We start from the raw sequence: 226,260 nt of genomic DNA, 5'->3' as shown, positions 1-226,260 counted from the left end.
GCTGGCGGATTTCGACCTGGAGGCGATCCGCGCCTGGCGCGCGCGCAGGGTCTGGGGAGGGGCCTACCGCAAGACCTACGCCTACCCAAGCCTTTTGGAGGCGAGGCCCCCAAAGCCCCTCGTGCGGCGGGACAACCGGACGCAATGCCCTTAAGACAGAAGGAGGAATTATCTTGACAACCTACAATCCGGTTTTGCTGGCGCTGCTGGGCACCGGCTTTACCTTCCTGGCGACCGCCGCGGGCGCGGGGATGGTCTTCTTTTTCCGCAAGCAGGCGGGGGAGGAGTTCCAGCGCAGCTTCCTGGGGTTCGCCGCCGGGGTGATGATCGCCGCCTCGGTCTGGTCGCTGCTGATCCCGGCCATCGAGATGGCCGAGGGCGGCCCTCTCCCCGGTTGGGTGCCGGCGGCGGGAGGCTTTGTGCTCGGCGGGCTTTTTTTGCTGCTGCTGGACCGGCTGCTTCCCCACCTGCATCCCGATTCCGATACCCCCGAGGGCTTGCCCTCCTCGCTGCGGCGCACCACCATGCTGGTCTTCGCCGTGACGCTGCACAACATCCCCGAGGGGATGGCGGTGGGGCTGGCCTTCGCGCTGGCCGCGCAGGGGAGCGGCGCCACTACCCTGGCGGGTGCCATGGCGCTGGCCATCGGCATGGGGCTGCAGAACTTCCCCGAGGGCGCGGCCATCTCCCTGCCGCTGCGCCGGGAGGGGCTTTCGGTGAGCCGTTCCTTCGTCTATGGGGCCCTTTCGGGGATCGTGGAGCCGATCGCCGGAGTACTCACCGTGCTGGTGGCCGCCAAGGTCGCCGGGATCATGCCCTGGATTCTCTCCTTCGCGGCGGGGGCGATGATTTACGTGGTGGTCGAGGAGCTGATCCCCGAGGCGCACCTGGGTGAGCATTCGCACATCGGGACCGCCGGGGTGATGACGGGATTCCTGATTATGATGATCCTGGATGTTGCGCTCGGATAGGCTTTGGTGTATAATGAAACCATCTTATAAGCGGGAGGATTTGTAAAATGTTAGTAGCTGCTGCAGAAATGCTCAAAAAGGCAAAGGAAGGCAAATACGCGGTTGGCCAGTTCAATATCAACAACCTCGAGTGGACCAAGGCGGTGCTGCAAACCGCCGAGGAGCTGAAGGCCCCGGTCATCTTGGGCGTCAGCGAGGGCGCGGGCAAATACATGTGCGGTTTCAAGACCGTCACCGAGATGGTCAAGGCGATGGACGAGAGCCTGGGGATCACCGTGCCGGTGGCGCTCCACCTCGACCACGGCACCTACGACGGGTGCAAGAAGTGCGTGGAGGCGGGCTTCACCTCCATCATGTTCGACGGTTCCCACTACCCGATTGAGGAGAACATCGAAAAGACCAAGGAGCTCGTCGCGCTCGCGCATGACAATGGCATGTCCATCGAGGCCGAGGTCGGCTCGATCGGCGGCGAAGAGGACGGCGTGGTCGGCATGGGCGAGGTCGCGGACCCCGCCGAGTGCAAGATGATCGCCGATCTGGGGATCGATTTCCTCGCCGCGGGGATCGGCAACATCCACGGCGTTTATCCTCCCAACTGGAAGGGCCTGGACTTCGACGCGCTGGCCAAGATCCAGCAGGCGGCCGACGGTATGCCGCTCGTGCTGCACGGCGGCACCGGGATCCCGGCGGACATGATCAAAAAGGCGATCTCGCTGGGCGTCAGCAAGATCAACGTCAACACCGAGTGCCAGCTCTCCTTCGCGGCCGCGACCCGCAAGTACATCGAAGAGGGCAAGGACAAGCAGGGCAAGGGCTTTGACCCGCGCAAGCTGCTCGCTCCCGGCGTCGAGGCCATCAAGGCCACCGTCAAGGAGAAGATGGAGCTCTTCGGCTGCGTCGGCAAGGCGTAAGAGAAACAGAACAAAAAACAGGCTCCCCAAGCGGGGAGCCTGTTTTTTGTTTACTTGCGGGTTCAGTTGGCGGGGTGGCATTTGGCGCAAGGGGTATATTCCAGGCTCTGCGCCTTGGAGACGTTGTAGGCGCAGAAGTTTTCCCCGGCGGCATAGACGGGGCAGTCGAGGGTGTGGTATTCCTTCCCGCCGTCGACGATGATGGCGATATAGGCGTCCAGGAACTTGGCCTTCTCCCGGTCGGTTTTCGCCGCAGCAGCGGGATGGCATTTTGCACAGGGGGTGTAATCCAGCTTCTGCGCCTTGGAGACGTTGTAGGCGATGAAGTCTTCCCCCTCGGCGTAGACGGGGCAGTCGAGGGTGTGGTACTCCTTCCCGCCGTCGACGATGATGGCGATATAGGCGTCCAGGAACTCGGCCTTTTCCCGCTCTGTCTGCGCGGCAGGTGCGGAGGGAGCTGCGCCCGCAGCGGGCGCGGCTGGCGCCTGGGCGGCCGCTGGCGCTTGGGCGGCTTCTGGCGCTTGAGCGGCTTTTGGCGCTTGGGCAGCCTCCGGGGCGGGGGAGACTGGCGTCTCATAGGGGCAGACCCCGTTTGTGTGCAAATGGGCCGGATAGCCGTGATGGTAATGATAGGGCCCGAGCCCGCTGACATTCTTGTTGTCCTTGTGCCCGCCGGCGCTGTCGGTGCGTCCCGAGTGTGCAAAGGCGCTGGTGGTAATCAGACATAAAACGATCAGAACAGAGAATAATCTTTTCAAAACAATCACCTCACCCTCAGTATAGTGCGAAGATAACCGGTTGCATGTCGAATACGGTCGAACCGCGCGGCGGCCGTGTACAAGCCGTTATTGCCAAACGGGCAAAAAAATGCTAAGATAAATCATTCGATAAGGGCTTTGACCGAGGGAGGATTTTTGTATGATAAAAGGCAGATGGATTGCGCTGATTTGCGCCGCCTTGCTGGCGATGAGCGGCTGCGGCGCCAGGGAGAAAGGGGCGCAGAGCAGTGAGGAAGCGTTGCCGCAAAGCTCTCAGGCTTCGCAGCAGGAGTCCTCGCAGGCAAAAGAGGCTGATCCCTCGCCCGAGGGGGAGAGCGGCGAGCCGGTGGACGAGGCGGCGCTGAAGGCAGTGTTGGATTCCATCGCCCAATACGAGCCGGATACGGCGGGCAGCTCGCTGAAGATCGTCATCGTGGCGGCGAAGCTCCTCGACTTCTCGGAGAGCTACAACGCGGCGCAAAAGCAGGCGTTGGAAACCGGGGCGGAGAATTATCTCACCGCGCTCACAGGGGAAGCGCTCGGGCTGTTTTCAGACAACCTGCCCTATGTGGACCAGACCGTGCGCGAGATTCTCGCGGGCGGGGAGGAGATCGAAGCGAGGCTCGAGGAGGCGGGGAACCCGCTGGAGAGTGAAAGCTACAGCCCGGACCTCTACGAGTCGGTCTACGCCGTGCTCAACGATGCGCTGGCCGCGCGGATCGCCAAGGGCTAAACGTGAATACGAAAGCGCCCCGCATGGAATCCATGCGGGGCGCTTTTTGCTGCCGGCTCAGAGGGAGGCGTAGTAGCCGGTGGCGAGGATGTCGCCCTCCTTCATCATGACCTGCCCTTTGGCGAGCACTGTGTCGATGGATAGGTCGTCGTTCAAAAAGACGAGGTCGGCATCGCTGCCCGGAGCAATCGCGCCCTTGCGCGGATAGAGCTCCAGGGCTTTCGCCACAGTCTCGGTGATGGGCAGGATGGCCCGCTCGAGAGGCACCCCCTTGCCGATCAGAGCCCGGACGGTCTCATAGAGGGTGGTCATCCTGCCGACCCCCATGCCGACCATTTCTTTTTTCTCGTTCCAGATGGGGGCGCTGCCGTTCGAGTCCGAGCTCAGGGTGACCTGCCCGAAGGGCGCGCAGTCCATCAGCTGGAGCAGCGCCGTTTCCACCCCTTCTCCGCTGGTCAGGTCGGGATAGCCGCCCATCCTTGCGAGCTTGGCGGCTTGGTCGAGATGCCGGCACATGTGGGTGGGTCTAAAGTGCCGCACCGGGATGTCGGTGCGCTCGACGATCTCAAAGACGGCGGCGATCCCTTCCTTGCCGCTGCCCACATGGATGTGCACCACCCCCGGTTTTTTGGCGGTCAGGGAGGCGATCCGCACCTCGCTGGCAAGGCGGGTGAGCTCCTGCACGGTGGGGTAGGAGCAGCGGTGGTCGGACAGGGCGATCTTCACCCCCAGCACCTCGGGGATGAGGCAGATGTCCTCCCCGACTTCGCCGGTCAGGGTGACGCTGGGGTACTCGTACGAGCCGGTCAGGCAGTAGGCGGTGATCCCCTCCAGGGTGAGCGCGCGGACTTTGGCCAGCAGCGCGTGCAGGCTGCGGGTGTGCCGGTCGGTGCCCAGCAGCCCGCACAGGGTGGTCACCCCGGCCCCTATGCAGTCGCGTATATCCAGCTCGGGCACCCGGCTGGCGAAGCCGTCCTCGCCGCCGCCCCCAATACAGTGGACATGCTGGTCGATGAAGCCGGGAAGCACCCGCTTTCCTCCGGCGTCCAGCACGGTGAGCTGCGGCAGGGAATAGTCGATCCCCTCCCGCAGCTCGATGATCCGCCCGGCGCAGATGAGGATATCCCGGAGCCCCAACGGGGCGGGGGAATAGACGTTTGCGTTTTTGATCAGCAGCATAGATTTCCCTCCTGTTTTCCTTTCTCTATCAAACAGGAAGAAACCGGTTTTGTCAAGAGGGGCGGGCCCGGCAGCCGAATTTTTGACCAATGGATATTCAATGTCTTTTTTAAAAAAGTGCGGGAAGCGCACCCTTTTTGCCCCTTTGGCATAGGATAAAACGACAAAATGAGAGATGGAGGTATCCTATGCCTACGGTATATCTGAGCCCCTCCCTGCAGGAGTTCAACCAATACGTCAACGGCGGCAACGAAGAGCAGATGATGAACCTGATCGTGGACGCGATGATCCCCTACCTGCGCGCGAGCGGGATCCAATATGTGCGCAACTCCACCGAGCAGTCCCTGCTCGAGGCGATCGCCCAGTCCAACGCAGGCAACTACGACCTGCACGTCGCCATCCATTCCAACGCCTCGCCCGAGAGCCTGAGCGGACAGCTGCAGGGCACCGACGTCTACTACCGCCCGGGCAACTGGTCGAGCAAGCGTTTCGCCGACATCCTGGTGCGCAACTTTAAGCAGATCTATCCCAATCCCCAGATGGTGCAGGCCCTGCCCACCTCCTCCCTGGCCGAGGTGCGCCGCACCACCGCGCCCGCCGTGCTCATCGAGGTGGCCTACCACGACAACTGGCAGGACGCCCAATGGATCAAAGACAACATCGACGCCATCGCGCGCACCATCGTGCGCTCGATGACCGAATATTTCGGCATCCCCTTCGTCGAGCCGCAGCCCGAGCGCGTCGGGATCGTGCAGACCGGCGGGCCCAACCTCAACATCCGCAATAGGCCCAACACCGGCGCCGCGGTCATCGGCCGCATTCCGGACGGCGCGCAGATCACCGTCTATTCGGACATCGGCGAATGGGACGTGGTCGGCTACGGTGGGGTGGTAGGCTTCGCTTATAACCGGTACATCAACCTGCAATAACCCCTGGTATGCAGCAGGGCCCGCAGCGACAGCTGCGGGCCCTGTGCGGGTTCTATCGGGAAAAAGGGAAAACAGATTATAAGCCGTTGGGGTTTTGGCGGATAAACTCCCACCCGTCCCGGCACATGTCGTCGAGGCCGCGCCCGGCCTCCCAGCCGAGCAGGCGCTTGGCCTTGTCGCAGTTTGCATAGGAGGTGGCGATGTCCCCGGCGCGGCGCGCCTTGATCTCATAGGGGATTTTCTGGCCGCTGGCGCGCTCGAAGGCATGCACCACATCCAGCACGCTGCTGCCCTTGCCGGTGCCGAGGTTGATCGCCTCGACCCCCTTGTGGGCGGCCGCGTATTCCAGCGCTTTGATGTGCCCGAGCGCCAGGTCCACGACGTGGATGTAGTCCCGCACGCCGGTCCCGTCCGGGGTGTCGTAGTCGTCGCCGTAGACGCTGAGCGTTTGCAGCTTGCCCACCGCGACCTGGGAGATATAGGGAAAGAGGTTGTTGGGAATCCCGTTGGGATTTTCGCCCAGCAGCCCGCTTTCGTGCGCGCCGATGGGGTTGAAGTAGCGCAGCAGGATGACGCTCCAGTCGGGATCCGCCGCCTGGACGTCGCGCAGCATCTGCTCGATGAAGAGCTTGGTGCTGCCGTAGGGATTGGTGGTGGACAGGGGCATGTCCTCGGTGAAGGGGGCGGTGTTGTGCATGCCGTAGACGGTGGCGGAGGAGGAGAAGACCATCCGCTTGCAGCCGTGGCGGCGCATGACGTCGCAGAGGACCAGGGTGCCGGTCAGATTGTTGTGGTAGTACTCGATCGGCTTTTCGACCGATTCGCCCACCGCCTTGAGCCCGGCGAAGTGGATCACCGAGTCGATCTCGTTTTCCGAAAAGATCCGTTCGACTGCCGACCCGTCCAGCAGGTCGCTTTCATAGAAGCGGGGCTCGCGGCCGGCGAGCTGCGCGATCCGGCGCAGCGCCTCGGGCTTGGAGTTTGAGAAGTTGTCGGCCACGACCACCTCGTAACCCGCCTTAAGGAGCTCCACCACGGTGTGGCTGCCGATGTATCCGGCGCCGCCGGTGACCAAAACTGCCATATCTATATTACCTCCCTTATCGGTTTTGCTTCCGGATTTCAGTATATCTCCCCGCTGCCGCCGCGTCAATTGTTTTTGGAGGTGCTGCAACTTTTGTCCATCTTTTCGCAACTTTTGCGGGAGGCCCATCCGCCGGGGGTGGGAATTTTTCTGCCGGGGTGGTATAATAACCACAGATTGCTTATTGCTGTCACATCTATATGATACCATCCGCGGAAAGGGAGAAACGGTTTGGACAAAAATCTGATCGTCTATGACGATATCCAAAGCAACGAGGAAATCCGCACCTATATCGAGATGGCGGACCAGATGCTCAGTGCCCAGGGATTTACCGAGCATTCCTTCGCCCATGTGACCAAGGCCGCCCGGGTGGCCTTTGACATTTTGCAGACGCTGGGCTATCCCGAGCGCACCTGCGAGCTGGCGCGGATCGCCGGGTTCATGCACGACATTGGCAATGTGATCAACCGCAATGACCACGCCCAGAGCGGCGCGCTGATGGCCTACCGCATCCTCAATAAGCTGGGGATGCCCCCGCGGGAGGTGGCAATCGTGATCGGCGCGATCGGCAACCACGACGAGGGCACCGCCGTGCCGGTGGGGGAGGTTGCCGCCGCCCTGATCCTCGCGGACAAGAGCGACGTGCGCCGCTCCCGGGTGCGCAACCAGCTGGAGGCCTCCTTCGACATCCACGACCGGGTCAACTACGCCGTCGAGCAGTCCCAGCTGATCGTGGACCTGCGCCACGAGCTCTTTTCGCTCAACCTGACCATCGACACCAAGACCGGGACCATGCTCGACTATTTCGAGATTTTTCTCGGGCGGATGCTTCTCTGCCGCCGTGCGGCCAATTACTTCCATATGAACTTTCAATTGGTCATCAATGGGAATGTATTGTAAAAAAATTCCTTTCGTCACAATTCGATTCCAAATTCTGTAAAATTATGGTATCCTCAGGACAAATGGGACATTTGGAGGAGGATGCCGGATGGAAAACAGGAAACCGGTCTATTCGGTCTTTGGCGAGACGGTGGACGGCCGGATGTGCTACGGCTTGCAGGAGGAGGGAGGCGCGCGTTTTTGCCGCCTGAGCGATGAGCGTTTAGAGCTCGAGGCGCTGGCGGGGCTGCTCAATCGGGCCGGATGCTCGCCCATTCATTTTTCCGAAGTGGTCGAGGATTTCCGGCACAGCTGAGATAATTGTGAGGAAAACGGGAAAAATGAAAAAAAGAGGTTGACATTTTCCTTACAATGCGATAAAATAATATTCGCGATATTTATCGCGCAGAGATGGGAGTATAGCTCAGCTGGTTAGAGTGCCTGCTTGACATGCAGGAGGTCGTTGGTTCGAGCCCAATTATTCCCACCAGGAAAACCGCTTAAACGGCTTTTGGCTGTTTAAGCGGTTTTCCTTTTTTCCTGCCGGGACAACCGCCGGGCTGCTCCCGGAATATCCGGGCCGTTGGGCGGTGCGCGTAAGCGGAGTGCGCCGGGAAGAAGGAGTTCCTTGCAAAGCCGGTTCCGGGCGGGCGGCGCAAAACACCCCCTTCCCGCTGCCGACCGGGAGGAGGGTCATAAGAACGACAAAAGAGCTCCCCCTTTTTAAGGGGGAGCTCTTAATCATTGCTTGTCTTACGCGGGGCAGACGTTGACAGCGCGCAGCTTGCCGCTGTTCTTCGGATCAGCCTCGGTCTCGAAGGTGACCTTCTGGCCCTCGTTGAGGGTTTTGAAGCCGTCGCTGACGATCGCAGAGAAATGCACGAAGACATCCTCGCCGCCCTCGTCGTTGGAGATGAAGCCAAAGCCCTTGTCCGCGTTAAACCATTTTACCGTACCCTTATTCATGTTAGGTACCTCCTGTTTATAAATTTCATATTCAGAGACGTACTTGGTGTGCACGGAAAAGACCGGCAACGAAAAACTCACATGCTTTTGTAAATCATGAAACGGACCATGACTTACAAAAACATGTGAGTTCATTTGGTACATTTAGAATACATGATTAGTATAGCAGTTTTTAAATCTTTTGTCAACTGTTTTGCCCGGTGTAATATTTCGGAAGTTTTGGAAAATCCTAATGGATGAGGTGATTGACATGGCAAAACAGGGAATGAAGCGGCCTTCTCCCGCGCACAAGCCTCCGAAAAACGAGGTGCCGCCGGTGCCTGAGCTGCAGGGAAAGCCCAAGCACACCAAGGAAAAAGCAAAGCCCATCACCGAATAAGCCGAAAATGCGCCCTTCTCAAAGTATGGCAGGCGTCGCCTGCCATACTTTGAGAAGGGCGCATTCCATTGACGGAAGGCTTCAGCGGGGGTCCTCCACCAGCAGGACCTTCAGGATGGAATCCGGGGAGACTGAGCCGAGCAGATAGACGGTATAGGTCGAGCGTTCGCCGATGTCCGCCGCGAAGGAGACCAGCACGTCAGGGCGGGGGAAGTCGGAGGAGATGTCCTCCACCGTTTCGATGTCCGCCTCGAGCGGGGTGGGGGTGATGTAGAAGAAGTAGAGCCCCGGCCGGATGGTCTTGAAGGGGGTCGCTTCCTTGAAGCGCACGTCGGAAAAGACGGTGCGCCCGTCATAGAGGTTCATGTCCAGCGCCTGGGAGTCGTAGATGAGATTCACCACCCGCAGGCAGGAGAGGCTGCGCGAGACGTTCTGGCAGGGGATGTCGTTAATCTGCGCCAGCTCGATACCCGAGGGGGCGTTGACGATGGCGAGGGTGATGGTCTCCCCGGACTTGAAGGGGAAATTTTTGCGCAGCAGCAGGCCGTTTCCCGAGCGCACGACCACGGTGCGAAAGCCGTCCGGCACGTTGCGGTAGCCCGTCAGCTCGCCGAAGGTGAGGTTGTTCGCCATCATCCTTCCGCCCACGACCACGTTCAGAGGGGCATAGCCCACTGCCGCGTGCAGGAAGCGCACCCGGCAGTAGCCCTGCGTGGGAGGCGTGATGGGCCCGGGTGCGACCGGGCGGCCGCCCTCGGGGGCGATGGGCGGCACTGGAACGACCGGACCGGGGGCCACCGGGCGGCCGCCTTCCGGGGCGATGGGCGGTACCGGAATATCGGGGCCCGGAGCGACCGGGCGACCGCCTTCCGGAGCGATGGGCGGCACAGGGACGTCGGGGCCCGGAGCGACCGGACGACCGCCCTCGGGAGCGATGGGCGGTACAGGGACGTCGGGGCCCGGAGCGACCGGACGTCCGCCTTCGGGGGCGACGGGGGTCGTTGGAACATCCCGTGCGGCGGGCTGGGAAGAGGATGACCTGTTATTGCGATTCATCACGAAAGATTCCTCCTGGTCTATGTAAAAATGGTATTTGTGACCTATGTAAATCCCCGCCCGCGGGCGGGGAACGCGTACTAGAACAACCGCCGGAAAAACCTGATGATCCGGAGCAGCAGGCGCCGAAGGGCGGCGAAGAGCCCCGTGCCCTGACTGCCGGAAGGGGTATCCGGCTGTGATCCTGATCCGCCTGGATTTTCCGGCGGCTGCGCGGGAGGCGTGCCCTCCGGGAAAGGCCCCTGCTGGCCCGGCTTTCCCTCCTGGGGGCCGGTGGGGGAGCCTTCTATCGGAGACAGGCCGTTGAGGCCCGCCGCCTTTATGATGGCGGCATAGTCCTTATAGGCCCAGTCGCGGTCGCACGGGCCCTTGACACCCGGACAGGTGCCGCTGCTGCCGGTGTATTGCCACATGCCGTATTCGCCCTGATAGTCCGGCTTCTGGGTGTAGTCGGCCAGCCAGAAGTCGTAGGCGTCCAGCCGTTCCATCTCGAGATAGAGCTTGGCAAAATAGAAATAGGTGTAGAACATGGCATAGTAGCCGAGCCGCTCCACCTCGCTGCAAAAGGCGATTACCGTGTCGGTGATCTCCTCCTTGGTCAGCACGCTGGTCAGACGCGAGTCCTCCACGTCAATGGCGATGGGATAGCTGATCCGGTACCCGCGGGCCAGGGCGATCGTCTCCTGTGCGGCCCGCCTGGCGGCCTGCTCGCTGCGCGCGTAGGAGTAGACGTAGAGCCCGACCTGCACGCCGGCTTTGAGCGCGTCGGTGATGGTCACCTCGAGGTTCGGGTCGGCCGCCAGCCCGCCGTCATAGCCGCACCAGCCCGCGCGCACCATGCAAAAGCGCACCCCGCTGCTGTAGACCGTCTCAAAATCGATCCTGGCGCGGGAGGTTTGATATTGTGAGATGTCGATCCCGCTGATTGGAATCTCCTGCAAGCTTTCACATCCTTTTTTCTGTGTCTCCTGCGCGGTTGGCGCGCAGGGCCGGCGGATAAACTCCGGCACACCATCCTATGCAAAGCGGTGGATTTCGGATCATAAAAAGGGATGCCGGTTTTGGCGGCGGACAGCGGGAGCCCCGGCGATCCGGGGGCCTGATGATGAAAAAAAGGACTGAAAGCAACGCTTTCAGTCCTTTGGGAAAAGGCTTAAGACACGCTATTGCTCCAGCGGCTGCCGGGGCTCCAATGCCGGTACCTCCACGGCGTCGTTCCCGGCGCCGTCTGTGTCGTCCTCGGCGGGAGGATCGGCGGGCGGCGACTTCTTGGACTCGGAGAGGGTGATCAGGATCACGCCCGAGAGAATCAGCACGCAGCCGATAATCTTGAGCAGCGAGAGCGACTCGCCCAGTATGAGCACGCCGCAGACTATGCTCGTGATCGGCTCGAAGGTTGAGAGGATGGCCGAGGTGGACGGCCCGACGTAGAGCACGCCGAGCTGGAAGAGGGTGACCGCCCCCACCGAGGTGAGCACGGCGACAATGAAGGAATACAGCCACGCCTTGGGCGTCAGCTGGAGCACGGCGAGCTGGCCGCTCACCAGCCCGAAGAGCCCGGCGGTGATCCCCGCCACGCTGCACAGGTAGAAGGAGAGCTTGAAGTAGTACATATTCTTCAGCCCGGATTTATCGAGGTAGATGACGTAAAAGGACCAGAAAAATCCCGACGCGATCGCCAGGATAAAGCCCATGGCCGAGCCGCCCGAACTCTTGTCGGCGAAGAAGAAGATCCCGGCCGTGGCGAGCACCAGCGCACAGATTTTCAAGGGGGTCATTTTTTCCTTGAAGAGGACGACGCAGGCCACCGAAATCACCAGCGGATAGACGAAGTGCAGGGTGGTGGCCATCCCGACGGAAATGTATGTATAGGAGGAGTAGAGCAGGATGGTGGTCAGCGCCGAGCCGACCACGCCGGTGAGAAGGATTTTTTTCACTTCGCTTGGGGCGACCCGGATGGAGAGCCCCCGCCGGCGCACCAGGAAGTAGAGCACCGGCAGCGCCAGGATGGAGCGCAGGAAGGTGAGGGTGATCCCGTTGCTTCCGCCGTCGTAGGTGATCCGTCCGAGGATGGGGGTAAAGCCGAAGATGGTCGCCGAGAGGATGGTAAAAAGGATGCCCTTATACTTCTGCAAATTGAAACCCACCTGACACTCAAATTTATCAGAATCTTTATATCTTGCGGCGCCATTGCCGCAAGATGCATTATACAATAGCCCGCACAGGGCTGTCAATTGCGCGGCAAAGAAAAGGGGCCCGCGGGCTTCCGGACCGCGCAAAAAAAGTATTGAAAGCAAAGCTTTCAATACTTTGGGAGGGGCGTGGCGTTAATCCCCGGTTTTCAAAAAAGAAGCGGCGCCTTCAATCCTCTTTTTCGCACTCGCGAAGGGTGCGCAGATGCTCGCCGTAGAGCTGCAGCTCGCCGAGGGTGGAGATGTGCACCCCCGAGCGGCGAATCTCCTGCTGTACCGCCGCGGGCAGGGAGGCAAAGTATGCGTGCATGCGCTGGTCGTCATATTCCTTCGGCACCTTCAGCGATCCCCCTGCAGCAGGTTGTCCGCATAGTTTTGCAGGCTTTCGAACGAATTGACGCTCGTCGCGCGCTGGCTGATCATCTCGCGCACATAGTCGGGCAGGGAATTGTAAAACTGATCCGCTTCGGGTTCCTGGTCGATCAGGCTGTAAAGGTCGGGATATTTTTTGAGCATAAGGGCCTCCATTCTCCGCGCAGCGCGCGGCTGCCGCCATCTTTGCGGCGGGCGGCGCGCCGGAATCCGGGATTTTCCCACCCTTAGTTTCTGCCGTGCGGCTCTCAAAAATTCAGTTGGCGGTGATTTTTGGCGGCAGCCCCTCTTTCTTGACAAATTCCGGCACGCTTCGTATAATGGACAAGGTATGGAAAAGAATTTTGTTGCGTGGTGATTGAATTTGCGAAAGAAAGCGGGAACCCTGCTTTTATCCTTGGCGCTCGCCCTCTCGACGGCGGCCGGCGCCTTCGCACAGGGTACGGATGCCCAGGAAGTGCTGGACGGCGCGGAGCTGGAGCCGCAGAGCCTGCAGTCTGAGGAGCTCGGGGAACTGGTGGAAGAGACGATGGACGAGCTCTGCGACGAGGAGATGGGCACCTACGATAAGGTGGCGGCCTGCTACGATTATCTGGTGGAGAACATGTCCTACGGCAACCAGATGCGCTACCTCAACGTGGAGGCGGGGGACACCACCTGCGCGGATATTTATTATGACTGCGGCGAGGTCGAGGGCTTTGCGGCCGTCGCGCTCACCTCCAAGGTCGGGTACTGCAACGGATACGCCTCGGCGCTGATCGTCATGCTGCGCACTTTGGGGATCGACGCGCGGCTGGTGGAGGGCGAAACCGGAAGCGCCAATGGCGGCTATGCCTACCATAAATGGGCCGAGGCCGACATCGGGGGGACCACCTACCTGTTCGACCCGCAGCTCGAGCAGGACCTCACGGCGGCCGGGCTGCCGGCCTATTCGGTCTTCTGCAAGACCTATGGCGAGGTCGGGGACCGGTACATAAAATACTGATTGATGGAAAAAGGGCTCCGTACTTTTCGGTACGGAGCCCTTTTTGGATTTTCAGATGGCGACGCTGTGCTTGACCCGGTCGCGCTCCTCGGCGCGTTTGCCGTTGTTGAAGCGGTCCAGCGTGCCCACCAGGTATCCGGTGATCCGCCGAATCCTCTCATAGGGCACGGGCGCCAGCTTGTAGCTTAGGTTGACGTATTCGCCGTCCAGCTCGATGTCGACGGTGTCGATGGTACGCCCGGGGTTCTGAGCGCGGATGTGCGCGAGGTAGGCGTCAATTTCCTGCTGTGAAAGGCTGCCGCCTGTGATGTTGATCTGCTCCATATTGTATACCACCTTTGTCTCAATTTGATGGTATCAATATACCATATATAGATTTAAAAAGCAACCGGTAATCTATATCTTGTTGCCCTAAACGGGAAGGGAATTTTCCAGTTCCTCTTCGGCGGCCTCTTGCGTCCCCTCGCAGGGAGCGATGGCGCGGGAGAAAAACAGGTTGTATAGGCGGATCATCGCCGCTCCGAGGACCAGACCGTTGGAGAAGTGGTTCAGGGATTTGAGCTTCTTGTCACAGGGGGAATCGAAGGGGCCCTTCACCGCCTGGCCGGTAAGATAGAAGTAGTAGAGCACCGCCGCGAGGACCAGTACGGCGGAAACCGTCTGTACGCTGAAGAGCTGGCAGGCCTCGGGGGTTTCCCGCCCTGCCGCGGCATCGGTGAGCTGTTTGCGCTGGATGAGCACGCCGTAAAAAGAAAGCGTCACGGCGGCAATGGTGATCAAAATGAACATTGCTGCCTTGTCCAGCACCGGGAGCTGTTCTTCGAGCAGGGAATCCGCCGTCTGCTGTTCCATAAGCCATCGCCGCCCTTTCCTGGATTTATTACCAGTGTATTCCGCTTTTAACGCCCCGGTGACGAAAAACAGGCATTGCGGGGGCATATACTTTGGCAAAGGGGGATTTGATATGCGTTTGAACGGAATTCTGATTGGGCTGATGTCCTTTGCGATCATCGGGCTGTTCCATCCGGTCGTCATCAAGTGCGAGTACTATTTTGGGGCGCGCGTCTGGCCGGCGTTCCTGGCGGCGGGGATCGGCTTTTTGCTGCTCTCGCTGCTGCCGGATTCTGTGATCGTCTCGTCCACTTTGGGAGTGCTGGGCTTCACCTGCCTGTGGAGCATCGGCGAGCTCAGGGAGCAGCGCAGGCGGGTGGAGCGGGGCTGGTTCCCGGAAAACCCCAATCGAAAGAAGCGGGGCTAGAAACAAAAAAACGACTTGTCAAAACAAGTCGTTTTTTTATGTGGTGGAGACGCGCGGGCTCGAACCGCGGACCTCCTGCGTGTGAAGCAGGCACTCTGACCAGCTGAGCTACGCCTCCGGATCAGAACAAAAATTATTATAGCACAAAGGCGCGGGCTTGTCTAGTCCTCGGGCAAATTTTTGGAGCAAAAAAGGGTTAAAATTCCAACCCCTCCAGGCAAAGTTCGATCGGGCAATGATCGCTTCCGAAGACCTCGGGATGGATGATATGGTCCTTGACGCAGCCGCGGATCCGCTCGGAAACCAGGAAGTAGTCGATCCGCCATCCGGCGTTGTTGGCCCTGGCGTTATACATATAGGACCACCAGGTGTAGGCGCCCGTCTTATCGGGATAGAGGGCGCGGAAGGTGTCGCAAAAGCCGCTTTCCAGCAGCTCGGTCATCTTGCCGCGCTCCTCGTTGGAGAAGCCGGCGTTGCCCACATTGGACTTGGCGTTTTTGAGGTCGATCTCGTTGTGGGCCACGTTCATGTCCCCGCAGACGATGACCGGCTTTTTTGCGTCCAGCTCCTTTAGATAGGCGCGGAAGGCGTCCTCCCAGCGCATGCGGTAGTCGATCCTGGTCAGCCCGCGCTGGGCGTTGGGGGTGTAGACGGTGACGAAATAAAAATCCTTGTATTCCAGCGCAATGACCCGCCCCTCGGTGTCGTGCTCAGAAATGCCGAGCCCATAGCCGGCCCACAGCGGCGGGTGCTTTGAAAACACTGCGGTGCCGGAGTAGCCCTTGCGCTCGGCGCTGTTCCAGTACTGCTCGTAGCCGGGGAGCACGAGCTCGATCTGGTCGGGTTGCAGCTTGGTCTCCTGCACCGCGAAGCAATCGGCGCCGGACGCGGTGAAGAAATCTTCAAAGCCCTTGCCCACACAGGCGCGCAGGCCGTTGACGTTCCAGGAAATCAGTTTCATGGAAAAGCTCCTTTATTTTAAGACTTAAACCGGGACGGCCGGTTTATCCCGAGAAATTGCCATCAAGGGTATCTTATCATAGATTCGTCAGCCGGTAAAGGAAATTTCCCCTTGAAAATGATGCCGGCGGGCGTTAGGATGGGAGCAGATGATCTTTCTTTAAATTCCCGGGAAAGGAATGGTTATAGAGATGGAAAAGCTGATTGCGGTTGGGCTCAATGTGGTGGACAAGTACCCCGCGCTCGGGGTGATGTACCCCGGCGGGAACGAGCTCAATGTCGCCGTCTATGCGCGCTGGCTCGGGGCGCAAAGCGCCTTTCTCGGCGTATTCGGCAGCGACGGGGCCGCCAGGTCCAACGAGGAGGTCCTGCGAAAAGAAGGGGTGGAGATCTCCCATTGCCGCCATGAGCAGGGCGAAAACGGCTATGCGATAGTCACGCTGGTAAACGGGGACCGCGTGTTCGGGGAATTTAATGACGGCGGGGTGACCGGACGCTTCCCGATCCGGCTCACCGGGGAGGACATGCGGTATATCCGCGGATTCGACGTCATCTCGGCCTCGATCAATTCCCGGCTGCCCGAGAGGGAGATCGAACGGCTGCACAGCGCCGGGGTGCCCCTCTCCTACGACTTTTCAGACCGGTACACGCCCGGGCATCTCCGGAGGGTCGCGCCGCATGTCGACTTTGGTTTCGTCTCCTGCTCCGGGATGGACTGGTCCCGGACCGAGGCGTTTTTAAGGGAGCTGCACGCGCTGGGGTGTCCGGTGCCGGTGGCCACGCGCGGGAGCGAGGGGGCGCTGCTCTTCGATGGAAATTCGTTTTACCGCCAGCCCGCCGAAAAGGCCGAGGTGGTGGACACCATGGGGGCAGGGGACTCCTTCATCACCGCGTTTCTGTTGGAATACGCCGCCGGGGTCAAGGCGGGGCTTGAGGGCGAGGCGATCTATCGCAAGGCCTTGCAGGCGGGGGCGCGCTTCGCGGCAAAAATCTGCGGGCTGCAGGGAGCGATCGGCCACCCGATGCCGCTTCTCTAGGAGGGAACGATGGCTTTTCAAACGATCGACTACGAGCGCTGGGAGCGCCGGGAAATCTATGAAGCCTTCCACCGCACCGGAATCTACATCACGGTGCAGATGGACATCACAGAGCTGCGCGCGGCGCTGAAAAAGCGCGGGCTACGGCTCTACCCGGCGCTGATTTACTGTGTCTGCCGGGTGGTCAATTCGCACGAGGAATACCGCTACGGGTACGACGAGAACCATAACATCGGGATCTGGGACGTGCTCCATCCCTTTTACACCCTGCCCAGAAGGGACAATGGCGATCTCTTTTCAATGAAGTATACCGAATACGCGCCCGACTTTACGGAGTTTTACCGCCGCTTTCTGGAGGACAGCGAGCGGGGGGAAACCTGTGGACGGCTAATCTGTGACGAGGTACTGCCGAAAAACATCGTCGGGATCAGCGCCATGCCGGGCGCCCGGTTTTCCTCCTTTCAGTTTTTCGGGGACCAAAAGGAGGATCTTACCCCCTTCGTCGTCTTCGGGAAGTTTTATCGGGAGGGGGAGAGAACCTTGATCCCGGTGAGCGGGGAATTTTCCCATGGCGTCAGCGACGGGGTGCAGATCAGCCGCTTCTTCGAGGGCCTGGAGGACTGTGCCGCCCGCTTGCTGGAATAAAAAGAGCGCCCCGGGCCGTCCGGCCCGGGGCGCTCTTTTACTAAAACTGGCAAGCGAGCGCGTCCGCGCGCTCCATCGCCGCGTGCAGCAGCGCTTCGGCATCGAGGCTTATGTCGTCCAGCCCCTCGGCGGCAAGCAAATGAAAGCGCCCGATCCCGTACATGGCGCACAGCGCCTCGAGGTGGCGCGCGCCCATCTCCATCCAGGAGCTCCCCGGAAGCGAAAAGTCGCCGCCCCGGGTGGTGATCAGCAGAAGACCGCCCGCCTGGCAGAGCCCCTTCATCTGCCCCGCATCGTCGTAGCCGAAGGTGATGTCGCACACCGAAATCCGTTCAAGATAAATTTTGAGGATCGCGGGGTAATTGAGATCCCAAAAGGGTGCGGCAACAACGATCTTGTGCGCCTCTGCAAAGCGGTGTGCCTCGTCGAAGAGCGGATCGCTAAACTTCCCGGCCTCCCACAGGCGGTCCCGCTCGGCGAGCACTTCGGGGTATTGCGGCTCGAGGCGCCGGGCGCACAAGTCGCGCTCATAGATTTCCTTGTCCGGATGCAGCGCGGCGTATGTTTTTAGGAAATGCCGCGCAAGGCGCAGGGTGCGGGACTGTTCCCCCCGTACGCAGGCGTTGACAAACAGGATCGGTTCCATATGTTGCGTCCTTTCTGCTAAAGCGTTTCTTGCTGTGTTTGCGGGTTCATATTTTGATAGGGCGTTTTGCGCTTGAAGAGGAAGGCGGCCAGGATGGCGCAAAACGGCATGAGCAGGTTAAAGAAGGCGTAGCGCGCGTAGGCGAAGGCCGACACCCCCAGTACGCTGAGCATGAACATCCCGCAGGTGTTCCAGGGCACGAGCGCCGAGGTCGCCGCCCCGCCCGCCCCCAGGGAGACGGTCAGCTCCCGGCGGGAGACGCCGTGTTTATCATATTCCTGCGCGTACATCCGCCCGGGAATGGCGATCGAGATATACTGCTCGGGCAGCACCAGGTTGACTGCAAAGCAGGTGGCCACCGTGGTGGCGACGAGCCCGCCGAAGCTGTGCACATGCCGCATGAGCGGGGCCATCAGCGCTTCCATCTGCCCGGTCTTTTCCATGATCCCGCCGAACATCATGGCGGTGATGATCATCGAGACCGAAAACATCATCGCCTCGAGCCCGCCCGCGCTGAGCAGCCCGTCCACCATTTCGTTCCCGGTCTGGCTGAGATACCCGCCGTAGGCGGCCTCGAACATCCCCTTTATCGGGACGTGCTGGGTGAGCACGCCCTGCACCCCCGCGGCGAGGATCCCCACCCCGATACTCGGGATGGCCGGCACCTTCAAAAGGATGCACACCACCAGCAGCACGAGCGGCAGGAAGGAGAGCGGGCTGATCACAAAGAGCCCGTTTAGCGAATCCGAGAGGGCGTGGATGTTCTCCAGCACCGCCGGATCGGAACCGGCATAGCGCAGCCCAAGCACGGTGAAAATCCCCGCGGCGAGCAGATAAGCGCTGCCCGCGACCGGGAACATATGCCGCACGTTGTCAAAGACATTCACCCCGGTGACCGCCGAGGCGAGGTTGGTGGTGTCCGAGAGGGGGGAGAGTTTGTCCCCGACGTAGGAGCCGGAGATGACCGCTCCCGCCGCCAGGGGGGCGGGGATGCCCATCGCATGGGCGATTCCCATGAAGGCCAGACCGATGGTCCCGGCCGTGCCCCAGGAGCCGACCGCCATCGAGATGATCGAACAGATCACCATGGTCGCCACCAGGAAAAAGCGGGGGGAGAGGAGCCGCAGCCCGTAATAAATCATTGCCGGGACCACGCCCGCCTCGATCCAGACGCCGATGAGCACCCCGATGAGCATGAGGATGATCAGCGATTCGAGGGCCTGGGTGATCCCGCCGAGCATCCCCTCCTGGATCTCCTCCCAGCGAAAGCCGGCCTTCAGCGCGACCAGCCCCGCGATGGCGCAGCCGAGCAGCATGGGGATATGCGGCGAGGCGTCGAAGACGACGATGGCAAAAAACATGATGACGGCGAGGCAGCCGACGGTGATCAGCGCCTCATGAAATTTAGGCTTCCTGGGCATCCTTTCCTTCAAGTTAACACTTCCCATCTATGTGTGGCCAGCGGAGCGCGAGCCTTCGCCCGGACAGGGCGAGCGCCAGGCGTCACGGACATAAGAATTCACATAATTGTCCGTTGCAGGCAGGTCAGTAGTTATTATATCGCGAAAGAGGCCGCCGCGCAAATCGAAATTCTCTTTGAACTTTTGGCTATGGATTAGTGAAAACGGGCTGAACTGTGAACGAAAAGTGAGAAACAGACGCTTGAAACAGGCGGACAAAAGGGATAGAATGGAACAGCAGAGATAAAAACACGTAAGCCGGTTGGTAGTCCGGCGCCGCAATAGCGGTCAGTAACCTGCCTCCTAGGGTTGTCCGTTCTCTGTAGGAATCATATAGGAGGAACTGAATATGAGGTTGCAGGTACGGCTGACGGTCTATTTCGAGGACCCGTTCTGGGTCGGCGTGTTCGAGCGCCGGCAGGAGGGACGGCTCACCGCGGCGCGGGTGGTCTTCGGCGCTGAGCCGAAGGACTACACGGTGTACGAGCATTTCCTGCGCGGCTGGCGCTCCCTTCGCTTCAGTCCGCCCGTCGCGGCGGGGGAGGAGGGGGCCCGCGCGGGAAATCCCAAGCGTGCCCAGCGTGAGGCCGCGCGCCAGCTGGCACGCTCCGGCAGCGGCACCAAGGCGCAGCAGGCGCTCGCCCTGCTGCACGAGGAGAGCGTCCGGCAGCGCAAAGAAAACGGCAAGCGCCGGCGCGAGGAAGACAGGCAGCGCCAGTACGAGCTTCGCAAGGAACGCAAAAAAGAAAAACACCGGGGGCACTGAGCCCCAAAACCGAAAGGGCCGCGGGAATTTCCCGCGGCCCTTTCGGTGAGAAAGCGGATATGCATGGGTTCGTTAAATGCGCCCCCGCAATAAAAAACAGCCCGGGCCAACGGCCCGGGCTGCCAAAGTTACGTTTTGCCGTCCTTACAGGGACATGAGCAGGTAGCGGATGACGAAGAGCACGCTGAGCACCACGGTGATGACGCGGATGTCCTTGAACTGGCCGGAGATCAGCTTGATCAGCACGTAGGAGATCAGCGCGAAGGCGATGCCGTTGGCGATGGAGTAGGTCAGCGGCATGAGCGCTATGCACAGGAAGGCCGGGATGGCCTCGGACATGTCTTCGGTCTCCAAATCCTTGATGGAGGAGATCATCAGGCCGCCGACGTAGATGAGCGCCGGAGCGGTGGCGACTCCCGGGATGATCCCGACCACCGGGGCGAAGATGCAGGCCACCAGGAAGAGCACCGCGGTGGTGCAGGCGGTCAGCCCCGTGCGTCCGCCCTCGGCGACGCCGGCGGTGGACTCGACGTAGGTGGTGACGGTGGAGGTGCCGAGCAGGGCGCCCGAGGTGGTGGCGATCGCGTCGCAGAGCAGGGCCTGCTTCATGCGGGGCATCTGGCCGTTGTCATCCAGCATGCCGGCCTTGCGGGCGGTGCCCAGCAGGGTGCCGATGGTGTCGAACATGTCAACCAGCGAGAAGGAGATGACGATCATGGTGATGGTGAAGACTCCCTCGATCACGCTGGTGGTGTTGGCGAACAGGCCGCCGAAGTCGAGCGCCAGGAAGGAGGTGGTGGTGAAGTCGTGGAACTGCTGGCCGAAATTCATGGTGAAGTTTTCGGGCAGCTGGGTGATCCCGAAGGGGATGCCCAGGATGGTGCAGACCACGATCCCGATGAGGATCGAGCCCTTGACGTTCAGCTTGGAGAGGGCCGCGATGATCACGATCCCCAGGAAGGCGATGATCGCGCCGATGACGGTGGTGCGCATTTCGGGGTCGCTCATCTTGGAGAAGTCGACCAGATTGACCAGGGTGGAATCGCTGTTGGCGACCAGCCCCGCGCCCTGCAGTCCGACGAAGGCCAGGAACAGGCCGATACCGGCGCTGATGGCGATCCGGATGTTCTTCGGGATGGCGCGGATGATCGCTTCACGCAGGCCGAAGACGGTGATGATGATGAACAGGCAGCCCGAGATGAACACGATGGCCAGCGCCTGGGGATAGGCGATCTGCATCCCGATCATGACGGTGAAGGTGAAGAAGGCGTTGAGCCCCATGCCGGGCGCCTGCGCGAAGGGGACCCGTGCGAGCAGGCCCATCAGCGCGGTGCCGATGAAGGCGGAAAGGCAGGTGGCGAAGAAGACGCCGTTGAAGACCGCCTGCTGGTCCGATCCGGTTGCCGCCGCACCGGTGGAGAGCATATTCGGGTTGACGAAGATGATGTAGGCCATGGTGACGAAGGTGGTGATACCGGCGATGATCTCGGTTCTCACCGTGGTGCCGTGCTCCTTAAGACCAAAGAAACGTTCGAGCATGTTTTTAGACTCCTCCTCTTTCTACTCCGATTTTCTTTTTCCCCTGCAAAATAAAAAAGACCGTTCCCTCCATGACTGGAGAAGCCCGGTTTTGGCAGGATACCGCCGGGCCCCGTCGTGCAGAGGAATTCCGGCTGCCGAAAGCCAGCGGACCCTCTCTGCGAATCCATACGAGTGAGCGCCTGATTTATTTTGCTGTTACGTTATGATTATAGGGGAACAGGCGGCGAAATACAAGGTAAATTTTAATATTTTGTAAACTGGATATGACTTTTTGTCGCTTTTGCCCTGATTTTGCACAAGAAGGAAATGTCTTTTTGCCCAAAAAGCTACCTGCCGCCATGCGGCGGCAAACGAAAAGACTGCCCGGCAGCAGCGCTGCCGGGCAGTCTTGAAATCTTTATTCTTCGGTCTCGTCAGAGGGGGCGTCCTCCTCGCTGGAGGTCTCCTCCGGCTCATCGGTCGCTTCCTCTTCCTCGGTCTGCTCGTCTTCCTGCTCTGTAGCCTCTTCTTCCTCGATCACAGGGGATCCGGTCTCTTCCTCGGGGATGGCGACGATCGAACCGATTTTGTGCGCTTCGTCCTCGTCCTCGGAATCCTCGTCTTCTTCCTCTTCGGTTTCAGACTCGGTCTCTTCCTCAACTTCGTCGATGGTTTCCTCCATCTCCCCGGCCTCTTCAGAGGCGCCGATGGTGATCTCCTCTTGGTCGATGGGGGTGGCGTTCAAAGCGACGATCGAGCGGCTCATGGAGAGCACGGCGGGCTGGGCGGCGGAGCCGTCGATGGCGACCCAGTTTTCATCGCTGAGGATCTCGTCCCTCAGCTCGCTCCAGCTCATGTTGTTGGCATAGTTGAGCTTATAGGCCTCGCGGCTGTTGTTGTAGGGGTGCTTTTTGACGTATTCATACCAGATTTCGCTGTCGGAGTCGTAGATCAGGTTGGTGGTCCACTGGCCGATGGCGTCCGTGGAGGTGTTGGCATAGATCACAACGTCGAACTGGCTGCCCTTGCGGTTGATCAGGTAGGGCTGCACGTACATGGTCCTGCCCTGCTGATACTGGGTGGCGGCGACGATCTCGCTCTCGAGCTTCTCCCAACTGTCGCCGTTTTCGCGGTGCAGCTTTCTGCGGAAGCTGTCGTTGGAGAAATTGTTGTCTTTGATGCCCAGCAGCTCCTGCTTTTCCTTGGCGGAATCCAGCGCATAGAACTCGCCGAGCAGGTCGTTTGTGTTGCCGAGCCATTTGATGGCCACGGTGCTGGTCAGATCGGCACCCGGGTCCTTGTCTCCGGTATCGGGGTCTTTGTCGTTGTCGCCGGTGCTGGGGTCGTTGTCATCCGTGCCGGGATCGTTCTCCGAACCGGTGTCGCCGATGGTGGGATCCTTCTCGTCGTTTTTGTCGTCTTCTTTATTGTCGTTGTCGCCCGGTTTGTTGTCGTCGTTGCCGTCCGGCTTGGCCACGGGGGGCACGGGCTTGCTGTCTTCATTATTGCCGTCATTGGCGTTGTCATCATTGCCGCTGAGATCACCGGTGCCGGTGGTGTTGGAGCTGTTGCCGGAGGACTTGCGGGAGGGGGTGGTCTCGCCCCAGTAGGAGCTCGGCTTGGAAGTACGGCTGGAAGCCTTCGGCGCGCTGGCCGTGGCAGAATCGTCATCGTCGGTATCATCCTGGGTGGTGATGGACGCGGCAGCCGGGACGGCGGTCTCGGGGATCGTAACGACCGGAGCGGAAGAAGCGGCGTTCTGGCCGAATACTTCCTCGGGGCTGGCCAGCGGGATGCGCTCCTCGGACAGCTCCTCGGTGGGGAGGGAAACGTGTTTGGAAGCGGGAGCGGCCGCGGTACGGATCACCTTGCGCGCGCCCTGAAGGTTCTCGGCTCTCACGCCGGTGAGGAGGATCGCCATGCAAAGCAGCAGGGAAGCGGTAGCCTCGGCGATTCTGCGATTGTTTTTCTTCATTGTGAATCCCACCCTATATCCATAAAATACTGTAACTCTTTACCTGATGATACCAGTATGCCATGGATGGGTCATACGGCAGTCACAAAACAGAAAATATCTAACCAAAATTGTGACCAAATTTATGACTGCTGCAAAAAGCCGGTATTCATGCCGTTTCCCAGCACTTCCTTGCGAGCGCTTCCGGCGCGGCTTAGTCCTCTTCCCAGGGGGAGCGCCCTTGCATGGTCTGGTCAAGCTGATCCAGCGCCATGGGGATCGCGGGATTATTGGGATTGAGCTGAGCGGCTTGCTCGAAATACGTCCGCGCTTCGGCACCATCCCCCATCAAAATGCAGCAGATGGCGCAGTTATACAGGCAGCTCCAGTCCGATTCCGGCTTTTTGCCCCGCAACCCGAGAAAGGCCTCCTTCGCTTCGGGCAAGGAGAGAAGCGTGCCGGCCCTGGCTTTCATCAGCCGGCGCTTCTCATCTTTTTGCGCCGGCAGGTTCAGGTCGACCGCCTGGTAGAACGTCAGCGCGTACAGTGCGCTAAAAAACTGGCGGTCACGTTCGTCCGTCTTTGTCTCCAGCACCTTATAAAGCTCCTTTTCAAAAGCACGGGCCATCACCCCGAATGCCTTTTCGTAGTCCCCGTCCAGCAGGAAGTCGCAGCAGGCCAGGCTCAGGCCCAGTCCCCAATCCTGCCCCGTGAGCTTTCCAATCAGCGAGGCGAGCGCCTCCCGGGTCTCGGGCAGGGAAAGCAGCCCGAAGGCGTCGGTGTCGGGAGGGCGTTTCCCGCCGGCGAGGACAGGGGATTGGTAATATTTGAGCGAAATGACCGCGCGAAAGTAGAGGCGCTCCTGATCGTCCAGCAGGCCGTCGGCCAACGCGCAGGCCGCGCGAAAGTCCTGCTGCCCAAGCAGCTGCATGATTTTCTCCCGGCGCTCTTGATCGTTGACCACGCCGCCCGATTGCCGCCATTCCAGATAAGGGGCGAACCATTCGGCATCCATCTCATCCTCGATATCGGGAGACTCTTCACAGAACGAAAAGGCTTCGGGCGTCGCCAGCAGATCGCGCAGCGCGAGCACCTGTTTTAAGGTTTCATCGTCCTCTTCGTCCAGCATGATCAGGGAGAAGACGGGGAAGAGGGTATACCACAGCCCCTGCGCCTGCATACGGATTTCCTGATCCAGAAAGCGCAGCAGGGGAACCGTCAGATGGGCCAGCTCCAGCAGCGGCAGTTCATGTACCGGGCGCGCCCCCTCGCCCGTAATGGTGCCGTTTTGGCAGAGCTTTTCCCAAAGCGGGCTTCCGGCCGTCACGCAGGCGCGGCCCGCTTTCTGATAATAATAAGTAGACGACTTGCCGAAAAACCCTCCTTCGCCGCGCAAAGCCATGGCTTCACCGCGTTCCGGTTCCGGCAGGTTTTCCGGCGGCAGCATAAAGAGGTAGTTTAGCTTTTCCAGTTCCTGCTGCGTACGCAGCAGGGTATAGCCGCAGTCGAATTGATCCTGCAAAAGGTACAGACTGTGAACGATATCCCGCGCCTCCTTCGGAACGGGATCGGCGGCGGCCACCGCCAGAACGCTGTACTCCACCAGGCTTTCGATTTCGTGCATGGACATAATAGAAGTCCCCCATTCTTCCTTTTTACGTCATCTGTTACAAATTTTGGCAGATGATATGAGCTTATTATACCGTATCAAAAAGGCTCGCGCAACATTCGATTTGACGGAAGTTATACGCCCCGTAAATTTTTTTTAATATCCCCTTGCAATATAAAATCAGATATGCTATAATAACTAAGCACTCAAAAAGAGGCAGATATCGCGGAGTGGAGCAGTTCGGTAGCTCGTCGGGCTCATAACCCGAAGGTCGTAGGTTCAAATCCTGCCTCCGCAACCACTTGTGTTCAAACCGTCGGATTCATTTCCGGCGGTTTGTTCTTTTTCTGCAAGATCATTTACCGCATGAATTGTTATTTCGTCGTCGCCGACGTCGATCCTTACAATGTATTCCTTCAATACGTCCCGAATTGCGGCGGTGTCACGGCCTTCCCATAGAACCTTTGCGTCTTCATGAAGCTGTTTAATAAGCTGATCCCGCGTAACTGAAACAGATGGCTTAAAAAGGCTGATTTTTGTTTCCAGGACTTTCTTTTCCTTTTCCAGGTCTGCCAGTCTTTCGGTTACAGATTCATTCATAATTCCAGATTCAATAGCTTTTAGAATATTGTCGATTTTCGTCTGGACTGACGCCAGTTCTTTTTTCGCCAAGTCTTCCTGATCGCCCTTAGCGCTTTTAGCACTGGAAAGAATGAGGTCGGCAACCTTCCCGATCATTTCGTCGTTTAAAATCTCATTTTTTAAAATATTCATAACCAGCGGCTCTATATCGTTTGCGGCTATGTTTTTAGCTGTGCAGGTATGGAGCCGTTTTTTATTTGCACAAGAGTAGAATTTATATTCTACTCCTTTTTTGTTTGTTGTCGTTGTCCCCACGAAGGCGCCGCCGCATTGAGCACAACGGAGCAGACCGGAAAGGATATACTCCCTTCGGCAACGGCTTTTATTTACGGTATTGTGTTTATTCGCGTCCATTCTTTTTTGCACCCTTTCCCATAAGTCGTTTTCTATAATAACCGGAACTGCATTCTCTATAATAACCATATTTGGATTTTCACCGCCGCCGGCCCACTTCCCCAGATATTTTACTTTTCGTTTATTCCAGGTATAAAGGCCGGTATATCGCTCGTTCCGAAGTATCTGAAAGATTGCATTATTGCCGATCGGCTTCCCGCGCTTGCTTTTAATACCATGATCAGCCAAATAGTCGACAATATCCGAATAGCTTCTTCCGGAAGCGTACAGTTCAAATATTTCATGCACAGCGGCCGCTTCCTTTTCGTTTATGAAGTAGCTTCCGTTTTCGACATCATATCCAAGCGGAGGAAGGCCGCCACAGAACTTTCCTTCTTTTGCGCGAACGGTCTGTCCGGCGATAACCTTCCGCCGAGTGTCATAAAGAAATTGCTGATTGAACATAGCCTTAATGCCTTCGGAAAGGAAGGCCGAGGGATTGACGTCATAATCTTCCAGTTTTTCCGCGCAACTGAAAAGAGGTTTATTCGCGCGCTGTAACAATTCGCGAAGGGTGAACCAGTCAACAACGCTTCTGGAAAGTCTGGATTGATCATCAATGACGACACAGTCAAACTTGTCCGATCCAATGTCAGATAGAAGTCTTTGAAGGCCGTCGCGGTTCGTGTTGCTTCCAGTCTTCGCTTCGTCGGCGTATACGTCTACAAGGGTCATACCCTTCGAAGCGCATAGTTTATTGATGTTGTCAAGCTGGTAAGCAATCGAATTTTCCGTCTGCATATCTGTACTATATCGGCAATATGCAACCGCCCTCATTTCACCCACCCCGTTTCACAGTGAACGTCAATAATCCGTTCCGTTTTCTGTCCGCCTTTTTTTGGTCGGACTGTCTTTTTTTATAGGCGTTTTGCTTTGTGCATGGGTCCCCACAGTAACGCCTTTTTGAATTGCCGACAAACCACCGCCCACAGCATTTGCATTGAATAACGGTGTCTTCGCCGGTTCCATTAATCAGAGAAAGGCCAAGTTGTAACTGTGCCAGTTCGACAACGGACTTAAATACTACCGACATTTTCGGGACACCTTCGATTATGTCAATGTCATAGATAAGCCTTCCAGACATCACATATTTAAACGCCCGGTCGGATCGGTATCCCTCTTGTAGTTCATGGAACTTCGTGGATAGATACAACAGAGAAAAAATGAATCTTTCCAAACTGGACCCGGTTCCCGGTGATTCTTCGTCCAGTGGAAGGCCGTACTGATTGCACCACTTTATAACACGGGCGCGACACTGTCCGTCGTGCAGGATAAGGTTCGCGCGTTCGGCGCCAGCTTCACCCAAAGAAATACGCATAAGGGACATCTTTTCACCGGCATTTCCGCAAGTGGACCATTCTTTTTTTGCAATCAGTGCTTCCAGGTCTTCGCATAAGTTGAGAAGCGATACAAGGGCGGTTTTATCATAAACCTTTAGTTTATCCTCCTTTTTGGCGCCATGCCCTCGAATATACGCGCCTTCGCCTGTATCCACTATTTCATATTGTTCATACTTCACCGACACGAATATAGCGTCCTTGTAGTCCGTGACGATTATATCGCTTTGTTTTGCCATTTTATCACCTTTCTCACAAAAAGATACCTTTAAGTTTACCTTTAAAGGTGAAACGGTATCTGATTTACGATAAGATTATACCATACGAAGCAGGAAAAAGCAATACAAAGTAGCAAGGTGGTGTAAATATGAAAAGGAACAAGAACCCGGACTTCTATAGTGTCACCGATCTTGTGAATATCGGGCTGTTTGGACGCGACAAAGCTTATGCACTTATGCACTCCCCCGATTTCCCTTCTGTAAGGATCGGAAAGAAACTTCTGGTTCGGCGCGAAGCGTTCTGGCTCTGGTTAAATAGCCAGACGGTCGCGGGAGGTGACGGACATGACAAGTAATATTATTTTGAAATGTTCCGGAAGCGTGAATAAGGACGCCGTGGCGGCAATTCTGGCGCGCGCTATTACCGGCGGAAATGCGAAGGCGTACCTGTGCGAAGTGTCTGAAAAGACCACGAGGAAGGCCGGACATGGCGCGGTGAAAACAAAAATAGAAGGGAATGGTCGTAATGAAATATCTGAAAATCCCACCGCGCTTGCGGGACGATAGAAGGATTCTGGAATCCGCCGAACGCCTGGATATTCCACCCATACAAATGTTAGGTCACGTCCTGTCTTTGTGGCTCTGGGCGCTTGAAAATGCACCGGACGGGCATATTGGCTATTTGTCTTCAAGGGTTATAGCCCAGGCTTCCAGGCTTGATGAAACCGTGTTGCGCCTTCTGGACGAAGAAGACGTTCACCCTTCCGATTATCTTCGCGCCCTTATCGCTTCGGGATTGATAGACGACAGACAAGACGGCCTATATTTAGCGCAACTGTAGTTGCCTATTCTAAACAGGCGCAGAAGGGGGGCGGCGACGTGGCTGAAAAGACGGGTTTTATTTTTATGTTTGACGAATGGCCTTTGATTAGCCAGCTATCAGACGCACAGATAGGGAAGCTTATGAAGGCTATCGTGGAATATGAAACGACCGGGAACATTATCGAAATGCCGAAACTTGTCAGTATGGCGTTTTTTTCGATTAAAGGCCGCCTTGACCGCTTCGACGCGCTTCGGGCCAAAAGATCAGAAGCCGGAAAAATGGGCGGGGCACCAAAGGGAAACCAGAATGCAAGAAAGCACGACGGAACAACCTCAAAACAACCTCAAATAAGCGAAAACAAGCAAAACAAGCAAAACAAGCAAAACAAGCTACCAGTACCAGTACCAGAACCAATACCAGAACCTGAACCTGAACCAGTGCCAGTACCAGTACCAGGACCTGAACCCAAAGAAGAAAACGGCGCGCCGGGCTTTGACCGCTTCTGGTCCGTCTATCCCCGCCGCGTCGGTAAACAGGACGCCCTGAAAGCCTGGGGCCAGCTTAACCCGGACGACGCCCTGGTGGACCTGATCGTCGCCGGCGTCGAACGCTGGAAGACCTGTGACCAGTGGACGAAGGACAACGGCACGTTTATCTGCTATCCGGCCACGTTCCTTCGCGGCCGCCGCTGGGAGGAAGATGACCGGCCTGACGTCCCGCCTTCCCCGCCGAAGGGAGCCGCGCCGAAGAAGGACTATGATGACGACGAAGACTTCCTTTCGGCCAAAAGGGCGTCACCGTAAGCCGCACCTGGCATGAAAAAAGAGAGGGCCGCCGCCCTCTCTCCCGTATATGCCGGAACCGTTGTTTACGCCCTTATCATACCAGAAAAGGAGCGTGAACGCAAATGGAACAGTTAAAATCTGCTTCTGTCATATTGACGAACGAAGAACTGGTCGAATTATATCGCGCCGGCGATCTTTCCACCCTGGAAGCCTTATGGCTACAGAATTACGGATTGATCCGACAAACCGTCCGGGGGCTTTGTAAAAATGAACCCGACGCCTTTGAAGACGAAATGCAGGAAGCGTACTTCGCTCTTGTCGACGCAGTTGACAAATATGACAGAAACGGCGGGAAGAAGCTGACTACATACATCTGTAACGCTATTAAATGGCGGAAATACAGAAGGTATCAGACCCAACGCAAGCACCACCCAGAAAACACGGTCAGCCTAAACGCCCCAGTATCCGGATTTGAGGACGAAGACATTACGCTGGAAACCAGTATTCCGGACCCGGTCGCCGAGTTTGAAGAAGCCAGCACAAGCCAAATGTCTGATCCTACGGTTCAAGCGGAACTAAATACGATCATGCAAGAGATCATTGAAAACCTTCCTGGCAAATGTCGTATAGTCATGGACAAACGCTTGAAAGGCTGTAGTCAGACAAGCATAGCGCGACAAACAGGAATGAGCAGTTCGCAAGTTCAACAGCTTGAAACCAAAGGTCACCGGGTATTTCGCAAGAAAGAAAACTATGACAAGTTGAAGCCGTACCTTGACTATTACGGAATCGCCTACAAACATACTGGCTTTAGGTTTTGGAAGGAAACCGGTTATAGTTCGGTCGAATGGGCCGTCGAAATGATGGAGAAACACAACCTTAAACGCGCGGAGGGATGAACAATGAATATCACCCGTGAACGTGTTGACAGCTTATTAAAAGGGTATCGAAAGGAACGGCCGACCTTGACCGTCCTTCTGGAACAGGAACTTTCCAAAGAAATGCCGTCAAGGTCGACGGCTGAAACGCTGGATAAGGAATTGTCTTTGTATTCCGCTTTGGTTGAATCAGTAATGAAACTGAATAGCCATGACCGACCGGTCGTTCTGTTCCACTACTTTTCAGAAGAACATATATCGATCTCTGATACAGCCGCCCACTTCGATATAGACCCTTCTACCGTTTGTCGTATTCTGGCAAGAGCGAAGAAAAGCCTGGCTTTGATTATGAACAGGAATGAAGGAACCTGAAAAAACCTGACCTTCGCGCGTGCGCGCGTAGTGAATCAGCCTTTACGGCTTTTATATAGCCGCTCCCGCCCGGCGCCCAGGCGGAGCCGCAAAGCGTGTGGAAGTCACGATAAAGACAGCGGTAAAGGAACCCCGAAAAATCAAACCGAAAGGACGGTGAAACACTATGGCTGGAATATCCACCAGCTTTTCCATTCAGGATCGAATGACAAGTACCTTCGACCGAATGTCGGGCGCAAACGAACGCCTGAATAGGACCCTTGCCACGACGGACCGAATGACAAACACAATCGATCTGGATAATGTCTTTCAGGGTGTGGCGTCCATGATTGACGACGCGGCGAACAGGGTCGAAAATCTGAACCAAAGACAACGGCAGACAGAGTCTGGCGCCAATGGGATAAAACGGACATGGGATAAAGTCAAGAATGCCGTTCAAGGCGTCATGGCCGCCTTGGCGGCCAATAAAGTTATTGAATTGGCCGATAGCATGACCACCACCCGCGCCCGCCTGGACCTGATGAATGACGGCTTGCAGACCACGGCGGAACTGCAAGATATGATCATGGAGTCCGCTAACCGGTCCCGCGCGTCCTACCAGACCACGGCTGACGCCGTCGCCAAAATGGGCGTAATGGCCGGCGACGCCTTTTCCAGCAACGAAGAACTGATCGCCTTTTCCGAACTGATCAACAAACAGTTTACAATCGCCGGAACATCGGCCGCCGGTATCGACGCGGCTATGTTGCAACTGACACAGGCCATGTCGTCCGGCGTCCTTCGCGGCGAGGAATTGAACAGTATCTTCGAACAGGCCCCGACCATCATTCAGACGATCGCCGACTACCTGGGCGTCCCGATCGGGAAAATCCGGGAAATGGCCGCCGAAGGCCAGATCACTTCGGAGATCGTCAAAAATGCCATGCTTGCGTCGGCTGACGAAATCAACGCGAAGTTTGAGTCTATGCCAATGACCTTCGCCCAGGCGTGGACGATCGCGAAGAACGCGATCCTGGAAGTCCTGACGCCCGTCCTGACCCTGATCGGCCAGGGCGCACAATGGATTTATGATAACTGGTCCATGATCGCCCCGGTCTTCTGGGGCGTGGCGGCGGCGGCCCTGGGCTACGCCGTGGCCCTGGGAATCCAGACGGCCGCGACATGGATCGCCAATGGAGCCGCGAAGGCGTTCTTCACGACCCTTCTGACGAACCCGCTATTCTGGATCGCCCTGGCGATCGGCGTCGTTGTGGCCGCGATTTACAAGTGGGTCCAGTCTGTCGGCGGGATCAAGGTCGCCTGGCTAATGGCTTGCAATTTGATCATGACCGCCTGGGACTGGGTGTGGATTGGCCTAATGACCGGCGTCTACTGGGTGATGAACCTTTTCAACCGGTTACAGCTTACCTTCGCGACGGTCAGCACGAATATTCAGAACTTCATGGGCGATATGAAGGCCGGCGTCCTGATGATCCTGCAAAACATGGTCAACGGGGCAATCGACATCATAAACGGCTTCATCAACGTCCTGAACAAAATCCCCGGCGTCAGTATCGACGCGATCGAGAAGGTCACGTTCGGGACGACCGCACAACTGGAAAACGACGCCGCGAAACAGGCCAGAGCCGCAGACCTGGCCGCCTACCAGGACCAGATCAATTCCCAGATCGCGGAGCGGGACGCCGCCCTGGACGCTATGAAGGCCGAAGCAAACGCCGCTACGGCACAGCGCGAAGCGGAGATCGCCGCCGCGAAGGCCGAAGCGGCCGCCGCCGGGAGCGGAAGCACCGAACCGGACTGGGCCGCCTATTCCACCGGCGCCGGCGACATCGGAAACGTGGACCACGTCGGTTCCGTCGGTTCCGTGGACGAAGACGTCAACATAGCCGAAGAAGACTTGAAGTTCCTTCGGGACGTCGCTGAAATGCGCTACACGCAAAACCTTGTTACCTTGACACCACAGGTCGTCCTGTCCGACGTGAAGATCAGTGAGAAGGTGGACGTCGACGAAGTCGTCAGCCAGATCGAAAGGAATCTGGAAGATGAATTTGCCGCGGCCGCCGAGGGGGTGTATAACTAATGATGTTCGGCCGAAAAACGTCCGAAGACCTGGAACGGCTTCTTCATATGCTTCACTATTACCTTGATCGGCGACTGGAAGGCCAGATCAATGTAACCGGGCGAAAGGCTATTGTCGATCTAATCCAGGCAAGGATCAATAATCGGGGCCAGACGTCAAAATATTCCGCCTGGGAAGTATACCGATCCCTGTTCGAAGCATATCAGGAACCGAGCCTTCCCGTTTACCAGAGGGCGCCCCGGTATATGCACAAGCGGATCGAACGCGATTTCAGGCGCGACTATGGCCGGTTCTTCTTTGACAAAGATATCATTCAGTTCTATGTCACAGTGGCCGGCCAGGACGCCCAAAGAATCATAAACAAATATCAACAAGAAAGGGTGTAAATTATGAAGTACGGAATTGACAATCTGATCGGAATCATGGAGGACTTCACAAAGGGGGTCCAGAGATCACGCCAGGCGGAAGCGGAAGCGATAAAACGCTATAATTCCGACACAGCACAGAAAGAAGTTGATTCCCTCCGGGACAGCTTGAAGCAATTCGCAAAGAAACAGGCCGGTTATTTCGAACAGCAGATCAGCGAAACGATTGACACCGTCCAGAAGGACCAGGAATCTTCGAAATATCTGTCTGACGCCGGCTTTGCGAACGCTGTCAAAATCATATCGTCCGGCGGGGAAAAGCTGGCCGGCGACGTTATTCGGGCGCTTGTCCGTCCGTACATGGACGACTATGTCGCGCGACGGAGCGTGGCGGCCATTCTTTCCCAACAGGGGCGCGATCCCCAAAGCGTCGGAATTGCTGACACTGTGGACGCCCTTTCCATTCTGGAAGGTGTCAAGCGCGATTCGGTCTTCACATTCTTCGCCGGGGACACGGGCGCAGACCTCCCCATGTCCAGCGCGCCTTCGGTAATCGTCCACAACCTGAACCGCGCGGCCGCAATCCTGGAAGGAACGTATGACGCGGACGCCATAACGATTTAATGGGGGGTAAAGGCCGGTGTCTGTAAATTACAGAGGATCCCGCGACTTTCAGCGCAAGCTGGAAGCCCTACGCGACGCAGTTCCGGAAATCGTTGACGAATTGATCATAGGGGAAGGCGTTCACGCAGTCGGAGAAGCGCGGAAGATTTGTAAGAATGAACCTGGCCTTGTAGATACAGGGCATTATCGAAGGAACTTCCACGCCGGCGACAAGACCCTTTCCTTTGAGGGATCGAGGGAACACGATGGAAGCCGCCCGAAGCAAGTGGGGACGCTTTACAAGATTGACTTTTATAATAATCTCGACTATGCAAAGCACCTTGAATATGGCTTTCGAAGTCACTTCGTCCCGGCCCAGTATTTGTCCAGCCACTACCGGAAAAGGTTCCCGAAAGGAATGTATGTCGGGAAGCCTGGTAGCTATGTTCGGGGCCATTTCGCCTTCTGGCGCGCTGTGAAGCGCACCAGGAACACGCAACAGGCCAGGCTTACCCGGAAGCTGGACAAGGCGATCAAAAAAAGAATGAAATAGTTTACAGCGCGTCCTGGTATTGCTTCGGTGAATCAGGGCGCGCTTTTTCTTTCTACAAAGGGCCAGAAAGGCCCCGGGGCGCGCCGTAAGCCACGAAGGGGTAATTATCTATGATTCGTTATCGGGGCTGTATGGCGGATTCTGGGCGTCCTGACGGCATGATAAAAAAGACGACGCCCAGGCATTACCCCCAGGCGCCGGCTTTGTGACGCGGATCAATCGGGAATAAGTTGCAATTCCTCTAACAGTCCGCGTATGTATCTGTTCTTTCGCTTTTCATCAGGCGTGGTCCGGACAGCTTCTTCCACTTCTTCACGAAGGATTAAATCATCGACAAAATCATGATCTGAAAAACAGCTTTCGTATTTGTCAGTGTACGCTTCCCAACTTATTAGGTCAGCTTTTCGCGATTTCTGCCCGGCAGTCTTACTCTTTAACAAAAAGTCTTTCTTGACCGCAACACAGGCGGCCGCGTCAAAGCAAACACCGCGCCGAATCCCCTTTTTCATGGCCCGGTCGGCCATATGCACCAGTGTTTCATAGGCAATCGCGATAATTTCTTCCCGATCAAACCAAACATCTTCATTTTTGAGTATGTGGCAATATTTCAGGGCCGTCCACTTTACGGCGTCCATAGCCGCCACGATTGCCGCGTTTCGATCTTCAAGAGTGTCGAAAGGCTTATAATATAATTTATCCGCCTCTTCTTCCGCTTTTCTCTTTGCTTCATAGTATTGCGGGAATACCTGTTCTACAGGCATTTCAAACACGGCCGCGATCGCTTCTGCCGCGTCGGCGCGAAGGCGATTTGTTCCGGCGCGCCGGGTCCTGTTGCAACACTCAACACCTCCATAGTAAATAGGCGTTCCGGCCCTTCTCAACGCTTCTGTGACCTGGGCCTTATTCTTGAATCGCGTCTTTCTGCAAGCCGTCAGGACTTCTTGATCAATCGGAACGGAAAAGAAAATCTCCATTTCTCTGATTTTCATTCCAGACCACCACCTTCCTTCACATGATTGCAAGTGCTATCAAATGAATCAGGAAGCGGGAACTGTCCTTCCTTCGCGCGCCGTTTCTGACGTTTGTCCCATAACAGAAGTTGAAGATATTGCTTCCCATCTTCGCCGGCCGTGTAGGTCCCCACCATGCCGGCGGCGACCAGTTCGTCCAGCCATGCGCGGATTCTCTGTTCCTTCGGCGGGTCCAGCGGGAAGCACATAGACGCCAGGATTCGCGGATTTCCATAGTACAGGCCGAAGTCGTCCGCCTTGACCACCAGTCGCCAGAAAAGGCGTTCGGCTTCCGCGCTGATCTCTGACAGCGGTTCACTGGTGACAGTGGATTCTTTGATCACGCGATCTGCCATTTACGCCACGCCCCTTTCCTGGGCGGGTGTGAATGCGCGCCGTTTATTCTGAAAGTCTTTCCTTCCTTGTGATTGCTTTTGCCCGTTAATTTTCATGTGATTACCTCCCGTTCGATCTTGTGAAATTGCCGAGCGGGTGGTATACTATAAAAGGTATACCCCGCTTCGGCGGGAACCAGGGGTCCCATACACCACCGCCGTCCAAAGCTGGGTGTATGGGGCCTTTCTTTTTGTTAATAGCGGGTTAACCTCCTTTCTTTTGTAATGAGTTCTCGAATTATCTTCGCGAAATCATTATATCTCAAAGAATATTTGAAAGTCAAGTGGTTTATAATGAAATCTCGAATTATTTTTCTGATAACTTTACATTATGCGCCGATAGGTTTATAATTAGAAATCATAGGAGGGTTAAAAATGCCAATAACATACAAAAAATTATTTTATCTTCTGGTCGATCGACGCCTATCAGGGGCGAAGCTGGCCGAAATGTCCGGGGTGGCACAAAGCACCATCACAAAACTTCGCCGCGACGAAGTAGTGACAACCGAAGTCATTGACAAAATATGTGCGGCGCTGGATTGCCAGCCAGGCGACATCATGGAGCGCATAACAGAAGATTGAATCACCTGTTTTCAGTTGAAATCATTTGCATACAGATTCCCGCAAATGAAAGAAGGGTCCCGGAAGTAATTCCAGGACCCTTTTACCGCCCGAAGGAGGGCGTGACCGCTTTATTCTGTTGTCAGTTCAATCGTAAAGTGCATATATCCAGTATATTCGCCGGGGGAAATCAAATTGTCATTGACCAGGTCGACCCATACAGAGCCATAACGGATAGGGTTCAGGCCGCTATTATCAAACACAGCGACGTCAAACGGACCGTCTATGGGGTCAATCCTTTCGCCGGCGGCTTCGGCCTTTCCAAAACGCTGTAGTTCCGCCTTTAGAATATCGCCGCTTTCGGAAGTCAGATGGAAATATCCGTCCTGATTAAACGTGGTAGGGTTCACGCTTACCGTCAGACGTTGATTTTCATTCATGGCATTATAGGACAATGTGATCAACAGTTCGGAACTGTGATTCAGGTCTGTCGGCGCCGGAAGGGCGACTTCGTATGTCGGAACATAGTCTTCGCCTTCTGACGACGATCCCTGGTCTTCTTTTGTATATGTAAAGATCGCTGTCATGCCTGTGTCATCCCATGCAAAGGCCGTTGTCGGCAACAGACAGCAGACCACGACCACCGCCGCCAGTATCGCGGATATGGTTCGTTTATTCATGGCTTTACCTCCAATGTGAAGATTACGTCGGCCCCGTTTAATTGCCGCTTATCGTCCAGAGCATAGCAGGAATAGCGAAGTATGGATTTTTCATAAACGCCGGCTTTTATGGGCGCTGTAAGCGTCAGCTTGCCCAATCGGTCGCCGGGATTGAGAAGATCGGAATGGAAGATTTCTGTTCCGTCCGGAAGGCTGATCGCGGCTTCTATCAAACAGCCGTTTTCCTCCGGGTTATACAACATAGCGGGGATTTCAGTATCATCTTCCTTCATGCTGATGTAGTCATAGCCGGGGACATAAATCGAACCGGCGATCCGTTCAATGACTTCCGGATTCGACGCCGGCGCCGGCCTGGACCCTATCTGGTAGCCAGTGACGCCGGACAGAATAACGGCAACTGAACAGAGTGACGCGACAATAATTTTTCGTTTCATGGGTTATTCCTCCTTCGTGTCGGTATATTGAGAGCATACCGCGCCGGCGGACAAGAGGGAAGGCAAACCGGGTGGGTCGTGACCGGATCGCCAGCGCCGGATCGTCGAATCGTCCGCCGGGCAACAATCCAGCAGGCCAGCGACGGTGTCGTCGATCACCTGGGCTTCATAGTGCTTTCTGGGGCGTAGAGAATCGGGAAGTTCCAGGTGTAGCTTCCCGCAACCAGGACAGAGAAGACGGCGCAACAGAAACCACATGGGCGCCCCTGTAGCGTCGATAGCGTGGCGGCGGCGCGTATCATACCCCGACATAATCCGGCCGCAATCTGGACATACTGGCGGCCTTGTGCCTTTAATTCTGTACGCCCCCACGATTTCGTCATACTCTTTTATGTAGTCCTCCACGACAATCACCCATGCGGCCCCCTCTGGCTTCTTCTGAAACCAGCATAAATGGGATAATGCGGGTATGTCAGCACAATCGCAAAAGGCGGCCACGGGAGCGCCAAACGGCCTACAGGGCATAAAGAAAAACGCCTGATCCAAGCACACCCGATCAGGCGTTTAATTCGAAGGGTATTAGAAGTGACGGGAAGAAATCAAGATAGATTATAAAAAGGCCGACGAAGTAAAAATGACCCGTCCGGCGTTCAGTCTGACAGGTCATTCACCCCGCAAGAATCTTATATAATCCTGTTTGTCGGTCTGCTATTATTTTGAACACGGCGTGTTTCGAACCTCCGCAACCATGAAACCGGCAAATTTCCTAAGTGAAATTTGCCGGTTTCTTTTTGCGCTCTGGATCAAAAAAGCCGCCCTATGACCTGGCCGTGCAACGGAGGGACCAGGACCGGACAAGAAAGTTGCGTCGGGTAAGGACGCAGATACCGGGTCTGGCCAAGTTTTTCTTAAAAACCATCCCGTGCGCGCTATTGTTATCAACCTGCTTTTATGGTAAAGTTAGAGCAATATCAATAATATATCGACGGGCTTGTTAGCGCCATAATCGAGGGGTCGGCCAGCTAACGGTTGTGCGGGATTTGAGGGATGTTAAAGGATGCCACAGAAGCTGATTCTGGTTGTGGAAGACAACCAAATAAACCGCACAGTGCTCAGCGGAATCCTGTTTGCGGAATACAGGATCCTGGAAGCGGAAAACGGGCAGGAGGCCCTGTCCCTGCTTAAAGAGCATAAGGACGAAATCTCCCTGATCCTGCTGGATATCATTATGCCAGTGATGGATGGATATACCTTCCTCTCAATTATCAAGGCGGACCCCGCCTATTCCGGCATTCCGGTCATCGTCACGACCCAGAGCGGCAGCGAATCCGACGAGGTCACGGCGCTCTCCTACGGCGCCAACGATTTTGTGGCCAAGCCCTATAAGCCGCAGATCATCCTGCACCGGGTCGCCAGCCTGATCAACCTGCGGGAGACCGCCGCCATGATCAACCAGTTCCAATACGACCGGCTGACAGGGCTCTACAGCAAGGAGTTTTTTTACCAGCGCGTGAAGGAGACCCTGCAGCAAAGCCCCGAGCGGGAATTTGACATCGTCTGCTCGGACATTGAAAACTTCAAGCTGGTCAACGACATCTTCGGCGTGCCGGCGGGGGACCGTCTGCTCTGCGGCGTGGCCGACCTGTACACGAAGTTTGTAAGCGGCAAGGGGATTTGCGGGCGCTTCGGCGCCGACCACTTCGCCTGCCTGCTGGAGCGCCACTGGGAATATAACGACAAGCTGTTCGTCGAGGCAAACGCGCTGATCAACGCGCTGCCCAATGCGAAGAACGTCGTGGTCAAATGGGGGATATACAACATCGTCGACAGAACGGTCCCGGTCGAGCAGATGTGCGATCGTGCGCTTTTGGCGGCGCGCAGCATAAAGGGCCAGTACGGCAAATACTTCGCCACCTACGACGACGAGCTGCGCGGCAAGCTGCTGCGCGAGCAGGCGATCACCGAGGGGATGGAGGCCGCGCTGGCCCAGGAGCAGTTTGTCGTCTACCTGCAGCCGAAATACAGCATAAAGGACGGCGGCCTCGCCGGCGCCGAGGCGCTGGTGCGCTGGAACCATCCGCAGTGGGGGTTCCAGCATCCGGGGGAGTTCATCCCGCTGTTTGAGCGCAACGGCTTCATCACCAGGCTGGACCAATACGTCTGGGAAAAGGTCTGCGCTATGCTGCGGGAGTGGGAGGAAAAGGGCTATGAGCCGCTTCCGGTTTCCGTCAACGTTTCCAGGGCCGACGTCTACCAGGCGGACCTGCCCGACATCCTGATCCATTTGATCCAGAAATATAAGCTCCCGCCCTCCCGGCTCCATCTGGAAATCACCGAGAGCGCCTATACCGAAAACCCGGGCCAAATCATCGCCACGGTCAACCGCCTGCGCGAATTGGGCTTCGTCATCGAGATGGACGATTTCGGCAGCGGGTACTCCTCCCTCAATATGCTCAATAAGATGCCGCTGGACATCCTCAAGCTGGATATGAACTTTATCCAGAGCGAGACCGCCAAGCCCGCCGACCAGGGGATCCTGCGCTTCATCATGGACCTTGCGCGCTGGATGAACCTGAGCGTCGTGGCCGAGGGGGTGGAGACCAAGACGCAGCTCGAGCGGCTGCGCGAAATAGGCGGCGACTACGTTCAGGGCTACTACTTCGCAAGGCCGATGCCAAAGGCCGAGTTTGAGGTCCTGCTTCTGGAGGCGGCCAAGGCTTCCAAAGAGAAGGCGCCCCACCGTGCAAAGCTTAGGGCCCAGCAAAGGCCGCTCCTGCTGGTCGCCGACGAGGAAGAAAGCTACCGCGTCCAGGTGCAGCAGACCTTCGGCAGTCGCTACCAGGTGGTGGGCGCGCCCGACGGCGCGTCGGCGCTCGCCGCCCTCGACGGCAACGAGCACAGAGTCGCTGCGGTGGTGCTCAGCCTGACCCTGCCGGACTGCGCCGGCTTCAACGTGCTGGACCAGCTTGTGGGGATGCGGGACATCTGGAACATCCCGGTGATCGCGACCTCGCCGCCCAGCGAGCAGCTGGAGGAGCGCGCGCTGGAGCTTGGGGCCGATGATTTCGTCTGCAAGCCCTATTCGCAGAAGAGCCTTTGGCGGCGCGTCATGCGCACCGTCGGGATACGTTCCTCGGCGCAGCGGGAGCGCGCGCTCGAAAAGGAGGCCTACCGGGACTATTTGACCGGGCTGCTCAACCGCCGCGGGCTGAGCGCGGCGTGCGATCCCATCCGGGAGGAGGACCTGCCGGTGGCGGTCTACCTGTTCGATCTGGACAATCTCAAGCAGATCAACGACACCCTGGGGCATCTCGAGGGGGACGGCCTGATCCAAAGGTTCGGCGCGCTGCTGAGCCGCCATACCCGCAAGAGCGACCTGCTGGCCCGCTACGGCGGGGACGAATTCATCGTCGTTATGCAGCGTATGGGGGACGAGCAGGCCGCTCTCGCCAAGGGAGAGGAAATCTGCCGGGTATTTCGGGAGAGCTGCCGCACGGACCGGGTGCCCGCGGCGTGCTCCGCGGGAATCGCCGTCTGCCGCGCACAGGAGCCGCTGGCCGATGTCATCGCCAGGGCGGACGAGGCCCTCTACCGCGCCAAAAGCGATAACAAAGGCGGTTGCTGCCTGTGGAAAGGATAGGACGGATGAGAGATCAAATGACGCTCGAAGGAACGGTGCGCGCCCTCTGCCGGGCCTGGTTCGAGGAGCGCGACGTCGCGGGGACGATGGCTTTTTTGTCGGACGACGTGCATTTCGTCGGCACCGGCGAAAACGAGTTTGCCGTAGGGACGAAGCAGATGGAGCAGTACCTGCGGCAGGACATCGCGGAGATACCCGAGCCGTTTGCCTGCGAGCTGGGCCTGATCCAGGAGCAGGAGCTGGCGGAAAGCCTGTACAGCATGTCCTGGCAAATGACGCTTAAAAACCCGCTCTATTCCTGGCATCTGCGCTGTTTCATGACCCTTTTGGAGGACGGGCGGGGCGGGTGGCAGATCAAAAGCCTGCACTTCGCCGAGCCGAGCGGCAGCCAACAGGGGGACGAGCATTATCCAAAGGCGCTGGTGATGGAGAATATCGCCCGCCAACGCCAGGAGCTGATCAACGATTCCCTGCTCGGCGGGATGATGGGCGGCTACATTGAGGAGGGCTTCCCCTTCTATTTTATCAACCAGCAGATGCTGCGCTACCTTGGGTACGAGAGTGAGGAGCAGTTCGTTTCTGATATCGGCGGCATGATCTCCAACTGCATGCACCCGCAGGACCGGGAGATGGTGGACGGGAGCGTGGCCGGCCAGCTGGAGGAGAAGGGCGAATACGTCGTGGAGTACCGGATGAAAAAGCGGGACGGCTCCTACATCTGGGTCCATGACCTCGGGCGCAGGCTGACGGCGGAGGACGGGAGGCCGGCCATCGCCTCGGTCTGTGTGGACATCACGCCCCAGCGGGAGGCGCAGGAGGAGGTCCTGCATCTCTATAACAATATCCCCGGCGCGGTCTTCCGCTGCCGGTACGACGAGCACCTTTCCGTCATCAGCGCCAACGACGGCCTGTTCGAGTTTTTGGGCTACACCCGGGAGGAGTTCGCGGCCATGGGCAACCGGATGTCCGCCGTGATCTTTTCCGAGGACCTGCCCTGGCTTTTCCGGCGGCTGGCCGAGCAGCTCAGGGATGGGAACAACATACATACGGAGCACCGCCTGATCTGCCAAGGCGGCAGGGTCAAGTGGGGCTCGGTCAAGGCGCAGCTGCTCACCGAGCAGTCGGGCGAGCGGTATTTTTATTGCGTGTGCGTGGACGCCACCGAGGAGAAGAAGCTGCAGGAACGCATGCGGGAGCTCTACGACCAGGAGCTGGCCTATTTCACCGAGCATGCGGCGGCCGAGGGCAGCGTGCAGGGGCGGGTCAACGTCACCCAAAACAGGGTGGAGAGCCATCTTTCAAACGCCAGCCTGCCCGTCGGGCAGACGAAGGGGACTTATGACCAGGCCATCGAGAATATGGCTTCCTCTGCGCTGGACCCGGCCTGTGGGGAGGGAATCCGCCGAACCCTCGCGCGGGAGAAGGTGCTTTCCGACTTCGACGTCGGGAAGGTGGACTACCGGTTCGAGTTTTTGCGCAGGTCGGGGGACGATCAGCTCTTCTGGAGCAACACCGGGCTGCGCTCCTGCCGGGACCCGGAGAGCGGGGACGTCGTGGCCTTTTTCTACACCATGGACGTCACCGAGCAGAAGCTGCAGGAGGAGCTGCTCAAACGGATCGCGGCGCACGACTACGACAGCGTGACGGAGGTCGACATCCTGCGCGACGCGTACCGGATGCTCTTCTTCAACGGCAGCCGCAACCGCATCCCGGATACGGGCGAATTTCAAAAGGAGATCCGCGCGCTCGCCGGACGGTTCATGGATGAGACGGCCAGGGAGGTCTACCTCAAAAACCTGGATTACGGCTACGTCAGGGAGCAGCTGGAGCAGCGGGAGTCCTACTCCTTCGTGGCGGAGATGAAAAATGAGGCGGGCGACGCGCAGGTCAAGCGCTTCCAGGTCTTTTACATCAGCCGGGAGCTCGGGCGCGTCTGCCTGACGCGCACCGACGTGACCGACGTGGTCCGCCAGGAGCAGCGCCAGAAGGAGGAGCTCGCCACCGCGCTGATTGCGGCCAAGCAGGCCAACGCCGCAAAGAGCGACTTCCTCTCCCGCATGAGCCACGAGATCCGCACCCCGATGAACGCCATCATCGGGATGAGCACCATTGCCGCGCAGGCCATCGGGGATGACGAGCAGGTGGCGGACTGCATCTCCAAAATCGGGATTTCTTCGCGCTTTTTGCTCTCGCTGATCAATGACATCTTGGATATGAGCCGGATCGAGAGCGGGAAGATGCTGCTTAAAAACGAGAAGATCCCGACCGAGGAATTTCTGAATGGGCTCAATTCCATCTGCCATGCCCAGGCGAGCGCCAAGGAATTGGATTACGAGTGCGTGGTGGACCCGCTGCTCGACGACTACTATATCGGCGACGCCATGAAGCTGCAGCAGGTGCTGCTCAACGTTTTAAGCAACGCCATCAAATTCACCGGCGAGGGGGGAAAGGTGACCTTCTCGGTCTCCCAGCACCGGCGGGGGAAGGGCAGCGCCACGCTGCGCTTCGTGGTCAACGACACGGGGATCGGCATGGACGAGGAGTTCCTGCCCCATATCTTCGAGGCCTTCTCGCAGGAGTCGGCCGGGACCACCGCCCTGTTCGGCGGCACCGGGCTGGGGCTGGCGATCGCGAAAAACATCGTGGACATGATGGGCGGCAGGATCGACGTGCGCTCGATCAAGGGGATCGGCACCGAATTCACCGTGGATGTGAAGCTGGGCCTCAGCGGGGAGGAGAAGCCGCACCATCAAAAGAAGCACAGCTACAACTTCTCCCACCTCAAAACCCTGGTGGTCGACGACGACGTGGCCGTCTGTGAGAGCGCCGTCGTCACTCTGCTCGAGATGGGGGTCAAGGCCGAATGGGTGGACAGCGGGCACAAGGCCGTCGAGCAAGTACGCAGGCTTTGGGCCGGTGAGAAATATTACGATATGATCCTGATCGACTGGAAGATGCCCGATATGGACGGGATCGAGACTGCGAGGCGTATACGGGCCATCGTGGGAGAACAGGTCACCATCATCATCATGACCGCCTACGACTGGATTTCCATCGAGCACGAGGCCAAGCTCGCGGGGGTAAACCTGTTGATGAGCAAGCCGATGTTCAAGTCCTCCCTGGTCTCCGCCTTCTCAAAGGCCCTGGGCGAAAAGGAGGAGGCGGCAAGGCCCGAGGAGCACGCGGGCTACGACTTCACCGGCAAACGGGTGCTGCTGGCCGAGGACAACCTGCTCAACACCGAGGTAGCGGTGCTGCTGCTCGAGAGCAAGGGCTTCAAGGTGGAGGCGGCGGAAAACGGGCTGCGGGCAATGGAGCTGTTCAGCAAGTCCGCGCGGGGGTATTACGACGCGATCCTCATGGACATCCGCATGCCCCTGATGGACGGCCTGACCGCCGCTTCCAACATCCGCCACCTGAGCAATGCCGACGCCAAGACGATCCCCATCATCGCGATGACGGCCAACGCCTTTGACGATGACATCGACAAGAGCAAGGCGGCCGGGATGAACGCGCACCTGGCAAAGCCGATCGACCCGGGACGGCTCTATCAGACGCTGTATGACTTCATTTGCAAAAGAGAGGAAGAGGAAAATGAGCAGTTTCAGGGAGTGCTTTGAGGCGTACGGCGCAAACTATGACGTTACCATGGAACGGTTTATGGGCAATGAGGCGCTTTATCTGCGGCTTTTTGGCATGCTGTTCGCGGACGACAATCTGCAGAGGCTTGGCGACGCGCTCGCGGCGGGGGATATTACCGGCGCCTTCGAGGCGGCCCACACGCTCAAGGGCGTGACGGGGAACCTGGGGCTGGAGCCGCTCTATAGGGCCGTCTGCGAAATCGTCGAGCCGCTGCGCTCCCGGGAGGAGCGCGACTACAAGTCTATGCATGAAGAGATCCTCGCGCAGTTTCAAAGGGCGCGGGAGCTGCTGGACAATTTGAAGGAAGGGTGAGGAGCATGGAGCAAACGGGCCGTCCTTCCACCGAACAGATGGCACAGGTTCTGGACAACGCGCCGGTGGCCATCCTGGTCAGCACCCTGGAGAGCCGGGAACTGCTCTACTGTAACCGCCTGGCAAAGGAATCCCTGCAGCTCGATGGGGACGGCGGGAAGCTCACCTGCTACAGGGCGGCGGGCTTTCAGGAGCCATGCCCCTTTTGCCATGCCGGGCAGATGAGCAGCTGCGAGCTGCTCGAGCGCATCTACCACCACCCGCTCAACGGGCGGGCCTACCAGCTCAGCGGCAAGCTCATCGACTGGGCCGGGCAGCCGGCGCACATCGAATATATCCTGGACGTCACCGACCGGCAGCGGGAGGAGGAGCGTTCCAGCGCCCTGCGCGAGGAGCTGCTGCGCACCTTCAGCAGCGTCCCGTGCGGCCTTTGCGTCTATCTGGCCGACGGCAAAAAGATTTCGCCGGTCTTCCATAACCCGGCTTTTTACGAGATTATGGGCTATTCCGAGGAGCACGTCAGCCAGGTGGAGCGGGAGACGAGCTATCTGGGGGTGCACGAGCAGGACCTCGGGCTCCTCAAGGAAAAGGTGAAGCGGGCGCTGGAGTGCGGCGGCGTCATGCAGCATACCTACCGGCTGTGGAACGACAGGGCGGGGGAGTACCGCTGGATCCGCCTGGACGGGTCGGTCAAGTCCCAGCCGCAGGGAGGCAAGCTCCTCTACTGCGTCTATACCGACGTCAGCGAACAAAAGCGCCTGGAGCAGGAGCTCGGTGCCACCAGCGAAAAGATGCAGGAGATCATCAATACGATCCCGGGCGGGATCGCCATCTATAAGGTGAGCGACATCTTCGAGACGGCCTATTTTTCCGACGGCGTGCCCGAGCTGACCGGATACTCGGTGGAGGAGTACCGGGAGCTGATCCGGCGGGACGCGGCCGAGATGATCTATTGGGAGGATGTCCCCGCCGTCCTTGAAAGGGCCGGGGAGATCATCAGGACCCATCAGGGCGCCAGGCTCGAGTTCCGCAAGCAGCACCGCAACGGGCAGCTCGTATGGGTGCGCGTCCAGGCCAAGTGGATCGGCGAGGAGGACGGCTGCCCGCTGCTCTACTGCGTGTTCCACAACATCACCGACCTCAAAAACGCGCAGCTGGAGATGGACCATCTGCTGGGCTCCATCCCCGGCGGGATCGCCAGCTACCGGGTCGAAGGCTCCCGCTTCGTCCCGACCTATTATTCGGACGGGGTGATGGCGCTCTCGGGGCATACGCGGGAGGAATTTGGCGGGTTGGTGGGGGATGACGCGCTCAACACCGTCTACGAGGCGGATCAAAAAAGGGTGCGCGCGGCGGCGAAGGCCGCTCTGGAGAGCGGCGGCGTGCTGGACATCTCCTACCGCATGCGCCACAAGGACGGAAGCCTGATCTGGATCCACCTCAACGGCCGGCGCATGGGCCCGCTGTCCGAGAATCCCCGCTTTTACGCGGTGTTCACCAGCATGTCCTCCGCGGAATCCCGGCTGTTTAAGAGTATAGCCAACGAGACGGCGGACGGGATCTACGTCATCGACAAGGAAAACTACGACCTGCTTTATTCCAACGAGTCGAAGCGCCTCTTCGGCAGGGAGGAAACCCAGGTCGGGAAAAAGTGCTACGCGGCGCTGCACGGCAAAACGGCGCCCTGTGAGTTCTGTACCCTCAAAAGCCACGCCCCGGACGGGAAAGAGCACGAGATGGCGCTCGGGGTCGAGGGGCGGTATTTCAGCACCCGCTTTCGCGAGATCGACTGGAACGGGATACCGGCCTACGTCAAGTACGTCCAGGACGTCACCGAGGATGTGCAGGCGCAAAAGGAGCGGGAGCGCCTGGAGCAGTATTTCCAGACGGTGGTCAAGCATCTCGCGGGCGGGATCGCCGTAATACGCTATGAGCGCGACGGCCGCCCGGTGCCGGAATTCCTGTCCGACGGCTTTGCCGCGCTGACCGGCATGACGCTGCCAGAAGCCTGGGACCTCTACCGGCAGGACGCCATGGCCGGGGTGCACCCGGACGATCGGGAGAGTGTGAACGGGCAGATGGCCGCCTATATCGCCGGCGGCGAGAGCCGCTGCGAGATCATTTACCGGCTCAAGAAGGGCGACGGCAGCTATGTCTGGGTGAAAAACACCCTTTCGATCATTCAGAGCGAGGGCGGGGAGAGCCGGGTCTACGCGGTCTACCACGACATGACCCGCGAGCTCGAGGAGAAGGAGCAGCTGCGGCAGCAGTATAACGACCTGATCCTCCAGCACTACCGCATGCCGGGGCCCAACGCCCTGGTGGTCGGCCACTGCAACATCACCCGAAACCAGATTTTGGAGATCATCGACCACACCCATTCCGGCCTGCTCCGCACCTTCGGCACGGTGCGCGAGGAGTTCTTTACCGGCCTTTCGGATTTGCTGCCCGATCCCGGCGAGCGGCGGGAATTTTTAGAGACATATCTCAACGCCCCCTCCCTGGAGGCCTATCAAAAGGGGGATACCGAGCTGATCCGGGACTGCTTCATCCAGCTGCCCTACGAAAAGCTGGGGCGCTATGCGCGCTTCAAGGTCAACCTGGTGGAGACCCCCGACACCGGCGACGTGACCGGGATATTGACGGTAACCGACATCACCGAGCAGACCATCTCGGACCGGATCCTCCATCAGCTTTCGGTCGCCAGCTACGACCTGGTGGCGGATGTCGACCTGCGAAGGGACTGCTACACCATCCTCACCGGGGACACCACCCGCGGGGACGTCCCCGCGCGGCAGGGCTGCCACTCCGAGCACATCGAATATATGCTGCAGCACCAGGTGCTGCCCAAGGACAAGCAGCATGTGCAGGAAATGCTCGACCCGCAGTATGTGATCGGGCGGCTCGGCAGCCGGGGGTCCTATTCCTTCGCCTATTCCATCCAGGAGAAGGGGGACATCCTGACCAAGAACCTGACGGTTTCGGCCACCGACCTGCGCCTGGGGCGCATCTGCCTGGCCAGGACCGACATCACCGATTCGGTGCGCGAGCAGCAGGGGCTGCTCAACGTTATCGCCTATACCTTCGAGCTGCTGGGGTTCATCAACCTGGACCAGGGGCGCATGACCATGTACACCCGCCAGACGGTGCTGGAAAACCTGCCGCCTTTCGAGGTGGAGGATTATGGCAGCTCGGTGGAGCGGATCGTGGGCTACTACACCGGCGGCGAGGGAAGGGAAGAGATCGGGGAGCAGTTCCAGCTTAAAACCATGATCCGGCGGCTTGAGGAGAAGCCTTCGGGCTACGACGTCGCCTTCCCCTACCACGGGGAGGAGGGGCTGCGGTATAAGCAGGTAAATGTGCTGTGGGGGGACCGGGACCACAAGACGGTCTGCATGGTGCGCGCGGACGTGACGGATATGCTGGCCGCCGAGCGCCGCAGCAAACAGGCCCTTCAGAAGGCGCTGGCCCTCGCCGAGGAAGCGAACCGCGCCAAGAGCGATTTTCTCTCCTCGATGAGCCACGACATCCGCACGCCGATGAACGCGATCATGGGCATGACCTCCCTGGCCATCGCCCACATCGGGGAGCAGGGGCGGGTGGAGGATTGCCTGCGCAAGATTTCTTATTCCTCGCGGCACCTGCTCAGCCTGATCAACGACATCCTGGATATGAACAAGATCGAGCGCTCCAAGATCACTTTAAACCATATGCATGTTTCCCTGCCCGAGTTGGCGGAGCAGCTTTGCGCCATGCTCTCGTCGCAGGCGCTGTCCGCCGGGCTGCGCTTTGGGGTGAGCATCCCCGAGCTGCGCCACCCGTATTTTTACGGGGACCCGCTGCGGATCAACCAGATTCTGATCAATATCATAGGCAACGCGGTCAAATTTACCCCGGAGGGCGGGGAGGTGTATTTCGCGGTGGAGGAGCTCCCGCCCGAGCGGGGGGAGAGGAACGTGCGCTACCGCTTCACCGTGCGCGACACCGGGATCGGCATGTCCGAGGAGTTCTTGGAGCACATTTTCGAGCCCTTCACCCGCAATGGCAACACCCAGCGCGTCGAGGGCACCGGGCTGGGGCTGAGCATCACCAAGGGCCTCGTCGACCTGATGGGCGGCCGGATCTCGGTGGAGAGTGAGCTGCACAAGGGCACCACCTTCTTTGTGGAGCTGGAGTGCGAGGCGGCCGCCCAGGCGCCGTGCGCCGCGCCCCAAATCGAGATGGGAGCCGAAAACATGAGGCGGGAGCGGGCGCTCGACGGGCGCCGTTTCCTGGTCGCCGAGGACAACGCCATCAACTCCGAAATCCTTTGCGAGCTGCTGCAGATGTATGGGGGACAATGCGTTGTGAAAACCGACGGCATGCAGGCGGTGCGCGCCTTTGCCGAGGCCGGACCGGGGACCTACGACGCGGTGCTCATGGACATCCAGATGCCCGTGATGAACGGCTACGAGGCCACGCGTGCCATCCGCGCGCTGGAGCGCCCCGACGCCAAAACCATCCCGATCATCGCCATGACCGCCAACGCCTTTACCGAGGACATCCAGGCGGCGCTGGAGGCCGGGATGAACGAGCATGTGGCAAAGCCGATCGATCTAAAAGTACTTTGGGAGACCCTGAACCGGTTGCTCGGCAAATAAGAAGCGGCCCCGTGAGCCAAAGGCTCACGGGGCCGCTTTTATAGATCGTCCGCGTCCTGGACCGGTACCTCGTTGGGATTTGCCGGCTGGCCGGTGTAGCTGCCGAGCGGGTCGGTGCGCTCGTCGCTGAGGTTCGTCAGCCGCAGCGCCTGCCGGGTGGGCTGCGCATGGGCGCCGGCGTTTTTCTTGTTTTGCTTGTCCGCTTGTTTCAATCTCGATCTTCCTTTCCCATTGATTGCAGTCTTAGTTTTCTCCGAAACCGCAGGAAGATACGGGATTTTTGGTTTTCTCTTTGGCAGCGTCACAGCTCCCGCGCGCTTTCGATAATCCGCAGCCCGAGCCGCCCGGCCTCCTCGAAGAGCTCCCGGTTTTTTTGATTCATTTCGCCGTAGCTCTTCAGGCAGCAGAGCACCGTGCCGCAGGCTTTCATCCGCTGCAGCGCCCGGGCGTAGGCCTCCTTGCCGATCCGCTCGAAGGCGGGGGCAGAGACCACCTCGTTTGCCAGGTCGCGGGCCAGCTGGTAATCGACGTCGTTTTCGTGCAGGATCCCGGTGGCAAAGGGGATGCCGCTTTTGTGCAGCGCCCGGTAGGCGGGAATCCCCGTGCCGCCCCCCGCGATCACGAACACCGCCGCCTCGCCGGGGGAGCGCTCCATCTCGAAGCTACCGAAGAGGGGATTGTAGCTGCCGTTGCTGAGATCATACAGCTTGCAGATGAGCTCCCGGCAAAAAATTTCCTCCGGCGGGCCGATCTGAACGACGTATTCGCCCCTCAGGCACATCACCAGGTCGGAGATCCGCTGCGCCAAGTCGAGCTCGTGCAGGGACATGATGACGGTGATGCCCCGCTCCCTGCTCATCAGCCGCAGAATCCCCAGCAGCTCGAGCTTGTAGCGCACGTCGAGGTAGGAGGTCGGCTCGTCGAGCACAATGATCTGGGGCTGCTGGCAGATCGCCCGCGCCAGCAGCACCCGCTGGCGCTGCCCGTCGCTGATCTCGGTGAAATCGCGCTCGCGCAGCTCCCAAATCCCTACCAGCTCCATTGCGCCCTGCACCTGCTCACGGTCCTGCGCGGAGAGGATGCCGAGCATCCCGGTATAGGGGTAGCGCCCGGTGGCGACGACGTCCCCGCAGGTCATCAGCTCGGTCTTGAGCCTTTCGGTCAGCACGACGGCCACCTGCTTTGCAAGAGCGAGGCTGCTCATGCCGTCGATCGTGTCCTCGCCGATGTAGACCGTGCCGCAGATGGTTTTCAGATATTTCGCAATGCTTTTGAGCACCGTCGATTTGCCCGAGCCGTTCGGCCCGATCAGGGTCAGGATCTGCCCCTTTTGCAGCTGTATCCCGATGTCACGGATCAGGGGCACGCCGCCGTAGCCGACGGTGAGACCCTTGGTTTTAAAAAAGTAGTCCGCCATCAGCCGCGCACCTTCTTTCTCAGCAGGATCCCGATCACGATGGGCGCGCCGATCACCGCGGTCACCGAGCTGATGCTCAGCTCCATCGGCGCGAAAACGGTCCTGGCGATCAAGTCGCACCCCAGGCAGAAGATTGCCCCGCCCAGAAAGCAGACCGGGATTACGATCAGCGGCTTCGAGGTCTTTAAAAACGACTTGACCAGGTGGGGCACGGCGATCCCAACAAAGGAGATCGGCCCGGCAAAGGCGGTCACGCAGGCGCTCAGCACGCTCGAGAGCACCACCAGCACCACCCGGAACACCCTGATGTTGACCCCCATGTTCTGCGCATAGCCCTCGCCCAGCTGGTAAGCGCCGATGGGCTTGGACATCAAAAAAACGACTGCCGAGGTGATGAGCACCACCGCCGTCATGACCCGCACATCCTCCCACGAGGCGCCCGAAAAGCTGCCCTTGGACCAGTTGTGCAGGTTGATTATACTCGCATCATCCGCGAAGGTGACGATGAAATCGGTGATCGCCGAGCAGATATAGCCGATCATCACCCCGCTGACGATCAGCATCGACGCGCGCTGCACGGTACGCGCCATCAGCAGCACGAAGCCCATCGAGAGCATGGCCCCGACGAAGGCCACCGCGATCATGGAGGCGGAGCTGACGGTTTGGTAACGGCTGAGCGCCGCCACCATGAAGATGGCGACGGTCAGCTTGGCGCCCGACGAGATGCCCAGCACATAGGGCCCGGCGATGGGGTTGTTAAAAAAGGTCTGCAGCAGAAAGCCCGACAGCGCGAGCGCCCCGCCCAGGATGACGGCGGCGCATGCGCGCGGCAGGCGCACCTTCCAGATGATCCCCCGCCCGGTTTCACTGCCGCCCCCGAAAAAGAGGATGTCGGCGATTTCACGCGTTCCCAGCCTCACGCTGCCGAGCTGGATGTTCATCAGCACCAGCGCGGCAAAGAGAAGCAGGAAGAGCGCCACCACAACGCAGTAGCGCAGCTGCCTTTTTGCGCGTTCTCCCCTCATTTCCATATCCTTTCCCCCGCGACGCGCCCTTGGCGCCGTCACCTTAGCTTATACATATAGTGCAGCTCGTCCGGGCCGTCGTCCTCCTGGACGAGCATCTGATGAATGTCCGAAATCATCAAACCGAGCTGGGTCGTCTCCTGGAACAGGTTCTTGTCGGTACACCAGACGTTGCCGTTTTGCACGGCCCTAAAGTCGGCGAGCAGGCCGCATTTGGCGGTCAGCTCGTCGAGGGAGGAGAGCTCCCCGCCGATGGTGCTGTTGTAGATGATGTAGTCCGCGTCCTTGGCCGTCGCGTAGAACTGCTCCATTTCCAGCGTGACCGTGCTGGTGGCCTTTTCGGGGTCGCCCAGGTTCTCAAAGATATAGTTGCCGCCGGCCAGTTCGATCATCTTGGTCACATAGTCGCCCGACTTGCGCGCCACGGCGTAGCCGGACGAGCTGATGTAGAAAAAGGCCACCGTCTTGCCGGTGTTCTCCTCGCTTGCCAGCTCCTCAAGATAGGCCGCCTGCGTATCAAAGAGCCGCTGGGCCTCCTCTTCCTTGCCCAGCAGCACGCCGTAGAGCTTGATCCATTCGGTGCGCCCGAGGGGGTGGCTTTCAAAGCTCGACTGCTCGACGAGCACCGGCACGCCGAGCTCCTCGAGCTTCTCCTTCACCTCGGGAGAGTGGTTGATCATGGTGTTCTCGATCGCCAAAGAACAGGAATTCGAGAGGATCAGTTCGTAGTCCGGGGCGTTGTATTTGCCCGCATAGAGGATCTCCCCGCGTTCCATGGCCTCCTTCGCGTTTTCGATGTACCAGTCCTCGGCCCGGCTCCCGGACAGGCGGATGCTTTGCAGGGAGTCCAGCGCGTCGAAGAGGCACATTGTCGAGGTGGCGACGAGATAGAGGTTTTCCACCGGCTGCTGTAAAACGACGACATCTTCCCCGATCTCCTCGGGGACCTGCTGTCCCTGCGGAACGACCAAGTACCGGCTCCCGTCCGAGATCGAGATCAGGGCGTACCCGCCGCGGTAGTAGTCCACGGCAAAGTTTTTGGCGTACTGCAATTCCATGCTGCGCTCGGGTCGCCAGGCGCCGTCCTGCCCCGCGGCCGGCCCGCCCGGGGAGCTGGACGCGCAGCCGCCGAGCGGGGAAAATGCCAGCGCGGCGGCAAGCGCGAGGGCAAGAAACCGTATCCTTTTCATCACTGCGCCGCCGGCTCCAGGGTCGCCGAATCGAAGTGCAGGGTGTATTCGATCTCGTGCGGCTGGCTCATGGCGACGGTCTGGGCGCTGACCGCCATATCCTCGTCCAGCGTGACGGGGATCTCGAAGGTGGAATTCCCACCCTCGCCCAAGGGGTTATAAGTGGTGCCGTCCACCTTCATGAATTCATAGTAGGGGCTGCTCCACACGAGGGTGGCGACCGCCTTGCCGCCTTCGATGCGGAGGGCGGCCGGGGACTCCACCGACGTGCGGCCGGTACCGCCCGCAAGGGTTACCTGTACCGTGTACTGCCCATCCGGAAGAGTGGGGCAGGAGACGCTTTCGGAAACCGCCTCCTGTGGGATCAAATAGGACTGGAACACCAGGGTGCGGTCGTACCACTGCTCCTTGCGGATACTCCATGCGGCGCAGTCGACTTCCACGTTCAGCGCCGGGACCGGCACTTGATAGGTGTACTTGCCCTCCTCGTTTTCCACGAAGTAGATGCACTTCTCGTCCGTGTCGGCGAGCGCCTGCTCGGCGGTGCCGGGGTAGAGCTTTTCATAGCCGGTGCCGCTGAGGGTCAGCAGGGCCGACATCTCTGCGCCTGCCACGGTGAGCTGCGCATCGACGATGCGGAACATCGACGAGCTGGACGAGACCTCGATTTTGTATGTACCCTCTTTGATCTGGCTGGCGTAGACCGGCTCCGGTTTTTCCTCTTCGGCGGGCTGGCTCTCGCTCTCTGAGGAGGCGTCCGCCCCGCTCTCATTGGCGCTCTCTGCGCTCGAAACCGGCGCGCTCGGCGCGCCCTCGGGGGCCGGGGTCTTGGGGGAGCACCCGGCGGCGAGGATACAAGCCAGCAGGGCGGCCAGCAGGATATGACTTTTTTTCATGCAGACGTTCTCCTTATAAGGCGGCAATTTGCCGAAAAATGTTCAAATATCGTTGTTTGTATTTTACCCCGTCGCGGCGCGGTTGTCAAAGCCGTTCGCGGGGTGCCCGGGCGCCGGCGGTTACTTTGCAATCAGCGCCTTTGCGTGCGTAACGAACATCTTCTGAACCGACTCGTACTGGCCGAGGCCCTTGAGGACGCACTCGACCTCGAAGCCCTCCTGCTCGAAGACATTTTTCCAGGAGCCCTCCTCATCGCCCGCCATGTCGTTGTTGGCGTGGTCGCCCGCAACGATCATCAGCGGCAGGAGGACGATCTTGCCGGCGCCGGAGTCTTTGACGAGCGCCAGAACGTCGTCAAGAGAAGGCGTGGCCTCGACCGTGCCGATAAAGTAATTGCCGTGGCCGGCGGCGCTTATGTGCTCCTGGAGCTTCGCATAGGCGGCGTTGGCCTCGTGCTCGGTGCCGTGGCCCATGAACACGATGGCGGTGCCCTCGGCGTCATACTCCTTCGTCGCAGCGGTGATGGCGGCGGCAAGCTCGTCGTAGTCCGCGTCGGCATCCAGCAGCGGCCGGCCGACTTTGAGGGAATCAAACTTGTCCTGATAGGGGGTGACCTCGGCGACGACGTCGTCGTATTCATAGCCGCTCATCACATGGGTGGGCTGCACCACGACCTCCCGAACGCCGTCGGCGACCAGGCGGTCCATCGCCTCGGTCACATTGTCGATGGACAGGCCGTCGCGCTCCTTCAGCTTGTCGATGATGATCTGGCTGGTGAACGCGCGGCGCACCTCATATTCGGGGAACGCCTGTTGCAGCGCGTTTTCGACCCCGCCGATGGTCAGGTCGCGGTTGTCGTTGTAGCTGGTGCCGAAGCTGACCACCAGCAGGGCCTTGTCCGCAGCGGCGGAGGATTCGGCGGTGGAGGAGCTCTCCTCCTCGCTCCCGGCGGCCGGGCCCGCCTCGGGAGCCCCGCTTTCACTTGAGGAATCCGCTTGGGTGCCGGAGCAGCCCGCCATGGCCAGCAGGGACATGGAAAGGGCCAGGATCAAAGCGGTGATCTTTTTGACGTTCTTCTTCATTTTCTATTCGTTCCTTTCTTTCAAGCTCCTTAGCCTATTTGCCGGCGGGCCGGACAGACGGCCCGCGAAAGGGCAATAAAAAGCGCCCGCGGATCCCCCGCAGGCGCTTGGTCTGAGCACAGATAGAAGACATACCCTCGGTATGCCTCACATATGTCCAGGACCCCGGTGTCCGCAGGGCTGCACGTGCCGCTTTGCGCGGCCGGGAACAGGCAAGTATTCTGGCTTATCGCTTGCATCCATAATCGGATGCCGTGACCGGCGCCTTCCCAAAAAGATTTCAGTGGCGCATGCCGGAAACGACGGCGAAATACAGCAACGGCCTTGCGTGGGATTCTCACCCAGCTTCCATGGCCCATTCCCGCTATTCAGTTCAGGGACAGTATAGCATCGCGCTGCACCCTTGTCAATCCGCGCCAGAAGCGCGCCGCGGTTTTTTGGCCAGTTTTCACGGTTTCATCACAAATCCGTCACAGTCGCTTTTTATAATGAATTATGGTATCATCAGAAAAGGACAGAGTTGTGGCGGAGGGATGACATGTACAGGATCCTGGTGGTGGACGACGAAGAGAAAATTCGTACCATGATCAAAAAATACGCGGTGTTCGAGGGGCACGAGGTCAGCGAGGCACAGGACGGGATGGAGGCGGTGGAGGTCTGCCGCAGCGAAGCGTTCGACATCATCATCATGGACGTGATGATGCCCGAGCTCGACGGCTTTTCTGCCTGCCGGGAGATCCGCAAGTTCTGCGACACCCCGGTGCTGATGCTCTCGGCGCGCGGTGAGGAATACGACAAAATCCACGGCTTCGAGCTGGGGGTGGACGACTATGTGGTCAAGCCCTTTTCGCCCAAGGAGCTGATGATGCGCGTTTCGGCCATCCTAAAGCGCAGCGCGCGGGGGGACGGGGAGCCGCAGCGGGAAATCGTTTCGATCGGCGGGCTGACGGTGGACTTTACCGGGCGGGTGGTGACCATCGACTCGGAGCGTGTAGACATGTCCCCCAAGGAATATGACCTGCTCTTTTACATGGTCAAGAACCGCGGGATCGCCCTGACGCGCGAAAAGCTGATCAGCGACGTGTGGGGCTATGATTTCTATGGGGACGACCGCACGCTCGACACCCACATCAAGCTGCTGCGCCGCACGCTCGGCGGCTACAGCGGCCATATCGTCACGCTGCGAGGGGTGGGATACCGTTTTGAAGAATAAGCGAAAAGAGCTCAGCATCAAATGGAAGGTGTTCGCCTATCTCAGCGCCTTTGTCGGGGCGCTGCTGGTGCTGCTCTGGCTCTTCCAGATCGTTTTTCTGGACAGCTTCTACCAGGCGATCAAAACCCGAGCGATCAAAAGCGCCTCCGAAAGCATAGCCAAGAATATTGACGACAGCGACCTGCAATCCTACCTCGAGGGGATTGCCAACCGGGACGACATCTGTGTGAGGATTCTCTCCACACAGGGGGAGGAGCTCTATTCGGTGGACATCCGCCCGGACTGCATGATCCACAAGCTCCCGGCCCAGGCGCTCGTGGAGCAGTGCTTCGAGAAGGCCGAGGGGAACGGCGGGACGGCCTTTGAGACCTTTTCGACCGATTTCGTCCTTCCTCCGCACGAGGCCATGCGCGACAAGCAGGACGGGGACGGCGGGGAAGAGAACTGGGAGAAGGACCGCCGGGGCTATAAAAAGAAGCGGGAGGTCGTCATGCGCAGCATGATCCACGCCGAGATCGTCACCTTCGCGGACGGCACCGACGCGATCATCCTGTTAAATTCGGTTATCTCCCCGATCAATGCGACGGTGGAGACCCTGCGCGTCCAGCTCGGCTATATCACGGTCATCCTGCTCGTGCTCTCGCTCTTTATCGCGCTGCTGCTCTCCCGGCGGGTCGCAGAGCCCATCATCTCCATCAACGACAGCGCCAAGGAGCTGGCCCGTGGCCGCTACGACACCCGCTTTGGCGGGCGGGGCTACCGCGAGGTCAGCGAGCTGAGCGACACCCTCAACTACGCCGCCAAGGAGCTTTCCAAGGTCGAGCAGCTGCGCCGCGAGCTGATCGCCAACATCTCACACGACCTGCGCACCCCTTTGACCATGATCACCGGCTATGCCGAGGTGATGCGCGACCTGCCGGGGGAGAATACCCCGGAGAATGTGCAGATCATCATTGACGAGGCCAACCGCCTGAGCACCCTGGTCAGCGATGTTCTGGACATCTCCAAGTTCCAGTCCGGCACCCAGGAACTGGCCCCGGGCGAGTTCAGTCTGACCGCGCTGGTGCGCGAGATCATCGGGCGGTACGGCAAGCTGACCGGGCAGGAGGGCTATCAGATCCGCTTCGACTACGGTGCGGAAGTGATGGTGAACGCCGACGAGGTGCGACTCTCGCAGGTAATTTACAACCTCATCAACAACGCCATCAACTATACCGGCGAGGACAAGTCCATCATCGTGCGCCAGACCGTTCATGAGGGCAGGGTGCGACTCGAGGTGATCGACAACGGCGCGGGGATCGCGGCTGACGAGCTGCCGCTGATCTGGGACCGGTACTACAAGGTGGACAAGGCCCATAAGCGCGCCGCCGTCGGCAGCGGGCTGGGGCTCTCGATCGTGCGGGGCATATTGGAGCTGCACCACGCCGACTACGGGGTGGAGAGCACGCCCGGCAAGGGGAGCACCTTCTGGTTTGAGCTGCCGGTGCTCTAGCCGGCGACTGGGATTGCCTGTAAAAAGAATCGATTAAAATTGAAACGGACCGTTAGAAACGATTTCTAACGGTCCGTTTTTTGCTTTCGGAGCTCCACCTTTTCCCACAAGCCGGAAAAAGAGGAGAATTTTTTCTAATTATATCCTCTTCTGGGATGTTTTGCAAGGAATTTGCCGCCAATTTATCCTCTCCCCGGCGGATGGGGATCGTTAGAAATCGTTACTGGCGGTCAAAGGGAGGGCAACCGATGAAAAACAAAATCCCGGCAGTGTTCCTGAGCCTCTGCCTGCTCTGCTCTTTTCCATGCGCCCTGCCGGCGGGCGCGGCGGCCTTTGCGGCCGCGGGGGTGACGGTCGCGGTGCAGGACGGCTACAGCTGCGACTACGGGGTGGACATCCCCTTCACCCGTTCGCCGCGGACGCAGGACTACACCTTCGCGCTCTATGAGGGCCCTGCCGCCGCCGGCGCGCCCGAGGTGACGGCGAAGGTGACGGTCACGCCGGCCTCGCAGGTGGTGATCCATCTGCCGCTGCGCTACGATCCCGCCGGGCCGGACACCTGGACGCTGGCGGTCACGGTGCACGTTGCACCCGGGCGCGCGGGGCTGGACCGGGAGGCGGCGGCGGTCAAGACCTTTGAGACAGCGCCCAGCTGCGGCTGCCCCGCCGGGACGGCCGGGGCCTACTATGCCGGGGACGGCAGCGCGCAAAGCCCCTTTCGGGTCGCAACGCCCGGGCAGCTGCAACATATGAACGCGCATCTCTCCTCCCAGTTTATCCAGACGCAGGACATCGCCCTGACCGGGACCTTCATCCCCATCGGCTCAGCGGAAAAGGCCTTTAGCGGCGTCTACGACGGCGGCGGGCATGTGATCTCGAACCTGAATACCGGCCCGGTCACCGGGAGCGACCGTTCGATGACGGCCAGCGGCCTGTTCGGCGAGACCGGGAAGGTCACCATCCAGAATCTCGGGATCGAGGATTATTCGGTCAAGGGAGAGCTGGCGGCCCCCCTGATCGGCCTTTGCTCCGGGCCTGCGACTATTACCCGCTGCTATACCCGCAACGGCAGCGCAATGGGAGGCAGCAGTACGAAGGGCGCCATGCCCTCGGCGATGGTGAGCTACCTGCACGCGTCGGCCTCGGCTTCGCTGCGCATGACCGACTGCTACGCGGTGGGCGGGGCGGTCACTTCCTCCAGCGCCGCCGGCGGGCTGTTGGGCTTCGGGCAGTCGGGTACCCCGGCGGTCTTCACCAACTGCTTCACTATCCTGAGCAGTATTTCTGCCGACGAGTCCAGCGGCAATTATGGCAGCGGCGGGATCGCCGGGGTGGCTTACAGCAGCACCTTCCGCCCCACGAACTGCTGGTTCCTGTCGGGAACACCCGCCTATGCCGTCGGCGCCTACCGTTCGGTCAGTGCGGCCGGCCCGTCCACCACCCCGTCCGGCACCGAGGGAACGGCGCTCGGCGACTTTAACGGCCTTCAGACGCTCGGGCTGCCGTCCGACGTGTGGGAGATCAAAAGCGATACGGTTAACGGGCGGGGAAATATCGCCTATCCGCATCTCAGGGTGTTCGGGGAACCGTAAAGGACAAGTGGGAGGGGCCTATGCAGGCCCCTCCCACTTGCGATTATCAATTCTTTTTCGGCATGATCTCGTCGGTATCCATTATTATGGTGACCGGCCCGTCGTTTTCCAGGGCGACCAGCATGTCCGCCCCGAAGCGCCCGGTGGCGGTTTCGATCCCCGCACGCCGCACGGTTTCCACAAACCGCTCGTAGAGCGGGATAGCCCGCTCGGGCCGCGCCGCCCCGATGAAAGAGGGACGGTTGCCCTTTTTGCAGTCACCGTAGAGGGTGAACTGCGAAACCACCAGCACCTGCCCGCCAACGTCCTGGAGAGCGAGGTTCATTTTTTCTTCCTGGTCCTCGAAGACCCGCAGCCCAAGGACCTTCGCGGCCAGGTAGTCGCATTCGCGTTCGGTGTCTGTTCCCGAAACCCCGAGCAGCACCAAAAATCCCTGCCCGATCTCGCCCGAAACCTCCCCATCGATCGTCACCTTTGCGCTGCGCACCCGCTGGATCACTGCCTTCATGTTGATCATCCTTCCTTTTTCTAAAGCCAGAGGGGCCCGGCTTTCGTCCTGATACAATATGCTGGTATTGTACCTTCTTTTGCGCCCCTTGGCAAGAAGGCGGGAAAAGGAGACGGGGAAACTTGTTTTTTGGGGCGAAATGGTGTAAGATAAAGGACGGGTAATTTTATCTTTATAAGGAGCAACGACGCTTAAACAATAACTTCTTGTTGTTTAAGCATTTTTTGTATGTGGGCGGGGAGGGAAGCGGTTGGACAGTGAATTGCTCAGCGTGGGGATCGACGTGGGCACCTCCACCACCAGCGTGATCTTTTCTTCCCTGCTCGTGCGCAACACCGCCTCGGGCTTCACGGTGCCCGCGCTCTCGATCATCGACAAAAAAATCGTCTACCGCGGCGGGATCCACGTAACCCCGCTGCTGGACGAAAGCCATATCGACGCCGGGCGGGTGAGAGAGATCGTTGCCGGGGAATACGCCAAGGCCGGGATCACCCCCGCCGAGGTAAGCACCGGGGCGGTCATCATCACCGGGGAGTCCGCGCGAAAGGAGAACGCCGCCGCTCTCGCCGCCTCGCTCGGGGAGTTTTGCGGGGATTTCGTGGTCGCCACCGCGGGCCCCGACCTCGAGTCGATCATCGCAGCCAAGGGCGCCGGGGCGCAGCAGCTCTCGCAGCAGCGCGGCTGCACCGCCGTCAATCTCGACATCGGCGGTGGGACGAGCAACTTGGCGGCGTTTTGCTGCGGGGAGCTCTGTGCCAAGGGGTGCTATGACGTCGGCGGACGGCTGGTGAGGACCGACGAGGCGGGCGCAATCACCTATGTCAGCGAGCGGCTGCGGCCGCTGCTCGAGGAGCTTGGGTTTTCCCTCCCGCTTGGAGCGCCCGCCGGCGAGGAGGGGCTGCGCGCCCTCACCGACCGGATGGCCTCGCTGCTCGGCGAGGCGCTGGGGCTGCTGCCGGCGACGGACCGGCTCCCGCCGCTGCAAACGGCGGGGAGCAGCGCGTTTTCTTTAAAGCAAAAAATCGACGCGCTGTCCTTTTCAGGCGGCGTCGCGGATTATATCTATCACCCGGCAAAGGATTGGCGCCGCTACGGCGACATCGGGCTGCTGCTGGCCGACAGCATCCGCGAGAGCGGATGGTTCCGGTGCTGCAACGTGGTGCCCCCGCTCGAGACCATCCGGGCGACGGTGGTCGGGGCGGGAAGCTATACCACCACGCTCAGCGGCAGCACCATCTTCTACAGCGGCGAGGGGCTCTTCCCGCTCAAGAACGTGCCGGTGCTGGCGCTGGATCCCGGGACGGAACGGTCATGCCTTGCCGGGGAGTGCGGCGCGCTGCGGGAGCAGGCGCGCTGGTTTTTGCAGCAGAGCGACGCGGACAACCTGTTTTTCTGCCTGCGGCAGACGCAGAACCCCAGCTACCGCGAGGTGGGCGCCCTGGCGGGCGCCCTGGCCGGGGCGGCCGAAGAGCTGCCGCCGGGCCAGCCGCTGCTGGTATTGACGCGATACGACTTTTCAAAATCCCTGGGGCTTGCACTTTGGCGCCTGCTAAAGGGCCAAAGGCCGGTGGTTTCGATCGACAGCGTGCAGGCCGGGGAAGGGGATTACCTGGATATTGGGAAGCCGCTGATGGACGGGATGGCCGTTCCGGTCGTCTGCAAGACGCTGATCTACGGCTGACGGAGGAGGAAAAGGTTTGAGACTGAAAACGACGCTGGCGGGCAGGACCTACGAGTTTAAGACGGTCAAGGAGGTCCTGGCCAAGGCCAACGAGCAGAAGAGCGGCGACGTGCTGGCGGGGCTGGCCGCCGGGAGCGACAGCGAACGGGTCGCCGCCAAGGAGGTTTTGAGCAACCTTCTTTTGAGCGATCTGCGCAACAGCCCGGCTGTGGATTATGAGATCGACGATGTGACGAGGCTGATCCAGGACGGGGTGAACGAGCCCATTTATAATTCGATCCGGGGCTGGTCGGTGGGCGAGCTGCGCGAATGGCTGCTCGACTACCGCACAAGCGAGGAGGACATCAAGCGGATCAGCCGGGGATTGACCAGCGAGATGATCGCCGGGGTGGCGAAGCTGATGAGCAACCTCGATCTGATCTACGCCGCCAACAAGATCCGCATCCACACCCACTGCAACACCACCATGGGGGTGCGCGGCACCCTGTCCACGAGGCTGCAGCCCAACCACACCACCGACAACGTCGAGGGGATCACCGCCTCGCTCTACGAGGGGCTCAGCTACGGGGTGGGGGACGCGGTGATCGGGCTCAACCCGGTCAACGACACCGCGGCGAGCGCGGCACAAATCCTCAAGCGCTTCAACGAAATTAAGAATGAGTGGCAGATTCCCACCCAGACCTGCGTGCTCGCGCATATTACCACCCAGATCGAGGCGATCCGCTCGGGCGCCCCGGCGGACATGATCTTCCAGTCCATCGCCGGCAGCCAGAAGGGGAACGAGGCCTTCGGCTTCGGAATCGAGACGGTCAAAGAGGCGCAGGAGCTGATGAAAACAAGAGGCACCGGCACCGGACCGAACGTGCTCTACTTCGAGACCGGGCAGGGGTCGGAGCTCAGCTCCGACGCGCACTACGGCACCGACCAGGTCACCATGGAGGCGCGCTGCTACGGCTTCGCCAAGGCGTTTCATCCCTTCATGGTCAACACGGTGGTCGGCTTCATCGGGCCGGAATACCTCTACGACAGCAAGCAGGTCATCCGCGCGGGGCTGGAGGACCACTTCATGGGCAAGCTCACCGGGATTCCCATGGGGTGCGACTGCTGCTATACCAACCATATGATGGCCGATCAAAACGACATCGAGAACCTCACCGTGCTGCTCGCCAGCGCCGGGTGCACCTATGTCATCGGGGTGCCGGCGAGCGATGATGTGATGCTCAACTACCAGTCCAACTCCTACCAGGATGCGGCGGCGGTGCGGGAAATCCTCGGCCTGCGCCCCATCCGGGAATTCGAGTGCTGGCTCGAGCGCATGGGGATCATGGAAAACGGGAGGCTTACCCCCGACGCGGGCGATCCGACCATCTTTACCATGAAAGGGGGCGCGCGCTGATGGAGGACATTTTGGAGATGATCACCAGGGCCGTGATGAAGGAGCTGGAGAATCTTCCGCCATCCGGCGCGGCGCAGGTTGCCGCGCCCCCCGTGGAGGGGCCGTCGCAGGCCGCCCCTCCCGCGCAGGAGGCTTTGCGGGATTTGAGCGGCGGCGCATTGGTGGATCTGACCAGCGACGCGATGGTGGACTTGACCAGCGCTGCGATGGTGGACTTGACCAGCGCTGCGCACAAGGCGGTGCCGACGCTGCAAAATCCCCAAAACCCCGAGGCGCTCGCGGGGATGAAAAGGCGCACCCCGGCGCGGATCGGGGTGGGCAAGGCGGGGCCCCGGCTTCGCACCGACACCATGCTGACCCTGCGCGCCGACCACGCGGTGGCGCGGGACGCGGTCTTTCGGGACGTGGACCCGGCGCTGCTCGGGGAGCTGGGGCTCTTTTCGGTGCAAACGCTCTGCCAGGACCGCAACGAGCACCTCACCCGCCCCGACCTTGGGCGGCGGTTTTCTCCCGAGACGACAAATGAGCTGAAGGCGAAGTGCCGGCAGGCCCCGCAGGTACAGATTTACCTCTCGGACGGGCTGAGCAGCCAGGCGGTGGATGCGAATGCCAGGGACATCCTTCCCTCCCTCCTCGACGCGCTGCGCGACTACGGGATCACGGCCGGGACGCCCTTCTTCGTGCGCTTCGGCCGGGTTCCGGCGATGGACGCCGTCAGCGAGGCGCTGGGCGCCGAGGTCACCTGCGTGCTGATCGGCGAGCGGCCGGGCCTGGCGACGGCGGACAGCATGAGCGCTTATATCGCCTATAAGGCCACGGTCGGCATGCCCGAGGCGCGCCGCACGGTGGTTTCCAATATCCATAAAGGCGGCATCCCGGCGGTGGAGGCAGGCGCGCACATCGCGGGGCTGATCAAAACCATGCTGGAACGTAAAAAGAGCGGCGTCGAGCTGCAACTATAGCGTTTGGTGGAAAGGAATGTTCAGAAGATGACAGGCGATAAGATTAAAACCACGGTGCTCAGTACCCGCTTCCTGCCCAACGCCGACGGGGCGCTGCTGCAGGCGCTGGGCGTGCCGGAGGGCTGCCGTTCGCTCGGGATCATCACCACCGACAGCGACGACGTCTCCTATGCCGCGCTGGACGAGGCGACCAAGAAGGCGAGGGTCACGGTGGTCTACGCGCGCAGCATGTACGCGGGGGCCAGGAACGCCTCCACCGCGCTGGCGGGGGAGTTCATCGGGATTCTGGCGGGCGAGGACCCGGAGGAAACCCGCAGCGGGATCGAAGCGGCGCTGAGCTTTATCGAGCGCGACGCCGCCTTCTACAGCGCGAACGACGACGATTCGGTGATCTACTTTGCGCACTGCATCTCCCGCACCGGAAGCTATCTTTCGAGGGAGGCGCAGATTCCCGAGGGCGAGGCGCTGGCCTATCTCATCGCCCCGCCCGCCGAGGCGGTCTGCGCGCTGGATGCGGCGCTCAAGGCGGCGGACGTGGAGCTGCGGCTCTTTTACGGCCCGCCGACCGAAACCAACTTTGCCGGCGGGCTGCTCACCGGCGAGCAGGCGGCCTGCAAGGCGGCCTGCAACGCCTTCGCGCAGATGGTCTGCGCGGTGGCCGCCCGCCCGAGTGAGAGAGAGGAGGGGGCCCGTTGAAGCTGGACCGCGATTTACAATCCATCCAGGAGGTGCGCGAGCTGATGATCGCCGCCCGCCAGGCGCAGCGCGACCTTGCCGGCTGGGACCAGCGGCAGATCGACCGTCTGGTGGAGCAGATCGTTTTGGCCTGCGAGCAAAACGCCGGGCGGCTCGCCGAGCTGGCGGTTGAAGAGACCGGGTTCGGGATCGCTGAGGACAAGGTGCTCAAAAACCTGCTTGGTAGCCGGACCGTCTGGGACTACATCAAGGACATGAAGACCGTCGGAATCGTGAGCGAGGACAAAGCGCGGGGGCTGATCGAGGTGGCCGTCCCGGTCGGGGTGGTCGCGGCGCTGATCCCCTCCACCAACCCCACCTCGACGGCGATGTTCAAAACCATCATCTCGCTCAAGGCGGGCAACGCGATCGTTCTGAGCCCCCATCCGAACGCCCAGGGGTGCATCAAGGAGACGGTGGCGGTCATGCGTCAGGCGGCGAAGGCGGCCGGCGCGCCCGACGGGCTGATCGGCTGTATCGAGACCTGTACCATGCAGGCGACGAACGAGCTCATGCGCCATAAATTTACCGGGGTGATCCTGGCCACCGGCGGCGGGGCGATGGTCAAGGCGGCCTATTCCTCGGGCAATCCCGCCATCGGGGTGGGCCCGGGCAACGGCCCGGCCTACATCGAGCGCAGCGCCGATATAAAAAAGGCGGTCAAGCGCATTCTGGACAGCAAGACCTTCGACAACGGCACCATCTGCGCGTCCGAGCAGTCGGTCGTGACCGAGGGCTGCATCAAGGAGCGGGTGGTCGCCGAGCTCAAAGACCAGGGCGCCTGGTTCATGGACGCCGAGCAGTCGCAGCGGGTCGAGCGGCTGATCATGCGCCCGAACAACACCATGAACCCGGCCATCGTGGGCAAGAGCGCGACGACCATCGCCAAGATGGCGGGCATCACGGTGCCGCAGGGCACGCGGGTGCTGATCAGCGAGCAGAGCACCGTGTCGCCGCGCAACCCCTATTCGCGCGAGAAGCTCTGCCCGATTTTGGCCTTTTACACCGAGGAAAACTGGGAGCGCGCCTGCGAGCGGTGCATTGAAATCCTCGAGAACGAGGGGGTGGGCCACACCATGACCATCCACTCGGAAAATGAGGAGGTCATCCGCGAGTTCGCGCTCAAGAAGCCAATCTCCCGCCTGTTGGTCAATACCCCCGGGGCGCTCGGCGGCGTGGGGGCCACCACCAATCTGGCCCCGGCGCTCACCCTCGGGTGCGGGGCCGTCGGGGGGAGCGCAACGTCGGACAACGTGGGGCCGATGAACCTCTTAAACATCCGGCGGGTCGCCTGGGGCGTGCGGGAGCTGGAGGACCTGCGGTCCGCCGCCCCCGCGGCGGCGCAAAGAAGCGCACCGCCTCAGATGAGCGAGGCGGACATCGCGCGGATCACCAAGGAAGTCATCAAAAACCTGCAGGCGCAGGGTTATCAGCTATAAATCATAAATTACTTTGGGAGGAATACAGATGGCAGTCAATTTACAGGCATTGGGCATGATCGAGACCAAGGGTTTGGTCGCTTCAATCGAGGCGGCGGACGCGATGGTGAAGGCGGCGAACGTCACTCTAATCGGCAAGGAGCATGTGGGCGGCGGGCTGGTGACCGTGATGGTGCGCGGGGACGTCGGGGCCGTGAAGGCGGCGACCGACGCGGGCGCTGCTGCGGCCTCGAAGGTCGGAGAGCTGGTTTCGGTGCATGTGATCCCGCGCCCGCACGGCGAGGTCGAGGCGATCCTGCCGCAGGTACCGGCGGCGAAATAAAACGGTTACTTTGAAAGGGGTAAAATACAATGGCTAATTTACAGGCACTGGGAATGATCGAGACCAAGGGACTGGTCGCTTCGATCGAGGCGGCGGACGCGATGGTGAAGGCGGCGAACGTCACTTTAATCGGCAAGGAGCATGTGGGCGGCGGGCTGGTGACCGTGATGGTGCGCGGGGACGTCGGGGCCGTGAAGGCGGCGACCGACGCGGGCGCGGCGGCGGCCTCGAAGGTCGGGGAGCTGGTTTCGGTGCATGTGATCCCGCGCCCGCACAATGAGGTCGAGGCGATCCTGCCGGCCGTGAAGTAACATCTTCATGGCTGTTTACCGGGAGGACACCATCCGGCAGATGATCTTTCGGGACCATCTGTCTGAAATCCATGTCAAAAAAGAGGACTATGTCACCCCCCAGGCGCGCGCCTACATCGAGGACATGCGCTTGACGCTGGTGGTGGAGGGGGAAGCGGAAAACCCCGACATCCACCCGGCGAAGGAACAGCAGGGCGGAAAATATGTCGGCCTGGACGGGAACGTCTACCGCGAAAAGCCGGAGCAGATGACCCATCTTTACGGCAACACGCTGGTGGAGAAGACCCATCCCAGGATCGTGCTGCGCGGAAAGCTGGATACCCTCGAAGCGCAGATCATCTGCCTGCAGGCGTGCTGCGGCGCCCGGGAAAAGCTGGTCCGCGATCTTGACGAGGCGCTCGCCTTCACACGCCGGATCCTCTCCTGTGAGGTTACCGGCAAGCCGCTGGGGGCGGGCCGTCTGCTGGGCCTTGACGAAGGCGGGCTGCGGGAACAATCCCACAATCCGCAGAAGTATTTCGGCTTTGGGCATATCCTGCCGGACCATCGGCTCGGCGGGGTCTGCGCGGGGCTCAACCTGTTGCGCGCTCTTGCCAGAGAAGCGGAGCTCGCGGCGGTGGCAGCCTTCTGTAAAGAGGGACAGGTGCAGCGCGGGGACCTGCTGCAGGCGCTCAACCGCCTGAGCAGCGCCTTTTATATCATGATGTGCCGCCAGAAGGCGGGGCAGTACGGGGAGGAAACAGAAAATGGATGAGGGCATGGTGCGCGCGATTGCCGCCCAGGTGGCCGGGCGGGTTTTGCAGCAGTCCGGGAATGCCGGCAGGAGCCTTGGCGCGGTGCCGCTCGAAATCTCGGCGCGGCACGTCCACCTCTCGCAGCAGGACGTCGAGGCGCTGTTCGGTCCGGGCTACAGCCTAAGTGAAAAGCGGCCGCTCTCCCAACCGGGGCAGTTCCTCTGTAACGAGCGGGTCACTTTGCTGACCCCGAAGGGGGAACTGCGCGCGGTCGCGGTGCTCGGCCCCGCGCGGGAGCACACCCAGGTCGAGCTGTCGCAAACCGATGCGCGTGCGCTTGGGCTGCAGGCCCCGGTGCGCCTTTCGGGCGACACGGCGGGCTGTCCCGGGATACACATCATGAGCGAGCGCACCGTGGTTTTCGCTCCCGAGTCGGTGATGGTGGCGCAAAACCATATCCACATGGCCCCCGCGGATGCGCAGCGCTTCGGGGTGCACGACAACCAGCGCGTGCGGGTGCGCGCCATGACCGCGCGGCCAATCACCTTCGAGGATGTGGTGGTGCGGGTCAGCGGGCAGTTTTCGCTCGCCATGCACATCGACTTCGACGAGGCCAACGCCTGCCTGTGCCAAAGCGGGGACAAGGGCGAGCTGCTTTGCGGCGGGACAATGCCGGTAAAACCGCCCGAACTGCCGGAGCCGGTATGCCGTGAAGCCGCCCCGGCCGCGCGGCGGCAGGTGATCTGCGAGGAGGAGGCGAAGCGGCTCTGCGCTGCGGGCGAGCGTACCCTGGCCCTGCAAAAGGGAACGCTCTTGACCCCCTCGGCCAGGGATGTGCTGCGCGAACGCAAGATCGACGTGCGGTACGTCTAACATGAAACAATAACGGAAGGGTGAAGACGATGATAATCGGCGAGGTGATCGGCAACGTCTGGGCGACCAAGAAGGAGCCGGCCTTAAACGGGCTCAAGCTGATGGTGGTACGGGAGCTGACCCCGGACGGCAAGCCCGCGGGCCCGACGCTGGTGGCGGCGGACGTGGTGGGCGCCGGGATCGGCGAGCGGGTACTGGTGGTTTCGGGCAGCACGGCCCGGCGCGCGGTGGGGCAAAGCGAGCCCCCGGTGGACGCGGCCATCGTCGGGATCATCGACAGCGTGGAGGCAAAATGTTGAAGGATGGTCTCATGATGGACGAGAACAAGCAGCGCGTCATCCAAGAATACGTGCCCGGCAAGCAGGTCACCTTGGCGCACCTGATCGCGCATCCGGTCGAGGACCTGTATAAAAAGCTCGGGATCGCGGGGGAGCACGGCGAAGCCATCGGGATTCTGACCATCACGCCCAGCGAGGCGGCCATCATCGCGGCGGACGTGGCGACCAAGGCGGCCGCCGTGGCGATCGCCTTTGTGGACCGGTTTTCCGGGTCGCTGGTGGTCACCGGGGACGTGGAGAGCGTCGAGGCCTCCCTCGGCGCGGTGCTCGGCCTGCTCTGCGGTACGCTGGGCTTTTCGGGCGCGCCCATCACCCGCTCATGAGCGAGGCGAGGATCATGCTGGTGGGGCGCACCAGCTGCGGAAAAACCAGCTTCTGCCAGGCGATGAGGGGGCAGGAGCTGCGCTACCAAAAGACCCAGATGGTGCAGGTTGTGGGCAGCGCGATCGATACGCCCGGGGAGTATATTGAAAACCGCAGCCTTTACCGGGCGCTGGTAGTCACCGCGGCGGACGCCGACCTGATCGTGCTGGTGCAGTCCGCCACCGACGAGCAGAGCGTCTTTGCCCCGGGCTTCGTGTCGATGTTTCAAAAGCCCGCCATCGGACTGGTGACGAAAGTCGACCTGGCGCCGGATACCGCGTGCAGGGAGAGGGCCGCGCAGTGGCTGGGCCTGGCGGGCTGCGGGCAGGTTTTCATGGTGAGCAACCTCAGCGGCGAGGGCGTGCGGGAGGTGCTCGCCTATCTTGAAGGCTTGGGCTGGGAGGGAGACAGATGAACACATTTTCACTAAAAACCAAGGTTTATACCGGACCGGGCTCGCTCGAAGCACTGAGAAACCTTTCGGCGCGCTCGGCCTTCCTGGTCTGTGACCCGTTCATGGTCCGCTCGAAGATGGCGGACCTCGTGAGCGGCCCGCTCGGGGAGCGGGGGATCAGCTGCCGGGTGTTTTCTGAGGTGGTTCCCGATCCGACGGTGCAGGCGGTGGCAAAGGGCGTCAAGGCGATCGGGGAGGTACTGCCTGACCTGGTGGTGGCGCTGGGCGGCGGCTCGGCCATCGATACCGCCAAGGCGGTGCTGAAAATTTATACCGGCGGCGGGCAGGCGCGCCCGTTCTTTGTCGCCATCCCCACGACCAGCGGGACCGGCAGCGAGGTGACCGCCTTCTCGGTGGTGTCCGATCCGGGAAAGGCAGTCAAATACCCGTTGGTGGATGAAGAGATGCTCCCCGATATCGCGATCCTCGACCCAGCGCTCACCCTGAGCGTGCCGGCGGCGGTCACTGCCGATACCGGGATGGATGTGTTCACCCACGCGCTGGAGGCCTATGTCTCCCCGCAGGCGACCGACTTCACCGATGCGCTGGCGCAGAAGGCGATCACGCTGGTCTGCGAAAATCTGCCGCAGCTTTACCGCGACGGGAAGGACGAGTGCCGCCGCGAGCGGCTGCACAACGCCTCCTGCATGGCGGGGATCGCCTTCAACGAGGCAAGCCTCGGGCTCAACCACGGGATGGCCCACGCCCTGGGCGGGCGGTTCCATATCCCCCACGGGCGCAGCAACGCCCTGTTGCTGCCCGATGTGATTTCCTACAACGCCGGGCTCATGGGGAACGAATGTCCCGAGAGCCTGCGCGCGCGGGCGCGGTACGCCGAGCTCGCAAAAATGCTCGGCCTGCCGGCGGCCAATCCGCTAGCCGGCGCATATAACCTGATCGGCACGGTGCGCGGGCTGCTGGATACGCTCTCCTTCCCCAAGGGGATCGCCGGGACGGGGCTCGGGCGGCAGGAGTTCGAGGAGGGGCTGCCCGATCTCAGCCGGGCGGCGCTCGAGGACCGGTGCACCGGTGCCAACCCGGTGCCGGCGGCCTTGGAGCAGATCGAGGCAATCTACCGCCGGGCCTATCTCGGGCAATAAATGGTATAAAAAAGCAGGCTGCCGATGGAGTCGGCAGCCCGCTTTCTCTCTATAGGGCGGTTATTTCTTTAAGTATTTCAGCAGCGGCCGCGCAACCGCCGCGCCCAGGACCGAGGCCACCAGCGCTTCGATCACCCCGTTGAGGGCGATCACCCCGCCAATGAAGCCGAGCAGCGCCTCGAAGGTCATGTTCTTGGCCGCCGCATAGCTGGGGCCGAAGAAGAAGTAAATCCCCCCCATCACCAGGATGGTGTTGGTCATCGACCCGAGGAAGCCCGCGAGCACACAGCCGAGCGTCTGGGATTTGTGATGGCGGCAAAGGAGGCCGAAGACCGCCCCCGCGACCACCCCGATCAGGATGCGCGGCAGGAAGGCGATCAGCAGCGAAAGAAAGCTGCCGCTGTCCGAGCCGGGCACCGGGACGAAGGGGGAGAAGACGAAGGAAAGCGGCGTGGGGGAGAAGGTGTTGGTCAAGAAACTGGTCAGCCCGAAGCAGAAGCCGAGCAGCGCGCCCTTTTTGGGACCGAGCAGGATCGCCCCGATGATGACCGGGATATGGATGGTCGTCGCGCGGATCGGCCCGACCGGGATGTACCCGAGGAAGGGGACCAGCGCCAGCAGCGCGATGATCGCGATGAGCAGCGAGGTCTGGGTGAGCTCGGTGACCCTTTGGTTTGTTTTCATAAAGTCCTCCTTGCTGTCGCTCCCGCCGCTGCGGGATGCAACGCATGTTTTTGCCGGGTAGCCCCCCGGCGGGGACGGGAAGCGTCAGGAGTTGCGCAGGTAGATGGCCCGCAGCCCCAGGAGATTGAGGTTCGGCTCGTGCGTGACCTCGCTTTCGCAGCAGGGGACGATCTGGCCGGATAACCCGCCTGTCAGGATACAGGTCAGGCTTTCGCCATAGATCGCCCGGTAGCGCGAGATCAGCCCGTCCGTCATCGCCGCCGCACCGTAGACGGCGCCGCCCAGCATGGCCTCCTGGGTGTTTTTCCCAAGCAGTGCGCCGGGAGGGGCCACCCCCAGCCGGGGCAGGCAGGCGGTGCGCTCGGCGAGCGCGTCCAGGGAAATCTGCACCCCGGCCATGATCGCCTTGCCCACCAGGGCCCCGCTCCCGTCCAGGGCGGCCACGGTGGTCGCCGTGCCGAAATCGAAGATCACGCAGGGCGGCTGCCAGAGCTGCAGCGCCCCCACGGCGCCGCAGACCAGGTCCGGCCCGGTCCCCACGGGATTGTCGATCTTGAGGTTGAGCCCGGTCTTGATCCCCGGGCCGACGGTGAGCACCCGCGGCGCGCCGATGAGGTGCAGCGCCTCATCCAGCACCGGCAGCAGCAAAGGCACCACCGAGGAGACGATCGCCCCCTCGAAGGAAACGCCGCCGAACCCGTACAGGGAGAGCAGCTCGCGCAGCTGCGCGGCATAGAGCCCGGCCGTGCGCCGCTCGTCGGTATCCAGGCGCAGCACGAAGGAGAGACGCTCCCCTATGAAGCCGCCCGCCTTGATCTGGGCGTTGCCGATGTCCACCGTCAGTATCATACCGCTCCTCCTTTGATCCCGTTGACTGCATTATACCCCCAAAAGGGCCCCAAAAGCAAGAAGTCGGGAAAAGAGAGAAAGAATTCTGACGCACCGCCCCGGCATTTTCAACATAATCTCTTTTGAAATGCGAAAAATCTTGGTTTTCTTTTGCCGCTTGCGCCGGATGCTTCAATTTGCTATAGTAAATATGCGAGGATCGCGTTACAACCCAGGTGGATGTAACGCGATTTTTTGTTTCAGGAGAGGAGTATGGAAAATGGATATTTGGCTTCAGGCGGCAATTTATCTGGCGACGATGTGCCTCGGGTTCCTGCTCAAACGGGTGGGCATCTTTCAAAGGGAGAACAGCAGCGTCTTTGCAAGCATCATCTTTTACGCCACCCTGCCCGCGCTGGTCGTCAGCAGCTACGCCGGAGTGGAGGTGACGCTGTGGTTCATGGTCGCCTTTTCCCTGGGGATTTTCAGCAACCTGTTTAACCTTGCCGCCGGCGCACTGGCCTCGCGGGGAAGGAAGCCCCAGGAGCGGGCGATCTATTTCATCAACACACCCGGGTTCAACCTCGGCGGGATCGCGATTCCCTTCCTCCAGTCCTTCTATCCGGCCGGCGTGCCCTACCTGTGCATGTTCGACACGGCGGACTCCTTTTTCACGATGGGGACGACCTACTCCATCGCCAAGCTGCTCTTCGGGCAGAAAAAGGGGATCCTGGCACAGCTGCGTGAAATCTGCCGCTCCCTGCTGAGCTCGGTCCCCTTTATCGCTTACCTGTTCATGACAATTATTTCACTGCTGCACCTATCCCTCCCCACCCCGGTGATGGAGCTGGCGGGCTTTGTCGGCAAGGCGAACGCGCCGCTGGTGATGCTCATGCTGGGCGTCTCGTTTGAGCTGCAAATCAAGAAGGAGGATCTCAAGGACATCCTCTCCATCCTGGGATTGCGGCTGGCCTGCAGCGTGGCCCTGTTCATCTTCATCCTGTATTTCCTGCCCGGCCCCGCCCTGATGAAGCAGGTGCTGGCCGTCTGCGTCTTTGCGCCGATCCCGAACCTGTGCATGATCTATTCGCACAAGATCGACAGCAATTCGTCGGTCGCGAGCACGCTCAACCCGGTGGCTATCATCCTGTCCATCATCTTCATGTCCGTCGCCATGTCGCTGGTTTGATTGAGCGGACCGGAGCGGCGCGGCTCAGATGCCAAAGAGCAGCTTGCCATAGGTCGGGAAGGGCCAGTACCTCCCGCCGATGAGGAGCTCCAGCTCGTCGGCCGCGGCGCGCAGCTCCCGCATGTCGCAGAAGACCACGTCCTTGTAGCAGTCGGCCTGCGCCTTCAGGTCCCCGCGGCTTTTGACGCCCAGCAGGTCGCTTTCCAACTTCCTGGCCTTTTTGTATAAACCGCTCCCCAGTGACGAGAGCTCCGAAACAAGCTCCCATTCGAGGTCACAGTCAAGGTCGGCGTCCAGTGCCTTTTTGGCCGCGGCTCCCTCGCACAGGTCCTTGGAATAGGCGCAGACCGCGGGGATGATGTCCTTTTTGACCATATCCAGCATGGCAAGGGCTTCGATGTTCAGCGTCTTGCAGTAGTTTTCAAGCAGGATCTCATAGCGGGAATGCATCTCCGCTCCACTGAAAATATGATGCTTTTGGAAGAGCGCGATATTTTTTTCTGTGACCAAATAGGGCAGCGCGTCCACCGTGGTCTTGAGGTTTAGGAGCCCCCGGCGCTTGGCCTCGGCCGCCCACTCGTCGGAATAGTTGTTGCCGTTGAAGACGATCCGCTTGTGCTGGCGGTAGGTGTCCCGGATGAGGTTGTGCAGCTCCGAGGGGAAGTCCCCGGCCCCTTCAAGGATGTCCGCAAACTGACAGAGCGCCTCGGCGACGATGGTGTTGAGCACGGTGTTGGGCCCGGAGATCGAATGGGTCGAGCCGAGCATGCGGAACTCGAACTTGTTGCCGGTGAAGGCGAAGGGCGAGGTGCGGTTGCGGTCGGTGGCATCCCGTGGGAAGCGGGGCAGCACATGGACCCCCACGCGCAGCTCCTCCTTGGTCTTGGGGTCGCAGCTGGAGCCCTGCTCGATCGAATCGAGCACCCCGGTCAGCTCGTCGCCCAAAAACATCGACACGATGGCCGGCGGCGCCTCGCTGGCGCCCAGGCGGTGGTCGTTGCCCGCCCCGGCGACCGAGACGCGCAGCAGGTCCTGGTATTCGTCCACCGCCTTGATGACGGCGCACAGGAAAAGCAGGAACTGCGCGTTCTCGCCGGGGGAGTCGCCCGGCTCGAGGAGGTTGAGCCCGGTGTCGGTGCAGATCGACCAGTTGTTGTGCTTGCCTGAGCCGTTGACCCCGGCGAAGGGCTTTTCATGCAGCAGACAGGCCATGCCGTGGCGGCGGGCGACCTTCTTCATCATCTCCATGGTCAGCTGGTTGTGGTCGGCGGCGATGTTGGTGGTGGTGAATATGGGGGCCAGCTCGTGCTGGGCGGGGGCGACCTCGTTGTGCTCGGTCTTGGCCGAGATGCCGAGCTTCCAGAGCTCTTCGTCCAGATCCCGCATGAACTCCTTGACCCGCGGCTTGATCGCCCCGAAGTAGTGGTCCTCCAGCTCCTGGCCCTTCGGAGGTCTGGCACCGAAGAGGGTGCGCCCGCAGAAGACCAGGTCCTTGCGCTGCTCATAAAGCGCGCGGTCGATGAGGAAATATTCCTGCTCGCACCCGACGGTGGTGTTGACCCGGCCCGCCTCGGTGCCGAAGAGCCGCAAGATGCGCATGGCCTGTTTGCTGAAGACCTCCATCGAACGCAGCAGGGGGGTCTTTTTGTCCAGGGCCTCGCCGCCGTAGGAATAGAAAACGGTGGGGATGCACAGGGTGCCGTCCTTGATGAACGCATAGGAGGTGGGGTCCCAGGCGGTGTAGCCCCGCGCCTCAAAGGTGGCGCGCAGTCCGCCCGAGGGGAAGGAGGAGGCGTCCGGCTCGCCTTTGACGAGCTCCTTGCCGGAGAACTCCATGATCACATTGCCCTCTGCGGTGGGGGAGATGAAGCTGTCGTGCTTCTCGGCGGTGATTCCGGTCATCGGCTGGAACCAGTGGGTGAAATGGGTCGCGCCCTTCTCCACCGCCCAATCCTTCATGGCGTTGGCGACCACATTGGCGAGTGCCGGGTCGAGCTTCTTGCCGGTCTGCATGGTGCGCCGCAGCGCCTGATAGGTTTCGCGCGGCAGGCGCTCCTTCATCACGCTGTCCGAAAAGACCATGCTGCCGAAAATCTGCGGGGTGTCGGCCATACTTGGATTCCTCCTTTACGCGGTTGCAAAATACAAAGGCGCCGCAGGAATATCCCTGCGGCGCCTTTGCCGTCCTGCGGACATTATAGTCCCGGACGGGCGGCCTTGTCAAGCATGTGTTTTGTGTATTTGCAGCATTTGTAAAATCTTGCTGCAAAATAAAACATGTTACCAGAGTTCTACTATTTAAATTCCACAATCTTGCAGCGCATAGATTAAAATCCTGCAAAATACGTTGACAAAGGCTTCACCATGCGGGTATAATAACAGCATGAACAAAGGCGTTCATCAAAGGATATGCCGGACTGGGCGTACCCTTTGATGAGCGCCCTTTATTTGTGTGGGCGGGGCCCGCGAAAGACGAAAGGGAGCGGCCGGAGGTCCGCTGTTACCCGGCCCCTACCGGCGGTTTTACACCCGGGATTGGGCCAACGAAAGGAGAGTACGATGAAAACCACCATGAATGAGGTGCTGCAGTTCGTCGGGGAGAACGACGTCAAGTTCATCCGCTTGGCGTTCTGCGACATCTTCGGCATACAAAAAAATGTGTCCATCATGCCGGGGGAGCTGCCCCGCGCCTTTGAGAGCGGGATCTCCTTTGACGCCTCGGCCATCCGGGGATTTATGAACGTCGAGGAGAGCGATCTCTTTTTGGTGCCCGACCCGGCTACCCTCTCGCTGCTGCCCTGGCGTCCCGCTCAGGGGCGGGTGGTGCGGCTCTTCTGCGACATCCGCCGCCCGGACGGGGAGCCCTTCGAGGGGAGCACGCGGGATGTGCTAAAGGCGGCAATCAAACGCGCGGCGGACCTCGGCTATGTCTGCAAGGTGGGGGCGGAGTGCGAGTTCTATCTCTTCGAGATGGACGAACACGGCAGCCCGACCATGATCCCGCACGACAGGGCGGGCTACTTCGATTTGGCCCCCCTGGACAAGGGGGAGAACGTGCGCCGGGAAATCTGCCTGACCCTCGAGGAAATGGGGATTTTGCCCGAGAGCTCCCACCACGAGCAGGGACCGGGACAAAACGAGATCGACTTCAAATATTCCGACGCGCTCACCGCCGCCGACGAGCTGATCACCTTCCGCTCGGTGGTCAAGGCGATCGCCGCGCGCAACGGGCTTTACGCCTCCTTCCTGCCCAAGCCCTTCCCGGACAGGAGCGGCAGCGGGCTGCACATCAACCTGTCATTACAGAAAAACGGGCTGAACATTTTCCGCACCCCGCGCGATGGGCATTCGGGCGAGGCGGAGAGTTTTTTGCAGGGAATCCTCGAGCGGGTGGGGGAGGTCACGGCCTTCCTAAATCCCCTGACCAATTCCTATGCCCGCTTCGGCAGCTTCGAGGCGCCGCGCTACGTCACCTGGTCGCACCAGAACCGTTCTCAGCTGATCCGTGTTCCGGCGGCCAGCGGGGAGTACAGCCGCCTCGAGCTGCGCAGCGCCGATGCGTCCTGCAATCCCTATCTCGCCTTTGCGCTGCTGCTGCACGCGGGGCTCGACGGGATCGAGGAAAAGCGGGTACTCTGCGAGCCGAAAAACTTAAACCTTTACGAGGCTTCGCCGCGTGAGCTTGCGGGGATTTCCACCCTGCCGGCCAATTTGGGCGAGGCGCTGGCGGAGGCGAAGGAGAGCGCGTTCGTAAAACGGATATTGCCGCAAAAGGTGTTTCACCAGTATATCGGGCAAAAGGAGCGGGAATTTGCCGAATACGTGGCAGCTCCCGACAAGCGTGAATTCGAGCGGGAGCGCTATTTCGAGCGGATTTGACGGCGGCATAGGGCGATTGGAAAGGGCGGTGACGGGATGGACAGCGTGTTGATCGTATCGGCCGGGGGCAAGGCGCAAAGCGCCCTCGTCCAGCTGCTGCGCCCCTCGGGCTATGCGGTGTCCGCCAGCGTCCAGAGCGGCGCGGATGCGCGCAGGCTGCTCCTCGGGGGCGACTTCGATTTGGTGCTGATCAACACCCCGCTTTCCGACGAGTTCGGGCATGAGCTGGCGGTCGGCGCCGCGACCGGTACCGGCGCCGGGGTGCTGCTGATCGTTCGCGGCGAGCAGGCCGACGAGGTCTCGGCCAGGGTGGAGGACTGCGGCGTCTTCGTAATCCCGAAGCCGGTCAGCCGCCAAATGTTCTACCAATCTCTCAAGCTGGTTGCCGCCACGCGCCGCAGGATGCTCGGGCTCAAAAGCGAAAACATCAGGCTGCGGCAAAAGATCGAGGAGATCCGCTTGGTGGACCGGGCCAAGTGCGCGCTGATCCGGTACCTGGGCATGACCGAGCCGCAGGCACACCGCTACATCGAGAAGCAGGCGATGGACCTGCGCCTGACCAGGCGGGAGATCTCCGAGCGGATACTCAAAACCTATGAGAGCTGAGGGAGGGACCGGTGTGGACAGGAAACTTCATGAGGAGTGCGGGGTGTTCGGGATACGCACCACCCACGACGAGGCGGCCGGAATCACCTATAACGCCCTGCTGGCGCTGCAGCACCGCGGGCAGGAGGGCGCCGGGATCGCCGTGCTGCGGGACCAGGCCATCCTCTATCACAAGGATGTGGGGCTGGTCAGCGAGGTGTTCACTCCCCAGGTGCTGAATAAGATTCCCGCGGCGCACCTGGCCATCGGGCATGTTCGCTATTCCACAACGGGGGCAACCGCAAAGAAAACACCCAGCCGGTGGTTACCGAGTACCTGAAAGGGCGGATCGCCATCTCCCACAACGGCAACATCATCAACGCCGCCGCGCTGCGCGAGAAGCTGCGGCGTGCGGGATGCGACTTCAATGCCACCACCGACAGCGAGGTGGTCTCCTCCCTGATCGCCTACGAAATTTTGCAGGGCGGCGGCTTCGAGGAGGCGATCGTGAAAGCGGCAAAGCAGCTGCGTGGCGCTTACACGCTGCTCGTGCTCGGCAGCGGGGACAGGCTGTGCGCGCTGCGCGACCCGAGCGGCTTTCGTCCGCTCTGCCTGGGGAGGAGCAATCACGGCTGGGCCGTCGCCAGCGAGAGCTGCGCGCTGGACAGCGCGGGGTTCGACTTTCTGCGGGACGTGCAGCCGGGGGAGCTGATCACCATTGACGGGCGCGGGCGGATGTCCAGCCGGATGGCGCTGGGCCCGGCAAAGCTGGGGATGTGCCTGTTCGAGTATGTCTACTTTGCGCGCACCGACTCGGTCATCGACTCGCTGAGCGTCTATGAGGCGCGCTACCGCATGGGAGAGGTATTGGCGCGGGAGCACCCGGCAAAGGCGGACGTCGTCTGCGGCGTGCCGGACAGCGGCCTGGAAGCCGCCATGGGCTACGCCGCCCAGAGCGGGCTGCCCTGCGTGCCGGGGTTTGTCAAGAACCGCTATATCGGGCGCAGCTTCATCTTCCCCTCCCAGGCGCAGCGGGACATGGCGGTGCGCCTCAAGCTGAGCCCCCTGCGCGTGAACGTCGCGGGCAAGCGGGTGGTACTGGTGGACGATTCGATCGTGCGGGGGACCACCGGCGCAAAGATCGTGAGCAGCCTCAAGGCGGCGGGTGCGAGGGAAGTGCACCTGCGGATTTCCTCCCCGCCCTTTTACCATACCTGCTATTTCGGCACCGACATCGGGGACGAGGAGAACCTGATTGCCAACCGGCTTTCCCACGACGAGATCACAACAAGCATGGGAGCCGATAGCCTTGGGTATATTAGCATAGAGGGGCTCAAGTCGGCCTGCAGTGGATGCAGCCTGCCGTTTTGCGACGGCTGCTTCACCGGACGGTACCCGCTGGATGCGGTAGAGCAGAGCAAAACGCAGTTTGAACAGTAGGAGGAAGCCTGTTATGTCGGGTGAAAAGAGATATTTGGTGCTGGAAAACGGACGGGTGTTCGAGGGAGTCGGCTTCGGCGCTCCGGGGGACGTGAACGGGGAGCTCGTCTTTACCACCGGGATGACCGGGTATTTAGAGACCCTGACCGACCCGAGCTACCACGGGCAGATTGTGGTACAGACCTTCCCGCTCATCGGGAACTACGGCGTCATCCCCGCCGACTTTGAAAGCATAAAAGTGCATCCAAAAGCCTATATCGTCCGCCAGTGGTGTCAGCATCCCTCCAATTTCCGCAGCGAGGGTGATCTTGACACCTTTTTTATGAGGTGCTCGCTGCCCGCCCTGTGCGGGATCGACACCAGGGAGCTTGTCAAGACCATCCGAGAGCACGGGGTGATGAACGCAAAGCTCGTCTGTTCCAAAGAGCGGCTCGACCCGTCCGACTTACAGGGGGCCCCGCTCGAGGGCGCGGTCGCAGCGGTCACGCCGAAGGCCGCCTTCACCGAGCGCCCACAGGAGACGAAATACCGGGTGGTGCTCTGGGACTTCGGCGCCAAGGCGAATATCGCAAGGGAGCTGCTGCGCCGGGGGTGCGAGGTGGTCCACGTCCCGGCCGGGGCCTCGGCGGCGGATATCCTGGCGCTGCGCCCCGACGGGGTGGTGCTCTCGAACGGCCCGGGCGATCCGGCCGAGAACACGGGTACTATCCGGGAGCTGCAGAAGCTCTGTGAGCATAAGCTCCCGATGATGGGGATCTGCCTTGGGCACCAGCTGCTGGCGCTGAGCCGGGGGGCCGGGACCGAAAAGCTCAAATACGGGCACCGGGGCGCCAACCAGCCGGTCAAGGACCTGCAGAGCGGCCGGGTCTATATCACCAGCCAGAACCATGGCTACGCGGTACAAAACGACACCCTGCCGAAGGGTGCGAAGCTCTGGTTTTGCAACGCCAACGACGGCACCTGCGAGGGGATCCTCTATCAGGACATCCCGGCCTTCTCGGTGCAGTATCATCCCGAGGCGGCAAGCGGGCCGCTGGACACCGGTTTTTTATTCGACGCGTTCATCAAACGACTGGAGGTGAAGTGACATGCCGCTCGATCCTGCCATCAAGAAGGTGCTGGTGATCGGCTCGGGGCCGATCGTGATCGGCCAGGCGGCCGAGTTCGACTATGCGGGCACCCAGGCCTGCCGCGCGCTCAAGGAGGAGGGGCTGCAGGTGGTGCTGTGCAATTCCAATCCCGCCACCATCATGACCGACCGGGAGATGGCCGACGAAATCTACCTCGAACCGCTGACGGTCGAAACCGTCAAGAGGATCATTTTAAAGGAGCGTCCGGACAGCCTCCCGTCCACTTTGGGCGGGCAGACCGGGCTGACCCTCTCGATGCAGCTGGCCAAGGAGGGCTTCCTCGAAGCCCAGGGCGTGCGGCTGCTGGGCGCGCGGGTCGAGACGATCGACAGGGCCGAGGACCGCCAGCTTTTTAGGGACACCATGCTCTCGATCGGGGAGCCGGTGATCCCCTCCGAGGTCGCCCACGATCTGGAGCACGCCCTGCGGATTGCCGGGGAGATCGGATACCCGGTGATCGTGCGCCCGGCGTTCACCATGGGCGGCAGCGGCGGCGGGATCGCACAGGATCCGGAGCAGCTGGGGGAGATCGCCCAAAACGGGCTGCGCCTCTCGCCGATCAGCCAGGTGCTGGTCGAAAAGTGCGTTTCGGGCTGGAAGGAGATCGAGTTCGAGGTGATGCGCGACCGCAGCGGCAGCGTGATCACCGTCTGCTCGATGGAGAACTTCGACCCCGTCGGGGTGCACACCGGGGACAGTATCGTCATCGCCCCGGCGGTGACCCTGGCGGATAAGGAGTACCAGATGCTGCGCTCGGCGGCGCTCCACATCATCTCCGCGCTGGGGGTCGAGGGCGGCTGCAACTGCCAGTTTGCCCTGCACCCGGAGTCGATGGAATACGCGGTCATCGAGGTCAATCCCCGCGTCTCGCGCTCGTCGGCCCTGGCCTCCAAGGCGACCGGCTACCCGATCGCCAAGGTGGCGGCCAAGATCGCTATCGGCTACAACCTCGACGAGATCCAAAACGCCGTCACCGGCAAGACCTGCGCCTGCTTCGAGCCGGCGCTCGACTATGTGGTGGTCAAGTTCCCCAAGTGGCCGTTCGACAAGTTCGTCTACGCCGACCGGCGCCTCGGTACCCAGATGAAGGCCACCGGCGAGGTGATGGCCATCGCCCACACCTTCGAGGCGGCGCTGATGAAGGCGGTGCGCGGGGCGGAGATCTCGCTGGACTGCCTGATCGAGCCCAAGCTCCAGGCCGTGCCCGACCACGAGCTGTTCGCTAGGGTTTCGGTCTGCAGCGACGAGCGGCTCTTCGTGGTCTGTGAATGCATGCGCCGGGGGATGAGCTGCGGGGAGATACACGCGCGCACCAAAATTGACCTTTGGTTTTTATATAAGCTGCAGAACCTGCTGGAAATGGAACGCCGGCTGCAAAACGAGGCGCCAACCCCTGCGCTCTACCGCGCGGCCAAGGAGCTCGGCTTCCCCGACCGGGTGATCGAGCGCCTCAGCGGCAAAAGGGTGGAGCGCCCGCTTGCGGCCTCCTTCAAGATGGTAGACACCTGCGCGGCCGAATTTGAGGCGCAGACGCCCTACTTCTATTCCACCTATGACGAGGTGAACGAGGCCGCGCAGTACCTACAGGAACACAAGAGCCGGGGGAAGACGGTGGTGGTCCTCGGCTCGGGGCCGATCCGGATCGGGCAGGGGATCGAATTCGACTACGCCTCGGTCCAGTGCGCCTGGACGCTCAAGAAGCAGGGATACGAGGTGGTCATCATCAACAACAATCCCGAGACTGTCTCCACCGACTTCGATACCGCCGACCGGCTCTATTTCGAGCCGCTGACCCCCGAGGACGTGATGAACGTGATCCGCACCGAGCGCCCCTACGGAGTGGTGGCGGCCTTCGGCGGGCAGACGGCGATCAAGCTGACCAGGTTCCTGCATGAACAGGGGATCAGGATACTGGGCACCTCGGCGGACAGCGTGGATATGGCCGAGGACCGGGAGCGCTTCGATGCCCTGCTCGAAAGCCTCTCGATTGCCCGCCCGAAGGGGGCCGCCGTGACCACCGCCGAACAGGCGCTCGCGGCGGCGCACGAGCTTCAGTATCCGGTGCTGCTGCGTCCGTCCTACGTGCTGGGCGGGCAGAACATGATCATCGCCTTTTCGGACGACGACGTGCGCGAATATATGCAGATCATCCTCTCCCATGGGATCGAGAGCCCGGTACTGATCGACCAGTATTTGACGGGCACCGAGTTGGAGGCCGACGCCATCTGCGACGGGGAGGAGGTCCTCATCCCCGGGATCATGGAGCATATCGAGCGCGCCGGGGTCCACTCGGGGGACTCGATCGCGGTCTATCCCGCCTATAACCTGAGCGCACAGCTTTTGCAGCGGGTGGTGGAGTACACCGAGCGTTTGGCGCTTTCGCTGCGCACCAAGGGGCTCATCAACATCCAGTACGTCGTACACCAGGGGGAAATCTACGTCATCGAGGTCAACCCCCGCGCCAGCCGCACCGTGCCCTATATCAGCAAGGTGACCGGCGTGCCGATGACCGAGCTTGCGACCAGGGCCATGCTCGGCGAGCGCCTGCGCGCGATGGGCTTCGGCACCGGGCTGCGGCGCACCCCGCCCTATGTGGCGGTCAAGGTGCCGGTCTTCAGCTTCGAGAAGCTGGCGGACGTGGACGTGCTGCTCGGTCCCGAGATGAAGTCGACCGGCGAGGTGCTGGGGATCGGCAAGACCCTGGACGAGGCGCTCTACAAGGGGTTGATTGCCGCCGGCTACCGGATGGAGAAGGGTGGCGGGGTACTGCTGACGGTGCGTGAGAGGGACAAGGACGAGCTGCCAAAGACCGCGCGGGGCTTTGCGCGGCTCGGCTTCGCGCTCTATGCCACCGAGGGCACGGCGGCCGCCCTCAAAAGGGCGGGGATCGCGGCCAGGACGGTCAAAAAGATCCACGAGGCCGAGGAGAACGTGCTCTCCCTGCTCGAAAGCGGGAAGATCCAGTACATTGTCTCCACCTCCGAGAAGGGGCGGATTCCCACCAGGGACAGCGTGCGCATCCGGCGCAAGGCGGTGGAGCGTTCGATCCCCTGCCTGACCTCGCTGGACACCGCCAACGCCCTGCTGCACAGCCTCTGGGGACGGTTCACCGAGGCGAACACCGAGCTGGTCGACATCAACCATATGCGCGGGGAAAGATTGCAGCTGCATTTCACCAAGATGCAGGCCTGCGGGAACGACTATATCTATTTCGATTGCTTCCGCCAGGAGGTCGCCTCCCCCGAGGCGCTCAGCGTGCGCCTGTCCGAGCGGCGCACCGGGATCGGCGGGGACGGGATCGTGCTGATCCTCCCAAGCGAGTCGGCGCACGCCAGAATGCGGATGTTCAACGCCGACGGGAGCGAAGGGAGGATGTGCGGCAACGCCATCCGCTGCGTGGGCAAGTACCTCTATGACAGCGGGATCGTGCGGGAAAAGACGGTGAAGGTCGAGACCCTCAGCGGGATCAGGACCCTCGTGCTGCACACCGACGGCGGGCAGGTGCGCTCGGTGCGGGTGGACATGGGACCGGCCGTCTTTTTGCCGGAGCAAGTCCCGGTGAAAATCAAGGGGGAACGGGTGGTCGATTGCCCGATCCGGATCGGGGAGAGGGAGTACCGCGTCACCTGCCTGTCGATGGGCAACCCGCACTGCGTCGTCTTTACCGCCGACCCGGCGGCGATCGACCTCGCGGCGGTTGGCCCGTCTTTCGAGCACGACTCCATCTTCCCCGACCGGGTGAACACCGAATTCGTATCGGTACCTGAGCGCAACGTGCTGCGCATGCGGGTCTGGGAGCGGGGCAGCGGCGAGACCTTCGCCTGCGGGACCGGAGCCTGTGCGAGCGCCGCGGCCGCGGTGGCGCAGGGGCTCTGCGATAAAGATGAGGACATCCTCGTCCACCTGCTGGGCGGGGACCTGACGATCCGGGTGACCGATGAGACGGTCTATATGACCGGGGAAGCGGTAAAGGTTTATGAGGGGGCAGTGGAGTTATGAGCAAGTTTATTTTCGTGACCGGCGGCGTGGTGTCGGGGCTCGGGAAGGGGATCACGGCGGCCTCGCTCGGCCGGCTTTTGAAGGCGCGGGGGATCAAGGTAGCCGCCCAGAAGCTCGACCCGTATATCAATGTGGACCCGGGCACCATGAGCCCTTATCAGCACGGCGAGGTGTTCGTCACCGAGGACGGCGCGGAAACCGACCTGGACCTCGGGCATTACGAGCGCTTCATCGATGAGGACCTCAACCGCTTTTCCAACCTGACCACCGGCAAGGTCTACTGGAACGTGCTGCAAAAGGAACGCCGCGGCCAGTACCTCGGGGAGACGGTGCAGGTCATCCCGCACATCACGAACGAGATCAAGAGCTTCATCTATTCTGTGGGGGAGAAGAGCGGCGCCGACGTGGTGATCACCGAGATCGGCGGTACCACCGGCGACATCGAGAGCCAGCCGTTTCTGGAGGCGATCCGCCAGGTTTCGCACGAGGCCGGACGGGAGAATTGCCTTTTCATCCACGTCACGCTGGTGCCCTACATCAAGAGCTCGGGCGAGCACAAGAGCAAGCCCACCCAGCACTCGGTCAAGGAGCTGCAATCCTTTGGGATTATGCCGGACATCATCGTGGCGCGCACCGACGAGCCGCTCGGGCAGAGCATAAGGGACAAGATCGCTCTTTTTTGCAATGTCTCGCAGGAGTGCGTGATCGAGAACATCACCCTGCCGGTGCTCTACCAGGCGCCCATCATGCTGGAGAGAGCCGGGCTGCCGCAGATCGTCTGCCGCAAGCTGGGCCTTGCCTGCGGGCCGGGGGATCTTTGCGAATGGGAGCAGATGCTCGGCCGGATCAAAGAGAGCACCCGCCCGGTGACCATCGCCCTGGTGGGCAAATATGTACAGCTCCACGACGCCTACCTCTCGGTGGCCGAGGCGCTGCGCCACGCTGGCTATGAAAACGGGGCGAACGTCTCGATCCGCTGGGTGGACAGCGAGCAGATCACCCCCGAAACGGCAAAGAGCCTGCTCTCGGGCTGCGGGGGGATCATCCTGCCCGGCGGGTTTGGCGAGAGGGGGATCGAGGGGATGATCGCCGCCGCCGAGTACGCCAGGACCCGCAAAATCCCCTATTTCGGCATCTGCCTTGGTATGCAGATCGCGGTGATTGAATATGCTAGGAATGTGGCCGGGATCGCGGGGGCCCATTCCCGCGAGTTTGCCCCGGACAATGAAAACTGCGTGATCGACCTCATGCCCGACCAGAAGGGGAACCTCCCCAAAGGCGGCACCATGCGCCTGGGCAGCTACCCCTGCCTCGCCGCTGAGGGGAGCCGGCTTCATAAAATCTATGGCGTACGGGAAATCAATGAGCGCCACCGCCACCGGTATGAATTCAATAACGCGTTTCGCGATCGGCTCACCGCCGCCGGGCTGCAGGTCTGCGGCGTCTCGCCCGACGGGCGGCTGGTCGAGGCGGTGGAGCTGCCGGGCCACCCCTTCTATATCGGCGTGCAATACCATCCCGAATTTAGGAGCCGCCCCAACCGGGCGCACCCGCTCTTCCGGGAATTTATCGCCGCCGCGCTGAAGGCGGGGAGCGAGGGTTAGCCGGGACGCCGCCGGAAAGGATGACAGCTATGCGCGACTATAAGATCGAGCTGCAAAACCGCACCGAATTTATCCGGGACGTGCTGGCGAAGTCCGGCTGCCACGGGATCGTCTACGGCAACAGCGGCGGCAAGGACAGCACCCTGGTGGGCATCCTCTGCCGGAAGGCCTGCCGCAATGTGCTGGGGGTTATTATGCCCTGCTCGGTCAAACAGAACTTGCAAAGGGACCGCGAGGATGCTATCCTTTTAGCACGGCAGTTCGGCATAGAGACCATCACCGTCGATCTCGGCGCGGCCAAGGAGGCGCTGTGCGCGTCGGCGAGGCAGGGGCTCAACCTCTCGGATGCGGCCAAGCTCAACATCGCGCCCCGGCTGCGCATGACCATGCTCTACGCCATCGCGCAGAGCAAGAACTACCTGGTCGCCGGCACCACCAACCGAAGCGAGCGGCATATCGGCTACTTCACCAAGTGGGGGGACGGCGCGTGCGATTTCAACCCGGTCAGCGATTTGACGGTGCGCGAGGTGTACGAGTTTCTGCGCCATCTCGGCGCGCCCGGGCGGATTATGGAAAAGGCGCCCTCGGCGGGCCTCTTTCAGGGGCAGCGGGACGAGGAGGAACTGGGCCTGAGCTACCGGGACCTGGACTCCTACCTGCTGCAGGGGGAAGGGAGCCCCCAGGCGGTGGGGAAGATCGGACTTCTGCACCAGAGAAGCGAGCACAAACGACGGCTGCCGGTTGATTATCGGGGTCCCTCGCGGCCTTGATGAAGCAGACCATGTTTGAAAGGTCCGCTTTTAAGCTGACGAGCCGGTTTTTACAGCCGGCGCCCAAGAAAGGAATGGTTATAGTTATGTGCGGGATTATCGGATTCGCGGGCAGACGGGATTGTGCCCAGCTGCTGTTGTCGGGGCTTTGCGCGCTGGAATACCGGGGCTACGACTCCGCCGGGATAGCGGTGCAGTCGCAGGGAGACTTGCAGGTGCGCAAATCGACCGGGAGGCTCAAAAACCTGCAGGATATCGTCTCCCGCGCGCCGGTGAGCGGCAGCGTCGGGATCGGGCACACCCGCTGGGCGACCCACGGGCGCCCGAGCGAGGAGAACTGCCATCCCCATATCGGCCAGAAGGGCAGGATCGCGGTGGTCCACAACGGGATCATCGAAAACTATGCCGCGCTTAAGCGCTCGCTGATGGAGCGCGGGGTACAGTTTTCCTCCCAGACCGACACCGAGGTCATCGCCCAGCTGCTGGAATATTACTACGAAACCGACCTGCTCACCACCCTTGGGAAGGTGCTTCCCATGCTCGAGGGCTCCTATGCGCTGGGGATCCTGGACGTGTCCGATCCGGACACCGTCTGGTGCGCGCGCCGCGGCAGCCCGCTGATCGTGGGGAAGGGGGAGGGGGAAAATTACCTCGCCTCCGATATTTCCGCCGTATTGGAATACACCCGGGATATCTACATCCTGGACGACGGCGAGATCGCGGCGCTTTGCGCCGATGGAATCCGCTTTTACGGGCCGCAGGGGCAGGCGCTCGAGAAGGAGCCCACCCCCATCTCCTGGAGCGCGGACGGCGCCAAGCGGGGCGGCTTTAGGCATTTCATGCTCAAAGAAATCTATGACCAGCCCCAGGCGATCGAGGATACCCTCAACCATTACATAGACGCGCAGACCCTCACCATCCGCCGCGAGAGCATGCCCTTTACCAAGGAGCAGGCGCAGCAGGTGGAGAACATCACCATTGTGGCCTGCGGCACGGCCTATCACGCGGGGATGGTCGGGCAGAACCTGCTCGAGCAGTTGGCGAGAGTGCGCACCCACGCGCAGATCGCCAGCGAGTATCGCTATCAGGATACCGTCTACAGCGCCAATGAAACGCTGATCGCGGTCAGCCAGTCGGGCGAGACGGCGGACACCATCGCGGCGGTGCGCAAGGCAAAGAACAACGGGCACCGGATCGTGGCGTTGAGCAACGTGCTGGGCAGCACGGTGGCCAGAGAGGCGCACGCGGTGATGTACACCCTGGCCGGGCCCGAGATCGCGGTGGCCTCGACCAAGGCCTACACCACCCAGGTCCTGCTCTTTGAGATATTGGCGCTGGATTTGGGCAACCTGCGCGGGCTGATCAGCGAGCGGGAGCTGCAGGACTGCCTGCGCGAGCTGCTGCGCCTGCCCGGGCAGGTGCGAAGCGTGCTCGAGCGGGCAGGGCAGGTGGAACACTTCGCCCACTCCATGCGCATGTGCCGGGACGTCTTCTTCATCGGCCGCCAGCTTGACTACTGCACCAGCCTGGAGGCGGCCTTAAAGCTCAAGGAGATTTCCTACATCCACTCCGAGGCCTACGCCGCCGGCGAGCTCAAGCACGGCACCATCGCCCTGATCGACGAGACCACCCTGGTGGTGGCCACCGCCACCCAGGAGCGGATCTTCCTCAAGACCCTCTCGAACGTCGAGGAGGTCCGCGCGCGGGGTGCGAGCATACTGCTGATCACCGACAAGGAGGTCCAGAACGAGGGGCAGTTCCAGGATATCTGGCAGGTGCCGGGGATGCGGGACATCTATTCGCCCATCCCGGCCACCGTGTATGTGCAGCTCTTCGCCTACTATATGGCGCTGCAGAAGGGCTGCGACATCGACAAGCCCCGCAACCTGGCCAAGAGCGTGACGGTCGAATAGGCGGCATGTGCCAAAGGAAAAGGAATTAAAAATATGAAGATCAACGAAAACTATCTGAGGCTGGAGGAGAGCTACCTCTTCGCCTCGATCGCTCATAAGCTCGCTGCCTGGAAGGAGGCCAATCCCCGGCGGGAGGTCATCCGCCTGGGGATCGGGGACGTGACCCTGCCGCTGGTGCCGGCGGTGACCGAGGCCATGCACAAGGCGGTGGACGAAATGGGCAGGCAGGAGACCTTTCACGGCTACGGCCCCGAGCAGGGCTATCCCTTCCTGCGCGAGGCGGTCTGCGGCTACTACGCCGCGCGCGGCACCATAATAGGTGAGGACGAAATCTTCGTCAGCGACGGGGCCAAGAGCGACCTTGGAAACATCCTCGACGTCCTCTCGCTTCAAAATACTGTGCTGATCCCCGACCCGGTCTACCCCGTCTACGTGGATACCAACGTCATGGCCGGGCGGGATATCCGGTATCTGAGCGCCAACAGGGAGAACGGCTTCCTGCCGCTGCCCGACCAGGCGCCGAGGGCGGATATCATCTACCTGTGCTCGCCCAACAACCCGACCGGGGCGGCCTACAGCAGGGAAGCGCTGCGGCGTTGGGTGGCATATGCACAGGAGCACGGCGCGCTGATTCTCTACGACGCGGCCTATGAGGCGTTCGTCTGCGAAGAGGCGCTCGCGCGCAGCATCTATGAGATCGACGGGGCGCGGGAGTGCGCCATCGAATTTTGCTCCCTTTCCAAGACGGCGGGCTTCACCGGAACCCGCTGCGGCTATACGGTGGTACCGAAATCCCTTTCCTTCGGCGGCCATGGGCTGCATGCGCTCTGGCTGAGAAGGCAGACCACCAAGTTTAACGGCGTGCCCTATATCGTCCAGCGGGGCGCGCAGGCGGTCTTTAGTCCCGAGGGGCAGCGCCAGACCCGGGCGAATCTCGACTATTACCGCGGCAACGCCGCGCTCCTCGCCGGGGCGCTGCAAGCGCGCGGGGTGTGGTATACCGGCGGGAAGAATTCCCCCTACATCTGGATGAAATGTCCGGATGGGATGAGCTCCTGGGAATTCTTCGACTACCTGCTCGAGCGCGCCGGGATCGTCGGCACCCCCGGTTCCGGCTTCGGGCCGGGCGGCGAGGGGTATTTCCGCCTGACCGCCTTCGGGGACCGGGGGCGGACGGAGAAAGCCGCCGGGCTGCTAAAAGAGATATTATAATTTGAAAGCACCCGTTTTGGGTGCTTTCGTCTTTTGTTTCTCCATTGGTTGAAAGACAGGAAATAATCCTGTACAATGGGAAGCGGCAATAAATTCTGACGGATAAAATGAGGGAGGACGAGAGTTTGAGATTGGTCGTGATCGATGGCCAGGGCGGCGGGATGGGCCGCAGCCTGATCGAGCAGGCACGCGCCGACTTTAAGGATTTGGAGATTATCGCGGTGGGGACCAATGCGCTGGCCACCGGCGCCATGCTGCGCGCGGGAGCCAACGCGGGGGCGACGGGGGAGAGCGCCGTGCTCTACAACTGCCGCCGGGCGGATGTTATCATGGGCCCCATCGGAATTGCGCTGCCCTACTCCATCCTGGGCGAGATTTCTCCCGCCATGGCCGAGGCGGTCTGCCTGAGCGAAGCGAAAAAAATTCTGCTCCCGGTTTCCAAGTGCAACGTCCGGATCGTGGGGATTATGGAAAAGCCGATGGCCAGGTATGTGGAGGATGCGATCGCACAGCTGCATGCGCTGCTGGAGAAAGCGGAATAAAACATATGGCCGTCCTGCGGGCCTGGCCGCTTTTGCTGCTTCGCCTGTGCCCAGCAGTAATAAAACTGCCCTCCCCAAAATGGGGAGGGCAGTTTGTGTAGGTTAGCGGGAATGTAAAAACCCAAAACTCCCGCAACGCTTATTTTAGCATTCCCGGGTCATATCCCGGTAACAAAATCACTCCACCGGGTCGAGCGGCTGCAGGGTGGTATGGATTTTGACCGGCGCGCCCTTGTGTTCCTGCCAGAAGCGGCGGGTAATCCGGTCCATCACCATCTGGCCGTTTTCAAAGGTCAGCGCCGGCAGCATCAACACGTATTGGGTCGTGCTGAAGCGGGAGACCACGTCCCCCCGGCGCAGGCTGGTGCGTATGGTGGAAAGCAGCTGGTCCATCACGGTGCCCAGCACCTTGGTTTCGGGGATGTTGCTGCGCAGGTCGGTCAGGGTAAACAGGGCGATGAAGATCGACTGGCCGGTGCGCGCGGCGGCGCGCGCCTCGAGGCGGTAGAGGTTCTTGAACACCTCATAGTCGCAGTAAAATGCGCTCTGCGCCTGGCTGTGCTCGCGCAGGTCCTCCTTGATGATGCCAAGGTCGGTCTCCACGCTGTTGACCGTTTTGAGGATTTCCCGGTATAGATCGCGCATGGCCTCGCTGGGCTTGACCCCCAGCTCGCGGTAGAACAGGTCGGTGACGTAGTTATAGTGCTCCAGCGCCGCGGACTGCTTGTTCTGCCTGACCAGCGCATGGATGAGGCAGAGGTGCGCGCGCTCCTCAAAGGGGTCGATGGCGTTGGCCCGCTCGCAGATCATGCGCACGTCGTCGTACCGCTCGGAAAGCATGAGCAGCTCGCAGCATTCGTAGACGCATTTAAAATAGGCCGAGCGGTAATAGCTGCTCAGCGGAACCACCCACTCCTCATAGCCCGAGGTCGGAAGGAAATCCCCCCTATAAAGCTGCAGCGCCTCGCGGTAGCGCGCGATCCGCTCCCCGGCGGGCTGCACGGGGTTGGCGGCTTCCTTGCAAAGACGCTCGAACTCCTCGGTGTCCACCACGCAGGGCAGGTCGTTGTTCCAGCGGTAGGCGCCGTGATAGAAGGTGATGATCTCCTTGGCATGGGGCAGGCCGTGGGAGGTAAAGGTAGAGCGGATCCGGTAGACCAGGTTTTTGAGCGCGTTGGCCGGGTTTTCGCTGTCGTCATTGGGCCAGAGCGCGGCGATCAGCTCCTCCTGGGAGATGGTCTTGTGGCGGAAGGCGATCAGGTATTCCAAAAGGTTCCAAAGCTGATGGGTGCGGCTGATGGTATCGCTGATCACCTTATCTCCGACCGTCAGCTTGAACCCGCCGAGCATCTCGATATGAAAAACGGTTTCATTCTCCGCCTTTGTCGTCATAAAACCATCCTTTCCCTTGGCCGTGGCCTGTATAGCTTGCACACGCTTATATCTCAGTTTAGCACGTTTTTCACTTTGACGGAACCATAATTTTAATTTTTGTAATGTTTGATAAATTTTTGACAAAGTGGCCGCGTTTCTGAGCGGTTTGCACAGCGGATGAAAATAAGTTTTGCTTTTATGCTCACGGGAGATTATAATAGAATATGACTACGAAGGGGGGCCGCCGGTGGGGAATCAAAAGCAACGCGCGAAAAAGCCTGATGGGATCCGCCTTCTGGGGCTGATCCTGGTCGTCGTGGGGATCGTGCTGATCGGCTATTACCTCTACATACATTATGCCGGGCGGCTGCACAGCCGCCTAAATCTGGACCCCTCCCCGGCGCTGACGGTCCCTGCCGAGCCGGGCGAGCCGCCGCAGGAGGATGCGATCCTTTATCCGACCGACCGGCTCTTTGTCACCGACGAGCGGGCGGCATACGGGGACGGGGAGATGACCCTTCGCATCCCGCGCCTGGGGCTGGATGCCCCGGTGCTCGCCGGCACCGGGCCCGGGGTGCTGCAGCGCGGCGTGGGGCTCTATGAATACGCCCAGCTGCCCGGGGAGGGGAACCGCAACGTCTCGATCGCCGGGCACCGGGACATCTACGGGGCCGAGTTTTACTATCTCGACCAGCTGCAGGAGGGGGACGCTTGCTACCTCGACTACGGCGGGCGGGAGTATACCTATATCTATCAGGATACCGCGATCGTCGAGCCGGACGATTGGGGGCCGGTCTACTGCCGGGAGTACGGCTGCCTGACCCTGACCTCCTGCGACCCGGTCGGCACCTCCGAGCGGCGGATCGTGGTCACGGCGCGCCGGGTGGACAGCGCCCAAAAAGAGAAGGAAGCGGACGCGGCGCAGTCCTAGTCCGGTTGGGGGAAAGGGGGAAGACGCATGAGGAAAGGCCGGCTGTTTGGCGTGGCCCTGCTGATTCTATGTCTTTTTGCCGGCTGCGCGTCCGCCTCTCCCGACGCAGGGGGCCATGTCGAGGCCATCCAGTTGCCGCAGCCGCAGCAGGCGTCGTCTTCGTCTTCCCCTTCGTCCGCTGCGCAGTCGGAAAGCCTTTCCCGGGAAATAGCGGAGCCTTCTGAACCGGCTGCGTCGGCTGCTTCGTCCTTGCCCGGTCCGGAGCCGGAAAGCCTTTCCAGGGGAACAGCGGAGCCTTCCGAACCGGAAGCGGCGCTCGCCTGTCTGGCCGGGGTGCAGGAGGCCTCCTCCAATCAGGGAGGCGCCGCTCAGGTGCTGACCCCGACAGCGCCGGGGGACAAGACCTTTAGCGACCCCGGGGTGTCCATCGACTATTCCAACGCCGAGCAGGGGTACGTCATGGTCCAGTACAGCGGCAGCAATCCGAAGGTCAAGCTCCAGATGAGCGGGAGCAACCAGACCCTGTATACCTACACGCTGCGCAAGGGCCAGTTCGACGCCTTTCCGCTGACCTCGGGCAACGGGACCTACACTTTGAAGATTTATGAAAACGTCTCGGGCAGTCAGTACGCCCTGCTCGCCAGCCACAGCTTCGAGGTCCAGCTGCGCAGCGCGCTCTCGCCCTATCTTTACCCCAACCAGTACGTCAGCTTTACCTCCTCGAGCGCGGCGGTGGCGAAAGGGGCCCAGCTGGCCGAGGGAGCGAAGGACAATCTCGAAGTGGTGCAGAGGGTCTATAACTTTGTTACCGAAAACGTGGTATATGACGATGGCAAGGCGCAGAGCGCGGCCGCCGGCTCGCTGACCGGCTACCTGCCCAATGTGGACGAGACCCTGCGTTCCGGCAAGGGGATCTGCTTCGACTACGCCGCCCTGATGACCGCCATGCTGCGCTCGCAGGGGATTCCCACCCGCCTGGAGGTGGGCTACGTCACGGGGGGGATTTACCACGCATGGATCAGCATCTATCTGCAAAACGAGGGATGGGTCAACGGGATCATCCACTTCAACGGGAAAAAGTGGACTTTGATGGATCCCACCTTTGCGGCCAACAGCGGCGGCAGCGAGGAAGTCAAACAGTTTATCGGCAACGGAAGCAATTACAGCACCAAGTTTGTGTATTGAGCATAAGGGAGGCGGGGACAAGTGCCGCGTGAAAAGAAATTAACCTCCAGGGAAATTTCGGCCTTCTGCGCCCAGATTTCCATGATCCTCAAATCGGGCATCCCGGTGGAAGAGGGGCTCGCCATCATGCAGGGGGAGATGGAAAACGAGGAGGGCAAAAAAATTGTGTCCGGCCTGCTCGAAACGGTCGGGCGGGGCGAGCCGCTGCATGCGGCTCTACTCCAAAGCGGCCGCTTTCCCAAGTATATGGTGGACATGGTGGAGATCGGCACCCAGTCCGGGCGGTTGGACGAGGTGATGGACTCCCTGTGCGAATATTACCAGCGGGAGGAGGACATCGCGAGCGGCGTGCGCAGTGCGGTGACCTACCCGCTGATCATGATCGCGATGATGGTGCTGGTGATCGGGGTGCTGCTCATCAAGGTGCTGCCGGTCTTTGCACAGGTGTTCGAGCAGCTGGGCAGCGAAATGTCCGCCTTCGCGCGCAGCGTAATGGCGCTGGGCAGCCTGATCGGCCGCTATTCGGCGCTGATTTTGGGCGTGTTGGTGCTGCTGGCGCTGCTCTTCTGGCTGCTGCGCCGCACCGAAGGGGGCCGGCGGATGCTCGACCGGTTTTTAGATTCCTTTTTCCTCACCCGCAAGCTGCGCGCCAAGATTGCCTCGGGACGGTTCGCCGCCGCGATGGCCCTCATGCTCTCCAGCGGGCTGGACACCGACCAGTCGCTCGAGATGGCCAAGCGGCTGGTGGACAACGAGCGTACCGGCCTAAAAATCGCGCGCTGCCAGGAGCGGATCGCCGCGGGCGAATCGTTTTCCCAGGCGCTGGGCGAGGCCGGGCTTTTTGGCGGCATCTATGCGCGGATGGTGGCGGTCGGCTTCAAGACCGGCTCGGCGGATACGGTGATGGGGAAGCTGGCCGACCGGTATGAGGAGGAGATTGACGCGCAGATTGCCTCGCTGGTCTCGGTGCTCGAGCCGACGCTGGTGGCCATCCTCTCGGTGATCGTGGGGATGGTGCTCCTCTCGGTCATGCTGCCGCTGATGGGAATCATGTCCTCGATCGGCTGACCGGGCAATCTTTGAAATTTGCGGGAAGGGGGTGCCGGACAGATGAACCGGTTTGACAAAGCGGGGAAGAACCGTCCCGGATGGCTTCATGTCCTTTTGCCGGTGCTGGCCTTCTCTTTGCTGCTCGGGCTGTTCGGGTACGGGCTGCAGTCGGTTTCGGCCCTCACCGAGAGCGAGCGGCTGCGTACCACCAAGGAGGCTGTGGTGCGCGCGGCGGTGCACTGTTATGCGAGCGAGGGGATGTATCCGCAAAGCCTTTCGTATCTCGAGGAGCACTACGGGCTGACCGTCGATACACAGGACTTCGTCGTGGATTACCGCTGCTTTGCCTCCAACATTATGCCGGACATCACGGTGATCCCGAGAGACGGGGAATAACTTAGCAGGGAAGGGGGCGCTCCTATGCGCAAACATGCCGCCTTGGGCGGGCATATGGTGGATTTTCTCTTTACCATCGCGCTCTTTTGCGCCTTTGCCGCCACCTCCCTGATCGTGGTGATCATCGGGGCGAACGTCTACCAGGGCACGGTGCGGGGGATGAATGAAAACTATGCCCTGCGCACCTCGCTGAGCTATGTTTCGCAGAAGGTGCGCCAAAACGACGGGGCGGGCGAAATACACATCGGCACGCTCGATGGGGTCCCCGCGCTGGTGCTCGAGCAGCCCTTTGATTCGGGGAGCTATCAGACCTGGATTTATTATGACGACGGCTGGCTGCGTGAGCTGTTTACCCGCGCGGACGCAGACGCCGCGCCCGCCGACGGGCAGCCGATAGTGCAGCTCGCCGGCTTTGAGATGGAGCAGGATCAAAACGGCATGCTGACCTTTACCTCCCGCGACGGGGAGGGGGGCAGCGCCGAGATACGGCTCTGTCCCCGCTGCGGCAAAGGGAACGAATGAAGACGGGAGGTGAAGGGATGAAGCACAGGCACGCAAAGTCCGGGCTCTTTTTGTTCGAGCTGATCTTTGCCATCCTCTTTTTCGCGCTGGCCAGCGCGGTCTGTGTGCGTCTCTTCGCCGAGGCGCATCTCACCAGCCTGCACAGCCGGGATTTGAGCCAGGCACTCACCGAGGCGCAGAGCGCCGCCGAGTGTTTCAAGGCTTCGCCAGACGATTTGCGCCAGCTCGCTTCGCTGCTCGGCGCGCGGCAGGAGGGAGATACGCTGGTGCTCGACTATGGTCACGACTGGTCCAGGACGGATCAGGAGGGGGAATACCGGCTGGTCCTCTCGCCACAGGGCGGTACGCCCGCCGCTGCGCAGATCACGGTTTCCAAAGAGAGGCAAGTGGAACCCCTTTACACCTTAGAGGTGAAGAAATACCAACCATAGGCGGGGAAAGGAGGGGGCCGGAATGAAAAAAAGGACGCAGATGGGCCTGGGGGTCGGGGCTTCCTCGATCCTGCTCATTTTTGTGCTGCTCTGCCTGACCACCTTCGCCACCCTTTCGCTGGTCTCGGCGCAGGCGGATGCGCGCCTGAGCGAGAAGACGGCCGAGACGGTGAGCGCCTATTATGAGGCGGACGCGCGCGCCGAGGAGCTGCTGGCCCAGATCGGCGAAGCACTGAAATCCGTCCCGCCCGGGGAGGGATATCTGCAAACCTGTGCCGGGCTGCTCGCCGCCATCGATGGGATGGACGTCTTGCAGGATGACGACGGGCTGGCCGTTTCCTATCAGGTTGCGGCCGGGGAAAACCAGCAGCTGCAGGTCTCGCTGACAATCCCCGCTACGGGCGGGTACCGGCTGACCGGCTGGAAGACGGTAAATACGGCCCAGTGGCAGGAAGGGGAGCCAATGAGCCTCTGGCCGGGCGAACTCGGCTGAGCGAAGGGATGGAAAAGCAGATGGACGTGACACAGATTCTAAAGGAGGCGGTCGGGCGCAAGGCCTCGGACGTCTTTATCGTGGCGGGCCTGCCGGTGTCCTTTAAGATCAGCGGGAACATCCAGCGGGTGGATGAAGAGAAGCTGCGCCCGGAGCATACCGAGCAGCTGGTGAAGGAAATCTACACGCTGGCCCACAACCGGGATATTGCGGCGGTGACTAAGGGAGGGGACGACGACTTCTCCTTCTCGATCCCCGGCGTCTCCCGCTTCCGGGTGAGCGCCTATAAGCAGCGCGGCTCGTTGGCCGCGGTGATCCGGGTGGTGACCTTTGAGCTGCCCGACCCGAAGGAGTTGTGTATCCCCGACGTGGTGCTCGGGCTCGCTGGGCGCTCAAAGGGGCTGGTGCTGGTGACCGGCCCGGCCGGGAGCGGGAAATCCACCACCCTGGCGTGCATCATCGACGTGATCAACCGCACCCGCAGTGCGCATGTCATCACGCTGGAGGACCCGCTGGAGTACCTGCACCTTCATAAGAAGAGTATCGTCAGCCAGCGGGAGGTCATGACCGACACCGAAAGCTACGTCAAGGCCCTGCGCGCCGCGCTGCGCCAGTCTCCGGATGTGATCCTGCTCGGGGAGATGCGGGATTACGAGACCATCAATGTGGCGATGACGGCGGCCGAGACCGGGCACCTGATCTTCTCCACCCTGCACACCATCGGGGTGGCGAACACCATCGACCGGATCATCGACGCCTTCCCGCCCAACCAGCAGCACCAGATCCGGGTACAGCTGGCAATGGTGCTGCAGGCGGTGGTTTCCCAGCAGCTGATCCCCACCGTGGACGGCAAGGTGGTCCCGGCCTTCGAGGTCATGCTGGTCAACGGGGCCATCCGCAATATGATCCGAGAGTCGAAGGTCCATCAGATCGATTCGGTCATCTACTCCTCGGCCGGGGAGGGGATGCTCTCGATGGACCAGAGCCTGCTGGAGCTTTACCGCAGGGGGATCATCTCCGAGCGAGACGCACTCACTTACAGCGCCAACCAGGATATGATGGCCAAAAAGCTTAAGGCGTTATAATGTAAATAAAAAAAGCAGGGCCGCCGGCGATTGCCGGCGGCCCTGCTTTTTTTATTTCAGGAAGGTCTTGTAGTCCTCATAGTTGCGCCGCAGCAGATTGGGGGTATCCAATCCATAGGGGCAGTGCTGCGCACAGTGGTTACAGCCGATACACGCATCGATCCGCGACATTTTTTCCTGCCATTCATCGGTCAGCCATTGGGCGCTGGGGGAGCGCCGGATCATCAGGGACATCCGCGCGCTGGTGGGGATGTCGATTTTGGCGGGGCAGGGCAGGCAGTAGCCGCAGCCGCGGCAGAACTCGCCCAGCAGCTCGCTGCGGTCCTTCTCGATGATGGCCGAGAGCTCTCCGGTCATGGCGGGGGGATACCCAATGTAGGAGAGGAATTCGTCGAGTTCGCTTTCGCGCTGCACCCCCCAGATGGGGAGGACGTTGTCGAACCGGGCGAGGAAGGCGTAGGCCGCCGCGCTGCTGGTGATCAGCCCTCCCGAAAGGGCCTTCATCGCGATGAAGCCGACGTTTTTCTCCTTGCAGAGCCGCACCAGCTCGAGCTCCCGCTCACTGGCAAGATAGGAAAAGGGGAATTGCAGCGTCTCGTAAAGCCCGGATTCCACCGCTTCCCTGGCGACATTCAGGCGATGGTTGGTGATCCCGATATGCCGTACCTTTCCCAGCTCCTTGGCCTTTCGCATGGCCTCATAAAGCCCGCTGCCGTCGCCCGGCTTGGGACAGAACGGCGGGTTATGGAATTGGAGGATGTCGACATGGTCGGTTCTCAGCAGCCGCAGGCTGGTGTCGAGATCGTTCCAGAAGCCTTCGGCCGTGAGCGCCGGGGTCTTGGTGGCGAGATAGAATCCGTCGCGCTCCTCCGAGAGGGCCAGTCCGATCTTCTCCTCGCTGTCGGTATAGCTGCGGGCGGTGTCGAAGAAGGTCATCCCGCCCCTGTAAGCCTTTTGCAGCAGATTTGCGGCCTCCTCCTTGGAGATGCGCTGGATCGGCAGCGCGCCGAACCCGTTTTTATCGACCGTGATCCCGGTGCTTCCGAGCGTCACCTTTGGCATGTCCGATTCCTCCTCTAACGTTGTTGTCCAACATTTATTGTATAGCAGGAGGAAGGCTTTGTCCAGTCCCGGAATTTTGAGACAAAATTGTAATTTGTCTATAGTTCCAGTGACAGAGAGGAAATCATTTCAAACCTTTTGGTTCATTGATTATTCATAATGGAAATAAATAATTAATAAATAAGAAATATTAAAATATAGAATACATCAGTTTGACATAAAAGTAAAATTTTGTTATAGATTAAGAAATAAATCGTTTCATATAAGGCTTTTTATTTTTGTTTCACCGTTTTGTAATCTTTTCTATAATGAAATCACGGTAAGGGATGAAACTTAGTGGAGAGATCCCACACCAGTTTTGATTTTAAAGAAAAGAGGAGAAACACAATGAAAAAAGTACTGGCTTCAGTGCTTGCTGCTGCGATGGTTCTCGGCACCGCTTCCGTAGCGTTCGCTGGCAACATTGCGAAAAAGTCCGGTTCCAGCTATGGCTATTCCATCATCGTCAGCAAGACCGATGACAATGCCGAGTTTGAAAACGGCGCCCCCTACCTCGTGACCTATGGTCCCGACAATGCCGGTATCGACGAGGATACCGCTGGTAACAAAGCTGAGATCGTAATTGATCCGGTTGCTGGTCAGATCATCACCGAAATTAAAGCTCATGTCAACTCCAAAAACATCACTGCTTCTGTTAAGAAGAATGATGGTGCCACTGTTGATAACAGCATCACCCCCACCTCCAACAATAAGGATTGGGAGTCTCCGGTTCTGACCCTGAAAGGCAATGCCGGTCTGCGCACCTTCGAGTTCGAGGACTATGAGGTTGAGCTCGATATGACCATCGGAGATTTTGTCATCGAGAGTGGCAAAATTATGAAGAATAAGGCTGATGCTGATAAGGATATTACTATCACCATCAAGCACGACGAGGCTGTTGCCTACTCCCGCATCCAGGAAGTTGAGGAAGACACCAACTACTCCAACAGCAAGCAGAATGGCGTTGTCTACAACTTTGACGAAGTGATCGGCGACGAGTCCAGAATCCGCGCCAACGACTATGTTGACGTGTACTTCAAGGGCAACTACGGCACCGACTATGAAAACATGAGACTGGTTGACGACGACATCGATGAGATCGTTGATTTCTTCGGCGACGTTGACGTTGACTGCTATGACTTCATCGCCAATCCGAAGTTTGCCTCCAAGGTCAAAGTTGTGATCGACGCTGACTCCGGCTCTGTGCTCTACGAGTACAACAAGAAGACCGGCGACGTGACCAAGGTTGACGCTGAGTATGAGAGCGACGGCTGGGCGTTCGAGACCAAGGTTCTCGGCACCTACATCGTGGCTGAGGAAGAGTACGAGGAAGGCACCATCTCCAAGGATGGCGAGGATGTTTCTTCTGACGACGAGACCGAAGAGCCCACCGATGGCGACAAGACCAACCCGGGCACCGGCGCTAACGACATGGTCGGCGCTGCCGCTGCCATGGCGGTCGTCTCCCTGGTCGCTGCTGGCGCTGTTGCGTTCAAGAAGGCTTCCAAGTAAGCGATTGTTCCATTGGCTTTCGGGCATGAGAGGTTTATTGGAATTTCCTCCTCTGCCATAAAGCAAATAACGATAAGCCCGACCTACTCTCCAGGGTCGGGCTTTTCTCCTGTCATGAGGGTGGGTATAAAAATGGAAGGAAATAACAACTCAATTTATTATGAGCTTTTCCAGCTGGAGTATTACCTGCAGCGGCGGGTGGACGAGTACCTCTTCTCCCACGGCTTGGATGAGGCGGGGTATCAGTTCCTGGCCTATATCGGGGCTCACGGCGGCTGTAGGGTCGGCGACGTGGAAGCGGCGGTGCAGATGGACCGCGCGGCAGTCAACCGCAAGCTGCGCGCGCTCGGGGAGCGGGGCTTCGTGATGAAGCGGGGGAGCAGGAGCGACCGGAGGATCATCCTGCTCTATCTCACCCCGGCGGGCAGGGCGGTGACCAGCGCGGTCCGGGAAATTCTCAAGGAATGGGATGACGAAATGCATCGCCAGCTCGGGGAACAGGACTGCGAAGCCCTGTCTCAGATCATAGAAAGGCTTGCCGAGGCGACCCGGCATGAGCAGGCGCAGCCCGCACCCCAGCCTACGCACGACGGGCTGCATCATGTCAAAATACGGGCCGAACACTGAGCGTTTGGGGGAGAAAGAGGGGAACGGCAATGTTTACGGTTTTGGCGGCAACGGGGGACGAAACCTTAGCGAAGCGCCTCTATGAGAGTCTCGAGGACGGGGGCTATCATTGCTTTCCCGCCCAGGACGGAGAAAAGGTTTACTTTTTGCTGGACAATTTTCATATCGACCTGCTTGTCTGCGAGGCGGCGCTGCCCGGGAAGGATGGCTGCACCATCACACGGGAGCTGCGCGCCGCTCAGTTTTCGCTGCCCATCCTCCTGCTGGCTGGGGAAAACTCGCTCGAACAGAAACGGGCGTGTTTTCTGGCGGGCGCGGACGACTGCATGCCAAAGCCTGTTGAGATGGAGGAGCTGCTCCTGCGGGTATCGGCGCTGCTGCGCCGCGCGGGCGCGGCCAGCCGCCACAAGCTACAGATCGGCGAACTGGCCGCGGACTACGATACCTTGACGGTTTCCACGCCCGACCGGAACATGAAGCTCCCCAAAAGGGAATTCGAGCTGCTTTTTAAGCTGCTGTCATCGCCCGGGCAGACCTTCACCCGCCGCCAGCTGCTCGACGAGCTGTGGGGGCTGGACACAGGCGTGGACGAGCGCACGGTGGATGTACATATCAAGCGGCTGCGCGCCCGCTTCAAGTACCGCCAGGAGTTCCAGCTCGTCACGGTGCGGGGGATCGGATACCGTGCAAAACTGACGCGCTAAATCTGTAATGCCATTTTACTTTACAGAAGTGGAGAATCCGCTTGACAGCAGGAGTTGATCCAATTCCTCGCGGTCCCGGCGCCATTGCTCCCGATAGCCTTGCAGCAGCGACCGTCCGATTCCGGTAATCCGGTAATGGGGCAGGGCTATCCCCTCATAGGGCCACTCGCACCCCTCGAGCGCGCCCGAGGACAGAAGCTGCTGCAGCGCCTGGTCGAATGGTTCGCTCTCCAGGTTCAGCCTCTCTTGCATCGCCCTGCTTGGCAGGTATATGCGGGTCCCATCCTCACAAAGCAGGGCGAGGATGCAAGCCGCCACCGCCGTCTGGTTGTCCCGCCAAAATGTCATGCGAGCACCTCCTCCATCCCTTATTCTAGCGTTCTCATATGAACGGAATATGAACCGATATATTGACTTTGATATATTGACTAAACGCGGGAAGTCTGGTGAATATTCCTAAAAACGGCGGGGAATAACAAAACGGAACCGGGCGTTTGTGATGAAGATTCTTCCTGCCGGCAATCACCGCTTGACAAGATGGGCCGGGCAGAATATAATCAATCACAACAAACAGCAAGGGCGCTGCGGATTAAGTCCGTAGCGCTTTACGCTTACAATGATGAAAATGGCATTGATGGGAAGAGTAGCCCAAAGGAAGGGGCGGCAGAGAGCCGGGGTAGCTGAAAACCGGCGCCTGTGCCTTTGGGGGAAGAACATCCCGGAGCCGCTGACCGAACGGGAGGCAAATGTTGCCCAAGTAGGCTCAGACGCGGGGCGGCGCGTTACAGCCGCCAGCCATAGTGTGAAAGAGTGGGTTTCCCTTTGGGGAGCCTATTTGGGTGGTACCGCGGAAGGAAGGCCTTTCGTCCCAATTTGTGTGGGACGAAAGGCCTTTTTGGTTTTGCGGGACCTGATAAAGGAGGAGTTTTTGATGAAACGGACCGATTATTGCGGAGTGCTGTGCGAAAGCGATCTGGGCCGCACCGTGACGGTGGCGGGTTGGATCAGCGCCAAACGGGACATGGGCGGGGTAATCTTTCTGGACCTGCGGGACCGGGAGGGAATCTTACAGGTGGTCTGCGATGCAAGGAACCTCACCCAGGCCGATTTCCATACGGCCGAGGGGCTCAAGAACGAGACGGTCGCAATTATGAGCGGAATGATCCGGGAGCGGGACGAGGAGACCTATAACCCGAAACTTGCCACCGGGACCATCGAGCTGGCAGCGGATTCTCTCGAGGTGCTCAGCGAGGCCGGAACGCTGCCCTTTCAGCTGGACGACAGTAATAACGTGCGGGAGGAGCTGCGGCTGCGCTACCGCTTTTTGGACCTGCGCCGGCCCGAGATGCTAAGAAACCTGCGCTTTCGCCACCGGGTCGCCCGGGTGGTGGAGGACTACCTGGACCGGGAGGGCTTCCTCTCGGCCGAGACCCCCATGCTCACCAAATCTACCCCCGAGGGGGCCCGGGATTATCTGGTGCCTTCGAGGGTCCATCCGGGCGAGTTCTACGCCCTGCCCCAGTCGCCGCAGATCTTTAAGCAGCTTCTGATGGTGGGCGGGATCGACAAATACTATCAGTTCGCGCGCTGCTTCCGGGACGAGGACCTGCGCGCCGACCGGCAGCCGGAGTTCACCCAGGTGGACATGGAGCTCTCCTTCGTGGACCAGGAGGACATCCTGCTCCATCTTGAGCGGCTTTTTAAGCACATTATGAAGGAGACGATGGGGCTGGATTTCCCTGCGCCCTTCCCGCGCATCACCTGGCAGGAGGCGATGGACCGCTACGGCAGCGACAAGCCGGACCTGCGCTTCGGGCTGCCGATCGTGGATGTCAGCGACATTGCGGTAAAATGCGGCTTCTCGGTGTTTTCTCAGGCGGCAAGGTCGGGGGGCTGCGTGCGGGCACTGAACGTCAAGGGTAAGGCGGATTTCACCCGAGGCGAGATCGAGGCGCTGACAGACAAGGCCCTCGGCTACGGCGCCAAGGGGATGGCCTGGATCGCCGTGCGCCAGGACGGGGAGCTCTACTCGGTGCTGACCAAATACTTTTCAAAGGATGACATGGACGCTCTGCTGGAGAGGGTAGAGGCGGCTCCCGGGGATTTCATCCTCTTTTGCGCCGACGGCCTTCCCACTGTGCGCCGCACGCTGGGCGGGCTGCGGCTGGACCTCGCCGGGATGCTTTCGCTGCGCCGGGAGGGGGATTTTTGCTTTTTGATCGTCACCGACTTCCCGCAGTTTGAGTACTCCGAGGAGGAGGGGCGCTATGTGGCGACCCATCATCCCTTTACCATGCCTTATCCCGAGGACGTGCAGTATCTGTGCAGCGAGCCGGGACGGGTGCGCGCCCAGGCCTACGATGTGGTGCTCAACGGCGTCGAGCTCGGCAGCGGGAGTATGCGCATCCACCGCCCCGATATCCAGGAGAAGATGTTCGAGGCGCTGGGCTTCTCAGAGGCGGAGACCAAGGAGCGCTTCGGTTTCCTGGTGGACGCCTTCCGCTACGGCACCCCGCCGCACGGCGGCTTTGCCTTCGGGCTGGACCGGCTGGTCATGCTGCTGCTGGGGGCCTGCTCGCTGCGGGAGGTCGTCGCCTTCCCGAAATTGGGCGACGCCTCCTGCCCGCTGACCGGCGCGCCGGGGACGGTGGACCCCTCCCAGCTCGAGGCGCTGGGACTTCATATTCAGATGCCGGCCTCGAGGAGGACAAGACGGCATAGACTTATCTGTGAAGAATAAGCGAGCGGGAGGGGAGAGGTTGAGGGCCATTGGAGAAATTTTGAAAGAAATTCTGTAGATACTATTAAAAATAGCAGCTGCGCGCTATTTTTACAATTCTTATGGCCGACCTACGGTCATGGCCATTTTTATTGCTTCGTTCATGCTCAGCAATAAAAAAGAGAAATGGAGGGACGGCATGAAAGACGGATTCATCAGGGTGGCGGCCGGCACGCCGAAAATCAGGGTGGCGGACTGCGATTATAACGCGGGCCAGGTGGTCGCGCTGGCAAAACAAGCGGATGAGCAAAACGTCAGGCTCCTATGTCTGCCCGAGCTGGTGCTCAGCGCTTATACCTGCTGCGACCTCTTTTTGCAGGACACCCTGCTGCGGGGCGCCCTTGACGCCCTGCGCCGGGTACTAAGGGAAACCCGGGAGCTGGAAACGGTCCTGGTGCTCGGACTGCCGCTGCAGGCGGCGGGCAAGCTCTATAACTGCGCCGCCGTCTGCCATAAGGGTGAGCTGCTGGGGCTGGTACCGAAGCGGTTTTTACCCAATTACGGCGAGTTTTACGAGGCACGGCTCTTCACTCCCTCGTCCGGGGAGAACAAAAGCTATTCCCTGGATGGGCGCCAGGTGCCCTTCGGCCCCAGGCTGCTTTTCTGCTGCGAGGAGATGGAGGATTTCTGCTTCGGGGTGGAAATCTGCGAGGACCTCTGGTCCTGCGCCCCGCCCTCGGTCGGGCACTGTGCGGCGGGGGCGCTGATGATCTGCAACCTGTCGGCCAGCGACGAGACCGTCGGCAAGGCGGATTACCGCCGGGCGCTGGTGAGCGGCCAGTCGGCGCGGCTGTGCTGCGGCTATCTCTATGCCGACGCGGGCGAGGGGGAATCCACCACCGACCTGGTCTTTGCCGGTCATAATCTGATCGCCGAGAACGGGGCGGTGCTCGCCGAGAGCGAGCGCTTTACCACCGGCCTGGTCATAAGCGAGGTGGACGTCTCCCGCCTCGCTTACGAGCGGCGGCGGCTGACCACCTTCCCGGCGCGGCAGGACGAGGGATACCTTAGGATTCCCTTCTCTCTGCCGCTCCACGAAACCACGCTCACCCGTCCGGTCAGCCCCTTCCCCTTTATTCCACAGGATCCGGCGGCGCTTCATGCCAACTGCGAAGACATCCTGCGCCTGCAGAGCGCGGGGCTCTGTCAGCGCCTCCTGCACACCGGCGCCAAATGCGCGGTGCTCGGCCTGTCGGGGGGCCTGGACTCCGCTTTGGCGCTGCTGGTGGCGGTGCGCGCGGCGGACTGGATGGGTGTGCCCCGCGCCTTCGTGCGGGCGGTGACCATGCCCTGCTTTGGCACCAGCGCGCGCACGCTGCAAAACGCGCGTGCGCTCTGCGAAAGCCTCGGGGTGCCGCTGCGCGAAATCCCGATCACGCAGGCGGTGTGCCGTCATTTCGCCGATATCGGACAGGATGAGGAGCGCCGCGACGTGACCTATGAAAACGCCCAGGCGCGGGAGCGCACCCAGGTGCTGATGGACCTCGCCAACCAGCAGGGGGGACTGGTCATCGGCACCGGGGACCTCTCCGAGCTGGCGCTCGGCTGGGCGACCTATAACGGGGACCACATGTCGATGTACGCGGTGAACGCCTCGGTCCCCAAGACCCTGGTGCGCCATCTGGTGGCGCACGAGGCCGCCCGGATCGGCGGCAGGGCCGGGGAGGTGCTGCGCGACATCCTGGACACCCCGGTCAGCCCCGAGCTGCTGCCCGGCGGCGGGGAGGGGATCGTTCAGCGCACCGAGGAGCTCGTCGGGCCCTACGAGCTGCATGACTTCTTCCTCTACTATGTCATCCGCTGGGGTTTTGCGCCGCAAAAGGTGCTGCGCCTGGCCTGCCGCGCCTTTAAAGAAAAGTATCCGCGCGAAACCATCCTGCGTTGGCTCAAGGAGTTTTACCGGCGGTTTTTCGCCCAGCAGTTTAAGCGCTCCTGCCTGCCGGACGCGCCGAAGGTCGGCTCGGTCACCCTCTCCCCGAGGGGGGACTGGCGCATGCCCAGCGACGCTTCGGCTCGGCTTTGGCTCTCCCAGTTGGAGAATATGTGAAAAGGGTGAATCTTACATTTTTCTTAATCCTAAGTCTTCCCAGTATACTTTCCCCCTGTGATCCGATATAATGGGACAAGCGCAAAGGGCGCACAGAATTTTTTCAAACGGGGAATCGTTTTGGCGCCCTTCATGAAGTGCTGAAAGCTCTGCTTTCAGCACTTCCCGATGTATGCCCCCGGAAAGCGCCGTTTTATATTTTCAAAAATTTCACATATTTCTTTTGACAATCTCTTGACAGACTGGCGTAGAGATTGTATTATTGTACTACAGTGTTAATACAAATAATACGGATAGTACGAAGAGAAATCGGACGGCCCGGGCGGACCTGTAATAGAGAGGGAGAGTCGACATGAAACTGAACCTGAAAAAGCCGAATTTTAAGTTTAAAAAGCCAAAGCTCAAAACGGTGCTGATCCTCTGTGCGGTGGTTGCGGTGGGTGGTTTTGCCGCCGTCAAGGTGATGGGGATGGGCAAATCCTCCGCCATGCCGGTCAGCGTGACGCCGCTGCAAAAGGGGAGCCTGCAGAATGTCATCAGCGCCTCCGGCACGGTGGAAAGCGCGGACGCCTCGTACATATATACCAAGCTGCAGAGCCCGGTGCTCAGGCTCAATGTCTCGGTAGGGGACCGCGTCAGCGAAGGGGACGTGCTCTGCGAGATGGACACCGAGGACCTCAAGCTGGACATCGCGCGCCAGCAGGCGTCGATCGCCAAGGCCCAGGCGGGCGACGAGCACAACATCGACGTCAGCCAAAAGCAGTACAACAACGCGAAAGACAACATTAAAAACGACCTCAACAGCGCCCTGATCAGCGCCGAGACCGAGCTCAAGGCCGCCAAGAAGGCGGCCGACAACGCGCAGGAGGCCTATGACGACGCCAAGGACGACTATGAGGACGCCAAGGACGACCACACCGTCGGCGATTCCGACTCGGATACCCTTACCGTCAAGCAGGCGCGCAAGCTCAAGGATGAGGCGGACCGCGCCTATTCCGACGCGCGCATGCGCTATGAAAACGCCAAGCGGCAGCGGGATGCGGCGATCAATGCGGCCAACCAGGAGCTCGAGGGATACGAGGATACCATCGAGGGGAACAAGATCGCGGCCGACCTGACCGCCGAGCAGCTCGAGCTGCAGAAGCTGAGAAGGGATTTGGAGGATTCGGTGATTACCTCCCCGATCAACGGCACGGTCACGGCGGTCTACGCCAAGGAGGGCGTGCCGGGCAACGGGCTGATGTTCGTGGTGGAGGACACCGACGCGCTGCAGATCAAGACCACGCTCAAGGAGTACGACATCGGCACGGTGCAGGAGGGGATGAGCGCCACCATCAAGGCGGACGCCACCGGCGAAGAGGAGTTCGAGGGCGCGGTCCGGCGGATCTATCCCGCGGCGATCAAGGCGGCGGACGGCACCACCAAGACCGACGGCACCGTGGAGTTCGAGACCGACGTGGAGCTGACCAGCAAGGGCACCGGGCTGCGCATCGGGATGAGCGTGCGGCTAAACATCCTCACTGCCAGTAAAGAGGACGTCTGGTCGGTCCCCTATGACGCGGTGACCCTGGGCGCGAGCGGGGAGGACATCGTCTATGTCGCCCGCCCCGGCACCGGGGAGCAGGCGGGCAAGACCGTCGCCGAGGCGGTCCCGGTCACCACCGGGATGGAGACCGATTTCGACGTCGAGATCGCTGCCGAAGGGCTGAAGGACGGCGACCAGATCATCTCCGATCCGACCGGGATCGCGCCCGGTATGGAAATCATGGTCCTGCCCGCGATGGGCGGCATGGCGGGCGATATGGCCGGCGCCATGGCGGAGGGTTAAGTTTGAAAGATAAATCTTTCAAACTCACAGAATTGCGCCTTGGCAGGGCCAAAAACGGCACAATTCCTGAAAGGAATGACCACAACAATGGAAGAAGAGATCATGACCCCCCAGGATGAAAATATAATCATCGACATGAAGGGGATTTATAAGCGCTTTTACATCGGGCAGCCCAACGAGCTGGAGATCCTGCGCGGGATCGACCTGCGGGTAAAGAAGGGGGAATTCCTCTCCATCGTGGGGGCATCCGGTTCGGGCAAGAGCACCCTGATGAACATCATCGGGGCGCTGGACAGGGCGACCGAGGGGGACTATGTGCTCGACGGGGTGCAGATGCGGGACGTGCCGGACAGCCAGCTTTCGAGCATTCGCAACCGCAAGATCGGGTTCGTTTTCCAGACCTTCAACCTGATCCCGCGCACCAGCGCCCTGAGCAACGTCGAACTGCCCATGCTCTACGCCGGGATGTCCGGCGGCGAGCGCGCAAGGCGCGCCAAGGAGCTGCTCGAACTGGTGGAGATGGGCGACCGCATGAAGCATATGCCCAGCGAGCTGTCGGGCGGGCAGAAGCAGCGCGTCGCGATCGCGAGGGCGATGGCCAACGACCCGGCGATCATTTTGGCCGACGAGCCGACCGGCGCGCTGGATTCGGCCACCGGACGGCTGGTGATGGACCTGTTCCACCGGCTGCACCGCGAGCAGGGCAAGACCATCGTGCTCATTACCCATAACCCCGAGCTGGCGGCCGAGACCGAGCATATTGTGACCATCAGTGACGGGCGGATCGTCAGCCGCCAGCAGGGGGGTGAAGTGCGTGCAGCTGTTTGAGAATATCACCCTGGCGATCAACGGCCTGCGTTCCAATAAGATGCGCGCGCTGCTGACCATGCTGGGGATCATCATCGGGATCGGCTCGGTGATCGCCATCGTCACGGTGGGCGACGCGATGACCGGCTCGGTGGAGAGCGTCTTCAACGACATGGGCGCCAACAGCATCCAGCTCTACATTTCCGACAAGCCGGACGAATATGGCAACACCGACTGGAACCGTCCCTATGCCAATGAGGATTATATCAGCCAGGAGATGATCGACGCCTACCTCGAGCGCTTCAGCGAAGAGATTGCGGCCTGGGCGGTCACCGACAGCGTGGGTCCCGGGCAGATCGCAGCGGGCAGGCGGGAGTCAAACGTCTATATCTACGGCACCAATGCGGGGGCGCTGGCCATCCAGAATATCGACGTGGTGGCCGGGCACGACCTCAACGAGCGCGAGGTCAAGGGGGAAAAGAACGCGGCGGTGGTTTCCAGCGCGGTGATCGAAAAGCTCTTCCCCAATCTGACGCCGCAGCAGGCGCTGGGGCAGGAGGTCAAGGTGCGGGTCTCCAAGGGGATGTACACCTTCACCATCGTGGGGGTCTATAACTATGAGGTGACCGGCTTCGCGGCCAGCATGACGGGCGACACCACCCGCCAGATGTTCATTCCCGTGGGGGTGGCCAAGAAGATGATGACCGGGGACGATGTGCCGGATGGCTATTACGCCCTACAGGTCAAGGGCACGTCCAAGGTGACCGACGTGCAAAAGTTTGCCGAGCGCTCGGAGCAGTTTTTTAACCGCACCTTCTACCGCGGCAACAAATATGTCGAAATCTATGCGCAGAACATGGACAGCATGATCCAGCAGATGACCGGCATGATGGGCACCATGAAGCTGGCGATCTCGGTCATCGCGGCGATTTCGCTCCTGGTGGGCGGGATCGGGGTGATGAACATCATGCTCGTCTCGGTGACCGAGCGTACCCGCGAGATCGGCACGCGTAAGGCGCTGGGCGCCAAGAACAGTGCGATCCGGGTGCAGTTCATCGTCGAATCGATCATCATCTGTATGATCGGCGGGGTGATCGGGGTGCTCACCGGCACCACGCTCGGAAGGCTTGGATCGGTGCTGCTGGGCTCGCCCGGCTGGCCGTCGCTGCTCTCCGTGTTCGTGGCGGTCGGTTTCTCGATGGCCATCGGCGTCTTCTTCGGCTACTATCCGGCCAACAAGGCGGCAAAGCTCGATCCCATCGAGGCGCTGCGTTACGAATAAAAAATGAGACTGGAAAAGGGCGCAATTTTTTCTTCAGGGCAGAGGTGGCGCTGCGCCTCTTATAAGTTTACAGGCAGCAGATTTTATCTGCCGCCTGTAAACTTTTTATGTGTACTCCCGGAATACTCCGTCTCTTTTTGTATGCCCGGCGGCCCCGGAGTGCAGAATAAAGACAGAACCATTACAAGGAGGCCGGAAGATGAACATTACCTTTAAAGGCAAGCCGCTGACCCTTTTGGGTACCCCGCTGCAGGTGGGGGAAAAGCTGCCGCCCTGTACTTTAACCGACAGTGAGCTGCGCCCGGTGCGGGGAGAGGAGCTCAAGTCCCCGGCGGTGCTGCTCACCGTCCCTTCGCTGGACACCGGGGTCTGCGACGAGGAAGTGCGCCGCTTTAATGAAAAGGCCGCCGCGCTGCCTGGCGCGCAGGTCTATGCGGTCAGCATGGACTTGCCCTTTGCGCAGGCGCGCTGGTGCGCCGCCGCAGGGATCGAGCAGGTCCAGACGCTTTCAGACTACCGGGAGCGCAGCTTTGGCAAAGCGAGCGGGACGCTGATCGAGGAGCTCATGCTGCTCACCCGGGCGGTGTTCCTGCTGGACCGGGAAGGGAAAATCGCCTATACCGAGTATGTGCCCGAGGTCACCGACCATCCGGACTATGAGCGCATCTATGGCGAGCTGGAAAAATTGTTATAATGAAGAACGGACGGAGAAAACTCCGTCCGTTCTTTGTCTGCGCGCCAATTTTGCAGGAGCCAGTGCCCCGGAAATAATATTTGCTTCGATCCACGCACCCGCAAGGATGCGACTTTGAACGTGGGCCGTGTCCAGACCCCCACGCTGTTTCGATCCACGCACCCGCAAGGGTGCGACCTTGTGAGCTGATACCGTGGCCCCTCAGTCCACCCCAATGTCGTTTTTAAGCACCGAAGCGGGCTTCACGACCCCCTTGCCGTATTTGTTCTGCACCTTGTCCAGCGAACGGTCGAGCGCCTCGAGCCTGAGGCGGCCATCGCTTTGTTCAAACATATTCAGCTGCTCGCCGGTGTCCTCGGGCACCAGCGAGATGGCGGTCACGGCCAGCAGCCGGATCGGATCGCGCAGCTTCCAGGATTTCTGGATCAGCTCCATCGCGGTACTGTAGATTTCCCGGGTGATGTTGGTCGGATGCTGCAGCTGGGTCTGCCGGTCCCGCACGTTAAACTGCGGGTCCTTGATGGTGACCTGCACCCCGTAGCATTTGAGCGCATGCTTGCGCAGCCGGTAGCCGACCAGGGAGGACAGGGAGATCACCCCGGTGCGGATATCCTCGAGCCCCACCAAATTGCGCCGGAAGGTGGTGGAGTTGCCGATCGACTTGATCTCGTCCGGGTCGTCGATATGCCGCACCGGTTCATTTTCCAGTCCGTTTACATACCGGTAGAGGGTGCCGCCCTGCTTGCCCAGCAGCCCGCGCAGATCGTCCTCCTCCAGCTTCGCCAAGTCCCCGATGGTCTTGATCCCGTACCGTTCCAGCTTCTCCTCGGTCGCTTGGCCGACGAAGAGCAGGCTGCCCACCGGCATGGGATAGAGGATCTGCCGCCAGTTCTGCCGGTCCAGCACGGTGGTGGCGTCCGGCTTTTTCATGTCGCTGCCCATCTTGGCGAACACCTTGCAAAACGAAACCCCCACCGACACGCTAAGTCCCAGCTCCCGCTTGACGGTGGCGCGGATGTCGTCCGCAATGGTTTTCCCGTCTCCGAAGAGCTGCTGGCTGCCGGTCACATCCAGCCAGGACTCGTCGATCGAAAAGGGCTCCACCTGGTCGGTGTACCGCTGATAAATTTCATTGACCTTGACCGAATACTCGGCGTACAGGTCGTGATGGGGCGGCAGCAGCTGCAGCCCCGGGCATTTGCGCCTGGCCTGCCAGACGGTTTCGGCCGTCTGCACGCCGTACTTCTTGGCGGCCTCATTCTTGGCCAGGATGATCCCGTGGCGGCTTAGCGGGTCCCCGCAGACGGCGGTGGGCACCTCCTGCAGCTCGGGATGGGACAGCAGCTCGACGCTGCAATAAAAGGCGTTCAGGTCGCAGTGCAGGATGACGCGTTCTCGCAAGGCGCTCACCTCCTCTCCTATAAAAATTGTAGCAGCTGCAAAAAGAAATGGCAATAGAAGAAATTGGTTTTGTGTGTGATTCGCCGCGGTTTTCCCGCATAAGAATGAAGGAGAGAAATTTGTGCGGCCGCGCGCCGCAACGAATCAGCGAGGGGAGTACCGATATGCACGATGAATCGGCTTTTTTAGAGATGATGCAGCGTTACAACCGAGAGCTGCTACAATTGCAGCAGCGGGCGCGTCCCGGGGGACAGCAAACGGAGGATGTTCCCTTGCCGCCCGTCCCCAATCCGGGCGGCGGCTGTGCGCCGGCGGTGCCGGGCAACCACTCCCAGACGGTGGGGGACGACGGTCCGGTCCTGGTGCAGGACGGCATTTTGCATGAACGCCTGGAGACCTTTGTCCACCAGAAGGGGATCGAGCGGGCGGTTCATACCAAGGGCTACGGGGCGATGGGTATCTTTCAGACCTACCAGTCGATGCGCGAGTACACCAAGGCGGCCTTTTTACAGGGCGCCGGGAGGCGCACCAAGGTGTTGGTACGCTTCTCGCTGGCGGTATCAAACCGGGGCACGCCGGATACCGCCCGCAACGTCCACGGCTTCGCCACACGGTTTTATACCGACGAGGGAAACTTTGACATTGTGGGCAACCATATCCCGGTCTTCTTCATCCGGGATGCCATGCGCTTCCCCGAGACCATTGCGGCGCTCTCGCCCTCGCCGCAGAGTAATCTGGCCGACCCGGGCCGCTTTTGGGATTACCTCGCCCGCACGCCGGAGGGCACGCATATGCTCACCTGGCTTTATTCGGACGTGGGTACCCTTGCAAGCGTGAGGCATATGCGGGGCTTCGGGATCAATACCTTCGTCTGGGTCAACGCGGAGGGACGGCGCCGGTATATCAAATACCACTGGATTCCGCTGGCAGGGGAGGAATACCTCGACCGCCAGCAGGCGGGGGAGCTCGCCGCCAAGGACCCGGACGCCGCGGCGCGGGACCTCTACGACGCCCTTGCAAACGGGGAGGCGGTGGAGTACGAGCTCTGCGTGCAGATGATGGACCCCTGCGACGCACAGGCGCTGCCTTTCGACCCGCTCGACGACACCAAGGTGTGGAGCGAGGAAAGCTATCCGCTCATACCAGTGGGGAAGATGACGCTGGACCAGAACCCCGAGGACTATCATACGCAGGTCGAGCAGGTGGCCTTTTCCCCGGCCAACCTGGTGGAGGGGATCGAGCTTTCGGCCGACAAGATGCTCCAGGGCCGCTCCTTCATCTATTGGGACGCCCAGCGCCGCCGCCTGGGTCCTGATTTTCGCGGTATTCCGGTCAACCGCCAGCAGGGTGGGTGGAGCCCCCAAAAAATGGTCACCAGTGGGCAAGGACTTCCCGTTGCCGGGGAATTGGTGCGGGCGGACATCCAGAAGCCTGACGATTTTACACAGGCGGGAGAGCGCTACCGCTCCCTGTCTGCCGACTGGCAGGAGAGGCTGGTGGACAACATCGCAAGCGAGCTCTATTTGGCCTCGCAGTCGGCGCAGGAATGCGTGCTCGGCTACCTGTCGGCGGCGGATGCCGGGTTTGGCGAGCGGGTGCGCGCGCGCATGGAGGAATACAAGCAGAAATAGGATCGGTATGCACAATTTGCCTTGCCCTTTTGGAGGCCGGGTAGTATAATAAGAAGCGGACAGGTACCGTGATTTTGACGTTCTGGCTGTGGGCGAAAGCCAGTGGCCAAATAAATATGACGGAGGTTTCAATCTATGCTCAAGAACATTCCGACCTGCATGTCCCCCGACCTGCTGCGCGCGCTGTGCGCCATCGGTCATGGCTCGAAGATCATGATCTGCGACGGCAACTGCGACATCAAAACGCTGGGCCATCCGGACGCGTTTCGCATCCGTGTGGACGGGGTAGGCGGCGCCGAAATTTTAAAGGCGATCCTGGACCTGATCCCGCTGGACGATTACATCGACAATTCGGTGCGCATCTGCAAGACCGACAACGGGATCCCCGCTCCGGGCGTCTGGAAGAAATATGAAGAGATCGTCAGGAACAGCGAGGAATATGCCAAACTTCCGAACGGGATCGACTATCAGGACGGCAAGGAGTTCTGGTCGGTCGCGCCCGAGCTCGACCTGGTGATTGGCACCGGCGAAGAGGATATTTACGGGAACATCTTCGTGCAGAAGGGCGTCATCCGCAAGAAATAAGCAATCGCGTTGCTGTTGGTATGCGGGCTATAGATTACATCTATAGCCCGCATACTTTTTTGTTTGTTGCCGTCTGTTAAAGAAATTGTGGAAAATAATAATAAAAACAATTGACAATTCGACAAAATAATATATAATTTGATATAGGAAATAGTTTTAGGAAAAAGATTTCTCAAATATTGGAGCTGTGACATGAACATCAAAGACATCGCGAAGCTGGCCGGCGTGTCGGCGGCTACCGTTTCCAAGATCATCAACCATAAGGATGCGGGGATCAGCCCCGAGACGCGGGAACGGGTGCAAAAATTGGTCAAGGAGTATCAATACACCCCTTATGCCGGAGTCAAGGCGGAACAGAACAGCTATACCATTGCGCTCCTTTCGGATTTTGACAGCCCGGCGCACGAGGCGCTCATGCGCGGGACCGAGCGGGCCCTCAGCGAAAACGGGTACAGTCTCCTGGTCCTCAATTTGGCGGGCGGGAGCGAAAGGGAACTAAAATCTCTGCAGATCGCTTCCTCGCGCAACCTCAACGGAGTGATCTTTTTGGGGAGCCAAAGCCCTTGTGCAGCCAGTATAGAGGCTCTGCGCAAGCTGCACCTGCCGGTCATGCTGCTGGGGGTGGGGGAGAAGGTGCCCCGCTTTCTGCAAGCCGGCCTGGACGTTGTCGAGGCGGCCTATCTGGGGGTGCGGCAGCTTGTGCAGCAGGGGCATGAAAGGATCGGCTGCTTAGTCGAGGGGGACGGCCCCTTCGCGCGTCAAGTGCTGGATGGATACATCTATTGTTGTTATGAGCGAAAGCTGCGCTTCGACACCAGATATGTCTACCGCGCCTTTTCGGGGATTGAAAACGGCAAGGCGGGGCTGGAGGATTTGGTCCGCAAGGGGGTCACCGCCCTTTTCTGCCAGAACGAGGAGATCGCCGCCGGCGTCTATCAGGCGGCCGAAATCGCGGGCCTGAGCATTCCGGAGGACCTGTCTGTTGCCTGCCTCACCGCGTGCCAAAGGCTGCCCTTCTTCCATCCGGCGCTGTGTGCGGTCCGCCTGCCGGTACAGGAGCTCGGCGAATACGCCGCGCGCTGCCTGATCGAGTGGATCGAGCGGGGCGATAAAACCGGGCTGCAGCCCTTTGAAGCGGCAGCGCAGCTGCTGCCGGGAGGCAGCGTGGCGGCGCCGAAGCAGTCGGCCAAGGCGCGGCAAAAGATCGTGGTCGTCGGCAGCATGAATATGGACGTCATGATCCGGGTGCCGGATTTCCCGCGGCCGGGAGAGACGGTGCTTTCACCCTCGGTGAACCTGGTTCCGGGCGGAAAGGGCGCCAACCAGGCGGCCGGGGTCGGCAAGCTGGGCGGGAACGTCTGGATGATCGGAAAGATCGGGAACGACAGCGAGGGGAAACTGCTCTACCAGTCCCTGTATGACAACAATGTCAATATGGATGGAGTGACGATCGACGATGCGCGCGCCACCGGGAAGGCATATATCACCGTGACCGGCGCGGGCGAGAGCACCATCGTGGTCTATCCGGGGGCGAACGGGAAGCTCTCGGCGGTTTACCTGCGGCAGAACGTCAATCTGTTCGACCATGCGAAGTACTGCCTGCTGCCGACCGAGAACCCGCCTGAGGTGATCGACTGCGCCATCCGCATCGCCCGCAATCAGGGCGTTCGGGTCATCATGAAGCCGGCCGCGGTGGACCGGCTGGACCCGCAGCTGCTGAGCGGCCTCTTCCTGCTGGTGCCCAACGAGAAGGAGATCGGCCTGCTCTGCCCGGGTTTGGACACGATCGAGGAGAAGGCAAAGCATTTTCTTAAACGGGGGGTTGAAAACGTTATTATAACGCTGGGGGAGCGCGGTTGCGTATTGTGCAATCAGCAGGAGACGACCCATTTTAAGGCGGCAAATTTTCATCCGGTGGATACGACGGGAGCAGCGGACTGCTTCATCGGCGCGCTGGCAGTCTCCCTTTCAGAGGGGAATGGCCTGCACGCGGCGATCCGGTTCGCGACCTTTGCGGCCGGGCTCAGCATCACCCGTGAGGGGGTGCAGCCCGCGCTGCCCGACCGCGCGGCCCTGTCGGTCTATGCGGATGAGATTTATGAATAATGGAAGGAAGCAAGTGGACCGGACCGTGAAAAGAAGGATGGGTGAAAGAAATGAAGGCAAGCTCTGTTTGGCCGTCTGTTCTCGCCTTGCTGGTGTTGGCGGGGATGCTGTGCAGCTGTTCTGCGAAGGATGGGGGAGGCACTTCTGCCCCGGGCGGGGAATCCTCCGGGCAAAGTAAGGGCTCACAAGGAAAAGCCATCACCTGCATGTTCTACTCCGACGTTTGGGCGGACTATCTCTACGAGGTCAACGATGCCTTTGCCGGGGAGTCGGGGATTGCCGTTAACATGGAGTATTACCCGTTCGACCAGTTCTTCGAGCTGGTGGAGGTCAAGCTCAGCTCCGGCAGCTCGGACTATGACGTGATCCATGTCGACGTGCCCATGGTGGCGGCCTATGCCAACCGGGATTATATCCTGCCGATGGACGAGTATTATTCGGACGAGGAAAAGGAGATGTTCCTCGAAAGCGCGCTCACGGCCGGCACCTGGGACGGCAAGCTCATGGCCCCGCCGATGGAAACCTCTTCACAGGTGCTGTTCTATAACAAGGACCTGCTGGACCAGGCCGGAGTAGCATACCCGTCCGCCAAGGTCGAGGACCGCATGACCTATGAGCAGCTCTACTCTTTGGCAGAGCAGGTCCAGAAAGCGGTCGATCCTGACGGCAGCAGGTCGATCAGCGGCTTCATGTTCGAGCAGGTCAACCGTCCCTATCAAATCCTCGCCATGCCAAACGCCTTGGGAGCCCCTTCGATCGGGGAGGATGGCTTTACCGTGGAGGGCGTTCTCAATTCCGACCCCTGGATTCAGGCGATGACGGTGTATCAGGAGGCCTTCGAGCGCAGGATTTCCCTGCGCGGGATTTCGGCCGATGAAGTGCCCAGCCTCTTCTCGAGCGGCAAGGTTGCCTTCATGGTCGGCGGGACCTGGGTGGTGGATACCCTCAAGGAGACCGGGATTGAGCATTTTGGCTTCGCCGCCCATCCCTACTTTGAAGGGCATGATCCCGCTACCCCGACCGGCAGCTGGCACTATGGCATTCCGAAGAACGCCAAAAATCCCGGCGATGCGGCGGCCTTTATCCGTTATATGACCATCGGCGGCGGGCACGACATGCTGATGAGCGGCTTCCCGGCCCTGCCCGCGACCTACCGCAACCTGGAAAGGATTGAGGAGGCTGAGCAGACCGACGACTTTACTGGAAACGTTATGAGGATCGCAGCTTACGAGGCGCTTAATACCGGTGTGCCCCGCCCGGTTACTCCCGGCTATACCGAGTATGAAAACGTGGTGGGCGCGGCCATGGAGGATATTTCCAACGGGGCCGACGTCACCGAGGCGCTCAACGGCGCGGTGGACCAGCTCAATTCTGCGTTCCAGAAGTACAAAAAGTGAACTTGATGGAAAGGCGGTGTACTTGTTGGAAGAAGGAAAGAAATGTCCGGAAAAGGTCATTGTCCTGATCAATACGGAATTCGACAGCGCGGCGGCCCTGGCGCTGCTTTTGGGAAATCCGAGATGGCAGGTTCTGGGGATCGTGGCGTCGGCGGGGAAGGTTTCGTCCCGGGTGTCGGCGGAAAACCTGTTGCGGCTGCTGGGCGCGCTGAAGCTGCCAATAGCGGTCTACCCCGGCATGGAGCAGTCCCTTTGCGCCGACTTGGACCCGCTGCGCAAGCAGCTGGAACCTCTGCCCCGGGGCTGGCCCTCTGAGGAGGCGCTGCGCTTTGATGATGGGTTCCTGCCCAATGCCACACCCGGCATGCAATCTTGCATGCTGCAAAAGAAGCCGGCGGCAATCTTTTTGGTCGAGGCGCTGGAAAGCGCCGCCGGGCAGGTTTCGATCCTTTCCCTCGGCCCGCTGACCGACCTTGCCTGCGCGCTGAAACTTGCGCCTGGTCTGGAAAAGAAGATCGGCAGGCTCGTTATCCTGGGCGGCGGACACCGCTATAGCGATATTTCCTGCGCGGCCGAGGCGAACTTCCGCTTCGACCCCGAGGCCGGGGCAACCGTGATGGGCAGCCCGGTAGATAAGCTGCTGGTTCCTCTGGACTGCGGCTATTCCTGCTGCCTGACGAGGGGCCGTCTCGGGCGGCTCACCGCGCGGGGAGGGGTGCGTGCACAGCTTTTTGAGGCGCTGTGCATCCCGCTCTTCCCTTTATATCGGGCGCTTGGCGGCATGGGTGAAAAAGGTGGGATTCCCCTCAAGGCGGTGGCCGCCGCCTGTGCTTTCGCAAACGAGGCGGTGCTCGCCTCGCCCCTGCCCTACAGTGTGGACGTGGACTTTGGCGGCGGGCTCGCGGACGGGCAGACGGTGTTCGATACCCGGCGCATCTTTGAGGATTATAACTGCCGCACAGCCTTTTCGCTCGACTGTGCCAGGATGGAAGAGACGCTGGAAGGGCTGCTGTCCGAAGGGATAAGAGGCCAATCTGGGAGAGGGGAGGAGAGGGCATGAGTGAAAAACGCCAGTTGATCCTGGACGTCGATACCGGGACGGACGACGCCATCGCCATCATGGCGGCGCTGCTCTCGCCCGAGTTCGAGGTGCTGGGGATCTGCACGGTGAGCGGGAACCTCCCGCTGGCGAATACGACTGAAAACACCCTGCGGGTGGTGAGCCTGCTCGCCCCGCAGGTCCCGGTGATCCGGGGCTGCGCCGGGCCGATCGTGCGGGATTTGGACCCGCGCCGCAAGTACTGCGACAACGAGGAGGTGCTCGAGGACGAGGACGGCAACCGGATCGCCTTCCACGTCGAGGAGTTTGACGGTCTGCCGCCGGCAAGGATTGCCCCGGCCCCGACCAACGCGGTGTGCTGGATGGTAGAAACCCTGCGTGCGGCGACAAAGAAGGTCGACCTGGTACTGGTGGGGCCGCTGACCAATTTTGCGCTCGCGCTGCGGGCCGATCCGTCCATCGTCGAGCATGTCGGGCAGATCGTCATCATGGGAGGCGGCTGCGAAGAGCGCAATTCCACCTCGGCGGCCGAGTTCAATTTCTTCATGGATCCCGAGGCGGCCCAGATCGTGCTGGGGTGTGGGGCGAAGATCGTGCTCGTCACCCTGGACGCCACCCACCATGCGGTACTCTGTGGCGAAGACGTGCAAGGGATGCGCTCCTGGCACACGACGGTGGGGGATTTCGTTGCCCAGATCACCAGTGAGCGGATCAAGGCATACACCCTGTTCCAACCGCTGTTTAAGCCGGACAGCGCTTCGATGCACGATGCGCTCTGTATCCTCTATCTGCTCGACGGGAGTGTTATCACCAAGACGCGCCTTCTCCCGGTCAGTGTGGATTTTTACGGCGGCGCGTCGGATGGGCGCTCGGTGATGGACACGAGGAGCATGCCCGCCAAGGCGCCCAACTGCACGGTCTGCCTGGGAACGGACGATGAGAAGTTTTCCAGAATGCTGCTGGACATTCTGGGGCGGGCAAAGGGGTGATCCCTGATATCATACGGCGGCGGAGGGAACCGGCTATGAAAGCAAGACGAATCGGCAGGACGGTGCTGCCCTATATACTGATTACGCCTGCCATTGTACTGATTGTGTACTTTAAAATCTACCCGATCTGCAATACCTTTCTCGACAGCCTGACCTATGATGGGAGCCTGTCTCTGGGGAATTTTTCCACCCTCTTTGGGGACAAGTATTTCTGGGATTCCCTTTTGGTCACGGTGAAATTCAATCTGATTCTGACGCCCCTGCAAATTTTCCTGGCGCTTTTGGTCTCGCTGCTGGTCAACGCCGATGTGCGGGGGATCGGGGCGTTTCGCACCATCTTTTATCTTCCGGCTACCATGTCGACCGCGGTGGCGGCCATTATCTGGAACACCATGCTCAACCCGAACAGCGGGGTAATCAACAGCCTGCTCGGGATGCTCCAGATTCCGCCGCAGCCGTTTCTGACCAGCAGCAGCCAGGCAATCTACTGCATCATGCTCATCACCACCTGGATCGGGGTGGGCTACTGGATGATGTTTCTGCTCGCGGGACTCAAGAATGTGGACCGGGCCGTCTATGATTCGGCCCGGGTGGACGGGGCCGGCTGGCTGACCATCACCTTAAAGATCACCATCCCGATGATCCGGCGCACACTGGCGTTTGTGCTGATCGCGGACACCACCATCAACCTTTTGATGTTCGCCCCCATGCAGATCATCACCAGCGGCGGGCCGCAGCGCAGCACGGCGGTACTGATGTATGAGGCCTATAAATCCTATTTCCTCTATGTCGACAAGGGCCGGGGAGACGCGATCGTGGCGGTGCTGCTGCTGATCATCGCGTTTGTATGCGCCGTGCAGTTTTTACTGATCAATGACCGAGGCGAGAAGCCGGGAAAGGCAGGGAAGGGGGGCGCCGGCTGTGAAAAGGTATAGGAAGCTCAAAACCGTATTGATCTATCTGGGGCTTTGCCTGATCGCTATTCTCACCCTGTTCCCGCTCTTTTACGCCGTCGCCTCCTCTCTGCGCAGCGACACGGAAATCTTTCAGTACGCCATGCCCTTTACACTGAGGACCCTGCTGCCGGTCCGGCCCACGGGGAACGCTTACCGGGAAATCTTTCTCAAATATGAGTTTTACCGGCCCGTCTTCAATACCGTCGTGGTCTCGGCGGCGGCCATCCTGTTTGGGTGCCTTATCAACAGCGTGGCGGCCTACGGCTTTGCCTGCTATGAATTCCGCTTCCAAAAGCCGCTCTACGCCCTGGTGCTCTTTTCCTTCATGATCCCCTTTGAATCGATCACCATTCCGTTGTATACTGTAGTGGACGGATTGGGTTGGGTGGATACCTTTGCCGGGATCGTTGTTCCGAGTATAGCCGACGGATTGGTGCTTTTCCTGTTCACCCAGTTCTTTTCCGACTTTCCCCAGAGCCTGTTCGAGGCGGCCCGGGTGGACGGGGCGACCTGGGCGGATTCGTTCTTCCGGATTCTGGTGCCGCTCTCGGTACCGGTGTTCATCACCGCCAGCCTGATGATTTTCATGACGCACTGGAATTCCTACCTCTGGCCGCTGCTGATCGCACGTTCGCCCGACATCCGGCTGATCCAGGTGGCGCTCTCCGACTTCAGGGGGGCCCATACCACCGAGTGGTCCAATCTCTACGCGGCCTCAACCGTCTCGGCATTGCTGCCCCTTTTGCTGTTCTTCCCCTTCCAGAAGTATTTCGTCCAGGGGATCACCAGCTCGGGGATCAAAGGATAAGGAGGATGAAGATGACGGATGCATTTCTCGTTTCACGCCTTGTCCCGCCCGCCGGGCGGGTCAGCGCCGTGATGGATACCGATACCTACAATGAGGTGGACGACCAGTTCGCCCTGGCCTACGCCCTTCTCTCCGCGGAAAGGGTCGATCTTAAGGCCGTCTATGCGGCTCCGTTTCTCAACGAGCGCAGCAGCTGTGCTGCCGACGGGATGGAGAAAAGCCTTCATGAGATTGAAAACGTTTTAAAACTGATGGGCCGCACCGATGATATTCCCTGCTTTGAGGGCTCAAGAAGCTTTATGCTGGATCCCAAAACGCCGGTTGAGAGCCCGGCGGCGCAGGATCTCGTGGAGCGGGCGCTCGCCCAAAGCGGGGAAGACCCGCTCTATGTGATCGCCATCGGCGCGCCGACCAACATCGCCAGCGCGTTGCTGCTGGAACCAAAAATCGCGGAGCATATCGTGGTGCTCTGGCTGGGCGGGCACGCGCTGGAATACGAAAACACGGAGGAGTTCAACCTCTTCCAGGACATCCACGCCTCGCGCACCTTGTTGGACATGGAGGTGCCGCTGGTTCTTTTTCCCTGCGAGGGGGTCGCCAGCCGGCTTTGCACCACCGTGCCGGAGCTGCGGTTTTATCTGGAGGGCAGGAATCAACTGGGGAGCTACCTGTGCGACATTGTGGAGCACTATGAGGAGAACGCCTACGGCTGGTCCAAGGTGATTTGGGACGTGATCACGGTGGCCTGGCTGGTAAACGCCGGTTGGGTGCCTACGGCGCTGCTGCCGAGCCCGATCCTGACCGAGCAGTTTACCTGGAGTTTCGACCCCCGCCGCCACCTGATCCGGGTCGCCCGCTTCGTGGAACGGGACGCGGTTTTCGCCGACCTCTTTCACAAAATCAGCGGTATGACATCAGGGAAAGGCCGTGCTCAGGGATGAAGATACTCAATTTCGGTTCGCTCAACATCGATCACGTTTATCAGGTCGGGCATATCGTGCGGGAAGGGGAGACCATCCGCGCAAAGGAGCTGCGCCACTTCGCGGGCGGGAAGGGGTTTAATCAGTCCATCGCCCTGGCACGCGCCGGCGCACAGGTCTTCCACGCGGGCTGCGTGGGGGAGGACGGCGACCACCTGTGCGGGCTGCTGCGGGAGAACGGGGTGGACACCCGGTACATTAAAACTGTCAATACGCCGACCGGCAACGCGGTGATCCAGGTGGACGAGCACGGACAGAACAGCATTGTCGTCTACGGCGGGGCGAACCACGAAATCGGCCGGGAACAGATTGAAAGGACGCTGTCGGATTTTTCACCCGGGGATTGGCTGCTGCTGCAAAACGAGATCAGTGAAATCCCTTATTTGATCGAGTTGGGCTGTCGAAAGGACTTAAAAATCGCACTCAACCCTTCGCCGTTCGACAGGGGTATGCTCGGCCTCCCGCTCGAGAACCTCAGCCTTCTCTTTGTCAACGAGGTGGAGGCGGCGCAAATGACGGGCTTTGACGGCGGCGACGTGGAAGAGATCGTCGCACAGCTGGGAGCGGTGCTGCCCGGCAGCGGGATCGTGCTGACGCTGGGGGAGCGCGGATCGGTCTATCTTCACGATGGGCAGGCCGTCTACCAAAGGAGCTTCCCCGCCAAGGCGTTGGATACCACGGCGGCGGGGGACACCTTCACCGGGTATTTCCTGGCCGCCGTCCTGCAAGGGCAAACGCCGCAAGCGGCGATGGAGCTGGCATCCAGAGCCTCGGCGCTCGCGGTCTCCCGGCCGGGGGCCTATCCCTCGATCCCCTGGAAAGAAGAGCTGCAAGCAAATTAGCAGGAAAATGTCAACCAAAAAAGCGAGGCGGTTTCCCGCCTCGCTTTTTTGCCCTCCTTGCCGGTAGAGATTATGGACGGCTTGGATCGGCATCCTTATATTTTGCGATGTCATAGCAGGCCAGCAGGCAGGCGTCCTGCCCGTCCCAGCGGATCATGCAGGCGTTGGCCATCGACCAGATGTGCAGGACGGGATTATAGATTTCCAGCTCCTGGTGGCGCAGGCGCCGGATGCCGCGTGCCGGGCAGCTTTCACAGGGGGATCCCCTGTGGAAAAACGCCTCGTAGCAGCGCATGCCCGGCTTGGTGCCGGGTGCAGCGTCTAAGGTTTTCGCATTGATGTACTGCAAGGCGAAGCTGTCCGGGTCGATCACATAGAGCCAGGCGTTCTGGTTATCCAGCACCATCTCAAGGTTTTGCGCGGCCGCCAGCGCACGGTCCTGCGCGCGCTTCTTGAGCAGGAAGGTGGAGAGCAGCTCGGAGATGAAGGTGAGCGCATCAATCTGGTTCTGGGTCCACATCCGCAGGATTTTGCAGTCGTCGAACCCGACGAAGCCCACGAATTTGCCGCCGTCGCGCACCGCGCACTGCAGCAGCGAACGGATCCCCTGGCTTTCCAGCAGGGTATACTGCTCCCGGGGAAGCTTAGCGATGTCCCGGCAGTAGAAGATTCCATTTTCGTCAAAGTTCCTCTGATAGCTTTCCCCCAGGTCGTGGTACTCGACGCGCTGCAGATTATCGATCTCCGGCCGGATTCCCTCGTTGCACCATTCAAAGGTGTTTTTGCACCAGGAGCCGTCCTCGGAGTTCTCGAAGATGTAGACCCGGCTGACGTTATATTTGCACCCCGCCATCTCCAAAATGGCGTTGATCGCCGTCTGGGCGTCGCCCGATTCATACAGCAGCTTGAAGGCCTGCGGCACGATGCTGTCAACGCTGAAATCGGCCGCGCCGTCCGATTCGATCCGGGTGCCCGAGGTGTGCTGTTGGGCGCCCGCGCCAAAAATATTTGACATGGTTCTCTTGTCGTAGAGTGCGAAGCGGTCCTTGCCGCTGAGCTTGGCCTGGTACAGCGCCCGGTCGCAGTGCTGGAACAGGGACTGATAGTCGGCCCCGTCCTGCGGGCAGCGGGAGATGCCCACGCTGCAGGTCAACCGGCAGTCCCACATGTCGTCCTGGAACATGTCGCGCAGGGCTTCGACGATCCGCTGCGCCATGCTTTCCAGCCAGGCGTCATCCGAGCCATAGCGCAGGAAGACCAGGAATTCGTCCCCGCCGAACCGGGCGACGATGTCCGCGGCGCGGAATAGTGTCTTCAGGCAGGAGGCCGCCTTGGCCAGTACGGCGTCCCCGAACATGTGGCCGTGCAGGTCGTTGACCAGCTTGAAGTTGTCCAGGTCGATGATCAGCATGGCGAAGCGGTCCTCGGGGGCGCGGCCCTTGAGCGTGCGCTTGATCGCCTCCCCGGCGGCCATCTTGGTGTAAAGCTCGGTGAGGGTGTCCTGCTCCGCCTTGTGCGTGAGCTCCTGGAACCGGCGCTTCTCGCCGTCGATGTCCAAAATGACCCCCACCACCCGCACCGGCTTCTTGTCGCTGCCGAACTGGGTGGTGGCGCGGATGCGGCACCACAGGTATTTCCCGTCCGCCTTGGCCAGGCGCACCTCGGCCTCCCCGTAGGGGGCCCCTGCGGCGATGCTCTCCATCAGGCGCAAAAAGCCGGGCACGTCGTCCGGGAAGAGATGGGAAGCGGTCTGGGCCGTTTCCCGGGTCAGGTGGGTGAGGGGCTTGTAGCCGAATTTTGCCTCCCAGTTGGCGGAGTAGCTAAACTCCCAGGTGGACAGGTCCCCTTCAAAGATGATGTCGTTGGTCTGCTCCTGGATGATCTGATAGCGCTCCATGCTCAGGCGCAGCGCCTCCTGCGCCTGCTTGATCTGGGTGATGTCGGTCAGCACACAGTTGAGGTACTCCCGCCCGTCGCTTCCCATGAGCAGCTGGTACTTTTCCAGCACCCACACCGCCTGGCCCTGCCGGGAGACGATCCGGTATTCCAGCTCCTGCGCGCTGCCGCAGGAGAGCTGGTCGCGGTATTGGCGCAGGACGCCCTGCCGGTCGTCGGGATGGATCATCTCGAGGTACCGGTTATGGAAGCGTTCCTCAAGCTCCTTTTTGCTGTAGCCGAACAGTACGATAAAGCCCTCGTTGACATAGGTCATGGTGAACCAGCGGTCGTTAAGACACTGCTGCACCCCGACCATCAGGTTCTGGGTCGTGGGGATGTCGGCCGTCCCGTCAAAGGAAGAGGCGGGGCTCTCGGCCTGGTCCAGCTGTTTCCAGACGATCAGCGCCTTGTGATGCTTGGGGTTGTCGAGGTCGACCCGCAGCGCGGTCCCCTCATACCAGACGTATTCCCCCGAGGCGTGGTGGAAGATGCGGTATTTGCGCGAGCGCTTCATCAGCCCGCTGCTGAAGAAGTCCTCGATATACTTGTCCAAAATTTCCAGCACCAGCGGCCGGTCGTCGGGATGGACGGCGTGTTCGGCGAAGGCGTGGAGCGATTCGGCGAAGGTGTTGCCGGAGCGCAGGTCCAGAAAGTCCTCACTCTGCTGATGGACCAGATGGTAGACCCCGCTGTCGAAGTCCACCTCCATGACGGTGGATTCCAGATAGCGCAGCAGCGCCAGGTATTTCATCTGCCCGAGCTCAGGCAGGTTCTTGATATTGCCCAGTTGGATAGGGGGATGCTCCGGCAGCCTCTCGAAGGCGGAGCGCGGCGCCAGCCCGTCGGAATAGCTGCTCGAGAGCTCATAGAAATCCTCCCGCACATTTTTCAGGCATTCCAGAAGCTTCGGGGAGAAGGCGCCGCACTCCCCGTTTAAAATCATGGTGATCGCCTGCTCGGAGGGGATTTCCTTCTTATATACCCGGTCGGTGGTCAGCGCGTCATAGGCGTCGGCAATCCCCACCGCCTGCGCGCAGATGGGGGTGTTGTCCCCCTTGAGCCCCTCGGGATAGCCCTTGCCATCCCAGCGCTCGTGATGGTAGCGGCAGATGTTGTAGGCATAGCGCAGATATTCCGTATCGCTCATGCGGTCCAATCCGGAGAGAATTTCGCAGCCCTTGATTGTATGGGATTTCATGATCTCGAACTCCTCGTCCGAGAGCGGGCCGGGCTTGTTGAGGATGGTGTCGGGGATCGAGATTTTTCCAATATCGTGCAGGGCGGCCGCCTCCGCGATCACGCCGATGGCGTGATCGTCCAGGTCGTATTCCGGACAGAAGCGCGCGACGTTCTGCAGCAGCACCTTGGTGAACATCCTAATACGCAGCACATGCTGCCCAGTTTCGGCGCTGCGGTGCTCGATCACCGAGGAAAGGGTGTCCATAATGACGTCGCGCGATTCGCGAAGCTTGGCCGCCTGCTCCTCGACCATCTCCTCGAGGTGCATCTTGTGCCGGTTGAGCTCCACCGCGTTCTGCACCCGCCGGCGGACCACATGCGGCTCAAAGGGCTTCAGAATGATGTCCGCCGCGCCTAAATCAAAGGCGCGCACCTCGTTCTCCATCGAATCCTCCGAGGTGATCACCACGACGGGGATATTGGCCATCAGGCCGTTTTGGGACAGCTCCGCCATGACCTGATAGCCGCTTTTGATCGGCATGACCAGGTCCAGCAGGACGGCGGCGAGCGAATCGTGATACTGCTTGATCAGCATAATGGCCTGTTCGCCGTTTTCCGCCTCCAGCAAATTATATTCCTGTTCAAAGAGAGCCCGCAGGATGGCACGGTTGATCTCCATGTCATCGACGATCAAAAGGGTGTCGCGGTTCATGACTGTCCTTTCCGGGGGGCGCTGAACGCCAAAAATTAATGTGGAGCTGTTAGAACGGTATCCATATTCTAGTATACTATTTTGTCCCCTGTCTTACAAGAGAATTATCTGATTTCACGGATGGATGCTGTATGGGATGGGTTCATATGATTACCATTTCATTAAGACAGGACGCGTTATTTATCGCAAATAAAAAAACCGCTTAAACATCACGTTTAAGCGGTTTTTAGCTGTCTTTAGCGGACAAATGAGATGCAAGAGGAAAAAATCGCTGGGGACTCGAACCCTCGAGGTTTTCAGGAATTGCCCAAAATTTGTACGTTAAAAAATTGCAATTATTAATAATGCGCAAAACTACATTAGAAAAAAATCGGCATTTGATTTGACCTTTAAAAACCAGTAAAATCAAGGGATGCGGGTAATTGAGAAGCAATAATTACACTTGAAATAGGCATAATTAATATCATGCATTACTGGCAGAATTTTTATATGTCCCATCAACTGTTATAATATCAATTTTTTCTTTCATTGGCGCTTTAAGTGCATTATAAAAGTTAAAGAAATTTTGCAATGCCTTAGGGTGACCATTATCAACTATTAAATATATTGCACGACGTGTTTTTTCCTGTTTCATATAGATAGGTAATTGTGTTTCAATACCATGTTTAAGTTGCCCATTGGATGTCAATTTGATTTCTACAACAATTTTATCTAAAGCTCCTCGGGAAAGCTTAAAGTCCACAGGGCCACGTCCAACATTAATTTCCCTACTTAAATCAATATTATTTGCCATACAATAACTATCCGCGATACCGAAAAACAATAACTGTGCCGCTCGTTCGTGTTTAGGCTTTTTATTACTGTCAAATAGCAAATCGTGTAATCCGTTATATTCAATTAATTCTTTAAACTTTTGACATATGCGGTACGTAATGGCAAGAACACCATTAATATCATCAAGTGACTGTTCGCGCAAATCCAAAGGATACTTTTCAGCATATTCTTTGGCAGCCTGTAGCCAAATATATTCTCCAGCGGGATCAGAATCAAAATCATATGGTTGAACAGGAAAAGATTTATATGCAGAAATTATTGCTTGACGAAATGTTCTGCTTCTATGCATATAAGATAAAATATCAGCCTTTCGAAGTTTGTGTTTGCCTCCTAATTCAAAATATGTATTAATTTCATCACGCACTCGTTGATTTTCTAAACAAATAAAGTCTATATCTTCGAAGCTTTCTGCCACGGGTAACGGACTCAATATATCAGCGGGCAATAGCAATAACGGTTTGCCATTATAGCGATTTATACATATATTATATGTGACACTCCTGTAAGTTGTAGGGACAGAATTAATCCCTAAATCTGTCACCACGCGATTTGTATAAGAAAAAATCTCAGGCGCAAGAATAAAAGTTATGAGGTCACTTATTCTATCGCAACCAATATTTTCTTGGAACACACCCAAAAGTTCAAATAGGGTAGGATCAGCTTCGCCTTCTTCTACCAATTCTTTCACTGTTTCCAAAATTTTAATGCGTAAAACTGGTCCAATTGCATTTCCACCAGTACCATTCTGGGTATATCCAAAGCAAGTGCCTGATAACTCTTTAAATTTTAACAGAGCATCCGCACGCTTCCAGTACATATCTTTCTTCATTTTTGTATGGGAAAGCAACGTGATAATACCTGTAAAGTAGTTTTCCACCTTATTTTTTGCATCTTGGAACTCTGGCGCTGAAGCTAAAATGAGCAGTGCTGGGTCTACAAAGACACGGGTATCGACATCAAGAATTACATCAAATACACCTAAACGTGCGATGTCTACTTTATCAATACCAAATTCTTCAGAGAATTTGATCGGCAATTCTTTCACCCCCTCAGAGTATACTATATCACTAATTAATTAGAATATCCATACGTCTGTTAGAGTCTAACAAAGTATTATTGGTGAAAATTAACAATGATTCGAACTCTTAAAATTTCTTTGAATTAACTTTAATTCTATACTTTAGGGAGAACCTTTTTTGAGTTGTAGGTCTCAATTATACAATAAGTTATATTAATATAAAAGAAACCGAACACTTTTCAGCATTCGGCTTCTTTCGACAAAATCTGGTGGAGGTCGCGGAGTCGTACTCGAACTTTTGAGCCCTTTGTCGTTGACGGGTACATCGTTCTCCCGATCGCCATATAAACGAAAAAAAGCCCCCGGCAGCTGCCGGGGGCTCTCGCCTTATGCCAGGATCTCGCTGACTCGTTTCAGCACGGCTGCAGCATCGCAGCCGGAGCTCTTCAGCTGGGCCGCGATGTCCTGGGCCAGTCTTTCCGCTGCCTTCTGGGCCTCGGTCTGGCCGTCGTCCAGGATGGTGCAGTAGGTAGGGTTTTCGAGGTAAATCCAGCCTGCGCCGCTTTTCAGCTTGCCCCAGCCATCTTGCACCTCTGTGATGGTGAAGACGCCCTTGCCAGTCTGGCCCTTGACGGCGTAGCTCATGCCCGGGCCCTCGCGATAGTTCAGGTCGTTGATGATGACCCGGACCGTAAAGGGCACGGCCGGGAAGCTGCTGACGGTCTGCTCGGTGCCGGTACCCAGCTTGGCATTGACCGCTTCCGCGATGGCACCGTGGCGCTGATAGAGATAGTCGCCCGGGCAGGCCTTATTGGCAAACCAGCGGTGGACGGTCATGTTCTGCTTGTCCACCTGGCCGATCAGGCTCTTGTCTGCCTTCCAGAGCAGCTTATTGATGCCGTTGCGCTTGCAGATGTCCGCCACCAGCTCAATGAGGGCCGCGTAGGCCGCGTCGGTCACTGCATACGGGTGACTGGTATCACTGGCGACTTCGATGGTGACGGCCCGGTTGTCATTGTCGCGGTTGGAGCTGCACCAGGAGCGATCTGCTTCCGGCACGCTCAGGCCGATGCTGCCATCCTTGCCCACGACATAGTTGGCGGAGCACTCGCGGTCCGTGGTCGCGAAGTAGTCGCAGCCCTGCTTTGCTGTCCACTGGCCCACGATACAATGGATCGTGATGGTGTCAATGGCGTGATTGCGCGGGCTGGTGCGGTTTTTGGTGATGTTGGTGTATGTCACCAGCGGGCTGTTGCCCATGATGTTGTCCTCCTTTTCGGTGCTTTTATTTGCGTAGGCGTCAAAATAAGCCTGGCCGAAGCTGGCCCGCTTGGCCTTGACGCTGCTGCTCATATTTGCCGGGCGTTCGTACCTGGTCAGCACGATGTCCGACGCTTCCCTCACTGTTCTGGCCGTCCGGAGAACTTCCCAAACGGCCGCGTAGCCCTTCAGCTCCCGGATCATAAAGTCCAGCTGCATCTCCAGGCTGCCGATGGACGCGCCGATCTTCCGGGCAAAGTTCAGCAGAGACTCCTTGCGGCTCCAGTAGGTCCACTGTGCCAGGCCGTAGCCAGCACTGTCATGGACAAAATTAGAATAAGCGCCGGAGTCCACGGCGGCCGTGTAGGCCGTATCCGTGAAGCCCAGGCACTTCTCGTAGCTGTTCTGGAGGTTCTGAGGGTTGAGCCCGCTCTCAGCGTAAAGGTTGCCCATGAGCCCTGCCGCACCGGCAGGGCTCAGGCCTTTACATCTGAGAAAGTTCCAGATCGTCCTCGTGGAGGACCCGGTCGCCTTCATGTCTTACTCCTTGGGCACCGGCGTTTCGCCGTCCGCCTTTTGCTTCAGGACCTCGATGGCCTTGACCAGTACGCCAGGAATAGGCGCGCCCATCAGTCCCGCGTTTTCAATGATCGAGATCGTCTCGTTCGCGATGAAGGCGATGATCGTCGCATCCCGGATGAAGTTAGACCCCATGATCAGATCCAGGCGGCAGGCTACCAGCACGACCAGGAGGGTCATGCCTTTGCGGCAGAGACCCTTCCACCCGGCCCGGCTCTCCAGCGTGCCGCCGTCAGTCTTCGGGGACTTATGAAACACGCCAGCGACGACGAGGCCGGTGATGTAGTCCACGGCCATAAAGATCATCAGCGTGACCAGGGCCGTGTCCCAGCCACCGAAGAGGGAGGCGATAAAGCTGCCCACCACTCCCACGATTGTGCAAATTCCGTTTTTCATACTTGTGTACCTCCTTTTTATTTACTCGGCATAGACTTCCCAGCCTGCCGGGTATGTCTCAGGGCTCCAGACGTTCCCGTCCATGGTGGAGATGTAGAGGGTGCCGTTGTGGCTCACGATGTCCCCGGTGTTGTAGGCGTCAGAAGCGCCCAGAGGCTGCACCCAGACCGGGTAGCCGCCCTCGGTCACGCCGATGGCCTTGTAGAGGCTCGTGGCGGTGTCAGGCGTCCACTCAGCAGCGCTGATGTGGTCCTGCAATACCTGATAGAGCTGGGGATCGCCCACGGAGTTCACGCCGTAGGAGATGACGTCCTTGACCTTGTAGGCTTTGCCCACCTCATAGGCCGGGAACATGGAGGGGATCTCCAGCATCTTGTCCAGCTGGGTCTCCGCGTCCAAAGTGGTGACAAAATACTGCAAAGTGGTCCGCATTTCAGCGGCTAATTTCATCATGTCCATAGCTTATACCTCCCCCGTGAGCAGCACCTTCATGGCCTGCTCCATCTCGTTCATCTTGGCCTCCATCGCTTCCTTGGCCACTTCGTCGGCGGTCTTGTCAGCCAGGATAAACCAGTATTTTGTGCCGACCTTGCAGATCTGCACCAGTTTCATGTTTTCGTGCTCCTGGGCGCCATCCGGGCCCTCAATGGTCACTTTGCTGAGGTTGTCCCGGAAGATGTCCTCGGTAACTTTTTTGTCGCTGATGTAGTTGTTGCCGTTGAGGGTGAGTCCCTCCAGGGCTGTCCCATCAGCCAGCGTAATCTTGAATGTCCTTTTTTCCATGTTGGTCTCCTTCCGAAAAGTTGATAATATAGCAGGCTCATGTTGCTGATCTGCTGCCTTGACATGCGTTTCCAGTTGCCGCCCAGCCATGACTTGAAAGAGTTTTCCACGTCAAAATAGCTCATTTCCCCGGCGTCCAGCTTCCGCTTGTAGGCCTTCAGCTTGCGGCGCTCCCGGGTGACTGCCTTCGGGTGGATCTTCCGGATCACACGCCCCGTGTCAGTCAGAGAGTAGCCGATCTGCAGGTAGCGGTAAAAGCTGGACAGCTTGCAGATCCTCGTCTTTTTCTCGTTGATAATGATGCCGTATTCTTCAGCGATCTGCCTCACGCCCTCCAGCACGGTCAAAAGAAAATCTTTGCTGTCGCTGATGATGTGCGTGTCGTCGGTATATCTGCCGAAGAGCTTGCAGCCCATCACGATCGAGATGTAGTTGTCTATCCGGTACGGATGAACGATCCCGACGTCCTGAGAGACCTGGTTGCCGATGTCAACGCCTTTCTTTAGCGTCTTTTCACCGGTCAGCAGTTTCGGATCTGTGAAGCGGTTCATCATCGGGTCGACTTTGCTGTGGTACATTTCCGCGATCTCTTCATCGGAGAAGCGGGAGACGTCCAGCTCGAAGGTCCTGAAGATGTCCCGGATCAGTGTCATGGCCACCTGAGCGACGTCCGGCTCCTGCTCTCGCCGGATGAAATAGTCGAGCGTGGCCAGGATCGGCTCATGCTGGAGATTGCCATAATAACCGGAGAAATCAATGAAGAGCACCCAGCCTTCGTTGCTGCCGGTCATCATGTAATAGTGATGCAGATCCTCCTCGAAGTGCTTCCGGTGAAAGCTGACGCCTTTGCCCTTCTGGCTCGCGCTGTTGGTATAGGCCAGGTATTTCTGGATCGACGGAGTGATCACCTCGTCGCAGAGGAGGTGATTGACTGTTTTGTCTCTCATGATGTTACTGGTGATGTACCGGCTGTGGCCCCGTTCATTGATAGGGAACTTCTGGCCGGGTCCTGGTCGGTACGCGCCGTGCATGAGCTCGTCCTGGAGTTTTGCAGTCTGGAGCAGCTGGGTCATCTCATACAGTTGGGTCTTGTACTTGAAGCGGCTGCCGGTCATTGCCTTGGTGCCTGCATCGTAGATCCGGTTTGCATCATACAATTTGTTATCCATAAAAATAAACCGCGCAATAGTGACAGCGATCGTAACCGGCCACGTCGCGGTTGGCATTTATCGGCTTAGCGGCCGAAGGGATGACTCTTCCTTTCCCATTGCCGTGCGCGGGATCCAGCTCGATAGGATGCACGGTTGTGAAATCCGGGCGGACGCCGATGGAGTTCGAGGCGTTCCAGTAGTTGGCATGGCCATCGTTGTTGACGGTGCAGAAATACGTCGCCGACCGAACAATATCAAGAGTCACCCGCTGCTTTGCGCTTTGGTCCTTTCAAGTGTTTTTTGAAACGGTTGTCAGACTGCCGGAGGCTCTTGATCGTGTTGAACAGGTGCTCAATCTCCAGCACGATGCCGGTGTACTTGTTTTTGTCTGCCGGAAGGACTTCCGCGATATATTGGAGTTCGTCTTGGAGCATATTGCAGCACTCCATCGCCTTGTCCCATTGCAGCCGCCTCTCCTCATATTCCGACCAGTAGTCCGGCCAGATGGTATTGGCTGCCCGCATGTGGACGCTGATGTCCTGGCAGAACGTGAGCACCCTGGCCCGCTCCTGCTGGATAAACCAGAGGTTGAAATCTTCCTCCTGCTCGCGGATCTTTGCCGCCAGCTCCTCGCGCTCTTCTTCGTTGACCACATAGGCAGTCACGGCCTTGATGTGCTTTTCAAAGCGCTTTTGACTGTAGCCGAAGGTCGCCATCAGCTCGGCGGTGATCCGCTTCCTGATGTTGTAGATCATGTGTTGAGCGCGGAGAGGTGACTCAGAGCGCTCGCTTTTTGGGATGTCTGACATGCTTCGTTATCTCCTTATCATCCCGGGCCGCAAGGGCCCGGGGATTGTCGATCAGTAGATCAGGAAAGCCGGGCGGACGCCGACGGAGGACGAGGCGTTCCAGGCGTTGGCAAAGCCGTGGCGGTCGACATAGCAGAAATACGTCGCGGACTGGACGTCTCTCAGCCACCAGTTCTCTCTGTTCGTGATCAGATCCGGACGCGCCTGGAACAGAGCCAGCTGACTCTTGTCGATGCCGGTGTCGTAACCGTTCTGCGATCCGCCGCCCCAGGCGTGGGAGCCGTAGACCATGTGCTCATTCATGAGGTCGATCTGTGTGTCATACCAGGCCCAGCCGGAGCTCATGCCGTTGCTGACAGCATTGGCCAGGAGCTGGCGGTGGGTCAGGATGTGATCCGTGCCGAAGTCCTGCTTGATAGTCGCCAGAGCCGCAGCCAGTCCGGAGGTCTTCATCTTGCTGCCGTAGTAGGCGCCGGTCGTGACGTTGGTGTCGTTCATGACGCCGTTATAAAACGACTTGTCCGGAAATACCAGCATGTGGTGCTGGGTGAGCTCAGTGTCCCCGCAGTGGAGCCGGTAGTCGGCATGGGCCGCCCAGTATTTCCGGCCGTTGATGGTCCAGTAGCCCCCGGCGCGGACCTTGCTGAAAGCCCCCGAGCGGATGTCCTGGGACTGCTCCGCTGTGAAGCTGGTGCCCAGGTCGTACTCCACAATGAGCGAGTTCGCTCTGGAGGCGCCAGGCTTGGTGAGGATGTCGGTCAGCGTTTCCAGGTCCTCAATCGCCTGGGCGTTTGTCTTGGTGTCGCCCAGCACCTCATTGAGGGCAGCGACCAGACTGGTCTTGTCCGCTGTCTCCAGCGTGCTCAGGTCGCCAGTGATGAAGGCGCCCAGCGCGGACAGCTTCAGGGCCTTGACGCCGGTGCCGTCTGCCAGACGGACCAGAACGATGTCGTTGCCGCTGGAGACTGCCGCGATCGCGGGCTCCTCATTGAAGCGCTTGCCGTTTTCGATGTTGATCTGCATGTTGTTTTCTCCCTTCTTATGCGTACATATATTTCCAGTCGACCATGACAGCATTGTCATCGTCGTCCAGGATCACGTTGCCATCATCATCCAGCAGCGGCGCGAAGAAGTCGTTGTGGATGTTCATGTATTCGAGCAGGCTGAGACGCTCGCCTTGCTCGTTCGTGATGTTGATCAGACGCCCGGCGACGTCCTCGTCGAGGAGCCCCTGCACTTCTGCAAACCAGGCGTTGAAAGCGTTCTGACTGTTCCGCTGGAACTCTTTCAGGGCCTCGGTGGTCGCGGTGAGATCCGCGTTGCCCTTTGCCTCCAGCTGCTCGATGTACTCGTCGATCGCCGCCGTGTAGTCGTTATAGGCTTGCGTGGCCATGTTTTGGAACATCTCGTAACTGGCGTCCGACTTCTCCACGAACTCCGTATAAAAGGCATTGAACTGATCATAGAAGACCTCCGTGTCGAGGTGGTCGATCAGCTGGGTGATGAAGCCGCAGACAGAGCTGTCCGCCCGGGTGTCCGTGATGGAGCTCTGGGTGATGACGCCCTGATTGGTGCCGATGCTGACCAGAGCCAGGCCCAGCTCATAATAGTCGCCGCTGGACGGCTGGAGAAGCTCAGGCGGGACGGGGTTGGCCGCAGGTGTGCCGGTTTTGACGATGATCTCGCAGAGGCGCTCCAGGTAGTTGCAGCGGAGCACGACGCGGTCGATCCGGCTGTATTGTGTGGGCGCTGTCGCGAGCGCGTAGGTCTCCTCCGCCCCGTCATAGGCAAAGGCCCCGTTGATCAGGCCGAAGCCTGGGCGGATCTTTACGGTCAGGCCGGAACTGCCTGCGACGACCTGAAAACAGTCCCCGGGCAGAGCCAGCACCCCGTTGGTGAGCAGCTTCGCAAACAAGAGCCGAAAGAGCTCTGACGTTTCTGCTCGGTCAAAAATAGGCATACCCTCGGAGTCGACCCCGGTGATCTCTGAGTCAAAATATCCGTATCTCATAGCCATAATTTACGATGCCTCCCTCTTTATGATTTTTGTGATAGACGTCGCCATGTCATTGCCGAAGACCACGCTGAGCGTCTGCTTGCTGCCCTCGTAGACCTCCTGGATCTCGGTGATCCGCTTGGTCGTCTCAATGCCGACGTCGGTGTAGCGGTAGGTGCAGAGGTCGCCCAGGTCGAAGTCTGTCATATAGACCAGATTGGCGTCCGGATCCACGTCGCTGTTGACCGTCTCCACTTTTTCGTATTCCGCCAGCTTTTCCAGGCCGCGCTGCCGGAGCAGCTGCCGGTATTGTGCCTGGGTGTAGGTGTGCTCGCTGCCGTTGTCGTCCGTGTAGGTGCTCTGCAGGTCTCTTGCGTCCACATAGAGCTCCCGGCGTTCCTCGTTCGGATTGCTCCGGATGTCCACCTCCACGATGACCCGGGCGGCCCCTTCACCTTCCCCGGCCACATAAGCGAAGTTTTTGCACTCCGACTCGTCCCGGTCATAAACCGCATTTTTGACATTGTAGAAGCTGTCGGAGAAGATGGCCCAGCTGTTGACCTCTTGCGCGTCGGTTCGATCCTTGCCCTGCCACACCACAAAGGAGAGGGTGTTGGCCTGATAGTCATAGGCGAGCCGGTGGCTGAGCTCCTGGGTCTTTTCGATCTCGTAGAGCTTGTCGCCCAGCCGGTCGCCGGTGGCCATGACGGTGATGCTGCTGCCGACGCCGGAAAGCGCTCCGAGCTGTAGGTGCGCGATCTTGCGGCCAGCGTCGGTCGGGTTGATGGCGAACTTCTGGACCAGCTGGCGGCCGATAGCTTCCGGAGTGCCGGTGATGTTGATCTGGGTGTTCAGGACCCGATCGTTCAGCAGCTCCTCCGAAAAATAGCCCTTGCAGTAGGCCGTCCGTGCACCCTTGGCGTCCCGGGCAAAGTTGACTTCCCGGATGACGCCGAGATCAGTCCGGTCGCTCCGGTAGAGGTAGCGGCCGGTGTTCATAAGCTCAAAAAACTCGGCGGGAGTGTAGAGCTCAAAGAGGCCGGAGTCATAATAACGCCGGTCCCATATCAGAGTATTAAAAACGCTCACCACACCGAGCGTGTCCATGTTTTTGTCGAGAATGATCAGCTGCATAGGCTATACCCCCAGATACTTCGGAGTATAAAAAAGGTTGACGTCCAGGTTGGTGTAGTTCCCATCCGCGTCATACTCCAGATAGTTGTCACCCACGGCGAGCTGGAAGGGCTCGCTCTGGCGGTCAATGCGCTGGTAGCAGTTGACGCCGTTCAGCGTGATGACCTGGTGCCGGTCGTTTGTGTCGATCAGCAGGATGTCGCCCTGCTGCATGACCACCTTGACCCTCATAAACTGGCCGGTGCCGGTGTTGGTGATCTTCGGGTTGGTAACGCTGCCCCGGGTAGCGATGAACTGGATCTGGACGCCGGTCGGGACGTCTCCATCGTTGGAAAGAACGACCTCCTTGTGCAGTGTCCGGTAGCCCATTGTCATGCCGCCCAGCATCAGCCCCCGGGCCTTCGGCGGATAGTCCAGCTTGCCCGTGGCTCTGGTCGCCAGCACCCTCCAGGGGAAGGCGAAGAGCGGGGAGATATTGGCCATGTTTTTGCCGAAGTTGTCGACGTTCAGCATGTACGGATCCGGGCAGAGCAGGTCGACCAGGATCCGGAGCTTGTTGTCCATGTTTTGAGCCGTGCCAAAAGTCCAGCCCTCCAGCTCGTACTCGATGTTCCGGCTCACGCCCATGTTGATGATCAGGGCGCGGCCGGTGTACTTTGGATTGAAGAACTGGATCACGCGGGCCCGGTTCTCGGGGTTGTTTTTGTTGCTTTTGAAGCTGGCCTCGATGTGGATCGGGCGCGGTTTGATCTTTTTGCCATCCACCGACACCCCGTCCACCAGGGCGTTGTCCGACGTGCTGAGCTCCAGCTCTGAGGACTCCAGGCCCGTCACTTTGGTGATGTCGATGTCCTCGTTCGGGCCCATGCGGAGCGTCTTGCCGTTGCAGGTCAGCTCTATGGTGATTGTGTTTCGTGTCATTTCACACCTCCCACTATGTTCCGCAGCGCCTCGCGCTGGGCCTTGCTCACTTCGGAAGGCGTTGCCACGGGCACGTTGTAGGTGTTCTGCTGTTCCATGCGCTGGTCATAGTAAACGCTGGTGCCGGTCGTGGTCAGCGCTCTCGCACTTGCCGCGCCGGAGGCGTTCAGGTTCAGAGATCCAGCGGAAGCCGAGACAGCGGTCTGCATCTTTGCGACCATTTTCTTCGCCTGGAGCTGCATGTCTTTGACAGCGTCAGGCATGGCTTTCTCAAAGCCCTCACCGATGCCAGGAGGGAGCCAGCGGCCGACCTCGTCCCGGAACTCTGTCGACGGCGAGTTGATGCCCAGGGCGTCCTTAGCCGCATCCAAAAGGCTCGAAGCCAGGTTAGCGACCTTGTTCTTCAGCCAGTCCCAGCCGGAGCTGATGCCGTTCCAGAGCCCGCTGACGATGTTGCTGCCGACCTCTTTGATCTTATCGGGCAGAGACTTCAGCCCATTGACGACGGAGTCGAAGAGCTGCTTCGCCGCTGCAGCGCCCTTGCTGGCCAGCTCAGTGCCCCAGGAAACGACTTTTGAAGCCGCCTGGCTGAGATAGGTCCATACCTTCCCAGGGAGCTGCTGGAGCGTGCTGGACACCTTGCTGAGCATGTTGCTCACGGCCGTGCTGGCATTAGAGACCATCTGCTGGCCCCAGCTGATGACCTTGTTCACCGTATTGACCAGGTGCGTCCAGACTTTTCCCGGAAGCTCCTGCACGATGCTGTTGATCTTGCTGAGCATGTTGCTCATGGCCGTCGAGGCGTTGCTGAGCATCTGCTGACCCCATTGGATCAGCTTGTTCACCGTGTTGACCAGGTGCGTCCAGACCTTCCCAGGGAGCTGCTGCACGATGCTGGTGATCTTGCTGAGCATGTTGCTCATGGCCGACGAGGCATTGCTGAGCATCTGCTGACCCCATTGGATCAGCCGGGTGACAGTATTGACGAGGAAGGTCCACACCTTCCCCGGAAGCTGCTGCACGACGGTGACGACCGCGTTCAGCATGTTGCTCATGGCCTGCTGGGCCTGGGCGATCATATTGCTGCCCCATGTCAGCAGGTTGTCGAGGACCATCTGGAAGATCTCGGCCGCCTTGTCCTTCAGCGTGGCCAGCCCGTCAACGATCGCGGTGACGATCCGGGGGATGGCCTCGCCGAGTTTAGACAGCAGCTCCGGCACGGCAGCAGTGATCTGCCCCCAGAGGTTTTTCGCACATTCGAGGATCTGAGGAGCCGCCGCGACGAGCGCGTCAACGATGGCCACGATGATGTCAGGGATGGCCGCAGCCAGCTCGACGATGATGTCAGGAATTGCCTCGACCAGAGCCATCAGAAGGTCGATCCCGGCCGCCAGAATATCCGGGGCGGAAGCGGCCAGCGTGGTCATGATAGAGGTCACGATCTCGGGCAGAGCAGCGACCAGCGACTTGATGACCACGGGCAGCGCGTCGACCAGAGCCATCAGAAGCTCGACCCCAGCCTCCAGGATCTTCGGGATGGAAGAGACCAGGAACTTGACGATCGAGTCGATGATCTTAGGCAGAGCAGCGACCAAAACCGGCAGGGCGTCGAGGATCCCCTGAGCCAGACCGAGGATCAGATCCAGAGCGCAGTCGAGGATCGCGGGCAGCTGGTCCAGGAGCGAGGTCGTGACATAGCTGATCAGCTCAACCAGAGCGGGCAGAAGCGACGGCAGCATGGAGCTGATGCCGCTCACGATCCCCGTAAAGATCGAGGTGAGCGTGTCCAGGAGCGAGCCCAGCCCGTCCCCTTCGATGAAGCCCGTGATCGTCTGGACGATCTTGTCAGCGGTTCCGACAAAGTCAAAGCTCAGGACCGTCTCCTGGAGCTGCTTCAGAACACTCTGGCCAGCTGAAAGCACGGCAGGGACGATGGCAGCCACCAGCCCAGGGATCTGTGCAATAATGGCGCCGCCGAGGGCGGGAAGTGTCTCGGCAAAGCGCGGGATGATCTCGGCGAGGTTTTTGACGATATTGTCCGCCGCTGTGGCGAAAGCATCCGCCAGCTGGTCCGCGTCACCGGATCCGTTCATGAAGTTGTCCCAGGCGGCCTTGGCCGAAGCCATGGAGCCCTCCAGTGTGCTCGCGGCCTCTTTTGCTGTGGTGCCAGTGATCCCCATTTCTTCCTGAACGGCATGGATCGCCTGGTAGACGTCGTTCAGGTTGTTGATGTCATACTTGACGCCGGTCAGCTTTTCCGCATCAGCCAGAAGGCGCTCCATCTCTGTCTTGGTGCCACCGTAGCCGAGCTTCAGGTTGTCCAGCATCGTGTAATTTTGCTTTGCGAAGCCCTGATAGGCGTTCTGGATCATGTCCATGGACGTGCCCATCTTGTTCGCATTGTCGGCCATGTCTATGATGGCCATGTCGGCCACTTTGGCCGCTTCCTCAGTGTTTCCACCGAGAGACTGGAGCAGAGACGCCGAGAAGCTCGTGACCGTGCTCATGTAGTCGTTGGCGGACATGCCCGCCGTTTGGTAGGCACGATCCGCCGACGCGATGACCGCGTCCGCTGCATCGCCGAAGAGCGTCTCCACGCCTCCGACGTTCTGCTCCAGCTGCCCCACACTGTCGAGGGCAGACTTTCCGAGGTTGGCCAGAGCATCAACCGCTCTGGTCATCATCTGGCCGGTAAACACGCCCAGCGCTTGCTGGGCGACGCTTGCGACCTTGCCCATACCTGACTGTAGACCGCCAGTGTCCAGGCTTGTATCAAATTTCAGAGTCCCGTCTGATGCCATGACCTTCTCCTCCTGCTAAAAGGGCGGCAGGGTTGCCGCCGTTCATGAGTAGAGAGTTCAGGTCACTTTCGAGCTGCTGCCGGTCAGCCGACTGAGGGAGCGCATAAACGCGCTTTAGATGCTCATAGTGCTGCCGTTGCTCCTTGGACGCTTTTGCCGGGATCTTCATCGTGCGGTAGCCGATGATCTTGACCAGCTGAGTCTCTTCAGGGAGCGATCGAAAAAGCGCTCGAAACTGCCACCAGTGGAGGGGGTGCCGCGCCAGGTCCAGGCCGTAGGCCTGCATAAACGCGGAGTAAATATAGTCGGCGTCATACTCGTAAGAAAAGGGCGGGTCTTTGTCGCTGTCCGTGGCGTCAGTCTCCGTCGTCTCAGCGGGATCCGCGCCGCAACGATAAAACCAGATCATTTGATTGATCGCCTCGTCGAGTACGCTGCCATCAAAAACGGTGCCCGGAAAATAGAGGTCCAGCGCGGTCCGGAGCTTTTCCAGATCGTCGAGCTGACCGTCTTGCAGGACTTCCTCGAAAAGGATCCCCGTGCGAAAGTCGGTAGTGATCGGGACCATCTGGCCCGCGATCTCGACCTCTTCGGGCAGGCCGTCGATCAGAAGGTTCAGTGCCTTTTACCCTTGCCGTGACCGTGCTGCTGGGAGACGAACTGCGCGGTCTGCATCTGCCGGGTGCCGGCCTGCTGGCGCTGGGTGTAGCGGTTGGTGAAGTCGTTGAGAGTCTTCCTCTCGCTGGCAGCCCACTCGCTGACCTTCTCGATGGCCTTCAGGTGCTCCATGACGTTCATCTTGCCGTGGAAGAGCCTGTCGGCCGTTCCGGATCCGAAGATCTCGTCGAAGCACACATTGACCACTTCACACTGGGCGCGGTAATTGGCCGCAGCGGTCGGGAAGTTCTCGCGCTTTTTGGCCTGAGCCGTGTTGCGCATTTTGATCATGGACTGCTCAAACTTCTCCATGAAGTCCGCATCCATCAGATCGCCTTCGAGTTTCACGTCGTTGATAATCAATTCCATTATTCTGTTGTCCTCCTCTGGTCGGTGCTATAAAAAGAGCACCAGCAGGCTGCACCGTTGCGCCTGCTGGTGCCTGGTCGCTCACTGCCCCATCGGGCCAGTAGTACGGAGCCAGTGTTTACTTGTTTAGTCGCCGGAAACGACGGGAGCGTCGTATTTGCCAGCGAAAGTGCCAGCCGTGAACTTTTTGCTCACGGTATCAAATTTGCCCTGAATGGGATCGCCGACCGCGTGAAGCGTGCCGGAGACGCTGATCTTCTCGCCGCCTGCTCCGGAGTTATCGCTGACCTCATTGGCCACGGTAAACTGGCGGGCAGTGTATTCGGCCGATGTCTCGCTCGGGGTCCCGATCGGGTTGAAGAGCTCTACCCGGACATATTTCAGCTGGGCCTCGTCGCCGGTGGCGTGGTCGCGCCCCATCTTCCAGAGCTTGTAGATCGCTTTCTGGGAAGGGATCAGGCGGGACTCGTAGGAGAACTCGGTCTCGTAGCCGGTGATGTCAGTCGAGGCCGTGACCTCGTTGACATAGGTCTCGCTGTCGGTCTGGGCCCCGGGACTTTCGTCCAGGGTAGTGAAGCCGGTGCCCATGAGCTCGTAGGTGCCATCGATCTCGGCGTAGTCCGCGATGGCGTTCCGGAGCAGGGCAGCGCGGCTCTCGTCAAAGAGCTGAAGATCAAAAATTTTCTTTTTCATGCGCTTATGCCTCCTTGTGATAAATGAGTTCGATCTGTATCTGGTATCTGGCGTTCTGCATCGACTCGTCGAACATGTAGCCAGACGACAAAACAGCGAGCTGCTCCGGGTGCATCCCCTCAGGGAGCCCCGGAAAGTTGCCCGCTGTGCTCTGGGCCTCCACCCATGCCGCGAAGTCCTCATAGAAGGAACTGTTCGCGATATTCTGGAGGCGGTCCATTCCGTAATACTCGCGGCTGCCAAAGTTGAACTGGTAGCGCCGGTCTGAGCTGCCGTCGATGTAGGTCTCGATCACGGGGTTGAAGATGCCGGTCTCGATGGTGTACTCTTGCGGCTGGTCGCCCAGGGCGTCCACGCGGAACACTCCGTCAGCCAGCAGAGGGCAGTCCAGGAAGAAGGCAGTCACGCCCTCAATAATTGACTTGACCATGCTTGGCCTCCTTTATTTGCTGTTGATCAATCGCAAGAGCGCCGCCCGGTTGGCCGTCTTCATGCGCTCAAACCACATGCCGCCGCGCCTTGGATCATAAGACCGGGTCTGGCTGGTGTTGTAATACTGGGCCCTGGCGTATGGCGCGATATACTGCACCTCGCCGGAACCGATGACAGTGCCCAGAGTGCCGGAGCGTTCCAGGGCGCCGGTCCGTTTCGGGACCAGTGGAGCGCAGCGCCGGAGCACCTCGCTGTCAATGATCTCCTGTTTTTTGCTGAGGACGGCGTTCATCTTTGGCGCGCAGCCGTTGTTCCAGATCAGCTGGACCCTGCCGTTGCTTCCCTGGATGATGGCCCCTCTGGGGCTCCTGATCGGCTTAAATGCCATATTATTCACCCCCTATCCGCCAGTGCTTGACCGCTGCTGAACCACGGATCGTGTTGTCGGCGTATTCTTTCACCGTGATGACGTCCACGAGCTCAGTGGCGGCCAGCTGCTTGACAGCAGCCTCGTCGATCGGATCCGTTAGAGAGGTTTCACATGCCAGGACAATGTCGCCTTTCTGAAGCGTCCAGTGTTGCCTGGCTTCCTCCTCTGTCATGGCCTTGAAGGCCCTCTCGTTTGCATGGATCCGGTCGTTCTGGACCTTTGCGTCAATCGGGATCCGGAGCTTGTAGGTCAGACTTTCAGCGTGGGCACCATCCGTAGAGTGGCCGGAGCTTTTCGACTCGTAGTAAGAGGCACCAGAGATGCAGGTCGGAAAATAAACCTCACGCCGGTCAGCGCTCAGCCGCTTATTGAAGACTGTGATCGTAACCTGCACATACATGACAGCGCCCCACCTTTCTGCTGAGCCAGCCAGTCGGCAGCAGGTAAAGCCTGACCGCCTCGGCGATCTTCTTCCGAAGAGCCGCCTCAGCGGTCTGACCGTCCTGGGCCTCAGTCACATAGGTGACAGAGTAGCCGTCATTGCTCTCGCTCTTTACACCAGCGGACCCGCTGGCGCCGTTGCTTTGTTTGCCGTTGTAGACGACCTCCGCCGCAGCGCACACCGCGAGCTTCACGCGGCTGTCCTCTTTGGCAAAGATGTCGCCGTTGACATAGGTGAGGTAGCTGATGGCCGCCTCAGCCTCAGCCTCGACCCTGGGGAAGTCCTTCTCCGGGATCAGGGCCCCGAAGGTCTCAGTGTAAAACTCATAAGAAACGTACATCAGCCATCACCCCCTCTTAGGCCTTGGCCGTGACGGTCGCGTCGCCGGTCTTCTCGCACTTGCTGGTGCTGTCAACCTCCACGATCACGATCTTGTCGCCGGTCTTTGCGGCGATGTCAGCGGAGCCGTCCCATGCCGTGTAGCCGCTCTTGCAGATCGCACCGATGGCGGGCTTGGTGACGCTGGGGCCGGTCTTGTACTTGTAGCTGTTGCCGTCAGAGAGCGCCGGGCTCACGGTGATCTTGGTGTCACCGCTGTTGGTGCCTGCAGCAGACGTAACGGTCAGCGTGGTGCCCGTAGTAGCGGGAGCCAGGACCGCAAACGGGAAGCGTTTGGTCTTGTCCTGTTCCAGGGAGTTGATCGGGTTCGGGATCTCCCAGCCCAGACGCATGACAGCCCGCAGCGCGACCATGTCATTCTGCATCAGGTTGTAGGCGATGGTGCCGTCCGTGTTCTGGACCACGCCCTCGGTGAAGAGCTTGAAGGTGATGTCCTTGCGGATAGAGTAGACCAGCTGGGAGAAGTCACCAGAGATCAGCATCGCCTCAGTCTTGTCGAAGGCCCCGTTACGCGGGAAGTAGATGGCAGAGCCGTCCAGGCTGTAATTGCCGGACTGCTGCATGGAGTTCAGGAAGAGCGGGCGATCGTTCTGGTCCTTCAGTCCACGCAGCTTGGCCCTCAGGGAGATGTCAGCGACGTGGCCGTTCACGAAGAAGCCGGACTCCTCCACCTTGGAGATGACGCCACCCTCACCGAGCAGGTCGGTGAAAAGGTCGTTGCCCATGACCACGGAAGCGCCCGCAGTCTTCGCAGAAGGCACCAGGCCGTCGCGCCAGTTGGTCGGCTTGCCGTCTCCGAAGAGGATGGCCGCGTCGATGACCTTGCCGAAGGCCTCCTGCACCCTGGGCTTCACCTCGCCCCAGATGTCGTAGTCAGCGTCGTCCAGGACCGCCTCGGGGATGGGCACGATGACCGCGATCTCCTCGGCGTAGATGACCTTCTTGTCCCATGCCTGCTTGGTGGTCTTCTTCGCGCCGGTGTCACCGTTCACAAAGTAGGCGATCGGCAGGGAGTCCAGGACGGGGAGCTTGTTCTGGGCGGTGGTCATGTCTGCCAGACGGCGACCGACCGAGAGGACAGCAGACTGCTCGATGGCTCCCTGGATGATCTCTTTGGCCCTGTCCTCGGGGATCAGAGCCTCCGCGCCCGAGCGGTCAATGATCTGGGCGTCGGTGTCAAAAAGCTGAAGATTGAAAAATCTCTTTTTCATAGTTTTACCTCCATAAAGTGTTGATGTTAGCGTCGCGCTGCTCGACGGATGGCGTCATTGATGGCGTCGTTGGTGCCCTGGCCAGAGCTTCCGCCCTGCCCGGAGCCGTCCGTTCCGGTCTTCACCTTGTAGGTGCCGCCCCCGGTCGTGAAGCGCGGGTTTTCTTTCAGGTACTTGGCGACTGCCTTCTCGAAGTCCAGTTTGTCATCCGCCTGCATGAGGGCGCTGACCTTGAACATGACATAGTCAAGATCCTCCTCACGGACGCCCTTGGCGCGGAGCGCGTTGCTGTTCTTCAGGGCCGCCAGCTCAGCGAGCGCGTCGTCACGCTCTTTTGTGATGCTGTCGACGTTGGGCCTGCTTGCCGCCTGCTGGGCCTTATAGGTCGCGATGGCCTTGGACACTTCTTCCTCGCTCATGCCCTGCTGTTTGAAGTAGGACGCGAGAGCGGCCTTCTCGGCGCGTTGTGCCCTGGCGTTTGCAATCTCCTCGGCCTGCTGGAAGCTATAAGAGCCGCCCCTGCCATTGTTCCCGGCGTTTGCTGCCTGGCCGCCGTCACCAGTCCCGGCTGCTCCGCCCTGGCTGCCGCCAGCGCCGCTCTGACCGCCGTCGTCAAAGAGCTGAAGGTTGAAGCGTTTTTTCATGGTTTATTCCTCCGTTTTTATAGTGTGCGTGAACACGTTCCAGCTCATTGAGGCAGAGCCGTCCGGCCATAAAAAGAGCGCCCTGGCTGGGCGCTCAAATTATCAGTATCGTGTTGTCGTAGCTGTCCCGGATCCGGATGATCCCGATGTACCAGGTGTCGATCAGGGCCTTGCCGATGGCGTTCACTTCCTCCCACTCGATCCGGACGTCGCCAGGATCATCGAGGGCCTTGATCGTCATGCCTGCAATAGCCTCCAGCCCTTCGATCAGAGTGAGGGTGAGAGCGGAGACCGCAGCGCAGACGATGTTCTGGCCCGGCGCTTCGCCGTTGGCCCTGGGCGCGTGGCCCTGGACAGTTATGTGATGAAGATCGAGGTGTACTTTGATCATAGGCTCACACCTCGATCGGCTTCATAAGCGGCAGCTCCGTCAGATGCTCCGGGGGAAAGAACTCAGCCGCGATGCCGTTCTCTTTGCTGACAGATACGGGCGCGACGTCCGGCTCTTCTTTTGTCTCAGCGTTGCGAAAGCTAAAGACCCACTTGTCCGGGAGTTCGCTCGCCTCCGATATTTCAAGCCCGGCGCCCATAAAATCGAGCGCCGCCTTCTTTGCCTGCTCTATTGTGACCATGTTATTCCTCCTTTTGCTTAGCACATAGCTCTATACGATCAGTAAAGTCCAGATTGTCGATCCGGACGAGTTCCGTCATGCCTGGCTTTATCATGCCCGCCGCAAAATAGCCCGAACAGTCCATGCTTCCGGATTGTGGATCCACGAAAACGGTCCGCCCATCCACTTGCAGCGCGTTGAATACATGACCGCCACCAGACTTCCAGCGCACCCGGACGATGGCCCGGGCTCCGTCGCCCCAGTTTTGCATCTCTGACTCAATCGTGGCCCGACATGCCTTCCCGGTGCTCTTGTGTACGCTCGTAACCGTGGCGCCGTTATAGACAGAGAGCCAGCCGGTCCTCGCGTTCATATAGGGGAGCTCGTCGACGCCGGTCAGTATGCGGGCTTTGGCTTCCACATTGTAGCCGCGCATCCTCGCCTCGAAGGCGGAGACGCAGCGCTGGCAGTTCAGGGTCCATTCCTTCGTGTAGAGCTTGAAGTTCGGGTTTGTCCCGGTCACGGCCTGCTGGGCCGTCATCGGCTCGCCCTTCTTCCAGCTCGCGGGCACGCCCGGGTCTCTCTTTATTGTACCAGATGCCGGGGCATTTTGTGAAGCCGCTCTTTGTGCGGCCCTTATATCGGCCTGGCGCTTTTTCTCCTGGCGCTCCTTCGCTCTGTTGATCTGCTCCGCCTGCCACTTTGCGTAGGTCTGAGGGCTGGGGGCGATCCGTCCCTGGGTGCGCCCGGTGTAGACCCGCTCCATCTGCTCCGGCAGTCCCATCGCTTTGCTGAAGCGCTTGTACTCGTCCAGCTGGGCCTGGTATTTGCACTGGGCCGTCGTGATGTCCTCCGGATCGGCCCCTCCGTCCCGGAGAAGCAGCACCTGCTCACGCCTTGCCCTCATGGCGGTCTCCATTTGCCGCTGCTTCTGGGTGGCCTCATAGGTCGTATATTCCCGGCCCCGGAAGCGCTTCGGCGTAGCTTCGCGGGCGTTCTGCTCTGCAAGCCATTCGTCCGTATAGAGCTGCTCACTGATGCCGGGGATGAAGGGGTAGTAGGTGTGGCGGCAGTTCCAGCCCAGCAGCCCCGGGCCGGTGCCCAGGCCGCACTTGGTCGTCAGCTGCTCCTTGGTGTAAACCTTGCCCTGCCAGACCGCGTGATCCGGTCGAGCGCCCGCGTGCCATGTGACCTCGAAGTATTGAGTCCCGAGGCGCTGGGCGTTCGTGTCCGTGACCCGGCCGGTCAGCTGGCCGAAGCCGGTCAGCAGCGCCCGCCTGGCAGCGACGTCGATCCGGTTATGCCAGCCGCTCGCGTAGTCGATGCCGTAGTCGTTGCCCCCATCGCTGAAGGCGTGGTCTGTCCGCAGCCCGGAGGCCGTCATCTGGCCGACCATCCTCCGGATCAGTGTGTTGTAGTCATAGGCGCCGTTGGCCATACCCATGATCGCCTGGTCGAGATAGCCGTTGTAAACGTCAGCCAGCGGCGTGAACACTTTGCCGCCGTGTCCGTTGTCTATCATGAAGCCCATCGACTTCGTGATGTTGTAAAGCTCCTCGCTGGACTGATCAATGAGGGCGTTGGTGATCTGCTGGAGCTCGGGGTTTTGCTCATAGGGAATGAACTCCTTGCCCACTTGCTCGTAGAGGCCCCGGTCCCGGGTGTATTCCCGATCAATAACCTCAGCGTAAAGCCTCCGGACCTCTGCCTCGTTTCCGTCCACTGCCTTCCGGATCAGGTTCTCGATGTCCTGGGTGCTGTTGCCCAGAATAATAAGGCGCTGGATCTGCCAGTCGGCCGAGTCTGTGATCGTCCCAGCTTTCCGGATCCTCCGGACGATGTCGTCCATGATGTCCTGCTCCAGCTGCCGGTATTTCTTTTCTATGCCTGCCGCCAGTAGGCTGTGGTAGCTCTCGTCCATAATAATCACATCAGGATCCCGCCAGACTGGTCCGGGAGCTTCTGCTCGGCGACCTCTTCGGTCTCGCCGTACCACTTGGCGCGGTATTCTTGCAGACTCATGGCCCCCATCGCGACGTCTTGGCGGTCTTCCTGCCTCTCTGTCTGCTTGTCTTCGATGATCGAGTCGTCGAAGTCGATGGTGATGTCAGTCTCCAGCACCAGCCCGGGGACGTTTGCCGTCTGGCCCAGGCGTATGATGCAGCGGATCAGATCCGTCAGAGCGTCGCCCAGGATGATCTCATGCTTCCGGATCGTCCGGTACATGTCGGAATTTTCACTGATGACCTGGGTGGCCGTTACGACCGACCCACGCTCAAAGCGGTAATACTGGGTGCCGAAGCCACACTTGAAGCTCAGCAGGTTCAGGTCGTTGTTGATGGCCTGCTCATGCTCCTGGATCCTGAGGGTCGGGTTGACTTCGTGCATGGCCTCCTTGGTGTCTTTGAAGTAGTCCTCCGGCAGTTGGTAGAAGACAGAGTCGTGAGGATCAAAGACCGGGGCGCCGTCTACATTGGTCAGCATCTCCGGCGAGACAAAGATCCGCTTCCGGCCCAGGGAGAACTCATTGGCATAGCTGTCATACTCCAGGTCAAGCTTAGCCAGGACGTCGACGCTGTTGGCAAAGAGCGAGATCCCCATCGGGTTCGAGTCATCCTCGTCGACATTGTTGGCGATGTTCAGCTTGTCGATGACAAACTGGGGTTGATCGGATCCGGTCTCCACACGGGCCGCCAGGCCCTCAAAGTGGGGGATCTGGTTCCACTCCTCAGGCGTCAGCTCACGCCCGGCCCCAGACGTGCAGAGGACCACGCTGTTCTCGATGACGTACTGGAAGCCCAGAGACTCGCCGGTTGTTTCATCCTTCCGGGGTTCGAGCTTGTGGTGCTGGAACTGGGCGTACTTTTTCCGCTTGTATGTCTTCTCAAAGACGAAGATGACCTCCGTGATCCGGGAGTTCTCCCAGGCAGTCGGGAAGATGTTCTTCGCCACGACATAGTCCAGTTTTACCTCAGCATTGACCACACGGCCCTGGTCGTCGATCTCCATGTTGGTCAGATACGGAACATAGGCCACGGTGCCGCAGGCCGCCTTCCGCTCCTGGTATTCGTTGCCCTGCACGGTGAAGTTGGCAGCGTTCAGCACGCTCTCGACAAAGGCCGCCGTGGTCTCGTCCTTTACCGTGATTTTGACGCGCTCATTCAGCAGCAGGTCGCTGATGTCCTCGCAGAGCTTCTTCGCCATGCTGAGGCTCTTCCGCTGGCAGCGCTCGTAGTTGCTGGCGCCGTGATAGACCCGGTACTGGTGGAAGTTCCGCACGTTGGATCTGTACCAGCTGTCCCATGCTGCAATCTTTGTGTAGAAGGAGCTGTCGATGGTGTCGATCCCCTTCTTTTTGAAATACTCGAAAATGTTCATTTAATGACTCCTTCCGGCTCCTCGTCTTCTTTATCCTGCACGGGGAGGAAGTGCTTCAGCTTTGACCAGAGGCCCATCACCAGGTAGCGGATGGCGTCCATGCAATGATCGGACAGCTTGACCGGCTTCTCCAGGCCCCGCTCAATACTCTTTTTGTCGTACTCGTACAGACCGAACTCTTCCCGGGCGTGTTTCTGCCCAGGGTCTATGCTGAGCATGTCAAAGGTGAGGAGCTTCTGCACCCTGGAGATGCCCAGAGCGACGTCGTTCTCAGCGTCCCGGATCAGGACCGTGTAAGACGTCCCTCTGGCGGCTCTCTTGATCTCCTCCATCAGGCCCCTGGCTGAGGGGTCAATGTAGACATAGAAGAGGCCGCAGCTGTATCGCTCATGAAGGTCATCCAGGAAGCCCACAAAGTCCCCAGCGTAGTCGCTCGGGCTTTTCTGGGCCCCAGTTTCCCGGCCGCTGTAGTAATACTCGGCCAGACCCTCCAGCTTGTGCTTGGCCACGTTCAGCCCAGCCGCCTGGTAGGTGGTCGCGTTCTGCTGGCCATAGTCGACGCCCACGCCGATGATCTGAAAAGCGTCCTCTTTGGTCCGCCCGACGTGCCGGTCGCTGAACATGTAATAGATCAGCTCGTCGACGCCGATGGACTGGCCCAGCCAGAGCCAGCGCCACTGGCGTTCGTCCACCTGGCGGAGGATCTCCGCCGACTCCAGCAGCTTCCGGCCGATCCACTCAGGAGGCACGTCTCTGTAGTCCACATGAACGTGGACGCAGTCGGGGCGCTGCTCCATCTTGCGGGTCCATACGACGACGGGAGCGTTGGGGTTCTTCGGCGGGTTGTAAAGGTAAAGCATCTGGAAGCCCTCGTCGTTGCCTCTGATGAAGGTCGCCTCAATGTTCTGAAGCTCGTCCTCGCCTTCGCCCTGCTCAAAGAACTCGTTCACCTCGTCGATCAGCACCAGCTTGATCGGCTTGCTCTCGTCGATGATGCCCTTGGTGTCGTCGATGTTGTCGGAGCCGGTGAAGTATATCGTGTTCCCGTTCTCCAGAAACGTGATCTCCATCGGGCTCACGGTGATCTTGAAGAGCCGCTCGTCCAGGCCCAGCCGCTTGATGGCCCTCTTTATTTCCTTGTAGACCGTCTTCCGGAGCTTGTTGTGGCGCTTCCGGATGACGACGGCGCTGCCGTCGATGTCCTGCACGATCTTAAAGACGGTCTCGATGGCCGCCTCGCTGGACTTGGTCCCAGCTCTTCCTGATGTCAGGATCTTGTGAGTGTGCTCGTCATCGTTGAACACGTCCCAGAACTTCTCAATAATCAGATCACTGATCCGGATCTGGCTGTCGCTTTGTGTCATTGATGATCGTCACCTTCTTCACCTCTCCAGAGCCGCTCCCGAGTTTTGCCCGCAGCAGCTCCAGGCGAAGCCGTTGCTCCTCCGTGGCAGCCTCACCGGCAGCTCTCAGCATATCGTCGTATTGTTTGATCAGCCCCCGGAGGGAGTCCATTGCCCGGGCCTGGGCCTTCATGAAGTTGGCCTGCTTATCCCATGCCTCCTGGACCTCCCAGCGCTCGCCGATGACGTTGCCGTCTTTCTCCTCGACCTTCTCGATCGTCTTGTCGTTCTGATCTTTGACATAGGCGATCTTCTGGGCCCTCACGATGGCCGCAAAGGCCAGCTGTATCTGAGCCCAGAGAAGATCCAGGGGAGAGGAGTCAGCGGTCAGGCCGACCAGCTCCAGCGTCTCCTCCGGCAGATAGCGGGAGAAGAAGCCGAACTTCTCCGCGTGCTTATTCCCAGGGGGCCCGGTGGCGTTTTTGTTCCCAGGCTGGCCGCCGCGTTTCCGAGCGTTCGGTTTTTTCTTTCCCGAACGCTCGCTTTTTTCTCCGTCCCATTTATAGGTACACTTCCAGCGGCGGACGGTTCCCTCCGGAAGATCCAGCTTTTTCGCGATGTCGACGAGTTTGAGGCCCTGCCGGTAGAGCGCCAGGGCTTCGTCCGCCTTCGCGTTCTTCGCCTTGGGCACGACCTCACCACCTCCGCTATTCGTCGTTTTGGTGGCCATGAAAAAGAGCAGGCGGTCCTTCGCCTGCTCTCATCATTCCACGCTATCATAATAGCACATTTATTTTTGCAATGTTCGCCGACTTTTCAAAAGTCCTCCAGCGCTCGCTCGTTTTCTTCCCGGATCCGGCTGCTGGCGATCTCAAAATACTGATCAGACAGCTCCATCCCGATGAAAGACCTCCCGGTCCTGACAGCCGCGACGCCGGTGCTGCCGGATCCCATGAAGGCGTCCAGAACAGTGCCTCCCGGGGAGCAGATGGCCAGAAGCCTCTCCAGGAGCTCGACCGGCTTCTCCGTCTGATGGAAGCGCTGCTTCGGGTTCACCATCGGAACATGATAGACGCCCGGCATGGCCTTGATGCCTTTGGCAGCCTTCCAGTCGATAGGGAGGTCGCCGTTGGAGCACCAAACCACATATTCGCAATCGTTCCGGAAGCGCCCTGGCTGGTTTCTGCTGGTGCCTTTGTCCCACACGATGACGCCCCGCCACACCCAGCCTGCCATCTGGACGGCGTCGGTCATTGCCGGGAGGTTCCTCCAGTCCACGAAGATCTCCAGGATCCCGCCCTCCCGGGTTTTCTGCCTCAGCTCGCTGCACACCCATCGCATGAAGGCCGTGAAGCTCCGCTGGTCCATGTTGTCACCGGAGAACGCTGGCAGCCTTGCAGCGCCATCAAAATCCCGGTCGGTGTACTTGGCGGTAGTGTTGGCTTTGCGGTCGCCTGCATGAGTGCCGCCGCTGGAGTAGGGAGGGTCGCAAAGCACCAGGTCGGCGCTGCCGGGCTCCACCTCCTTCATAAGCGTGAGACAGTCCCCATGTAAAAGCTGGATCACGATAACACCTCCCCCAGATGGATGACGCCCTGCTTCCTGAAGTAGTAGGCCCTCCGTGGGCTGTAATTGATCAGCGCCGCCACCTTCTCCATAGACACCCGGCCTATGTAGAACTCCGTGAGGACGGTCTTCTCATTATCGTCAGGAAGCTGCTCGATCGCCTCGCCGATCTCGATGATCAGCATGGCCTTCTCCTGCATCAGCACCTCGATCTGGTGCTCCAGCTCGTCCACTTTGGCCATGATCTCCGGGATCTTGTCCCTCGGTGAGGTCTGGACCTTGTCGAGGTCGTACCGGATCGCGCCCGGCAGCAGGCAGCTCCTCAGCTCTTCACACCGGAGCTGCTTCCGCTTGATGGCGTATTCCGTTTTCCGGATCCGCATAAGATAATCATAAGTCGCCTGCAGGTCCACGGCCATCACCTCCTCCCAGAAGACTGTCCAGGGAAACGACGATCTTGTCAGTCCCCAGGGCGAAGCCCAGCTCTCTGTTGGCACCCCGGGAGCTCTCCCAGTCGGGAAGCTGCACCAGGACGTCAGCCTTGGCCAGCAGCGCCAGATCTATGTCCAGGAAGTCCTCATAACTGGCGCCCTCGTGTAGCACCCCGATCATCTCAGCGGGATTGATGACCTTGTAGCCCATCGCTGCCAGTCTGCCCCTGGCCGTTCTGAAGATCTCCTGATAGTTGTCCACGCCCGTGATCGGGCCGCTTAGATATAAAATCATGCTTCTTTCCATTCCTTCGCTCCTTTCTCATTATTCGCCCGATCGCCAGGTCAGCGGTCGGGTCGCTGTAGCCCTCCCTGTTCATCTCTGGCGCCTCTCTTTCAGTGCCGCCAGGAGTGCGGCCTGGCTCGTGTCTTTATGCTGTAGGGCCTGCATGGCCTCTTCGTCGACCGTGCCCTCGGCGATCAGGTGGTGGATGATGACCGGCTTCTCCTGGCCCTGCCGGTAGAGGCGGGCGTTGGCCTGCTGGTAGAGCTCCAGGCTCCAGGTCAGGCCATACCAGACGATCACATGGCCGCCCTCCTGGAGGTTCAGCCCATAGCCGACGCTGGCCGGATGCGCCAGGAGCACCTGGACCGTCCCGGCGTTCCAATCCGCTATGTCCTGGGCCGTATTCAGGACCCTGGCGTCTTTGATCTTGCCCTGGATGGCCGCGAGGTCGTGTTTGTAGCTGTAGAAGACCAGGACCGGCCCATCCGTTGTGTCGATGATCTCGGCCAGGGCCTCCAGCTTTGCGTCATGGATCCGGACGATGCTGCCGTCGACGGAATAGACGCTGCCGTTGGCTATCTGGAGGAGCTTGGTCATGACCGCCGCCGCGTTCAGGGCCGCGATGTCCTCGTCTTTAATCTGGAGGAGCTGCTCGGACTCCATCGTTTTGTAGGCCTGCATCTCGGCGGGAGAGAGCTGCACCGGGATGATGTTGTCGATCCGCTCCGGCAGCTTCAGGTAGTCCGCCGCGCTCATGCTGATGCAGATGTCGCTGATCTTGTCCTCGATCTCTTTCTGTGCGTTCCGGTAGGGCTCCCACTTGTAAACGACGTAACCGTTCCGGGCTCCCGGCCGGAAATACTTTTCCCGATAGGCCCCCAGTGTCTTCCCCAGGCGCTCGCCCTGATCCAGGAGGTACACCTCAGCCCATAGGTCCATCATGCCGTTGGGGCTCGGCGTGCCGGTCAGCCCGACGACCCGCTTCACCAGCGGGATGACCTTCCGGAGGGCCCGGAAGCGCTTGGCCTGGGGGTTCTTGAAGCTGGAGAGCTCGTCGATCACGATCATGTCAAAGGGCCATCCCTTCCGGAGTCCCTGATAATACTCGGTCAGCCAGATCACGTTGTCGCGGCCGATCACATAGATGTCGGCCTCTGCCTTCAGCGCCCGGACCCGCTGCTGTTCATTTCCCAAAACCTTCGAGATCCTCAGGTCTTTGAGGTGATCCCACTTTGCGTGCTCCCTGGTCCAGGTGTTTTCGGCCACACGCTTCGGCGCTATGACCAGGACGCGGGAGACCTCGAAGCGGTCAAACATGAGCTCCTGGATCGCGGTCATCGTGATGACTGTCTTGCCCAGGCCCATGTCCAGAAAAAGGCCGATCCTCGGGATGTCGATCACCAGCTGGGTCGCTCGTTTTTGATAGTCATGTGCTTGATACTGCATTTTGCACCTCCCTGATAAAAGCATTTGCTTCATCCATTCCCCAGACATGCCTGATCTGACAGCCCAGAGCTTCAAGCTGCTGTCCTTGCCATTCCTGAAGCGCTGACAGCCGCCCCTTGCGCGTCTTTAGTTCGACAAACCAGATCCGGCCTCCCGGCATGATGGCGATCCTATCGGGCGCCCCATCATTTCCGGGACTGACAAACTTCATAAACTTGCCGCCCATGCGCTCGATCTGGCAGCGCAGCCGCTTTTCAATATCGCGTTCTCGTTCCATGTTCTCCTCCTACTGTGACAACTCCGAAGAAAAAGGGCCGTCACTCTCTATATGCTCGTGTATATAGGTGCATTCGGGCGTGTTTTTGCGTGTGTTTCGTTAAAATGAATATCTATATAAAAAATACTTGTCACACTTGTCACACCCTGCATATTTTCCAGCCTTTTCACGGGTTTCAGCCCGTGACAACTCCGGGGACAACTCCGGGGGCAACTTCGCTTGTCTTACTTCGTCCGGAGTTAGCGCTTGTGACAAGTCTGCCATTATGGACTTGTCACTGTGACAACTTCCTGGAGTATGGCCTCTGCTGCCCGTAGCCCTCAATCCGGGCCCTCTTGCCGGTTCTTTCCCATCCCTGGATCCTCGCCATGATGTTCGCGATCTCATAGCCGTCTGACTTTTTCCAGGCGTTTCTCGGCCGTCCAAAGCACTCGCAGAAGATCTCCACGGCGCACACCTGCTTCCTCTGCATGGTGGCGTCAATCTTTGGCGCCAGGGCGTCCCGGTTCATAAAGTAGTCCACGCGCTTGTTGGTGTCCCAGCTGTACCAGTCATCCGGCAGCAGGGTCTCCAGGTATTCAAGCACCTGACCTTCGCGGTCGTCATATTCCAGCGCCGCCTGCTGGGCTTTTGCTGCCTCTTTTTCCATTTCAGCGTCCAGGAAGCTGTCCTCACCCTCCGCTGTGTAGGCCATCGCCTCGGCCCAGATCTGGGCGCGGGTCTCCTCAGTCATGCCCCAGACGCTCAGACGGCCGCCGCCGTTCACGGTCACGGGCCAGAAGCGCCGGTTGCCGGTGGTGTCCCGGAGGAAGCCGGTGGTGCTGTTGGTGGTGCCGCAGATGATCGCGGTTCTCGGGTGGCGTTCCACCACCCGGCCATAGGCCGCCCGGTATTCATCCACCTGGCGGCTGAGGAAGCCCTTCATCACGTCGATGTCGGCCTTCCGGGTGCCCTGCATCTCGCCGATCTCCATGATCCAGACGCCCTGGAGCTTCTCGGCGGCAGTCTTGTCCCGGGTGTCGGCCAGACTGAGGGAGTCACTAAACCACACCCCGCCCAGCTTCCGGAGCAGGGTGCTCTTGCCGATGCCTGGCTTCCCGTCCAGGACCAGGACCGTGTCGAACTTGCAGCCGGGCTCCAGCACGCGCTGGATGGCCCCGATCAGGGTCTTCCTGGTGACGGCCCGGGTGTAGGGTGAGTCCTCTGCACCCAGATAGTCCACCAGCAGCGTATCGACTCTGGGGACGCCGTCCCAGTCGGGCAGCCCCCTGATGTAGTCCCGCAGTGGATTGAAGCGGCGCTGGTCGGTGACTATGGCCAGGGCCTTCGTGAACTTGTTTTCAGGGAACTGGACGCCATACTGGTCAGCCACCCAGCCGTAGAGCTGGGCGTCGTCCGCGTCGCGCCAGTATTTGTTCGGGCGCTTCCAGGGGAGCCTGCCCTTGACCTCGATCGCTCCAGACAGCTCATTGAAGCGGATGCCCTGGAGCGCCGGGTGATTTTTCAGGATCAGCACGGCGTTGGTGATGTTTGACCGAACGCCGCCCTCCTCGGTGCGGTCCAGCTTGGCTTCCCAGTCTTCGTCGACCTCTGGCAGCTCTTCGCTGAAGTCGAGGACGGCCCTGGCCTTTGTATCGTTGGCCAGCGTGATCCTGGTGCCAGGGTCTTCTGATGCGAAGGCGGCCATCGCCTTGTAGCTTGGCCGCTCCCGGCCGCTCTTGTCCTCTTTGCCGTCGTCCAGGTCGCTGAACTTGTGGATCCGGACGAGGTCGAAGGCGTTGCAGAGCTGTCCGCCTGCCGGATCCGTGCTGTGGTTTGAGTAGGCAAAGAGCTCGCCATCATAGACGACGAGGCCCGCAGCCGTGGAGCCCGCCGCGTAGGTGTAGCGGTCGGGCTTCGCTGTCTGGGTGTAGATGTCCGGCAGAAACTTGGCGATCGCCTCGGTGATGTTGTATGTCCGGCAGAACGCGCCGACGATGCCCTTCTTCTCCAGAGGGTCTCCCTGCTTGTCTGCCTGGCGCTTCCGGATCCCGGTCATCCTGGAGGACTCCGGCCAGTAGCTCGTGTCAGTCCAGTCCGGGTATTCTGCCAGGACAGCGTCGGCCGATAAAAACGGCGCGTCGTAGTAGCTGAAGAAGGGCTCGACGCCGGTGCTGTTGCTTGGCCAGTACATGAGGCGCGTCGGCTGGAAGGTGGAGTCGTCAAAGAGGTCAATGCCGACCTTCTCGGCGATCTTCCTGGCGATGGCTTCGTATTCGTCCGGCGTGACTTCCCGATCCAGGGGCATGATCAGCCGGAAGCGTGGTGTCCCGGCTGAGTGCTTGTGCGTCGAGTAGACTGCCAGGGCGCTGTTGATCTCCAGGTTGTTCATGAGCGTGTCCCAGAAGTCAGCAGGAGGGAAGTCCAGGTCGAGGGTGAGGATCTGGCGGGCCAGGACGCTGCCGGTCTTTCTCCGGCCGTTTTCCAGATGCCCGCCGACGAAGCCGCCGATGTCTTTGATCCGGTCCTGCTGCTCCTTTGACATTTTCATGTACTCGGCGTGGGTCTCCGGTGTCTCCACGGACTTTGAGAGCCTGGCCAGAAGGGAGGACCAGAGGATCCTCTTGTTCTTCCATGCCGTCTCGAAGCGGCTCTTGCCGAGGGAGATCAGGAGCTCGCCGTTGTGCTTTATTCCGATGTTGTAATCGGCCAGGTTCATGATCCGGGCCGTGTTGTCTTTATCGTTCATGCTTTGCGACCTCCACGTTCTTCTTCAGCTTCTCGGCTTCTTTTTCGGCGCCGACAAACCGCCTCTGATAGTCGCGGTAGAGAGTGAGCGCGTGCCGCTGCTGTTCCTTGATGTCTTTCAGCTGAGCCTTCAGCTCTTTGAGCTGCTGGCGGTAGCCCTGGCCGCCACCCCGCTTGCAGTAGGTCTTTATATACTTCTGGAGGGTGTCGACCTGCCGGGCCATCTTGTCGATCTCAGGCTGCAGCTCCGTTGCCTTTGTGTGGTAGTTTACGGCCCGGTTGGCCAGATCGCTCCGGCCGTCCATGAGGGCCTGGGCGCGTTGACCGCAGTGCTGGACGACGACGGCCCGAAGCTCGTCCCGGTGCTCGTAGTCCTCGTCGATGATGCTGAGCAGTTTCCGGAGTCGGGTTGCATCGGTCGGGAAGAACTCGTCCAGCACGACGGTCATGTGCCCCATTCCTTGGTGGAAAGTGATATTGATAATTTTCTGATCCATCGGTTCCTCCTTGCTGGTTTATTGTCAGATGTCCGGGGCCGCGGGGGCCCCGGGATTGTATGATCAAACGATAAGGAAAGCCGGGCGGACGCCGACGGAGCACGAGGCGATCCAGGAGTCGGCATGGCCAACGTGGCTGACGGGGCAGAAAAACGCCGCCGACCCTTTCCGCTTGTTCTGGAGCCATCCCCATTCCCAGGAGTTGTCCCGGAGGGCGATCCGGTTTTTCCGGTCCTTCATGAGCGGCCACTGCTCGCAGCCGTCCGGCTCGAAGTAGTTGGCGACCTCTTTCCCGAAGATCTCACCGAAGAAGGGGATCCGCAGCAGGTCGCCGTTGTCGAAGGGCTGCATCCGGTCGCGATATTCCGCGAAGATCTTCAGCACTTCCTCGCTCTGGAGCGTCTTCCTGAGGTCGCTGGCCTCGTAGCCGCCCCGGTTGCTGTCTTCCGCGTTCATCGGGTAGGCCTGGTCGAGATACTGGTCCAGAAGGAAGAGAGCGCCCACCTGGGTGATTTTTTGGCAGGTTGCGGTGTACTTGCTGACATGGATCTGGTCCCCGACCATGATCTCCAGGCCCTTCGTGTTGGTCTTTCTGATGACTTCGATCGGCTGATTGCTCTTGTAGATAGGCATTTGTGTGTCCTCCTTAATCTTTCTTGTAGAAGGGCGTCTCATAGGTGTCGCCCTTTAGTGGAAGCCCCTCGGCCCAGTCAATCGGCTGGGCCATGATGGCATTGATCCTGCCGGGGGCCTCGGTGTCTGTGTTTGGCACGTCGACGATCATCTCGTCGTGGACGTGCATCACGATCTTGTAGCCCAGGGCGCTGACCCTGGTCATGGCCACGGCCAGGCAGTCCCTCGCGGTTGCCTGGACGATGTTCTCGACCAGCTTCCCGCCATAGGTTTCGGTCTCTCCCCACTGCTTTGTCTCCTGGTTCACGCCCATGTAGGTGATGGAGAGCCGGCCGGTGTAGTCGTCCTGCTTCAGTCTGGTGTCCCAGTAGCAGAGCTTCCGGCCGCTTGGCAGCTGGATGAAGAGGTTCCGGTTGATGTAGCTGAAGGCGATGCCGTGGGCCAGGCGGACGGTCCGGTGCTCCTGGATCGCCGTCTTTGCTGCCAGCTCGCAGGTCCTCCAGAGCTTCACAACTTTGGGATTGGCTTCGCGCCATTGGTCCACGACGCTCTGGAGCTCGTCCTCCGGGATGCTGCCGCCTTTGTCCATGCGTTTCATGGCGCCGACGCCTCCCTGGTAGCCGCAGGCCAGCACGGCGACCTTGCCCTTCTGACGGAGGTGGCTGTTCTGTCCGTGCTTCTCGACCGGGACGCGGTACATCATGGACGCGGTCTCGCAGTAGATGTCTTTGCCCTGCCGGAAGGCCTCCAGGGTCCATTCCTCGCCAGCGATCCACGCCAGGACGCGGGCCTCGATGGCCGCGAAGTCGCTCACAACGAAGCGGCAGCCGTCTGAAGGGATGAAAGCCGTCCGGATCAGCTCAGAGAAGACGAAGGCCGTCTCTCCGAAGAGCGTGGCCAGCGTGTCAAAATCTCCGGCAGCAGCCAGCTCACGGGCCAGATCCAGGTCTGGCAGGCTGTTTTTGGCGAGGTTGTGCGTCTGCACCAGGCGCCCGGCCCATCGCCCTGACCGGTTGGCCCCGTAGAACTGGAGGATCCCCCGGAGGCGGTGATCCTGGCAGACCGCCGTCAGCATTGTGCTGTACTTGGCCACGGAGGTCTTGCCGAGGGCGGTCCGGATCTCCAGCATCCTCCGGACACTGTCCGGGATGTCTGTCTGGAGCGTGGCCGCGATAGTGTCCTTTGTGACGCTGGTCATCGTGACGCCCTGCTTGGACAGCCATTTTTTAAGTTGGGCCAGGCTGTTCGGATTGGCCAGCCCCGTGAGCACCTTGGCCTCTTCTTGTAGCTCTTGGCGCCGCTGGGTGTCATACTCGACGATCTTCTCGACCATCGGGATGTCCAGCTTCACGCCGTTGTCGTTCATGTGTTGATCCAGAGCCCAGAGCTGCTGCTCTGACTCCGGCGTCTTGTATATGTCCAGCTGCCTGAGGATCTCCTGCTCGGTGACGACGTCCTGCCGGTTGTATTCGATGAAGAGCTTCCACTTCGCGGGGTCGTGCGCCGGAAGATTGCGCGTCCTCTGCCCATTCGTCCGTGTTGGCTTGCAGGGCTTTGAGAAGAACTGGATCAGGGCCTTGCCCTGGGGGTCCTTCAGCTTTTCCTCCGGTAGTCCCATAGCGATGCCGACGTCTGCCAGGTTGCCTGGCAGGCCCAGGGTGAGGGCCTTGATCATCGTGCAGCGCCATTCTTCCGGAGGCATTGCCGCGCCGGTCCACTTGGCCAGGCACGTCCGCTCGAAGTTCGCATTGAAGGCGGTCTTGATGATGCCCGGGTCGGTGAGAGCTTCGCGGAACTCGTAGAGCTCCGGGTCGAAGTCCCGGTCGACCGCGAGCGTGTCGATCACATGGACCTCCGCCTCGTCGTCGAATTTGTAGCCGATCAGCAGGATGTCGAAGTCGGGCGCCTCCGTGTAGGCGTAGACGCCCGACCCGGCCAGATCCACGGAGCTGTAGGTTTCAATGTCCACACCCATGACTCTGTGCATCTGTTTTCTCCTCTCTTAGAAATCGTCCTCGTCGTCCTCGTAGCCGTCGCCGAAGTCGGTCTCGGCAGAAGCACGGGCAGCGCCCAGCCGCTCGTCGTCCTTGAGCTTCTGGATGTTGTTCAGACCGACGCCGACGCCCTTGTTGCCGTTGGTGTTGAACGGGTAGAAGTTGATCGAGGCCCGGCCCCAGCTGCCGCTGTAGACTTCGTCCGGGTCGAGGATCTCGTTCAGATCCTTGTCCACGATGCCGGGCTTCTGGGTGCTGTTGGCGTTCAGGAAGAACATGCCCTCGTACTCCGGGGCCTCGTCGGCCCGCTCGTCGTCGCCGTCGCGCAGCGGGAGCTTCAGGTTGCCGGGCTTCTTGCCGCCCCACTTGGAAGCGATGCCCTCCTGGATGGCCTCGTCGATCGCGGCGCGGATCTTCTTGACGGTGGCCTTGTCATCCTTGGGGATCAGAAGGCAGACGCTGTACTTCGCGTCCTGGCCGCTCTGGAAGGCGCGGCTCTTGAAGATGTTGACGTAGGAAAAACGGACCTTACCGGTAATGACTTTAGTGCTCATGATGTTATCCTCCTTAAAATTGCGGGACGTTCTCGGCGTCCTCGGTGTTGTCAAAGTCAGCCTTTGCTGCTTCGGTCGTGTTGATTGCTTCGCGCTTGTCGCTCTCCGGGACCAGGACGGGCTTGCCTGCCGGTTTGATGATCAGGTCGCCCAGGGTCGTCGTGAGCTTTTTCTTGCCGACGAGCTTCTCCATCGCGGTGATGCCGTAGAGCTTGCGCTCGTAGAGCATGGCCTCGTCATAACCGGCAGCCACCAGGGTCTCGGCCACCTTGACGTCGTCGGCATACTTCCGGTTGCTCCGGCCCTCGACGAGCTTCCAGCCGTCGAACTGTTTGCCCGCCAGAGCATCCTCCAGGGCGTAGGCCTGGATGTCGCTGGTCCATTTCTGGATCTCCTCGGCGCGCCTCAGGACCTCGCCGATCTCCTCGTCCGTGAGGAGCGGGGGAGCCTTGAACTCGTCCTTTGCCAGCTCCAGATTGTACTCGGCCCGCTTCCGGCAGACCGCCTTCGCCGGGCACCAGCGGCACCAGTCGCCGCAGGCGGTGTAGTCCGTGCCATCCATCGCCATCCGGGCTTTCGGTGCAACTTCTTCCTCGGCCCAGAGCAGCAGCTCCTTCAGAGGGATCTCCTCGCCGCTCACATGGTCCAGCTGGGGCTGGATGATGGTCGTCCGGACAGTCTCAAAGTCATAGAGATCCCCGAAGAGGGCAGAAGCGCCCAGGCCGTAGAGCCTCAGCTGGGGGTTGTTCTTGGCTTCCACTTTGACCCCCTTGCCGTACTTCAGGTCGATGACCTCGATCGTGCTGCCGCCGATGATGACGGCGTCAGAGGTCCCGAAGCCTTCCGGCACCCAGTTGTCCAGACTGAACTGCTGCTCGATCATGAGCTCCGCGTCCTCGCCTGCCGCTGCCAGATGCTCCTGGACGGTTTCAGCGTAGAAGTCGGTGGCCTCGTCCATCTCGCCGCAGTAGTATTCACTGGCCTGGATCTGGGCCAGCTCCTTGTCGTAGTTGCCCGCGTCGCCGAGGAACTTCCGGAGCTTCAGCTCGGCGAGTGCGTGGGCCAGGGTTCCTTCGTCCGCGTAGGCGCTCGACCCGGGGGCCGGGAGCTGGTCGGCCAGTGCAACGGATCCGGGGCAGTTGATCCACCGGAAAGCGCTTGATGCGGACAGTTTTGCATGTTTACTCGGCATTGAGGGCCTCCTTTGCTTTGCTCATGAGAGCGGGGAGATCAGCCAGAGCGACCTCGGTCAGCTTGTCCACGCCGAAGCCTTTGATCAGCTCGCTGGCGATGTTCTTCCCGACCTTTTTGTTCAGCTGCGCCAGGGTCTTCCGGACCTCCACGCGGAAGTCTTCGGTCACTTCGGGAGCCGTGGGCGTTCCGGGTGCGGGAGTGTCTTCCATCAGATCGTCCTCAGCGGGCGCCTGGGCGGCCTCCTGAGCCTTTGCGGCCTTCTTCGTGTCCTTCTTTGCCCCGGCGCCCTTCGGTGCTTCCTGGGCCCCCTGGGCGGCCTCCTGGGCCGGTTTACTCGGGGACTGGATCCCCATGTAGGTCTGGAACTCTTCCAGAGTGTCAAAAGTAACTGTGATTTTCATTGAAAAATGTCCTCCTTTTTGCTATAATTGATGTGTGTCTTCCTGGGCTCCGGAAATTTCTCCGGGGCCTATTTTATTGAGTCCAAAGGCCTCACCTCCTCCGCGTTGTCATGTTCCTGCCGGAGCTGCTCGGCCATCTCGATGACGCTGCTGGCGTACCAGCTCAGCTCGCCGCGCTCCAGATAGGCAGCCATGTGGTCGCCTCCGCCGTTGTAGTACATCAGAGCCGTGCCCAGATCGTCATAGCGCCAGATCAGCTCGTCCAGGAAGTCCGCCGCGACCATCATGCTCGGCCCGGCCTTCCAGAGGTCTGCCTCGGTCACTCCCAGGCGCTCCATCCGGTCTTCGTGCCAGTAGGTCGCGATCTGCATCAGGCCGATGCAGTCACCGTTGACCGCGTCCAGGCTGTAACGGCTCTCATGAAATGCAACGGCTTCCAGAAGCTCAGGGGATAGGTCATAAACCGCGCCAGCGGCTCGTGCAGCCTCTTCCACGTTGTCCGGGATGTTCGGGTCGTTGTAGGGCTCAGGAGGCGCTGTGGGCGTCTCTGGGGCTTCCTGGGTGGCCGTTATGGCCGGGGGCTCAGATGGCAATGAGACGATAGCCTGCCTGTGCTGCTGGACGCTGTTCGTGTGTGCCAGCCCCGCCAGGAGCCCGATCATGATACCGATCGCCAGGCTGAGCAGCTGCTCCCGCAGCGTGTACCTCCGCCGCCTTCTTTTCTTCTCCATCATTTTCCTCCATGTTCCTCCGGATCGCGTCATAGGCGGCCAGCGCCAGCATTGTCAGATCCGGATTGTTGTTTTTTCGTGACATGTGTGTCCTCCTTGTAGAAAAATTTTCTACTTTCAGCTTAAAAAAATTTGTTCCCGTTCCTCCGCTGTTTCAATTCCGAGGATCTCGCTGAGCCGTTTGATCTCGGCAGCTTTGAACTGGGTCTGGTTTTCTATCTTCATGGTCAGCGCTTTGGGCGAGATCCAGAGCTGACTGGCGATGTATGCGAGCTTCAGCCCGCTGGCTTCAATTTTTTCGCGGAGTAGCTTTGTATTGGTCATGACTTTCCTCCTTTTCTTCGTCTCTTTTTCTGTGACACGGCGATCTTGATGTCGGCGATCTGATTGGCGGTCAGAGCACTCTCCTGATCATAGCCGTGGATGTGGTGCCGATTTTTGACCGCGTGCTGGGCCTTCGTCTCCAGGATCAGATTGTCGATCCGCCAGTCAAGCGTGTCACCGTTTGCAAAAGTCACCATGCTGCCTTCAGGGACCGGGCCGTTGTGCTCCTCCCATTCAATGACGTGCTTCATTCGCCAGACGTTGGGCTCCGCGACTTTTTGCCAGTAATAGGGGTGGGAGCCTGGCCGGTTTCTGTGGCCGTGCCTCAGTCGGATGGTGCCGACCGGGGTGCCTCCATTGTGGGGCAGGTGTCCAGGCTTGAAGGTGGTCCTCCGGCTGGCAGCTTGTCCCTCCGGGCTCATGAACTCGTCCCAGGTCTTCCCCTTATTGGCCGGGATGGATCCCTTCTCAAAGCGTCCCGTGAGGCCGCTGTCCAACTTGTTCCGGCTGTAGTAGTTCTTCATCTGGTCCTTGGTGAAGCTGGTGCCAAAGCGGGCATTGAGCAGATCGGCCATTGACTGGTAGCCGGTCCCTTCGAGATGTTCCCGGATGAAGGCGTCCATCTTCGGCGTGGCGATCCGCTTGTCGGGATATTTGCGCCCCAGTCGAGGCGCTGCATGGACCTTGTGGCGGGAGAACATGCTCTTCATCTGGTCGTAGGTGAAAGAGGTCCCGAAGCGGCTGTTGACCCGCTCCTGCATCTCCCGGACGCTTCCCTCGTGCCCATGCTCTCGGACAAAGTCCGTTATTTCATCCGGATACTTCCACACCTTCTTCATTCAGTCCCCCCCCTTTGTGTGGGCCTCCAGCATGACGGGGATCTGCTGGTGGCCGTTGTTGTAGCCGTACTCGTCCATGTGGACCATGGTCTTGAAGGCGAGCTCGCCATTCTCGATGATCTGGGTGGCGATCTTTGTCATGCCCTCCGCCCGCCTCAGCTCTCTGTCAAGCTGTTCGTCTGTCAGGTCTTCATCGTTCAGCCGTTCCAGCTGCTCAAAGAGGTGGTTGTTCAGGTCTTGCAGTGTGTTCTTCATGTTATCCCTCCTCTCTATGCGCTGAGCTTACAGTGGCAGAAAGCTCCCCGATTGCCAGTGATCGGCATGTCCGACTCATTGAATTGCTGTTCTGTGTAGTAGTCGGAGCAGTTCAGGATCCCCGGGGTTCTATCAGGATAGTGCTTCCGGAATATTGCATGTGCGTCTCTCATGCTGGGCGCGACTATTTCCACCCAGCCGCCGCGGAAGGGAAAGCGTTCGTCAGAGCCGAAAGTGTAGATGACTTTTATGGCTTGTGCGTTGTCTTCTTCCGGAAGAGCAGTCGAGTCGCTCAGGCGGTTGTAACCGTTCTCATAGTGCCAGCGGATCCCAGCCGCCAGATCGTTCACATTCATGTCTTCGCCGAGGTGTCCGCAGTAGTAGCCGTTTATCATGACGGCGTTGGGGTCCTGCTCCAGGATCTTGTGGACTTCTGGAAGGTCATCATCCTCAAAGACGTCAGTGTCACAGCTCAGCCAGAACGCTGAGGCGTTCCAGCCTCGCCCGGTTTTCCATACCACGACCCAGGCGATCCCCTCGCGGATCTCGTCGGCGTAGCTGCTCGCGGTTTCTCTCAATGTTGCCATGTAGGTGTGTCCTCCTCTCGTTTACTGGGTAGAATATTTTTCTACCCGTGGATAGTGTACCTCCGGGCAGAAAGAAAGTCAACTATTTTTTCCGAAAAAGTAGAAATTTTTTGCCTCTCATGGTATAATGGTTTCTCCGAGGAGGTTGTGATCAATGGATAATTTAGGGCAGAAAATTAAGAAAAGACGGGAAGAGCTTGGCCTCAGTCAGGAAGACCTGGCGAAGATACTGGGCTATAAGCATAAAAGCTCAATCAATAAGATCGAGCTTGGCGCGGCAGATGTTCCACGGGCAAAAGTTCCGGCCTTTGCTAAAGCGTTAGGGATGACCGCCATCGAGTTCTCCGGCTGGACAGAAGACCGGAAGACGGTCAGCTTCTCTTATTGTCTGGAGCAGCAGATGAAGCTCCTGGGCTGGGTTGTGCTGTATGATGCAGACGGAAACGTGATCCTCACCCATGACGGAGTTGAGTATGAGGTCACTGAGGAAAATATAAAAGAGCTGGAGAGCCGGGTGGCTTTATATATGGACTTCTTGCTGAATGATCTGGCAAAGAACTCTCGGAAGATAGGAGGGTGACGGTGATGTTTGGACACAAAGAGAAAAAGAAAAACGCGGAGCTCCTCGCTCCCATCTGGCTGGACGATATGCGAAAAGCCCGGGACGTAGTAAACAATACTACGGATCCAGACTCGTTCTTTACTGATTACGCGAGTTTGAAAGACTTGGCCGGAAAGCTGACCGAGCTCTCGAAGTATGTCAAGTTTAAGGGTACGAAGCCCGCAGAGGTGCTGAGAATGGCCCAGGAGCAGGAGGAAGCCGCCACCCGTGATTTCATTCTGAGATACTTCCAGAAGACTCTGCTGAACGCTGAGAAAGTCAAAACTGTTAGAGGGAAGCGATCCCAGTTTGAGAAGTTTCAGACGGCGCTGGAGCCGTACTACTACCAGATGTCGGCGGCCAATGTTGCATTGGTGCAGCAGCTTCATGATGAAGCGCTTGCAAAGATAGGGGGCTGATGCTTATGCTGGGCGCTATTTATGCGAGATACTCTGCGGGGCCAAACCAGACGGACCAGTCCATCGAGGGCCAGGTCGCTGACTGCCAGGCTTATGCAGAGAGAAACGGGATCCAGATCGTTGAAATATATGCCGACCGGCACATCTCAGGGAAGAGCATCGTCGGCCGGAATGAGTTCCAGAGGATGCTGCACGACGCGGAGCAGCACCGCTTCGAGTGCGTGATCGTCTGGAAGATCGACCGCTTCGGGCGTGACCGGCAGGACATCGCCCTCAGTAAAATGAAGCTGAAAAAGGCGGGCGTCCGTTTGCTGTATGCTGAGGAGTCTGTCCCGGAGGGTCCGGAGGGGATCATCCTGGAGAGCGTTCTGGAAGGCCTGGCCGAGTATTACTCCGCAGACCTCCGGCAGAAGATCGTCAGAGGCATGAGGGAGACCGCGAAAAAGGGACAGTATTGTGGGGCGCCGCTGCCGATCGGCTACACGGTGGACGACGAGAAGCACATCATCGTCGACGAGGAGAAGGCTGCCGTTGTCCGGGAAGCCTTCCGGATGCACAACGCCGGGGCCCAGACGAAGGAGCTGGTCGAGCTCTTCCGAAAGCACGGCGTCACTGGCCAGCGCGGGAAGCCGATCACCCAGGCCGTGATCTATCGGATGTTACGGAACGAGAAGTACCTCGGCCGCTTCGAGATCCAGGGAGTTGAGATCCTGACGGATCCCATCATCGACATGGCCACCTTCGAGGAGGCAGCCAAACACTTCGGGACGCCGCGCAATAACGCGGCAGGGAGGGCAAAAGTGGACTATTTGCTGAGCTGTAAATGTTTTTGTTCATACTGTGGGGCGATGCTGAACGGGGAGTCCGGCACCAGTAGAACGGGGAAGGTGTACCACTATTACAAGTGCGGCGCGAAGAAGCGCGGCGAGAAGTGCGAGCTGAAGCCGATCCCCCGGGATCACTTCGAGGATCGGGTCATCGAGGCCACGGTCGAGGACATGCTGACCGAGGACATGATCGAGAAGCTCACGGTCCGGATCCTGGAGATCCAGGAGCAGGAGGACGCTCTGGATCCGGCCGCAGCATACCGGAAGCAGCTCGACTCAAACCGGAAGCGCCAGCGGAACATATTGGACGCCATCGAGGAGGGCACCGGGGCCCGGGGCCTTGCCGGTCGCCTGGCGGAGCTGGAAGCCGAAGAGGAGGAGCTGCTCGTGGAGATTGAGCGGGCAGAAATGAAAAAGCCCCGGCTCACCAGTGAGGCGGTCGGGGCTTGGCTTCGTTCGTTCAAAAATGGGGACACAAAAGACGCCGCCTTCCGGCAGCGTCTCGTTGACACGTTCATCGCCCGGATCGAGGTCAGAAACGGCCAGGCGATGATCTTCTACAACATACAAGAAAAAGGACCGCACTCAAAAGTTCGAGTACGGTCCGAATGGTGGAGGCGAGGGGAGTTGAACCCCTGTCCGAAAACCCATTCACATGAACCTCTCCGAGTGCAGTTTGTCGTTTAAGTTTCCCCAAGGCCGCCGACGGCAAACAAACTGCGGCCCCAGGTAGCTCCTAATACGCTAATCAGCCCGGAGCGCTGCTAAAAAGCGTTGACCACTAAAATGACACCCTATCTATGCCCGTGGTAAAACACAGCAGGATGGGCCGCAATACTGCGGCGCAGTAAACTCAAACTACGCAGCTACCGCCATGTTGTTGAAGTTTACTTTTCTAACGTTATTGTTAGCGTTTATTTTAGGTTGCGGATTTTATACAGGTTCCGCACCTGTACTCGCTGTCCATGCTTCAAAGCCCCCGTCGAAACCGGTACGCCCCCATGTTTCGATGGAACACTTAGTATACCACAGTTTGAGAGAAGAATCCAGTCCAAACGCGGCTTAGAAATTTTTCTGCTTCATCGCCCGGTCGATGTCCCGCTTGGCATCCCGCTCGGCCATGTCGTTGCGCTTGTCGTAAAGTTTCTTGCCTTTACAGAGTCCGAGTTCCAATTTAACCTTGGAATTTCGGAAATAGAGGGAGAGGGGGATCAGGGTATAGCCTTGCTGCTTCATCTTACCGAAGAGGGAAAGAATCTCCCGCCGGTGCATGAGCAGCCTGCGCACCCGCAGAGGATCACGGTTGAAGATATTACCCTTTTCATAGGGGCTGATGTGCATCTGCTTGATGAAAAGTTCGCCGTTTTCGATGTCGCACCAGGCGTCTTTAAGATTGACCTGGCCCTGCCGCAGAGACTTGACCTCGGTCCCGTACAGTTCGATTCCCGCTTCAAAGGCGTCCTCCACAAAATAGTCGTGGCGGGCCTTCTTGTTGACGGCGATCGTCTTGGTTCCCTTTTTATCCATGCGGCAGCACCTCCTGTCAACTAAGATGATGATCGGTTACAAGCAGCTTTATACGCAAAAGCCTGCGTGTAAAGTGCCGTGTTAGATTTCGCTGCGTCCCTCCAGCGCGCGGTAGAGGGTCACCTCGTCCGCATACTCCAGATTGCCGCCCACCGGGATCCCGTAGGCCAGGCGGGTAACTTTGAGGCCCATCGGCTTTAGGAGCCGGGCCAGATACATCGCCGTGGCCTCGCCCTCCACCGTCGGGTTGGTGGCCATGATGACCTCCTTGACCGTCCCGTCCGAGAGGCGGGCGAGCAGCTCCTTGATATACAGCTGATCAGGGCCGATCCCTTCCATCGGGGAGATCAGCCCATGCAACACATGGTAAAGGCCGTTATATTCCCGGGTGCGCTCAAAGGCGACCACGTCCCGCGGGTCCTCCACCACGCAGATTAAGCTGCGGTCCCGCTTGCCGTCGGCGCAGACGGGGCAGAGCTCCTGATCGGTCAGGTTCTGGCAGACGGCACATTTCTTGATCAGCCGATGCGCATCCAGGATCGTGTTGGCGAATTCCTCCGCTTTCTCCTTCGGAAGCCCCAGCATATGGAAAGCCAGGCGCTGGGCACTCTTGCGGCCGATCCCGGGCAGGCGCTCGAACTGCTCGACGAGCTTGGTCAGTGGCAATACGTTGTAGGCCATCCGTTTACATCCCCGGGATATTCAGCCCGTTGGTGATGGCGTCCATCTCCTTGGAGGTGACGTCCTCCACCGTGCGGATAGACTCGTTGACCGCCGCCAGGATCAGGTCCTCGAGCATCTCAATGTCCTCGGGATCGACGACCTCGGGCTTCAGCTTTAAGGACTGAAGCTCCTTCTTGCCGTTGATGACCACGGTGACGGCGCCACCGCCGGAGGTTGATGTGAATTCGCGCTCAGCCAGCTCGGCCTGTTTTTTCTCCATATCCTCCTGCATCTTCTGCGCCTTGCGGATCATGCCCTGCATATTGTTCGGCCCGCCGCCGAAGCCTTCCGGTAATCTTGCTTTCATTGTGATAAACATTCCTTTCTTGGGGATACACGGTCGTGATATGCGAGCCATTGGCTTCCCCAATTTTAAATTTCCTTATGATGAAACTGGAGCTACTCGCTTACTTTAAGGTCGATGTCCAGCTCATTTGCATTTTTCAGCAGCTCATCGAGCGGGTCTGCGCCCTCCTCGATCTTATAATGCCCTTCCTTGAAGGGACCGAGGCGGTGCTTCTTCCCGGTAATTTCAATGATGCATTCGTGGATGTTCTGCTTGGAGTATTCGTTTTCCCGAATGAGCTTTAAAAAAAGCTCGTTCTTCGAGTCGATCAGGATCAAGTCGTCCGCCAGGTAGGCGTTCGAGCCGATCAGCGCGCCGTAGAGCGCCCGGTTTTTTTCCTTGAGCTTTTCCAGCACCTCCGCCCACCGGGGGAAGGGGACGGCCCGCTTGCGCAGCTCCTCGGGCGGAAGGGCGGGCTTTTTCGGAGCCTCGTCCTGCGCTTCGGGGGCCGCCGGGGACGCGCTCGGAGCGCTGCCGCCCTGGAGCGCTGCTTCCAGCTTTGCCAAGCGGGCGGCGAGGGCGCCGTCCGCAGCGACAGGCGGTACAGAAGCCGCCGGCGCCAAAGCAGCCGGGGAGGGGGACTCGCAGATACGCACCAGCGCCATCTCGAGCTCCAGGCGCTTGTTCGGGGTGCGCCCCATCCGTGCGAGGGTGTCTTGCAAGCAGTCCAGGATAAAGAGCAGCCGGGGCACCGCGAAGGCGGCGGCGCTCTGATTAAAACGTTCCAGCTCCTGAGGCAGGCAGACCACTAAGGAAGAGAGCTTGTCGGTGCACCGGGCGATCATCAGATTGCGAAAATGCCCCACCAGCTGCTCGCACAGCCGCGCGATATCGGCGCTCCCTCCGGCGGCCCCGCTCAGTGCCAGCAGCGCGGCGGCGCAGTCTCCGCCGGCGATTGCGTCCGAGATGGCGAAGAGCATTTCGCTGCTCGAAAGCCCGGCGCAGTCGGCCACCGTTTTTAGGTCGATCGCAGCCGAGTGGGACCAGCACTGGTCGAGCAGCGAGATCGCGTCGCGCATCCCGCCGTCGGCCAGCCGCGCGATCATCAGCGCGGCGTCGCGCTCGATGGAAAAGCCCTCCTGCGAGGCGATATAGGATAGCCTGTCCGCAATATCCTCAGGGTCGATCCGTTTGAAATCGAACCGCTGGCAGCGGGAAATGATGGTTGCCGGGACCTTGTGCACCTCGGTGGTGGCGAGGATAAAGAGCACATGCTCGGGCGGCTCCTCCATGATCTTGAGCAGGGCGTTGAAGGCCTCGGTGCTCAGCATATGAACCTCGTCGATGATGTAGACCCGCTTTTTGCACTGTACCGGCTGGTAGAAGGCCTGCTCGCGCAGCTCGCGGATGTAGTCCACGCCGCTGTTGCTCGCCGCGTCGATCTCCATCACGTCGGTGACCGAGTCGTTGTCGATCCCGGCACAGATTTCACATTCGCAGCAGGGGTTGCCGCCCTTGGGTTGGAGGCAATTGACCGCCTTGGCGATGATCTTTGAGCAGGTTGTCTTGCCGCTGCCGCGCAGCCCGGTGAAGAGATAGGCGTGGGAGGGCTTCCCGTTTTCCAGCTCGTTTTTGAGGGTGGTGGTGATGGCCTTCTGCCCGTAAACGTCATCGAACGTGCGGGGACGGTATTTGCGGTAAAGCGCCTGATACAACCCACATTCCTCCTTCTGGGCTTATAACAAAATAGGCAGTCGATCCATATGCCCGGTCACGCAGAGATACAGGTTTGCCTGCGGCGCACGGAACAGACTGCTTAATGCTGCTCGGTTCCCCGCCTGACATGATTCACAGCGCCCCGCCGCACAGGGCCCGTATCTCTGCGTGACACGACATACGCATGCCCTGCCCATTTGATTCCATAGCCTTATTATTATATACGATTGGACTCCAAAACGCAAGTAATTTTCATCAGGAATAGAAAAACATCCGCACCATTAGGGCGCTGGCCACAAAGCCGACCAGGTCGGCGGTCAGCCCGGCAACGACCGTGTGGCGGGTGTCCTTGACCTTGGTGGCGCCGTAGTAGATGGCGATGGTGTAAAAGGTCGTTTCGGCCGAGCCCATCATGACGCTCGCCACTCGCCCGCCGAAGCTGTCCGGTCCGAGATCGCCCAGCAGCTTTTGGAAGATGGCCATTGCGCCGCTGCTCGAAATGGGGCGCAGAATGGCCAGCGGCACCACCTCCTTTGGCAGGTGCAGCAGGTCTGTCAGGGGGGCGGCCGCGTTTGAAAGCACGTCCAAAGCGCCCGAGGCCGAAAACATCCCGATGGCGGTGCACAGCGCGATCAGGGCCGGGAGGATTTTAAAGGTGACGCCGATCCCTTCCTTCGCCCCCTCCAGGAAGGTGTCGAAGACCGGGACGCCCTTATATAGCCCGTGTATCAAAATGAGCACGATCACCACCGGTACGCTCAGATCGGAAATCAGCGTAAGGATCGGCATACGGTTTCCCCCTTTCTGTGTCGGCCTGATACCAGTTTATGAGGGAAGGGGAGGCGATATGTTTTCACCAAAATAAAGCGTGCGGCATAGATTGCAAAAAAAGGGTATTGACAAATTGAGACGATTGTGATTTAATCAAATAAACCGTTGACGGGGAGATTAAACCGTGAGCCGATCGAAATCGGCGTGGGCGCTCACAGAGAGCCGGGGGTAGCTGGGAACCCGGCAGCAGCACAGCGGACAAATGGACCCCTGAGGGCGCGGGGAAAGGCGAAAGCCGAGTATCCGGCGACGCGCGGCCGGCGTTATCGGGCCAGGAATGTGTTGGCATTCTGTTTGAGAGGATACGATTTTTTCGTGTCAATCAAGGTGGCACCGCAGGTTATTACACCTGTCCTTGAAATATTCAAGGACAGGTGTTTTTCGTTTTCCGGAGAACGAAGACAGCCGCGCCCCTTTACTCAAAACAACAACCAACAAAACCATAACCGTATTTTGAAGGAGTTGTTGATCATGAAAAAAACCATGAAAACCTTACTGTCCGCGATCCTTGCCTCCACCCTGATTTTTGCCGGCTGCTCGAGCGGCGCCGGTACCACCCAAAGCGAAGCGCCCTCTGAACCCGCATCCTCCGTCCAGGAGAGCGCGCCCGAGAGCGCGACGTCCGAAGCCTCCGAGGCGCCCGAGGGTACGGCGGATGGCGAGACCTATGAAATCGGCGTGGTGCAGATCGTCGACCACCTCTCGCTCAACACCATCCGCGATGCCTTCGTCAAGGAGATGGAGACGCAGCTGGGCGACCGGGTGAACATCGAGTGCAAGGACGCCCAGAACGACCAGAGCAATTTAAACTCCATCGTCCAGAAGTTCGTGGGGGACGAGAAGGACCTGATCGTCGCCATCGCCACCCCGTCCGCCCAGGCGGCCGCGGCAGCCACCAGCGAGATCCCGGTGCTCTATTCGGCGGTCACCGACCCCGAGGCCGCCAAGCTGACCGGGATTCCCAATGTCACCGGTACCTCGGATGCGATCCCGGTGGAGAGCATCTTTACCCTCGCTTCTAAGCTCACCCCGGACGCCAAGAAATTCGGCCTGGTCTACAACACCAGCGAGGTCAACTCGGTCTCGGTCATCGAGCAGGCCAAGGAATACATGAGCGCCAACGGCTACGAGTTCGCCGAGGCGACCATCACCAACACCAGCGAGCTGCAGCAGGCGGCCTCCAGCCTGGTGGGCAAGGTGGACGCGATGTTCACCCCCATCGACAATACCGTCGCCTCCGCTTTGGCGGTGATCGCCGGGGTGTGCAATGAGAACAAGATTCCCTACTATGTGGGCGCGGACTCGATGGTCAGCGACGGCGGGCTTGCCACCGTCGGGATCGACTACTCGGTGCTCGGCACCCGCACCGCCCAGATGGCGGCTGAGGTCTTGGGCGGCAAGAGCCCGTCCGACATCCCCTTCGAAGTGATGAGCGACTTCTCGACCATCCTCAACACCAAGACCGCCGAGACCATCGGCGTGCAGGTCCCCGAGGACGTCCTCTCGAGCGCGACCCTCTTTGACGGGACCCAGGGCGAGCTCACCGCCGGGGAATAGGATTATTTAGACTAAACATTAAGGTGGCTATAACCATGATGAGCTTGTTTGCCTTCCAGGGGGCGGTCGAGCTGGGGCTGGGATACGGCCTGCTCGCAATCGGACTATATATTTCCTACCGGATCGTGAATGTGGCGGACCTGACGGTGGACGGCAGCTTCACTCTGGGCGCGGCGGTATCCGCCGTGTTGACGGCGGCCGGGCACCCGGTTTTCGGGGTTCTCGCCGCCATGGTGATCGGGTCGCTGGCGGGCTTTGCAACGGCCTTTTTACAGACCAAAATGAAAATCCAGCCGATCCTGGCGGGAATCCTTACCATGACCGCCCTGTACTCGGTCAACCTGCGGATCATGGGCAAGCCGAACGTACCGCTGCTGGGGGCGGATACCATCTTCACCATGATGGCCTCGGTGGTGGGGGATAAGTTTTCAAAACTCCTCACCTGCCTTTTGATCGTGCTGATCATCATGGCGGCGGTGGTCCTCTTCTTCCGCACCCAGCTGGGGCTTTCCATCCGGGCGACGGGGGACAACGAGGATATGGTTCGCTCCAGCTCGATCAATTCGGACATGACCAAGACCATCGGGCTTTGCATGGCCAACGCCATCGTCGCCCTCTCGGGCGCGGTGATCGCCCAGATGCAGATGTTCGCCGATTCGAGCATGGGGATCGGCATGGTGGTCATCGGCCTGGCGTCGATCATCATCGGCGAGGTCATCTTCGGACACAGCAGCGTGCTGCGCAGCGTTATCGCGGTGACGCTCGGCTCGGTGATCTACCGGATCATCATCGCCGAGGTGCTCGAGCTCGGAATGCCGCAGGGGGACTTAAAGCTGATCAGCTCGGTCATCGTGGCGCTGGCCATCTCATACCCGGTGCTGATCTCCCATCTGCGCATGCGCACCTTGCGTAAAGGCAATGATAGGAAGGGGGAGAAGAGCCGTGCTTGAGATTTCGGGTCTGCAAAAGGTATTCGGACGCGGCACCGTCAATGAGCGGGTGGCCATCAAAGACTTTTCCCTGAGCCTTCAGAAGGGGGATTTCGTCACCATCATCGGGGGCAACGGCGCGGGGAAGAGCACCCTCTTCAACCTGATCGCCGGGACCTATCTGCCGGACGGGGGGAAGATTCTCCTCGATGGGGAGGACATCACCTTCCAGCGGGATTATCTGCGCGCGCAGCACATCGGGCGGCTCTTCCAGGACCCCTTAAAGGGCACCGCGCCGTCGATGACGCTTGAGGAGAACCTCGCGCTCGCCTACGGGCGGGGGACCAAGCGGGGCTTCTCGATCGGGATCCCGAAGCGGGACGCAGAGATGTTCTGCGAAAAGCTGCGCGCCCTCGGCCTGGGGCTGGAGGACCGGATGAAGACCCGCATGGGCCTGCTCTCGGGCGGGCAGCGCCAGGCGGTCACCCTCTTGATGGCGACCATCGTGACCCCGAAGCTCCTGCTGCTCGACGAGCACACCGCCGCGCTGGACCCCTCCACCGCGCAGAAGGTGCTCGAGCTCACCCAGCGGATCGTCAGGGAGCACGGGATCACCACCATGATGATCACCCACAACATCGGCAGCTCCCTGGAGCTCGGCAACCGTACCATCATGATGGATGAGGGCTCTTTGATCCTCGATCTTAAGGGGGAGGAGCGCGCGAACATGACGGTCCCGAAGCTCCTGGAGGTCTTCCGCGAGAAGAGCCGCAAGGAGCTGGACAACGACCGCATGCTCCTGTCCTGACGCTGTGAAATTGTACGAAATGTATGGCGAATTTTAGGAATCAATTTACAGATCAGCTATGGAGAATTCCCGCGAAAAATGGTATAATGAAAAACAGAATTCGCTTATTGGATTGATCACAGGGCGGCCTTATGGGCCGCCCTGTGATTCTTACGCAGTGACAGAGGGGGAATTGATTCTAAAATGGAAAATAACATTTCGTCTTCGCAAAAGATGGGAACCATGCCGATCGGGCCGCTGCTGGCGAGTATGGCGATACCGGCCATGTTTTCCATGCTGATCCAGTCGATGTACAACGTTGTGGACAGCATCTTCGTCGCCCGGATCGGGGAAAACGCCCTGACGGCGGTCTCACTGGTCTTTCCCATGCAGATGCTGGTGCTGGCCTTCTCGCTGGGCGCGTCGGTCGGCGCCAACTCCCTGATCGCCCGCCGCCTGGGCGAGGGGAAGCGGGAGGAGGCCTCGGCCGCGGCGACCAACGGCTTCTTTCTGGCGGGAATGAACTACCTGATCTTCCTGGTTGCCGGCATTTTTATCTCCAGGCCCTTTCTCGTGCTGTTTTCGCAGGATGCCGGGATTGTCGAGATGGGCACCCAGTACCTGACGATCGTCATGGTGGCCTCCTTCGGCATGCACATCGAGATGATGGGCAGCAAGATTTTGCAGGCGACCGGGAATATGATCGTCCCGATGGTTTCGCAGATCATCGGCGCCGTGACCAACATCGTGCTCGACCCGATCATGATCTTCGGCCTGCTCGGCTGCCCGGCGATGGGCGTGGCGGGCGCCGCGATCGCCACTGTAATCGGCCAGATTTTCGCCATGATCTTCGTGCTGGTGATGTACCTCTTTAAGGAGCACGACGTGCATGTCAGCTTTAAGCATTTCAGGCCCGACGGGCAGATTGTCCGGGACATCTTCAAGGTCGGCGTGCCCACCATGATCATGAACGCGATCGGCTCGGTGACCACCACCGGGATGAACGCCATTCTGATGGTCTACTCCTCCACCGCGGTCGCGGTCATCGGCATTTACTTCAAGCTCCAGTCCTTCGTGTTCATGCCGGTCTTCGGCCTGACCCAGGGCGCCATGCCGATCATGGGCTACAACTTCGGCGCGAACAACAAGAAGCGCTTCATGCGCACCATGAACCTGTCGCTCATCGTGGCCTCCATCATCATGGTGATCGGCACGGCGATCTTCTGCCTGATCCCGGACAAGCTGTTGCTGCTCTTCGACGCGAGCGAGCAGATGCTCTCCATCGGAACGGTGGCGCTGCGCACCATCGGCTTCTGCTTCATCGGCGCGGCGGGCGGTATCATCATCTCCACCATGTTCCAGGCAATGGGCTACGGCTTCAACTCCCTGCTGATGTCCCTGCTGCGCCAGCTGGTGCTCATCCTGCCGATCGGCTGGCTGTTCGGCAAGCTCTGGGGCTTAGACGGCGTCTGGTTCGCTTATCCGACGGCGGAATACATCTGCCTTCTGGTTTTCCTGCCCATCGCGGTTTCGGTGGTGCGCAAGGAGTTCCACAAAAAAGAGGAACAGGCTGTTTCCGGCCCGCAGCCGGAAGCCTGATCCCAGGCTATAAAGCGGTCCCGCGCGAGATTTCGCGCGGGACCGCTTTTTTGTATGAATGGGCCCCCGGCGGAAGCCGGGGGAGTCTCATTCATAAAGCATAGTGCTCCCCCGACCTTCATAAGTATGAAGGAGGACAACATGGTATGGGGTGGCGCTTTTTGAAGATCAGCAGGGCTTCGGTTTTTTATAATGTTTCGGTGCTCACGGTATCGGGGGTGCTCTTTCAGCTGCTGGGGTTCGTTTACCAGGTAATTCTCAGCCGGATGGCGGGCGCGCAGGCACTGGGGGTCTACCGGCTGGTGTCCCCGGTGCTGACGGTGGTGCTCGCCGCGACTCTGTCCGGGCTGCGCCTGGCGGTGACCAGCCTCTCGGCGGGGCTGCGCGCCGGGCGGGACACAGGACGGCTCAGGGCGTTGGTGAGAAAGAGCATGCTCATCTTCTTCCGCCTCTTCCTGGTGGCGGCGGTGCCGGTGGGGATTTTCGGCCGCTTCATTGCCGAACACGTCATTCTGGAGGGACGCACCGCCAAGGCACTGCTCCTGATCCCGGTCTATGTTTTTTTGATCGGCTTCGAGTGGACCTTTGAGGCTCTTTTTCTGGGAATCGGAAAGACCAAATATACCGCCGTCTCCAACCTGCTCGAGCAGTTTTCCAAGATCGTCCTCGTCTCGACCCTGCTGCTCTGGCTGGGGCATAGCGAGGATTACGGCCAGGTCGCCTTTTACATCATGCTGGGGATGACCCTCAGCGAAATCCCGTCGGTCGTCTGGCTTCTGGTGTCCTACCGGCGCCGGGTGCTCTCACAGGGCCGCGCGCGGAGCGCCGTGGGGGAGGAGCCTCTCAAAATCCTGCCCCTGGCGCTTCCGGTTTCGGTCTCGGCGGTGGTGACCAATTTGATCGCCTCGGCGAGCGTGGTAATCCTGCCGGGGAGGTTAATCGCTTCGGGCCTGAGCTCGGGCGAGGCGCTGAGCGCCCTGGGCGTGGTCAGCGAGATGGCTCTGCCGCTGATCACCCTGCCGATGGTGCTTATCCGCGCGATGTCCTCGGTGCTGCTGCCCACCATCTCGCGCAGCATATCGCAGAGCAACGGCGCGGATGTGCGCCGCAAGGTGCAGAAGTCCTTCCAGGCGACCGGGCTCTTTGTCCTGCCCGCCACCGCCATCCTGGTCCCGTTGGCGGGGCCGCTCTCGAAAATCCTCTACCGCCAGGAGCTCGAACCCGCCTATGTGCTGCTGCTGGCCATCGCGGCCGTTTTCACCTACTTCGAGGTGATCGCCTCGAGCATCCTAAACGGCCTCGGCATGCAGCGCGCCGGGATGCTGATCATGATCGTGGGGGAGGGGATACAGCTGCTGTGCACCTATTACCTCGCGGCCCTGCCGAATCTCGGAATCTACGGCTACATCATCGGGATGATCCTCAGCCCTCTGGCGGTGCTGCTGCTGAGCCTTGAGGCCATCCGCTATAAGACCGGTTGCGCCCCGGCATTTTATGACAGTTTCCTGCTGCCCATGCTGGCGGCGGGGGTCACGGGGATGTTCGCGCGCTACTTCTACGTCACCTTTCTGCCCCTGTTCGGCGGCCAGCTCCTGCCCATCCTGGCGGCGGCCGCCTGCAGCGGCGGGATCTGTATCGCCATCTTCCTGATGGCGGGGCTGCATCCGCTGCGCTATTATAAAACATTGACCATCCCGGGGACGGCGCGGGAAAGGGGCGCGGGGCGAAAATAACCCGACGGCAAGGAAAAAGGCCGTGGACTAAAGTCCGCGGCCTTTTTCTTCTATCGTAGGGATGGATTAGTCGGTGACGACCTCATAGCCGGCGCCCAACCAGCCGGTCCCGGCATCCGCCGAGCCCATGCCGCCGCTCAGGGAGTAGGCGTTGTAGCCCAGCAGGCGCAGGATCGCCATGACCTGCGAGGAGGTCTGGCCGCTGTAGCACTGCACGATGATGGTCTTATCATTCGGCAGCTCGGAGAATTTCTCCTGCATGCCCAGGCCGAACGGGTTGTTGACAGCCCCCGGGATGTGGCCCTTGGCATAGTCCTCGGCCTGGCGCACCGAGTAGACGAGGTAACTGTCGTCCTCGGCGTCGATGATCTCCTTGAGGCTCTCGGGCTTGAAGTTGAAGTTCTCGAAGGTGCTGCCCTTGGCGGCCTCGAGGTCGGAGTAGTACTTGTCCGCGGCGGCCTGGAAGGCCTCCTCGACCGGATAGCTGTCGGTCGGCAGCGCGACGGCCTCGGTGTCGATGTAGGCTTCATACCCCTCGACCTTGGAGATGCCGTTGTTGAAGCCGGACTGCACCGTCTTGGCATACTTGCCGACGACGTTCAGCAGCGCGGCGGTCTGGGAGGAGGTCTGGCCGGTATAGCAGTAAACCATGACCGGCTTGTCGTCCGGGATGATGGACAGGCTCTCGGCAATGCTCTTGCCAAACGGGATGTTTACCGCGCCCTTGATGTGGCTTTCAGCATAGACGTCGGGCTGGCGGATGTCCATGATGAACATGTCCTCGCCCGCGTCGATCTTCGCAAAGAGGTCCTCAGGCTGGATGACGTTCTTGTCCTCCGGGAAGGAGGCGAAGTAATCCATCGCCTTTTCGGCGACCGCATCGGCGGCAGGGGCTTCCGCTTCGGGAGTGCTCTCGGCCTCAGAAGAAGAGGCCTCGGAGGACTCGGTGGCGGAAGAGCTCTCTGCCGGGGCGGCGGAGGACTCGGCAGGCGTACTGCTGGAGGAGCATCCCGCAAAGGCGGAAGCCGCCAGCACGAACGACAGGATAATGGCAAACGTTTTTTTCATTGATTCTTACTCTCCTAAAGTCATCATTTTATGTTTCCCGCAAACCTATACTTAAGAAGCATCCTTCTGGCTGGGAGCCAGGGCGGCGCCGGCGGGCATCTCGACCGGGTTGTTCGGATTGGCGGACCACTCCGAATAGGCCCCGTCGTAGATTTTGATGTTGCGGTAGCCCGCGTCGTACAGTCTCAGGAAAACCGGAGCCGCGCGCATCGAGGTTTTGCAGTAGGTGATGATCTCCTTCTCGGGGCGCAGGTCCTTATTGATGTAGTTGATCCGGGTGGTCTGGGTGTCCTTAAAGGTGCCGTCGGCATAGAAATTGTCGGCGTAATCCCACATGATCGAACCGGGAACCTTGCCGACCTCGGCATACTCCGCATCGGTGCGCACATCGAGCAGCGCCACGTTCGGGTCGGGATTCTCCACCTGCTTCATGACGTCGTCCTTGGTGGCGATCCACTGGGTGTTCTTCTCGCTCGCGGTGAAGTTTCCGGGCGCCGGGGAAGGGGTTTCGGTGCTCATTTCAAGCCCGGCCTCCTTGATCGCGCCGATACCGCCGCTGACCACCTTGGCGTTCTCATTGCCGTAGACGAGCAGGGTCCAGAACAGGCGGGCGGCGCTCATCTTGTCGGAATCATAGATGAGGATGGTGGTATCATTTGAGATGCCCTTTTCGCTCATCAGCTTGTCGATCTTGTTCTTGGACGTGAGCATGTTGTCCACCGGAACGTTGATCACGATGTCGTCCTTCGTGATGTTGACTGCGCCCTTGACATGTCCGGACGCGTAGTCCTCCGGGCTTTGCATGTCGATGATTGCGACGTTCTCGCCGCCTATGTAGCCTTCCAGCTCCTTGACGCTGATGATCTTCTGATCGCTCTCGGCGTACTTGGAGGGGTTACAGGCGGTGAAAGACATGAGCACCATGATGAGAGCTAAAAGAATCGTTAATTTTTTAGCAATCGTCCTCATGCGCATCCTCCTTACTTGTGATAAACTCGTGAATTTGCCGCTGGAATGATAGTAAACCCGTTAATGTCCGTTCATGGCGGATGCCTCAAATCCGTCACAAACGATCCTGATTTTATTATACTTCATTCTGCCGTGGCAGAGCTATAAGGATTTGTTATGTTATATATGACTATTTAATGCCAGACTTTTTGTGGAATTTGTGCTACAATGGGACTATCATGCGGCCTGTGAGGCAATGAAGGGAGGACTGTGCCATAAAAAAATTGGATACTGGCAGGCGTGCGGATCTCGCCGCGCTGCTGCTCATCCTGCTTTTTTTCCTCCTCAATCTCTGCTTTTTGACCCGCTTCCCCTTCGTCCACTCGGATGAAAGCTGGCTGGCGGGGCTGAGCCGCAACATGATGGAACAGCGTTCCCTCGGGGTGACCGAGCCGTTTTTCGACCTCAAGGCGCGTTATCCGCACGCGGTCAAGTCCCTGTTCCACCTGCTGCAGATGCCTTTTTTGCGGCTGCTGGGCCATCATATTTTTTCGGTGCGCCTGCTGTCCCTGCTGGGCGGGTGCCTGACCCTCTGGGTATTTTACAAGGCGGCGCTCCGCTTTTATCCCGGACACCCCTTGCCGGCGCTGGGCGCGATGGCGCTCTTGGCGTGCGATGTGCAGTTCGTCACCGCCTCCCACTTTGCACGGCAGGAAATCCTGATCACCCTGGCGATGGTTCTTTGTCTGTACCTTCTTTTGCGCTCTCCGCAGCGTCTTTCCCGCCGGGAGACGCTCCTGCTCGCCCTTGTCACCGGCCTTTCGGTCGGGCTGCACCCCAACAGCTTCCTGGTGGCGGCGCTCTGCGGGGCGGTGCTGGCCTTGCGCTGGCTGCTCTTCCACACGGCGAGCGGGCGGGATATGATCTGGTATGTTGCCGTGACCGGCGCGATCGCGGCGGTATTCGTCGGGCTGAGCTTTTATTTTGATCCGCAGTTTTTGACCCATTACTTTCAAAGCGGGCAGATGGAATACGGGATCGCCCCCTCCGTTGCTGGGCGGATGGGGGAGCTCGGATACTTTCTGCAAAAGCTCTTTCACCGGGTGAGCGGGACCTATTACCTGCCGGACATCAGGCTGCAGTTCGTCCTGTTCCCCATGCTGCTGGGGATGGCGCTGCTCTATGCGCTGGTGCAGCGAAAAGAGGAGCCCGAAGCAAGCCAGCGGCTGCTGAGCGTGCTGGCGGCCGTCTGCGGAGTGCTGGGGGGCATGATGCTCATCGGACGCTACAACCAGACGGGGATCGTCTTTTTCATGCCGCTTTGCTGGCTGCTTTGTCCCTTTGTGGCGGGGCTCTTTGGAAGAATTCTGGGGCGGGCGCTCTGCTTACTGCTGGCGGCGGCGACGGTTTGTGTCAGTATAAGCTGCGTGCGCCCCTGGCTGGACGTGCGCTATGAAGACTACCTCGCCAGGATCGCGCAGAGCGTTCCGGCCGACGCACGGGTGATCGCCAACCTCAACGCCGATTTCTACTTTGAAAACGGCTGTCTGCGCGACTACCGCAACCTGAGCAAGATCCGCCAGAGCGGCCTCAGTGTGGAGGAATACGTCGAACAGAATAAAATCCAGTATATCCTCCTCTCGAGCGAGCTCGATTATATCTACCGGCGCCGGCCCCAGTGGAACATTCTCTACGGCCCGCTCGACTACTGGGAGGAGCTGAAAGCCTTCCTGGACGAGCATTGTGAGGAGGCGGACCGCTTTTACGACGACACCTATGCCGTACGCATCTCCGAGCTGGTCCATACCGGGCAGGACTTTTCTGTCACAGTCTACCGGGTCAAAAGCTGAACCGGGCTGCCAGATACACTGGCAGCCCGGTTTTCAGGTGTGCGAGGTCTCGGGGAAGCAGAATTCCTTTGGCAGGGCGTCCCCGCGCACGAAGAGGGCGTTGTCGTCCTCCCAGAGCGGCTCACGAGAAAAGGGGAGGGCGCTTTGGTCGGGACAGAAGCCCAGGCGCAGCCTTTGGCAGCCGGGCGGCACCAGGGAGGGGAGCAGCTCGTCGAGTGCAAAGGGCTGCTCGCTCAAAATGTCGTCGATGTAGAGGGTATCATCGGTGCGCTCCATTACAATGATCCGCTCTTCCAGCCGCCAAAGGCGCCGGGGTACCAGGGAGCAGGCGGCGCGCAGCGGCCAGCAGTCGCGGTGGACCCCGAGGGCCTGGGACACCGGAACCCGCCGCTCGCACAGGCGCAGCAGGAGCGCTCGGTCCTGCGGATCATCCGTATTGAGCTGGTGCGGGGACGCGCCTTGCCGTTTTAGCGCACTCACGTCGAGGAAATAGGTGGTCTGGGAAATACGGCGAAAACCGAACTTCGGGTAGAAGCCCAGCACCTGGTCGTTGGCGAAGAGGTAGATGAGCTCCCGGTCCTTATAATGCGCCAGCACCCGCTCCATCAGCCCGGACATCAGCCCGCGGCCGCGGTGCTCTTTTGCGGTCATCACCGTGCCGAGCTGGACGGCGGGAACCTCCCGCCCTTCGACAATAAGGTCGAACAGGTTGGCCGAGCAGTTTGCGATCACCTCGCCGTCCTGCACCAGCGAATGGGGGATATACCGACCGTGCGGCAGCATGCCGCCTTGGTACCAGGGTTCAAAGTCCAGCGAGAAGGTTTCGATGGCGAGCCGGTTAAAACTTTGGCGCAGGGCGGGATCGTTTAAGTATCCGCTGATCAGTTCCATGTGGTCTCCTTTGTTTATCGCAAGAGTGCTTCCAGCCGCCCCTTGAGGGCGGGGGAGCCGTCATTTTGAAAGCATTCCCCCAGCCGGTGGGCGGTGCTGTCAAAGACCGCGATCCGCTGTGAGAGGGTAAGCGCCTCGTCGATGTCGTGGGTGACGAATACCACTGTCACCCCGCGCTCGCGCCAGAGCCGCAGCAGGGTATCCTGCGCGCTGCGGCGGGTGAGGTAATCGAGGCTGGAGAAGGGCTCGTCCATCAGCAGCGCCATGGGCTCCAGCGCCAAGGCTCTTGCCAGGGCGGCACGCTGCTTCATACCGCCCGAGAGCTCGTGCGGATGGCTTTCCTCATACCCCGCGAGCCCAACCTCGGCAAGGCACGCCTCGGCTCGTTCGGCCGCCTGTTCCTTATGAAAGGGGTGGGCGGTCTTTTTGATGGCATAGACGATGTTGCCCCAAAGCGTCATCCAGGGGAAGAGTTGCCCCGGCTCCTGAAAGATCATAATCATCCGGCTGTCCGGATGCAGCACCGGCTGCTCCCCCAGGGTGATTTTTCCTCTGTCCGGCGGGTCGAACCCGCCGAGGATGCGCAGCAGGGTGCTCTTGCCGCAGCCCGATTTGCCCAGGATCGAGAGAAATTCCCCCTGCCGCACCTCGAGCGAGAGGTCGGAAAGTACGACGTGCCCCTCGGTTTGCCCCGCCAGGGGCGGAAAGCTTTTATCCAGATGCTCGCCCCGCAGGGTCAGCTGATCATTTCTCATTGTGCGCTCATCCCCCATTTCCGGATGGTGCACCGCTCCAAACGATTGAAGACGAACTCCTCCACCGCCATGCCGATTGCGATCACCAGGATGATCCCGGCGAACAGCCCGGCGGTGTTCATAAAGGTGCGCTGCTTGAAGATGTACCATCCGAGTCCGCCCTTCGAGCCGATCGCCCCGAAGACCATCTCGGCGCTGATCAGCGCCCGCCAGGCGCGCGCCCAGCCGATCTTGAGCCCGGAGAGCAGATAGGAAAAGGAGGCGCGCACCCGGATTTCCCAGGTGATCGCCAAGGGGCGCAGCGACAGGTTGTGCCCCACATCGAGATAGATTTTCGGAACCGCGCGGAAGCCGGCGGTCAGGTTGAGCAGCACCGGCCAGAGCGCCGAGTGCACGATGATGGCCACGATCGCCCCGGTGCCGGTGCCGAACCACATGATGATCAGCGGCAGGATGGCGATCCCCGGCAGCGGATGCGCGATAGCGGTCAGCGCGTCGGTCAGGCTCTCCATTACCTGCGAGCGCACCGAGAGCAGCGCGAGCAGGAAGGCCAGCACCACCCCGATCAGCAGCCCCCAGAGGATGACGCCCAGGGAAAAGAAGGTCTGATAGAAAAGGTCCCCGCGCAGGAAGGATTCTCCCATCACCCGCAGCACCTCCTCGATGGGCGGGAAGAGCAAGGGGGAAACATGCAGCAGCTTGACCGAGAGCTCCCAGCACAGCAGCAGCGCCCCGATCCAGAAGGCCCGGGCCAGCGAGCGATGGCGGCCCATCCAATTACCAGCTTTCATAGAAACCTCCCTTTAGCGGTTGACGTTGGGGAAGACGATGTCCTCAAAGCGGGGGCTCTCCTTGGTGAAGCCCATACGCTGCATGGCGTCCGAGAGCTTTTCGATCCCCTCGAGCCGGTTGGAATAGATGGTGCCGTTGTAGGTCATCTGCGCCTTTAGCTCGTCTTCCGGGATGCCATAGACCGGAGCGAGCAGGCGCACCGCTTCGTCCATGTTGTCGTTGATGAACGCGATTGCCTCGTCAAGCGCCGCGATAAAGGCCTTATATTGCTCGGGCCGCTCGTCATAAAAGCGCTCCATCGCCACCCCGGTGATGAAGGTGAAGGGCCCGCCCATAATCTCCTCCCCGGTGAGGATGGCGTGCATCCCTTCGTCAAGCTCCATTCCGATGTAAGGCGGGGTCGCCACATGGGCGCTGACCTCGGTGCCGGACATGAGGGCGTTCATCGCGTCGGGGTGGGAGAGGGAGACGAGCTGGTTGTCGAAGTAGCCCGGGTCCCCGAACTCCTGCTCGGCCGCCATGCAAAGCAGCACATGCTGGGTGCAGGCCGGGGAGAGGACGGCGATCCGGTCCTCCGGGGTAAAATCCCGCAAAGACTGGATTTCGGGGCGGTTGACCACGATGGCCATCTCGTTGAAGGAAATCCCGGTGGCATATTTCCACTCCATTCCGTTGTCGATCCCCATCAGGACGGGGGCCGGCCCCATGAAGCCGAAATCGACCTCCCCGGCGAGCATCCCCTCCCGAATTGCGGTGGGGCCGCCGAACTGCTTCCAGTTGACCTGTACGCCGGGCAGGCGCTCTTCCAAAAGGTGTTGTTCCTTCATGATCTGCAAGGGGGCATAGGCGATCCCGAACTGTTCGGCAATGTTCAGCACCCCCGTGTCCGCCTTACCGGAGCAGCCGCTCAGCGGCAGGAGCAAAGAGAGGGCGGAAAGAAGTAGAATAAATCCTTTTTTCATAGTGGGTAAATCTCCTGTGATATCTAGAATATGTCCCGTTTCAAGACGAGGTTCTGCCCGTGCGGGTCCAGCACCTGCAGCGTGCGGTAGAGCTCTGCGATGTGCTCCGGCATACGGCCATCCTCGCTTGCCAGCACGCAGTGCCCGAAGCGGGCGGTCGCGTTTTCAAGCGGGGGGATGGCCTCCCCTTCCTGGTAGTTATAGCCGGCCGAAAGGACGAAGGGAAGCATAAGAAGCTCGGACAAAGGGGTGATGGAGGCGATTTGGCCGCTGCGGCAGAAGAGCAGCTGGACCGACACCTGGCGGCTGCAGCTTTGCGGATCGTACCCTTCCAGTACCGAGCAGTCCACCGGGAGGCCCAGCGCGCGGCAGAGGGCGGCGTGCAGGATGTCGAACCCGCTGAGGTAGGGGATGAACACATCCTCGAAGGCCCCGCCGATCCGGCAGGCGAGCTCGTTGACCAAAACTCCCTGCGCTCCGATCAGGAACTGGATATAAAGCGGCCCCTCCGGAATCTGGAAGGCATGAACGATATGCTCCGACATTTCCCGAATCTCGGGATAGCGGTCCATGTGTACGCTCGGGAAGCGGTGCGCGGCGCAGACCCCGATGTGCACCGGGTCGGGGTGGCACTGCCGGTCGGTCAGCGCCAGGATGTAGAGCCTGCCGTTTTGTATCCAGCCCGAGAGGGTGACCTCGTCGCTGGGATAGTATTCCTCCACCAGTGCCTGCCGCTCGCGGGAAAAGGAGAGGGTCTGCGGCAGGGCGCATAAAATTTCGGCGGGGGAGTCCATCTTATAGACTCCCCGCTGCCCCTGGGAGTCGAGCGGCTTGATGACCAGCGGCGGGCAAAGTTCGGAGAGCTCCCGCTCACCTATGTCCTCGTCGAAGAGTTTCCAGCGCACGGTGGGGATATGGTGATCGGTGAGGATTTGCTTCATCACCCGCTTGTTGGTGACGGCCAGGGCAGTCTCTGCATCAATAGGGCTCGGCAGGGAGCAGGCCTTCGCCACCGCGGCGGCGGTATAAACCGGCTGGTCGGTGCCGATGGTCATCACCCCGTCCACTTGCTCCCGGCGGGCGAGGGCAATGCAGCCGGGAATGTCAAAGGTGCTCACCCGCCTATGGAGGTCGGCATATGCGGCGGCGGGCGGACACTCGTAGTAGTCGGCCAGCACCACGGTATGCCCGAGGCGTTTTGCCAGCTTCACAGCGCTCAGCTGGCAGTTGCCCCCACCGAGGATCAGAATCTTACTCATCGTCCTCCCAGCCTCCCATCCTGCTATCGATTTCGTAGGGGACGCCCCGCTCCCTGGGGCGAAAGAGGGAGCCGGGCGCGGTATAATAGACAAACAGCTTCCAGTAAAGCTCCGTCAGCCGGCGCAGGGTATAGCCCGAACGGCCGTACCGGCGGGGCGGCTGGGAAAAGGGGAGGTTGTCCACCCTGGGGCTATGTAGAAAGGAAGCGGCGGAGAGATAGACGAACTCCCGCGCGCCGGCGCAGATTTTCTTCGCCAGCTCACCGGTCATGATCCGGTAGGCGCTCACCTTGATCCCTTTCGGCTTGTGAGTGCAAAGGGCGAACAGCCCGTCGCGCAGCGCAGCCCCGAGCCGGCGGTAAAGGGGCCGGTGCCGGATATTCGGGATGGCGTAGACCAGGTCGTATCCCTCTTTCGCCCGGTCATAGAGCGAGCCGCCGAGCTCGGGCGGGTGCTGCAGATCGTCGTCCATGGTGATCAGATAGCGGTGCCCCCCGGCGAGCTGCAGCCCGCACAGCAGGGCATTTTGCTGCCCGAAGTTGCGCCGCAGCCGCACGGCAAGAATGGCGGAGTTATCCTCTGCCAGACGGCAAAGCACCTGCCAGCTGTTGTCGGTGCTCCCGTCGTCCACCAGGACGAGATGCACCGATATATCGCGTCCTTGCCAGTAGGCGAGCAGGCGCTCTGCCAGCTCCTGCAAAGAGGGGGCGCTGTTGTAGACCGCCACCACCACGGCGAGCTCGCCCGCCGGCCTTAAGTCAGAGCGCATGGGCCAGCACCTGTGCCACCTGCTGCGCCTCCCCGACGCTCAGGTTGGGATGGACCGGCAGGCGCAGCAGCGTCTCGTAGGCGCGCCTGCTCGCCGGCAGGTCGTCGTCCCGGTAGCCCAGCGCGTGGCCCATCGGGGACATATGTAAGGGGACGTAGTGGGTGCGCGCGTCGATCCCCTGGGAATGCAGCCGATTTTGCACCCGCCCGAGGGTACCTGGCCCGTCGAACCGGACATAGAACAAATGCCCGTTGGACGAGCAGTCCGGCGGCACCGACATCAGCCGCAGGCGCCCGCTTTCCTCCAGCGGCAGAAGGGCCTGACGGTAGGCTTCGCAGAGCTCGAGCCTTCGGGAGGTAATCTCTTCGAGGGAAAGGAGCTGGGCGTAGAGCAGGCAGGCGCACCATTCGCTTAAAATCAGGCTCGATCCGCGCGAAGTCCAGGCGTACCGCCCGCTCTCCCCGCGCAGGTAGACGCTGCGGTTGGTGCCGCATTCGCGGTAAAGCTCGGCCTGCTGACGGTACTTTTCGGCGCAGGTGAGCGCCCCGCCCTCGCCGCAGGAGATGTTCTTGGTGCTGTGAAAGCTGTAAGCGCCAAAATCCCCGATGGTCCCGAGGTGCCGCCCTTTGTAGAAGGCTCCCACCGCTTGGGCGGCATCCTCGATCAGGATCAGCCCCGCCTCGTTTGCCAAACGGACCAGGCGGTCCATGTCGCAGGAGACCGCGCCGTAGTGCACGGTGATCACCGCCCTGGTGCGGGGGGTGATCCGCCGCTGCATATCGTCGATGTCCAGGTTTTGGGTATCCGGGTCCACGTCGCAGAGCACCGGGGTCCCCCCGGCGAGGAGGACCGCATTCCCCGCGGAGGGGAAATTATAGGAGGGGAGGATCACCTCGTCTCCGGATTTCAGATGGAGCACGCCCAGCGCCAGCTCGAGCGCATGGGTGCACGAGGGGGTCAGAAAGGGTAAGTTTGTGTGGAGACGGCTTTGAAAGAGGCCCTGTACCCGGGCGGCACAGTCGCCGTCCGAGGCCATGGGCCCCATAAGGCAGTCCTCGATCAGCTCCCGTTCATGGGGGGAGCGAAAACGGCTGTAAAAGGAGATGGGCATAGTACGAAGTCCTTTCATCAAAGGATGAAGAATTATCTCTCGCAATGTGTTATAATAAAGAAGCGAGAGGAGGGAGCGTATATGTACGAAATCAATTGCCTGGGGGACATGTGTCCGGTTCCGCTGATGAAGCTGCAAAAGGAGCTCAAAACCCACAGTCAGCTGAGGCTGATCACCGACCACAGTTGCGTCTGCGAGTCGATCACCAACTACTGCAGGCAGCGCAGGCTGAAGATGAGCATCCTCGAACCGATCAACGGCGTGTGGGAGATCACCGTCTGTGCGCTCAGCAAATAGAAGTGCTCACAATGTGCTCGACGTAGCGGGTGACCTCGGTGATGCCGAGGTTGGAAATCTGCTTTTTGTGCTTATAAATGATATAGACGTCATAACTGAGGTTGATCCCATCGGCATCAAGGATTTTGAGCTGCTTGAGATAGACCTCTTTTTTGATTGCCATATAGGGGAGGAAGGCGAGGCCGTGCCTTGCGATCACCGAGGCCTTGACCGACTCGGTGGAGTCGAGGTGGCACATGATATTGAAATCGCCGAAATCGTAGCCCAGCGTTTTGATCTGCTCGAGCAGCAGCCGGTAGGAACTGAAGTTTTCATTGAGCATGATCAGCGGGAACTTTTGAAGCTCCCGAAGCGAGATGTGTTCGCCGACGTGGTAATCCTCCGCGGCGACCAGGCAGATCTTGTCCGAAAAGCTCTTCTTGCAGACCAGCCCGCTCTCGCCGGTGCTGCCCACGATAAAGCCGATATCGGCTTCGTCGTCCAGCACCTGGTGCAGCACCTCGCTCGAGGGCATGGAGGAAAGCAGGAAATTGTACTGCGGATATTGGGTTTTCAGCTTAAAAAGGGTGCAGGGGATGGCATAGTTTCCCGCCACCGGGGTGGCGCAGATGCGCACGATGCCGCTGTTGTTCTGCAGGCTCTCGATGTCCTCGCGGAAGTTTTCGTAGACCCGCATGAACTGCACGGCATATTTTTGCATGATCTTGCCCGCCTCGGTCAGCTCGATCCCGCGGTTGCTGCGCTCGAAAAGCTTGAAGCCCACCTCGTCCTCGAGGCGCTGCATCTGCTGGCTGAGCGCGGGCTGCGAAATGTGGTTTTGGGCAGCCACGCGGGAGATGCTCTTCTCGTTGGCGATCTTGCTGAATAGAATGATATGCTCCAGATGCACACAAAGACCTCCTCACTGCTATTGAATGTTATTATACCAGCTTTCATAAATAATTCAATTGGCAAGCCCTTTGCCATAAAGGTACATTATGGTAGGCCAAAGGGAGGCCGGCAGGGAAAAACGGCTATAAAAGGGATGGAAAGGCAGGGGAGAAAAGGGCATAAAATAGGGAAAGAAGGGGGAGAGCGCCGCCTAAATATTGCATGGTGCAAAAGAATTTTCGATTGCAGCGCACCCAATAAAATCCCACCATATTATAATAAGATTTTATGCAGCATAACGACATCGAGTAGTGAAATTATTAACAATATGCTATAATGAAAGACGTAGTAAACCGTTAATCTAAAATTTCAAACGTAGGAGGTGCAGGAATGTCAGAGGAAAACAACAACACCACGCCGGCGGCAGGCGCTTCGACCATTCGCCGGGCTTCTTCGCGGGCGCCCAGGAAGCCCAAGAAGAGCCAGCTCCCCTTTGCGCTGCTGGTTTTTGCCGTGATGATCGTCATCGGCGTGCTGCTCAGTTTTCGTTCTAGCGATCTTGCCATGTTTTGGGTTTTCGGCGGATGTTTCGGGTTTGTTTTGCAGAAGTCGCGCTTCTGTTTTACCGCCTCACTGCGCGACCCCTGTATCACCGGAAGCACCTCGATCACCCGGGCGGTGCTGATTGCCTTCGCGATTTCGACCATCGGCTTCGCGGCGATCAAGTACAATGCCTTTGCCAACGGCCTGCCCATCCCGGGACAGAGCTATGTCCAGCCGATCAGTCTCGCCACCGTCGTGGGAGGCATCATGTTCGGCGTCGGCATGGTCATCGCGGGCGGGTGTGCCTCCGGGACGCTCATGCGTGTCGGTGAAGGCTTTGGCATGCAGATGCTCTCCCTTTTATTTTTCGTGGTCGGTTCCCTCTGGGGAGCGCACGATATGGGCTGGTGGACCGTCAACTTTGTGGCAAACGGCCCGCGCGTCTTCCTGCCGGATGTCTTCGGCTGGTTCGGCGCAGTGGTGATCCAGTTGCTCATCATTGCCCTGCTGTATGTTGCGGCGGACAAGTTTGAGCGTAAGAAAATGGGAATCACCGACGAGGATTAATCCAAGAAGAGTCAGTACATAAACCAAAATAATATTATTTTACAGGAGGAAATGACAATGGCTGAATACACTGTTGATTGCTTAGGCGAGGCTTGCCCCGTACCGCTGATGAAGGTACAGAAGAAGATGGAGACCATGGCCGTGGGCGACGTTCTGGTTGCCCAGATCGACCACAGCTGCGCGATGAAGAACATCCCTGAGTGGGCGCGCAATCAGGGCCACAACGTCGAGATCGAAGAGGTCGACGACGGCGAGTGGGAAATCGTGATCGAAAAAACGAAATAACCTTTACTTTCTGAGCTTTGAAAGGTGATACGGAAAGGCAGGTGTCGGTTCGTTTGAACGAGTTTTGGACGAAAATCACCAAAAACAGATATTATAAAATGGTCTTTAAGAACCCCTTTACATATGTGACGGGCGCGGTGCTGCTGGCGATTTTCCAGATTGCGATCTTCGCCTACTCCGGCAACCCGTGGGGCGTTTCGGGGACCTTCGCCAACTGGGGCGCGTGGCTGTATGAGCTCGTCGGCGGCAATGTGGATAAGTGGTATTACTTCTCCTCCTCCGGCGCGCAGGCAACCCTGGAAAGCGGATTTTTAAGTCATACGGGCAGTATGCTCGACATCGGCATCATCTTCGGTGCCCTGCTGGCGGCGCTGCTGGCTTCCCAGTGGAAATTCAAGAAGATCAAAAACCTCAAGCAGGTCGTCGCGGCGGTGCTGGGCGGATTGCTGATGGGTTACGGTGCGAGACTGGCGGGCGGCTGCAACATCGGCGCGCTCTTTAGCGGAATTGCATCCCTGTCCCTGTCGGGCTGGGTCTTCGCGCTCTTCCTCTTCGTAGGGGCGTTCTTCGGAAGCAAGCTGCTTGCAAAATTCTTTATGTGAAATCTCTTTGCGAGAGAGATAGGGTCATACGGGTTGGAGGTCTTTTGCAGAAAAAGGCCTCCAACTGTTATGGCTCACTTTTGGGACAGACCGCTGCGGTCTGAAATGAGATGAAGGAGGAACCCTTTCGATATGGAAAAGAAGACGGAACAATATGACGTCGTGATCATCGGCGGCGGGGCAGCGGGCCTGACCGCCGGAATCTATTGCGGGCGGGCCCGCCTGAAGACCCTGATTATCGAAAAAGCGCTGGTCGGGGGCTTGGCGACCTATACCAATGAAATCGAAAACTATCCCGGCTTCCCCGAGGGGGAGACCGGTTTGGGGCTGATGGAGCTCTTCCATAAGCAGGCTAAAAAGTTCGGAGTCAAGTTTAAGCTCACCGACGTGCGCGGCGTGCAGCTCGAGGGGGACGTCAAGGTCGTGGAGACCTTCCGCACCAACTATGAGTGCAAGGCTGTGGTGCTCGCCTCGGGCGGCAAGCCCCGGCTCACCGGCTCGAAGGGCGAGGACAAGTACCTGTATGACAAGGGGATTTCCTTCTGCGCCACCTGCGATGCGGCGGCCAACACCGGCAAGACCGTCATGGTCATCGGCAGTGGCGACGCGGCGATCGAGGAAGGGATGTTCCTGACCAAGTTTGCCAGCAAGGTCATCGTCTCGGTGATGCACGAAGAGGGGAAGATGGACTGCAACGAGATCGCTCGGGAAGAGGCGCTGCAGAACCCCAAGATGGAATTCAAGTGGAATACCGTCACCGAGGAGTTTAAGGGCGGCGAGCGGCTGGAAAGCGTGGTGCTCAAGAACCTCAAGACCGGTGAGCTGGATGATGTGAAGGTGGACACCTGCTTCATCTTTATCGGCTATCTGCCGAACACCGAGATCTTCAAGGGGATCGTCGACATGAACCGCGCGGGCTACCTGATCACCAACGAGAAGATGGAGACCAACATCCCCGGCGTTTACGCCGCGGGCGATGTGCGGGACAAGTGGCTCAAGCAGGTTTCCACCGCGGTGGGCGACGGTGCGATCGCGGGGTATGCGTGTGAGAAGTACATCGCCGAGAGCGAGCAGTTCGAGAACCAGATCATGGCGGGTGATCTGCCGGGGCTGGTCTTCGTCTACAATGCGGTCGATCCCAAGGCGCGCGCGCTCATGCCGGTGATCGAGCAGTTCGAGGAGACCCATGCCGGACGCGTCAAGGTCACCCGGGTGGATGTCTATAAATCCGAGGGTATCGCCAATCGGCTGGGCATCAGCGAGACCCCTTGCGCCGTCTGCATTCGTGACGGGCAGAAGGCCGGGACCCTGGCTGAAAACATCAGCATGGAGTCGCTTGAGAAGCTCATGGGCCTCTCGCTGGTGGAGAGCAAATAAATCGCGGGAAACCGCAGAGGAAAGCCGCAGCAATCGCTGCGGCTTTCTGCATACAGAAAGTATGAATAAACTATGAATTTTAAGATTACTCTCGGCAAAAAGCCGCCGTCCTGCTATAATAAATAAGTAGAAAAAGAAGATTTCGGGAGGTTAGAACATGAGGCATTTGATCGACCCGTCCGACCTGTCGGTGCAGGAAGTGGACGAGCTTTTAAACCTCGCGGACCGGATTGCAAAGGACCCCAAACGCTATTCGGAAGTCTGTAAAGGAAAGAAGCTTGCCACACTTTTTTATGAGCCGAGCACCCGCACCCGCCTGAGCTTTGAGGCGGCCATGCTCAACCTGGGCGGCAGCGTGCTGGGCTTCGCCTCGGCAGACAGCTCCTCGGCGGCCAAGGGCGAGAGCGTGGCGGATACCATCCGGGTCATTTCCTGCTATGCGGACATCTGCGCCATGCGCCACCCCAAGGAGGGCGCGCCGATGGTGGCGTCCCGCTTCTCCAAAATCCCGGTCATCAACGCTGGGGACGGAGGACACCAGCACCCGACCCAGACGCTCACCGACCTGATGACCATCCGTTCAATCAAGGGGCGGCTCGGCGGGCTGACCATCGGGCTTTGCGGCGACCTCAAGTTTGGGAGGACGGTCCATTCGCTGATCAAATCCCTTTCGCGGTACGAGGGGATTCGTTTTGTACTGATCTCCCCAGGCGAGCTGCGGGTGCCGGATTACATTGTGGGAGAGGTGCTGCGGGCGAAGGGAATTCCCTATGAGGAGGTCGAGGACCTCGAAACGGTGATCGGCAAGCTGGATATCCTCTATATGACCCGGGTGCAGCGGGAGCGCTTCTTCAACGAGGAGGACTACATCCGCCTCAAGGGCAGCTACATCCTGACCGCCCACAAGATGCAGGGCGCAAAGCCCGACATGGCGGTGCTCCACCCGCTGCCGCGCGTCAACGAGATCGCCGTCGAGGTGGACGACGACCCGCGCGCCGCCTATTTTACCCAGGCGCAAAACGGAGTCTATGTGCGCATGGCGCTGATCATGAAACTGTTGGAGGTGGGCGAATGCTGAACGTGGACAGCCTGCAAAAAGGCGTGGTGATCGACCATATCAAGGCGGGCAGCAGTATGGATATTTATCACTACCTGCGCCTGGACGAGCTGGACTGCAGCGTGGCGATCATCAAGAACGCCAAGAGCGCCAAGATGGGGCGCAAGGACATCATCAAGATCGAGGAGCTGACCGACATCAACCTGGATGTGCTCGGCTTCATCGACAACAACATTACCGTCAACATCATCGAAAGCGGCCGGATCGTGGAGAAAAAGAAGCTGACCCTGCCCGAGCAGGTGCGCGGGGTGATCCGGTGCAAGAATCCGCGGTGCATCACGGCCGTGGAGACCGATGTCGAGCACATCTTCCGGCTGGCTGACCGGGAGCGGCATCTTTACCGGTGCATCTACTGCGAGCAGGAATTCGACCGCTGAGAGAGGGATGGCTAAAAATGTATGATCTGGTTGCACTGGGCGAGCTGCTGATCGACTTTGCCCCGGTGGGGGAGCGCAGCTATCAGGCCAATGCGGGCGGCGCGCCGGCCAACGTCCTGGCCGCGCTCTCCCGCCTGGGCGGCAGGACCGCCTTCATCGGGATGGTAGGTGAGGACGACTTCGGCGCCATGCTGCGCGCGGACATCGAGCGCGCCGGGATCGACGCGCGGGGCCTCAAGGCAACCCGGGAGGCGCCAACGACCCTGGCCTTTGTAAACCTGGATGAGCGGGGGGACCGTTCCTTTACCTTCATCCGCAATCCCGGAGCGGATTTGCTGCTGCGCGAAGAGGATGTCGATCTTTCGCTGATCGGGCAGGCGAAGATCTTCCATTTTGGTTCGGTCTCGTTGACCGGCGGGCCGGCGCGGGGGGCGACCCTCTACGCCGCGCGTTGGGCCAAGGAGCACGGGATCACCGTATCCTACGACCCCAACCTGCGCCCGCTGCTCTGGAAGGGGCTGGACGAGGCGAAGGAGGTCATCCTCTCAGCCATGGGGCTTGCGGACATCCTGAAAATCTCGGAGGAGGAGCTTTTGTTCCTCACTGGGACCAGCGATTTCGAGGCGGGCTCGCAGCTGCTCAGCGGCTGGGGGCCGAAGATCGTTTTCGTTACACTGGGGGCGCAGGGGTGCTTTTACCGGTATCCCGGCGGGTGCGGCACACTGCCGACCTTTGCGGTCAAGGCGGTGGACACCACCGGTGCGGGAGACGCCTTCTTCGGCGGGGTGCTCTCAAAGATTTCCGCAACCGGGTTTGAAAACGTCTGCGGTTATTCCCGGGAGGCATTCGAGGAGGTTGTGCGCTTCGGCAACGGTGTCGGTTCGTATGTGACCACCCGCAAGGGGGCAATCCCCGCCATGCCCGACCTTGCCACAGTGGAAAACTTTATGAAGGATACCCCTCTGCAAGGGGAGTGAGAACGAAAGGCCGCCGGCTACCGCCGGCGGCCTTTTGTTACCCTGTTATGCTGCGGGAGCGGCCTCGGGGGAAACCAGCCCCTGCTGCTTCCAGCGCCCGGTAAAGAGATACCAGTACCCCAAAACGATCGAGGCAAAGGAGGCCAGGGGGGCCGCCAGCCCCACGCCGAACATGCCGAGCATGTTCCCCAGCAAGAATACCAGCGGGATGCGCACCAGGAAGGTGGCGAGCAGGCCGTTGACCATTGAAAAGACGGTGCAGCCGCAGCCGTTATAAAAGCCGTTCATGCAGAAGACGAAGGCCACCAGCAAAAAGTCGAAGCTGAACGCCCGGATATAATCCAGCCCCGCCTCGATGACCTCCCGGTCGGCCTTGAAGAGGAGCATGACCGATTCAGGGGAGAGCTGGACCCACAAAAAGAAGCCGAGCGCCCCGATGAGCGAAAAGACAATCCCGATGCGCAGCACCTTGCGCGCCCGCTCGGGCTGGCCGGAGCCGATGTTCTGTCCCACCATCGAGGCGATGGCCCCGGACAATGCGCTTGCCGGCAGCATGGCGAAGCTGTTGAACTTTTCCGCGATCCCCACTGCGGCCGCCGCAGTGACGCCAAAGGTGTTGACCACCGCCGCGATGATGAGAAACGAGATGTCCACCATGGTAGACTGCAGCGAGATCGGCAGCCCCAGACGGATGATTTTGCGGGCCTTGGAACCCGAGAGGCGGAAGCTCTGCAGTTTAAAGTCGAAAACGAAATCCCTGCGCCTGAGATAGAGGATGGAGAGCACCATGCTCAGCGCCTGGGAGAGGATGGTGGCCGCTGCCGCACCGCCCGGACCCCAATGGAACACGCCGACAAACAGCAAATCGAGCAGGACGTTGCAGACACAGGCCACCGAGATGAATAGCAGCGGGCGCACCGAGTCGCCCATCCCGCGCAGGATGGCGCTGACCCCGTTGTAGAGCAGGGTGAAGATCACGCCGCAGGCGGCGATCCTGGTGTAGGCCATGGTGTCCGGGAAGGCTTCGGCCGGGGTCTGCAGGGCGATCAGCAGCGGGGAAGCTCCGCCGAAAAGCAGAACTGTGAGCGCCAGTCCGATTAAGAAAAACAGGGTGAACATCGTGCCGATGGTGCGGCTGATTTCGTGCTCCTGCCCGGCGCCCATGTACTGGGCGATCAGGATGGTGCCGCCCATGGTGATCCCGGTGACCATGCTGTTGACCAGCACCATGATCTGGCTGCCGATCGAGACGGCGGTGATGCCGGCGGCATCGGTGAACCAGCCCACCACGATCATATCCACCGTCCCGTACAGCGCCTGGATGAAGTTGGCCAGCAAAAAGGGCGCGGCAAAGAGCAGCAGGCTTTGATAGATGCTTCCTTTGGTCAGGTCTCTGGCGGCAATCTGCAAGTTTAATCCTCCTCATTCCATGAAAAAAGGATAAGAAAATTAACCAATGTTAATTCTCTTATCCAGCATTGCCCGTTTCGGGATACCCTCCGAGTTACCCAATCAGTATAAAAGGAAGGCGGCGAATTGTCAAGCCTGTCCCGTTCCAGTCGCTTTACATTCCTCCAAAAACTGATTATAATAAAAGCTGGCTTGCTGTTTTTGCAGCCGGCCCTCATGACTATAGGCATCTGATTAAAACATACTTGCGATTTCCCTGCCGAAAGGAAGAACGTATATGAAGCTCGCGGACCTATTTACAAAACGAAAGGCCGTCTTTTCGCTGGAGGTGTTTCCGCCCAAGAAGAGCGGCTCTATCGAGACGATTTATGACACTCTCGAGGCGCTCGAGGGATTGCGTCCCGATTACATCAGCGTGACCTACGGCGCGGGCGGGAACCTGGCGGACAACTCGACGCTGGAAATCGCTCAAAAGATCAAAAACCGTTATCATATTGAGCCGCTGGCCCATCTGACCTGCGTCAACTCCAGCCGTGAGCAGGTGCAAAAGTCCCTCGACAGGCTTGAAAAAGCCGGGATCGAGAATATCCTCGCCTTGCGCGGTGATATGAATCCTGAACTGCCTCCAAGGCTCGAATTCCACTATGCCAGCGAGTTGATCGGCACCATCCGCGCGCACGGTGGTTTCGACATTGCCGCCGCCTGCTATCCCGAGGGACACCCCGAATGTGACAGCCTCGAGCAGGATGTGGAGCATCTGCGTCAAAAGGTGGAGATGGGCGCGACCCATTTGATCACCCAGCTCTTTTTTGACAACGCGGATTTCTACCGTTTTCTGGAGCTGGTGCGCAAGAAGGGGATCAGTGTCCCCATCCAGGCCGGGATTATGCCGGTGGTCAACAAAAAACAGATCGAGCGCATGGTCTCGATGTGCGGCGCAAGCATCCCGGCTTCCTTGTCCAAGATCATGAACCGTTACGGCGCAAGCCCCGAGGCGCTGCGCGACGCGGGGATCAATTACGCCATCAGCCAGATCATCAATCTGCTCTCGAATTCGGTGGAAGGGATACACCTTTACACCATGAACAATCCCTACGTTGCCCGCAAGGTCAGCGGGAGTATCGCCTCGATCCTGGAGTGCGAGAATGGATGAGGGCAGACTCTTTATTGATCCCGATGAGGTGCTGCGCTACCTCGGGCTTCGCTCAGCGCCGCCCGACGAGGGCACCCGCGCGCTGATCGGGGAGTGCCGGGAGGAGATGGCCTCCCTGGCGCGGCCGCGCACAGTTTATCGCGAGCTGGATGTGCGCTTTGAAGAAGGGGGCGTGCGGCTGGGAGGGAGCGGGCTTCTGCTGCCGGGAGAGGATATTAGACGGCACCTCGATGGCTGCGCGGCCTGCTTTTTGCTGGCGGCGACCCTGGGCGGCGGGGTGGACCGCGCCGTCGCCGCGCTGCAGGTGCGGCAGATGGCCAAAGCCCTGGTGCTCGACTGCTGCGCCACCGCGGCGATCGAGGAGGTTTGCGACAAGCTCCAACGGGAGCTGGAGGAAACGCTGCAAGCGGAAGGCCGGTACGCCACCACCCGGTACAGCCCGGGGTACGGGGATCTGCCCATCACCTGCCAGCGGGAGCTGACGGCCCTGCTGGATACCTCCCGCAAGATCGGGCTGTGTGCGACGCGGGAAAATATCCTCACCCCGCGCAAATCGGTGACCGCCATCATTGGAATTTCAAAAAGACCTTTGCCGGCGCGGCGGCGCAGCTGCGAGAGTTGCGGCCTGCGTCAAAGCTGCAATTACAGACGGGGAGGAAGACACTGTGGAGATTCTTGAAGCGCTGCATGATGGCCTGCTTCTCCTCGACGGGGCGATGGGAACCATGCTGCAAAGCCGCGGCCTGCGGCTGGGGGAGCGCCCGGAGCTCTTTTCGATTACCCACCCGCAGGTGGTGGAAGGGATCCATCGTGAATATATCGAGGCGGGGGCCCAGGTAGTCTATGCCAATACCTTCGGGGCGAACGCCCATAAGTTGGCGGGGACCGGCCATACGCCCGCCGAAGTGATCGAAGCATCGGTGCGCGCGGCAAAGGCGGCCTGCGCCGGGACGAACGCCACTAAAGTGGCGCTTGATGTCGGGCCGATCGGGGAGCTGCTCGCCCCGGCCGGAAGCCTTGGCTTTGACGAGGCCTATGCGCTTTTCAAGGAGCAGATCGATGCCGGGGTGCGTTGCGGGGCCGACCTGATCGTGATCGAAACCATGACCGATCTTTATGAGGTCAAGGCGGCGCTGCTCGCGGCCAAAGAAAACAGCGAGCTGCCGGTCTTCGTGACCATGACCTTTGAGCGGGGCGGGCGCACCTTCACCGGGTGCAGCGTCAGCGCGATGGCTCTGACGTTGGAGGGGTTGGGTGCCGACGCGATCGGGATCAACTGCTCGCTCGGCCCCAAAGAGATTTATCCGATCGCGAAGGAGCTCTCCGCCTGGACCCGGCTGCCATTGATCGTCAAGGCAAACGCGGGGCTGCCCGACCCGCAGACCGGGAAATATGACGTTACGCCCGAGGCGTTCGCCGGGAGCGCCTTGCAGTTTATGGAAATCGGGGTTTCGGCCATAGGCGGCTGCTGCGGCACCACCCCCGAATACATCGCCCGCATGCGCGAGACGCTCTCCGGCAAGTGCCCAGCCAAGCGGGAATATCCGGCGCGCGCGGCCATCTGCACCCCGACCAAAACGGTGGCCATCGACGGGGTGGCCGTCATCGGCGAGCGGATCAATCCGACGGGGAAGAAGCTCTTTAAACAGGCCTTGATCGAGCACAACATGGATTATATCCTCTCCCAAGCCATTGCCCAGATCGAAGCGGATGCGGACATTCTGGATGTTAACGTCGGCCTGCCCGAGATCGACGAGGCGGCCATGCTCCCCGAGGTGGTCTGCCGGCTGCAGGCAGTAATCGACGCGCCGTTGCAGCTCGATTCCTCGAATGCAAAGGCTTTGGAAAACGCGCTGCGCCTTTATAACGGCAAGCCGGTGGTCAATTCGGTCAACGGCGAGGCGGCGGTGCTTGAGAGGATCCTGCCGTTGGTCAAAAAATATGGGGCCGCCGTGGTGGGGCTGACGCTGGATGAAAACGGGATCCCGCCAAAGGCCGGGGAGCGCTTTGCCATCGCGCAGCGTATTCTGGATGCCGCCCTTCGGCATGGGATACGCCGGGAGGACGTCTACATCGACTGCCTGACGCTGACCGCCTCGGTGCAGCAAAAAGAAGTGATGGAAACCCTCAAAGCGGTACAGATGGTCAAGGAGCGCCTGGGGCTCAAAACGGTGTTGGGGGTGTCGAATATCTCGTTCGGCCTGCCGGGGCGGGAGCTGATCAACCAGAGTTTTCTCACCCTGGCGCTGGCGCACGGGCTGGACCTGCCGATCATCAACCCGAACATCCCCTCGATGATGGGGGCCGTGGCCGCTTTCAGGGTGCTGTATAACCAGGATGAGGGGGCCAAGGACTTTATCGCAAAATATGCGCAGGAGAAGGGGGCGGCGCCTGTCGTCCCTGTGCAGGGAATGACCATTGAGCACGCGATCCTGCGCGGACTTGCAAAGGAGAGCCGCGAGCTGGCGAAAGCGCTGCTCGCGGATATGGGCGAGATGGAGCTGGTCAATGATCGGCTGATTCCTGCACTCGACGAGGTCGGCTCCCGGTTTGAGCAGGGCAAGCTCTTCCTGCCGCAGCTGTTGCAGGCTGCGGGGGCGGCGCAGGCCGCCTTCGAGGTGGTCAAGGAGAGGATTGCCGCCGCCGGGAAACCCTCGGTGAGCAAGGGGAAGATCCTGCTCGCCACCGTGAAGGGGGACATCCACGATATCGGGAAAAACATCGTCAAGGTGATTTTGGAAAACTATGGCTATCAGATTATCGACCTGGGGCGGGATGTCCCGGTCGCGCGGGTGGTGGACGAAGCCGTGCGCCAGGAGGTGCGCCTGGTGGGGCTCAGCGCCCTGATGACCACCACTTTGCCGAGCATGGAGGCGACCATAAAGGCGCTGCACGAGAGGCTGCCCGGCTGCAAGGTGTTTGTGGGCGGCGCGGTGCTCACCGCGGATTATGCCGGGAAGATCGGGGCCGACTTCTACGCCCGGGACGCCAAGCAGTCGGTGGACATTGCCCGGGAAATTTTAGGCTAGGCCATATCAAAGGGGGCAAACAGTTTGGCAAACAAAAGTGCTGAAATTCTCTGCATTGGGACCGAAATCCTGATGGGGAACATCGTCAACACCAATGCGACCTACATCGCGCGCGGGCTGGCGAATTTGGGGATCAACGTCTATCACCAATCGGTGGTGGGGGACAACCCCGAGCGGCTGCGTGACAGCCTATGCCTTGCCTTTTCGCGGGCGGACATCGTGATCACCACCGGTGGGCTCGGGCCGACCTACGACGACCTGTCCAAGGAAACGATCGCCGGATACTTCGGCCGCCAGCTGGTGCTGGACCCCGAATCGCTCGAAAAGATCGAGGGGTACTTTCGGCGCTCTGGCCGGCAGATGACCGAGAACAACAAAAAGCAGGCTTATATGCCAAAGGACTGCACCATCTTTGAAAACAAAAACGGCACCGCCCCGGGCTGTGCCATCGAACAGGATGGGAAGATCGCCATCCTCCTGCCCGGCCCGCCGCGCGAGATGGGGCCGATGTTTGAGCACTGCGTGCTGCCCTATCTCTCCCGTTTTCAGGATACCGTGCTGGTATCGCGCAACCTGCATTTCTTCGGGATCGGGGAGTCGGCGCTGGAGGCGCGGCTCTACGGGTTGATGACAGGAAGCACCAACCCGACCGTCGCCCCCTACGCCAAGACGGGGGAGGTCATGCTGCGGGTGACCGCCAGCGTCAGGCGGGAGGAGGACGCGTCCGCCCTGATTGAACCCGTGATCGGACAGATCAAGGAGCTGGCCGGGGAATACCTCTACGGGATCGACGTTGGAGACTTGCAAACCGCAGCGGTCCGGGCCCTGACGCAGAAGGGACTGCACGCCGCGACGGCCGAGAGCTGTACCGGCGGGCTCGTCTCCAAGCGGCTGACCGAGGTGGACGGCGCGTCCAGGGTGTTTGAATGTGGGGTTTGCAGCTATTCCTGCGAGATGAAGGAGCAGCTATTGGGGGTGCGCCACGAGACGCTCGCGCACTTTGGCGCCGTCTCGCGCGAATGTGCGCGGGAGATGGCCGCGGGGGTGCGCCGCCTCTCGGGGGCAGATATCGGCGTTGCGGTGACCGGCAATGCGGGGCCGAAGGCTTCGGAGGAGAAACCGGTGGGGCTCGTCTACGTCGCGGTGGACAGCGGGCGCTGCCGGGAAGTGCTCGAGCTGCAAATTTCCCGGGAGGACGACGATGCAAGGGAATATATCCGTACAATCGCCTCTTCCCACGCATTGCACCTGCTGCTCAAAGCGGCAAACGAGTATTAAAAATAGGGCCCCAAATGGGGCGGTGAGATAAGAAATATTTCAGAGGGACGGCGGCAGCCGTCCCTCTGTGTTTTCTTAAAACAACGCGCTTAAGGGCGCGCCTTTTTTCTTCAGGGCGGGGGTTGACGCTGCGCCCTTCTCAAAGTATTGAAAGCTGCGCTTCCAATACTTCCATATGGGTGCTCCCGGAAGGGCGCATTTCTTTTCTTCAAGACGGAGGTCGAAGCTGCGCCCTTTATACGTGCTCTTGGGATAGGAGCCCTGTTTTTTAACTGCGGATTTCTTGCAGGATCTGCTTTTTATAATGGATGAACGCGTCGCTCATCGAAATATCCTCGTCCCGCTCTCCCGGCAGTTCAATTTGAAGCTCGGCGGTGATCCTTCCCGGCGCGCCGGACATGATGTAAACCCGGTCCGAGAGGAAGATCGCCTCGTCGATGTCGTGGGTGATGAAGATCGAGGAGGTGCCGTGCTTCTTGCGCACCGATTGGAACCAGCGGTGCAGCGAGGATTTGGTGATGGCGTCCAGGGCGGAAAACGGCTCGTCGAGCAGCATCACCCGCTCAGAAAAGAGATAGGCCCGCAGCAGTGCGGCGCGCTGGCGCATCCCGCCGGAAAGCTCGCTGGGATAACGCCTTTCGCTGCCGCCGAGGCCGAATTCCTCCATCAGCTCCCCGGCGCGCCGGTGCGCCTCCCGCCTTGCCGCGCCTGCAAGGCGCAGCGGGAGGCAGACGTTGTCCAGCACGGTGCGAAAGGGGAGAAGGAGGTCCTTTTGCTGCATGTAACTGACCCTGCCCGAGTGCCCGGTCACGTCCTCCCCTTCGAGCAGCACCCGCCCGCTGTCCGGGCATTCGAGCCCGGAGAGGAGGTTAAAGAGGGTGGTCTTGCCGATCCCGCTGACCCCAAGCAGGGAAACGAGCTCGCCGCGCTCGAGGGCAAGGCTGATGTCCTGCACCACGCACCGCCCGTCGTAGCTTTTACAAAGCCCCTCGGCTTGCAGCACGCTCATGATTGTGCTGCGGGGAGGTATTCATTGGTGAAGCCGCCGACTCCCAGCTCCTTCTGGATGACCCCGACCTGGTACATCCAGTCGTAGAAGGCCTTCCAGCGGCTTTCATCGATCTCGCCCCAGCGCGGATACTCGGCCTTGTACTGCCCGGCGAGGAATTCCTGGCTGGCATAGACCAGATCGGGGGAGAGCTCGGGCACCGATTTCAGCAGCAGGCCGGCCGCCTCCTTGGGATTTTGAATGGCGAATTCATATCCCTTGCTGGTCGCCTCCAGGAAACGCCTGGCTGTCTCGCGGTTGTTTTCCAGGAATTCATCCTGGGCGATCAGGATGGGGGTGTAATAGTCGAAAGTCGGGTCGGAGTCGCTAAATTTGATGAAGTTATAGTCCACTCCGGCGAGCTGCGCGGCCACAACGTCCCACGCCTCATAGACCCAAACGGCGTCCACATTGGTCTGGATGGCGGAGATCGCGTCGGAGACCGTGCTGGGGATCAGTTCCACTTTGCCAAAGTCGCCGCCCTGCGCCTTCATCGAATCCCGGATCATCGACTGCTCGAAGGGATCGTCCCAGGTGGCGTATTTTTTCCCTTCCAGGGACTTGAAGCTGTCGATCCCGGCACTCTTCAAGGAGATGATCCCCGAGGTGTTGTGTTGGATGATCCCGGCCACGGCGGTCACCGGCAGGGGCGGATCGGCGCTCAGTGCGGTTCCGAGGTTTTCCTGGATGCTTACTCCGAACTGCGCCTTGCCCGAGGCGACCAGCGCGATCGAGCCGTCCTCGGGCGGCTGGACGATCGTTACATCCAGTCCGGCATCCTGATAAAAGCCGTTTTCCAGTGCGACATAGAGCCCGGTATGATTGGTGTTGGGCGTCCAGTCGAGCACCACGGTAATGGCCTTCTGTCCGGCTTCCTGCGGCTGTGCCGTTGAGGTTGGGCCCGCACAGGCGCTTAGCGCGCCCATACAGAGGGAAAGGCCCAGCGCCAGGCTGAGCAGTTTTCTTATCGGCATGTCAGGTTCTCCTTTTATTTCAGTATTGCGCGGGTGTCCTGCCTGTGCTTCCAGGGCATGGCCCCGCGCTGGAGCAGGGAGACCAGCCACATCGCCAGCAGGCTGATCCCGCTGATCAGGAAGATCACCGCGAACATCTTGTCGAAGGCATAGGCCTTGCGCACCCGGGTCATATAGACCCCGAGCCCGCCGTTGCCGCCCAGCCATTCGGCCACCACCGCTCCGACGATGGAATAGGCCGTGCTCACCCGCAGCCCGGAAAAGAAGCTTTCCAGCGACGAGGGAAGTTTGAGCTGCCAAAGAATCTGACGGCGGGAGGCGCCCATCGACTGAAAGAGGCGGACGGTATCCGGGTCCACTGCGGCGAAGCCGCTGAGGATGCTGACCACCAGCGGGAAGAAGCAGGTGATGAAAATCAAGGTGATCTTGGGCAGCAGCCCATACCCCAGCCAGAGCACCAGCAGCGGCGCGACGGCAATGGTGGGCACCGTCTGGGTGAGTACAATCACCGGATAGACGGCCCGGCGCAGGAACGCAAAGCGGTCCATCGCCACCGCCAGAAAAAAGGCGGCGGCGATGCTCGTCGACAGCCCGATGGCGGATTCCGTCAGTGAGACGGCGGCGTTTTGCATGAGCAGGGGAAAATCCCCGATGAAGGCCGCCAGCACCCTGCCGGGCGAGGGGAGCATGAATGCGGGGATCAGCTCAAGCGCGCAGGCCAGCCACCACAGCAGCAAAAGCAGGGCGAGAAAGCTCAGCGGGTAGAGCTTACTGATGATGCTTGGTGACTTTTTCATCAATGGTCATCACCCCGGCGTTCGGGTTGTAGGAGATTTTAACATAGGCGGCGACGCTCGGCGCGCCCTCGCGGGTACAGATGAGCTGGCAGTCCTTGACCAGCTGCATGAGGGTGTCGTAGTCCCCCTCCACCGAGGTTTCGAACGGACCGACATAGGTGGGCAGCCCGCTGCCCTTGAGGTGGGCGATCACAGCATCGATAATCCGCACGGCCTCCTCGTTGTTCGGGGCCTTCGGCACCACCTGGATGGCAATGCTTGCTTCTGGTTTTTGCATGATGAAACTTCCTTTCTTTTGCCGGGCTTTGCCCGAAAATTTAAGCAAACAAAAAAGCGCAAGGAAAGCCTTGCGCAGAAATTGGCAGATATACAGCAACCATTTCTTCCTACGCCGGCATTATCCGGATCAGGTTAAAGGGTTTAGGAGGGGAACGTCCCTCCATTCTCAGCCGAACCGGGATTTATCAATAAATCCTTTCAGCACCCCTGATGTTCACTTTTTTGTCACTCGCGTATATCTTACTGCAATTCTTTTGGCCTGTCAACCAAAAAGGACTTTTTCTCCTTGGCCTGCGGTGCTATAATGAAGTTGGAATGTGGGGAGAGGAGGGCCGGTTATGACGCTGGAAGAGAATATCATCGGGATAGAGCACATTGGCATCCCGACGATGGACATCGAGCACACCATCCAGTTTTACGAGGCGATCGGCTTTGGGCTGGAGTATTTTACCGAGCTTCCGCAGGAGGACGGCAAGTTGATCCGTATGGCGTATCTGCGCCTCAGAAATGTGGAGATCGAGGTTTATCAGGGAGGCCCGATCGCCGGGAAGAGCGGGGCGATCGATCACCTTGCGCTCAGCGTGGCGGACATTGAGGAGGCGTTCGAGCGGGTGAAAGAGAAGAAGCTGCCGCTGCTTGAGCCGCGGATCCGGACTCTCAACATGTTCGAGCACAAGGTGCGCTACTTTACGCTTGTCGGTCCCTCGGGGGAGCAAATTGAATTCAGCCAAAGGATTTAGACGGCCGATCTACGGTCATATTCCTTCCGCCGCTTTGTTTTAGAGAAAAATAATAGCGGGCCGTTGATTCTTTCAACGGCCCGCTTTCGCATATTAGTTGTCGATGTCGGCGGCCTCATCGTACTGGGAATAGGTGATGGCCTTGTGCTTCCAGCCGCCCTTGAAGTAAAAGAACATGGTGAGAGCCGCGCCGATTGCCCAACCGAACGCATAGCTGAAGAACATGTTGTCCCGCCCGAAGAAATGGGTAATCAGGTAGGAGGCGGGCACGCGCGCCGCCCAGAGGGAAAGGATCGAGGAGGCCATGGGGACCACCATCTCGCCCGCGCCGCGCATGACCGAGTTGAAGACAAAGAGAAGCGCAAGCAGAACATAGAAGGGAAGGACCCGGTTGAGGTAGGCGCAGCCCGAGGCGATAACCTCCTGCGAGGTGGTGAAGAGCCCCATCAGCTGGGAGCCGAAAAGGATTACCCCGCCGCCGAGGACTATGCTCACCAAAACACACATCACCAAAGCCGAGATGGTCCCGCGGTGTACCCTTTTAAGCTTGCCCGCGCCGATGTTCTGCCCCACATAGGTGGTGACGGCGTTGGTGATGCTCTGGATGGGGAGGAAGGCGAAGGTATCCAGCTTGTTCGCCACGTTAAAGCCGGCCATGAAAGCGGGACCGAAGGAATTGACCAGCGACTGCACCGCGATACTGCCCACCGAGAAGAGTGCCTGCTGGATTCCGGAAGGGATCCCTAGGCGGATAATCTGCACAAAGAGTGGCTTGACGAAGCGCAGCTTGAAGGGGGAGATGTGGATGAAGTCGTACTTCCTATTGATATAGAAGATGCCGAACACCCATGAGAAGATCTGGGCGATCACGGTGGCGATCGCCACCCCGGCGACACCCCAATGGAAGTTGACGACGAAGACCAGGTCCAGCACGATGTTGATAAAACAGGCGATGGTCAGGAAGAGCAGCGGGGTCTTGGAATCGCCCAGCCCCTGCATAATCCCCGAATTGATGTTGAAGCCGAGCGTGCCGATCATGCCGAGGAAGAGGATGATCAGGTAGGTCTTGGCGTCCGCCATGGTATTTTCCGGCACCTTGATGAAGCGCAGCAGCGGGTCGGCGATCAGCAGGGAGAGGATGGTCAGCGGGACCACTCCCACGATCACGGTGGTATACATGGTATTCACCGTGTTTGAGACCTGCTCGAAGTCCTTGGCGCCGTAATATTGGGAGATCATCACCAACGCGCCCATGCCGATCCCCATGAAGAATGAGGTCATCATGAAAACGACCGGGAAACCGGTACCGACCGCCGCGAGCGCGATCTCGCCGGCAAAGCGTCCCACGACCAGGCTGTCCACCATGTTGTAAAGCTGCTGGAACATGTTCCCGATCAGGAGCGGAACCGAAAAGAAAAAGATCAGCTTGGCGGGATTTCCGGTGGTCATGTCGGTCATACCAGCTTGTTTTTTCGCCACATCGGCCATTTTAACGTCTCCTTCCAGATTCAAATGCAAAAGAAATACATGCTGCCGATCGAAAAAATCGGCAGCATGCGGCTGATACGCGTTATATATATGATAGCGCAAATGAAAAATGATTGCAAGCATTGTTCAAAACAAAAGAATTCGTGAACGATATTTTTCCGTCTTGTGAACAAATTGTTATTCCAAATTGTAGAAAAAGAATGACAGGAAAAATTACTATAAGTATAAAGGAAGAGTGTTGAAAATCTTTCGTCGTTTTGACTATTATTTTTTTACATTCTGAAAAAAATGCAGGAGGTTGCAATGAAGATTGCAAAATCAAGCAAGAAACTGCAATTTTAACTAGCGTTTCTCGTAAAATATGCTATAATGAGTGAGCAATCCATCAAAAACAAGGAGTGTCAAATCAAAATGAAAAAGATTTTAGTTTGCATGTTATCTGCAGTTGTTGCTCTTTCCATGGTTGCTTGCGGCTCCACCGCTTCGGAGTCTTCCTCCGCGAGCGAGCCCACCAGCTCCGTTTCTGAGGAGAGCAGCGAGGCTTCCTCTGAGGAGTCCAGCGAGGCTTCTTCCGAGGAGAGCAGTGAGGCTTCTTCTGAGGAGAGCAGCGAGGCTTCTTCTGAGGAGTCCAGCGAGGCTTCCTCCGAGGAGAGCAGTGAGGCTTCTTCTGAGGAGTCCAGCGAGGCTTCCTCCGAGGAGAGCAGCGAGGCTTCCTCTGAGGCCGAGACCTCTTCTGTCGCTGCCTAACTTTTCGCGGCATGCACAGCGCAGTAAGCGCCATATGAAAGCTGTGGGTTTACCCACAGCTTTCTTTTTTTGACAGATGCTCCAATGCCGCAATAAAACAACCAGAAATTATTAAGATAGGCAGTTAAATCTGGAAATATCTATAAAAATAGGATGATTTTGTAAATTATAGCTGTGATTCGGCGGAAACTGTGTTATAATCGAAAAGCAACTGTCCGGCCCCGGCAGGCCGGCAAAAATTATGTTCGATGATAAGGAGATCCATATGAAGAAGATTTTAGTCGCGATATTGGCCCTGACCACTGCACTTTCCATGACCGCCTGCTCGGGCAGCAAACCGGCCGAGCAGGAGACCTCCTCGGCGGGCGAGGCGAGCTCCGCCGTTTCCGAAAGCTCCTCTGAGGCCTCTTCCGAGGAAACCTCTTCGGAGAAATCCGAGGCGCCCGCCGGCGACACGACTCCCGAGCAGGCCGCTGCTGCGGCGTTTGATGCGTTCAAAGCGCTCGACCAAGAGAAAATTGCCGAGTACTTTATCGGTGGCGAGAACGTCAATCTCAGCAATATGAGCCCGGTTGCCGATGGGGAAAAACTGAGCAAGCTGTTTGTCGAGAACTTCAGCTATGAGCTGGGCGAGGTCACCGAGGACGGGGACAGCGCCGTCATCAAGACCAAGGTCACCAATGCGAACATGTCCACCCTCTTCAACGACCTGATGGCTTTCGCCATGGAGCAGGCCGTTACGGGTGAGACCGACGAGGCAAAGATCAACCAGGCTGTCGAGGACAAAGTGATCGAGCTGGTCGGCACTGCGAAGGAGAACCCCGTCACCGCCGAAGTGGACGTCAGGCTCACAAAGGCGAACGGCGTCTGGAAGGTCGAAATGGACGAGAACCTCCTGGATGCCGTCATGGGCGGCTTGGTAAGCGGTATGGCCGAGATGATGGAGCAGATGGCCGGCGCGCTCACTTCCGCCGCGGAATAATAATCAAATCATCAGAACCATCCAAAAGAAACGGCCCGCAGGCAATTGCCGGCGGGCCGTTTAGAATATTCCGGTTAAGGTCAAATTTTGGAGTAGCCAAAGCTGTTGGCCAGCGCGTCGATTTTTTCACCCGCCTTGCATTTTGGGCAGTCCCGGAAGGAATAGGTGCTGTAGCCGGGGATATCTTCGCGGGTGAAGAGGGGATGGATTTCGACCCCTTCGATCTCGGGGATGGCGCTGAAGATCGCGGAGATGCCCGCAACCCTGCCATCGTAGTACCGGACGCACTCCAGAGTGCGGTGCATCGTCTTACCGGTGGTGATCGAAGCGATCAGGATCAGCACGTTCTTGCCGGAGATCATCGGCTGCAGGTTATCGCGGAAGAGCATCTGTCCGTTCGAGTTGTACTCTGGCGTGACAAGATAGATGTTTTTATTGCTGTTGACCGAGTGGACGTTGGGTTTGGAGAGCTCCTGCGCAAGATAGCTGCCGATGGTTTCGCTTCCGTCCATGCAGACGATGGTGTTGACCAGCGTATTCATCTCATACCGCTTGGCCATCTCAGCCGCCGCATCCATCGCCATCATGTGGCGATGCTTCATGCTGGTGATGTCGATGTAATAATTGATGTGCGAATGGCTGGTCACAAAGTGGCCCGGGATCGCATCGATCGAGATATTGGTATTCCCCTGGTAATAAATGGTTACACCGTTTTCGTTCATGAGAACCCTCCCTTTCAAAACACGTTTGTTATATTATAGCAGCATTGACAAATTTTATCAATTATTTCTTTGAATTTTATTTATTTTAAACGGAGCGATTGCCTTTTTACTTGATTTCCCGGCAGGAGTATATTACAATAGTGTTTAAAAATAATGGGAGGGGTGTGCCTGTGACGATTGATCGGGAAAGCATTGCCGCGGCGATGGGGGAGGCCTTGGCGCCGCTCGTTTTGAAGAATGCGACGGTGCTTAACGTCTATACCGGCGAGCTCTTAGAGTCGGACGTCGCCATCCGGGATGGGATCATCCTCGGGGTTGGCCGCTATCAGGGAGAACGGGAAGTCGATATTTCGGGCAGGTACCTGGTGCCCGGCTTCCTCGATGCGCACATGCATATCGAGTCCTCGATGACCACTCCCGCCCGCCTGGCAGGAGAGATCCTTCCCTGGGGCACAACCACCGTGATCGCCGACCCGCACGAGGTGGCCAACGTCAGCGGGCTTACGGGGATCGAATACTTCCTCGATGAGGCCGAGGGACTGCCGCTGCATATTTATATCATGCTGCCCTCCTGTGTGCCCTGCACCCCCTTTGAAACCAGCGGGGCCGTGCTGGGGGCCGAGGAGCTGCTGCGCCTCAAGGGGCGGGAAGGCGTGCTGGGCCTGGGCGAGATGATGGACTACGTTGGGGTGGTGCAATGCGACGAGGGGGTCCATAGGAAGCTCGCGGCTTTCCGGGACGGGATCATCGACGGGCACGCTCCGCTGCTGACGGGCAATGCGGTGCAGGCCTACCGGCTGAGCGGCATAGCCACCGACCATGAGTGCTCGCGGGAGGACGAGGTCCTCGAAAAGCTGCGCGCAGGGTTCTATCTCCTGGTGCGGGAGGGGTCGGCAGCAAAGAACCTGGAGGCGATCCTGCGCGCCGTGCAGAAGAACGGCCTGGGCTACGACCGCCTCGCGTTTTGCACCGACGACAAGCATCTCGAGGACATCAGCCGCGAGGGGCATATCAGCCACAACATCCGCCGTGCCATCGGGTTCGGGGTACCGGCGGTGCAGGCATACCGGATGGCAACCTTAAACCCCGCGCAGATTTACGGCCTGCGCCAGCTGGGCGCAATCGCCCCGGGCTGCCGGGCCGACCTGGTGGTGCTGGATGATCTGGAGCGGGTCAAAATCCACTCGGTCTACTGCGGCGGAAAGCTGGTCAGCGAGCGGGGGAGCGCGGTGCGCCTCACCGGCGCACCCTGCCCCGCCGCCCTTTTGGACACGGTCAAGGTCGCGCCCGTGAATGAGCAGGACCTGCGCCTGCCGCTGGGCCGGAACCCCACCCCGGTGATCGGGCTGATCCCGGGGCAGATTGGCACCTCCTGTCTGCTTGAAGAGGTCGGGCAGGAGGGGGACTGCTTCCAGGCGGACCGGGTATATCAGAAAATTGCGGTCGTCGAGCGGCACCACGCCAGCGGCCGGGTCGGGGTCGGGATTGTCAAGGGCTTCTCGGTGCATGGGGCGATCGCCACGACCGTGGCCCATGACTCGCACAATTTGATCGTGATCGGGGACAACGACCGTGACATGCTCTGCGCCATCCGGGAGCTGTGCCGCTGCGAGGGCGGCTATACCCTGGTACAGGACGGCCGGGTAGTCGATACCCTGCCGCTTCCCATCTGCGGGCTGATTAGTGATGAGGAGCCCGCGGCGATCAAAGAGCGCATTGCAGATATGACGCTCGAGGCGCACCGGATGGGCGTCCCCGAGGGATTCGAGCCCTTCATCACCATGTCCTTTTTGGCACTGCCGGTCATTCCGGAAATCCGGATCACCGACAAGGGAGTATTCGATTCCTTACACTACCGCTTCATCAAAAATTGAGAAACCGGCTGCAGCCATTCCGGAACCACTCGTATGGAAGTATTGAAAGCTTTGCTTACAATACTTTGGAAAGGGCGCAGCTTCAATCTCCGCCCTGAAGAAAAAATGCGCCCTTTACGCGAGCACGCATAAGGAAGTATGGCAGGCAAAGTCTGCCATACTTTGGGAGGGGCGCAACGCCACCCCTGTCCGGAAGAAAAGAAGGGCGCTCTTTGGTAGCAGCCGGTTTTTTTAAAACCACTTTTTCCGTTTAAAGATCAGCAGGATCACCACCAGGATCCGCCCAAGATAGGCCCCGTGCGGATAGCTTGGAAGGCCCGGGAGGGGCTCCAGCTTGTCGCGTTCGACCGAATAGGACATCAAATATCCCCCGAATCAGGTTTTTCGGCGAATTGGTAGCAAATTACAGATTATTTTGTTATAATATAGCTTAACACAGGCGAGGTGGATTCGCCACCAGATTGGATAAAAATTACAAGTGGGGGATTTCAATGAAAAAATGGACGGTGTTCCTGCTCGCGGCTGTCGCCGCCGCAGGGCTGCTGGCAGGCTGCCAAGGCTCGCAGCAGGCCGGTGGGGGAGGGCTCTTCGGGCCAAAGAAGCTGACGGTCGGGGTGAACGCCTCACTGCCGCCGCTGAGCTTCGAGGAAAATGGCGAGGCCACCGGCTTCGATGTGGAATACGTCAGAGAGCTTGCCTCCCGCATGGGGATGGAAGCTAAAATCGAGACGGTGGATTGGCAGGGTAAGGCGCAAGCGCTCGGGGAAGGCAAGGTGGAGCTGCTCATCGGGGGCCTGACCGCCTCACAGGGGGGCGATCTGCTCCTCACGAAGCCCTACCGCTCCGGCTCTCAAGTAATTATGACCACCGATTACAGTGGGATCACCCGCAAGAAGGACCTGGCAGGCAAGCGCTTGGGTCTCTGCGTTGGGAGCGCCGGCGAGGGCGCGCTCGGCGCAGACGAGGCAGCGTCGCAGATCGGAGAGCTCATGCAGTATCCCGACAGCGCCGCCGCGCTTGCGGGGCTGCGGGAAGGCCGGGTGGACGCGGTCCTGGTGGACGGGGACACGGCCCGCTACCTTGCAAAGGAGGAGCCGGGATATTTAATACTGCCCGAGGAGTTTTCCGGCGAGCAGTATGTCATCGCTCTCCAGTCGGGAAACGACAAGCTGCTCGGGCAGGTCGAGGCGGCGATGGACGAGATGGAGGCCGACGGCTTTACCGGGACGCTGATCGCCAAATGGTTCCCCGGCGCACCGGCTGAAAGCGAAGAGGCAAAATAGGCCGGAGAAACCAAAAAAACGGATGGGCCCGACGGGCCCATCCGTTTTTTAACTTATATTATTTCTTGGAATTTGCCTTCATGCGCAGGGCGTTATTGAGAATTCGCTTGCGGATGCGGATGTTCTCCGGAGTAATCTCGAGCAGTTCGTCCTCCCCGATAAATTCGAGCGATTCCTCCAGGCTCATGCGCTTGGGCGGAACCAGGCGCAGCGCGTCGTCCGAGCCGGAGGCACGGGTGTTGGTCAACTGCTTCTTCTTACAGACGTTCACCGCGATGTCCTCCGCCTTGGGGGAGCGGCCGACGACCATCCCCTCGTAGACCGGCACTCCCGCGCCGATGAAGAGCTCGCCGCGCTCCTGGGCGTTGTAAAGCCCGTAGGTGATCGACTCGCCCGTCTCAAAGGCGATCAGTGAACCGTAGTTGCGCCGGGGGATATCCCCCTTGTGGGGCTCATATCCGGCAAAGATGGTGTTGAGGATCCCCTCGCCCTTGGTATCGGTCATGAACTGGCTGCGGTAGCCGAACAGGCCCCGGGAAGGGATTTTGAATTCGATCCGCATCCGGCTGCCCTGGGGGGTCATATGGGTGAGCTCACCCTTGCGCTGGCCCATCTTCTCCATAACCGAGCCCATGTATTCCTCGGGTACGTCGATCACCAGCTCCTCCATCGGCTCCATCAGCTGGCCGTTTTCGGTCTTGGTGAGCACCTTCGGGGTGCTGACCTGGAACTCGTACCCCTCGCGGCGCATGGTCTCGATCAGGATGGACAGGTGCATTTCGCCCCGTCCGCAGACCCTGAAGCTTTCGGTGGTCTCGGTGTCCTCCACCCGCAGCGACACGTCCTTGAGCAGCTCGCGGTAGAGGCGCTCGCGCAGGTGGCGGGAGGTGACGAACTTGCCCTCGCGCCCGGCGAAGGGGCTGTCGTTGACCGAGAAGGTCATCTCCATGGTGGGCTCGGAAATCTTGACGAAGGGGAGTGCTTCCACCGCGTCGGTCGCGCACAGGGTGTCGCCTATGCTGATATTTTCGATCCCCGAGATGCACACGATGTCGCCCATCTTGGCTTCGGTGCAAGGGACCCGCTTGAGCCCGTCGAACTGATAGATGTTGACGACCTTGCTCTTGAATTTCTTCTCCGGGTCGTGATAGTCGCAGACGACGATCTCCTGATTCTGCTTGACCTGCCCGCGTTCGATCCGGCCGATGGCGATCCGGCCGACGAAGGAATTGTAGTCGATCGAGGAGACGAGCATCTGAAACGGCCCTTCCAGATCGCCTTCAGGCGCCGGAATCTGCTCGAGAATCTTGTCGAAGAGGGGACACAGATCGCTCCCCGGGAACTCGGGGGAATAGGAGGCGGTGCCGTCCCGCCCCGAGCAGAAGATGACGGGGGAATCGAGCTGTTCCTCCGAGGCGTCCAGATCGAGCAGCAGCTCGAGCACCTCGTCGGGCACCTCCTTGAGCCGGGCGTCCGGCTTGTCGATCTTGTTGATCACCACGATCACCCGGTGTCCGAGCTCCAGCGCCTTCTGCAGCACGAACCGGGTCTGGGGCATGGGGCCCTCCGAGGCGTCCACCAGCAGGATGACGCCGTTGACCATCTTGAGCACCCGCTCCACCTCTCCGCCGAAGTCGGCATGTCCGGGGGTGTCGATGATGTTGATCTTGACATCCTTATAATAGGTGGACGTGTTCTTGGCCAGAATGGTGATTCCGCGCTCGCGCTCAAGGTCGTTGCTGTCCATCACGCGGTCCTCGACCACCTGGTTTTCCCGAAACACGCCGCCCTGCTTGAGCATTTCATCCACTAGGGTGGTTTTGCCGTGGTCGACGTGCGCGATGATCGCGACGTTGCGCAAATCCTCTCTCATCAAAACTGATTCCTCCAATGTTTGCCCGCTTCCGGCGGGCTTTCCGACTCATTTTTTACAACTATTTATTCTACCACATTCGCGCTTATAACACAATCTTTTTCTCTTGTCTTATACATCAATATGAAAAGGATGGGAAAAGCTCGGCCATTTGATACAAAAATAACGCCCGGACGGGGAGAAAAAACTGATATAACTGTATAAAGATGAATAAATATAAATATTTTTTCAAAAAACTCTTGATTTTACTGGCGCTGAGTGTATAATAAATGCATAGCCTCAAACGAGGTACATAAAACAACGAACAATTACTGGAGGAGTTTATATGAAAAAGATTCTGGCAGTCCTGTTGGCCGTTTCGATGACGGCCGTGTTCGGCGCCTGCTCGTCGGGCGGCGGCGCCACTTCGTCCGAGACGAGCGAGCCCGCAAGCTCTGAGGCGGCGCCCGAGAGCTCCGAGGCCGAAGCTCCCGAAAGCTCGGAGGCTTCTTCCGAAGAATCCGAGGCTCCCGCCGACACCGGCAACATGCCGACCGTTGAGAAGATCAAGGAGAAGGGCGAGCTTGTCATGCTGACCAACGCCGCCTTCCCGCCGTTCGAGTATGTCGACGGCTCTGAGATCACCGGCGTGGACGTCGAGATCGCCCAGGCAATCGCCGACGAGCTGGGCGTCAAGCTGACCGTCACCAACATGGACTTCGACCCGATCATCGACTACATCAAGACCGGGAAGGGCGACCTCGGGATCGCGGGCATCACCGCCAACGAGGAGCGCGAGAAGGCGGTCGATTTCTCGACCTCCTACATCACCACCACCCAGTACATGATCCTGCCCACCGGCGTGGACGGCGCCACCTTCGACCCGAACGGGAAGATCATCGGCGTGCAGCAGGGCACCACGGGCGACAATTACTACGCTTCCGATCCGGAGGTCATGCAGCCCAAGGAGGTCAAGCGCTACAAGAGCGCGGTTGACGCCGCCGCCGACATGGCGCTCGGGCGTGTGGACTGCGTGATTATCGACGAGATGCCCGCCAAGGCGATCGTCGCCAACAACCCTGACAAGATGCAGGCTTACGACCCCGGCTATGACAAGGAGAGCTACTCCATCGCCATGATGAAGGGCAACGATTCCCTCAAGCAGGTGGTGGACAGCGTCCTGCAGAAGCTGGCCGACGAGGGCAAGATTGAAGAGATGATCGTCAAGCACACGTCCAACCAGTAAAACGGGATAAAACCGAATGCGAATCCTCGGCAGACAGCAGAATATCCTGCTGTCTGCCCTGTTTTGCAAGGGAAGGGGAAGAGTATGAACGCAATGACGCTCAGCCTATTCGGCGATATTCTGGATAAGCTGAACACCGCGCTGCTCGTACAGGACCGGTACAAGCTGATCCTGACGGGTCTCAAGAACACGCTGCTCATGGCGGTGTTCGCCACCATCATCGGCACGCTGATCGGCGTGATCGTGGCGGTGATCAAATACTTCGCACAGGGGAATAAAAAGCTGGCGCCCCTGGGATGGGTGTGCGACCTGTATACCACTGTGATCAGGGGCACGCCGGTGGTGGTCCAGCTGCTGATCTGGTCCACCGTCATCCTGACCGGAATTCGGGAGGCGCTGCCAATCGCGATCATCGGCTTCGGGATCAATTCGGGTGCCTATGTCGCCGAGATCATCCGCGCCGGGATCGACTCGATCGACAAGGGGCAGACCGAGGCGGGACGCTCGCTCGGGCTCAACCGGATCCAGACCATGCGCCTGATCGTTATGCCGCAGGCGGTCAAGAACATTCTGCCTGCGCTGGCCAACGAATTCATCGCCCTGCTTAAGGAGACCTCGGTCGCGGGCTACATCGCCATGCACGATTTGACCAAGGCGGGGGAAATGATCAAGAACAATACCTTTGACGGGACCGCGCTTTTCGTGGTCGCGATTATCTACCTGGTGCTGGTCGTGGGCATGACCAAGCTCCTGGGGCTGCTGGAAAGGAGGCTGAAGAAGGGTGATCTCCGTTCATAACCTACATAAGTCCTTCGGCGACAACAAGGTCCTCAGGGGGATCGACGAGCAGATCGCACAGGGGGAAAAGGTTGTGGTGATCGGTCCCTCCGGCTCGGGCAAGTCCACCTTCCTTCGTTGCCTCAACCTGCTTGAGGAGCCCACCTCGGGGGAAATTACCTTCGAGGGGGTCAACATCACCGACAAGAAGTGCGACATCAACAAGATGCGCCAGAAGATGGGGATGGTCTTCCAGCACTTCAACCTCTTTCCCCATCTGACGGTTCTGCGCAATATTACTTTAGCGCCGGTCCAGCTCGGGCTGCAAAGCCAGAAAGAGGCCGACAAAAACGCGATGAAGCTGCTCGAGCGGATCGGGCTAAGCGATAAGGCAGAGGCCTATCCGCCCCAGCTCTCGGGCGGGCAGAAGCAGCGGATCGCCATCGTGCGCAGCCTGGCCGTGAACCCGGACGTCATGCTCTTCGACGAGCCCACCTCCGCGCTCGACCCCGAGATGGTGGGGGAGGTGCTCGAGCTGATGAAGGAGCTGGCGCTGGAGGGGATGACCATGGTGGTGGTCACCCATGAGATGGGCTTCGCCCGCGAGGTGGCCACCCGGGTGCTCTTCATGGACGAGGGGCAGATCGTCGAGCAGGCCCCGCCGCAGGAGTTCTTCAGCAATCCGAAGAATCCGCGCCTCAGGGACTTCCTTTCCAAGGTGCTGTGACCCGTATCTGAAAAAGAATGCCGTGAGGTTCTCACGGCATTCTTTTTCTCTGTTTCGGTTCCTGGCCGGCATTGAAAATTTATACGCCCAATTGACTTGGACTATAAAATATAGTACTATAGTTTATACTACTATACAGAGGGTATTTCAAACGCAGAGTTTTGTGCCTATACCGCCGGTAGCGGCAATTTCGCACGGCGAAACCGGCACGAAACATCCAGAAAGGAATGGTTATTTTATGGAGCATGTCAGCAATGATTTTCAGGTTTTTATGGATGAATCGGGCGAGGTAGGCAAGGCTTACATGGAGTCGGTGATGAAGATATCATCCGCCAGCGCGCTCGGGCCGAAGGTGCAGGAGCTGTGCTACCTTTCGGTGCTCGCAGCGGTGGGGCTAAGGAGCGGCATGGACTTCCATGTGCGCCATGCAAAGGCGCTGGGCGCCACCCGGGACGAAGTGAAAAGCGCCATCCTCGCGGGGTTGCCCGCGGTCGGGCTGGTGATCACCGGGTCGCTCGCCCCGGCGCTGAAGGCCTTTGACGAGGCGGGTGAACCGCTTTGATGTCCACCGTCGATCTCATCATCCTGGGGCTGGTGCATGAGCAGCCGCTGAGCGCCTATGACATCCAGAAGGCGGTCAATTACCGCAACCTCGACCGCTGGGTCAAGGTGAGCACCCCCTCGATTTATAAGAAGGTGCAGAGCCTCTCACAGCGGGGTTTCCTCTCCTGCGAAAGCCAGCCGGCAAAGACAGTCTATTCCATCACCCCGCTGGGACGGGAATATTTTGCCGAGCTGATGGAGGGGATCGCCCGGCAGTCGGTGTCCATCCTTTTCGATTTCAACGCTGTGGTGGCCAATCTCAATAAGCTTTCGCCCGCGCAGTCCCGGCGGTTGATCGGGGAGATCAAGGAAAACATCGCAGGCACGAGGGATTTTATGGAGGAGATGGCCGCGCAGCGTGAGCATATTCCCCTGGTGGGCCGCGCGGTGCTCGGCCAGCAGGTTGCGGTGGCGCGCACCCTGCTGGATTGGATTCGGGGCTTCGAGCGGGACTTCGATGAAGAAGACCGCTGAAAAGAGCCCCTCCGGCTTCGTTTTACGAAGCCGGAGGGGCTCTTTTAATGCCGTTCAGAAGGCAGCTCCACCACGAAGGTGGCGCCGCCGCCCGGAGTATCCCGCACAAAGATATGGCCCTTGTGCAGCTCGACGATTTCTTTCGCGATCGAGAGTCCCAGACCGTAGTGCTCCTTGTTCGAGCGGGAGCTTTCGACCCGGTAAAAGCGTTCGAAGATATGCGCCTTGTGCTCATCCGGGATTCCGTTTCCGGTGTCCGAAACCAGGATTTGCAAAGCGTTGTGGGGTACCTTGACGCATAGAGTGATCCTGCCGCCTCTGGGGGTATAGCACAGCGCGTTGTCCAGCAGCACCGAGAGCACCTGCCCCAGGCGCTGCCGGTCCCCCTGGATTTTGGGCAGCGGCTCTTCGTCCTCCAGGAGCAGCCGCAGCGAGATTCCCCGCTCGGCGGCCAGGCTCTCATAGAGCTCGCAGGTGTCCAGCAGCAGGGTTTCGACCTCCAGCGGCTGAAAGCTCACACTCCAGGTCTTGGCATCCCGGCCGGCCAAAAGCAGCAGGTCGTCCACCAGCCGGGACATCCTGCGGCATTCGGTCCCGATGGCGGCGGCGAAGCGCTTCGCCTGCTCGGGCGCGGCCTTCGGGATGGCCGAGGCGCTGGTGCCGATCACGGCAAGCGGGCTGCGCAGCTCATGCGAGGCGGCGGCGATGAAGCGGGTCTGGCGCACCCGGCTCTCCTCCACCGGGCGCAGGGCCCGGCCGGTGAACCACCAGCTGAAAAGGGCGAGCAGCAAGGTTCCCATCAGCACCAATGCGGCGAAGAGCTCCAGCCGGCAGATCCCTTGGAGATAGGGGAGGCGCATATCTTTGAGCACGATGAGGTTGAGCCAGCCCATCGGGGTGGAGGTGGCCGCAGCGGCTCCGAGATAGGGCTCGCCCGCCTCTCCTGACAGCGAGAAGGTGACGACGTCCGCCTCGATGGTCGAGGAGGGCGGCTCTGACCAGTGAAACCCCTTTGCCGCGGCTGCCTCCTTGCCGAGCGCGATCAGCTGCGCGCGGTCGGTGGAGGTGGGGTAGCTGCCCTCGAAGCGCAGGGGAGAGCCCTTGTCCTCGATATGGATGAGCAGACGGTTTCCGTTTTCGGTCTGCGCCAGCCAGGAGCGGTCGATCACCGACTGGAACTGCAGATGGTACAGGATGGAGTTGAGGTCGCTGCGCAGTGCGACGGCGTCGCTCTCCTCCTGCTGGCGCTGGGCGATATAGAGCACTCCGGCCGCCATCGAGGTCAGAATGACGGCTGTAATCAGGGTGCACAGCAGGGTCAGGCGCAGATGCAGCTTTTTAAACATCGCTCTTCTCCAGCCGGTAGCCGGTGCCGCGCACCGTCTTGATCTGCAAGGCGCTGCCGACCGCGCGCAGCCTGCGCCGCAAAAAGTGGATGTAGTTGTCGAGGTTCCCGTCCTCCACCATGGCGTCCGGGCCCCATACGCGGGAGAGCAGGGTCTGCCGCGGGAGGGTCTGGCCGGGGTTTTTGAAGAACATTTCAAAAAGGTCCGCCTCCCGCTTGGAGAGGGAGCACTCCTTCCCGCCGCGCATGAGCTTCTTTTCCATCCCGTCGAAGGAGACGTCCCCGAAGCTCATAACTTGGCTGCTCTCCCAGGCGCGGGGCCGGCGGCCCATCGCCCGGATGCGCGCAAGCAGCTCCTCGATGGCGAAGGGCTTGACCAGATAGTCGTCCGCTCCCGCATCCAGCCCGTCCACCCGGTCCCCGATCCCGTCGAGCGCAGTCACCATCAGCACCGGGGTGGTGTTTCCCGCCCGGCGTGCCCGGCGCAGGATTTCGAGTCCGCCCAGGCGGGGGAGCATGCGGTCTAAAATTACCAGGTCATACGCCCCTTCGAGTATGTAGCGCAGCCCGTCGTCCCCGTCGCTGCAAGCGTCCACGGTATAGCCCTCCTGCCGGAGCTGAAAGATGACCGCCTCACAGAGCGCTTCATCATCCTCGATCATCAGGATTCGCATGGCGCTTATCCTCCTTTGTCTGTTCTGATCCTTACTCTACCACCCTTTCCTCTAACCTTCCTTGAAAAAAGACACGTTGAACGGCTTTTCAATATCGAGACGATTGAGCCTTTGGAGAAAATTTAGAGATTGGGATGATACCATGTGTTCCAGAGTACATCATAACATTTTTTTGGAGGAAACGGCATGAAAAAGTTTGGAAAACGTCTGCTTGCGTTTCTGCTGGCCGGAAGTTTGGGACTGCTCAGCGCCTGCTCCGGCTCGGATACGCCGGCGCAGTCGAGCTCTGGGGATGTCCCGAAGGCCGAGAATACCGCGATGGGCAGATACATAGAGGAAGAATACGCCTGGCCGCAGGAGGTCACCCGTTCGGCGGGCATGTTCCGTCTTTCGGACGGCTCGCTGAGAGTGCTGGGGAGCATTTTCGATCCTGGAACCTTCCACCCCTGGTATTTCTACAGCTCGAAGGACGGCGGGAAGAGCTGGCAGAAGGAGGAGGAAAGCCCGCTTTCCAACCTTGACAGCGACGCCTTTATCCAGGCGGCAACCTATGACAGAGAGGGAAATTTCTATTTTACCTACACCGTCTACTCCCAGGAGTTCCAGGATATTCTCAACGAAGCGATGAGCACCGGCGAGATTCCCGAAGATTTGACCTATCCGCCGGACCACCATATGAAGGTCGCGCCCGACGGCACGATGACCGAGCTTTCTATCGAGATGGACAAGGACAGTATGGGGCGCGACGCCTTCACCGGCTATCAGATCGCGGACAATGGCGACATGGTGGTGGAGAATTACGGCACCCTCGCATCCTATGACCTGGCAAGCGGGAAGAAGAAAAATTCCTTTGTCCCCCAAAACGGAGTGGACGACTACCTGCTCATCGGTGGCACCGTCTATATCGTCAGCGGCAATGAGATCGTGCTGTACGATCTGGAGAGCGGGGAGGCCACCGGCGAGACCATCCCGATGGAAGGGTATTCCGGCGGCGGCGCGCTGAGTGTCGGGGAGGACCAGAAGTCGATCGTGCGGGCGGACAGCACCGGCATTTACCGCTATCTGCTCGACGGCAGCGTCTGGGAACAGATCGTCGAAGGCTCCCTCACCTCGCTGGGTATGCCTTCGGTCCATATCGGCAGTATCTTCGAGATGGAAAACGGGGACTTCCTGGTGCGCTCCTCCGGGGACGACGGCTACCAGCTGCTCCATTATACCTTCTCGGCCGACACCCCCGCGGTGCCCACCGAGGAGATGAACGTCTATTCCCTCAGCGACAGCAGCACCCTGCGCCAGGCCATCGGGCTTTATCAGCGTGAGCACCCGGAGCTTCGGATCAACTTCACCGTCGCGCTCGATCCGGACACCGCCATCACCGCCTCGGACGCCATCCGCTCGCTGAACACCGAACTGCTCGCGGGCAAGGGCCCCGACCTGCTGGTGCTCGACTCTCTGCCGATCGACAGCTATATCGAGAAGGGGGTCCTCAGCGACCTGTCCTCTGCCGTCTCGCCGCTGGTGCAAAGCGGCGAGCTGCTCGAGAAGATTGCAAACACCTATAGCAGGGACGGAAAGCTCTATGCCGTGCCCGCCCGCTTCGGGGTGCCCGAGCTCTGGGGCCCGAGCGAACTAATCGAGAGTGCTCAGGATCTGACCAGCTTTGCCGATTGGGTTGTCGCCGAGCATGAGAGGAATCCGCAAGCGAGAGCGCTTATCCGCATGAAGCCCGAGCAGCTGATTTCCGACTTTTACTATACCTGCGCGCCGGCCTGGCGGGACGAGGACGGGAGCATCAAGGAAGCCGAGTTTGAGAAGTTTTTGACCGATATCAAGCGGATCGCCGACGCCGTGCAGGAGATCCCCGCCGATTATCCGTATCCCTTTGACGACGAGGGCACCAACTTCCTTTGGGGAGGGGTCTACTGGGCCAATGGGCTGGTCAACACCGTGCTGGGCCTCTCCCAGACCACCGAGGACCTCGCTTCGCCCGATGCGGCGGCGACCTACCGCGGCGACGGAAAATTTGCCATCCTGCCCGGGCAGGCGCAGAACGTCTATGTGCCGCAGACCGTACTGGGGATCAACCAGAATTCCACCCAGCAGGAAAACGCCCTTGGGCTGATCGAGACCGTCCTTTCCTACGAAGTGCAGAAGAATGACTTCGAGGACGGCTATTCCCTGAATATCAAGGCGCTCGACGAAAGCGCGCTGACCCCGTATGAGGAAGGGGACGACGGGATGCAGGCCCCGCTTTACATCGATGGGGAAGAGAAAATTTTCCAGATCATCTGGCCGAGCGACGAGACGATGGCCGGGATCATGGAGAAGATCAAGGGCCTTTCCACTCCCTCCACGGCCGATCCGGTGCTGCTGCAGATGATCCTGGATGAGACAAAGGATTTCTTTGCCGGCGCCAAGACGGCCGGGGAAGCCACCGCGGCCCTGGTGCAGCGCACCCAGGCTTATCTGGCGGAGTAAGAAAGCAAAATTTATTATGAGCGAGGCAGCCGTCCGTCCATCGGGGCGGGCGGCTACCTTGCGAAAACAGGGAAGGGAGGAACACCATGCTTGGCATCAAAAGAAGCGGCAGGAGGAAATGGATCTGGTTTTGGTTCGTGCTGCCAAGCCTTTTGGGAGTGGCATGGTTCGTCCTCCTTCCGTTCACGGACGTGGTGCGCCGTTCCTTTTCACAGACGATGAACGGCGTATTCGTCGGGCTGCAAAACTACGATACCGTACTGCACAACGGGGCGTTCTTACAGGCGGGCGGCAACACAGTGCGCTTTGTGCTGATCTGTATCCCCGCCCTGATCGTCCTCTCGCTGCTCG

226 protein-coding genes, 3 tRNA genes, 2 other RNA genes, 1 pseudogene, 2 riboswitches and 1 other annotated feature (2 of these 235 only partly in view) are annotated in these 226,260 nt (G+C 59.6%); of the genes and pseudogenes, 118 read left to right on the top strand and 114 right to left on the bottom strand.

Translation table 11 applies throughout. The annotated features are described in order from the left end of the window. The 3 genes in view from B5477_RS09980 to fba are tightly spaced (at most 47 nt apart) and all read left to right on the top strand, a layout consistent with a single transcriptional unit that may run on beyond the window. Positions 1-154, top strand: partial view of a carbon-nitrogen hydrolase family protein gene (locus B5477_RS09980; RefSeq protein WP_079699549.1) — the end only. The gene continues 725 nt to the left of window position 1, outside the view; 154 of the gene's 879 nt are visible here — the last part of the coding sequence; its start codon lies beyond the left edge, outside the window; it ends in the stop codon at positions 152-154. Between the two features lie 19 nt (positions 155-173). Then, the gene (locus tag B5477_RS09975) at positions 174-971 is read left to right on the top strand and encodes a ZIP family metal transporter (RefSeq protein WP_423241248.1); all 798 of its coding nucleotides are present in this window, start codon (positions 174-176) and stop codon (positions 969-971) included. A gap of 47 nt (positions 972-1,018) precedes the next feature. Beyond that, positions 1,019-1,882, top strand: a complete 864-nt coding sequence (gene fba / locus B5477_RS09970; RefSeq protein WP_079699548.1) for a class II fructose-1,6-bisphosphate aldolase — start codon at positions 1,019-1,021, stop codon at positions 1,880-1,882. A gap of 62 nt (positions 1,883-1,944) precedes the next feature. Here fba and B5477_RS15360 read toward each other — a convergent pair whose 3' ends face one another. After that, positions 1,945-2,640, bottom strand: coding sequence for a YHYH domain-containing protein (locus B5477_RS15360; RefSeq protein WP_242942180.1), 696 nt, complete (start codon positions 2,638-2,640; stop codon positions 1,945-1,947). A gap of 160 nt (positions 2,641-2,800) precedes the next feature. Between B5477_RS15360 and B5477_RS09960 the strand changes: the two genes are divergently transcribed. Next, positions 2,801-3,373: a hypothetical protein gene (locus B5477_RS09960; protein WP_079699547.1), complete on the top strand. Its 573-nt coding sequence runs from the start codon at positions 2,801-2,803 to the stop codon at positions 3,371-3,373. A 57-nt stretch (positions 3,374-3,430) separates the two neighbouring features. Here B5477_RS09960 and iadA read toward each other — a convergent pair whose 3' ends face one another. Then, complete coding sequence (gene iadA, locus B5477_RS09955) at positions 3,431-4,552, bottom strand: beta-aspartyl-peptidase (protein WP_079699546.1); 1,122 nt, start codon at positions 4,550-4,552, stop codon at positions 3,431-3,433. Between the two features lie 188 nt (positions 4,553-4,740). Between iadA and B5477_RS09950 the strand changes: the two genes are divergently transcribed. Beyond that, positions 4,741-5,481, top strand: a complete 741-nt coding sequence (locus B5477_RS09950; protein ID WP_079699545.1) for an N-acetylmuramoyl-L-alanine amidase — start codon at positions 4,741-4,743, stop codon at positions 5,479-5,481. A gap of 76 nt (positions 5,482-5,557) precedes the next feature. Here B5477_RS09950 and galE read toward each other — a convergent pair whose 3' ends face one another. After that, positions 5,558-6,565, bottom strand: coding sequence for a UDP-glucose 4-epimerase GalE (galE, locus tag B5477_RS09945; RefSeq protein ID WP_079699544.1), 1,008 nt, complete (start codon positions 6,563-6,565; stop codon positions 5,558-5,560). A gap of 297 nt (positions 6,566-6,862) precedes the next feature. On the opposite strand from galE, the gene B5477_RS09940 reads away from it, so the two are divergent. The 3 genes from B5477_RS09940 (at position 6,863) to B5477_RS09930 (ending at position 7,934) form a co-directional block, all read left to right on the top strand. Next, positions 6,863-7,465 (top strand): HD domain-containing protein, encoded by a 603-nt coding sequence (locus B5477_RS09940; RefSeq protein ID WP_079700457.1) that lies wholly within the window; start codon positions 6,863-6,865, stop codon positions 7,463-7,465. Between the two features lie 88 nt (positions 7,466-7,553). Beyond that, the gene (locus tag B5477_RS09935) at positions 7,554-7,760 is read left to right on the top strand and encodes a hypothetical protein (protein ID WP_079699543.1); all 207 of its coding nucleotides are present in this window, start codon (positions 7,554-7,556) and stop codon (positions 7,758-7,760) included. Between the two features lie 97 nt (positions 7,761-7,857). Beyond that, positions 7,858-7,934: transfer RNA gene (locus tag B5477_RS09930), tRNA-Val, on the top strand. Positions 7,935-8,197: 263 nt separating this feature from the next. On the opposite strand, the gene B5477_RS09925 is transcribed toward B5477_RS09930, so the two are convergent. Then, on the bottom strand, positions 8,198-8,410 hold the full coding sequence (locus B5477_RS09925) for a cold-shock protein (RefSeq protein ID WP_079699542.1): 213 nt from the start codon (positions 8,408-8,410) through the stop codon (positions 8,198-8,200). A gap of 250 nt (positions 8,411-8,660) precedes the next feature. Between B5477_RS09925 and B5477_RS15420 the strand changes: the two genes are divergently transcribed. Further along, entirely contained in the window at positions 8,661-8,789 is a 129-nt protein-coding gene (locus B5477_RS15420) for a hypothetical protein (RefSeq protein WP_278335620.1), read from the top strand. Between the two features lie 81 nt (positions 8,790-8,870). On the opposite strand, the gene B5477_RS15415 is transcribed toward B5477_RS15420, so the two are convergent. From B5477_RS15415 to B5477_RS15220, 5 genes are all read right to left on the bottom strand, one after another. Continuing rightward, complete coding sequence (locus B5477_RS15415) at positions 8,871-9,845, bottom strand: DUF4397 domain-containing protein (protein ID WP_143533585.1); 975 nt, start codon at positions 9,843-9,845, stop codon at positions 8,871-8,873. A gap of 80 nt (positions 9,846-9,925) precedes the next feature. Beyond that, positions 9,926-10,786, bottom strand: coding sequence for a glycoside hydrolase family 25 protein (locus B5477_RS09915; protein ID WP_159448997.1), 861 nt, complete (start codon positions 10,784-10,786; stop codon positions 9,926-9,928). Positions 10,787-11,008: 222 nt separating this feature from the next. Continuing rightward, a complete protein-coding gene (locus B5477_RS09910) occupies positions 11,009-11,980 on the bottom strand; it encodes a DMT family transporter (RefSeq protein WP_079699539.1) in 972 nt (323 codons plus the stop codon). A 226-nt stretch (positions 11,981-12,206) separates the two neighbouring features. Further along, a complete protein-coding gene (locus B5477_RS15070; protein WP_159448996.1) occupies positions 12,207-12,374 on the bottom strand; it encodes a hypothetical protein in 168 nt (55 codons plus the stop codon). Between the two features lie 2 nt (positions 12,375-12,376). After that, positions 12,377-12,553, bottom strand: coding sequence for a hypothetical protein (locus tag B5477_RS15220; RefSeq protein WP_165873088.1), 177 nt, complete (start codon positions 12,551-12,553; stop codon positions 12,377-12,379). A 220-nt stretch (positions 12,554-12,773) separates the two neighbouring features. Between B5477_RS15220 and B5477_RS09905 the strand changes: the two genes are divergently transcribed. Beyond that, positions 12,774-13,394: a transglutaminase-like domain-containing protein gene (locus B5477_RS09905; protein WP_132083895.1), complete on the top strand. Its 621-nt coding sequence runs from the start codon at positions 12,774-12,776 to the stop codon at positions 13,392-13,394. 51 nt (positions 13,395-13,445) lie between these two features. Here B5477_RS09905 and nrdD read toward each other — a convergent pair whose 3' ends face one another. After that, positions 13,446-13,718: an anaerobic ribonucleoside-triphosphate reductase gene (gene nrdD / locus B5477_RS09900; protein WP_079699537.1), complete on the bottom strand. Its 273-nt coding sequence runs from the start codon at positions 13,716-13,718 to the stop codon at positions 13,446-13,448. 87 nt (positions 13,719-13,805) lie between these two features. Next, positions 13,806-14,246 carry a hypothetical protein gene (locus tag B5477_RS09895; protein ID WP_079699536.1) on the bottom strand — a complete coding sequence of 147 codons (441 nt, stop codon included), beginning with the start codon at positions 14,244-14,246 and terminating at the stop codon, positions 13,806-13,808. Positions 14,247-14,358: 112 nt separating this feature from the next. Here B5477_RS09895 and B5477_RS09890 point away from each other — a divergent pair, with 112 nt between their 5' ends. Next, the gene (locus B5477_RS09890; RefSeq protein WP_079699535.1) at positions 14,359-14,652 is read left to right on the top strand and encodes a DUF4491 family protein; all 294 of its coding nucleotides are present in this window, start codon (positions 14,359-14,361) and stop codon (positions 14,650-14,652) included. Between the two features lie 41 nt (positions 14,653-14,693). On the opposite strand, the gene B5477_RS09885 is transcribed toward B5477_RS09890, so the two are convergent. Further along, positions 14,694-14,770 (bottom strand) — tRNA-Val (locus B5477_RS09885). A 78-nt stretch (positions 14,771-14,848) separates the two neighbouring features. Continuing rightward, the gene (locus B5477_RS09880; RefSeq protein ID WP_079699534.1) at positions 14,849-15,613 is read right to left on the bottom strand and encodes an exodeoxyribonuclease III; all 765 of its coding nucleotides are present in this window, start codon (positions 15,611-15,613) and stop codon (positions 14,849-14,851) included. Between the two features lie 190 nt (positions 15,614-15,803). Between B5477_RS09880 and B5477_RS09875 the strand changes: the two genes are divergently transcribed. Together B5477_RS09875 and B5477_RS09870 are read left to right on the top strand one after the other, a co-directional pair. After that, complete coding sequence (locus tag B5477_RS09875) at positions 15,804-16,649, top strand: PfkB family carbohydrate kinase (protein WP_159448995.1); 846 nt, start codon at positions 15,804-15,806, stop codon at positions 16,647-16,649. A gap of 9 nt (positions 16,650-16,658) precedes the next feature. Continuing rightward, on the top strand, positions 16,659-17,294 hold the full coding sequence (locus tag B5477_RS09870) for a CatA-like O-acetyltransferase (RefSeq protein WP_079699532.1): 636 nt from the start codon (positions 16,659-16,661) through the stop codon (positions 17,292-17,294). Positions 17,295-17,334: 40 nt separating this feature from the next. Here the strand turns inward: B5477_RS09870 and B5477_RS09865 are convergent, their stop codons facing one another. Both B5477_RS09865 and nhaC read right to left on the bottom strand, forming a co-directional pair. Continuing rightward, complete coding sequence (locus B5477_RS09865) at positions 17,335-17,940, bottom strand: NAD(P)H-dependent oxidoreductase (protein ID WP_079699531.1); 606 nt, start codon at positions 17,938-17,940, stop codon at positions 17,335-17,337. Positions 17,941-17,957: 17 nt separating this feature from the next. Further along, the gene (gene nhaC / locus B5477_RS09860) at positions 17,958-19,373 is read right to left on the bottom strand and encodes a Na+/H+ antiporter NhaC (protein WP_242942179.1); all 1,416 of its coding nucleotides are present in this window, start codon (positions 19,371-19,373) and stop codon (positions 17,958-17,960) included. Positions 19,374-19,749: 376 nt separating this feature from the next. Here nhaC and B5477_RS09855 point away from each other — a divergent pair, with 376 nt between their 5' ends. Then, complete coding sequence (locus B5477_RS09855) at positions 19,750-20,166, top strand: YjdF family protein (RefSeq protein WP_079699529.1); 417 nt, start codon at positions 19,750-19,752, stop codon at positions 20,164-20,166. A gap of 144 nt (positions 20,167-20,310) precedes the next feature. Here B5477_RS09855 and B5477_RS09850 read toward each other — a convergent pair whose 3' ends face one another. From B5477_RS09850 to B5477_RS09840, 3 genes are all read right to left on the bottom strand, one after another. Then, positions 20,311-21,705: an NCS2 family permease gene (locus B5477_RS09850; RefSeq protein ID WP_079699528.1), complete on the bottom strand. Its 1,395-nt coding sequence runs from the start codon at positions 21,703-21,705 to the stop codon at positions 20,311-20,313. A gap of 400 nt (positions 21,706-22,105) precedes the next feature. Beyond that, positions 22,106-23,662 (bottom strand): hypothetical protein, encoded by a 1,557-nt coding sequence (locus B5477_RS09845; RefSeq protein WP_079699527.1) that lies wholly within the window; start codon positions 23,660-23,662, stop codon positions 22,106-22,108. A gap of 193 nt (positions 23,663-23,855) precedes the next feature. Beyond that, positions 23,856-25,271, bottom strand: coding sequence for a tetratricopeptide repeat protein (locus B5477_RS09840; RefSeq protein WP_079699526.1), 1,416 nt, complete (start codon positions 25,269-25,271; stop codon positions 23,856-23,858). A gap of 203 nt (positions 25,272-25,474) precedes the next feature. Between B5477_RS09840 and B5477_RS09835 the strand changes: the two genes are divergently transcribed. Beyond that, a tRNA-Met gene (locus B5477_RS09835) sits at positions 25,475-25,551 on the top strand. Here B5477_RS09835 and B5477_RS09830 read toward each other — a convergent pair. Both B5477_RS09830 and B5477_RS09825 read right to left on the bottom strand, forming a co-directional pair. Continuing rightward, entirely contained in the window at positions 25,530-27,062 is a 1,533-nt protein-coding gene (locus B5477_RS09830; RefSeq protein ID WP_079699525.1) for a recombinase family protein, read from the bottom strand. The two genes, B5477_RS09835 and B5477_RS09830, sit on opposite strands and share 22 nt — an antisense overlap. Position 27,063: 1 nt before the next feature. Then, positions 27,064-27,861 (bottom strand): hypothetical protein, encoded by a 798-nt coding sequence (locus B5477_RS09825; protein ID WP_079699524.1) that lies wholly within the window; start codon positions 27,859-27,861, stop codon positions 27,064-27,066. 128 nt (positions 27,862-27,989) lie between these two features. Here B5477_RS09825 and B5477_RS09820 point away from each other — a divergent pair, with 128 nt between their 5' ends. The 10 genes from B5477_RS09820 to B5477_RS09780 all read left to right on the top strand — a co-directional run bounded on the left by B5477_RS09820 (position 27,990) and on the right by B5477_RS09780 (position 34,299). Then, complete coding sequence (locus B5477_RS09820) at positions 27,990-28,196, top strand: hypothetical protein (protein WP_079699523.1); 207 nt, start codon at positions 27,990-27,992, stop codon at positions 28,194-28,196. Then, entirely contained in the window at positions 28,186-28,407 is a 222-nt protein-coding gene (locus tag B5477_RS14905; protein ID WP_143533584.1) for a hypothetical protein, read from the top strand. Before B5477_RS09820 ends, B5477_RS14905 begins: the two co-directional genes overlap by 11 nt. Next, a complete protein-coding gene (locus B5477_RS09815; protein WP_079699522.1) occupies positions 28,367-28,681 on the top strand; it encodes a hypothetical protein in 315 nt (104 codons plus the stop codon). The genes B5477_RS14905 and B5477_RS09815 overlap by 41 nt, the downstream gene beginning before the upstream one ends. Positions 28,682-28,719: 38 nt before the next feature. Then, positions 28,720-29,466 carry a DUF6291 domain-containing protein gene (locus B5477_RS15065; RefSeq protein ID WP_159448994.1) on the top strand — a complete coding sequence of 249 codons (747 nt, stop codon included), beginning with the start codon at positions 28,720-28,722 and terminating at the stop codon, positions 29,464-29,466. Between the two features lie 104 nt (positions 29,467-29,570). Further along, the gene (locus B5477_RS09805; protein ID WP_079699520.1) at positions 29,571-30,347 is read left to right on the top strand and encodes a sigma-70 family RNA polymerase sigma factor; all 777 of its coding nucleotides are present in this window, start codon (positions 29,571-29,573) and stop codon (positions 30,345-30,347) included. A gap of 3 nt (positions 30,348-30,350) precedes the next feature. Further along, positions 30,351-30,698 carry a sigma-70 RNA polymerase sigma factor region 4 domain-containing protein gene (locus B5477_RS09800; RefSeq protein WP_143533583.1) on the top strand — a complete coding sequence of 116 codons (348 nt, stop codon included), beginning with the start codon at positions 30,351-30,353 and terminating at the stop codon, positions 30,696-30,698. Between the two features lie 325 nt (positions 30,699-31,023). After that, complete coding sequence (locus B5477_RS09795) at positions 31,024-32,778, top strand: tape measure protein (protein WP_159448993.1); 1,755 nt, start codon at positions 31,024-31,026, stop codon at positions 32,776-32,778. Further along, the gene (locus B5477_RS09790; protein WP_079699517.1) at positions 32,778-33,164 is read left to right on the top strand and encodes a hypothetical protein; all 387 of its coding nucleotides are present in this window, start codon (positions 32,778-32,780) and stop codon (positions 33,162-33,164) included. The genes B5477_RS09795 and B5477_RS09790 overlap by 1 nt, the downstream gene beginning before the upstream one ends. 3 nt (positions 33,165-33,167) lie before the next feature. After that, the gene (locus tag B5477_RS09785) at positions 33,168-33,767 is read left to right on the top strand and encodes a hypothetical protein (protein ID WP_079699516.1); all 600 of its coding nucleotides are present in this window, start codon (positions 33,168-33,170) and stop codon (positions 33,765-33,767) included. A 16-nt stretch (positions 33,768-33,783) separates the two neighbouring features. After that, positions 33,784-34,299: an HK97 gp10 family phage protein gene (locus B5477_RS09780; protein ID WP_079699515.1), complete on the top strand. Its 516-nt coding sequence runs from the start codon at positions 33,784-33,786 to the stop codon at positions 34,297-34,299. Between the two features lie 215 nt (positions 34,300-34,514). On the opposite strand, the gene B5477_RS09775 is transcribed toward B5477_RS09780, so the two are convergent. Both B5477_RS09775 and B5477_RS09770 read right to left on the bottom strand, forming a co-directional pair. Beyond that, the gene (locus tag B5477_RS09775) at positions 34,515-35,288 is read right to left on the bottom strand and encodes a hypothetical protein (RefSeq protein WP_079699514.1); all 774 of its coding nucleotides are present in this window, start codon (positions 35,286-35,288) and stop codon (positions 34,515-34,517) included. After that, positions 35,285-35,665 (bottom strand): hypothetical protein, encoded by a 381-nt coding sequence (locus B5477_RS09770; RefSeq protein WP_079699513.1) that lies wholly within the window; start codon positions 35,663-35,665, stop codon positions 35,285-35,287. The genes B5477_RS09775 and B5477_RS09770 overlap by 4 nt, the downstream gene beginning before the upstream one ends. A 414-nt stretch (positions 35,666-36,079) precedes the next feature. Here B5477_RS09770 and B5477_RS09765 point away from each other — a divergent pair, with 414 nt between their 5' ends. Next, positions 36,080-36,286: a helix-turn-helix domain-containing protein gene (locus B5477_RS09765; protein ID WP_079699512.1), complete on the top strand. Its 207-nt coding sequence runs from the start codon at positions 36,080-36,082 to the stop codon at positions 36,284-36,286. A gap of 110 nt (positions 36,287-36,396) precedes the next feature. Here the strand turns inward: B5477_RS09765 and B5477_RS09760 are convergent, their stop codons facing one another. Genes B5477_RS09760 through B5477_RS15475 form a run of 3 tightly spaced genes read right to left on the bottom strand, consistent with a single transcriptional unit; the run spans position 36,397 to position 37,904 of the window. Next, complete coding sequence (locus tag B5477_RS09760; protein WP_079699511.1) at positions 36,397-36,945, bottom strand: hypothetical protein; 549 nt, start codon at positions 36,943-36,945, stop codon at positions 36,397-36,399. Then, positions 36,942-37,379 carry a hypothetical protein gene (locus B5477_RS09755; RefSeq protein ID WP_079699510.1) on the bottom strand — a complete coding sequence of 146 codons (438 nt, stop codon included), beginning with the start codon at positions 37,377-37,379 and terminating at the stop codon, positions 36,942-36,944. Before B5477_RS09755 ends, B5477_RS09760 begins: the two co-directional genes overlap by 4 nt. Before the next feature lie 3 nt (positions 37,380-37,382). After that, positions 37,383-37,904 (bottom strand): DUF6431 domain-containing protein, encoded by a 522-nt coding sequence (locus B5477_RS15475; protein ID WP_423241252.1) that lies wholly within the window; start codon positions 37,902-37,904, stop codon positions 37,383-37,385. Positions 37,905-38,436: 532 nt separating this feature from the next. Here B5477_RS15475 and B5477_RS09745 point away from each other — a divergent pair. From B5477_RS09745 to B5477_RS09730, 4 genes are read left to right on the top strand one after another with little or no spacing between them, the layout of a single operon-like run. Beyond that, on the top strand, positions 38,437-41,019 hold the full coding sequence (locus B5477_RS09745; RefSeq protein WP_079699508.1) for an EAL domain-containing protein: 2,583 nt from the start codon (positions 38,437-38,439) through the stop codon (positions 41,017-41,019). 5 nt (positions 41,020-41,024) lie between these two features. Continuing rightward, on the top strand, positions 41,025-44,639 hold the full coding sequence (locus tag B5477_RS09740; protein WP_079699507.1) for a response regulator: 3,615 nt from the start codon (positions 41,025-41,027) through the stop codon (positions 44,637-44,639). Further along, positions 44,614-44,973, top strand: coding sequence for an Hpt domain-containing protein (locus tag B5477_RS09735; protein WP_079699506.1), 360 nt, complete (start codon positions 44,614-44,616; stop codon positions 44,971-44,973). Before B5477_RS09740 ends, B5477_RS09735 begins: the two co-directional genes overlap by 26 nt. A 5-nt stretch (positions 44,974-44,978) precedes the next feature. Then, positions 44,979-49,613, top strand: coding sequence for a hybrid sensor histidine kinase/response regulator (locus B5477_RS09730; RefSeq protein WP_079699505.1), 4,635 nt, complete (start codon positions 44,979-44,981; stop codon positions 49,611-49,613). Positions 49,614-49,651: 38 nt separating this feature from the next. On the opposite strand, the gene B5477_RS15215 is transcribed toward B5477_RS09730, so the two are convergent. The 6 genes from B5477_RS15215 to B5477_RS09705 all read right to left on the bottom strand — a co-directional run bounded on the left by B5477_RS15215 (position 49,652) and on the right by B5477_RS09705 (position 55,224). Beyond that, on the bottom strand, positions 49,652-49,825 hold the full coding sequence (locus tag B5477_RS15215; protein WP_165873090.1) for a hypothetical protein: 174 nt from the start codon (positions 49,823-49,825) through the stop codon (positions 49,652-49,654). 89 nt (positions 49,826-49,914) lie between these two features. Then, the gene (locus tag B5477_RS09725; protein ID WP_079699504.1) at positions 49,915-51,030 is read right to left on the bottom strand and encodes an ABC transporter ATP-binding protein; all 1,116 of its coding nucleotides are present in this window, start codon (positions 51,028-51,030) and stop codon (positions 49,915-49,917) included. Beyond that, entirely contained in the window at positions 51,030-52,061 is a 1,032-nt protein-coding gene (locus B5477_RS09720; RefSeq protein WP_079699503.1) for a FecCD family ABC transporter permease, read from the bottom strand. The genes B5477_RS09725 and B5477_RS09720 overlap by 1 nt, the downstream gene beginning before the upstream one ends. A 32-nt stretch (positions 52,062-52,093) precedes the next feature. Beyond that, positions 52,094-53,245 carry an ABC transporter substrate-binding protein gene (locus tag B5477_RS09715; protein WP_079699502.1) on the bottom strand — a complete coding sequence of 384 codons (1,152 nt, stop codon included), beginning with the start codon at positions 53,243-53,245 and terminating at the stop codon, positions 52,094-52,096. Then, positions 53,245-54,141 (bottom strand): hypothetical protein, encoded by an 897-nt coding sequence (locus B5477_RS09710; protein WP_079699501.1) that lies wholly within the window; start codon positions 54,139-54,141, stop codon positions 53,245-53,247. Before B5477_RS09710 ends, B5477_RS09715 begins: the two co-directional genes overlap by 1 nt. A 120-nt stretch (positions 54,142-54,261) precedes the next feature. Then, positions 54,262-55,224 (bottom strand): sirohydrochlorin cobaltochelatase, encoded by a 963-nt coding sequence (locus B5477_RS09705; RefSeq protein WP_079699500.1) that lies wholly within the window; start codon positions 55,222-55,224, stop codon positions 54,262-54,264. 194 nt (positions 55,225-55,418) lie between these two features. Further along, positions 55,419-55,598, bottom strand: a riboswitch (cobalamin riboswitch). Positions 55,599-55,762: 164 nt separating this feature from the next. Between B5477_RS09705 and B5477_RS09700 the strand changes: the two genes are divergently transcribed. From B5477_RS09700 to B5477_RS09690, 3 genes are all read left to right on the top strand, one after another. Continuing rightward, positions 55,763-56,437 (top strand): response regulator transcription factor, encoded by a 675-nt coding sequence (locus B5477_RS09700; RefSeq protein WP_079699499.1) that lies wholly within the window; start codon positions 55,763-55,765, stop codon positions 56,435-56,437. Then, a complete protein-coding gene (locus tag B5477_RS09695; RefSeq protein ID WP_242942177.1) occupies positions 56,427-57,929 on the top strand; it encodes a sensor histidine kinase in 1,503 nt (500 codons plus the stop codon). The genes B5477_RS09700 and B5477_RS09695 overlap by 11 nt, the downstream gene beginning before the upstream one ends. A 248-nt stretch (positions 57,930-58,177) precedes the next feature. After that, complete coding sequence (locus B5477_RS09690; protein ID WP_079699497.1) at positions 58,178-59,521, top strand: hypothetical protein; 1,344 nt, start codon at positions 58,178-58,180, stop codon at positions 59,519-59,521. A 46-nt stretch (positions 59,522-59,567) separates the two neighbouring features. Here the strand turns inward: B5477_RS09690 and dtd are convergent, their stop codons facing one another. Then, positions 59,568-60,029, bottom strand: a complete 462-nt coding sequence (gene dtd, locus B5477_RS09685) for a D-aminoacyl-tRNA deacylase (RefSeq protein WP_079700456.1) — start codon at positions 60,027-60,029, stop codon at positions 59,568-59,570. A gap of 250 nt (positions 60,030-60,279) precedes the next feature. On the opposite strand from dtd, the gene B5477_RS09680 reads away from it, so the two are divergent. From B5477_RS09680 to B5477_RS09620, 13 genes are read left to right on the top strand one after another with little or no spacing between them, the layout of a single operon-like run. Next, positions 60,280-61,710 (top strand): ethanolamine ammonia-lyase reactivating factor EutA, encoded by a 1,431-nt coding sequence (locus B5477_RS09680; protein WP_079699496.1) that lies wholly within the window; start codon positions 60,280-60,282, stop codon positions 61,708-61,710. Between the two features lie 16 nt (positions 61,711-61,726). Continuing rightward, complete coding sequence (locus B5477_RS09675) at positions 61,727-63,106, top strand: ethanolamine ammonia-lyase subunit EutB (protein WP_079699495.1); 1,380 nt, start codon at positions 61,727-61,729, stop codon at positions 63,104-63,106. Further along, positions 63,106-64,068, top strand: a complete 963-nt coding sequence (gene eutC, locus B5477_RS09670; RefSeq protein ID WP_242942176.1) for an ethanolamine ammonia-lyase subunit EutC — start codon at positions 63,106-63,108, stop codon at positions 64,066-64,068. Before B5477_RS09675 ends, eutC begins: the two co-directional genes overlap by 1 nt. A gap of 27 nt (positions 64,069-64,095) precedes the next feature. Beyond that, entirely contained in the window at positions 64,096-64,764 is a 669-nt protein-coding gene (eutL, locus tag B5477_RS09665) for an ethanolamine utilization microcompartment protein EutL (RefSeq protein ID WP_079699494.1), read from the top strand. After that, complete coding sequence (locus B5477_RS09660) at positions 64,761-66,242, top strand: acetaldehyde dehydrogenase (acetylating) (protein WP_200806045.1); 1,482 nt, start codon at positions 64,761-64,763, stop codon at positions 66,240-66,242. Before eutL ends, B5477_RS09660 begins: the two co-directional genes overlap by 4 nt. Positions 66,243-66,270: 28 nt before the next feature. After that, complete coding sequence (gene eutM, locus B5477_RS09655) at positions 66,271-66,564, top strand: ethanolamine utilization microcompartment protein EutM (RefSeq protein WP_079699493.1); 294 nt, start codon at positions 66,271-66,273, stop codon at positions 66,562-66,564. A 29-nt stretch (positions 66,565-66,593) separates the two neighbouring features. Further along, positions 66,594-66,875: a BMC domain-containing protein gene (locus tag B5477_RS09650; protein ID WP_079699492.1), complete on the top strand. Its 282-nt coding sequence runs from the start codon at positions 66,594-66,596 to the stop codon at positions 66,873-66,875. A 7-nt stretch (positions 66,876-66,882) separates the two neighbouring features. Then, positions 66,883-67,629 (top strand): hypothetical protein, encoded by a 747-nt coding sequence (locus tag B5477_RS09645; RefSeq protein ID WP_079699491.1) that lies wholly within the window; start codon positions 66,883-66,885, stop codon positions 67,627-67,629. After that, on the top strand, positions 67,622-68,482 hold the full coding sequence (gene pduL, locus B5477_RS09640) for a phosphate propanoyltransferase (protein ID WP_242942175.1): 861 nt from the start codon (positions 67,622-67,624) through the stop codon (positions 68,480-68,482). The genes B5477_RS09645 and pduL overlap by 8 nt, the downstream gene beginning before the upstream one ends. A 29-nt stretch (positions 68,483-68,511) precedes the next feature. After that, positions 68,512-68,781: a EutN/CcmL family microcompartment protein gene (locus B5477_RS09635; RefSeq protein WP_079699490.1), complete on the top strand. Its 270-nt coding sequence runs from the start codon at positions 68,512-68,514 to the stop codon at positions 68,779-68,781. 11 nt (positions 68,782-68,792) lie between these two features. Beyond that, positions 68,793-69,143, top strand: coding sequence for a BMC domain-containing protein (locus B5477_RS09630; RefSeq protein WP_079699489.1), 351 nt, complete (start codon positions 68,793-68,795; stop codon positions 69,141-69,143). A gap of 14 nt (positions 69,144-69,157) precedes the next feature. Beyond that, a complete protein-coding gene (locus B5477_RS09625; RefSeq protein WP_242942174.1) occupies positions 69,158-69,598 on the top strand; it encodes a EutP/PduV family microcompartment system protein in 441 nt (146 codons plus the stop codon). Then, a complete protein-coding gene (locus B5477_RS09620) occupies positions 69,595-70,737 on the top strand; it encodes a 1-propanol dehydrogenase PduQ (protein ID WP_079699487.1) in 1,143 nt (380 codons plus the stop codon). The genes B5477_RS09625 and B5477_RS09620 overlap by 4 nt, the downstream gene beginning before the upstream one ends. A 60-nt stretch (positions 70,738-70,797) precedes the next feature. On the opposite strand, the gene B5477_RS09615 is transcribed toward B5477_RS09620, so the two are convergent. Then, positions 70,798-71,421: an ECF transporter S component gene (locus B5477_RS09615; RefSeq protein WP_079699486.1), complete on the bottom strand. Its 624-nt coding sequence runs from the start codon at positions 71,419-71,421 to the stop codon at positions 70,798-70,800. An 84-nt stretch (positions 71,422-71,505) separates the two neighbouring features. Beyond that, entirely contained in the window at positions 71,506-72,270 is a 765-nt protein-coding gene (locus B5477_RS09610; protein WP_079699485.1) for a type III pantothenate kinase, read from the bottom strand. A gap of 259 nt (positions 72,271-72,529) precedes the next feature. Here B5477_RS09610 and B5477_RS09605 point away from each other — a divergent pair, with 259 nt between their 5' ends. Next, positions 72,530-73,438, top strand: a complete 909-nt coding sequence (locus B5477_RS09605) for an AEC family transporter (RefSeq protein ID WP_079699484.1) — start codon at positions 72,530-72,532, stop codon at positions 73,436-73,438. Positions 73,439-73,462: 24 nt separating this feature from the next. On the opposite strand, the gene B5477_RS09600 is transcribed toward B5477_RS09605, so the two are convergent. Continuing rightward, the gene (locus B5477_RS09600; RefSeq protein ID WP_079699483.1) at positions 73,463-75,550 is read right to left on the bottom strand and encodes a glutamine synthetase III family protein; all 2,088 of its coding nucleotides are present in this window, start codon (positions 75,548-75,550) and stop codon (positions 73,463-73,465) included. Between the two features lie 447 nt (positions 75,551-75,997). Between B5477_RS09600 and B5477_RS09595 the strand changes: the two genes are divergently transcribed. The 11 genes from B5477_RS09595 to B5477_RS09550 all read left to right on the top strand — a co-directional run bounded on the left by B5477_RS09595 (position 75,998) and on the right by B5477_RS09550 (position 90,512). Beyond that, entirely contained in the window at positions 75,998-77,317 is a 1,320-nt protein-coding gene (locus B5477_RS09595; protein ID WP_079699482.1) for a glutamine synthetase family protein, read from the top strand. A gap of 36 nt (positions 77,318-77,353) precedes the next feature. Further along, positions 77,354-77,923 carry an ANTAR domain-containing response regulator gene (locus B5477_RS09590; protein ID WP_079699481.1) on the top strand — a complete coding sequence of 190 codons (570 nt, stop codon included), beginning with the start codon at positions 77,354-77,356 and terminating at the stop codon, positions 77,921-77,923. 13 nt (positions 77,924-77,936) lie between these two features. Beyond that, a complete protein-coding gene (locus B5477_RS15345) occupies positions 77,937-78,242 on the top strand; it encodes a hypothetical protein (protein ID WP_242942173.1) in 306 nt (101 codons plus the stop codon). Next, positions 78,224-79,342 (top strand): amidophosphoribosyltransferase, encoded by a 1,119-nt coding sequence (gene purF, locus B5477_RS09585; RefSeq protein WP_242942172.1) that lies wholly within the window; start codon positions 78,224-78,226, stop codon positions 79,340-79,342. Before B5477_RS15345 ends, purF begins: the two co-directional genes overlap by 19 nt. A 13-nt stretch (positions 79,343-79,355) precedes the next feature. After that, positions 79,356-80,429 carry a carbamoyl phosphate synthase small subunit gene (locus B5477_RS09580; RefSeq protein ID WP_079699480.1) on the top strand — a complete coding sequence of 358 codons (1,074 nt, stop codon included), beginning with the start codon at positions 79,356-79,358 and terminating at the stop codon, positions 80,427-80,429. A 1-nt stretch (position 80,430) separates the two neighbouring features. Then, positions 80,431-84,471: a carbamoyl-phosphate synthase large subunit gene (carB, locus tag B5477_RS09575; RefSeq protein WP_079699479.1), complete on the top strand. Its 4,041-nt coding sequence runs from the start codon at positions 80,431-80,433 to the stop codon at positions 84,469-84,471. Next, the gene (locus B5477_RS09570) at positions 84,468-86,075 is read left to right on the top strand and encodes a CTP synthase (protein WP_079699478.1); all 1,608 of its coding nucleotides are present in this window, start codon (positions 84,468-84,470) and stop codon (positions 86,073-86,075) included. Before carB ends, B5477_RS09570 begins: the two co-directional genes overlap by 4 nt. Before the next feature lie 29 nt (positions 86,076-86,104). Continuing rightward, complete coding sequence (gene nadE / locus B5477_RS09565) at positions 86,105-86,845, top strand: NAD(+) synthase (RefSeq protein WP_242942171.1); 741 nt, start codon at positions 86,105-86,107, stop codon at positions 86,843-86,845. A gap of 86 nt (positions 86,846-86,931) precedes the next feature. Continuing rightward, entirely contained in the window at positions 86,932-88,758 is a 1,827-nt protein-coding gene (gene glmS, locus B5477_RS09560; RefSeq protein ID WP_079699476.1) for a glutamine--fructose-6-phosphate transaminase (isomerizing), read from the top strand. A 33-nt stretch (positions 88,759-88,791) separates the two neighbouring features. After that, positions 88,792-89,970 (top strand): LL-diaminopimelate aminotransferase, encoded by a 1,179-nt coding sequence (locus tag B5477_RS09555; protein ID WP_079699475.1) that lies wholly within the window; start codon positions 88,792-88,794, stop codon positions 89,968-89,970. Positions 89,971-90,095: 125 nt separating this feature from the next. Then, entirely contained in the window at positions 90,096-90,512 is a 417-nt protein-coding gene (locus tag B5477_RS09550) for a DUF3842 family protein (RefSeq protein ID WP_079699474.1), read from the top strand. A 177-nt stretch (positions 90,513-90,689) separates the two neighbouring features. Here the strand turns inward: B5477_RS09550 and B5477_RS09545 are convergent, their stop codons facing one another. After that, on the bottom strand, positions 90,690-91,904 hold the full coding sequence (locus tag B5477_RS09545; protein ID WP_079699473.1) for an AfsR/SARP family transcriptional regulator: 1,215 nt from the start codon (positions 91,902-91,904) through the stop codon (positions 90,690-90,692). A gap of 229 nt (positions 91,905-92,133) precedes the next feature. On the opposite strand from B5477_RS09545, the gene B5477_RS09540 reads away from it, so the two are divergent. Genes B5477_RS09540 through B5477_RS09505 form a run of 8 tightly spaced genes read left to right on the top strand, consistent with a single transcriptional unit; the run spans position 92,134 to position 97,979 of the window. Beyond that, entirely contained in the window at positions 92,134-92,817 is a 684-nt protein-coding gene (locus B5477_RS09540; RefSeq protein ID WP_079699472.1) for a class E sortase, read from the top strand. A 27-nt stretch (positions 92,818-92,844) separates the two neighbouring features. After that, a complete protein-coding gene (locus B5477_RS09535) occupies positions 92,845-94,002 on the top strand; it encodes a transglutaminase family protein (protein WP_079699471.1) in 1,158 nt (385 codons plus the stop codon). Positions 94,003-94,023: 21 nt separating this feature from the next. Next, positions 94,024-95,070: a type II secretion system F family protein gene (locus tag B5477_RS09530; protein ID WP_242942170.1), complete on the top strand. Its 1,047-nt coding sequence runs from the start codon at positions 94,024-94,026 to the stop codon at positions 95,068-95,070. A 42-nt stretch (positions 95,071-95,112) separates the two neighbouring features. Next, entirely contained in the window at positions 95,113-95,448 is a 336-nt protein-coding gene (locus B5477_RS09525) for a hypothetical protein (RefSeq protein WP_079699470.1), read from the top strand. Positions 95,449-95,472: 24 nt separating this feature from the next. Then, complete coding sequence (locus B5477_RS09520) at positions 95,473-95,970, top strand: DUF4860 domain-containing protein (protein ID WP_079699469.1); 498 nt, start codon at positions 95,473-95,475, stop codon at positions 95,968-95,970. 17 nt (positions 95,971-95,987) lie between these two features. Further along, positions 95,988-96,401 (top strand): hypothetical protein, encoded by a 414-nt coding sequence (locus B5477_RS09515; RefSeq protein ID WP_143533582.1) that lies wholly within the window; start codon positions 95,988-95,990, stop codon positions 96,399-96,401. Positions 96,402-96,423: 22 nt separating this feature from the next. Next, a complete protein-coding gene (locus B5477_RS09510) occupies positions 96,424-96,894 on the top strand; it encodes a hypothetical protein (protein ID WP_079699467.1) in 471 nt (156 codons plus the stop codon). Between the two features lie 20 nt (positions 96,895-96,914). Continuing rightward, positions 96,915-97,979: a type IV pilus twitching motility protein PilT gene (locus B5477_RS09505; RefSeq protein ID WP_079700451.1), complete on the top strand. Its 1,065-nt coding sequence runs from the start codon at positions 96,915-96,917 to the stop codon at positions 97,977-97,979. A 51-nt stretch (positions 97,980-98,030) separates the two neighbouring features. Here the strand turns inward: B5477_RS09505 and B5477_RS09500 are convergent, their stop codons facing one another. Further along, positions 98,031-99,041, bottom strand: a complete 1,011-nt coding sequence (locus B5477_RS09500; protein WP_079699466.1) for an aldo/keto reductase — start codon at positions 99,039-99,041, stop codon at positions 98,031-98,033. A 387-nt stretch (positions 99,042-99,428) separates the two neighbouring features. On the opposite strand from B5477_RS09500, the gene B5477_RS09495 reads away from it, so the two are divergent. From B5477_RS09495 to B5477_RS09485, 3 genes are all read left to right on the top strand, one after another. Continuing rightward, on the top strand, positions 99,429-100,592 hold the full coding sequence (locus B5477_RS09495) for an MDR/zinc-dependent alcohol dehydrogenase-like family protein (protein ID WP_079699465.1): 1,164 nt from the start codon (positions 99,429-99,431) through the stop codon (positions 100,590-100,592). Positions 100,593-100,724: 132 nt separating this feature from the next. Next, entirely contained in the window at positions 100,725-101,219 is a 495-nt protein-coding gene (locus B5477_RS09490; RefSeq protein WP_159448992.1) for a MarR family winged helix-turn-helix transcriptional regulator, read from the top strand. A 29-nt stretch (positions 101,220-101,248) separates the two neighbouring features. Then, positions 101,249-101,923, top strand: a complete 675-nt coding sequence (locus B5477_RS09485) for a response regulator transcription factor (RefSeq protein ID WP_079699463.1) — start codon at positions 101,249-101,251, stop codon at positions 101,921-101,923. Between the two features lie 15 nt (positions 101,924-101,938). On the opposite strand, the gene B5477_RS09480 is transcribed toward B5477_RS09485, so the two are convergent. Continuing rightward, positions 101,939-102,271, bottom strand: a complete 333-nt coding sequence (locus tag B5477_RS09480) for a hypothetical protein (RefSeq protein WP_079699462.1) — start codon at positions 102,269-102,271, stop codon at positions 101,939-101,941. A gap of 274 nt (positions 102,272-102,545) precedes the next feature. Continuing rightward, positions 102,546-102,797 (top strand) — a binding site (T-box leader). Between the two features lie 57 nt (positions 102,798-102,854). On the opposite strand from B5477_RS09480, the gene aspS reads away from it, so the two are divergent. The 6 genes from aspS (at position 102,855) to tpx (ending at position 111,360) form a co-directional block, all read left to right on the top strand. Beyond that, entirely contained in the window at positions 102,855-104,663 is a 1,809-nt protein-coding gene (gene aspS / locus B5477_RS09475) for an aspartate--tRNA ligase (protein WP_079700450.1), read from the top strand. A 178-nt stretch (positions 104,664-104,841) separates the two neighbouring features. Further along, complete coding sequence (locus B5477_RS09470) at positions 104,842-106,749, top strand: NAD(+) synthase (RefSeq protein WP_079699461.1); 1,908 nt, start codon at positions 104,842-104,844, stop codon at positions 106,747-106,749. 352 nt (positions 106,750-107,101) lie between these two features. Continuing rightward, the gene (locus B5477_RS09465) at positions 107,102-108,577 is read left to right on the top strand and encodes an efflux RND transporter periplasmic adaptor subunit (protein WP_079699460.1); all 1,476 of its coding nucleotides are present in this window, start codon (positions 107,102-107,104) and stop codon (positions 108,575-108,577) included. Positions 108,578-108,664: 87 nt separating this feature from the next. Then, complete coding sequence (locus B5477_RS09460; RefSeq protein WP_079699459.1) at positions 108,665-109,405, top strand: ABC transporter ATP-binding protein; 741 nt, start codon at positions 108,665-108,667, stop codon at positions 109,403-109,405. Further along, entirely contained in the window at positions 109,392-110,666 is a 1,275-nt protein-coding gene (locus B5477_RS09455) for an ABC transporter permease (RefSeq protein ID WP_079699458.1), read from the top strand. The genes B5477_RS09460 and B5477_RS09455 overlap by 14 nt, the downstream gene beginning before the upstream one ends. Positions 110,667-110,865: 199 nt before the next feature. Then, positions 110,866-111,360: a thiol peroxidase gene (gene tpx, locus B5477_RS09450; protein WP_079699457.1), complete on the top strand. Its 495-nt coding sequence runs from the start codon at positions 110,866-110,868 to the stop codon at positions 111,358-111,360. A gap of 201 nt (positions 111,361-111,561) precedes the next feature. Here the strand turns inward: tpx and dinB are convergent, their stop codons facing one another. Further along, positions 111,562-112,770, bottom strand: a complete 1,209-nt coding sequence (gene dinB / locus B5477_RS09445) for a DNA polymerase IV (protein WP_479725091.1) — start codon at positions 112,768-112,770, stop codon at positions 111,562-111,564. Between the two features lie 155 nt (positions 112,771-112,925). Here dinB and B5477_RS09440 point away from each other — a divergent pair, with 155 nt between their 5' ends. From B5477_RS09440 to B5477_RS09395, 10 genes are all read left to right on the top strand, one after another. Further along, a complete protein-coding gene (locus B5477_RS09440; protein WP_242942169.1) occupies positions 112,926-114,392 on the top strand; it encodes a catalase in 1,467 nt (488 codons plus the stop codon). Positions 114,393-114,527: 135 nt separating this feature from the next. Further along, the gene (locus B5477_RS09435; RefSeq protein ID WP_079699455.1) at positions 114,528-114,977 is read left to right on the top strand and encodes an RbsD/FucU domain-containing protein; all 450 of its coding nucleotides are present in this window, start codon (positions 114,528-114,530) and stop codon (positions 114,975-114,977) included. Positions 114,978-115,169: 192 nt separating this feature from the next. Then, positions 115,170-117,083, top strand: coding sequence for a PfkB family carbohydrate kinase (locus B5477_RS09430; RefSeq protein ID WP_079699454.1), 1,914 nt, complete (start codon positions 115,170-115,172; stop codon positions 117,081-117,083). Between the two features lie 50 nt (positions 117,084-117,133). Further along, positions 117,134-118,480: a sugar ABC transporter substrate-binding protein gene (locus B5477_RS09425; protein ID WP_079699453.1), complete on the top strand. Its 1,347-nt coding sequence runs from the start codon at positions 117,134-117,136 to the stop codon at positions 118,478-118,480. A 25-nt stretch (positions 118,481-118,505) separates the two neighbouring features. Next, on the top strand, positions 118,506-119,540 hold the full coding sequence (locus tag B5477_RS09420; protein ID WP_159448991.1) for a nucleoside hydrolase: 1,035 nt from the start codon (positions 118,506-118,508) through the stop codon (positions 119,538-119,540). Next, positions 119,537-120,529, top strand: coding sequence for a nucleoside hydrolase (locus B5477_RS09415; RefSeq protein WP_079699451.1), 993 nt, complete (start codon positions 119,537-119,539; stop codon positions 120,527-120,529). The genes B5477_RS09420 and B5477_RS09415 overlap by 4 nt, the downstream gene beginning before the upstream one ends. Positions 120,530-120,564: 35 nt before the next feature. Then, complete coding sequence (locus tag B5477_RS09410) at positions 120,565-121,464, top strand: carbohydrate ABC transporter permease (protein WP_079699450.1); 900 nt, start codon at positions 120,565-120,567, stop codon at positions 121,462-121,464. Beyond that, positions 121,451-122,293, top strand: a complete 843-nt coding sequence (locus tag B5477_RS09405; protein WP_242942168.1) for a carbohydrate ABC transporter permease — start codon at positions 121,451-121,453, stop codon at positions 122,291-122,293. The genes B5477_RS09410 and B5477_RS09405 overlap by 14 nt, the downstream gene beginning before the upstream one ends. Before the next feature lie 11 nt (positions 122,294-122,304). Next, entirely contained in the window at positions 122,305-123,234 is a 930-nt protein-coding gene (locus B5477_RS09400; protein WP_200806044.1) for a nucleoside hydrolase, read from the top strand. After that, on the top strand, positions 123,231-124,115 hold the full coding sequence (locus B5477_RS09395; protein WP_079699447.1) for a ribokinase: 885 nt from the start codon (positions 123,231-123,233) through the stop codon (positions 124,113-124,115). The genes B5477_RS09400 and B5477_RS09395 overlap by 4 nt, the downstream gene beginning before the upstream one ends. A gap of 70 nt (positions 124,116-124,185) precedes the next feature. Here the strand turns inward: B5477_RS09395 and B5477_RS09390 are convergent, their stop codons facing one another. From B5477_RS09390 to B5477_RS09175, 46 genes are all read right to left on the bottom strand, one after another. Continuing rightward, positions 124,186-127,944 carry a diguanylate cyclase gene (locus tag B5477_RS09390; protein ID WP_079699446.1) on the bottom strand — a complete coding sequence of 1,253 codons (3,759 nt, stop codon included), beginning with the start codon at positions 127,942-127,944 and terminating at the stop codon, positions 124,186-124,188. A gap of 463 nt (positions 127,945-128,407) precedes the next feature. Then, positions 128,408-129,814, bottom strand: a complete 1,407-nt coding sequence (locus tag B5477_RS14900; protein WP_143533581.1) for a hypothetical protein — start codon at positions 129,812-129,814, stop codon at positions 128,408-128,410. 369 nt (positions 129,815-130,183) lie between these two features. Then, positions 130,184-131,593 (bottom strand): phage tail tip lysozyme, encoded by a 1,410-nt coding sequence (locus B5477_RS09385; protein ID WP_079699445.1) that lies wholly within the window; start codon positions 131,591-131,593, stop codon positions 130,184-130,186. Positions 131,594-131,596: 3 nt separating this feature from the next. Continuing rightward, a complete protein-coding gene (locus B5477_RS09380) occupies positions 131,597-132,031 on the bottom strand; it encodes a phage holin family protein (protein ID WP_066539029.1) in 435 nt (144 codons plus the stop codon). A gap of 21 nt (positions 132,032-132,052) precedes the next feature. After that, the gene (locus B5477_RS09375; RefSeq protein WP_079699444.1) at positions 132,053-132,490 is read right to left on the bottom strand and encodes a carbohydrate-binding protein; all 438 of its coding nucleotides are present in this window, start codon (positions 132,488-132,490) and stop codon (positions 132,053-132,055) included. A gap of 3 nt (positions 132,491-132,493) precedes the next feature. After that, positions 132,494-132,643 carry a hypothetical protein gene (locus B5477_RS15060; RefSeq protein ID WP_159448990.1) on the bottom strand — a complete coding sequence of 50 codons (150 nt, stop codon included), beginning with the start codon at positions 132,641-132,643 and terminating at the stop codon, positions 132,494-132,496. Between the two features lie 38 nt (positions 132,644-132,681). Continuing rightward, the gene (locus tag B5477_RS09365) at positions 132,682-133,971 is read right to left on the bottom strand and encodes a reverse transcriptase domain-containing protein (RefSeq protein WP_159448989.1); all 1,290 of its coding nucleotides are present in this window, start codon (positions 133,969-133,971) and stop codon (positions 132,682-132,684) included. Positions 133,972-134,219: 248 nt separating this feature from the next. Beyond that, a complete protein-coding gene (locus B5477_RS09360) occupies positions 134,220-134,774 on the bottom strand; it encodes a hypothetical protein (RefSeq protein WP_143533580.1) in 555 nt (184 codons plus the stop codon). Between the two features lie 51 nt (positions 134,775-134,825). Then, the gene (locus B5477_RS09355) at positions 134,826-135,851 is read right to left on the bottom strand and encodes a DUF6273 domain-containing protein (protein ID WP_143533579.1); all 1,026 of its coding nucleotides are present in this window, start codon (positions 135,849-135,851) and stop codon (positions 134,826-134,828) included. Continuing rightward, positions 135,814-136,791, bottom strand: a complete 978-nt coding sequence (locus B5477_RS09350; RefSeq protein WP_143533578.1) for a hypothetical protein — start codon at positions 136,789-136,791, stop codon at positions 135,814-135,816. Before B5477_RS09350 ends, B5477_RS09355 begins: the two co-directional genes overlap by 38 nt. 3 nt (positions 136,792-136,794) lie before the next feature. Further along, positions 136,795-137,904, bottom strand: a complete 1,110-nt coding sequence (locus B5477_RS09345) for a siphovirus ReqiPepy6 Gp37-like family protein (RefSeq protein ID WP_079699438.1) — start codon at positions 137,902-137,904, stop codon at positions 136,795-136,797. A gap of 3 nt (positions 137,905-137,907) precedes the next feature. Next, positions 137,908-138,825: a phage distal tail protein gene (locus B5477_RS09340; protein ID WP_079699437.1), complete on the bottom strand. Its 918-nt coding sequence runs from the start codon at positions 138,823-138,825 to the stop codon at positions 137,908-137,910. Next, the gene (locus B5477_RS15340; protein WP_242942167.1) at positions 138,822-141,626 is read right to left on the bottom strand and encodes a phage tail protein; all 2,805 of its coding nucleotides are present in this window, start codon (positions 141,624-141,626) and stop codon (positions 138,822-138,824) included. The genes B5477_RS09340 and B5477_RS15340 overlap by 4 nt, the downstream gene beginning before the upstream one ends. After that, a complete protein-coding gene (locus B5477_RS09330) occupies positions 141,598-142,224 on the bottom strand; it encodes a bacteriophage Gp15 family protein (protein WP_278335628.1) in 627 nt (208 codons plus the stop codon). Before B5477_RS09330 ends, B5477_RS15340 begins: the two co-directional genes overlap by 29 nt. Positions 142,225-142,241: 17 nt before the next feature. Next, a complete protein-coding gene (locus B5477_RS09325) occupies positions 142,242-142,652 on the bottom strand; it encodes a DUF6673 family protein (protein WP_079699434.1) in 411 nt (136 codons plus the stop codon). Between the two features lie 126 nt (positions 142,653-142,778). Next, positions 142,779-143,345 (bottom strand): hypothetical protein, encoded by a 567-nt coding sequence (locus tag B5477_RS09320; protein WP_079699433.1) that lies wholly within the window; start codon positions 143,343-143,345, stop codon positions 142,779-142,781. Positions 143,346-143,349: 4 nt separating this feature from the next. Next, the gene (locus B5477_RS09315) at positions 143,350-143,775 is read right to left on the bottom strand and encodes a hypothetical protein (protein ID WP_079699432.1); all 426 of its coding nucleotides are present in this window, start codon (positions 143,773-143,775) and stop codon (positions 143,350-143,352) included. Positions 143,776-143,787: 12 nt separating this feature from the next. Beyond that, positions 143,788-144,165: a minor capsid protein gene (locus B5477_RS09310; protein ID WP_066539051.1), complete on the bottom strand. Its 378-nt coding sequence runs from the start codon at positions 144,163-144,165 to the stop codon at positions 143,788-143,790. Between the two features lies 1 nt (position 144,166). Then, positions 144,167-144,607 (bottom strand): hypothetical protein, encoded by a 441-nt coding sequence (locus B5477_RS09305; protein ID WP_079699431.1) that lies wholly within the window; start codon positions 144,605-144,607, stop codon positions 144,167-144,169. Then, on the bottom strand, positions 144,573-144,989 hold the full coding sequence (locus B5477_RS09300; RefSeq protein WP_079699430.1) for a head-tail connector protein: 417 nt from the start codon (positions 144,987-144,989) through the stop codon (positions 144,573-144,575). Before B5477_RS09300 ends, B5477_RS09305 begins: the two co-directional genes overlap by 35 nt. 16 nt (positions 144,990-145,005) lie before the next feature. After that, positions 145,006-146,259, bottom strand: a complete 1,254-nt coding sequence (locus B5477_RS09295; protein ID WP_066539054.1) for a phage major capsid protein — start codon at positions 146,257-146,259, stop codon at positions 145,006-145,008. 26 nt (positions 146,260-146,285) lie between these two features. Then, the gene (locus B5477_RS09290; RefSeq protein WP_079699429.1) at positions 146,286-146,903 is read right to left on the bottom strand and encodes a hypothetical protein; all 618 of its coding nucleotides are present in this window, start codon (positions 146,901-146,903) and stop codon (positions 146,286-146,288) included. A gap of 94 nt (positions 146,904-146,997) precedes the next feature. Next, positions 146,998-147,294 (bottom strand): ribosomal-processing cysteine protease Prp, encoded by a 297-nt coding sequence (locus tag B5477_RS09285; protein ID WP_066539057.1) that lies wholly within the window; start codon positions 147,292-147,294, stop codon positions 146,998-147,000. A gap of 4 nt (positions 147,295-147,298) precedes the next feature. Beyond that, positions 147,299-147,535 (bottom strand): hypothetical protein, encoded by a 237-nt coding sequence (locus B5477_RS09280; RefSeq protein ID WP_079699428.1) that lies wholly within the window; start codon positions 147,533-147,535, stop codon positions 147,299-147,301. A gap of 1 nt (position 147,536) precedes the next feature. Next, positions 147,537-149,435, bottom strand: a complete 1,899-nt coding sequence (locus B5477_RS15055) for a phage minor capsid protein (protein ID WP_242942219.1) — start codon at positions 149,433-149,435, stop codon at positions 147,537-147,539. A gap of 5 nt (positions 149,436-149,440) precedes the next feature. Then, positions 149,441-150,892 (bottom strand): phage portal protein, encoded by a 1,452-nt coding sequence (locus B5477_RS09270; RefSeq protein WP_079699427.1) that lies wholly within the window; start codon positions 150,890-150,892, stop codon positions 149,441-149,443. Further along, a complete protein-coding gene (locus B5477_RS09265; RefSeq protein ID WP_079699426.1) occupies positions 150,889-152,256 on the bottom strand; it encodes a PBSX family phage terminase large subunit in 1,368 nt (455 codons plus the stop codon). Before B5477_RS09265 ends, B5477_RS09270 begins: the two co-directional genes overlap by 4 nt. Further along, positions 152,222-152,926, bottom strand: coding sequence for a phage terminase small subunit (terS, locus tag B5477_RS09260; protein WP_079699425.1), 705 nt, complete (start codon positions 152,924-152,926; stop codon positions 152,222-152,224). Before terS ends, B5477_RS09265 begins: the two co-directional genes overlap by 35 nt. Before the next feature lie 125 nt (positions 152,927-153,051). Beyond that, a complete protein-coding gene (locus tag B5477_RS09255) occupies positions 153,052-153,801 on the bottom strand; it encodes a DNA-methyltransferase (RefSeq protein ID WP_079699424.1) in 750 nt (249 codons plus the stop codon). Next, a complete protein-coding gene (locus B5477_RS09250; protein ID WP_143533577.1) occupies positions 153,798-154,214 on the bottom strand; it encodes a DUF1492 domain-containing protein in 417 nt (138 codons plus the stop codon). The genes B5477_RS09255 and B5477_RS09250 overlap by 4 nt, the downstream gene beginning before the upstream one ends. Further along, positions 154,192-154,539 carry a DUF4406 domain-containing protein gene (locus B5477_RS09245; RefSeq protein WP_079699422.1) on the bottom strand — a complete coding sequence of 116 codons (348 nt, stop codon included), beginning with the start codon at positions 154,537-154,539 and terminating at the stop codon, positions 154,192-154,194. Before B5477_RS09245 ends, B5477_RS09250 begins: the two co-directional genes overlap by 23 nt. A gap of 69 nt (positions 154,540-154,608) precedes the next feature. After that, on the bottom strand, positions 154,609-155,964 hold the full coding sequence (locus tag B5477_RS09240; RefSeq protein WP_079699421.1) for an SNF2-related protein: 1,356 nt from the start codon (positions 155,962-155,964) through the stop codon (positions 154,609-154,611). Then, positions 155,945-156,241, bottom strand: a complete 297-nt coding sequence (locus B5477_RS09235) for a PDDEXK family nuclease (RefSeq protein ID WP_079699420.1) — start codon at positions 156,239-156,241, stop codon at positions 155,945-155,947. Before B5477_RS09235 ends, B5477_RS09240 begins: the two co-directional genes overlap by 20 nt. Positions 156,242-156,515: 274 nt before the next feature. Then, on the bottom strand, positions 156,516-158,969 hold the full coding sequence (locus B5477_RS09230; protein WP_242942166.1) for a virulence-associated E family protein: 2,454 nt from the start codon (positions 158,967-158,969) through the stop codon (positions 156,516-156,518). Next, a complete protein-coding gene (locus B5477_RS09225) occupies positions 158,959-159,465 on the bottom strand; it encodes a hypothetical protein (RefSeq protein WP_079699419.1) in 507 nt (168 codons plus the stop codon). Before B5477_RS09225 ends, B5477_RS09230 begins: the two co-directional genes overlap by 11 nt. A gap of 63 nt (positions 159,466-159,528) precedes the next feature. Continuing rightward, positions 159,529-160,098 (bottom strand): hypothetical protein, encoded by a 570-nt coding sequence (locus tag B5477_RS09220; protein WP_079699418.1) that lies wholly within the window; start codon positions 160,096-160,098, stop codon positions 159,529-159,531. 13 nt (positions 160,099-160,111) lie between these two features. Then, a complete protein-coding gene (locus B5477_RS09215; RefSeq protein WP_341455995.1) occupies positions 160,112-161,716 on the bottom strand; it encodes a DNA polymerase in 1,605 nt (534 codons plus the stop codon). A 384-nt stretch (positions 161,717-162,100) separates the two neighbouring features. After that, on the bottom strand, positions 162,101-162,646 hold the full coding sequence (locus tag B5477_RS09210) for a DUF2815 family protein (protein ID WP_079699416.1): 546 nt from the start codon (positions 162,644-162,646) through the stop codon (positions 162,101-162,103). Between the two features lie 13 nt (positions 162,647-162,659). Further along, positions 162,660-163,838, bottom strand: coding sequence for a DUF2800 domain-containing protein (locus tag B5477_RS09205; RefSeq protein ID WP_079699415.1), 1,179 nt, complete (start codon positions 163,836-163,838; stop codon positions 162,660-162,662). Continuing rightward, positions 163,828-164,241, bottom strand: coding sequence for a hypothetical protein (locus B5477_RS09200; RefSeq protein WP_079699414.1), 414 nt, complete (start codon positions 164,239-164,241; stop codon positions 163,828-163,830). The genes B5477_RS09205 and B5477_RS09200 overlap by 11 nt, the downstream gene beginning before the upstream one ends. A gap of 68 nt (positions 164,242-164,309) precedes the next feature. Beyond that, the gene (locus B5477_RS09195) at positions 164,310-164,903 is read right to left on the bottom strand and encodes a transglycosylase SLT domain-containing protein (protein WP_242942218.1); all 594 of its coding nucleotides are present in this window, start codon (positions 164,901-164,903) and stop codon (positions 164,310-164,312) included. Next, positions 164,824-165,057: a hypothetical protein gene (locus B5477_RS15335; RefSeq protein ID WP_242942231.1), complete on the bottom strand. Its 234-nt coding sequence runs from the start codon at positions 165,055-165,057 to the stop codon at positions 164,824-164,826. Before B5477_RS15335 ends, B5477_RS09195 begins: the two co-directional genes overlap by 80 nt. A gap of 32 nt (positions 165,058-165,089) precedes the next feature. Then, positions 165,090-165,296 (bottom strand): hypothetical protein, encoded by a 207-nt coding sequence (locus B5477_RS09190; RefSeq protein ID WP_066539090.1) that lies wholly within the window; start codon positions 165,294-165,296, stop codon positions 165,090-165,092. After that, entirely contained in the window at positions 165,293-166,135 is an 843-nt protein-coding gene (locus B5477_RS09185) for an HNH endonuclease signature motif containing protein (protein WP_079699412.1), read from the bottom strand. Before B5477_RS09185 ends, B5477_RS09190 begins: the two co-directional genes overlap by 4 nt. Further along, positions 166,136-166,390, bottom strand: a complete 255-nt coding sequence (locus tag B5477_RS09180) for a hypothetical protein (protein WP_079699411.1) — start codon at positions 166,388-166,390, stop codon at positions 166,136-166,138. It abuts the gene before it with no gap. A gap of 14 nt (positions 166,391-166,404) precedes the next feature. Further along, the gene (locus B5477_RS09175; RefSeq protein ID WP_079699410.1) at positions 166,405-166,977 is read right to left on the bottom strand and encodes a hypothetical protein; all 573 of its coding nucleotides are present in this window, start codon (positions 166,975-166,977) and stop codon (positions 166,405-166,407) included. A gap of 154 nt (positions 166,978-167,131) precedes the next feature. On the opposite strand from B5477_RS09175, the gene B5477_RS09170 reads away from it, so the two are divergent. The 3 genes and pseudogenes from B5477_RS09170 to B5477_RS15470 form a co-directional block, all read left to right on the top strand. Continuing rightward, positions 167,132-167,557, top strand: a complete 426-nt coding sequence (locus tag B5477_RS09170) for a helix-turn-helix domain-containing protein (protein WP_079699409.1) — start codon at positions 167,132-167,134, stop codon at positions 167,555-167,557. A gap of 5 nt (positions 167,558-167,562) precedes the next feature. Beyond that, the gene (locus tag B5477_RS09165; protein WP_066539099.1) at positions 167,563-167,997 is read left to right on the top strand and encodes a hypothetical protein; all 435 of its coding nucleotides are present in this window, start codon (positions 167,563-167,565) and stop codon (positions 167,995-167,997) included. Beyond that, positions 167,997-168,971, top strand: a pseudogene (locus tag B5477_RS15470) (recombinase family protein); the annotation flags it as partial. The gene B5477_RS09165 and the pseudogene B5477_RS15470, both read left to right, overlap by 1 nt. Positions 168,972-169,100: 129 nt before the next feature. On the opposite strand, the gene B5477_RS09150 reads toward B5477_RS15470, so the two are convergent. The 8 genes from B5477_RS09150 to B5477_RS09115 all read right to left on the bottom strand — a co-directional run bounded on the left by B5477_RS09150 (position 169,101) and on the right by B5477_RS09115 (position 173,865). Beyond that, positions 169,101-169,394: a hypothetical protein gene (locus B5477_RS09150; RefSeq protein WP_143533576.1), complete on the bottom strand. Its 294-nt coding sequence runs from the start codon at positions 169,392-169,394 to the stop codon at positions 169,101-169,103. Positions 169,395-169,433: 39 nt separating this feature from the next. Beyond that, positions 169,434-169,825, bottom strand: a transfer-messenger RNA (tmRNA) gene (ssrA, locus tag B5477_RS09145). Between the two features lie 61 nt (positions 169,826-169,886). Further along, positions 169,887-170,351, bottom strand: coding sequence for an SsrA-binding protein SmpB (gene smpB, locus B5477_RS09140; RefSeq protein WP_079699407.1), 465 nt, complete (start codon positions 170,349-170,351; stop codon positions 169,887-169,889). 81 nt (positions 170,352-170,432) lie between these two features. Next, positions 170,433-171,032: a recombination mediator RecR gene (recR, locus tag B5477_RS09135; RefSeq protein ID WP_079699406.1), complete on the bottom strand. Its 600-nt coding sequence runs from the start codon at positions 171,030-171,032 to the stop codon at positions 170,433-170,435. A 4-nt stretch (positions 171,033-171,036) separates the two neighbouring features. Beyond that, positions 171,037-171,381, bottom strand: coding sequence for a YbaB/EbfC family nucleoid-associated protein (locus tag B5477_RS09130; protein WP_079699405.1), 345 nt, complete (start codon positions 171,379-171,381; stop codon positions 171,037-171,039). 92 nt (positions 171,382-171,473) lie between these two features. After that, on the bottom strand, positions 171,474-173,075 hold the full coding sequence (gene dnaX, locus B5477_RS09125; RefSeq protein WP_079699404.1) for a DNA polymerase III subunit gamma/tau: 1,602 nt from the start codon (positions 173,073-173,075) through the stop codon (positions 171,474-171,476). 63 nt (positions 173,076-173,138) lie between these two features. After that, an RNA gene (ffs, locus tag B5477_RS09120) (signal recognition particle sRNA small type) lies at positions 173,139-173,238 on the bottom strand. 93 nt (positions 173,239-173,331) lie between these two features. After that, the gene (locus tag B5477_RS09115) at positions 173,332-173,865 is read right to left on the bottom strand and encodes a spore maturation protein (RefSeq protein ID WP_079699403.1); all 534 of its coding nucleotides are present in this window, start codon (positions 173,863-173,865) and stop codon (positions 173,332-173,334) included. A gap of 513 nt (positions 173,866-174,378) precedes the next feature. Between B5477_RS09115 and B5477_RS09110 the strand changes: the two genes are divergently transcribed. From B5477_RS09110 to B5477_RS09090, 5 genes are all read left to right on the top strand, one after another. After that, on the top strand, positions 174,379-175,464 hold the full coding sequence (locus B5477_RS09110; RefSeq protein ID WP_079699402.1) for an ABC transporter substrate-binding protein: 1,086 nt from the start codon (positions 174,379-174,381) through the stop codon (positions 175,462-175,464). A gap of 35 nt (positions 175,465-175,499) precedes the next feature. Further along, entirely contained in the window at positions 175,500-176,414 is a 915-nt protein-coding gene (locus B5477_RS09105) for an ABC transporter permease (RefSeq protein ID WP_242942164.1), read from the top strand. Then, the gene (locus B5477_RS09100) at positions 176,407-177,201 is read left to right on the top strand and encodes an ABC transporter ATP-binding protein (RefSeq protein ID WP_079699401.1); all 795 of its coding nucleotides are present in this window, start codon (positions 176,407-176,409) and stop codon (positions 177,199-177,201) included. Before B5477_RS09105 ends, B5477_RS09100 begins: the two co-directional genes overlap by 8 nt. A 183-nt stretch (positions 177,202-177,384) precedes the next feature. Continuing rightward, the gene (locus B5477_RS09095) at positions 177,385-178,779 is read left to right on the top strand and encodes an MATE family efflux transporter (RefSeq protein ID WP_079699400.1); all 1,395 of its coding nucleotides are present in this window, start codon (positions 177,385-177,387) and stop codon (positions 178,777-178,779) included. A 161-nt stretch (positions 178,780-178,940) separates the two neighbouring features. Beyond that, on the top strand, positions 178,941-180,512 hold the full coding sequence (locus B5477_RS09090; protein ID WP_159448986.1) for an oligosaccharide flippase family protein: 1,572 nt from the start codon (positions 178,941-178,943) through the stop codon (positions 180,510-180,512). Positions 180,513-180,578: 66 nt separating this feature from the next. Here B5477_RS09090 and B5477_RS09085 read toward each other — a convergent pair whose 3' ends face one another. Beyond that, the gene (locus tag B5477_RS09085) at positions 180,579-181,580 is read right to left on the bottom strand and encodes a rhodanese-like domain-containing protein (protein ID WP_079699398.1); all 1,002 of its coding nucleotides are present in this window, start codon (positions 181,578-181,580) and stop codon (positions 180,579-180,581) included. A gap of 51 nt (positions 181,581-181,631) precedes the next feature. Continuing rightward, complete coding sequence (locus tag B5477_RS09080; RefSeq protein WP_079699397.1) at positions 181,632-182,549, bottom strand: sulfurtransferase; 918 nt, start codon at positions 182,547-182,549, stop codon at positions 181,632-181,634. Between the two features lie 263 nt (positions 182,550-182,812). On the opposite strand from B5477_RS09080, the gene B5477_RS09075 reads away from it, so the two are divergent. Next, complete coding sequence (locus tag B5477_RS09075) at positions 182,813-184,378, top strand: ArnT family glycosyltransferase (RefSeq protein WP_079699396.1); 1,566 nt, start codon at positions 182,813-182,815, stop codon at positions 184,376-184,378. A gap of 33 nt (positions 184,379-184,411) precedes the next feature. On the opposite strand, the gene B5477_RS09070 is transcribed toward B5477_RS09075, so the two are convergent. The 7 genes from B5477_RS09070 to rffA are packed head-to-tail and all read right to left on the bottom strand — an operon-like array spanning position 184,412 to position 190,917. Next, positions 184,412-185,269 (bottom strand): GNAT family N-acetyltransferase, encoded by an 858-nt coding sequence (locus tag B5477_RS09070; protein ID WP_079699395.1) that lies wholly within the window; start codon positions 185,267-185,269, stop codon positions 184,412-184,414. Between the two features lie 14 nt (positions 185,270-185,283). Next, a complete protein-coding gene (locus B5477_RS09065; RefSeq protein ID WP_159448985.1) occupies positions 185,284-186,024 on the bottom strand; it encodes an ABC transporter ATP-binding protein in 741 nt (246 codons plus the stop codon). After that, a complete protein-coding gene (locus B5477_RS09060; RefSeq protein WP_079699393.1) occupies positions 186,021-186,815 on the bottom strand; it encodes an ABC transporter permease in 795 nt (264 codons plus the stop codon). The genes B5477_RS09065 and B5477_RS09060 overlap by 4 nt, the downstream gene beginning before the upstream one ends. Before the next feature lie 12 nt (positions 186,816-186,827). Continuing rightward, the gene (locus tag B5477_RS09055) at positions 186,828-187,778 is read right to left on the bottom strand and encodes an ABC transporter substrate-binding protein (RefSeq protein ID WP_079699392.1); all 951 of its coding nucleotides are present in this window, start codon (positions 187,776-187,778) and stop codon (positions 186,828-186,830) included. Positions 187,779-187,801: 23 nt separating this feature from the next. Then, positions 187,802-189,037, bottom strand: a complete 1,236-nt coding sequence (locus tag B5477_RS09050; RefSeq protein WP_079699391.1) for an ATP-grasp domain-containing protein — start codon at positions 189,035-189,037, stop codon at positions 187,802-187,804. Next, positions 189,030-189,806 (bottom strand): glycosyltransferase family 2 protein, encoded by a 777-nt coding sequence (locus B5477_RS09045; protein WP_079699390.1) that lies wholly within the window; start codon positions 189,804-189,806, stop codon positions 189,030-189,032. The genes B5477_RS09050 and B5477_RS09045 overlap by 8 nt, the downstream gene beginning before the upstream one ends. Further along, positions 189,796-190,917 carry a dTDP-4-amino-4,6-dideoxygalactose transaminase gene (gene rffA / locus B5477_RS09040; RefSeq protein ID WP_079699389.1) on the bottom strand — a complete coding sequence of 374 codons (1,122 nt, stop codon included), beginning with the start codon at positions 190,915-190,917 and terminating at the stop codon, positions 189,796-189,798. Before rffA ends, B5477_RS09045 begins: the two co-directional genes overlap by 11 nt. Before the next feature lie 81 nt (positions 190,918-190,998). On the opposite strand from rffA, the gene B5477_RS09035 reads away from it, so the two are divergent. Further along, positions 190,999-191,214 (top strand): sulfurtransferase TusA family protein, encoded by a 216-nt coding sequence (locus B5477_RS09035; RefSeq protein WP_079699388.1) that lies wholly within the window; start codon positions 190,999-191,001, stop codon positions 191,212-191,214. Here B5477_RS09035 and B5477_RS09030 read toward each other — a convergent pair. Then, positions 191,204-192,103, bottom strand: a complete 900-nt coding sequence (locus B5477_RS09030) for a LysR family transcriptional regulator (protein WP_079699387.1) — start codon at positions 192,101-192,103, stop codon at positions 191,204-191,206. The genes B5477_RS09035 and B5477_RS09030 overlap by 11 nt on opposite strands. A 371-nt stretch (positions 192,104-192,474) precedes the next feature. Here B5477_RS09030 and B5477_RS09025 point away from each other — a divergent pair, with 371 nt between their 5' ends. From B5477_RS09025 to B5477_RS08995, 7 genes are all read left to right on the top strand, one after another. Next, positions 192,475-193,194: a YeeE/YedE thiosulfate transporter family protein gene (locus B5477_RS09025; protein ID WP_079699386.1), complete on the top strand. Its 720-nt coding sequence runs from the start codon at positions 192,475-192,477 to the stop codon at positions 193,192-193,194. Between the two features lie 57 nt (positions 193,195-193,251). Continuing rightward, on the top strand, positions 193,252-193,479 hold the full coding sequence (locus tag B5477_RS09020; protein ID WP_079699385.1) for a sulfurtransferase TusA family protein: 228 nt from the start codon (positions 193,252-193,254) through the stop codon (positions 193,477-193,479). Positions 193,480-193,532: 53 nt separating this feature from the next. Further along, entirely contained in the window at positions 193,533-194,081 is a 549-nt protein-coding gene (locus B5477_RS09015; RefSeq protein ID WP_079699384.1) for a YeeE/YedE thiosulfate transporter family protein, read from the top strand. Positions 194,082-194,213: 132 nt separating this feature from the next. Beyond that, positions 194,214-195,458 carry an FAD-dependent oxidoreductase gene (locus tag B5477_RS09010; protein WP_079699383.1) on the top strand — a complete coding sequence of 415 codons (1,245 nt, stop codon included), beginning with the start codon at positions 194,214-194,216 and terminating at the stop codon, positions 195,456-195,458. Positions 195,459-195,615: 157 nt separating this feature from the next. Continuing rightward, a complete protein-coding gene (gene pyrB / locus B5477_RS09005) occupies positions 195,616-196,536 on the top strand; it encodes an aspartate carbamoyltransferase (RefSeq protein WP_079699382.1) in 921 nt (306 codons plus the stop codon). Further along, the gene (locus B5477_RS09000) at positions 196,530-196,952 is read left to right on the top strand and encodes an aspartate carbamoyltransferase regulatory subunit (RefSeq protein ID WP_079699381.1); all 423 of its coding nucleotides are present in this window, start codon (positions 196,530-196,532) and stop codon (positions 196,950-196,952) included. Before pyrB ends, B5477_RS09000 begins: the two co-directional genes overlap by 7 nt. A 17-nt stretch (positions 196,953-196,969) precedes the next feature. Then, a complete protein-coding gene (locus tag B5477_RS08995; RefSeq protein ID WP_079699380.1) occupies positions 196,970-197,929 on the top strand; it encodes a carbohydrate kinase family protein in 960 nt (319 codons plus the stop codon). Positions 197,930-197,974: 45 nt separating this feature from the next. On the opposite strand, the gene B5477_RS08990 is transcribed toward B5477_RS08995, so the two are convergent. Continuing rightward, on the bottom strand, positions 197,975-199,339 hold the full coding sequence (locus B5477_RS08990; RefSeq protein ID WP_079699379.1) for an MATE family efflux transporter: 1,365 nt from the start codon (positions 199,337-199,339) through the stop codon (positions 197,975-197,977). Between the two features lie 277 nt (positions 199,340-199,616). On the opposite strand from B5477_RS08990, the gene metF reads away from it, so the two are divergent. Genes metF through B5477_RS08970 form a run of 4 tightly spaced genes read left to right on the top strand, consistent with a single transcriptional unit; the run spans position 199,617 to position 204,799 of the window. Next, the gene (gene metF / locus B5477_RS08985; protein WP_079699378.1) at positions 199,617-200,492 is read left to right on the top strand and encodes a methylenetetrahydrofolate reductase [NAD(P)H]; all 876 of its coding nucleotides are present in this window, start codon (positions 199,617-199,619) and stop codon (positions 200,490-200,492) included. Next, the gene (locus B5477_RS08980) at positions 200,485-201,171 is read left to right on the top strand and encodes a vitamin B12 dependent-methionine synthase activation domain-containing protein (protein ID WP_079699377.1); all 687 of its coding nucleotides are present in this window, start codon (positions 200,485-200,487) and stop codon (positions 201,169-201,171) included. The genes metF and B5477_RS08980 overlap by 8 nt, the downstream gene beginning before the upstream one ends. Continuing rightward, a complete protein-coding gene (locus tag B5477_RS08975) occupies positions 201,158-203,521 on the top strand; it encodes a homocysteine S-methyltransferase family protein (RefSeq protein ID WP_079699376.1) in 2,364 nt (787 codons plus the stop codon). The genes B5477_RS08980 and B5477_RS08975 overlap by 14 nt, the downstream gene beginning before the upstream one ends. A gap of 24 nt (positions 203,522-203,545) precedes the next feature. Beyond that, positions 203,546-204,799, top strand: a complete 1,254-nt coding sequence (locus tag B5477_RS08970) for a competence/damage-inducible protein A (RefSeq protein WP_242942163.1) — start codon at positions 203,546-203,548, stop codon at positions 204,797-204,799. 268 nt (positions 204,800-205,067) lie between these two features. Here the strand turns inward: B5477_RS08970 and B5477_RS08965 are convergent, their stop codons facing one another. From B5477_RS08965 to B5477_RS08950, 4 genes are read right to left on the bottom strand one after another with little or no spacing between them, the layout of a single operon-like run. Then, positions 205,068-205,808: an ABC transporter ATP-binding protein gene (locus tag B5477_RS08965; protein WP_079699375.1), complete on the bottom strand. Its 741-nt coding sequence runs from the start codon at positions 205,806-205,808 to the stop codon at positions 205,068-205,070. Then, a complete protein-coding gene (locus tag B5477_RS08960; protein ID WP_079699374.1) occupies positions 205,805-206,821 on the bottom strand; it encodes an ABC transporter substrate-binding protein in 1,017 nt (338 codons plus the stop codon). The genes B5477_RS08965 and B5477_RS08960 overlap by 4 nt, the downstream gene beginning before the upstream one ends. Before the next feature lie 14 nt (positions 206,822-206,835). After that, positions 206,836-207,618 carry an ABC transporter permease gene (locus B5477_RS08955; protein WP_341455994.1) on the bottom strand — a complete coding sequence of 261 codons (783 nt, stop codon included), beginning with the start codon at positions 207,616-207,618 and terminating at the stop codon, positions 206,836-206,838. Beyond that, positions 207,590-207,895, bottom strand: a complete 306-nt coding sequence (locus B5477_RS08950) for a thiamine-binding protein (protein ID WP_079700445.1) — start codon at positions 207,893-207,895, stop codon at positions 207,590-207,592. Before B5477_RS08950 ends, B5477_RS08955 begins: the two co-directional genes overlap by 29 nt. Before the next feature lie 89 nt (positions 207,896-207,984). Continuing rightward, a riboswitch (TPP riboswitch) is annotated at positions 207,985-208,116 on the bottom strand. 119 nt (positions 208,117-208,235) lie between these two features. Here B5477_RS08950 and B5477_RS08945 point away from each other — a divergent pair. Beyond that, the gene (locus tag B5477_RS08945; RefSeq protein ID WP_079699372.1) at positions 208,236-208,637 is read left to right on the top strand and encodes a VOC family protein; all 402 of its coding nucleotides are present in this window, start codon (positions 208,236-208,238) and stop codon (positions 208,635-208,637) included. A 93-nt stretch (positions 208,638-208,730) separates the two neighbouring features. On the opposite strand, the gene B5477_RS08940 is transcribed toward B5477_RS08945, so the two are convergent. Further along, positions 208,731-210,125 carry an MATE family efflux transporter gene (locus B5477_RS08940; RefSeq protein WP_079699371.1) on the bottom strand — a complete coding sequence of 465 codons (1,395 nt, stop codon included), beginning with the start codon at positions 210,123-210,125 and terminating at the stop codon, positions 208,731-208,733. A gap of 411 nt (positions 210,126-210,536) precedes the next feature. On the opposite strand from B5477_RS08940, the gene B5477_RS08935 reads away from it, so the two are divergent. Together B5477_RS08935 and B5477_RS08930 are read left to right on the top strand one after the other, a co-directional pair. Next, positions 210,537-210,872, top strand: coding sequence for a hypothetical protein (locus B5477_RS08935; protein WP_079699370.1), 336 nt, complete (start codon positions 210,537-210,539; stop codon positions 210,870-210,872). A 265-nt stretch (positions 210,873-211,137) separates the two neighbouring features. Continuing rightward, positions 211,138-211,854, top strand: coding sequence for a hypothetical protein (locus B5477_RS08930; protein ID WP_079699369.1), 717 nt, complete (start codon positions 211,138-211,140; stop codon positions 211,852-211,854). An 80-nt stretch (positions 211,855-211,934) separates the two neighbouring features. On the opposite strand, the gene B5477_RS08925 is transcribed toward B5477_RS08930, so the two are convergent. Next, positions 211,935-212,576 carry a type I phosphoribosyltransferase gene (locus B5477_RS08925; RefSeq protein WP_079699368.1) on the bottom strand — a complete coding sequence of 214 codons (642 nt, stop codon included), beginning with the start codon at positions 212,574-212,576 and terminating at the stop codon, positions 211,935-211,937. Between the two features lie 170 nt (positions 212,577-212,746). Here B5477_RS08925 and ade point away from each other — a divergent pair, with 170 nt between their 5' ends. Next, positions 212,747-214,450: an adenine deaminase gene (ade, locus tag B5477_RS08920; RefSeq protein ID WP_242942162.1), complete on the top strand. Its 1,704-nt coding sequence runs from the start codon at positions 212,747-212,749 to the stop codon at positions 214,448-214,450. A gap of 231 nt (positions 214,451-214,681) precedes the next feature. On the opposite strand, the gene B5477_RS15410 is transcribed toward ade, so the two are convergent. Then, complete coding sequence (locus B5477_RS15410; RefSeq protein WP_278335619.1) at positions 214,682-214,810, bottom strand: hypothetical protein; 129 nt, start codon at positions 214,808-214,810, stop codon at positions 214,682-214,684. A 131-nt stretch (positions 214,811-214,941) separates the two neighbouring features. Here B5477_RS15410 and B5477_RS08915 point away from each other — a divergent pair, with 131 nt between their 5' ends. Then, a complete protein-coding gene (locus B5477_RS08915) occupies positions 214,942-215,733 on the top strand; it encodes a substrate-binding periplasmic protein (RefSeq protein WP_079699367.1) in 792 nt (263 codons plus the stop codon). Positions 215,734-215,791: 58 nt separating this feature from the next. Here the strand turns inward: B5477_RS08915 and typA are convergent, their stop codons facing one another. Then, positions 215,792-217,609, bottom strand: coding sequence for a translational GTPase TypA (typA, locus tag B5477_RS08910; RefSeq protein WP_079699366.1), 1,818 nt, complete (start codon positions 217,607-217,609; stop codon positions 215,792-215,794). A 322-nt stretch (positions 217,610-217,931) separates the two neighbouring features. Here typA and B5477_RS08905 point away from each other — a divergent pair, with 322 nt between their 5' ends. The 5 genes from B5477_RS08905 (at position 217,932) to B5477_RS08885 (ending at position 221,412) form a co-directional block, all read left to right on the top strand. After that, positions 217,932-218,831, top strand: a complete 900-nt coding sequence (locus tag B5477_RS08905) for an ABC transporter substrate-binding protein (protein WP_079699365.1) — start codon at positions 217,932-217,934, stop codon at positions 218,829-218,831. An 84-nt stretch (positions 218,832-218,915) separates the two neighbouring features. After that, positions 218,916-219,629, top strand: coding sequence for an amino acid ABC transporter permease (locus tag B5477_RS08900; protein WP_341455993.1), 714 nt, complete (start codon positions 218,916-218,918; stop codon positions 219,627-219,629). After that, a complete protein-coding gene (locus B5477_RS08895; RefSeq protein ID WP_079699364.1) occupies positions 219,613-220,335 on the top strand; it encodes an amino acid ABC transporter ATP-binding protein in 723 nt (240 codons plus the stop codon). Before B5477_RS08900 ends, B5477_RS08895 begins: the two co-directional genes overlap by 17 nt. Before the next feature lie 238 nt (positions 220,336-220,573). After that, positions 220,574-220,897 carry a carboxymuconolactone decarboxylase family protein gene (locus B5477_RS08890; protein WP_079699363.1) on the top strand — a complete coding sequence of 108 codons (324 nt, stop codon included), beginning with the start codon at positions 220,574-220,576 and terminating at the stop codon, positions 220,895-220,897. Then, a complete protein-coding gene (locus B5477_RS08885; protein WP_079699362.1) occupies positions 220,897-221,412 on the top strand; it encodes a PadR family transcriptional regulator in 516 nt (171 codons plus the stop codon). Before B5477_RS08890 ends, B5477_RS08885 begins: the two co-directional genes overlap by 1 nt. A gap of 44 nt (positions 221,413-221,456) precedes the next feature. Here the strand turns inward: B5477_RS08885 and B5477_RS08880 are convergent, their stop codons facing one another. Further along, positions 221,457-222,758, bottom strand: coding sequence for a sensor histidine kinase (locus tag B5477_RS08880; protein ID WP_079699361.1), 1,302 nt, complete (start codon positions 222,756-222,758; stop codon positions 221,457-221,459). Further along, positions 222,751-223,431 carry a response regulator transcription factor gene (locus B5477_RS08875; RefSeq protein ID WP_079699360.1) on the bottom strand — a complete coding sequence of 227 codons (681 nt, stop codon included), beginning with the start codon at positions 223,429-223,431 and terminating at the stop codon, positions 222,751-222,753. Before B5477_RS08875 ends, B5477_RS08880 begins: the two co-directional genes overlap by 8 nt. Before the next feature lie 186 nt (positions 223,432-223,617). On the opposite strand from B5477_RS08875, the gene B5477_RS08870 reads away from it, so the two are divergent. Next, on the top strand, positions 223,618-225,909 hold the full coding sequence (locus tag B5477_RS08870) for an ABC transporter substrate-binding protein (RefSeq protein ID WP_079699359.1): 2,292 nt from the start codon (positions 223,618-223,620) through the stop codon (positions 225,907-225,909). A gap of 86 nt (positions 225,910-225,995) precedes the next feature. Further along, positions 225,996-226,260: the beginning of a carbohydrate ABC transporter permease gene (locus B5477_RS08865; RefSeq protein WP_079699358.1), read on the top strand. It continues 599 nt past the right edge of the window; only the first 265 of its 864 coding nucleotides appear in the window; its start codon is at positions 225,996-225,998; its stop codon lies off the right edge, out of view.

Source organism: Provencibacterium massiliense (assembly GCF_900169495.1).
Lineage (GTDB): Bacteria > Bacillota > Clostridia > Oscillospirales > Ruminococcaceae > Harryflintia > Harryflintia acetispora.
The sequence above is the reverse complement of the archived record's forward strand: the minus strand, read 5'-3'. Positions and strand labels throughout refer to the sequence as shown.

Excerpts from the sequence above, each read along its gene's own strand:
- B5477_RS09460 (WP_079699459.1), top strand. The coding sequence starts at position 108,665 with ATGGAAGAAGAGATCATGACCCCCCAGGATGAAAATATAATCATCGAC.
- B5477_RS09960 (WP_079699547.1), top strand. The coding sequence starts at position 2,801 with ATGATAAAAGGCAGATGGATTGCGCTGATTTGCGCCGCCTTGCTGGCG.
- B5477_RS09840 (WP_079699526.1), bottom strand. The coding sequence starts at position 25,271 with ATGTCCATGCACGAAATCGAAAGCCTGGTGGAGTACAGCGTTCTGGCG.
- B5477_RS09390 (WP_079699446.1), bottom strand. The coding sequence starts at position 127,944 with ATGAACCGCGACACCCTTTTGATCGTCGATGACATGGAGATCAACCGT.
- B5477_RS09700 (WP_079699499.1), top strand. The coding sequence starts at position 55,763 with ATGTACAGGATCCTGGTGGTGGACGACGAAGAGAAAATTCGTACCATG.
- B5477_RS09520 (WP_079699469.1), top strand. The coding sequence starts at position 95,473 with ATGCGCAAACATGCCGCCTTGGGCGGGCATATGGTGGATTTTCTCTTT.
- metF (WP_079699378.1), top strand. The coding sequence starts at position 199,617 with ATGAAGCTCGCGGACCTATTTACAAAACGAAAGGCCGTCTTTTCGCTG.
- B5477_RS09745 (WP_079699508.1), top strand. The coding sequence starts at position 38,437 with ATGCCACAGAAGCTGATTCTGGTTGTGGAAGACAACCAAATAAACCGC.
- B5477_RS09755 (WP_079699510.1), bottom strand. The coding sequence starts at position 37,379 with ATGAAACGAAAAATTATTGTCGCGTCACTCTGTTCAGTTGCCGTTATT.
- B5477_RS09170 (WP_079699409.1), top strand. The coding sequence starts at position 167,132 with ATGGATAATTTAGGGCAGAAAATTAAGAAAAGACGGGAAGAGCTTGGC.
- smpB (WP_079699407.1), bottom strand. The coding sequence starts at position 170,351 with ATGGATAAAAAGGGAACCAAGACGATCGCCGTCAACAAGAAGGCCCGC.
- B5477_RS09295 (WP_066539054.1), bottom strand. The coding sequence starts at position 146,259 with ATGAAAAAGAGATTTTTCAATCTTCAGCTTTTTGACACCGACGCCCAG.
- B5477_RS08870 (WP_079699359.1), top strand. The coding sequence starts at position 223,618 with ATGAAAAAGTTTGGAAAACGTCTGCTTGCGTTTCTGCTGGCCGGAAGT.
- B5477_RS09270 (WP_079699427.1), bottom strand. The coding sequence starts at position 150,892 with ATGAACATTTTCGAGTATTTCAAAAAGAAGGGGATCGACACCATCGAC.
- B5477_RS09215 (WP_341455995.1), bottom strand. The coding sequence starts at position 161,716 with ATGGGACTACCGGAGGAAAAGCTGAAGGACCCCCAGGGCAAGGCCCTG.
- B5477_RS09180 (WP_079699411.1), bottom strand. The coding sequence starts at position 166,390 with ATGAAGAACACACTGCAAGACCTGAACAACCACCTCTTTGAGCAGCTG.
- B5477_RS09360 (WP_143533580.1), bottom strand. The coding sequence starts at position 134,774 with ATGTCAGACATCCCAAAAAGCGAGCGCTCTGAGTCACCTCTCCGCGCT.
- B5477_RS09095 (WP_079699400.1), top strand. The coding sequence starts at position 177,385 with ATGGAAAATAACATTTCGTCTTCGCAAAAGATGGGAACCATGCCGATC.
- B5477_RS15340 (WP_242942167.1), bottom strand. The coding sequence starts at position 141,626 with ATGGCATCAGACGGGACTCTGAAATTTGATACAAGCCTGGACACTGGC.
- B5477_RS09345 (WP_079699438.1), bottom strand. The coding sequence starts at position 137,904 with ATGCAGCTGATCATTCTCGACAAAAACATGGACACGCTCGGTGTGGTG.
- tpx (WP_079699457.1), top strand. The coding sequence starts at position 110,866 with ATGAACATTACCTTTAAAGGCAAGCCGCTGACCCTTTTGGGTACCCCG.
- B5477_RS09815 (WP_079699522.1), top strand. The coding sequence starts at position 28,367 with ATGAAATATCTGAAAATCCCACCGCGCTTGCGGGACGATAGAAGGATT.
- B5477_RS09070 (WP_079699395.1), bottom strand. The coding sequence starts at position 185,269 with ATGGAACTGATCAGCGGATACTTAAACGATCCCGCCCTGCGCCAAAGT.
- B5477_RS09245 (WP_079699422.1), bottom strand. The coding sequence starts at position 154,539 with ATGGAAAGAAGCATGATTTTATATCTAAGCGGCCCGATCACGGGCGTG.
- B5477_RS09020 (WP_079699385.1), top strand. The coding sequence starts at position 193,252 with ATGGCTGAATACACTGTTGATTGCTTAGGCGAGGCTTGCCCCGTACCG.
- B5477_RS09820 (WP_079699523.1), top strand. The coding sequence starts at position 27,990 with ATGAAAAGGAACAAGAACCCGGACTTCTATAGTGTCACCGATCTTGTG.
- B5477_RS09185 (WP_079699412.1), bottom strand. The coding sequence starts at position 166,135 with ATGAAGAAGGTGTGGAAGTATCCGGATGAAATAACGGACTTTGTCCGA.
- B5477_RS09845 (WP_079699527.1), bottom strand. The coding sequence starts at position 23,662 with ATGAAGAAAAACAATCGCAGAATCGCCGAGGCTACCGCTTCCCTGCTG.
- B5477_RS15420 (WP_278335620.1), top strand. The coding sequence starts at position 8,661 with ATGGCAAAACAGGGAATGAAGCGGCCTTCTCCCGCGCACAAGCCTCCG.
- B5477_RS09325 (WP_079699434.1), bottom strand. The coding sequence starts at position 142,652 with ATGGAATTGATTATCAACGACGTGAAACTCGAAGGCGATCTGATGGAT.
- B5477_RS08940 (WP_079699371.1), bottom strand. The coding sequence starts at position 210,125 with ATGGCCGATGTGGCGAAAAAACAAGCTGGTATGACCGACATGACCACC.
- B5477_RS09200 (WP_079699414.1), bottom strand. The coding sequence starts at position 164,241 with ATGAAAATCACAGTTACTTTTGACACTCTGGAAGAGTTCCAGACCTAC.
- B5477_RS09525 (WP_079699470.1), top strand. The coding sequence starts at position 95,113 with ATGAACCGGTTTGACAAAGCGGGGAAGAACCGTCCCGGATGGCTTCAT.
- B5477_RS08965 (WP_079699375.1), bottom strand. The coding sequence starts at position 205,808 with ATGAGCGTGCTGCAAGCCGAGGGGCTTTGTAAAAGCTACGACGGGCGG.
- B5477_RS09130 (WP_079699405.1), bottom strand. The coding sequence starts at position 171,381 with ATGAAAGCAAGATTACCGGAAGGCTTCGGCGGCGGGCCGAACAATATG.
- B5477_RS09925 (WP_079699542.1), bottom strand. The coding sequence starts at position 8,410 with ATGAATAAGGGTACGGTAAAATGGTTTAACGCGGACAAGGGCTTTGGC.
- B5477_RS09025 (WP_079699386.1), top strand. The coding sequence starts at position 192,475 with ATGTCAGAGGAAAACAACAACACCACGCCGGCGGCAGGCGCTTCGACC.
- B5477_RS09785 (WP_079699516.1), top strand. The coding sequence starts at position 33,168 with ATGAAGTACGGAATTGACAATCTGATCGGAATCATGGAGGACTTCACA.
- B5477_RS09310 (WP_066539051.1), bottom strand. The coding sequence starts at position 144,165 with ATGGCATTTAAGCCGATCAGGAGCCCCAGAGGGGCCATCATCCAGGGA.
- B5477_RS09165 (WP_066539099.1), top strand. The coding sequence starts at position 167,563 with ATGTTTGGACACAAAGAGAAAAAGAAAAACGCGGAGCTCCTCGCTCCC.
- B5477_RS09775 (WP_079699514.1), bottom strand. The coding sequence starts at position 35,288 with ATGAAAATCAGAGAAATGGAGATTTTCTTTTCCGTTCCGATTGATCAA.
- B5477_RS09805 (WP_079699520.1), top strand. The coding sequence starts at position 29,571 with ATGGAACAGTTAAAATCTGCTTCTGTCATATTGACGAACGAAGAACTG.
- B5477_RS09495 (WP_079699465.1), top strand. The coding sequence starts at position 99,429 with ATGAAAAAAGTACTGGCTTCAGTGCTTGCTGCTGCGATGGTTCTCGGC.
- B5477_RS09380 (WP_066539029.1), bottom strand. The coding sequence starts at position 132,031 with ATGAAAAACGGAATTTGCACAATCGTGGGAGTGGTGGGCAGCTTTATC.
- B5477_RS15475 (WP_423241252.1), bottom strand. The coding sequence starts at position 37,904 with ATGCCCTGTAGGCCGTTTGGCGCTCCCGTGGCCGCCTTTTGCGATTGT.
- B5477_RS09795 (WP_159448993.1), top strand. The coding sequence starts at position 31,024 with ATGATTGACGACGCGGCGAACAGGGTCGAAAATCTGAACCAAAGACAA.
- B5477_RS09350 (WP_143533578.1), bottom strand. The coding sequence starts at position 136,791 with ATGGCTATGAGATACGGATATTTTGACTCAGAGATCACCGGGGTCGAC.
- B5477_RS09035 (WP_079699388.1), top strand. The coding sequence starts at position 190,999 with ATGTACGAAATCAATTGCCTGGGGGACATGTGTCCGGTTCCGCTGATG.
- B5477_RS09625 (WP_242942174.1), top strand. The coding sequence starts at position 69,158 with ATGCTGGTGGGGCGCACCAGCTGCGGAAAAACCAGCTTCTGCCAGGCG.
- B5477_RS09300 (WP_079699430.1), bottom strand. The coding sequence starts at position 144,989 with ATGTACGTTTCTTATGAGTTTTACACTGAGACCTTCGGGGCCCTGATC.
- B5477_RS09770 (WP_079699513.1), bottom strand. The coding sequence starts at position 35,665 with ATGGCAGATCGCGTGATCAAAGAATCCACTGTCACCAGTGAACCGCTG.
- B5477_RS09715 (WP_079699502.1), bottom strand. The coding sequence starts at position 53,245 with ATGAAAAGGATACGGTTTCTTGCCCTCGCGCTTGCCGCCGCGCTGGCA.
- B5477_RS09950 (WP_079699545.1), top strand. The coding sequence starts at position 4,741 with ATGCCTACGGTATATCTGAGCCCCTCCCTGCAGGAGTTCAACCAATAC.
- B5477_RS09235 (WP_079699420.1), bottom strand. The coding sequence starts at position 156,241 with ATGGAACGAGAACGCGATATTGAAAAGCGGCTGCGCTGCCAGATCGAG.
- recR (WP_079699406.1), bottom strand. The coding sequence starts at position 171,032 with ATGGCCTACAACGTATTGCCACTGACCAAGCTCGTCGAGCAGTTCGAG.
- B5477_RS09650 (WP_079699492.1), top strand. The coding sequence starts at position 66,594 with ATGGCTAATTTACAGGCACTGGGAATGATCGAGACCAAGGGACTGGTC.
- B5477_RS09305 (WP_079699431.1), bottom strand. The coding sequence starts at position 144,607 with ATGTATGTGCAGGTTACGATCACAGTCTTCAATAAGCGGCTGAGCGCT.
- B5477_RS09010 (WP_079699383.1), top strand. The coding sequence starts at position 194,214 with ATGGAAAAGAAGACGGAACAATATGACGTCGTGATCATCGGCGGCGGG.
- B5477_RS09230 (WP_242942166.1), bottom strand. The coding sequence starts at position 158,969 with ATGAACGATAAAGACAACACGGCCCGGATCATGAACCTGGCCGATTAC.
- B5477_RS09500 (WP_079699466.1), bottom strand. The coding sequence starts at position 99,041 with ATGCCAAAGGTGACGCTCGGAAGCACCGGGATCACGGTCGATAAAAAC.
- B5477_RS08935 (WP_079699370.1), top strand. The coding sequence starts at position 210,537 with ATGAAAAAGATTTTAGTTTGCATGTTATCTGCAGTTGTTGCTCTTTCC.
- B5477_RS09060 (WP_079699393.1), bottom strand. The coding sequence starts at position 186,815 with ATGAAAGCTGGTAATTGGATGGGCCGCCATCGCTCGCTGGCCCGGGCC.
- B5477_RS09635 (WP_079699490.1), top strand. The coding sequence starts at position 68,512 with ATGATAATCGGCGAGGTGATCGGCAACGTCTGGGCGACCAAGAAGGAG.
- B5477_RS09935 (WP_079699543.1), top strand. The coding sequence starts at position 7,554 with ATGGAAAACAGGAAACCGGTCTATTCGGTCTTTGGCGAGACGGTGGAC.
- B5477_RS09490 (WP_159448992.1), top strand. The coding sequence starts at position 100,725 with ATGGAAGGAAATAACAACTCAATTTATTATGAGCTTTTCCAGCTGGAG.
- B5477_RS09395 (WP_079699447.1), top strand. The coding sequence starts at position 123,231 with ATGAAGATACTCAATTTCGGTTCGCTCAACATCGATCACGTTTATCAG.
- B5477_RS09105 (WP_242942164.1), top strand. The coding sequence starts at position 175,500 with ATGATGAGCTTGTTTGCCTTCCAGGGGGCGGTCGAGCTGGGGCTGGGA.
- B5477_RS08960 (WP_079699374.1), bottom strand. The coding sequence starts at position 206,821 with ATGCCGATAAGAAAACTGCTCAGCCTGGCGCTGGGCCTTTCCCTCTGT.
- B5477_RS09765 (WP_079699512.1), top strand. The coding sequence starts at position 36,080 with ATGCCAATAACATACAAAAAATTATTTTATCTTCTGGTCGATCGACGC.
- B5477_RS09470 (WP_079699461.1), top strand. The coding sequence starts at position 104,842 with ATGAAAGACGGATTCATCAGGGTGGCGGCCGGCACGCCGAAAATCAGG.
- B5477_RS08890 (WP_079699363.1), top strand. The coding sequence starts at position 220,574 with ATGGAGCATGTCAGCAATGATTTTCAGGTTTTTATGGATGAATCGGGC.
- B5477_RS15335 (WP_242942231.1), bottom strand. The coding sequence starts at position 165,057 with ATGTCACGAAAAAACAACAATCCGGATCTGACAATGCTGGCGCTGGCC.
- B5477_RS08930 (WP_079699369.1), top strand. The coding sequence starts at position 211,138 with ATGAAGAAGATTTTAGTCGCGATATTGGCCCTGACCACTGCACTTTCC.
- B5477_RS09385 (WP_079699445.1), bottom strand. The coding sequence starts at position 131,593 with ATGAAGGCGACCGGGTCCTCCACGAGGACGATCTGGAACTTTCTCAGA.
- B5477_RS09465 (WP_079699460.1), top strand. The coding sequence starts at position 107,102 with ATGAAACTGAACCTGAAAAAGCCGAATTTTAAGTTTAAAAAGCCAAAG.
- B5477_RS09065 (WP_159448985.1), bottom strand. The coding sequence starts at position 186,024 with ATGAGAAATGATCAGCTGACCCTGCGGGGCGAGCATCTGGATAAAAGC.
- B5477_RS15220 (WP_165873088.1), bottom strand. The coding sequence starts at position 12,553 with ATGCTCAAAAAATATCCCGACCTTTACAGCCTGATCGACCAGGAACCC.
- B5477_RS09725 (WP_079699504.1), bottom strand. The coding sequence starts at position 51,030 with ATGGCGGACTACTTTTTTAAAACCAAGGGTCTCACCGTCGGCTACGGC.
- B5477_RS09085 (WP_079699398.1), bottom strand. The coding sequence starts at position 181,580 with ATGAAAAAAACGTTTGCCATTATCCTGTCGTTCGTGCTGGCGGCTTCC.
- eutC (WP_242942176.1), top strand. The coding sequence starts at position 63,106 with ATGGAGGACATTTTGGAGATGATCACCAGGGCCGTGATGAAGGAGCTG.
- B5477_RS09425 (WP_079699453.1), top strand. The coding sequence starts at position 117,134 with ATGAAGGCAAGCTCTGTTTGGCCGTCTGTTCTCGCCTTGCTGGTGTTG.
- B5477_RS14905 (WP_143533584.1), top strand. The coding sequence starts at position 28,186 with ATGACAAGTAATATTATTTTGAAATGTTCCGGAAGCGTGAATAAGGAC.
- B5477_RS09340 (WP_079699437.1), bottom strand. The coding sequence starts at position 138,825 with ATGACACGAAACACAATCACCATAGAGCTGACCTGCAACGGCAAGACG.
- B5477_RS15055 (WP_242942219.1), bottom strand. The coding sequence starts at position 149,435 with ATGGACGAGAGCTACCACAGCCTACTGGCGGCAGGCATAGAAAAGAAA.
- B5477_RS09720 (WP_079699503.1), bottom strand. The coding sequence starts at position 52,061 with ATGGAAATGAGGGGAGAACGCGCAAAAAGGCAGCTGCGCTACTGCGTT.
- B5477_RS09690 (WP_079699497.1), top strand. The coding sequence starts at position 58,178 with ATGAAAAACAAAATCCCGGCAGTGTTCCTGAGCCTCTGCCTGCTCTGC.
- B5477_RS09000 (WP_079699381.1), top strand. The coding sequence starts at position 196,530 with ATGCTGAACGTGGACAGCCTGCAAAAAGGCGTGGTGATCGACCATATC.
- B5477_RS09850 (WP_079699528.1), bottom strand. The coding sequence starts at position 21,705 with ATGCTCGAACGTTTCTTTGGTCTTAAGGAGCACGGCACCACGGTGAGA.
- B5477_RS09855 (WP_079699529.1), top strand. The coding sequence starts at position 19,750 with ATGAGGTTGCAGGTACGGCTGACGGTCTATTTCGAGGACCCGTTCTGG.
- B5477_RS09555 (WP_079699475.1), top strand. The coding sequence starts at position 88,792 with ATGAAGATCAACGAAAACTATCTGAGGCTGGAGGAGAGCTACCTCTTC.
- B5477_RS09210 (WP_079699416.1), bottom strand. The coding sequence starts at position 162,646 with ATGAGCACTAAAGTCATTACCGGTAAGGTCCGTTTTTCCTACGTCAAC.
- galE (WP_079699544.1), bottom strand. The coding sequence starts at position 6,565 with ATGGCAGTTTTGGTCACCGGCGGCGCCGGATACATCGGCAGCCACACC.
- B5477_RS09240 (WP_079699421.1), bottom strand. The coding sequence starts at position 155,964 with ATGCAGTATCAAGCACATGACTATCAAAAACGAGCGACCCAGCTGGTG.
- B5477_RS15060 (WP_159448990.1), bottom strand. The coding sequence starts at position 132,643 with ATGAAACTGGTGCAGATCTGCAAGGTCGGCACAAAATACTGGTTTATC.
- pyrB (WP_079699382.1), top strand. The coding sequence starts at position 195,616 with ATGAGGCATTTGATCGACCCGTCCGACCTGTCGGTGCAGGAAGTGGAC.
- nadE (WP_242942171.1), top strand. The coding sequence starts at position 86,105 with ATGCGCGACTATAAGATCGAGCTGCAAAACCGCACCGAATTTATCCGG.
- B5477_RS09435 (WP_079699455.1), top strand. The coding sequence starts at position 114,528 with ATGCTCAAGAACATTCCGACCTGCATGTCCCCCGACCTGCTGCGCGCG.
- B5477_RS09430 (WP_079699454.1), top strand. The coding sequence starts at position 115,170 with ATGAACATCAAAGACATCGCGAAGCTGGCCGGCGTGTCGGCGGCTACC.
- B5477_RS15415 (WP_143533585.1), bottom strand. The coding sequence starts at position 9,845 with ATGAATCGCAATAACAGGTCATCCTCTTCCCAGCCCGCCGCACGGGAT.
- B5477_RS09710 (WP_079699501.1), bottom strand. The coding sequence starts at position 54,141 with ATGAAAAAAAGTCATATCCTGCTGGCCGCCCTGCTGGCTTGTATCCTC.
- B5477_RS09865 (WP_079699531.1), bottom strand. The coding sequence starts at position 17,940 with ATGGAACCGATCCTGTTTGTCAACGCCTGCGTACGGGGGGAACAGTCC.
- B5477_RS09315 (WP_079699432.1), bottom strand. The coding sequence starts at position 143,775 with ATGGTCAAGTCAATTATTGAGGGCGTGACTGCCTTCTTCCTGGACTGC.
- B5477_RS08900 (WP_341455993.1), top strand. The coding sequence starts at position 218,916 with ATGAACGCAATGACGCTCAGCCTATTCGGCGATATTCTGGATAAGCTG.
- B5477_RS09320 (WP_079699433.1), bottom strand. The coding sequence starts at position 143,345 with ATGAAAAAGAAAATTTTTGATCTTCAGCTCTTTGACGAGAGCCGCGCT.
- B5477_RS15410 (WP_278335619.1), bottom strand. The coding sequence starts at position 214,810 with ATGTCCTATTCGGTCGAACGCGACAAGCTGGAGCCCCTCCCGGGCCTT.
- B5477_RS09515 (WP_143533582.1), top strand. The coding sequence starts at position 95,988 with ATGAAGCACAGGCACGCAAAGTCCGGGCTCTTTTTGTTCGAGCTGATC.
- B5477_RS08980 (WP_079699377.1), top strand. The coding sequence starts at position 200,485 with ATGGATGAGGGCAGACTCTTTATTGATCCCGATGAGGTGCTGCGCTAC.
- B5477_RS09890 (WP_079699535.1), top strand. The coding sequence starts at position 14,359 with ATGCGTTTGAACGGAATTCTGATTGGGCTGATGTCCTTTGCGATCATC.
- B5477_RS09535 (WP_079699471.1), top strand. The coding sequence starts at position 92,845 with ATGAGGAAAGGCCGGCTGTTTGGCGTGGCCCTGCTGATTCTATGTCTT.
- B5477_RS09285 (WP_066539057.1), bottom strand. The coding sequence starts at position 147,294 with ATGATCAAAGTACACCTCGATCTTCATCACATAACTGTCCAGGGCCAC.
- B5477_RS09050 (WP_079699391.1), bottom strand. The coding sequence starts at position 189,037 with ATGAGTAAGATTCTGATCCTCGGTGGGGGCAACTGCCAGCTGAGCGCT.
- B5477_RS09220 (WP_079699418.1), bottom strand. The coding sequence starts at position 160,098 with ATGCCTATCTACAAGAGCAATCAGCCGATCGAAGTCATCAGAAAGACC.
- B5477_RS09590 (WP_079699481.1), top strand. The coding sequence starts at position 77,354 with ATGGACAGCGTGTTGATCGTATCGGCCGGGGGCAAGGCGCAAAGCGCC.
- B5477_RS09620 (WP_079699487.1), top strand. The coding sequence starts at position 69,595 with ATGAACACATTTTCACTAAAAACCAAGGTTTATACCGGACCGGGCTCG.
- dtd (WP_079700456.1), bottom strand. The coding sequence starts at position 60,029 with ATGAAGGCAGTGATCCAGCGGGTGCGCAGCGCAAAGGTGACGATCGAT.
- B5477_RS09265 (WP_079699426.1), bottom strand. The coding sequence starts at position 152,256 with ATGACACAAAGCGACAGCCAGATCCGGATCAGTGATCTGATTATTGAG.
- B5477_RS09630 (WP_079699489.1), top strand. The coding sequence starts at position 68,793 with ATGATGGACGAGAACAAGCAGCGCGTCATCCAAGAATACGTGCCCGGC.
- B5477_RS09645 (WP_079699491.1), top strand. The coding sequence starts at position 66,883 with ATGGCTGTTTACCGGGAGGACACCATCCGGCAGATGATCTTTCGGGAC.
- B5477_RS08905 (WP_079699365.1), top strand. The coding sequence starts at position 217,932 with ATGAAAAAGATTCTGGCAGTCCTGTTGGCCGTTTCGATGACGGCCGTG.
- B5477_RS08915 (WP_079699367.1), top strand. The coding sequence starts at position 214,942 with ATGAAAAAATGGACGGTGTTCCTGCTCGCGGCTGTCGCCGCCGCAGGG.
- nrdD (WP_079699537.1), bottom strand. The coding sequence starts at position 13,718 with ATGGAGCAGATCAACATCACAGGCGGCAGCCTTTCACAGCAGGAAATT.
- B5477_RS09280 (WP_079699428.1), bottom strand. The coding sequence starts at position 147,535 with ATGGTCACAATAGAGCAGGCAAAGAAGGCGGCGCTCGATTTTATGGGC.
- B5477_RS08945 (WP_079699372.1), top strand. The coding sequence starts at position 208,236 with ATGACGCTGGAAGAGAATATCATCGGGATAGAGCACATTGGCATCCCG.
- B5477_RS09115 (WP_079699403.1), bottom strand. The coding sequence starts at position 173,865 with ATGCCGATCCTTACGCTGATTTCCGATCTGAGCGTACCGGTGGTGATC.
- B5477_RS09615 (WP_079699486.1), bottom strand. The coding sequence starts at position 71,421 with ATGAAAACAAACCAAAGGGTCACCGAGCTCACCCAGACCTCGCTGCTC.
- B5477_RS08880 (WP_079699361.1), bottom strand. The coding sequence starts at position 222,758 with ATGTTTAAAAAGCTGCATCTGCGCCTGACCCTGCTGTGCACCCTGATT.
- iadA (WP_079699546.1), bottom strand. The coding sequence starts at position 4,552 with ATGCTGCTGATCAAAAACGCAAACGTCTATTCCCCCGCCCCGTTGGGG.
- B5477_RS08885 (WP_079699362.1), top strand. The coding sequence starts at position 220,897 with ATGTCCACCGTCGATCTCATCATCCTGGGGCTGGTGCATGAGCAGCCG.
- B5477_RS09485 (WP_079699463.1), top strand. The coding sequence starts at position 101,249 with ATGTTTACGGTTTTGGCGGCAACGGGGGACGAAACCTTAGCGAAGCGC.
- B5477_RS08995 (WP_079699380.1), top strand. The coding sequence starts at position 196,970 with ATGTATGATCTGGTTGCACTGGGCGAGCTGCTGATCGACTTTGCCCCG.
- B5477_RS09880 (WP_079699534.1), bottom strand. The coding sequence starts at position 15,613 with ATGAAACTGATTTCCTGGAACGTCAACGGCCTGCGCGCCTGTGTGGGC.
- B5477_RS09205 (WP_079699415.1), bottom strand. The coding sequence starts at position 163,838 with ATGCCGAGTAAACATGCAAAACTGTCCGCATCAAGCGCTTTCCGGTGG.
- B5477_RS09440 (WP_242942169.1), top strand. The coding sequence starts at position 112,926 with ATGCACGATGAATCGGCTTTTTTAGAGATGATGCAGCGTTACAACCGA.
- eutL (WP_079699494.1), top strand. The coding sequence starts at position 64,096 with ATGACAGGCGATAAGATTAAAACCACGGTGCTCAGTACCCGCTTCCTG.
- B5477_RS09570 (WP_079699478.1), top strand. The coding sequence starts at position 84,468 with ATGAGCAAGTTTATTTTCGTGACCGGCGGCGTGGTGTCGGGGCTCGGG.
- B5477_RS09175 (WP_079699410.1), bottom strand. The coding sequence starts at position 166,977 with ATGGCAACATTGAGAGAAACCGCGAGCAGCTACGCCGACGAGATCCGC.
- fba (WP_079699548.1), top strand. The coding sequence starts at position 1,019 with ATGTTAGTAGCTGCTGCAGAAATGCTCAAAAAGGCAAAGGAAGGCAAA.
- B5477_RS09730 (WP_079699505.1), top strand. The coding sequence starts at position 44,979 with ATGGAGCAAACGGGCCGTCCTTCCACCGAACAGATGGCACAGGTTCTG.
- B5477_RS09545 (WP_079699473.1), bottom strand. The coding sequence starts at position 91,904 with ATGACGACAAAGGCGGAGAATGAAACCGTTTTTCATATCGAGATGCTC.
- B5477_RS09735 (WP_079699506.1), top strand. The coding sequence starts at position 44,614 with ATGAGCAGTTTCAGGGAGTGCTTTGAGGCGTACGGCGCAAACTATGAC.
- B5477_RS09190 (WP_066539090.1), bottom strand. The coding sequence starts at position 165,296 with ATGACCAATACAAAGCTACTCCGCGAAAAAATTGAAGCCAGCGGGCTG.
- B5477_RS09410 (WP_079699450.1), top strand. The coding sequence starts at position 120,565 with ATGAAAGCAAGACGAATCGGCAGGACGGTGCTGCCCTATATACTGATT.
- B5477_RS09505 (WP_079700451.1), top strand. The coding sequence starts at position 96,915 with ATGGACGTGACACAGATTCTAAAGGAGGCGGTCGGGCGCAAGGCCTCG.
- B5477_RS09595 (WP_079699482.1), top strand. The coding sequence starts at position 75,998 with ATGAAAACCACCATGAATGAGGTGCTGCAGTTCGTCGGGGAGAACGAC.
- B5477_RS09740 (WP_079699507.1), top strand. The coding sequence starts at position 41,025 with ATGAGAGATCAAATGACGCTCGAAGGAACGGTGCGCGCCCTCTGCCGG.
- B5477_RS09800 (WP_143533583.1), top strand. The coding sequence starts at position 30,351 with ATGAATATCACCCGTGAACGTGTTGACAGCTTATTAAAAGGGTATCGA.
- B5477_RS09055 (WP_079699392.1), bottom strand. The coding sequence starts at position 187,778 with ATGAAAAAAGGATTTATTCTACTTCTTTCCGCCCTCTCTTTGCTCCTG.
- B5477_RS09110 (WP_079699402.1), top strand. The coding sequence starts at position 174,379 with ATGAAAAAAACCATGAAAACCTTACTGTCCGCGATCCTTGCCTCCACC.
- B5477_RS09045 (WP_079699390.1), bottom strand. The coding sequence starts at position 189,806 with ATGCGCTCTGACTTAAGGCCGGCGGGCGAGCTCGCCGTGGTGGTGGCG.
- B5477_RS09790 (WP_079699517.1), top strand. The coding sequence starts at position 32,778 with ATGATGTTCGGCCGAAAAACGTCCGAAGACCTGGAACGGCTTCTTCAT.
- B5477_RS09510 (WP_079699467.1), top strand. The coding sequence starts at position 96,424 with ATGAAAAAAAGGACGCAGATGGGCCTGGGGGTCGGGGCTTCCTCGATC.
- B5477_RS09830 (WP_079699525.1), bottom strand. The coding sequence starts at position 27,062 with ATGAGGGCGGTTGCATATTGCCGATATAGTACAGATATGCAGACGGAA.
- glmS (WP_079699476.1), top strand. The coding sequence starts at position 86,932 with ATGTGCGGGATTATCGGATTCGCGGGCAGACGGGATTGTGCCCAGCTG.
- B5477_RS09875 (WP_159448995.1), top strand. The coding sequence starts at position 15,804 with ATGGAAAAGCTGATTGCGGTTGGGCTCAATGTGGTGGACAAGTACCCC.
- B5477_RS09400 (WP_200806044.1), top strand. The coding sequence starts at position 122,305 with ATGACGGATGCATTTCTCGTTTCACGCCTTGTCCCGCCCGCCGGGCGG.
- B5477_RS09760 (WP_079699511.1), bottom strand. The coding sequence starts at position 36,945 with ATGAATAAACGAACCATATCCGCGATACTGGCGGCGGTGGTCGTGGTC.
- carB (WP_079699479.1), top strand. The coding sequence starts at position 80,431 with ATGCCGCTCGATCCTGCCATCAAGAAGGTGCTGGTGATCGGCTCGGGG.
- B5477_RS09600 (WP_079699483.1), bottom strand. The coding sequence starts at position 75,550 with ATGGCCGACACCCCGCAGATTTTCGGCAGCATGGTCTTTTCGGACAGC.
- eutM (WP_079699493.1), top strand. The coding sequence starts at position 66,271 with ATGGCAGTCAATTTACAGGCATTGGGCATGATCGAGACCAAGGGTTTG.
- B5477_RS09355 (WP_143533579.1), bottom strand. The coding sequence starts at position 135,851 with ATGCTGTCATGGTCGACTGGAAATATATGTACGCATAAGAAGGGAGAA.
- B5477_RS09610 (WP_079699485.1), bottom strand. The coding sequence starts at position 72,270 with ATGATACTGACGGTGGACATCGGCAACGCCCAGATCAAGGCGGGCGGC.
- B5477_RS09580 (WP_079699480.1), top strand. The coding sequence starts at position 79,356 with ATGTCGGGTGAAAAGAGATATTTGGTGCTGGAAAACGGACGGGTGTTC.
- B5477_RS08950 (WP_079700445.1), bottom strand. The coding sequence starts at position 207,895 with ATGCAAAAACCAGAAGCAAGCATTGCCATCCAGGTGGTGCCGAAGGCC.
- B5477_RS09195 (WP_242942218.1), bottom strand. The coding sequence starts at position 164,903 with ATGATCGGGCTCCTGGCGGGGCTGGCACACACGAACAGCGTCCAGCAG.
- B5477_RS08925 (WP_079699368.1), bottom strand. The coding sequence starts at position 212,576 with ATGAACGAAAACGGTGTAACCATTTATTACCAGGGGAATACCAATATC.
- B5477_RS09705 (WP_079699500.1), bottom strand. The coding sequence starts at position 55,224 with ATGAAGAAGAACGTCAAAAAGATCACCGCTTTGATCCTGGCCCTTTCC.
- B5477_RS09940 (WP_079700457.1), top strand. The coding sequence starts at position 6,863 with ATGGCGGACCAGATGCTCAGTGCCCAGGGATTTACCGAGCATTCCTTC.
- B5477_RS09480 (WP_079699462.1), bottom strand. The coding sequence starts at position 102,271 with ATGACATTTTGGCGGGACAACCAGACGGCGGTGGCGGCTTGCATCCTC.
- B5477_RS09825 (WP_079699524.1), bottom strand. The coding sequence starts at position 27,861 with ATGGCAAAACAAAGCGATATAATCGTCACGGACTACAAGGACGCTATA.
- pduL (WP_242942175.1), top strand. The coding sequence starts at position 67,622 with ATGGATGAGGGCATGGTGCGCGCGATTGCCGCCCAGGTGGCCGGGCGG.
- B5477_RS09415 (WP_079699451.1), top strand. The coding sequence starts at position 119,537 with ATGAGTGAAAAACGCCAGTTGATCCTGGACGTCGATACCGGGACGGAC.
- B5477_RS09870 (WP_079699532.1), top strand. The coding sequence starts at position 16,659 with ATGGCTTTTCAAACGATCGACTACGAGCGCTGGGAGCGCCGGGAAATC.
- B5477_RS09080 (WP_079699397.1), bottom strand. The coding sequence starts at position 182,549 with ATGAGGACGATTGCTAAAAAATTAACGATTCTTTTAGCTCTCATCATG.
- B5477_RS08955 (WP_341455994.1), bottom strand. The coding sequence starts at position 207,618 with ATGAAAAAGTCACCAAGCATCATCAGTAAGCTCTACCCGCTGAGCTTT.
- aspS (WP_079700450.1), top strand. The coding sequence starts at position 102,855 with ATGAAACGGACCGATTATTGCGGAGTGCTGTGCGAAAGCGATCTGGGC.
- B5477_RS09605 (WP_079699484.1), top strand. The coding sequence starts at position 72,530 with ATGGATATTTGGCTTCAGGCGGCAATTTATCTGGCGACGATGTGCCTC.
- B5477_RS09290 (WP_079699429.1), bottom strand. The coding sequence starts at position 146,903 with ATGAAAAAACGCTTCAACCTTCAGCTCTTTGACGACGGCGGTCAGAGC.
- B5477_RS09225 (WP_079699419.1), bottom strand. The coding sequence starts at position 159,465 with ATGGATCAGAAAATTATCAATATCACTTTCCACCAAGGAATGGGGCAC.
- B5477_RS08875 (WP_079699360.1), bottom strand. The coding sequence starts at position 223,431 with ATGCGAATCCTGATGATCGAGGATGATGAAGCGCTCTGTGAGGCGGTC.
- rffA (WP_079699389.1), bottom strand. The coding sequence starts at position 190,917 with ATGCCCATCTCCTTTTACAGCCGTTTTCGCTCCCCCCATGAACGGGAG.
- B5477_RS09895 (WP_079699536.1), bottom strand. The coding sequence starts at position 14,246 with ATGGAACAGCAGACGGCGGATTCCCTGCTCGAAGAACAGCTCCCGGTG.
- B5477_RS09375 (WP_079699444.1), bottom strand. The coding sequence starts at position 132,490 with ATGGACATGATGAAATTAGCCGCTGAAATGCGGACCACTTTGCAGTAT.